Genomic DNA, 226792 nt, shown 5'->3' with positions numbered 1-226792 from the left:
GTTTCGACGACCGGCTGGCGGAAGCGGTCCGCACCTACCAGTGGTCTCGCGGCATCCAGGCCGACGACCTCGGCGTCTACGACCGGGAGACCCGGGCGAAGCTGGAGTCGGAAACCCAGGAGCCGTGACCGGCCCGGCCGCCCTATCGTGACGCCGTGACTACTCAGGTGATCGTTCTCAACGGCGGTTCGAGCTCGGGCAAGTCGGGCATCGTCCGGTGCCTGCAAGAGGTCCTGCCCGGTCCGTGGCTGGCCTTCGGCGTCGACTCGTTCGTCGAGGCGCTGCCCGCGAAGCTGCAGGGCTCGGAGGGCGGGATCACCTTCGCGGCGGACGGCGGCGTGAGTGTCGGCGCGGAGTTCCGGGCTCTGGACGCGGCCTGGACCGAGGGCATCGCCGCCATGGCCCGCGCCGGCGCCGGGATCATCGTCGACGACGTCTTCCTGGGCGGCCCGGTGTCCCGGCAGCGGTGGGAGAAGGCTCTCACCGGACTCGCCGTGCTGTGGGTCGGCGTCCGGTGTGACGCAGAGGTCGCCGCGGGGCGCGAGATCGCCCGGGGGAACCGGGTCGAAGGCATGGCCGCGTCACAGGCGCGGATCGTGCACGAGGGTTTGAGCTACGACGTGGAGGTGGACACGACGCACACCGAATCCCTGGCGTGCGCGCGTGTCATCGCCGACCACGTGACGCGCGCACCTACGCCACCCAGGTGACGCGCCATCACCGCTCAAGCGTCCCCGAGCGGCCCGATCACCCGATGCACAGCCGGATCACCCGTTACGCAGCCGGTTCACCCGATGCACAGCCGGATCGTCCCGTCCGCACCAGCCTCCACACGCACCTTCGTGAGGTCCTCCACCACGACGTCCGGCTCGTGGGCCGCGGCCCGGGGCCCGATCCCGACCACCGTCATCCCGGCGGCGCGCCCGGCCGCTATCCCGGCGCCGGAGTCCTCGAACACCACACAGTCCGCAGGGGCGACCCCCAGCTCGGCGGCGCCCTTCAGGAAGCCCTCGGGGTCGGGCTTGCTCGCCCCGACGGACTCCGCGGTCACCCGCACCCCGGGCTGCTCCAGACCGGCCGCGGCCATCCGGGCCGTCGAGAGCGGCACATCGGCGGAGGTCACCAGCGCGTGCGGCAGTCCCCGCAGCGAGGCCAGGAACTCCGGTGCCCCGGGGATCGCGACGACACCGTCGGTGTCGGCCGTCTCCTCGGCGAGCATCCGGGCGTTGTCGGCGTGGTTCTGCTCCATCGGCCGCTCGGGCAGCAGCAGCGCCATGGAGGCGTACCCCTGCCGGCCGTGGACGACCTTCATGACCTGGTCTCCGTCGAGCCCGTGACGCTCGGCCCAGCGCCGCCAGACGCGTTCGACCGAGGCGTCCGAGTTGACGAGGGTGCCGTCCATGTCCAGCAGGAGGGCGCGGGCGGTGAGCACGGCGGTGGCCGTCATCGGCAGCTCCAAGGCTCGGGGCGCGTTCCAGCGCGGGAGAGGGGCGGACGACGGATCGCGACCGGCACGCCCCGGGAGACAAGGCGGCCCCGCCCGCCGGTCAGGGAAAACGGGCGGAGGCCACTTTGTTTCCCCACGGTACAAAACAAGGCGGCCTTCGCGCCAGGGGCCCCCGCCGGACGTTCATCCACTGTTCGTCTCGCCAGGCTCAGCCGGTCACGGCCTCCCAGAGGCTCCACAAACCGAGCGCCAGCATGACCAGCGCCGCGACCTGCGTGATCAGCCGCAGCGGCACCTTCTTCATCAGCGCCTTGCCGCCGACGATGCCCAGCCCGGCCACGGCCCACAGGGCGAGCACCGCACCCAGCCCGACGGAGAGCGGGTCGTCGTAGCGGGCGGCCAGGTTCGCGGTCATGATCTGGGTCAGATCACCGAACTCGGCGACCAGGATGAGCATGAAGCCGGCACCCGAGACCTTCCAGAAGGACTGGTTCTCCGGCTTGCGGACCTCCTCCTCGTCCTCGCCCTTCCTCAGCAGCAGCACCGCGGCCCCGCCGAGGAACAGCACGCCCGTGAGGGCCTGCACGATCTGCTGCGGCAGCAGCGTCAGCACACTGCCGGCGGCGACGGCGAGCGCGACGTGCAGCGCGAAGGCGGCGGCGACCCCCGCGAAGACGTAGGAGGCGCGGTAGCGGGTGCCGAGGACGAGGCCCGCGAGGGCGGTCTTGTCCGGCAGTTCCGCGAGGAAGACGACGCCGAAGACGACGGCCGTCACGGTCAGGCTGATCAAGGGTTCCTCAATCGGTCGGGGCTGCCCCACCGAGAGTGCTGGACTTTCGCTCATGACACCTCGGCACGGCAGCACACACGGCATCCGCGCCGGGGGGCACGGATGTGCACTGCTTTGCCGAAGGTCTCGCTGGCAGGTCCAGGAAAAGGACCGGCCTCCGGGCGCCGGCTCAGGCGGGCTGAGCAGTATGTCGACGGTCCGGCGAAGAGCTACTCCCCTTCTGCGCCGTCCATCGTACGCGACGCCCCGGGTGTGAAGACTTTGCGCCTGAACCTTGTCATGTCATGCACGTGTCACTAGCTTCTCACCGGGCGCACACCTGTGCGCAACACGGCACCGCGAGTATTCCCCTCGCTCGCACGCCACACCCCCCTCTGCCCAGGGAGTTCGCATGCCCAGGTTCTACGCGCGTCGACGGCTGAGCGTGGCCGCGGCCGCCACCGCGCTCATATCCTCCGTGGCCCTGTTCAACGCCCCCACGGCCTCCGCCGCCCTCCCCACCCCCGTGAGCGGCGCCACCGCCCGCTCCTACCTCGCCTCGCTCACCGTGGCGACCGAGGACCGCACCGGCTACGACCGCGACCTCTTCCCGCACTGGATCACCCAGTCCGGCTCCTGCAACACCCGCGAGGTCGTCCTCAAGCGCGACGGATCCGACGTCCAGCAGAACTCCTCCTGCGCCGCCACCAGCGGCAGCTGGTACTCCGTCTACGACGGCGCCACCTGGTCCGCCGCCTCCGACGTCGACATCGACCACCTCGTGCCGCTGGCCGAGGCCTGGGACTCCGGCGCCGACTCCTGGACGACGTCCCGCCGCCAGTCGTTCGCCAACGACCTCACCCGCCCGCAGCTCATCGCGGTCACCGACAACGTCAACCAGGCCAAGGGCGACCAGGACCCGGCCACCTGGATGCCCTCCCGGACGGCGTACCGCTGCACCTACGTCCGCGCCTGGGTCCAGGTGAAGTACTACTACGACCTCTCCGTCGACTCGGCCGAGAAGTCCGCGCTGCAGAACCACCTCGCGAGCTGCTGACACGCTGATCGGTGTCGGGACCTCCCCGCCGACCTCCGTCGTTCCGTACCGTACGGGGCGACGGAGAGGGGAACGACATGAGCGCACTGCGCCTCGGGCCGCTGCTGAGATACACGGACGGCTCGTCCGCGACCGTGTGGGTCGAGACGAGCCGCCCGTGCACCGCCGAGGTGCGCTGCGCCGACGGCGCCGGCGGCACGGCCCACAGCTTCCAGATCGCGGGCCACCACTACGCGCTGGTCCCGGTGACCGGCCTCACGGCCGGTACGAGCACGTCGTACGAAGTGCTGCTGGACGGCACCCGGGTGTGGCCGCTGCCCGGATCCCCCTTTCCGCCCTCGGCGATCCACGCGCCGGGGCCGGAGGGCCGCCTCGATGTCGCCTTCGGTTCCTGCCGCTGGGCCTCTCCCCCGGCGGGCGGGGACGACCCCGTGGGGCCGGACGTCCTGGACGCCCTCGCCACCCGCCTCGCGGCCGACCCCGAGGGTGAACGGCCGCATGTCCTGCTGCTGCTCGGCGACCAGGTGTACGCCGACGAGACCTCCGACGCCACACAGCGCTGGCTGGCGGGCCGCCGCGACCTGAAGGAGGAGCCGGGCACCGGGGTGGCGGACTACGAGGAATACACCCACCTCTACTACGAGTCGTGGCTCGACCCGCGCATCCGCTGGCTGCTGTCCACCGTGCCCAGTTTCATGATCTTCGACGACCACGACGTCATCGACGACTGGAACACCTCCGCCGCCTGGCTCGCCGACATGCGCTCCACCGGCTGGTGGCAAGAGCGGCTGCTGAGCGGCCTGATGTCGTACTGGGTCCACCAGCACCTCGGAAACCTCTCCCTGGAGGAGCTGGCGGCCGACCCGGTGTACGAAGCGGTCCGCGAGGCCCCCGACGGCACCGATGCGCTGCGCGCCTTCGCCGCCCGGGCCGACGCCGACGCGACCACGGCCCGCTGGAGCTACCGGCGCGACTTCGGACGCGTACGCCTGGTGATGGTGGACAGCCGGGCCGCCCGGGTCCTCGCCGAGGAGGAACGCGCGATGCTCGACCCGGGCGAGGAGGCCTGGCTGCGCGAGCAGGTGCGGGACACGCCCGAGGCGTACGACCACCTGCTGATCGGCACCTCTCTGCCCTGGCTCCTGCCGCATCTCGTGCACGACGCCGAGAGATGGAACGCGGCGCTGTGCGGCGGTGAACGGGGTGCCCGCTGGGCGCGGTTCGGGGAGAAGGTGCGGCGCGCCGCCGACCTGGAGCACTGGTCGGCGTTCCCCGAGTCCTTCGCGGGGCTGACGGAGCTGATCGCCGAGGCGGGCTCGGGGGACCACGCGCCTGCGACGGTGTGCGTGCTCTCCGGGGATGTGCACCACGCCTACATCGCCGAGCCCTCGTGGGCCGGGCGAAATCCGGACGCCCGGGTGGTGCAGCTCGTCTGCTCACCCGTGCACAACTCCGTGCCGCTGTCGATGCGGCTGGCGTTCCGCATCGGCTGGAGCGCGGCGGCGCGGCGTCTCGGCCGCGGTCTCGCCCGGCACGGACGTCTCCCGAAGCCGCCGGTCCGCTGGCGCAAGACGGGCGGTCCCTGGTTCGGCAACCAGCTCATGACCCTGACCCTGCGCGGCCGTTCGGCCCGGCTGCGACTGGAGCATGCCAAGGCCCGCCAGGGCACGGGCCCCCGCCTCACGACGATCCTGGACTCCGAGCTCGCCCCGTAACTCCCTGTTGCGCCTGCTTGTTGCCGCTGTGTGCCTCGATGCCCCGTGATGGCAGTGAGGCATCCCACAGCGACCGTCAATCCTTCCCCACGAGTCCCGGTTACCGCTCCCGGCGACGGCATGATGATGCGGACCGTCCGCTTCCTGCCCGGCGGACCGCCGACACGCGCCCCCCCACGCCCGGGAGTTCCACCCTTGTCTGCGTCGCCCGAGGAAACCGAGGAAGTCAGGGAGCCCAGGGAAGCCAGGGAGCCACGGGAACTCAGAAAAACCGGGGAAACCGGGGAAACCGGGGAAACCGCACCGGCCGGGGGTCCCGGACCGGCTCCGGGACGCGCGCGGGTCTCCGTCGCCCTGGTCGGCGCCGGGCCGCGCGGCACCAGCGTCCTGGAACGCCTGTGCGCCTCCGCCCCCGAACTGCTGCCGCCCGGTGCCCGGCTGACCGTTCACGTGATCGACCCGGACCCGCCCGGCCCCGGCCGCGTCTGGCGCACGGCCCAGCCGCCCGAGTTGCTGATGAACACCGTGGCCTGCCAGGTGACCCTGTTCACCGACGACAGCGTGGACTGCTCGGGCCCCATCCGCCCGGGTCCGAGCCTGCACGCGTGGGCGAACGGCAGACTGGGCCCGGACGAGTATCCGACCCGGGCGGACTACGGGCGTTATCTGGAGTGGGTGTTCGCCGAGGTCGTACGGCAGGCGCCGCCGGCGGTACGGGTCGAGACGCACCGGGCGCGCGCGGTACGGCTCGACGACACACCCGGGGGCCACCAGGCCCTGACGCTCGATGACGGCCGCACCCTGACCGGCCTGTCCGCGGTGGTGCTGGCCCAGGGGCACCTGCCGAGGACCGCCGGACCGGACCTGCTGCGGCACGCGGCCCACGCCGGGCGGCACGGCCTGCGCCACGTCCCGCCCTGCAACCCGGCCGACGCCGACCTGTCCTCCGTACCTCCGGGTGAGCCCGTTCTGCTGCGCGGCCTCGGCCTCAACTTCTTCGATCACACCGCCCTGCTGACGACCGGCCGGGGCGGCCGTTTCGTACCGGGCGCCGGGGGTCTGCGCTATCTCCCCTCCGGCCGTGAGCCGCGGCTCTTCGCCGGTTCCCGGCGCGGCGTCCCGTACCAGGCGCGCGGCGACAACGCGAAGGGGCCGTACGGCCGGCACGTCCCGCTCGCCCTCACCCCGGAGGTGATCGCCGGATTCCGCAAGCGCGCGGACTCCGGAGAGGCGCCCGACTTCCTCACGGAGATCTGGCCGCTGGTGGCGAAGGAGGTGGAGACGGTCTACTACGGCGCGCTGATCCGGCGGGGCGCGGCCCGCGCCGGGCGAGAGCGGGAGTATGCCGGGCGAGAGGGGGAGTGCACCGGGCCAGAGCGGGAGCTCACCGAACGAGAGCGGGAGTTCACCGGGCGGGAGCGGGAGTTCGCCGAACGCTTCCTCGCCGTTGCGCACGGTGACCCCCAGGAGGTGTCGCTGCTGGAGGAGTTCGGGGTGCCGGAGAGCGACCGCTGGTGCTGGGAGCGGATCTCCCGCCCGTACGCCGGGCGGGACTTCGCACACCCCGGCCGGTGGCGCGACTGGCTCCTGTCGTATCTGCGCGAGGACGCCGCCCAGGCCGCCCTCGGCAATGTGCACGGCCCGCTGAAGGCTGCCCTTGACGTGCTGCGCGACCTGCGCAACGAGCTCCGGCTGATCGTGGACCACGGCGGCCTCGCCGGCGCCTCCCGCCGTGACCACCTGGACCGCTGGTACACCCCGCTCAACGCGTTTCTGTCCATCGGCCCGCCGAGGCGCCGCATCGAGGAACTCGTGGCCCTCATGGAGGCGGGTGTGGTGGAGGTACTGGGGCCACGGCTGCGGGTGACGGAGGCGGAGGGGGCCTGGGCCGTTCACTCCCCCGACGTGCCGGGATCAGCCGTCCGCGTGAGAACGCTCATAGAGGCGCGCCTGCCGGAACCGGATCTGCGGCACACCGCCGACGCCCTTCTGGCCGGTCTGCTGCGCAGCGGGCGGTGCCGACCGCACACCGTCGACGGTTATGAGACAGGCGGGCTGGACGTCACATCACGCCCCTATCGCCTGATGGATCGTCAAGGAGTTGTACACACCAGGCTGTTCGCGTTCGGGGTGCCGACAGAAGGCGTGCACTGGGTGACCGCCGCCGGTGCTCGCCCAGGGGTGGATTCGGTCACCCTTTCGGACGCCGATGCGGTGGCGAGAACCGTTCTACGTGCGGCTGGGCCCGAAACCGAGCCTCAGGGAGAGGCAAAGCAGTGGCCAAATGTTGAACTTGCAACCATCGATTAGGCGCACCTAACGTGGGCTACTCCGCGGTATCCGTCCCCGACCGGCCTTCTCCCCAGGCCGGCCAACCCGAAGGAGAGACCCCCCACATGACCGCTCGCCTCAACGGCGCACAACCGTACGCACTCGGACTGTTCCGGATCGTCATCGGCCTGCTTTTCGCCTGCCACGGCGCCGTCGCACTCTTCGGCGTCCTCGGAGGCGTGGACGACAAGGGCGGCACCGCGGCAACCGGCGCCTGGCCGAACTGGTACGCGGCCGTCATCGAACTCGTCGGGGGCACCCTGGTGCTGCTGGGTCTCGGCACCCGCATCGCGGCGTTCATCTCCTCCGGCGCGATGGCGTACGCGTACTTCAAGGTCCACCAGCCCCAGGCCCTGTGGCCGATCCAGAACAGCGGCGAGGGCGCGGCCATGTACTGCTGGGCCATGTTCCTGTTGATCTTCACGGGCTCCGGCGCGTTCGGCCTGGACCGTCTGCTGACCAAGCGCACCTCGACGCAGGAGCAGCGCTCCGCGGACCAGACCCCGGTGGCCGCCTGAGCCGCCCGGCCCTCCGTCCACCCAGCGGCGTCTTCCTCACCAGGGAGGCGCCGCCGCGTATGTCCGGCCCGGCATCGAGGCGATGGAGACGGCACTCGGAAATATGCTGACAATCCGGGGCCAGGCGCGACGAGGTGAACACTCCGCACCGAACGTATGAGCCCCCCGTGAACCGCCCGTCACACCACAGGCGTACGCTCTATGGCTGTCATGGCCACTCCTGCCGTTTCCGCCCGCGCCATCGCGGCACGGTCTGGCCCACGGGGGAGTCACGGGGAGTCGCGGTGCCGGAGCACATGGGGTTGCTGATCGGCAGCCCATGGATCTACGCGGTGGTGGCCTTGTCCGTCCTGCTCGACGTGTTCCTGCCGGTGCTGCCCAGCGGCGTCCTGGTGATCACGGCGGCCACGGCGGCGGCAGCGGGCACGGCGGCCGACGTTCCCGACATCCTCGCCCTGACCCTCTGCGCGGCCACCGCCTCCGTCCTGGGCGACCTGCTGGCCTACCGCCTCGCCTGGCGCGGTGGCGCCCGGCTGGACCGGGCGATCTCACGTTCCCGGCGGCTGACCACCGCCCAGGAACGCCTCGGCGCGGCCCTCGCGCGCGGCGGCGGCGCCCTCGTCGTCCTCGCCCGGTTCGCTCCCGCCGGCCGCTCGTTGGTCTCCCTCGGCGCGGGCGCCGCCCACCGCCGCGCCCGCGACTTCCTGCCCTGGTCGGCGCTGGCCGGTCTCACCTGGGCCGCGTACAGCGTCGCCCTCGGCTACTTCGGCGCCCACCTGCTGGGCACGAGCTGGGTGGCCACGGCGGTGTCGGTGGGGGCGCTGTTCGGTGCCGGGGCGGGGGCGGCGTACCTGATGCGGCGCGAGCCGCGGACGTCGTAGACCGGCTCCGACTCACCACCACGACCACCAAGACCTGGAAGCGGCTGAGACATTGACCACCACGGCGTCGCGGAAAGCCTCCCGAATACGACGGATCGCCCTCGCCGCGCGGCGGCGGCCCCGGGCGATGCTGTGGGCCGCCGCCGGAGTGATCACTCTCGGGTTCCTCGTCGCACTCCAGATCACCGCGCACCACCTCGGCATGCCGGGGCCGATCACCACCCAGGCCCGCGAGGTGATCCACGCCCCGAAGTCCGGGTTCCTGCTGTACGCCAGCATGGCGCTGATGATGGTGGTGCTGACCTGGCGGCAACGGCTCATCGCCCTCGGCACCGCGATCGGCATCGACCTCGTCTTCCTGCTGGTGCGGTGGGCGACCGGCACCTACCCCACCGAGGGGCACCCGTTCGGCAACGGCGCGCTGTGGGTGATCCTGGGCGTCGGGGTCTTCGCCGTCACCCGCCGCACCGGCCCGGAACGCGTCCTGATGCTGAAGGGCGTCGGGCTCGGCCTGCTGCTGGTGACCGGCCGCAAGACCGGTGACACCTGGCTGCTGATCACGTCGCAGACCCGCCCGGTCACACTCGACCCGTACGTCGCCATGGCCGATCACGCGCTGGGCAACCCGTCGTGGCTGGCGGGCCGGCTCCTCAAGGCGAGCGGCCCGGTCGGTGAGCACGCCCTCGACTACGTCTACGCCCAGCTCGCGGTGGCCGCCGTCTGTGTGGCGCTGTACCAGCTGCGCAACGTGGCGGCCGAGCAGCGCTTCCCGCGCCACCACCTGGTGCGCACCTTCCTGGTGATCGGCCTGCTCGGACCGGCCCTCTACATGATCTACCCCGTGGTCGGGCCGATCTTCGCCTACGGCCCCGAGGGCGGGCACTGGGCGGCGGCCGACCTGTGGCCGAACACCCTGCCGCCGATCGTCACCCCCTACGAGCTGCCGTTCGACGAGATCACCCCGCGCAACTGCATGCCCAGCCTGCACACGGCCTGGGCCACGACGATCTTCATCCACTCCCGCAAGGGACCGCGCGCCCTGCGCATCGCCGGCACGTTCTGGCTGATCGCCACGCTCGCCGCGACGCTGGGATTCGGCTGGCACTACGGCGTGGACCTCGTCGCCGGCGTGGTGTTCGCGTACACGGTCGAGGCGGCGCTGCGCACGTACGACCGAGGCTGGGACCGGGCGGGGGTCCGGCTCATCGGCTACGGGTCGGCCGTCTTCGCGGTGCTGCTGGCGTCCTACCGCTTCGTGCCGCTGGAGATGGCCGCCCACCCGTGGATGTCCGGCCCCCTCCTCCTGCTGGCGATGGCCTCGGTGGTCTACGGCTATCTGCGGACCACCAGGCTGTGGGAAGCGGAGGCCGCACCGGTGCCACACCCCGAACCGCAGCCGGAGCTGGCGGTCTGAGGCCCGGGGCGCTTCGCCGGGGTCAGGCCTGGCTCGCCTTCCGGGCAGCGGCCCCGCGGACCTCCAGACCGTCCAGCAACTCGGCCGTGGCCTGCGCGACGGCCTCCACGGCGCGGTCGAACACCTCCTGGTTGTGAGCGGCTGGGGCGCGGAATCCCGAAACCTTCCGCACGTACTGCAGGGCGGCAGCGCGCACGTCGGCCTCGGTGGCCTCTTCGGGCATCGCGGGCGGACGCAGCGTCTTGATACTCCGGCACATGCCCCCAGTTTCACCCGTCCGGCCCTTCAGCGACAGCGGCGCCTGACATGACCACTCCGAGGGGACCACCATCCCGGGGCCGACCGACGAGAGGAACTCCTCGTGGCGAACGAACTCACCGTGGCCGTTCTGGGCCCCGGCGGCGCGGGCGGCCTGCTCGCCGCCCTGCTCTCCCGCTCCGGCCACCGCGTGATCTGCCTGTCCGGCGAGCAGACCGCCGAGACCCTGCGCACCGGCGGCATCCAGGTCCGCAGCGCCCTCTTCGGCGACTTCACGGCCCGTGTCGAGGCGGACACCGAGCTGCGGGAGCCGGTCGACGCGTGCCTGGTCACCGTCAAGGACACCGCCCTGGACGCCGCGTCGGCGCGGGTCCCCGTCCCCGTGCCGGCCGACGGCCTGCTCGTGCCGTTCCTGAACGGTGTCGAACACCCGGCGGCCCTGCGCGCCCGCTACCGGCGCGACCGCGTGGCCCCCGCCGTGATCCGGGTCGAGTCCACCCGGGTCGCCCCGGGCGTCATCGAACACGGCAGCCCCTTCGCGGAGATCGACCTGACCGGCACGGACGTGCCCCGGCCGCCCCTCGACGCCCTCGCCGAGGCCTTCGCCACGGTCGGCCGGCCACCCGGCTCCTCGAGGACGAGACGGCGGCCCTGTGGGCGAAGATGTCGTTCCTGGCGCCGTTCGCCCTGCTGACCACCCTCCCCCGAGCTCTCGACTTCGCTCGACCAGGGGGGACCCCCATCGGCCTTCCTCTCGGGGACGTCCGCACCCGCCACCGCGACGAGCTGACCGCCCTGGTGGCGGAGACCGCCGCGATCAGCCATGCGTGCGGCGGCCCGGCGGACCCCGCCCAGGCCCTGGCCCGCTACGACGCCTTCCCGGCGGCGATGAAGTCGTCGATGCAGCGCGACGCCGAGGCCGGCCGGCCCCTCGAACTGGACGCCATCGGCGGCGCGTTGCTCCGCACGGCCGAGCGCCACGGGATTCCGGCCCCGGTCGCGGCCCGGGTGGTGCGCGAGGTGCGCGAGGCGCGCGAGGCGGCGGACCGGCCCGGGAGCACGGCCCGGCGCTGACACGGCGCTGATGCGGGGCTGATGCGGGGCTGATTGGGCGCCGTCACTGCCGGCACACCCGTTCGCATGAACCGCAGGAAGGAACTCGCCCGGCAAATTCGAACAGGCGTATCATTGAGTTGTGGCTACGACCTATGACTTTCCGAGCGACCTCCTGGCCGGTCAGGAGGAACTCCACCAGGTCAGGGCCGAGCTGTCGGCCCTGCTGAAGCGGCTTCCCTGGTCGGTGGAGCCGCTGGACGGCTTCAGTGACGACAACGGCTGGCGCAAGGTGGAACGCCCCGCCTCGCCCGGCTGGAGCGCCGACGAACAGGCCGAAGTCGAGAAACTCCGGCAGCGGGAGCACGAACTCGCGGTGTTCGTCAGCACCCACCGCTACTGGTCGGAGCTCGTCGGCCCCGAGCGGGTGGCGGCCCGCTCGGAGCTGAAGCACGCGCACGAGGTTCCGCCGGAGGAGACCGGCGGAACCCCGTGACGCCCGACGGGATCAGCTCTTGTCGTCCAGCATCCCGTTCATCTCACGGATCTCGGCCTGCTGGGCGGTGACGATGTCGCCCGCCATGGCCTTGGCAGGGCCGTAGCCGCCCTTGCTCTGCTCGGTCCGGGCCATCTCCACGGCCCCCTCGTGGTGCTCGACCATCAGCGTCAGGAACTGGCGGTCGAAGGCCCTGCCCGTCAGCTTCGCCAGCGCGGCCATGTCCTCGTCGCCCATCATCCCGGGCATACCGGAATGGCCCGCCGCGGAGTGGTCCATGCCGCCGCCCGCCGCCCGGGGCACGTCCTCGCCCCAGGTCTTCAGCCAGCCGGTCATGGTCCGGATCTCCGGGTCCTGCGCCTTCTCGATCCGCCCGGCGAGGTCCTTGACCGCCCCGGAGGAGGCCCGGTCACCGGCCAGCCGCGCCATCTCCAGCGCCTGCCGGTGATGCGGGATCATGCCCTGCGCGAAGGTGACGTCCTGGGGGTTGTGGGCACCGGTGGCCGACGGTGTTCCGGTGGGGCCGTGGCTCCCGGCGTCGCCGTGGCCGGCTGCCGGGTCGGCACCGTCACCACCACAGGCGGCGAGGACGACCGCTGCGGCACCCGCCGCCACCGCCAGGGCAGCGCGGCGCGCCAGACTACGAACGCTGTTGCTCATGCGTGAACTCCTGCTTCTGCAAGGAACTGAGGATGTGGGACACGACGGAGCACCACGCCGTCACCGGTCGATACCGGCCGGCGTGATGTGTGGTGTCTAGATCCGCAGAAGCTGGAGCTCGGCCAGGGAAGGCGGGGCCCGGGCACCATCCGTATCCGCGACCGCGTACGCCCGTACGGCGCTCTCCCCCACGGCCACGGGGACCGGGTCGGGAACCAGCGGAGGCAGCACCGGCCCCCCGCCCACGGCACCGGACGCGCAGGTCGCGTCGGCATGCCGGACATGCCCGCCGCCGCAGTGCAGATACGGCATGCCGTGCGTCGACGACGCGGAGGCCGGAGCCGTTTGGGCCTGGTGCCCCTGCATCACATGCGCCGGCTGAGACAGACCACCCCCGGGCGCCAGCCCGTGCATCCCCAGCAACCCCGCCAACAGCCCCAGCACGCACAGCACATGCCACCGCCGCACGACGGGTCGCAGAGCACGCTGGGCGGGGCTGTTCACATGCTCATCGTAGGGGCAAGGCCCCGAGAGCGGGGGAAGGGGCCTCCAGCACCCGGACCGAACGCACTTCAGTGGACGGTCGACTGGAGGAGTTCACCGTCACAGTCACCCCGAGGGTCGGTCCACCCGCTGGTGAGCGGGCGCGGCCTCCTCCTCACCGCATGAGACCGGGGAGCGGCATGTCGAGCACCTCTGCAATGACTCGCAGCCAGGTCTCCGTCGTCAGTAGTGTGCGGAGATGACAAGAAGCGAGCGGCTCGCGGAGCAGCTGGACTGGCACTGGCGCACGAACCTGCGGCCACGGCTGGACGGTCTTACCGATGAGGAGTACTTCTGGGAGCCGGTGCGCGGCTGCTGGAGCGTCCGCCCGCATGGCACGTCGGCCGCACCCATGTCGGCAGGTTCGGGGGAGTGGACGATGGACTTCGCGTCCCCTGGCCCGGTGCCGGCTCCTGTGACCACGATTGCCTGGCGGCTGGCGCACATCATCGTCTCGTGTCTGGGCTACCGGGTCGGGTGGTACTTCGGCGGCCAGGACGTCGACTCCGAGACATTCGCCTACGCGGGGACCGCTGACGAGGCGCTGAAACAGCTCGATGAGATGTACGGGAGATGGAACGCGGGGGTCCGCGAACTCTCGGACGCCGACCTGGAGAATCCGCCCGCGATAGGTCCCGAGCGGTTTCCCATGGAGAACAGGGTCCTGCACGTCAACAGGGAGCTGATCCATCACGGCGCCGAGATTTCCCTGCTGCGCGACCTCTACCGCCGGCAGGACGGAGCCGTGGCGCGCCGCACATGACCTTCCGGTAACCGGCGATCGGGCCTCGGAAAGGCCCCCCAGGAAGATCCCAGGAGGCCTCTGAACTGCTACTCGGCGCTGTGGGCGCGGACGGTTTCGAACCGCCGACATCCTGCTTGTAAGGCAGGCGCTCTACCCCTGAGCTACGCACCCGGCTCCCGGGCATGAGCCCAGGACGAGTCGACAGCCTACATGGCCCGGGGCGCGGTCCCGCAAACCCGTATCGCGGGAGCGTCCGGGCCCCGCACCTGGGGTTAACCCCACCTTCGATCCGGGAGTGGCCCGGATCCCCCGGCGGGCCCCGGATCCATACGGTCGTAGAGCGCACCGGAGCGCCCGTCGTCCGTCCAGGGGGAGATCGTCATGACCAGTCGCACCGCCACCGCCCGCGCCACCGCCCTCGCCGGTGCCGTCGTCGTGCTCGTCGCCGGTCTCAGTGCCTGCGGGGCGTCCGCGGGGGACGACACGGACCCCGACCACCGGTCCTTCGGCCTCCAGGGCCGCACTCTCACGGTCGACTCCGACGACTCGGCCCTGGAGATCGTCAGCTCGGACGACGAACCGGCGGGCAAGATCGAGGTCACCCGGTGGTTCCAGGGCTCGGTCGTCGTCGGCAAGGAGCCGAAGGCCACCTGGGCCATGCGCGACGACCGCCTGGTACTGCGGCTGAAGTGCTCCGGCATCGTCGTCGACTGCTCGGCCAAGCACCGCATCGAGGTCCCCCGCGGCATCACCGTGAAGGTCCAGGACGGCGACGGCGCGGTCCATGCCCGGGGCTTCCGGGACCCCCTGAACATCCGCACCGGCGACGGATCCGTCCGCGTCACCGACACCACCGGTCCCGTGGAGGTGCGCACCGGCGACGGATCCATCCGCGTCACCGGCACCAGCGGTCCGCTGCGGATGCGCACCGGCGACGGGTCCATCCGCGCGAACGTCTCCTCCCGCGACGTCCGCACCCGGACCGGCGACGGTTCGGTCCGCCTCGAACTCGGTGCCGTGCCGGATCGTGTCGAGTCCCGCAGCAGCGACGGCTCCGTGACCATCGCACTGCCCCGGGCCGCGTACCGCGTGACCACCGAGACCGGTGACGGCGGCGTCGACGTGTCCGTGCCCCGCGACGAGAGCAGCGCCCACCGGGTGTCCGCCCACACCGGGGACGGCAGCGTGACGGTGCGAACACTGAACTGAACGGCCCGTGTGTTCGTCCTCTACCGGTGGGAGAATGACACCGGGCAGGGTGGACCACAGCACGGGAGAGGGATGTGACGGCGACACCAGGACAGCCGGACTCGCCGTCGTTGCCGCGCGCACATCGCCCGGGCCGCCGCACCCCCCGCGCCCCCGGGCCGCTCCACGACACGCTCGCCCTGGTCGGGCTTCCGCTGCTGGCCGCGCTGGCCCTGCCCGCCGCCTTCGCGGGCGGGGGCACCCGGCGCTGGTTCGGCGGCCGGGCCGAGAACCAGCGGGCCGAGGCCCAGGCCGCGAAGGACGCCGCCGCGGCGGCCTTCTACGAGCTCGACACCGCCCAGCGCGACCTGCGCATCTCGATCGAGACGATCACCGCCGTCGACGCCTCCCCCGCCGCCCGGCGGGCCGTCGCCGACTTCGACGCCCTGGGCCGGCGGATCGACGAGGCCAGCCACCGGTACATCAACGCCGTCGACGCCCACGATCTCGACCGCGACGACCTGGAGGCCTCCGCCGCGTCCCGGGCCCGCGGGGAGCTGACCGCCGCCAAGGAGGAACTCGGCCGGGTCAAGCAGGAGCTCGACCGGTTCACCGACGGCCTCGGCCCCCTCCTCGGCAAGGCCGAGACCCAGCTGGCCCGCCTCGCCCCCGCGGTCGAACGTGCCCGCCAGGCCCTGCTCGCCGCCTCCAACGCGCTGGACGCCGTACGCGCCTCGGGTCTCCGGGCGGACGACCTCGCCGCCCGGCTCGCCGCGCTCTCCCCGGAGCTGACCAAGCTGAACCAGGGTGCCGGGCAGCACGGCGTGCCGCAGACCCTGGAGCGGGCCGAGCGGGTCACGCGCGAGGCCGAGGCGGTCCGTGTGGAGGCCGAGCGGCTTCCGGACCGCGCCGCCGAGATCGACCACCGGCTCGTCTCCCTGCGCACCCGCGCCCAGGCCCTCACCACCCGCTCCGAGCAGGTGGAGCCGACCCTGAGCGAGCTCCGGCGCCGCTTCACCGCGGCCTGCTGGCAGGACCTTCAGCACGTCCCCGACGCCGCCGCCGAGAACGTCCGCCAGGCCGAGACCAGACTGACCGAGGCCCGCACCGCCCGCGGCGAACAGCGCTGGGCCGACGCGACGGCCCTGCTGTCGACCGTGCGCGCCCTGCTGAACAACACCGACGAGGCCGTGTCGGCCGCCGGGGACCGCCTGCACCGCCTGAACGCCGTGCAGAAGGATCCCCAGCAGGAGATCGACCGCACCCGTTTCGCCATCCGTGACGCCCAGCGCCTCGCCATGGCCGGCCGCAACACCCCCGACCCGCGCCACGCCCGTCCCCTGGACGACGCCGTGGCGCGCCTGGACCGCGCCATCGCCGGTCTCGAAGGCCGCCACCCGGACTACTGGCACTTCCTCATGGAGACGGAAGCGGTCCGCCGGGCCGTGGCCCATGTCGTCTCCGGGATCCGCGAGGAGCGAGGGGCCGGACACTGAGCCCGGCCCCCGTCCGGACTCAGGTGCGGTAGGCGTAGTAGTACGCGTTCGGGTACGACGCGACGAGGCTCGCCACCGACCTGCGGAGGGTGTTGTTGGAGTGGTAGGTCACGTACGGCACCCCACCACTCTTGTACGTGACGATCATCGTGTGGTCCTTGGACCCGTCCTTGTCGAAGTCCACCTGGAGGACGTCGCCGACCTCGAGCTGGAAGACGTTGGCGAGCGGCTTGGTCCGCTTGGAGTTCTGGGCGAACCAGGACCACTCGTTGACGCCGATGAACGAGTGCGACTGGATGTCGGCGTTGCCGAACCACCTGGTGTAGTCGTACACGTAGCCGGGGACGTGCTTCCAGCCGCCCGCCTTCAGGGACTGGCTGACGAAGTTGGTGCAGTCGCCGCCGGCGCCGCGGCCGCTGAAGTCCGGGTAGTCCTTGTTGTAGGCGTTCCAGTGCTTCTCGGCGTAGGCCGCCATGGCCTTGTAGTCGTACGTCGTGCCGGTCTTCGGGGCGGCGGCCGGGTTGCGGGTGGTCGCCGCGCGCGGGGCGTTCGGCATGGTGTCGGCGGTGGTGGCCGCCTTGACGGGGGCCGGCTTGGAGAGGGTGTTCACCGCGATACCGCCCTGGTCGGTGTCACGGATGCCCGTCAGCCGCCAGTCTCCGCGCCGGTCGGCCTTGAAGGTCAGCTCGTGCCGGGCCTGGAATCCGGTGGTCTTCGGCGCGTCGCCCCGGGTGCGGGCGTAGGTGAGGGTCGTGGTCTCGGTGACCTCCGCCTTGGCCGTACGGCCCGTGACCCGCGTGGCGTTCAGGGTGACGGTGGTGGCGGCGCCGCGGTACGTCTCGCCGGCCTTGGCCAGCTTCTTCTTGCGCTGCCCGAGCGCGGACCGGGTGGCGTCCTCGGTGCGGGCGGTGCCGGAGGACAGCGCGACGTCGCCGGAGAAGCCGTCGGTCAGCGGCTTGTCCGCGTCGGCCTGCCCGCCGTCGACCAGGGCGTTGGTGCGGTCGGTGAAGACGGCGTCCGCCAGCCGCTGGAAGGTGGCCCTGGTGCGCGCGTCCACCGTCGGATCGTCGCTGACCGCCGCGCCCGCACTCCAGTTGGGCAGCAGGGCGACTCCGGCGACGACCGAGGTCGCCGCGGCGCCGACTATCGTGACGCGGCGCCGCGTCCCGCTCAATTTTCTTGATCTCACTGGTGTTTCCCCTCTTGCCCCGGCCAAAGGGTTACCGGGGTAGGAGATTTTTGCATGGAATGTGTGGCTCCTGTGAAGGGTGTTGCATCTGTTACTTCCGAACCCGGTCACTTCACGACCGTCGACCAGTCGGGTGACTGCGCCGGGTCCAGGCCGCGGAGCCGCTGCAGGGTTCCGGGCTTCTGCACGTCGAGCCAGTCGGCCAGTTCCCTGAAGGACACGCACTTGACGTCCTTCTTCGTGCACATGGCCTTGAAGACCCGGTCGACGGCCCGCATGTAGATGCCGCCGTTCCAGTCCTCGAAGTGGTTCCCGATGAACAGCGGGGCGCGGCTGCCGTAGTACACGCGATTGAAGCCGGACATGTAGGAGGCGACGGTCTGCTCTTCCCACTGGGGGTAGTTCGCCGGGTCGCCCTCGGTCTCACCCTCGGACTGGTTGTAGAGGAAGTTGAAGTCCATCGACAGGCCCTGGTACTTGCCGCCCTCGTAGGGGAGCATCTGCAGCGGGAAATCCCATATGCCGTTCTTCTTGTGGGGCCATATCTGGAAGTCGCCCGCGGAGCTGGCGTCGTAGCGCCACTTGTAGTCCTTGGCGGCCTTCAGCAGGTTCTCCTGGCCCTCGAGGCAGGGCGCCCGGCCGCCGGTGACCTCCTTCCTGAAGTCGAACGGCAGCGGGTCGGCGTCCCGGAAGCCGGTGTTGGTCTTCCACTTCTCGGCGAAGTCGTAGAACTGGTCGATCTCGCTCTTCCACTCCGCGACGCTCCAGTCGCCGCCGCCCTCCTTGCCGCAGAAGTGGCCGTTGAAGTGGGTGCCGATCTCGTTGCCGCCCTGCCAGGCCTTGCCGAGCTGCTCCAGCGTGGTGCGGATGTGCTCGTCGGTGGCGAAGCTGATCGCCGCCGAGCCCTTGGAGTGCTGGGGCGGGGAGTAGAGGTCCTTCCTGCTCTTGGGCAGGAGGTAGATGCCCGTAAGGAAGAAGGTCATGTGGGCGTCGTACTCCTCGGCCAGCTCCCGGTAGTGCGCGAAGAGCCCGTCGTCGCCCTGCAGCGCGCCGTCCCAGGAGAAGACGACGAACTGGGGCGGCTTTTCGCCCGGTTTGAGGGGCACCGGCTTCAACTGGCCTTTCGGAGGGCCGGTGTAGGAGGTGGAGCCGTCCCCGAGGACCTTCGTCCTGCCGTCCCACTCGGGTTCCGGGTCCGGCTTCGCGGCGGGCTTCTGGCGGGCCCCGGAGGAAGCGGTCGGGGTGGTGGTGTCCGAGCCGGTCAGCAGCAGATAGCCCGCGACCAGGGACGCGACGACGAGGAGGGCCGCCAGGGTCAGCATCCCCGGGGGCGCGGTGCGGCGGGGGGCGCGGGGCCGTCGGCGGCGGCCGGAGGGCGGTGTCATACGCGGCTCATTCTGCGAAGGGGGTGGGGGTACGGGGCGGTGCCGGGCGCGGGGTCAGCCGATGCCGCGGGCACCGGAGAAGATGCGGTACGGGACGCTGTCGTCGAGGGAGCCCGCGATCCCGTCCAGCGGCAGGGGTTCCAGGCTCTTGCCGAGGTCGATCCGGTAGGCCACCACGGCCGTCGACACGGAGTCGGCGGTGCCGACGTACCAGGCGGCCGTGTCGTTCTGCGTGGTGCCGGCCTTCCCGGCCACCGTGACGGGCTTCCCGGCCACCGTGACGGGCTTCCCGGCCACCGTGACGGGCTTCCCGGCCACCGTGGCGGCCGGGTCCGCCCCCGGGCGGGCGGTGCGGAAGGCGTCCGTGAGGGCGGACTGGACCGCCGCGGCCACGCTCGCCTTCACCGCACGGCGGGACGCGGGCTTCGTCAGCGCGATCTCGGAGCCGTTGCGGGTGATGCGGGACACCGAGTACGGCTCGACGTGCTTGCCGGCGGCGGCGAACGTGGCGTATCCGCCGGCCATGCGGATCGCGCTGGGCGTGGCACTGCCCAGGGACATCGCGGGCACCTGCGGGCCGAAGCTGGAGGAGAGCAGGCCGGCCCGCTGGGCGGTGTCCCGCACCCGGTCCAGGCCGGTGTCCATGCCGAGCTGCATGAACGGCGTGTTCACCGAAAGGGCCAGCGCCCGGCTCAGGCTGATCCGCCCGTACGACTTCCCGCCGTCGTTGTGGGAGGTGACCTGCTTGCCGCCGCGGTCCCAGTAGGGGCCCTCGGGCGTCGTGACGGCGATGCCGTCGTCCCCGTCGTACAGCGTCTGCGGGGTGACCTCCGTGGCGGCGCCGTCCCGGGTCTTGTGCACGCCGTGCTCCAGGGCGGCGGCGTAGACGAAGGGCAGGAAGGCCGAACCGGCGGGCACGGTGGTCGCGTTCGACTCGTTGTAGCCCTGGGTGCGGTGGTCGGGACCGCCGTGGACGGCGAGGATCCGCCCGTCGGTGGCCACCGAGGAGGCGCCGAAGTGCAGGGCCTTCGCCTTGGCCGCGTCCTTCTTCCGCGCCTTCTTCCGGGCCTCGGCCACGGCGTCGGTGAGCGCGGTCTCCTGCTCGCGGTCGAAGGTCGTGTAGATCTGCAAGCCGCCGAAGTCGAACTCCTTGTCCGAGAGGCGCGCCGCCTTCTTGGCGTACCGGGCGGCCAGTTCCACGAGGTAGTCGCTCTGCTTGCCGGTGTCGAACCCGGGCGCCCGCTTGAGCGGTTCGGGGAACTCCGTGTACCGGGCCCGCTCGGCCTCCGACAGGGTGCCGATCTCGGCCATGCGGTCGAGGATCCAGGACCAGCGCTCCACGGCCCGGGCATGGTTGGCCTCGCCCAGGGCCGGGTCGTAGAGCCCCGCGCCCTTGAGGAGGGACGCGAGGAAGGCGGCCTCGCTGACGTCGAGCTCGCCGACGTCCTTGCCGTAGTAGGCCTGGGCGGCGCGCTGGATGCCGTAGGTGCCGCGGCCGAACCAGCTCGTGTTGAGGTACCCCTCCAGGATGTCGTCCTTGCTCATCCCGTTGTCGAGCTTGAGGGCGAGCATGGCCTCGGTGAACTTGCGGCCGACCGAGCGGTCCTGGTTGAGGTAGACGTTCTTGACGTACTGCTGCGTGATGGTGGAGCCGCCCTGGGTGTCTCCCTGGCCGACGGTGCGCCACAGGGCGCGGGCGAGGCCGCTGAGGGATATGCCGGGGTCGCTGTAGAAACTGGCGTTCTCGGCCGCCAGCACCGCGTCGCGGACGTCCTCCGGGATGTCCTCCAGCGGCATCGCCTGCCGCCGCACCCAGCCGGTGCGGGCCATGGGCGTCCCGTCGGACCAGAAGTAGACGTTGTCCTGCTGGGTGGCGTACGAGTTGAGGTTGTCCGGGATGTCGGTGGCGGCGTAGGCGGAGCCGAGGAGGACGACGGTCAGGCCGGTGAACGCCAGCGCGGCGCCGAGCCACTGCCGCAAGGAGGGCGCCCAGCGCCGCCAGCCGGCGCGGTCGGCGTGCGGGTAACGGGGCCTGAGGCGGCGGGCGTCGGACGCGACGCGGGCGGCGAACCGTGTCAGCCCCGGGCCCGCGACGGGGAGTCGGGACAGCAGGGAGGCACGGGGGGCCTTGCGTCGGCGGCGCGCCCTGCCGGGACGGCCGCCGTCCGGCGCCGTGCCGGGGCGTGGGTTCGCGCTGCCGGTCGTGGCGGCCGGCGTCTTCGCGTTGCGATTCGTGGCCGCGCGTGGGTTCGCGTTGCCGGTCGCGGCCGGCTCGACGGCGCGCAACAGCATGGTCTCGTCCGCGTTCGGGAAAGCGGGAACCTTCAACTGCATGGTCTCGTCCGATTCCCGCCCAGCCTTGGACACGGCTGTGTCTCCCTCCCGCTCACGGTGGTGCTCGCGCGGAAGGGCATGGCTGCCGTGGTGACGGCAGCGAGCCCTCACGTTTCCCCCGCCTTCACGGCTCCTCGCGGCCTTCGAAAGCTATCAGCGGCCTTTACAGTTCCTCCACACCGGTACGGCAAGAGTGATCAAACAGAATCCCGGAGGGCGGTACTTCCGTCGTCGCGGATTAACCTGTCCCCATGCCTCGTTACGAGTACCGCTGCCGGACCTGCGGCGACACCTTCGAACTCAGCCGTCCCATGGCGGAGTCCTCCGCCCCCGCGGCCTGCCCCTCCGGTCATGAGGACTCGGTGAAGCTCCTCTCCACGGTCGCGGTCGGAGGATCGGTCTCCGCCCCGGCACCGGCGCCCCGCGCGGGCGGCGGTGGGGGCGGCTGCTGCGGAGGCGGCTGCTGCGGCTGACGCCTTTCCTCAGGAGTCCTTCAGCTTCGGTTCCCTAACGTGGCGGCATGACAGCCATCGCAGCGGACGCCGGACCGCAGTGGGTCAACGACCTGATGGACGCGCTGGGCGCGCCGGGTGCCGGTCTCGCCATCGCCCTGGAGAACCTGTTCCCGCCGCTGCCCAGCGAGGTGATCCTGCCGTTGGCCGGGTTCGCCGCGAGCAGCGGCCGGATGAGCCTGCTCGCCGCCCTGCTGTGGACGACGGCCGGCTCGGTGATCGGCGCGCTCGCGCTGTACGGAGTCGGGGCCCTGCTCGGCCGTGACCGGACGGTGGCGATCGCGGCCCGGCTGCCGCTGGTGAAGGTCTCGGACATCGAGAAGACCGAGGCGTGGTTCCTCAAGCACGGCACCAAGGCCGTCTTCTTCGGCCGGATGATCCCGATCTTCCGCAGCCTGATCTCCGTGCCGGCGGGTGTGGAGCGCATGCGTCTGCCGGTGTTCCTGGGGCTGACCACCCTGGGCAGCGCGATCTGGAACACGGCGTTCGTGCTCGCGGGTTACTTCCTCGGCGCCAACTGGCACCAGGTGACGGACATCGTCTCCACCTACTCCAAGGTGGTCCTCGCCGTGGCGGCGGTAGCTGTCCTTGTGTTCATAGCCCTGCGGCTGCTGCGACGCCCCAAAGGGGCGCGGGGCCATGTCGATCAGCGGCTCCGCCGCGAAGCGCGACAAGCCGCCACGCCGCCGCACCCGCGCGACGACCAGGACACCCGAGTCCTCAGGCGCCCCGTACTGCCCCCAGAAACTCGCGCAGGATCCGCTCCCCGGCCAGGACACCCCGGTCGGGAAGCACCCTGATCGAGGGGGCCGTGAAGCCGGCGTCAGCCAGCTCCCCGTGGCCGGGCCGCCAGCCCAGGTCCGCCGCGAGGAGCAGGTCGGTGTCGAGCAAGGAGTCACCCGCGGCGAGCGTGAGATCGGCCCCGGTCCGCCGGGCGACCTCCCGCATGGCCGAGCTCTTGGTGAGCGGCTTGGGAACGGCGTAGATCTTGCGGCCCTGGAGGGACACGGTCCAGCCGCGGTTCTCCGCCCACACCGCGAGTTCCTTCACCCAGTCCTCGTCGAGCAGTTCACGCTCGACGACGAGATAGGCGAACAGGTCGTCGGCGACGCGGTGCTTGCGCACCCAGACCGGGTCGGCGGCCCTCAGCAGGTGCTCCTGCACCTCGGCCAGGGGCGCGCACTGGTCGGCCAGCCGTGCGGTGACCCGCGCGTGCCAGTCGGGGTCGGAGACGCCGTCCACCAGGAGGTGGCCGCCGTTCGCGCAGATCGCGTACGTGGGCTGCGGACCCGGCAGGTTGATGCGCTGGTACTGCTTGCGCGTCCGGGTCGTCGTCGGCACGAACACGGCCGCGTCGCCCAGCTCGGTGAGGAGCCGGGCCGCCGTCTCCGTCATGTAGGACAGCGGCTTGCTCTCGTGCACCTCGACGCACAGCAGCCGCGGGGCCCGCGGGTCCGGCATGGTCAGCGCCAGGGCGGCGGCGGAGTAGATCAGGGTGCGGTCGAGGTCGCTCGCGACGAGTGCGGGCATCAGCGGGTCACCGCCTTGCCGTCGGCGCCGGTCGCGCCCCGGGTGTACTTGGGGTGGATCAGGCCGACGCAGGTGTAGGGCAGTGCGTCGACCTCCTCGACGGGCACGCCGCGCTGCTCGGCCAGCAGGCGTACGTGGTCCAGGTCGCTGCCCGCCCCGGCGCGTGCCAGGACCTTCCAGGGCACGCGGCGCAGCATGACCCGGGTGGTCTCGCCGACTCCGGGCTTGACCAGGTTCACGTCGTGGATGGCGTACTCCTCGCTGATGCGCTCGACGGCGGCCCAGCCCTCCCAGGTGGGCGAGCGGTCGGTCGCGAGCAGTTCCTTGGCCTGGGCGCAGGCGGCGTCGGTGACCTCGGGGAAGCGGGCCGACACGGCGTCCAGGAAGGCCACCGAGACGTCGGTGGCGGCGAGTTCGCGGTAGAACTTCGCGCCGTGGAAGTCGTGCGGGCCGACCAGGTCCGCGCGCAGCACCGTCCGTGAGATCAGGCCGGAGACGGTGGAGTTGAGGCAGGCGGAGGGGATGAGGAAGTCCTCGCGGGTGCCGTAGGTGCTCACGCAGGAGCCCGGGTCGGCCAGGACCGCGATCTCGGGGCTGAAGCCGGTGACGCCGTCCGACTTCTCGAACTCCTCCAGCGCCTGGGCGAGTTCGCGGGTGATGGCGCCCTTGCCGGTCCAACCGTCGACGAAGACGACGTCCCGGGGGTCGTGGTGCTCGGCGAGCCAGCGCAGCGCGTTGGCGTCGATGCCCCGGCCGCGGACGATCGACACGGCGTAGTGCGGCAGGTCGAGGCCGTGCCGGTGCTGGGCCCAGCGGCGCATGAGGATGCCGACGGGCGTCCCGGCACGGGCCAGGGAGACCAGCACGGGACGCGGGGACCGCTCGGCGAGGACCGTCTCGGTGACGACGCCGACCGCCTGGGCGATACGGGCCGCCGACTCCTCCAGCGCGGCGTGGAACAGCTCCTGGTACTGCTCGCTGGGCTGGTACTCCACGGGCAGCGACTCCGCGTAGTGCGCGCCGCCGCTCTGGATCGCCTCCTCGCGCTCCTCGGTCGGCGCCTCCAGCGTCACGTCCGAGAGGTCCTGGAGCAGCCAGCCGACCTCCTCGGGCGCGTACGAGGAGAAGGCGGGGCCGCGGAGGGGCTCGGGCAGCATGGAGGGCCTTTCGGGGGCGTACGACGGTATGACGGCGAGGAGGACCCGCGGGGTGTGCGGGGCGAGGCGGGCCAGCAGACCGTCGGGCGCGTGCAGCGCCGGGGTGTCCCCGGCCGAGTCGACTACCGCGACGACGGCGTCGAAGCCGGCGCCCGCGACGTTGTAGGCGTAGCGCTCACCGGGGCCGTCGGCGGGGTCGTCGTGGGCGGGGAAGGCGAGGCGGGTGCGTATCGCGTAACCGGGGTCGTCGACGGCGAGGACGGGCGAGCGGGTGGTGGTGGAGTAGCGGACCTCGATGCCGGTGGTCCGCTCCAGCTCGCGGGCGAGTCTGAGCGGGGCGTACATCAGCTCTTCGAAGCCGAGGACGTGGACGCGGCGGGCGTGATGAGGCAAGGCCTCCGCGATCCGGGCCGCCATCGCGGGCAGGGCGGCTTCCAGCCGGGCGCGGTGGGAGGGCGTGAACCCGTGCCGGGCGCCGTCCGGCAGGTCGGCGGGCCAGTGCAGGTCGATGCGGTCGTAGTCCCGCTGCGGGCCGGTGGGGGCTTGTCGCGCGGTTCCCCGCGCCCCTGAGGAGTCGCCCTCCTGGTCGGCTTCGACGGCAACGCCGCTGTTCGCGGCACTCTCCGCCTCGTACCGCGCCACCAGCTCCTGCCCCTTCTCCAGCACCCCCTCGGGCAGCCGTACCGTGCCCGAGGCCGCTGCCACGAGGTCCACCCGCGCACCGATCTCGCGGGCGAACTCCTCCAGCCGCCCCGCGTCGGCGGCGGACCGCATGTCCACCAGCGCCACCACGACGTACCGCCGCCGCGGATACCGCCCATGAAGATCACGGACGGTGTTCAGCACCGTGTTCCCGGTGGAGAACTCGTCGTCGACCAGGACCAGCGGCCCGTCGCCGGTGAGCAGCGCCCGGTCCTCCGGCAGCAGCAGGTGCGAGGTCGCGTGGGAGTGGGACTCCTCGAAACCGCCGGCCTGGGCGACACCGGCGACCGGGCGGCGGGTGGAGTGCAGGTAGGGGGCGAGGCCCAGCCCGTCGGCGACACTGTGGCCGAGGCCGGTCGCGGTCTCGGCGTAGCCGAGCACGACGGCCCTGCGGGCCTCGTCGTCGCCCAGCAGGTCACGCACCCGGCGGCCGAGCTCGACCCCGTAGCCGTACACGACGGACGGCGACTGCGGTACGTGCTTGCCCAGGACGTTCGACACCAGCAGGTGGGCCCGCTTGGGGTTGCGGCGCAGCGCCAGCCCCAGCAGGCCGGTCAGCCGGCCGTCACCGGCGAGCTCGACGCCGAGCCGCTCGGCGACCCAGCTGCCGGACCAGACGCCGCCGGTCGCGTCGGCCGGCCCGGCCGGCGCATCGTCGCGCACCTCGCGGTGCTCCCCCTCGTTCACTGCCTTCTCCATGAACCCTTCGAATCCTCGGAAGCCGTGCGGTCAGCCCGGCAGCCCCGCCGCCAGCAGTTCCACGAAGCCGATGTCCTGGTTCGCCACGCCGAAAACCTCGGCACGCAGCAGCGTCCGCTCGGCCCAGGCCCGGTGCGGCTTCACCTCGTTCATCTTGTTCGTGTACGCCGATCTCAGCACACCCCCGCCGCCGCGCTCGGGGCGCAGGATGTCCTGGGCGTCCGTGAACTCCTCGTGGCTGACAACCGACAGGGCGTGCACCGGCAGCACGTGCGAGGGGTGGATGCAGGTCTTGCCCAGCAGTCCGTTGGCGTGGTCCAGGGAGATCTCCCTCAGCAGGCCGTCCATGGCGTGCTCAATCAGCTTCTCGCGCAGTTCCGCGGCCTGCACCTCCAGGAAGGGGCTCTGCCGCAGCAGCGGCTTGAACATGCGCTCCTGGACCCGGAAGTACTCCCACACGGGCCCGGTGACGGTGAAGCCGGTGCCGTCGGCGCGGCCCAGCATGTTCACCACGTCGGCGATCACGGAGGCGACGATCTGCACGTCGTAGGCCGTCATGTCGGGGCCTCTGCGCAGTCCGTAGGAGGAGCAGAAGTCCGTCACGCCGAGGCGCAGGGCGAGGACGCGGTCGCGGTACTTGTCGACGGCCCGGGAGATGCCCTCCAGGGTCTCCACGCGCGATTCCCGGTAGAGCAGCTCCGGGGACTCCAGCACAGGCATGGCGAAAAGACGACGGCCGCTTTCGGCCTCGGCGGTGGCCAGGGCTTCGAGGAAGGGGATGCCGCGTTCCTCGGTGAACTTGGGCAGGACGAATCCGGACAGCAGCCCGGCGGCGGGGCCGAGGCGGCGTACCAGGTCGGGGATCTGTTCGGGGGCGCGGACCCGGATGAACAGCAGCGGCGGGTCGGCGTCCGGCAGGTCGTCGAGGGCGGTGATCTGGCGGACGAGGTTCTCCTCGCCGGGGCCGACGTCCGCGTCGTCGATCGAGTCCTCCAGGCACAGCACCATCGAGACCACACCGCGCCCGGCCTGCTTGAGGACGTCGTCGGCCAGGCGTGGCCGGGTGGCCGGGCTGTACAGGGTGGCGCCCAGGGCGACCGAGAGCAGACGGGCCGGCGAGCCCGGGGTGAACACACACGGCTCGCGGAAGAAGAGACGCTTCCGCACCTCAGGGGCGATGTGCCCGAAATGACGCATGAAACTCCCCCGTGGTGATGGTGCGGCCTGCGAATCGTCGAAAGCTGGCCGGTAATAGTACGTAGATGTCCATGTCAGAGGTTCCCATGACGCATGAATTTCAGGTAACGCGGGCAAGCACAGCCAGGCCCGGCCATGACGACGGTAGTCCGCGACGGCCGTCGGCGCCGCTCGTGACCGCGGCCCCCGCGTTGTCGTGAGCAGGACCGAGAGGGCAGGATGACCGCATGACGCACGCCATGCTGAAGGGGTCGAACGTCCCGCTGGAAGCCACCACGGTACGCGCCGTGCTGCGCTGGACACCCGGGCAGGGGGTTCCGGACGTCGACGCCTCCGCGCTGCTCCTCGGCCCCGAGGGTCGTGTGCGCTCCGACGAGGACTTCGTCTTCTACAACCAGCCCCGGCACCCGGCCGGGAAGGTGTGGCGGCTCGGCAAGAAGCGGGTCGCCGAGGGCCTGACCGACACGATCCAGACGGATCTCACCGGTGTCGAGTCCGAGGTCGGCCGGATTCTGCTGGTCGCATCGGCGGACGGCGTGACGTTCGACCGCGTGCGGGAGCTGCGCATCCTGCTGTACGACGCGGCGGACACCGACGCCGAGGCGCTGGCGTATTTCGACGTCACGCCGGAGACGGGCGAGGAGACCGCGCTGATCTGCGGTGAGCTGTACCGGCGCGGGGAGGGCTGGAAGTTCCGGGCGCTGGGCGAGGGCTATTCGAACGGGCTGAAGGGGCTCGCGACCGACTTCGGCATCTCGGTGGACGAGTCGGAGGCGGCGGCGGAGGCGGAGGCGGAGGCGGCGACCACGACGGTCCCCGCGCCCCCCACCACGAACACGGCCGCGCAGCCGACGACGGCGGGCACCGCCCAGCCGCCCCCCGAGGTCTCCGTGCCGCTGCCTCCGGAGCAGCCGACCGCGGCGCCCGGCCGGCCCGACTACGGATATCCGCAGCAGCCGCCGGCGACGCAGCCTGCCTACGGCTACCCGCAGACCACCGGCCGGCCCGCGTACGGCTACCCCCAGGCACCGGCAGCGGCGGGTGCCGCGGTGGCGCAGACCGGCTACGGCTACCCGCCGCCGGTCACCGCGGCCCCCGACCCGGACTTCGGGCTGCCCCCGCAGGGCCCGCAGTTCGTCGGGCGCTGAGCAGAGCTCCGGGGCGGGGCCCCTCGGGGCTCCGCGGTCAGCGGCCGACTTTGGTCTTGTATCCGCGCCCCCACTGCAGACCCCACCCGTACAAGCGGTCGAGCTCGGCCTGGAAGCCGTAGACGAACTTCGCCTCGCGGCGGACGATGATCTCGTTCTTCACCTTCTCGATCATGACGACGGCGCAGGAGCGGGCCTGCGGCTGGCGTTCGTCCAGGTGGATCTCGATGCGGGGGCCGTTGCTCGGGTAGAGGGTGACGATGGCGTGGGCGCGGTCGAAGGCGGGCGTCTGGTCGTAGATGTAGACGAACACCAGCAGCCGCTTGATGTCGTCGCGGTGGTCGAGGTTGATGTACATCGTCTCGCCGGACGCGGAGCCGAAGCGGTCGTCGCCGCTGAGCTTGACGTAGGGCGCGGCGTTGGTTTCCCCGAAGTAGCCGCCGAGGGGCTGCACGACGCCCTTGCTGCCGTCCTGGAGTTCGTAGAGGCAGCCGAGGTCGAGGTCGACGTTGACCATGCTCTGGCTGTGGCCGACGACCTCGGGGGGCTTGAGGGCCCGGAAGGGATGGCGCAGCAGGCTCTCGCGCTGCGAGCCGCCGAAGTCGGAGGTGCGCATCCGCCAGCTGAGGTTGACGCGCAGATGGCCGGTGGCCGCGCCCTGTTTGGTCAGTGATATCTGTGCGCGCCGCTTGGTCAGCTCGATCGCGTTGGTCGACGCGTCGCCCGAGTCGAACTGCGCCTCGCGCCCACGCCGAAGTCCGTCGAACAGGCCCATTCCGCCCCCACGTTCACTCGGAGACCGCAGGTCATCACCGTACCCACGGCCCATGACGGCCGACGGGGCGGCCGCCGAGGAGTCCTCGGCGGCCGCCCCGCACAGAGCGTTCCTCACCCGGAGGGGTGTCACACCCCGGAGGAGACCTCAGTCTTCGAGTCCGATCCGGCGTCCCCTTCGGCCGCCGCGATGGCGCGGTTGCGGCGGACGGAGGACCAGAAGGACCAGGCGATCAGGATCACGCCGACGGAGCCGGTGATGAACTCGTTGATCTCGTACCGGATGGTGACGAGCAGGATCATGGCGAGCGCGCCGATCGCGTAGTGCGCGCCGTGCTCCAGGTAGACGTAGTCGTCGAGGGTGCCCTGGCGGACCAGGTAGACCGTCAGCGACCGGACGTACATGGCGCCGATGCCGAGGCCGAGGGCCATGAGGACGATGTCGTTGGTGATGGCGAAGGCGCCGATGACGCCGTCGAAGGAGAAGGACGCGTCCAGGACCTCGAGGTAGAGGAACATGAAGAACGCGGCCTTGCCGGCGACGACGACCGCGGAGCGCGGCTTGCCGGAACGGACGGCCGCTTCCTCCGCCTCGTGCTCGCGTTCCTCCTCCTCTTCGAGCTTGTCCTCGAAGTAGCCGGAGAGACCGCCGACGATCATGTAGGTGATCAGGCCGCCGATACCGGCGAGCAGAACCGTCTCCGCCTTGTCGACGTGCGTGCCGCCGTGCTGGTGGGCCTGGGTCGCGAAGGTCATCGCCGAGATGAGCAGGACGATCAGCGCGATGCAGACCGACAGCATGTCGACCTTGCCGAGCTTGGCCAGCGGCCGCTCGAGCCACTTGAGCCACTTGATGTCCCGGTCCTCGAAGATGAAGTCCAGGAAGATCATCAGCAGGAACATGCCGCCGAAGGCGGCGATCGACGGGTGGGCGTCGGTGACGTACTGCTGGTACTGGTCCTTGTCGGTGAGCGCGAGGTCGACGGCCTCGATCGGCCCGAGCTGTGCACTGAGGGCGACGATCACGACAGGGAAGACGAGCCGCATGCCGAAGACGGCGATCAGGATGCCGATGGTGAGGAAGATTTTCTGCCAGAAGGCACTCATCTTCTTCAGGATCCCGGCGTTGACCACCGCATTGTCGAAGGACAGCGAGATCTCGAGGACGGACAGGATCGCAACGACACCGAACGCGGTCCACCCTCCGTAGAAGATCGCTGCGACCAGGCCGAGCGCGGTGACCGCGAACGACCACCCGAAGGTTTTCAGAACCACTGGCTACCCAATCGTGTGTGTACGGGGCTCCCCCGCGCCGTACCCGGCTTTACGAAACTTTGAAGCCGAAGTCTAGTCGTCCCCCCTCAGCACCCCACTGGGCCCCGGTTTTTGCTCATAACGCGCGTTATGAGACGTTGACCCCGAAGTCCAGTGCGATGCCCCGCAGCCCCGACGCGTACCCCTGCCCCACGGCCCTGAACTTCCACTCGCCCTGATAGCGATAGAGCTCACCGAAGATCATCGCGGTCTCCGTGGAGGCGTCCTCGCTGAGGTCGTAGCGGGCGAGTTCCTGGCCGTCGGCCTGGTTGACCACGCGGATGAAGGCGTTGCTGACCTGGCCGAAGGTCTGGCCGCGCTCGTCGGCCATGTGGATCGAGACGGGGAACACGATCTTGTCGCACCCCGGCGGCACCTTGGGCAGGTCGATCAGGAGCGACTCGTCGTCGCCGTCGCCCTCGCCGGTGAGGTTGTCGCCGGTGTGCTCGACCGAGCCGTCCGGGCTCTTGAGCTGGTTGTAGAAGACGAAGTACTCGTCCCCGAGCACGCGCCCGCTGCTGCACATCAGAGCGCTGGCGTCGAGGTCGAAGGGCGCTCCGGTGGTGGAGCGCGCGTCCCAGCCGAGCCCGACCAGCACCTGAGTGAGGTTCGGCGCGGCCTTGGACAGGGAGACATTGCCCCCTTTGGCGAGCGTGACGCCCATGATGCTGTCCCTCCCCTTGGGGCCACAGGCCCGGTGGTGTCACTGAGGTGGTCCTGCACGTCCGGCGCCGCACATAAACCGTGCGGCGCCGGACAAGAAGACCTCGGAGCCCTGTCGCGGGGCCCTTCGGTGGTTCAGACGTTCACGCCGAAGTCCTGAGCGATGCCGCGCAGGCCCGAGGCGTAGCCCTGGCCGATGGCGCGGAACTTCCACTCCGCGCCGTGCCGGTAGAGCTCACCGAAGACCATGGCGGTCTCGGTGGAGGCGTCCTCGCTCAGGTCGTACCGGGCGATCTCGGCGCCGCCGGCCTGGTTCACGACGCGGATGAACGCGTTGCGCACCTGGCCGAAGGACTGCTGACGGGTCTCGGCGTCGTAGATCGACACCGGGAAGACGATCTTTTCCACGTCGGCCGGGACGGTGGCGAGATTGACCTTGATCTGCTCGTCGTCGCCCTCGCCCTCACCGGTGAGGTTGTCACCGGTGTGCTCCACGGAGCCGTCCGGGGTCTTGAGGTTGTTGAAGAAGATGAAGTGCTGGTCGTTGCCGACCTTGCCGGAGTTGTTCAGCAGCAGCGCGCTGGCGTCCAGGTCGAAGTCCGTGCCGGTCGTGGTGCGGACGTCCCACCCCAGACCGATGATGACCGCGGTCAGGCCCGGCGCCTCCTTGGTCAGCGAAACGTTGCCGCCCTTGCTGAGGCTGACTCCCACGAGTCCTCCATTGGTGTCCAGGGGCGGGATGCCCCGTTGTGCTCGGATGTCGGATCAACGACTCGATCCTAGTGACGGGTTCCCGCCCCTCGCAGGCCCTGGAGCCGACATTCGGCGGGTGTCGAGCGCATGCCGCCCGACCGGGTCACAGGGAGTCGAGCGCCTTCACGTAGTCGTTCAGGTCGCGCGCGTCCGGCAGGCCGTTGACGACGGTCCACCGCACGACGCCCTCCTTGTCGATGACGAAGGTGCCGCGCACGGCGCAGCCCTTGTCCTCGTCGAAGACGCCGTAGGCCCGCGAGACGTTGCCGTGCGGCCAGAAATCCGACAGCAGCGGGTACTCCAGGCCCTCCTGCTCGGCGAAGACGCGCAGGGTGTGGATGGAGTCGTTGGAGACGGCGAGCAGCTCGGTGTCGCGGTCGGAGAACTGCGGCAGGTTGTCGCGCAGCTCGCACAGCTCGCCGGTGCACACCCCGGTGAAGGCGAAGGGGTAGAAGAGCAGCACCACGTTCTTGCGGCCCCGGAAGTCGGACAGCTTCACGGCCCTGCCGTGGTTGTCCTTGAGCTCGAAGTCAGGGGCCTTCTCGCCGGCCTGGATCGGCATCGCTGTGGGTGTCCCTTCGTGGGGCTTTTCGGGTGGGACCACCCTACGCAGGCACCAGGACATGCCGATGGGCGGGCCGGCGACGCCGGCCCGCCCGCCGTACGACTACCGCTTGGACTTGGCGGCCTTGGGCGTGGCCAGCCGGCTGCCGCTCCAGTCCTTGCCGACGCTGACGCTCTTGGATGCCGTCAGACCCGCCGTGGTGGCGGCCTCCGAGATGTCGCTCGGCTCCACATAGCCCGAACGGCCGGTCTTCGGCGTGAGGAGCAGGATCGCGCCGCCCTCTTCGATGTACGTGGTGGCATCGACCAGCGAGTCCGTCAGGTCGCCGTCGTCGTCACGGAACCACAGCACAACGGCATCGGCCACGTCGTCATAGTCCTCGTCCACCAGGTCGGCCTCGATGATGCCCTCGATGGCCTTGCGGAGCTCCTGGTCCACGTCGTCGTCGTAGCCGATCTCCTGGACCACCTGCCCGGGCTGGAACCCCAGCCTGGCGGCAGGGTTCGTCCGCTCCTCCGCGTGGTCCGCGGTCGCGCTCACGGGTTGCCTCCTGATCATGTTTTGGGAATAACTCAGCCACGCGCGTGCGCGAAGCATTGGCCGTAGTCCACACGGGCGGGGCGGATCGCGCAAGTACCCGGCCGTTCAGACCGCCGAAACGGTGACGATCCTGGCGGTGTCACCGCAACTTCAGGCACACCATCATGGCCCGAGGTGACGCACACCACACCTTTCTGCCCCGTTTGGGCGTTTGGGAATCGTCTGTGGGTACGAGACTCGAAGGTATTCGCCCCATACGTCACGGAGTCGATCTCACGTCTGGGTTACCGCTGGGTAGAGATGACGTTTCCCGGCCCCTGGGTGGACCATGGGAGCGGCGCGCCCCCGGTGGCGACGCCCCGGCGACGACAGCGAAACAGCGGCCCTCGCAGGCCCTCTGACAGGTAAGGAACAGCGTGGCTTCCGCATCCGATCGCAACCCGATCATCATTGGCGGCCTTCCGAGTCAGGTTCCTGACTTCGATCCCGAAGAGACCCAGGAATGGCTCGACTCCCTGGACGCCGCCGTCGACGAGCGCGGCCGGGAACGAGCCCGCTATCTGATGCTGCGGCTGATCGAGCGGGCCCGCGAGAAGCGTGTGGCCGTGCCGGAGATGCGCAGCACGGACTACGTCAACACCATCCCCACCAAGAGCGAGCCGTTCTTCCCGGGCAACGAGGACATCGAGCGCAAGGTCCTGAACGCCACCCGCTGGAACGCCGCGGTGATGGTCTCCCGCGCCCAGCGCCCGGGCATCGGCGTCGGCGGCCACATCGCCACCTTCGCGTCCTCCGCCTCCCTCTACGACGTCGGCTTCAACCACTTCTTCCGCGGCAAGGACGAGGGCGACGGCGGAGACCAGGTCTTCTTCCAGGGGCACGCCTCCCCCGGCATCTACGCCCGCGCCTTCCTGCTGGACCGGCTCGGCGAGGAGCACCTGGACGGCTTCCGCCAGGAGAAGTCGAAGGCGCCGCACGCGCTGTCGTCGTACCCGCACCCGCGCTCGATGCCGGACTTCTGGGAGTTCCCGACGGTGTCGATGGGCCTCGGCCCGATCGGCGCGATCTACCAGGCGCGGATGAACCGCTACATGGAGGCGCGCGGGATCGCCGACACCTCGAAGTCGCACGTCTGGGCGTTCCTCGGTGACGGCGAGATGGACGAGCCGGAGTCGCTGGGCCAGCTGTCCATCGCCGCCCGCGAGGGCCTGGACAACCTCACGTTCGTCGTCAACTGCAACCTCCAGCGCCTCGACGGCCCGGTGCGGGGCAACGGAAAGATCATCCAGGAGCTGGAGTCGATCTTCCGCGGCGCCGGCTGGAACGTGATCAAGCTGGTCTGGGACCGCAGCTGGGACCCGCTGCTCGCCCAGGACCGCGACGGCGTGCTGGTCAACAAGATGAACACCACGCCGGACGGGCAGTTCCAGACGTACGCCACGGAGACCGGCGCGTACATCCGCGACCACTTCTTCGGTGACGACCACCGGCTGCGGGCGATGGTCGAGGGCATGACCGACGACCAGATCCTGCACCTGGGCCGCGGCGGTCACGACCACAAGAAGATCTTCGCGGCGTACAAGGCGGCCGCGGAGCACAAGGGCCAGCCGACGGTGATCCTCGCCAAGACGATCAAGGGCTGGACGCTGGGCCCGAACTTCGAGGGCCGCAACGCCACGCACCAGATGAAGAAGCTGACGGTCGACGACCTCAAGCGCTTCCGCGACCGTCTGCACCTGCCGATCCCGGACAAGGAGCTGGAGTCCGGCGTGCCGCCGTACTACCACCCGGGCCGGGACTCGGAGGAGATCCAGTACATGCACGACCGCCGCAAGGGTCTCGGTGGTTACGTCCCCACGCGCGTGGTCCGCTCCAAGCCGCTGGCGCTGCCGGAGGACAAGACGTACGCGACCGTGAAGAAGGGCTCGGGTCAGCAGTCCATCGCGACGACGATGGCCTTCGTCCGGCTCCTGAAGGACCTCATGCGGGACAAGGAGATCGGCAAGCGCTTCGTGCTGATCGCACCGGACGAGTACCGCACGTTCGGTATGGACTCCTTCTTCCCGAGCGCGAAGATCTACAACCCGCTCGGCCAGCAGTACGAGTCGGTCGACCGCGATCTGCTGCTCGCCTACAAGGAGGCGCCGAACGGCCAGATGCTGCACGACGGCATCTCCGAGGCGGGCTGCACGGCGTCGCTGATCGCCGCCGGCTCGGCCTACGCCACGCACGGCGAGCCGCTCATCCCGGTCTACGTCTTCTACTCGATGTTCGGTTTCCAGCGCACCGGCGACCAGTTCTGGCAGATGGCGGACCAGCTGGCGCGCGGATTCGTCCTGGGCGCGACCGCCGGGCGTACGACCCTGACCGGTGAGGGCCTGCAGCACGCGGACGGCCACTCGCAGCTGCTGGCCTCCACGAACCCGGGCTGCGTCGCCTACGACCCGGCGTTCGGCTTCGAGATCGCCCACATCGTCAAGGACGGCCTGCGCCGGATGTACGGCTCCTCCGAGGAGCACCCGCACGGCGAGGACGTCTTCTACTACCTGACCGTCTACAACGAGCCCACCCAGCACCCCGCCGAGCCGGACAACGTGGACGTCGACGGCATCCTCAAGGGCCTCTACCGGTTCAGCGAGGGCACGGCCGGTGAGCTCCCGGCGCAGGTCCTGGCGTCCGGTGTCGCGCTGCCCTGGGCCGTCGAGGCGCAGAGGATCCTGGCCGAGGACTGGAACGTCAAGGCGGACGTCTGGTCGGCGACCTCCTGGAACGAGCTGCGGCGCGAGGCCGTGAGCTGCGAGGAGCACAACCTGCTGCACCCCGAGGAGGAGCAGCGGGTGCCGTACGTGACGCGCAAGCTCGCGGACGCGCGGGGGCCGGTCGTGGCCGTGTCCGACTGGATGCGGGCGGTGCCGGACCAGATCGCGCGCTGGGTGCCGCAGACGTACCAGTCGCTCGGCGCGGACGGCTTCGGCTTCGCGGACACGCGGGGCGCCGCCCGGCGCTTCTTCCACATCGACGCGCAGTCGATCGTGGTGGCGGTGCTGACCGAGCTGGCCCGCGAGGGCAAGGTCGACCGCTCCGTGCTCAAGCAGGCCATCGACCGGTACCAGCTGCTCGACGTGTCGGCCGCCGACCCGGGAGCGGCGGGCGGCGACGCGTAGGGCGCCGAGGGCGGTTCACGTGGGGCGGCACCCTGAGAGGTGCCGCCCCACGCGTTTCCTACGATGCTGCCATGACGCTCCCGATGACCGCATCGACCTCTCTGGCCCGTTGGGAGCGGCGCACCCAAGGCCCGCTGCTGGCGCTGGCCGTGCTGTTCGCGATCGCCTACGCCATACCGATCGTGGCGCCGACTGCCGCGCGGGACGTGCTCACCGCGTGCCATGTCACCAACTGGGTGGTGTGGGCCGCCTTCGCCGCCGACTATCTGGTCCGCCTGTGGCTGGCCGAGGAGCGGCTGCGGTTCGTACGCGGCAATCCGCTGGCGCTGCTGGCCGTGGTGCTGCCGCTGGCGCAGCCGCTGCGCCTGCTGAAGCTGGTGTCGATGCTGTTCCTCGCCGGGCAGCGGGCGCGGATGGCGTCGCAGGTACGGGTGACCACGTACGTCGCGGGGTCGTGCCTGGGACTGCTCGTCTTCGGTGCGCTGGCCGTGCTGGAGGTGGAGCGGGGCGAGCCCGGTGCCTCCATTCACACCCTGGGGGACGCGGTGTGGTGGGCGTTCACCACGATGACCACCGTGGGGTACGGGGACATGGCACCGACCACCGGCCTGGGTCGGATCCTGGCGGTCGGGCTGATGCTGTCCGGGATCGCGCTGCTCGGTGTGGTGACGGCGAACATCGCCGCCTGGTTCATCGCACGGTTCGACAAGGACGACGTCGAGGAGCGGCGCCAGACCGAGGCGATCCGGGAGCTGACCGACGAGGTGCGGGCGCTGCGCGGGGAGTTGGCGGCGCTCAAGGGGACCCCGGCCGAGTAGCGGGCACGAAGGTGGGCCCCCGGTTCCGTCGCCGGAGGCCCTTCCCTCGCCGCACTCGGGTCAGAACATGCCCATGCCCGGTGTGGCCGCTCCGGACAGCCAGATGATGGCCAGGAGCGTGTCGATGGCGCCCAGGACCAGGGCGATCACGGCCGCGGTGGGGCGTGCGCCCGACCATGCGCGGCCCATGGCGAGCCAGCCGCAGACCATCGCGGCGGGACCGAGAACGATCCCCAGCACGAAGAAGCCTGCAACGGCGCAGATGACTCCGATGAGTTCGAGCGTCGCGCGATCCGTCCCGGTCCGTGACCACGTCCGGCCACGTGAGCGGGGGTGCCTGCGCGTACCTTGTCCGAAGCTCGCCATCATCAACTCCCGTAAACCCTCGGTCGGTTGGGTTCGATTCGGGTACGACATGGCGAGTACCCCGTAGTCGCGCTTCAATCCCTCTGCCCGCGCGCTGCCCCCCTCCGGCAGCGCGCCGCAGCGTCCGCCCTCCATGCCCTGCGGAGGACTTGACCCACTGTGACCTGCGGCGCGTGCCGGAGGGGAGGGTTCGGCGGTTGTGTTCACCCGGATAGGCGAACAAGCCGCCGGGGAGCGTCAGATGTGCGCCGCGCCCGCGCCGGCCTCCGCGTTCTCGCCGCGCTTGGTGAGGAACGCGACGAACACGGCGACGGCCGCCACGCCCGCGGCGGTCAGGGAGGCCAGGCTCATGCCGTCGATGAACGTGGTGTGCGCGACCTCGGTGATCTTCGCGGCGATCTGCTCGGGGGTGCCCTCGGGCACCGGGGCGCTGCCCTGCTGAACGGCCAGCGCCGCCTGCTCGGACTGGGCCGGAGTGAGCGGCGGCAGCCCCGCGTCCGCCCAGTTACCGGCGAACTCGTTGTCGACCTTGGACGCCATCACGGCGCCCAGCACGGCCGTACCGAGACTGCCGCCGATCTGCATGGCGGCCTGCTGGAGACCGCCCGCGACACCGGAGAGCTCCATCGGGGCGTTGCCGACGATGACTTCGGTCGCGCCGACCATGACCGGCGCGAGGCCGAGGCCCAGCAGGGCGAACCAGACGGACATGACGCCGCTGCCCGTGTGCGCGTCCAGCGTGGACATGCCGTACATGGCGATCGCAGTGAACGCCATACCGCCGGCGAGCGGGATGCGGGGACCGAACTTGGTGATCATCACGCCGGCGAGCGGCGAGCCGACGATCATCATGCCGGTGAGCGGCAGCAGGTGCAGACCGGCGTCGATCGGGCTCATGCCGTGCACGTTCTGGAGGTAGAACGTCACGAAGAACAGGCCGCCCATGAAGGCGATGGCCATCAGGACCATGAGGACGACACCCGCCGACAGCGGGACGGAGCGGAACAGCCCCAGTGGGATCAGCGGCTCCTTCACCTTCGTCTCCCAGACGGCGAAGAGCCCGAAGCCGACGACCGAGGCCACGATGAACGCCCAGGTCTTCACATCGCCCCAGCCCCACTCGGGGGCCTTGATCAGGGCCCAGACGAGACAGAACATCGCGCCGGACAGCAGGACGATGCCGAGGAGGTCGAAGGAGCGCGGGGCGTTCTCGGCGCGGTGGTCGAGCAGGATCAGCCCGCCGAGGACGACGGCCAGAATGCCGACCGGCACGTTGATGAAGAACACCGACTGCCAGTTGACGTGCTCGACGAGCACGCCGCCGAGGATCGGGCCGCCGGCGGTGGACGCGCCGATGACCATGCCCCAGATGCCGATGGCCATGTTGAGCTTCTCGGCCGGGAAGGTGGCCCGCAGCAGGCCGAGCGCGGCCGGCATCAGCAAGGCGCCGAAGAGGCCCTGGAAGACGCGGAAGACGATGACCGCCGTGATGCCCTGGGACAGCCCGATGGCGGCCGAGGAGGCGGCGAAGCCCGCCACACCGATGAGGAAGGTCTGCCGGTGACCGAATCGGTCACCGAGCTTGCCCGCGGTGATCAGGGAGACGGCGAGGGCGAGGAAGTAGGCGTTGGTGATCCACTGGAGATCCGACCATGAGGCCCCCAGGTCCTTGCCGATCGCCGGGTTGGCTATGGCCACGATGGTGCCGTCGAGGGCCACCATCATGACCCCCACAGCGACGGTGATGAGGGTGAGCCAGGGGTGCCCTCGCAGCCCCTTGCCCGGCGTCGCGTCGGATGGCGCCGGTTCCTTGCCCCCCGGCCCCGTCGTGTCGATGGTGGTCTGACTAGTCATACCGCGAGGCTAATGACAGCCACTGACAATTGACAAACCGATTCACTAGTCGGTAACTGACACGACATCCCCGTATAGCCTGAACTGGGAGAACACTTCAGACGAGAGGCACGTTTTGAACCTGCGCGAACGCAAGAAGCGGCGCACCCGGGACGCACTGCTGCGGGCCGCGCTGGAACTCTTCGCCACGCGCGGGTACGAGGAGACGACCGTCGACGACATCGCCGCCGCCGTGGACGTCTCGCAGCGCACCTTCTTCCGCTACTTCGCCGGCAAGGAGGAGACGGCGTTCTTCGTGCCGCGTCTCGCGGAGACGCTCGTCGTCGAGGCGCTGCGCACGCGCCCGCCGGGCGAGGTGCCGCTGGAGGCGCTGCGCCGGGCCGTGCTGGAGAGCTGGGACGCGATCAACGAGGCCGTCGAGGAGCTCGTGCCGATCGAGCTTCACCTGCGCGTCTACCGGGTGATCGAGTCGACGCCCGCGCTGCTCGCCGCCCATCTGCGGCGCTCGGCGGAACTGGAGGAGCAGCTCGCGTGCATCATCGCCGAGCGCGAAGGGCTCGACGTGAACGCGGACCCCAGGCCCCGGATCGTCGTCGCCCTCTTCGGCGGGGTGATTCGCGTCACCGAGCGACTGTGGTCCGCGGGGGACGACATCAGCATCGACGGCATGCGCGAACTGACCACGACATACCTGGACCAAGTGGGTCCCGCACTGGCCGGGAACTGGCATGCGGAACCATCCCCCTAGCACATACACCGAAACGTGATCCCGGTCACTTGGTTAACGCGAGACCCTCTCGTTCTCCTAGTGTGTCCTTTCAGTGACTTCCTTCGACACCTCCCCGCAACTGAACGTCTGGCGCGCACTGCTCGCCCTGGCCGTCGTCTTCGTGATGCTGGCGACCACCGGCTGGACGGCCCTGCGCAGCCAGCGGGGCGCCACACCGCTCCAAGCCTCGCTCACCGCCTGGGAGCACGGCCGGATCGGCGGACACCGGCTTCCGGACCCGCAGTCCGAGCCGACGAGGCTGGCCCGCTTCTTCGCCTCGCTCACCGAGCAGGACCGTACCTTCCTGGTGCGCAAGTACCCGCTCGCGGTGGGCAACATGAACGGCGCGCCGGTCGAGCTGCGCTACCGCGCCAACCATCTCGCGCTCACGAAGGCGCGCAGGGTCGAGCGGGAACGCATGCACGACAAGCGTCTCACCGCGGCCGGACAGCACGAGGCCGGGCGCAGGATGCACCGCTTCGGGGACCTCTTGGAGAAGGGCCGTCACATCCTGGCCTTCGACCCGGAGGGCTCGGGCCGGGTGGCGGAGGTCTTCGGCGACCTGCGCGAGGCGGAGCGGGTCTCGGTCGTCGTCCCCGGTGTCGACACCGACCTGCTCACCTTCCAGCGCACCCACCGCGAGTACGCGGCGCCGGTCGGCATGGCCAAGTCCCTGTACGCGGCCGAGCGGCAGGTGAGCCCCTCGACCCGTACGGCCGTCATCGCCTGGGCGGACTACACGGCGCCCAGCGGACTCGGCATCGACTCGGCCACGGCGATGCGTGCCGAGGAGGGTGCCGTACGGCTGAACGCGCTGGTGCGGGCGCTGCCGGGCAGCTCGCCGGTCTCGCTGTTCTGCCACAGCTACGGCTCCGTGGTGTGCGGCGTGGCCGCCTCCGCGCTGCCGGGCCGGGTGTCCGACATCGCGGTGGCCGGCAGCCCCGGCATGCGCGTCGAGAAGGCCGCCCAGTTGCAGACCGGCGCCCGGGTGTGGGCGATGCGGGACTCCGACGACTGGATCCAGGACGTGCCCTACCTGGAGCTCGGCGGGCTGGGTCATGGAGCCGACCCGGTGTCCGCCGGGTTCGGGGCGCGGGTGCTGTCGGCGGCCGGCGCGAAGGGGCACGCGGGCTACTTCGAGCCCGGGACGGCAAGTTTGTTCAATTTCGCAGAGATCGGCGTTGGCGCATACCGCTCGGTGCACTGCGCGCACGAAGACGGCGTCTGCCGTACCGGTTTGTCCGGCACGGCGGCGGCCTGACGCGCGTAGAGACGAAGAAGTTGCGGTCTGCTCGGCAGGGGGACGGAGGAGCGCGTGCCGCATACGATGAGCCGCATGGGTGACGTACTGGCCGGATTTCATGCCGCCTGGGAGTTCGAGTCCGACTCCGTGCTCATCCGCTACGAACGAGGGATTCGAACACCCAAGCTCTTCCAGGCCCTCGGGGAACGCCGTGTGCCACTGGAGGCGATCGCCGGGGTGACACTGACCCGCGGGAAACGCGGCACCGTCGTGCTGCGCGTCGAACCGCGCCCCGGGGCGGACCCGTTGATGGAGGCGGCCGCCGGGCAGTTGAAGGAGAGCGGCGACCCCTATCGACTGGTGCTGCCCGCCGAACGCGAGGTGCTCGCCGAGTACTACGCCGACGAGCTGCGTACGCTGCTGACCGAGTCCGGGCCGGCGGACCGGTTCCTCGTGAAGCCGCCCGAGGGGCCGTTGTCCTTCAAGGCGTACGACGGGAAGGCGACCTTCGACGGACGCACCGTGAACTTCCGGTGGTTCTGGACGGGGGCGTCGTCGGCGAAGTGGAAGGCCGGCGACCAGAGCTTCTCCGTCGGGGAACTGAACGGGGTGGAGTGGCGCTCGCCGGAGGTGTTCGAAGGGCATCTGCGGTTGCTGCGGCGGGACGAGACGGCGGGGCCCGCCTCACAGGCCGACCAGGATCCGGCCGCGGTGGTGTTCGGGCTCGGGTACGGGCCGGTGCACGAGTCGCTGCCGTTCGCCGCCGCGGTGTTGGCGGCGGTGCGGACGTCGAGTCCGGTGGCCGCCGTGCCCGCGCCGCGGCGTGATCCCGCGGACATCGCCGAGCGGATCCGTCACCTGGGCGAGTTGCACCAGGCCGGATTGGTGACGGATGAGGAGTTTTCGGTCAAGAAGGCCCAGTTGTTGGCGGAGCTTTAGGGGTCCTTTCACTATGAGCGTCCGATCAGGTCGCGTGGTCTGGTGCCGTGCATCGCAAGGCGCCGGAGCGGCCTCGATGGGGGTCCCCCCTGTTCGAGCGAAGCCGAGAGCTTGGGGGAGGAGCCACGTGGGCGTTTCGGCAACGCGGCGAGGTGCGGTGCCAGACCACGCGACCCGGACGGGCATAGCGAAAGGACCCCTTAACGTCTGCGGGGTGCTGCGCGCCGGCGGGTGCGGGCCGTATGCGGCCGGTCGCGCCCACCCGGCGGAGCCGCAAGTCGATACGGCCCCGCACCCCTGAAGGGGCGCTCCCCTACTCCCTGCCCGCCGAGGTGAACGCCATGTCCGCGTAGCGGTTGCCCGCCACCTGGGCCGCTATGCCGTCCAGCAGGTCCAGTTGCTCGTCGGTCAGGACGATCCTGGTCGCCGCCGTGTTCTCCTCCACCCGGGAGGGCTTGCGGGTGCCCGGGATCGGGACGACCGGGAGGTCGTGGATCGACGCCTGCTGCTGGGTCCAGGCCAGGGCGATCTGACCGAGGGTCGCGTCATGGGCCTCGGCCACCGAGCGGATCAGCTCCAGCAGGGTCGCGTTCGCCGTGGCGTTGTCGCCCGTGAAGCGGGGCTGCTGACGGCGGAAGTCGCCGGTGCTCAGGTCCTGTTCGGCGTTGGTGAAGGAGCCGGTGAGGAAGCCCCGGCCGAGGGGTGAGTACGCGACGAGGGCCACGCCCAGCTCACGGGCCGCGGGGACGACGTGCCTCTCGATGTCCCGGCTGAACAGCGACCACTCCGACTGCACGGCGGCGATGGGGTGGACGGCGTGCGCGGCCCGGAGTTCGTCCGCCGTGACCTCGCTCAGGCCGAGGTGCTTGACCTTGCCCTCGCGGACCAGGTCGGCCATCGTGCCGACGCTCTCCTCGATCGGCACGTTCACATCGCGCCGATGCATGTAGTAGAGGTCGATGGCATCGACGTCCAGGCGCTTCAGGCTCGCCTCGACGGCCTGGCGGATGTAGGGCGGGTCGTTGCGGATGACCCGGCGGGTGGGGTCGTCCGGGGGGATCGACAGGGCGAACTTGGTCGCGATGACGACCTCGTCGCGGTGGGCCTTGAAGAACGGCGACAGGAACCGCTCGTTCTCACCGGCCCCGTACGCGTCGGCCGTGTCGTAGAAGGTGACGCCCAGCTCGAGCGCCCGGTCCAGCGTGGCGCGGGACGCGTCGGCGTCCGAGGGGCCGTAGCCGAAGCTCATGCCCATGCAGCCCAGGCCCTGGACGCTCACCTCGGGACCGTTCTCGCCGAGCTTCGCCGTCGTGATCCTGCCGTCCGTCATCGGGACCTCTCCGACGCCAGGCCGTGCCCGGCGTCCGCGTAGAAACTGATCTTCCGGTCGAGCACGGCGAGCGTGCCCCGGAGTTCGTCGATCCTGGCCAGGACGTCCTCGCGGGTCGTCTTGAGCAGCTGGAAGCGCTCGCCGTAGGTGTGGTCGCCCTCGCGGACCAGTTCCGCGTACCGGACCATGTCCGCGACCGGCATGCCCGTCAGGCGGAGCTTGCCGACGAGGTCGAGCCAGTCGAGGTCGCGGTTGGTGTAGCGGCGCTGTCCGGTGTGGGACCGGTCGATGTGCGGCATCAGGCCGATGCGCTCGTACCAGCGCAGGGTGTGTGCCGTCAGGCCGGTGAAGGCGACGACCTCGCTGATCGTGTAGTGGTCGTCGCCGTCCGGGCGCCGGTTCTGCTGCGGCGTGCCGGCGCAGGTGTCGATCCTGGTCCCCGTGGTCTCCATCACCGTCATGCCCCCAACGCTAGAACCTTGGAGTGCGCTCCAAGCAAGCGCCGACGGTAAGAAATCGGCAGGACCCTTCCTGATCCGGATGGTCGGCGTACGGACTCGTGAGTCCTGTACGTCGCGCCCGGCCCGCCGACGCCTAGGAGGTCCTGCGCCCCGCGACTCGTGAACCGGACGGGTTCCGGCCCGGGCCCTCCCCCTTGCCGGAGCCCACGCTCTGAGCGCATAGGCTCGAACGCATGTCGCTGAAGAGCCTCGCCCTGATCGAGAACTGGCCGGTTCCCACCGCTGCGGCGGGTGCCGTACGAGCGGACGGCACCGTCCTCGGCACCCACGGGCCGGCCGGGCAGCGGTTCCCGCTCGCGTCGGTGACCAAGCCGCTGGCCGCCTACGCGGCGCTCGTCGCGTACGAGGAGGGGGCCGTCGAGTTCGACGAACCCGCGGGTCCCACCGGGTCGACGGTCCGGCACCTGCTCGCGCACACCTCGGGACTCGCCTTCGACGAGCACCGGGTCACGGCCCCGCCCGGCGAGCGGCGGCTGTACTCCAACGCCGGCTTCGAGCAGCTGGGCGACCATGTCGCGAAGGCCACCGACATCCCGTTCGGGGAGTACCTGCGGCAGGCCGTGCTGGAACCGCTGGGCATGACCTCGACGGCCCTGGAGGGCTCCCCGGCCAAGGACGGGGTGTCGACGGTCGAGGACCTGCTGCGGTTCGCCGCCGAGGTGCAGGCCCCGCGACTGCTGGATCCCCGCACGGTCGCGGAGGCGATGACCGTGCAGTACCCGGGCACCAAGGGCGTCCTGCCGGGGTACGGCCACCAGAACCCCAACGACTGGGGGCTCGGCTTCGAGATCCGCGACTCCAAGTCGCCACACTGGACGGGCTCGTCGTCCTCGCCGCGCACCTTCGGGCATTTCGGGCAGTCGGGAACGTTCCTGTGGATCGACCCGGACGCGGGCGCGGCCTGCGTGGCGCTGACGGACCGGGCGTTCGGACCATGGGCGATCGAGGCGTGGCCGGCGTTCACGGACGCGGTGCGGGCCGAACTCTGAGGGACTTCTGATGGTCCTCCACGGTCCACCAGAAGCCCCCTAACGCTGCCCCATCTCCCAGATCAGCAGCTCCGCCCGGGTCGCGGCCTCGGCCTCCAAGCCCTTGGCGTCCGTGATCCGGGCCGCGTCGCCGGGGCCCAACTCCTCGCCGTCCAGGCGGATGTCGCCGCGGACGACGTGCACGTACGCGTACGCCCCGTCCGGCACGGCCGTCCGCTCCCCGGGCCCGAGGCGCCGCACGTGCAGCATCGCGCCGGCCTCCGGGACGGCGTAGGGCGTCGAGTCGGCGATGCCGCGGACGACCTCGTAGAACGGGTCGCCGCCGGGCCGGAGCGGGGCCAGCCACATCTGGATGAAGGTCAGCGGCTCCGGGCCGTCGTTGCGCTCCACGTGCCGCACGCCGCCCGCCGAACCGAGCCGCTGCACATCGCCGTGCCGCACGACCGACTCGTGCCCGGCGGAATCCCGGTGGGTCAGCTCCCCCCGCACCACCCAGGTCACGATCTCGGTGTGGCTGTGCGGGTGCTCGTCGAAGCCCGCCCCGGGCGCCAGCCGCTCCTCGTTGCACGCGAGCACCGCGCCGAAACGGAGGTTGTCCGGGTCGTAGTGAGGCCCGAAGGAGAAGGCGTGCCACGTCTCGATCCCTGCGGCCGAATCCCCTCCGGGGTAGCGCTCGCCCGCGCGCCTCACGTCCATCACGGAGTCCACCGTAGACCCGGCGGCCCACCTTCCCGTCCGGATAAGGCAGTCTTGTCCCGTGCCCGAACCCGAAACCGGTAAGAACGAAGCCGCAGCCCACGACGTCCATCCGCATGCCGCGACGCTGAAGCGGCTGGAGAAGTCGTCGGGATCGCTCGCCGCGCAGGCCATCGCGCGAATGGACGAGACGCTGCCCTGGTACCGGGCCATGCCCCCGGAGAACCGTTCCTGGATCGGTCTGGTCGCGCAGGCGGGTATCGCCGCGTTCACCGAGTGGTTCCGGCGTCCGGACGCCCCGCAGGCCATCTCCACCGACGTGTTCGGCACCGCGCCGCGGGAGCTGACCCGGGCGATCACACTGCGCCAGACCGTGGAGATGGTGCGCACCACCATCGAGGTCATGGAGAGCGCGATCGAGGAGGTCGCGGCCCCCGGTGACGAGCGGGTGCTGCGCGAGGCCCTGCTCGTCTACGCGAGGGAGATCGCCTTCGCCACGGCCCAGGTGTACGCGCAGGCCGCCGAGGCTCGGGGTGCGTGGGACGCCCGGCTGGAGTCCCTGGTCGTGAACGCCGTCCTCAGCGGCGAGGCCGACGAGGGGGCCGTGTCGCGGGCCGCCGCCCTCGGGTGGAACTCGCCGGAGCACGTGTGCGTGGTCCTCGGGACGGCCCCCGACGGGGACAGCGAACTGACCGTCGAGGCCATACGGCGGGCGGCCCGGCACGCCAAGCTCCAGGTGCTCACCGGCGTGCTCGGCGACCGGCTGGTCGTCATCGCGGGCGGCAGCGACAACCCGCTGGCCGTCGCCAAGTCGCTCATCGGCCCGTTCGCCGCCGGGCCGGTCGTGGCGGGCCCGGTCGTGCCCGACCTGCAGGCCGCGACCCGGTCCGCACAGGCCGCCGCGGCCGGGCTGAAGGCGTGTTCCGCCTGGCAGGACGCCCCGCGCCCGGTCCTGGCCGACGACCTGCTCCCGGAGCGGGCGATGGCCGGTGACCCCTCGGCGCGTGACCAACTGGTGGAGGAGATCTACAGACCGCTCGAGGAGGCCGGGGCCGCGCTCCTGGAAACCCTCAGCGTCTATCTCGAACAGGCGAGCAGTCTGGAGGGCGCCGCCCGGATGCTGTTCGTCCATCCCAACACCGTCCGCTACCGGCTTCGACGTGTGACTGACGTCACCGGTTGGTCACCCTCCGATGTACGCTCTGCGTTCACACTGCGGATAGCGCTGATCCTGGGGCGTCTGGTCGATGGAGATCTTCAGCCCTAAGGTTTTGTCGGGGGTCGACAAAACCCCCTCGTGTTCTTCGTCCTTGTCCCCACGGGCGGCCGTGCCCGTCTCCAAGAGAGAGTGTGAGAGTGCTCGTACTCGTCGCTCCCGGCCAAGGCGCTCAGACGCCCGGCTTCCTGACCGAATGGCTCGACCTCCCCGGTGTTCGCGGTGCCCTCGAGGCCTGGTCGGACGCCGTGGGACTCGATCTGATCCGTTACGGCACCGAGGCCGACGCGGAGGAGATCCGCGACACCGCGGTGGCGCAGCCGCTGCTGGTCGCGGCCGGACTGGCGTCCGCGCACCTGCTCTTCGACGACCCGGCCGACCTGCACGGGAAGGTCGGTGCCGTCGCCGGGCACAGCGTCGGCGAGTTCACCGCCGCCTCGCTCGCCGGGGTGCTCCCGCAGGAGGACGCCCTCCGCCTGGTCCGCACCCGCGGGCTCGCCATGGCCGAGGCCGCCGCCGTCACCGAGACCGGTATGGCCGCGCTGCTGGGCGGCGACCCCGCCGTGACGGTTCCGCACCTGGAGAAGCTGGGCCTGACGCCGGCGAACATCAACGGCGCGGGCCAGATCGTCGCGGCCGGCACCAAGGAGCAGCTGGCCGCGCTGGAGGCGGACAAGCCCGAGGGCGTGCGCAAGGTCGTCGCGCTGAAGGTCGCCGGCGCGTTCCACACGCACCACATGGCCCCAGCGGTCGACACACTGGCCAAGGCCGCCGAGGCCCTGGCGCCCGGCGACCCGAAGCTCACTTGCGTCTCCAACAAGGACGGGCAGGCCGTCGCCGCCGGCACCGAGGTGCTGGAGCGTCTGATCGGCCAGGTCGCCAACCCCGTCCGCTGGGACCTGTGCATGGAGACCTTCAAGGAGCTCGGCGTCACGGCCCTGATCGAACTGTGCCCCGGCGGCACCCTCACGGGCCTCGCCAAGCGGGCCCTGCCCGGCGTGAAGACGCTGGCCCTGAAGTCCCCCGCCGACCTCGACGCGGCTCGCGAGCTCATCGCCGAGCAGAGTGCCTGAGAAGGAGCCCGAGAGCATGGCGAAGATCAAGCCCAGCAAGGGCGCCCCGTACGCGCGCATCCTCGGTGTCGGCGGCTACCGCCCGACCCGGGTCGTGCCGAACGAGGTGATCCTGGAGACGATCGAGTCGTCCGACGAGTGGATCCGCTCGCGCTCCGGCATCGAGACGCGGCACTGGGCCTCCGACGAGGAGACCGTCGCCGCGATGTCGATCGAGGCGTCCGGCAAGGCCATCGCGGACGCGGGTATCTCCGTCGAGCAGATCGGCGGCGTGATCGTCTCGACCGTCTCGCACTTCAAGCAGACACCGGCCGTCGCCACCGAGATCGCCGACAAGCTGGGCACCGCCAAGGCCGCCGCGTTCGACATCTCGGCGGGCTGCGCGGGGTTCGGTTACGGCCTCACGCTCGCCAAGGGCATGGTCGTCGAGGGCTCGGCGGAGTACGTCCTGGTGATCGGTGTCGAGCGGCTGAGCGACCTGACCGACCTGGAGGACCGGGCGACGGCCTTCCTGTTCGGCGACGGTGCCGGCGCGGTCGTGGTCGGCCCGTCCCAGGAGCCCGAGATCGGCCCGACCGTGTGGGGCTCGGAGGGCGACAAGTCCGAGACCATCAAGCAGACGGTGCCGTGGACGGACTACCGCGACGGGACGGTCGAGAAGTTCCCCGCGATCACCCAGGAAGGCCAGGCGGTGTTCCGCTGGGCCGTGTTCGAGATGGCGAAGGTCGCCCAGCAGGCGCTGGACGCGGCCGGGATCAGCGTGGACGACCTGGACGTCTTCATCCCGCACCAGGCCAACGTGCGGATCATCGACTCGATGGTGAAGACGCTGAAACTGCCGGAGCACGTCACGGTCGCCCGTGACATCCGCACCACCGGCAACACCTCGGCCGCCTCGATCCCGCTCGCGATGGAGCGGCTCCTGGCGACCGGAGAGGCGAAGAGCGGCGACACCGCGCTCGTCATCGGCTTCGGGGCGGGTCTCGTCTACGCCGCGACTGTCGTTACCCTCCCCTAGGCACTCCGTGCCGGATCATGCGATCCGGTGCGGGCCCGAACACCTGCCACACCCTCTGAATATCTACGAAGGAGCGCCGACATGGCCGCCACTCAGGAAGAGATCGTCGCCGGTCTCGCCGAGATCGTGAACGAGATCGCCGGCATCCCGGTTGAGGACGTCCAGCTGGACAAGTCCTTCACCGACGACCTGGACGTCGACTCGCTGTCCATGGTCGAGGTCGTCGTCGCCGCCGAAGAGCGTTTCGACGTCAAGATCCCCGACGAGGACGTCAAGAACCTCAAGACCGTCGGTGACGCGACCGACTACATCCTCAAGCACCAGGGCTGATCAACCGATCAGGCCTCTGGGCTGACTGCCCCGCCACCCGGCGGTGGCGCCGCTTAATCCTCGGATCCGTTGGAGAAAGAATTCCCGTGAGCTCGACCAATCGCACCGTGGTCGTCACCGGTATCGGCGCAACCACACCGCTGGGTGGCGACGCAGCCTCTACCTGGGAGGGCCTGATCGCCGGACGTTCCGGCGTCAAGGCCCTGGAGCAGGAGTGGGCGGCCGACCAGGCCGTCAAGATCGCGGCCCCGGTCGCCGTGGAGCCGACCGAGGTCATCCCGCGGCCGCAGGCCCGCCGACTGGACCGCTCGGCCCAGTTCGCGCTGGTCGCGGCCAAGGAGGCCTGGGCCGACGCCGGTTTCGAGGCGAAGGCCGGCGAGGACCCGGCCGTCGACCCCGACCGGCTCGGCGCGGTCATCGCCTCCGGTATCGGCGGCGTGACGACGCTGCTCGACCAGTACGACGTGCTGAAGGAGAAGGGCGTCCGCCGCGTCTCCCCGCACACCGTGCCCATGCTGATGCCCAACAGCCCGTCGGCCAACGTGGGACTGGCCGTGGGCGCCCGGGCGGGCGTGCACACGCCGGTCTCCGCCTGCGCCTCGGGCGCCGAGGCCATCGGCTACGCCATCGAGATGATCCGCACCGGCCGCGCCGACGTGGTCGTCGCGGGTGGCACGGAGGCGGCGATCCACCCGCTGCCCATCGCCGCGTTCGGCAACATGATGGCGATGTCCAAGAACAACGACGACCCGCAGGGCGCCTCACGCCCCTACGACACCGCCCGCGACGGTTTCGTCCTCGGTGAGGGCGCCGGTGTCGTGGTCCTGGAGTCCGCCGAGCACGCCGCGAAGCGCGGCGCCCGGGTGTACGCCGAGGCGGTCGGGCAGGGCATCTCCGCCGACGCGCACGACATCGTGCAGCCGGAGCCGGAGGGGCGGGGCATCTCGCACGCCCTGCAGAACCTGCTGGACCGCAACGACCTGGACCCGGCGGAGATCGTGCACGTCAACGCGCACGCGACGTCCACGCCGGCCGGGGACATCGCCGAACTGAAGGCGCTGCGGAAGGTGTTCGGCGACGACGCCGACCACTTCGCGGTGTCCGCGACGAAGTCGATGACGGGGCACCTGCTGGGTGGTGCCGGTGGTGTCGAGACGGTGGCGACCGTGCTCGCGCTGTACCACCGGGTGGCTCCGCCAACCATCAACGTCGAGAACCTGGACCCGGAGGCGGAGGCGAATGCCGATGTCGTCCGTGGTGAGGCCCGGAAGCTGCCGGTCGAAGGCCGGATCGCCGCGCTGAACGACTCGTTCGGGTTCGGCGGTCACAACGTGGTGCTGGCGTTCCGGACGGTCTGACTCTCTGAGCGTCGCAATGGCCCGGACCCCCAGTGGGGTTCGGGCCATTCACCGTTTTGTTTCGCGTTGGGTGCCGGGTGCGGGTTCGTGGGGGGCTGGTCGCGCCCACGCGGCGGAGCCGCATATCGAAAGAGCCCCGCGCCCCTGAAGGCCTCAGACCACCTGGTGGAGCCAGCGGACCGGGGCGCCTTCGCCCGCGTAGCGGAAGGGCTCCAGTTCGTCGTCCCAGGGCTTGCCGAGGAGTTTGCTGAGCTCGGCCTCCAGGTCGGTCTCGCCGCGCTGCGAGCGCTTCAGGGCCGCTCTGAGCCGGTCCTCGGGGATGAGGATGTCGCCGTGGATGCCGGTGACGGCGTGGTAGATGCCCAGGTCGGGGGTGCAGCTGTAGCGCTCGCCCTCGGCTGTGGCGCAGGGTTCCGCGGTGACCTCGAAGCGCAGGAGGTGCCAGCCGCGGAGCGCGGAGGCCAGCTTGGACGCGGTGCCCGCCTGGCCCTGCCAGGAGAACTCCGAGCGCCAGGTGCCCGGCGCGGCCGGCTGACGGATCCAGTCCAGGCTGACGCGTGTGCCGAGCACCCCGGCGATGGCCCACTCGACGTGCGGGCACAGCGCGCGCGGCGCGGAGTGCACGTACAGAACTCCACGTGTCGTCACCGGAACCTCCGGGCAGAGCGGGACATGGTGCAAGGGCGGAACGGCTGTGACCGGGCGGGTCACGTTGATGGCGAGGCTACCGTGCGGTGGCGCACGTGGTGTGACGTACGGTCGGTCCAGGTGCCGGGAAACGCCTGCCATTCACCCAGGGGGACGCTTGTACGGGTGTGAGCCGTTGCACCTGAGGGGTCGGGAACCCTCGTGCGTTGTTATGGGTTGGGGAGACAGGCACGGCGTGGCGAGGGGAATGGACCAGGGATGCGGAAGCGGGGCCGTCGTACACGGGGCGTTCTGGCCGTCGTCACGGCGGCCGTGCTGGGGGTTGCCGGGTGTGATGCCGTGGGGGGCGATTCCGCCGCCCCGTCCGAGCCCGCGAAGCCGTCTCCGAAGCCCACGCCCCTCTGGGACCGCAGCCCGGGTTCCGTCGCGGCCGTCGGTGACTCCATCACGCGCGCGTTCGACGCCTGTGAGGTGCTGTCGGACTGTCCGGAGGCGTCCTGGGCGACGGGTGGCAGTCCCGAGGTCGACTCGCTCGCGGTGCGGCTGCTGGGGAGGGCCGGGGCCGCGCAGCGGAGCTGGAACTACGCCGTGAGCGGGGCCCGGATGGCCGATCTGCCCGGGCAGATGGCCCGGGCGGTGGGGCGGAAACCGCAGTTGGTGACGGTGATGGTCGGGGCGAACGACGCCTGCCGGTCGACGCCCGCGGCGATGACTCCGGTCTCGGCCTTCCGTAGCGACTTCGAGGACTCTCTGCGCTCCCTGCGCAAGGCGCTGCCCAAGGCGCAGGTGTTCGTGGCGAGCGTGCCGAACCTGAAGCGACTGTGGTCGCAGGGCCGTACCAGCCCGATGGGCAAGCAGGTGTGGAAGATGGGCATCTGCCCGTCGATGCTGGGCGACCCGGACGCCCTGGACTCGGCGGCCACCCTGCGGCGGGACACGGTGCAGAAGCGGGTGGAGGACTACAACAAGGTCCTGAGGGAGGTCTGCGCCGAGGACAAGCGGTGCCGCTACGACGGGGGCGCGGTGTACGACTACCGCTTCGGCACCGCCCAGTTGAGCCGCTGGGACTACTTCCACCCCAGCGTGAACGGACAGGCCCGGCTGGCCGAGATCGCGTACCGCACCGTCACCGCGAAGAGGCCCTGACCCGGGCGCTGGCCTAGAGTTCCGCACATGAACGAACTCTTCGGAACACTTTCCGACGGGACCCCCGTGCACCGCTGGACCCTGGAGCGGGCCGGTGTGCGGGTGCGCGTCCTGTCGTACGGCGGGATCGTGCAGTCCGTGGAGGTGCCGGACCGGGAGGGCCGGGCCGGGGACGTGGTGCTCGGGTTCCCGGACTTCGAGGGGTACCTCGCCCACCCGGAGCCGTACCTCGGCGCCCTGGTCGGGCGGTACGCCAACCGGATCGCCGGTGGCCGGTTCGCCCTGGACGGGCGGACGTACGCGCTGGAACCGAACAACGGGCCGAACTCGCTGCACGGTGGGGCTCGCGGCTTCGACAAGCGCGTGTGGGACGCGGAGCCCGTCGAGCACGGGGTGCGGCTCACGAGGGCCAGCCCGCACGGCGAGGAGGGCTTCCCGGGGCGGCTGGAGGTCTCGGCGACGTACACACTCGACGAGAGCGGTGCGCTGCGGATCGCCTACGAGGCGGTGACGGACGCGCCGACCGTGGTGAACCTGACCAACCACAGCTACTTCAACCTGGCCGGTTCCGGTGACGCGGGCGGCCATGAGCTGCGGCTGGCCGCCTCCCGGTACACGCCGGTCGACGCGGACCTGATTCCCGCCCCCGGTGCTCCGCGGGAGGTCACCGGAACGCGCTTCGACTTCCGCGAGGCCCGCAAGACCGGCTCCGGCTACGACCACAACTTCGTGCTCGACAAGGGTGTGACGGACACTCCCGTGGAGGTCGCCGAGCTGCACGACCCGGCGTCCGGGCGGGTGCTGACGGTGGCGACCACCGAGCCGGGCCTCCAGCTGTACACCGCCGGCCACCTGGCCGAGCCCTTCGCGCCCGGCGACGGCATCGCGCTGGAGACCCAGCACTTCCCCGACTCACCGAACCGGCCGGAGTTCCCGACGACGGTGCTGCGGCCGGGCGGGGTGTTCCGCTCGGAGACGGTGTACGCGTTCGGCACCCGCTGAGGGGGCCCGTGACGGACCTGGTGCCCCGGTCCGGGGGTCAGGTCCCGGACCGGGGCCGCTGGGTGGGGAAACCCGTCCCGGTTCAGACGTTAATCGTGGCGGTGATCCTGCGACCCGCGATCGAGCCTCCGAAGTGGATCTCGTACGAACCCTTCACAAACGACCACGAGCCGGTCGCTTTATCCCAGATCTCGAAAGCACGGCGCGACAAGGGCCCCTGAGCCCCGCCCATGGCGTGGACCACACCCGTCACGCGATACTGCGGTCCGTCCGGCACCGACCCCCCACCGCGACGGAAGGCCCGAACACCCTTGAACTCCATACGCGTTCGCCTCGGCGTCCTCGGCCTCGCCCTGCTGACCGGTTTCACCACCCCGACGGCCGCGAGCGCCGCCCCGGCGGCCCCCTCCCCCACCGTCGAGGAGCAGCGGCTCGGCAGAGCCGCCCCGCAGGAGATCCTGCGCCGCTCCGGATTCGACACCGTGGCCCCGCGGCTGGCCCGGGAGCTGGAGGCGGCCCGCACCTACGGGGAGGCCCGCCGGGCGGTCACACGCGAGGGCACGCGGCTGTGGCAGCGGGCCGTCGACCGGGCACAGGGACGCGGGCCGGCCGGCGGGGACATCAGCCGGGACGACGACCGGCCGCTGTACTGGGCGCGGCTCGGTATGACGCGTGAAGTGCGCACCTGGGAGCCGGACTTCGGTCTGACGGGCGGACAGCGGGCCGCGCTGCTGGACGAGCTGGAGCGCACCTCGCGCGGCCAGAGCGCCATCCGGTATCCACACGGAAAGGCCCTGAAGCGGATCCTGCTCACCGGTTTCGACCCGTTCACGCTGGACCAGGACATCCGGATCTCCAACCCCTCCGGCGCCACCGCGCTGGCCCTCGACGGCACCGTGATCGCGACGGCGGACGGCCCGGCCCGGATCGAGACGGCCGTCTTCCCGGTGCGCTGGCAGGACTTCACCGAGGGCACGGTGGAGCGGGCCCTGCGGCCGCACCTGCCGGAGGTCGACCTCTTCACGACGGTGAGCCAGGGGCGGGTCGGGCGCTTCGACATCGAGCGGACCAACGGGGCCTGGCGGGGCGGCTTCGGGGACAACGACAACATCGGCCGCACCGGGACCGTGCCGGTGACCGACCCGGCCACGCAGCCGCAGTGGACCACGACCACCCTGCCGCACACGGCGATCGTCGCCGCGGACACCGGCCGCTTCCCCGTCTACGACAACACCGAGGTCACCGAGATCCCGGCCGGCGCCACCGAGCCCGTCGTACGCCCCGACGGTCCCACCCCCGGCTCGACCGCACGCGAGGGCGGCGGCGGGGACTACCTCTCCAACGAGATCGCCTACCGGGCGACGCTGCTCCGGGACCGGCTCGGGCTGCGCGACAGGCTGCCGGGCGGGCATGTGCACACGCCGGTGCTGCAGTTCGGGGCCGGGAACACCACCGAGGTCACCGATCCGGAGTTCGTGCGGAACCGGCTGGACATCATCGCCCAGGTGAGGGCGATCCTGAGGGTGGCTTCCGAAGGGTCGTAGCGGCCTGGTCGCCCTCCTCGCCGCCCTCTCGGATCTCCTCGTCCAGCAGGTCACGGGCCATGAGGGTGGCGCCCGCGACCGCGCCCGGCATCAGGAACACCGCGACGAACGGCACCAGGAAGGCCACGGCGAGCGGCGTGCCGAAGCCCCAGACGAGGGTCTTGCGGGAGCGCAGCAGGGCGAGGCGGGTGCGCAGTTCGACGCTGCGGCGCTGGAGGGCGACGGCGGTCAGTTCCTCGGTGAGGAAGAACCCGGTGACGACGACCCCGATCACCGGGACGACCGTCTGCCCCACCACCGGGATGAAGCCGCACCCGAACAGCAGCACACCCCACAGGGCGGCCCGCAGCACGATGCGGAGGCTGTCGCGGGCGGAGATCCACAGTTCGTGCCAGAGCGGCAGCCCCGACTCGGGGGCGTGCCCGTCCGGGGACACGTCACGGTCGACCTTCTCGGAGAGGTTCTCGTAGAAGGGCTGCCCGATCAGCAGGGTCATCGCGGTGAAGGTCACGACGGCGAGGAGCAGGGAGAGGGCGAACAGAACGGCGGTCAGGAAGCCGCGGAAGAGGCCGGCCCACGGGCTCGACCAGTCGTCGGCGAAGGGCGTCGCCCAGGTCACGGCGTCCTCGCCCCACAGCGCCAGCGCGACCAGCACCGCCGCGTACAGGACGAGGGTGATCAGGCCCGGGAGCAGGCCGAAGCCGTAGCTCCTGCCGTGCCGGGCCACCCACCGCTGGCCCTTCAGGAGGTACCGGAAACCTGCCCCTAGATCGCGCATGGAGAAACCCTATCGGGACAGGCCGGGCGCTCCCCGACAGGGCCGTACGGGGCTTCGGTGACGCCAAGGCGCTCTCGTTGCCGTTGAGTCGAACCGGTACACCTCGCCGTACCGATCTCAGGAAGCCCCGGTGGAGGCACGCGTGCGCACCACGAGGTGGAATTCCCGCAGGTGGCGAGGGCATTGTTCACAGTGGCACACAGCGCTTCAGTTGAGGAGAGCGGATGACGCAGGAGATCCACGGCACCGTGGCGGACGGCTTCGAGGCGGTGCGCGAGGAGTTCGCCGCGTTCGTGGCCGGTGAGCGAGCCGACTACGAGGGGCAGCTGTGCGCCTACGTCCACGGCCGGAAGGTCGTCGACCTGTGGGCGGGGACCGGCGCGGACGCCCTCTACGGTGTGTTCTCGTCCACGAAGGGCGCCGCCTTCCTGGTCGTGGCTCTGCTCGTCCAGGACGGCACGCTCGAACTGGACCGCAAGGTGACGTACTACTGGCCGGAGTTCGCGGCCGAGGGCAAGGGCGCCCTGACGGTGCGGGATCTGCTGGCGCACCGGGCGGGCGTGGTCGGTACCGACACCGGCTTCACGCTCGCGGAGCTGGCGGACGACCGCCAGCTCGCCGAACGCCTCGCCGACCAGCGGCCGTTCTGGCGCCCCGGCACGGCGTTCGGCTATCACGCGCTGGTCGTCGGCGCGCTGGCCGGCGAGGTCGTGCGCCGTGCGACGGGCCGCACGCTCCAGGAGGTCTACCAGGAGCGGATCCGGACGCCGTACGGCCTGGACTTCCACCTGGGCCTTCCCGCGCCCGAGGAACCGCGCTTCCGCGGCACCCAGCCGATGGCCCCGACCCCGGAGCAGCAGGCCGTCCTGGACGCCACGCCCACCGGCCGGCACTCGCTGGCCTCGATCGCGTTCAACGGCAACGCGGCGGAGCCGACCGACCTCGTCTCCCTTCCGAACATGCCGCTGATCCGCGCCAAGGGCCCGGCGTCGGTGGGCGGGGTGGCGTCCGCACGGGGCCTGGCGGGGATGTACGCGGCGGCGATCAGTGAGGTGGGTGAGCAGCCGGCGCTGCTGAAGCCGGACACGGTGGCGGAGTTCGGCCAGTTCCACTCGGTCGGCTACGACCTGGTGGCCCGGGCCCACAGGTCGTTCGGGCTCGGCTTCCAGACGACGGCTGACACGTGGTACCCGTTCCTCGGCGCCGGGACGATCGGGCACGGCGGCGCGGGCGGCTCCCAGGCCTTCGCGGACCCGTGGAGCGGCGTCGCCTACGGCTACACCCGCCGCCGGTTCCCCTTCCCGGGCGGGGCGGCACCGGAGAACGGCCGCCTGGCTCTTGCGGTCCACACGGCGGCGCTCGCCCTCTGAGGGGTCCTTTGCCCGGACACGGGCGGAGGCCGCACCCCACGTCCAGGGGTGCGGCCTCCGTGTACGCAACGACTGAGATCAGACCAGCGTCACGGTGATGTTGCCGCGGGTCGCCTTCGAGTAGGGGCAGACGCCGTGGGCCTTCTCGATCAGGGAGCGGGCGGCCCCCCGGTCCACCTTGGGGATGTCGGCGGATATCTCGACGATGATCCCGAACCCGTCCCCGTTCTTCCCGAGGCCGACCTTGGTGGTGACCGTCGAACCGGTGAGGTCGGCACCCGTTTCACGGGCGACGACGCCGAGAGCTCCCTGGAAGCAGGCGCTGTAGCCGGCGGCGAACAGCTGCTCCGGGTTGGTGCCGGCGCCGCTGCCGCCCATCTCCTGCGGCGGGTTGACGACGACGTCGAGCCTGCCGTCGTCGGTGGCGACCCGGCCGTCGCGCCCGTTCTCGGCGGTGGCGACGGCGGTGTACAGGACGTCGGACTGCTGGATCGGCATGCGGTTGTGTTCCTTCGGTGGTCCGCCGCGGCTCGCGCCCGGGCCGAGCGGATTCGGAAAAAACTTACCGCATACCGAAAGTAGGCAGAAGTCGTCAGAGCTTGACGAACATCAGAGCTTGACGATCATCTTCCCGGTGTTGTCGCCGCGCAGAACGCCCAGGAACGCCTCCAGGTTGTTCTCGATGCCCTCGACGACGGTCTCGCGGTACTTCAGCTCGCCGGACGCGACCCAGGGGGCGACCTCCTGCACGAACTGCGGCTGCAGGTCGTAGTGGTCCCCGACCAGGAAGCCCTCGATGCGGCCGCGGGTCGCGATCAGACGGGCGAGGTTCTTCGGGCCCGGGGCGGGCTCGGTGTTGTTGTAGACGGAGATCATGCCGCAGACGGCGATCCGGCCGCCCTGGTTGAGGGAGCCGATGGCCGCCTCCAGGTGGTCGCCGCCGACGTTGTCGAAGTAGACGTCGATCCCGTCCGGGGCGGCTGCGCGCAGCTGCTTGCCGACGGGCCCGTCCTTGTAGTTGAAGGCGGCGTCGAAGCCGTACTCCTCCGTGAGGAGCTTCACCTTCTCGTCCGACCCGGCGGAGCCGATGACCCGCGCGGCGCCCTTCAGCTTGGCGATCTGCCCGACCTGGCCGCCCACGGCGCCCGCGGCACCGGACACGAAGACGGTGTCGCCCTCCTTGAAGGCGGCGGTCCGCAGCAGGCCCGCGTAGGCGGTGAGGCCGGTCATGCCCAGCACACCCAGGTACGTCGACAGCGGCGCGGCCTCCGCGTCCACCTTCACGGCGTTCTTCGCACCGACGACCGCGTACTCCCGCCACCCGAAGAAGTGCAGCACGTGATCCCCGACGGACAGGCCCTCGGCGTTCGAGGCCACGACCTCGCCGACGGCACCGCCCTGCATGACCTTGCCGAGCTCGAAGGGGGCGACGTAGGACTTCGCGTCGCTCATCCGGCCGCGCATGTACGGGTCCACGGAGAGGTACTTGTTCCGGACGAGGACCTGTCCCTCACCCGGCTGCGGGACCTCCGCCTCGACGAAGGCGAAGTCCTCGGGCTTCGGCCAGCCGACGGGGCGGCTCGCCAGGTGCCACTCACGGCTTACGGCGGGGAGGGTGGGGGTGTCGGTCATGATGCGCCTTACCTCACTGGCTCGATGCGGATGTTTCAGTAACTGAAACAACCATGCTCCTGAAAATTTCAGGTTGTCAAATAACCGGGTACCCTCGATGGCATGGCCTCCACCACACCGACGCCCCTGAAGACGACCGACTGCCCGGATCCGCTGACCCTTGAGGTCGTGGAGCTGATCGGGGAGGTCGTGGTGCGGTTCCACGAGGACTACGAGTCGGCGGCGGCGGACCATGCCCTGACCGGCGCCCAGGCGCGGCTGCTCAGCCTGCTGTGCCTCGAACCGCTGCCGATGCGCAAGCTGGCCCGGCAGCTGAAGTGCGAGCCGTCCAATGTGACGGGGATCGTGGACCGGCTGGAGGCACGGGGGCTCGTCGAGCGGCAGCCGGACCCCACCGACCGCCGGGTGAAGGTGGCGGCGGCCACGGCCGAGGGGCGGCGGGTGGCCCGGAGCCTGCGGGAGTCGCTGCGGTTCGCCCGGGAGCCCCTCGCCGGGCTCTCCGAGGCCGAACGGGTGGCGTTGCGGGACACGCTGCGGCGCATGCTGGGCTGAGTCGGGGTCGCCTCACCTGGTGGGCGCCCGCCGCGACCGCTCGGTTCCTGTCACGCCGGCGAGGTCGGCCGAGTGGCCCTCTAGGCGCACCACCAGAGGAAACGCTTGCAGGGCTCGGGCGCGGACGGCTCCGGTCGCGGGGCCTGGCTGGTCGGGTCCGACGTCGGGGCCGGTTCCGGGGCGGGCGGGGCCGCGGTGGGAGCGGATGCCGGGCGGCTGGGGGCGCCACCCTCCGTCGCCGACTCCGGGTCCTTCGACGCTTCGTCGCCCTCGGGGGGATTCGACTCCTCGTCGTCCCGGGATCCGGAAGGCGACGGCGAGTCAGATGCCTCCGGCGAGGGCGAGCCTGACGACCCTTCAGCCCCGGCACCCTTTCCGCCCGGACCGCCGCCCGGCTTCCCCGCCTCCACCGGAGCGTCCCCGTCCGGCGACTCCCCCCCGGCCGCGGCCGGCTCCGGCGTCGAGCGGGGGGCGTCCATGCCGAGCTCCGCGAGGCTCAGGCCGCCCGCCGCCAGCACGAACCCGGCCGCCACCAACAGGGTCCGGCGCCGCCGTCGACGGTGCGCCGCGGCCTTGCGGTCCCGCCGGCTCGCCCCGCCCGGACCTTCGGCGACCGGGCCGCGCCCGCGGCCACGCCGCCGGGCGGCGCGCCCCTGGTGCTCGCCATCACCGTCGCCGTCGTCGCCGTCGTCGCCGCTGCGGGTGGCGTCGTCGGGGTCGTCGCCGTCGGGGTCGCCGCGTGAGGCGTCGTACGGGTCGTCGTCGCTGCGCGTGCCGTCGTACGGGCCATCGCCGTACGCGTCGCCGCGTGAGGCGTCGTACGGGTCGTCGTCGCTGCGCGTGCCCTCGTACGGGCCATCACCGTACGCGTCGCCGTACCCACCGGCGGAGGCGTCCGGCCTGCCCGGCCCCGTCGGGGTCTCGGCTGCGGGTCCGGACGCGGTGCCGCCGTAGCGGCCGTACTCCGGCTCACGCGAACGGCGCAGCGTTTCGGCCGAAGTGCCGCACCCCGGGCAGGCAAGGGCGCCGTTGAGGTGCCGTCGGCACGGGTCGCAGAAGTCCATGACGCGGGAAGATTAAGTTCCGCGCACGTCACGTTCCTAGATCCAGCTGTGAAGGTTCTGTAGGGACCCGCCTCACCGGTGGTTTCGAAACTGTCGAAACCGTTATGCGCGCGACCCATTGACACTCCTGCCGCCGGATCCTTACTGTCACGCCAGCATTTCGAACGTGTGCCGAAATCTCGAACACAGCTCACGGCACACCTTCGGACGCTGACGGAAACGAGCCGACGAACCTGTGAGGGACAACCGCCGTGCGCATCACCGGAATCAGCACACACGTGGTCGGGACGCCGTGGCGCAACCTGACGTACGTCCAGGTGCACACCGACGAGGGGATCACCGGAGTCGGCGAGACCCGGATGCTGGGACACACCGACGCCCTTCTCGGTTATCTGAGGGAGGCCGAGGCCAATCACATTCTCGGCTCCGACCCGTTCGCTGTCGAGGACCTCGTCAAGCGGATGAAGTACGGCGACTACGGCCGTGCCGGCGAGATCGTGATGTCGGGCATCGCCGTGATCGAGATGGCGTGCTGGGACATCAAGGGCAAGGCCCTGGGCGTCCCCGTCTGGCAGCTGCTGGGCGGCAAGGTCACCGACAAGGTCAAGGCGTACGCCAACGGCTGGTACACCACCGAGCGGACCCCGGAGGCCTACCACAAGGCCGCCCAGGGCGTGATGGAGCGCGGTTACCGGGCGCTCAAGATCGACCCGTTCGGCACCGGCCACTTCGAGCTGGACCACAAGGAGACCCTGTACGCCGTCTCCCTGATCGAGGCGGTCCGGGACGCCATCGGACCCGAGTCCGAGCTGATGCTGGAGATGCACGGCCGTTTCTCCCCCGCCACGGCCGTGCGCCTGGCCAAGGAGCTTGCGCCGTTCAAGCCGGCGTGGCTGGAGGAGCCGGTCCCGCCGGAGAACCTCAAGGCGCTGGAGAAGGTCGCCGCCAAGGTGGACATGCCGGTGGCCACCGGTGAGCGCATCCACGACCGGATCGAGTTCCGGGAGCTGTTCGAGAGCCAGGCCGTCGACATCATCCAGCCGGACGTCGGCCATATCGGTGGAATCTGGGAGACCAGGAAGCTCGCCGCGACCGCCGAGACCCACTACATGCTGGTGGCTCCCCACAACGTGGGCGGCCCGGTCCTGACCGCCGCGTCCCTCCAGGTCGGCTTCACCTCCCCGAACTTCAAGATCCTGGAGCACTTCAACGACTTCGCCGACGCGGAGATCAAGAAGGTGGTCAAGGGCGCCCCGCAGGTGAACCCGGAGGACGGCTGCTTCCACCTCTCCGACGCCCCGGGCCTCGGTGTGGAGCTGGACGTCGACGCCGCCGCCGAGTTCCCCCAGCAGCAGGCCCGTTTCGACCTCTGGGCGGAAGGCTGGGAGCAGCGCAAGCCGAAGGGCGCGCAGTGAGCACCGCGGTCGTCATCGACGCCCCGGGCGAGCACCGTCTCGTCCCGCACGAGCCCCGGCGGCCCGAGGCCGGCGAGGCCCTGGTCCGGGTGCACGCCTCCGGGATCTGCGGCAGCGACCGCGAGGTCTACCAGGGCAACCGCCCCGAGGGCTACGTGCGCTATCCGCTGACCCCGGGCCACGAGTGGTCCGGGACGGTGGAGGCCGTGGGTGCCGGTGTGCCGGGCTCCCTCGTGGGCCGCAAGGTCGTCGGTGAGGGTTTTCGAAACTGTCAGGTCTGCGACCGCTGCCACGCGGGCGACACGACCCTGTGCACGGCCGGCTACGAGGAGACCGGGTTCACCCAGCCGGGCGCGATGGCGGCCACGCTGACCCTCCCGGCCCGTCTCCTGCACGCCCTTCCGGACGGCTGCGACCTCACCGCCGCGGCCCTCCTGGAGCCCGCCGCCTGTATCGCGGCCGCCGCGCTGAAGGGCAACGCCCAGCCCGGCGAGCGCGTCGCCGTGGTCGGCACCGGCACCCTCGGCATGTTCGCCGTGCAGTTCCTGAAGGCGAACTCGCCGTCCGAGCTGCTGGTCGTCGGCACCCGCCGGGACCGCGAGGCGCTGTCGCGGCAGTACGGCGCGACGGACTTCCGGACGAAGGACCAGCAACTCCCGGACGACTTCGACGTGGTGATCGAGACGGCCGGGTCCGCGGACGCCGCCCGGATCTCGGCCGGGCTGCTCCGGCGGGGTGGCCGGCTGGTCCTGACCGGCATCCCGGCGCCGGGCGCCGAGGGCCTCGACCCGACCGACCTCGTGGTGAAGCAGCTGGAGGTGCACAGCGTCTTCGGTGCGCCTCCGGACGCCTGGGCGCACACGGTCCGGGTGTTCGCCGCCGGGCTGCTCGACCCGCTGCCGCTGGTGACGCACGAGCTGCCCCTCACCGAGTTCTCGCAGGCCATCGAGCTGGTCGGGGCCGGTGATCCCAAGGTGGGCAAGGTCCTGCTCCGCCCCTAGACGTACGCCGGTACGGGGGCAACCTGACGGCTCCCGTACCGGCGTACACCCAGCCCCGCCGCATCCAGCCCCGCCGCACCGCGAGTCTCGCCGTACCCAGAGCCGCGAACCTCGTCCGAAATATCGAACCGAAGGACATTCCTGTGACCGACGCTCCCATCACGGCCGCCCGCAGGCCCGGCGAGCAGGCGCTCACCGCCCTGGGCCTGAGCGCGCCCGCCCCCGACCCCGCCGACACCTCGCCGCACTCCTTCCCCGGCGGCGGACGCTGGCGCACCGAGATCCCCTCCTGCGAGGGCCCCGAGGCGCTGGCGGTGGTGCTGAAGGAGGCGTCACGGCTGGACGTGCCGATCCACCGGATCAGCCAGGGCAGCGGCGTGTGGATGCTGACCGACGCCGAGATCACCGAGATGGTCGAGTCGACCGGCGAGCGCGACATCGAGCTCTGCCTGTTCACCGGCCCGCGCGGCACCTGGGACATCGGCGGGTCCACGCGCACCGACTCGCGGGGGGCCGGTCTGCGCGCCAGGGGCCACGACGCCGTCGCCGGCTGTGTCGAAGACGCCGTCAGGGCTACGGAGTTGGGCGTCAAGTGCCTGCTCGTCGCCGACGAGGGCGTGCTGTGGACGCTGCACCGGGCACGGGCCGCCGGGATCATCCCGGCCGACACGACGCTCAAGGTCTCCGCGCTCATCGGGCCGGTCAACCCGGCCGCGTACGCGGTCTACGAGCGCCTCGGCGCCGACTCGGTCAATGTGCCGAGCGACCTGACGCTCGATCACCTCACGGAGATCCGGCGGGTGTCGGGCGCTCCGATGGACATGTACATCGAGGCCCCCGACGACCTCGGCGGCTACGTCCGGATGTACGAGGTCGCCGAGCTCATCCGGCGCGGCGCACCGCTCTACCTGAAGTTCGGCCTGTCCAAGACACCCGGGATCTACCCCTACGGGCACCACATGCGGGAGCTGACCCTGGCCACCGCCAAGGAGCGCGTGCGGCGCGGCCGGCTCGCCCTGGACCTGCTGGCCCGCCACGGAGCGGACGGCGACATGGCGCCGCTCGGGTCGCGGCTGCCGGGCGATCTGCAACGGTTCGAAATCTCGTCATAACGTTCCGGCTACTCGGCTTCACAAAAGAAGACACAGCCAACCACAATCCGACACATCTCTTCTCGGTCTTTCCGGCACGACCAACCGGAGCGACTTCGCGCCTCTCAGACCGAGCCCTGCCACAGATCAAGGATGATGATCATGCGTAACCGCAGAGCCGCTCTCACCGCCATAGCCGGAGCCGCGTCCCTCGCCCTCACCCTGTCCGCCTGCGGGCAGAGCAGCGAGGGCGGCAGCGAGGAGAGCGGGGACAGCGCCAAGGGCGCCACCATCGGCATCGCGATGCCGACCAAGTCCTCCGAGCGCTGGATCGCCGACGGCAAGAACGTCGTGACGGAGCTGGAGTCCAAGGGCTACAAGACCAAGCTGGTCTACGGCGAGGACGACCCGGACCAGCAGGTCTCGCAGGTCGAGAACCTGATCACGCAGGGCGTCAAGGCGCTGATCATCGCCGCGATCGACAACAAGTCGATGAACAACGTGCTCCAGCAGGCCAAGGACGCGAACATCCCGGTCATCTCCTACGACCGCCTGATCCTCGGCTCGCAGAACGTCGACTACTACGCGTCGTTCGACAACGAGAAGGTCGGCGAGCTCCAGGGCACGTACATCGCCGAGAAGCTCGGCCTGGCGGACGGCTCCAAGAAGGGCCCCTTCAACATCGAGCTGTTCGCCGGCTCCAACGACGACAACAACACCCGCTACTTCTTCGGCGGCGCGATGAAGGTCCTGCAGCCCTACATCGACAAGAAGCAGCTCGTCGTCCGCTCCGGCCAGACCAAGCTCAACCAGGTCACCACCCTGCGCTGGGACGGCGGCACCGCCCAGAAGCGCATGGACGACATCCTGACCTCGGCCTACAAGAGCGAGCGCGTCGACGCGGTCCTCTCCCCCTACGACGGCATCTCCATCGGCATCCTGTCGGCGCTGAAGTCGGACGACTACGGCTCCAAGAGCAAGCCGCTGCCGATCGTCACGGGCCAGGACGCCGAGGTCGCCTCGGTGAAGTCGATCATCGCCGGCCAGCAGTCGATGTCCGTCTTCAAGGACCTCCGTCAGCTCGCCAAGGTGTCCTCGAACATGGTCGACGCGCTGCTGAAGGACAAGAAGCCCGAGGTCAACGACACCAAGACCTACGACAACGGCGCGAAGGTCGTCCCGGCCTACCTGCTGGAGCCGGTCGCCGTCGACAAGGGCAACTACCAGAAGGAGCTCATCGACTCCGGCTACCTCAAGGAGAGCGACGTCAAGTAGTCCCCGCCACCGACCGACGATTCACCACTGATTGGAAGGCACGACCATGGCGGGACCCGTCCTGGAAATGCGCTCGATCGTCAAGACCTTTCCCGGCGTCAAGGCGCTGTCGGACGTCACACTGACCGTCCGCCAGGGCGAGGTCCACGCCATCTGCGGGGAGAACGGCGCCGGCAAGTCGACCTTGATGAAGGTCCTCTCCGGCGTCCACCCGCACGGCACGTACGAGGGCGACATCCTCTTCGAGGGAGAGGTCTGCCAGTTCAAGGACATCCGGGCCAGCGAAGAGCGCGGCATCGTGATCATCCATCAGGAACTGGCCCTGGTGCCCTACCTCTCCCTCGCCGAGAACATCTTCCTCGGCAACGAGCACGCCACCCGGGGGATCATCAGCTGGACCGAGACCCTGCGGCACGCCACCGAGCTGCTGCGCCGGGTCGGTCTCGCCGACCACCCCGACACCCGCGTCGCCGACATCGGCGTGGGCAAGCAGCAGCTCGTGGAGATCGCCAAGGCCCTGTCGAAGAAGGTGAAGCTGCTCATCCTGGATGAGCCGACCGCCGCGCTGAACGACGAGGACAGCGGCAAACTCCTGGACCTCATCCTGGAGTTGAAGAAGCAGGGCATCACCTCGATCATCATCTCCCACAAGCTCAACGAGATCCGCAAGGTCGCCGACTCGGTGACGATCCTGCGCGACGGGCAGACGATCGAGACCCTCGATGTGAAGGCCGAGGAGACCACCGAGGACCGGATCATCAGCGGCATGGTCGGCCGCGACCTGGAGAACCGCTTCCCGGAGCGGTCGCCGCACGAGCCCGAGGAGGGCGCGGCCCCGGCCCTGGAGATCCGGGGCTGGACCGTGCACCACCCGATCGACCAGCAGCGCAAGGTGTGCGACGACGTGTCGCTCCACGTGCGCCGCGGGGAGATCGTCGGCATCGCGGGCCTCATGGGCGCCGGCCGCACCGAACTCGCGATGAGCGTCTTCGGGCGGACCTACGGCCGCTACGCGGGCGGCACCGTCCTCAAGGACGGCAAGGAGATCCGTACGAAGTCCGTCCCCGAGGCGGTCAAGCACGGCATCGCGTACGTCACCGAGGACCGCAAGCACTACGGCCTCAACCTCATCGACACCATCAACCGGAACATCTCGCTGAGCGCCCTGGGCAAGGTCGCCAAGCGCGGTGTGGTCGACGAGCACGAGGAGCGGCAGGTCGCCGAGGGCTTCCGCAAGTCCATGAACATCAAGGCGCCGACGGTGTTCGAGCCGGTGGGCAAGCTGTCCGGCGGCAACCAGCAGAAGGTCGTCCTCAGCAAGTGGATCTTCTCGGGTCCGGACGTGCTGATCCTGGACGAGCCGACGCGCGGCATCGACGTCGGCGCCAAGTACGAGATCTACACGGTCATCGACCAGCTGGCGGCCCAGGGCAAGGCGGTCGTCTTCATCTCCTCCGAGCTGCCCGAGCTGCTCGGCATGTGCGACCGCATCTACACGATGGCCGCGGGGCGGCTGACGGGTGAGTTCTCGCGGGCCGAGGCCTCCCAGCAAGCGCTGATGCGTCAGATGACGAAGGACAAAGAGGTATCCCGATGAGCACGGACGTGACCGCCAAGAGCCCGGCCCCCGCGCCGCCGGGCAAGAGCGGAGGGGCCGCGGCCGACGGCCTGTTGCAGCTGGTGATGGACGGCATGCGCCGCAACATGCGGCAGTACGGCATGCTGATCGCGCTGGGCCTGATCGTGGTCCTGTTCGCCGTATGGACCGACGGTGACCTGCTGCTGCCGCGCAACGTCTCCAACCTGGTGCTGCAGAACAGCTACATCCTGATCCTCGCGATCGGCATGATGCTGGTCATCATCGCCGGCCACATCGACCTGTCGGTGGGCTCACTGACGGCGTTCGTCGGGTCCATGGCCGCCGTGTTCATGGTCAAACAGGATCTGCCGTGGCCACTCGCCGTGGTGCTGTGCCTGGCCGTGGGTGCGGTCGCGGGTGCCGTACAAGGGTTCTTCATCGCGTACGGCGGGATACCGTCGTTCATCGTGACCCTGGCGGGCATGCTGATCTTCCGCGGCCTGACGGAGATCTTCCTGGAGGGCCAGACCCTCGGCCCGTTCCCGGAGGGCCTCCAGAAGGCCGCCAACGGCTTCCTGCCGGAGGTCGGCCCGAACACGAACTACCACAACCTCACCCTGCTGTTGGGCTTCGCGATGATCGCCTTCGTGATCTTCCAGGAGGTGCGTGACCGCAGGCGGCAGCAGGAGTTCGACCTGGACGTCCCGCCCACGAAGCTGTTCCTGCTGAAGCTGGTCGCGATCGGCGCCGCGGTGCTGACGCTCACCATGCTGCTGGCCAGCTACAAGGGCGCCCCGATCGTGCTGCTCATCCTGGGCGTGCTGCTCGTCGGCTTCGGCTACGTCATGCGCAACGCGATCATCGGCCGCCACATCTACGCCATCGGCGGCAACCTTCCGGCGGCCAAGCTGTCGGGTGTGAAGGACAAGAAGGTCACCTTCCTGGTCTTCCTGAACATGGGCATGCTCGCGGCCCTGGCGGGTCTGGTCTTCGCCGCCCGCTTCAACGCGGCCTCTCCCAAGGCCGGCCTCAACTTCGAGCTGGAGGCGATCGCCGCCTCGTTCATCGGCGGTGCGTCGATGAGCGGCGGTGTCGGCACCGTCCTCGGCGCGATCATCGGTGGCCTGGTCCTGGGCGTGCTGAACAACGGTATGAACCTCGTCGGCATCGGCACCGACTGGCAGCAGGTCATCAAGGGCATGGTGCTGCTGGCGGCGGTCGGGTTCGACGTGTGGAACAAGCGCAAGGTCGGTTCGTAAGTCGGACCGGGCCCCGGCCGGGAGGCGGGCCCCGGTTCCTTCCCACGCAGTTTCCCAATGAAGTGGAGCCGCACATGGAACTGAACAGACGCACGGTCATCGCGGGAGCCGCGGCGGCGGGATTAGCCGCCACCACACTCAGCGGCACGGCGCACGCCACGGGAGGCAGGAAGCCGGTGAAGACGCTCTTCGGCAAGCTGGCCGACGGCACCAAGGTCTACAGCTGGTCGCTGGAGAACGGCGGCACCCGCCTGAAGGTCCTCTCCTGGGGCGGTGTCGTCCAGTCCCTGGAGATCCCCGACCGTCGCGGCCGGTACGCCAACGTCTCCGCGGGCTTCGACAACCTCGAGGACTACGTCGCGAAGACCCCGTACTTCGGCGCGCTGATCGGCCGGTACGGCAACCGCATCGGCAAGGGCAAGTTCACCCTCGACGGCAAGAACTACCAGCTGTCCGTGAACGACGGCGAGCAGAGCCTGCACGGCGGCACCCAGGGCTTCGACAAGCGCGTGTGGGACGTCGAGCCGTTCACCAAGGGCTCCGACGTCGGTCTGCACCTGTACTACACGAGCGTCGACGGCGAGATGGGCTACCCGGGCACGCTCAAGACGAAGGTGACGTACACGCTCACCCGGCACGGCGACTGGCGCGTCGACTACGAGGCCACCACGGACAAGGCCACCGTCGTCAACCTCACCAGCCACGTCTACTTCAACCTCGCCGGTGAGGGCAGCGGCACGATCGAGGACCACGAGCTCCAGATCGCGGCCTCCCGCTACACGCCCACCGACGCGGGCCTGATCCCCACCGGCGAGCTGGCCAAGGTCGCGGGCACGCCCTTCGACTTCCGCAGGGCCAAGCCGATCGGCCGGGACATCCGCGTCTCCCACCCGCAGTTGGTGACCGCCAAGGGCTTCGACCACAACTGGGTCCTCGACAAGGGCATCACCGCCCGCCCCGAGCAGGTCGCCACCCTGCGCGACCCGGCCTCCGGCCGCACCATGAAGATCGCCACGAACGAGCCGGGCCTGCAGTTCTACTCCGGCAACTTCCTCGACGGCACGCTGACCGGCCCGTCCGGCCGCACCTACCGGCAGGGCGACGCCCTGTGCCTGGAGACGCAGCACTTCCCGGACTCGCCGAACAAGCCGAAGTTCCCGTCGACGGTGCTGCGGCCGGGGGAGACCTACCGGACGACGACGATCCACACGTTCGGCTGCTGAGGCCACTGACAGGTCTTCACAGGCTGAACACACGTTCCGACCGTTTTCCCGACGGTTGAACGGTGTCACCGTGGTCTCCGTATGAATGGGCGGCCCGCGCTCCCCCGCGCGGGCCGCCCTTAAACGTCGGGTCCGGCCGTCCCCAACGGACCCGCCTCATACGGAGGTTCCATGGCCGACAACGTCACGTCGCTGTTCCGCAGTACCGCGGCACACAGCCCGTCGATGGCGGCTCTGACACGCGAGGGCGGCGAGGAAGCCGGCCCCGTGGACTTCTGTATCCCCTGCAACCCGTACTTCCCGACCCCGGCCATGTTCGAGGACATGGCGGGCCGGCTGCGCGACATCATCACGTACTACCCGTCCAGCGCCGACACGATCACGGCCGAGCTGTGCAGCCTGCTCCAGCTGCCGCCGCAGTGCGTGGCCATGGGCAACGGCTCCACCGAGCTCATCACGTGGATCGACCACCTGCTGGTGCGCGAGTCCCTCGCCGTCCCCGTCCCCACCTTCGGCCGCTGGACCGACCAGCCGATGGAGACCGGCAAGCGGGTCGACATGTTCCCGCTCCAGGAGTCCAGCGGCTTCGCCCTGGACCTCGCCCAGTACGCCGAGTTCATCCGCGCCCGGGGCACCCGCGTCGCCGTGATCTGCAATCCCAACAACCCCGACGGCGGCTTCCTGCACAAGCACGCCGTCGTGCAGTTCATGGACGCCATGGCCGACCTCGACCTGATCGTCATCGACGAGTCGTTCCTGGAGTTCGCGGACGCCGAGGCCGAACCGTCCGTCGTGCAGGAGGCGATGCTGCGGCCCAACGTCGTCGTGCTGCGCAGCCTCGGCAAGAACTTCGGTCTGCACGGCATCCGCTTCGGCTACCTCGTCGCCAACCCGGCGCTCGCCGGCCGGATCCGCTCGATGCTCCCCAAGTGGAACCTCAACTCCTTCGCCGAGCACGTGGTGTTCATGCTGAAGGAGCACGGCGCCGAGTACGCGCAGAGCCTCCACCAGGTCCGCCGCGACCGGATGGACATGTCCGGCCAGCTCTCCTCCCTGCCCGGGCTGACGGTCTACCCGTCGCAGGGCAACTTCCTCTTCGTGCGCCTCCCCGTGGGTGCCGAGGGCACCGTGGTCCGGGACCGCATGCTCACCGAGCACCGGATCCTGGTCCGCGAGTGCGGCAACAAGATCGGCTCGTCCAGTCGCTTCCTGCGTCTCGTGGTGCGCCCCCAGGTGGACGTGCGTCGCCTGGTGTCCGGCCTGGAACAGGTGCTCTACGGGACGTCCAGGAGGGGAGCCGCCGTACCCGAGCCGGGCAACGGGAACAGCTACAGCTCGGGTACGGCGGCCGTGGACCGTCTGGTGAGCGAGACGAACGGGTCGGGCATGCGAGGGCTCGCGGCGCAGGCGGTGGGCATGGCCTCGGCGCCGGCTGCCGCCCCGGGACCGGGGCTCGCCCCGGCGGCCGCGAATACGGGTGGGGTGCGGCTCGCCCCGGCGGCGAGTACGGGTGGGGTGCGGCTCGCCCCGGCGGCCGCGAGTATGGGCGGGCAGGGACTCGCCGCTGCCCCGGCGCCCGCACCGGCTCCCGTCCCGGCGCCTGCTCCGGCGCCCGCCCCTGCCGCCGGCATCGGCATGCCGCTCCCCGCCGCCGCGTCCGCCGTACCGGCGGGCACGGGCGGTGGGATGCCGATGCCGGCTGCGGCCCAGATGCCGCAACCGCAGATACCCCAACCGCAGATACCCCAGCCCCAGATACCGCAGCCGCACATGCCGCAGCCCCAGATGCCGCAGCCCCAGGTAGCGCAGCCGCACATGCCGCAGCCCCAGATGCCGCAGTCGGTGCCGCAGCCCGCTCCCCAGCCGGTGGCCGCCCCGGCCCCGCCCCTGGCGCCCGCGGCCCAGGCACCGGTGCCGGTCCCTGCACCGGCTCCCATGCCCGCGCCGACGCCCGTGCCCGCCCCGTTCACCGGGCCCACGCCGCCCGGTGTCCCGGCCCGCGGGGGCCTCACGGCCGCGCAGGTGCGGGGCACGAACGGCCTGACTCCGGCGCCGGCCACGGGGTGGCCCGCCGCGCAGAGCTGGCCCAACGCGGCGGGGATGGGGCAGGTCGGGTAGTTCGGCGGGTGCGGGTGGGTTGTGGCTGGTCACGCAATTCCCCGCACCTAGGGAGCTGTTCTTACACCGGGTTCAATTTCCACTGTTGGCAATGGTTGTTCAACCACGCCCACTGGCGTACGTCCGACCCGTCTGCCGTTCCGCAGTTCGCCACGTCGGCCACCTTGCCGGAGGCCTGGTTGGCGATGCGGACGTAACCGCCGTCGGTGGCCACGAACCGGAACCGCTGGCAGGTGTTGTTCAGCCAGGACCACTGGCGCAGGTCGGCGCCGTCGGCCGTCGAGCAGTCGGCGGTGTCGAGGGCCTTGCCGGTGGCGACGTTCACCAGGCGGTGGGTGTCGTCGCCGAGGTCCTCCAGCCGCCAGCGCTGGTTGGCGTTGCCGTTGCAGGTGTACTGCGCGACGTTGGCCCCGTCGGCCGATGAACCCCCTGTCACCTCCATGCACTTGCCGCTGTTGCGGTTGGTGACGGTGTAGGTCGTCGAGGCGGAGGCCGGCTCACCCGACGGTCCGGCCTGGCTCGCCCCAAGCCGGACGGGCGTACCGAGGTTCGGCGTGCCGTCGGAGTTCCACGTGAACTTCTGCGCCCGGGTCGTACGGCCGTTGTCGCAGCCATCCGATGCGGAGTCGTTGGCGTGGTAGACGATCCAGTTCTCGCGGCCGTCGGGCGAGGTGAAGAAGCCGTTGTGGCCGGGACCGTACACCCCGTTCGCGTCACTGCGCTGGAAGACGGGTGTGGACTTCTTGGTCCAGGAGGAGGCGGACAGCGGGTTGGAGCCGGTCAGCTCCAGTTGCCCGAGCTTGTAGTCGGGCGTCCAGCAGCCGCTCGCGGAGTAGACCAGGAAGGTCCGGCCGCCCCGCTGCAGCACCTCGGCGCCCTCGTTGACGGTGCCGCCCTGCCGCTCCCAGGCGTACGTCGGTGTGGAGATCGTCGAGTACGCGCCGCTGACGGTGTACGGGTTCGACATCGGCGCGATGACGACGTTCTGCGTCCCGCCGGTGTTGGCGCTGCCCAGCATGTACAGCCGGCCGCCCACGTTCAGCACACTCGGATCCAGCATCCACGCGTTGTTGAGCTGCCCCCTGTAGGTGTACGGGCCCATGGGGTCGGAGCCCGCACTCTCCAGCACATGGCTGCGCTGCGTGGGGTTGTAGTCGGACACGTTCTGCCCGGCGACGTAGTACAGGTACCAGCGGCCGTTGAGGAAGTGCAGCTCCGGCGCCCAGACGTTGCAGCAACGGGAGGCGGCGTCGCCCTTCCACACCTGGACGCTGGGGGCGGTGGAGAGGCCGGCGAGGGTGGTGGACTTGCGGATGGTGATGACGTCGGTCCAACTCGTCGTCACCAGGTAGTAGTTGCCGTCGTGGTACGAAATCCAGGGGTCGGCACCCTTGACCGACTTGACCGGGTTGGCGAAGGAGGCGGCGCTCGCGGAGGGCTGGCCGACGGACAGGGCCAGCAGCAGCGCGGCCAGCAGGGTCAGTAGGCGACGGGCCATCCGCTGCTCCAGTTCAGGAGGTTGATGCCGAGCTTGGGCGTGCCGTTCGCGTTGCCGTCGTAGTAGTGGTAGACGATCAGGTCGCCGTCGGTGTCCTTCAGGATCGACTGGCCGCCGGGGCCGATGACGTTGCCGTGCGACTCCAGGACGGGGGTGCCGCCGTTCCTCATCAGGTCGACGCCGTTCTTGTCGCGGTACGGCCCGGTGACGCTGGAGGCCCGGCCGACCTTGACCTTGTACGTCGAACTGGTCCCGTTGCAGCAGGTGTCGTAGGAGGCGAAGAGGTAGTAGTAGCCGCCCCGCTTGACGATGAAGGGCGCTTCCACGGCCTTGGTCCCGGTGGGACGGGAGGCGAGCGAATAGCGGGTGGTGCTGGAGGAGAGCTGCTTCCCGGTGGACGGATTGATCTGGATCATCTTGATGCCGGTCCACCAACTGCCGAAGGACAGCCACCACTTGCCGTCGTCGTCCACGAAGAGGTTCGGGTCGATGGCGTTGAAGTCGCTGCCGGAGTTCGACGTGTAGACGGTGCCCTGGTCGGTCCAGCTGCCGGGCCGGCCGGTGCTGGATGTGGCGAGGCCGATGGCGGAGGTGTTCGAGCCGAACTTCGAGACGGAGTAGTACATCAGGTACTTGCCGCCGTGGTACGAGATGTCCGGCGCCCAGGCCTCCGGCACGGAGGAGTAGTTCCGCCACCAGCCCGGCCGGCTGGAGAAGGCGTCGCTGCCGTTGCGGAAGGCGGTGCGGTCGGCGGAGGTCTTGTTGGCGATGCCGCCGCCGGTGGCGTAGAGCAGGTACTGCCCGGACGAGGTGCGGATCATCGACGGGTCGTGGGTGACGACGTCGCCGGTGACCCGGCCCGGGTTGGGGTACGCGGACGCCGTGCCCGGGATCAGTGCCAGGAGGACGGCGGCGGGGAGGGCGAGCAGGGCGGTTCGCCTGCGGAGGGTTCGAGGGCTGCGGGGACTGCGGCTCATGCGGGTCCTCTCCTTGCGGTGGGGGTGAAGAGCTGCCCGATATTTCGGACAGCGATCGCAAGTTCGAACGGACCGTAGAATCGAACACCTTGCGCGTCAATGGTCCGCGCAGCAACAGCTGCGCGGACCATGGGCTTTGGAGCGAGGCGCGGAGGGGTCAGCCGGTCGGGAGTCCCAGCCCGTAGTACCTGACGTCGTAGCCGTCCACGTACTCGGCCTCGCCGCCGACGATCAGACCGGCAGGCTCGCTCACCCCCGCCGCCCTGGCCGTCGCCACGAGCATCTCCGCGAGGGCGCGGCCCTTGGGTTCGCCGGGGCCTCCCGCGTCCACGCGCCACACCGGATCGTCGTCGCCCCAGACCGAGGCCGTGGCCGGGTGCTCGGTGACGGTGCCCCAGCCGAGCGCGGCCGCGTCGACGCCGTCCGGGGCGAAGCAGCCGATCGACAGCCGGTCGCCGCACGCCACGTCGAAGAGGAGGGGCGCACCGCCGCCGGTCCGCCCGTAGAACGGCATCCCGAAACGGATGCCGAGGGCGGTCGCCTCCGCGGGCAGCGCCGTCAGGAAGTCGCCCAGTGACCGGGTGACGGTCTCCCAGCTGCGGGCGGTCCAGCCGCCGGGAAAGCCGAGGCCCGCGTTGGCCGGGTCGCGGTTGCTGCCGAAGAAGCCGCTGATCGCGTGCTCTTCGCCGTGGCCCTGACGCCAGAACCAGTTCTCGGCCGGGCCGGTGGGCTGCAGGACCAGCTCCGGCCCCGACTTCCCGGCGCGCAGCTCCAGTGTGTCCGGGTCGCCGCGCCAGCGCATGAAGGGGGCGCCCCAGAGCGGCCCGCTGTCGTAGAAGGGGCCCATCTCGCCGTGCGAGCCCATGACGGACGGCCGACCCAGCGCCGCGGTCAGTTCCTCGCCGGCCGCCCGGAAGGCGGCGGCCTGCGCCACCGCGTCGGGTGCGGCGGTCGCCACCGGCACCGCGAGCTCCACGTACGACTCGCCGTCGGTGTACCGCTCCTCGTAGGTGCCCACGGGACGCAGGCGGGCGTCACCCGAGGACCGGCCGGTGGCCAGGACGGGATGGTCCGCTGTGCCGCCCCGGGCCCAGCCGAGCCCGTCCGCCAGGGTGTTCACCCCGTCCGGCGTCCAGCCGCCGGTGTCCGCCGCGCGGAGTCGCCGGGCGAGGTCCGCGAGGGATTGTTCTTCGGTGCTGCCCCGTTGTCCGTTCATGCGCTCATCGTGCCGCAGCCCTATCCCTCGATGTCGAGCGCGGTCCCGTACATCCGGTCCACCTTCAGCCGGATGACGACGCGCCGCTCGTCGACCAGTTGCCGGAGAAAGGCGTCCTCGTCCTCCGGTTCGGCACCCGCCGGGATCATCGCGAGCAGCTCCCGGCCGACCGGGTCGCCGGGGACCGTCGTGACGTCGGAGACCTCGGCGTCGCCCTCCGCGACGGCGAACGACCAGACGTCCGCGCCCTGCACGTGCAGCGCGGCACGCGGTTCGCGGCGCAGGTGCCGGACCTTGACGCGGTCGGCCGTCGTCGAGAACCGCACCGTGCGGGACTCGGCGTCCCAGCCGTACACCATGGTGGTCAGGTGGGGGTGGCCACTGCGCTTGACGGTGGCGAGCGTGCCGAACCGCTGTGCACCGAGCAGGTCGGAGAGGGCCGCGTCGGACAGGAGGCGAGGTGCCGGTCTCTGCGTCATGACATCGCCAACGCCGGTGCGCCGCAGATCATTTCAGGGTGCCGGTGCCGACAGGAGTCCGACCTCGGCACGCACGGTCTTGCCGGGCGCCGGCTTCCGCTCCAGGACCTCCCACCGGTCGGCGAGCGCGGCGACGAGGAGCAGTCCACGGCCGTGTTCGTCGAGGAGGCCCGGCCGCTCCACGCCGCGCGGCCCTGGCGGGCTCGGCGGGCTCGGCGGCCCACTGTGCGTGTCGGTCACCTCGACACGGACGCTGCCACCGAGGAGCGACAGCCGCAGCTCGAAGTCCCTGCCCGGCACGCGCCCGTGCGTCACGGCATTGGCGGCGAGCTCGGAGACGATCAGGGCGACGGCGTCGGAGGCTTCCGTCCCGTGCGGGATGCCCCAGCTGTGCAACCGTCCGACGGCCAGATGCCGGGCCATGCGGGCGCCGCGGGGAGTGGCGCGCAGACGCTGCACGAACACACGGACGGTGACGTCGGGTTGGGGAGTGGCAGGTGCTGTCATGCGGCCAATGTCCCGCTCCGGAACCCCTCCGCGCGAGGTCGGAGCCGCGTACGCCGGTGCGGCGTACGCGGTCACGGACTGGACAGTACCGGTGACGTGCCGTAACCATGACGCGCGGGAGGTGATCGACGGTGGTCGATGGTGCGGTGGGGGCGGGAACGGGCGGCGAGCCGGAGTCGTCGGACAGCCTGCGGACGTTCGGGGCGGTGGTCCAGGGCTTGCGGGAACACGCCGGGCTGAGCCGGGAGGAGTTCGGCGAGCTGGTGATGTTCTCCAAACCCACGGTGGCGTCCGTGGAGTTGGGGAGGCGGATGCCGGATCCGGTGTTCGTGGAGCGGGCGTAGGAGGCCCTGGGGAACACGGGGGCGTTGCAGAGGGCGGCGCAATGCTTGGCCCGGCAGCCGGGACTCGCGGCGTGGTTCCGCCAATGGGCTCGGCTGGAGAAGACGGCGATCGCCCTCTACACGTACGAGTCCCGCATGGTGGCGGGTTTGTTGCAGACGGAGGCGTACGCGCGGGCGATGGCACTCGACCATCTGCCGCCTCTGGACGACGCGGAGATCGATGAACGATGGGCCGCCCGAGCCGAACGACAGAAGCTGCTGCGGGAACGCCTCAACACGGCGTTCGGGTTCATCCTGGAGGAGCACGTGTTCCTGCGGCGCACCGGCGGGGCGGATGTCACCCGAGGCCTCATCGACCTTGTGCTGGAAGTCGCACAGTTGCGGAACGTCGAGATCCAGATCATGCCGCTCGTGCAGGAGTCGCACACGGGGATGCAAGGGCCCTTCCAACTGCTGGAAACGCCGGAGAACCAGTGGTTCGCCTACACCGAAGGACAGGAGAGTGGCCAGCTCATCGCCGACCGGAAAGTGGTCAGCGTGCTCCAGAGGCGGTATGCCAGGATGCGTTCACAGGCACTCACCATGCAGGACTCAGTGAGCCTGCTGGAGCGGATGCGAGGAGAGCTATGAACACGTCCTACATGACCTGGCGCAAGTCCAGTCACAGCAGCAGTGCTTCCGGAGACTGCCTGGAAATAGCCACCCGCCCCCACACCGTCCACATCCGCGACTCGAAGAACAAACAGGGCCCCCAGCTCACCCTCTCCCCCACCGCCTGGTCCGCCTTCCTCACGCACGCCACGAAGTGACCCTCGAACACACTCGTCACCGCCGACCGCCGAACTCCCAGTCGTGGACCTCGATGTCGGCGTACCGGCCCCGGGTCAGCACAGCACGCGCCGTGTCCGCGTCCGGGGCCCGCACCAGCGCTGCCGTCCCCACCCACACGGCACCGTCGTCGGACAGCAGCGGCCCGTAGGCGATCAGCTCGTCCCGGTCGTACGGCACGTCGAGGCCGACGGCCGTCCCCGAGCCGAAGCCGAGCACCAGGAACCGGTTCCCGCCGCTCGGCCCACCGGGGAACTCCCACATGGTCCGCCCCAGCAGATTGCGCCACCGCCGCAGCAGCACGTCCCGGTACACGCCCGCCTGGTAGTTGGGCTCGTCGAAGGCGAACGCCCGCGCGGCTGCGGCATCCGGCAGATCGACGATGTGCACACTGCCGCTCGGTGTCTCCCCGTCATCGGCGAAAGTCGGACCACGGGCAATCAACTCCGCCTCGTACTGGTCCATGTAGGCCCAGTGCGCCTCCCCCAGCTCCTCACGCAAGGGCAGGGATCCGGGCCGGTCGCGGTGGTAGCAGAAAAACTCCATGGCTCATCCAACCCCGGTGGCTACTCTCGTGTCTCCCGTCGTCACGACCGCAGGAGAGCAGACCGTGCGCAGCGCCGCCGTAACCCCAGAGGGCGACCGAATCCGCTGGGTCGAACTACCGGGGCAGGAGCCGCCCCGCGTCTACGTTCACGGACTGGGCGCCACATCACCGGCCTACTTCACATCCGTCGCGGTCGACCCGAAGCTGTCCGGGCACCGCTCACTGCTCCTGGACCTCCTCGGCCACGGCATCAGCGACCGCCCGAGGCACTTCGACTACACCCTGGAATCACACGCCGACGCCCTCGCCAACGCCCTGACGGCGGCGCGCGTTTCGGCCGCCGACGTGATCGCCCACAGCATGGGCGGCTCGGTGGCGATCGTCCTGGCGGCCCGCCACCCCCACCTGGTCTCCCGCCTGGTCCTGATCGACGCGAACCTGGACCCGATCCCGCGCCGCCCGGGCTCGTCGGGCAGCAGCGGCATCGCCGCCTACTCCGAGGAGGAGTTCGTGACGGGCGGTGGCTGGGAGGAGGTCCGTGACCGGGTCGGCCCGCACTGGTGGTCCACGATGCGCCTGGCGGGCCGCGAGGCCCTGCACCGCAGCGCGCTCCACCTCACGCGTGGCACGGTCCCGACGATGCGCGAACTCCTCCTGGACCTGAAGATCCCCCGCACCTTCCTGCTTCCCGAGGCGGACGGACCACTCCCCGGCGTGGAATCCCTGACACAGGCCGGCGTATCCGTGGTGGCGATCCCCGACTGCGGACACAACATCATGCTGGACAACCCGGAGGCATTCGTGGCCATCACGTCCGCCGCCCTCACACCCCCAGCCGAGAATTGAGCCAGGTCCCGCGCCCTGCAACCTGAGAACAGGGCAGGGGCTTGTTCTGAGTCTCCGCTATTGAGGGATGGCGAGCAGGATGCGGCCGTGGCTACCGCCGTCGTCGACGTGGTCGTGGGCCTTGGCGATGTCGTCCAGCGGGTGACGGTCGCCGACGGCGACGGTGAGGGCGCCGACGGCGGCGGCGGAGGTGAGGTCGCGGGCGGCCTGGCGCTTGGCCTCGGCGGGGAAGTCGTCGCTGCCGAGCAGCCGCAGGGTGACGTTGTTGAACAGCAGAGGCCAGAAGGGGATCTCAGTGCGGTCCGCGCGGGTGGCGTAGGCGGCGATGACGGCGTTGTTGGCGGCGACGGCGTTGTCGAGATCGGCGTTGTCGGACAGCGCGACCTCGATGATCCGGTCGACGCCCCGCGGCGCGTACGAGCGGATGGCCGCGGCGGGGTCGCCGGTATCCAGGGCGACGGCGTGGGAGACGACGGCCGCGTCGACGCGGTTGAGGTCCGCGGTTCGGCGGACGGTCGCGATCACAGTCGCGCCGGCCCAGTGGGCGAGCTGGGCGGCCAGGGAGCCGACGCCACCGAGAACTCCGTGGACCAGGACCAGTTGGCCGTCGACCGGGCCGTCGGCGAAGACGGTGCGGTGGGCGGTGATGCCGGGGATGCCGAGGCTCGCCCCCAGCTCATCACTCAGATGATCTGGCAGAGGTACGGCTTGGTGGTCAGGTACGACGGTGTACTGGGCGGCTGTGCCGAAGGGGCGGTAGGACTGGGCGCCGTATACCCAGACCCGCTGTCCGACGCGACGGGCGTCGACTTGGGCGCCCACGGCGTCGATGACTCCGGTGCCGTCGCTGTGCGGGATCACCCGCGGGAAGGGCATGGACGAGCCGAGCCAGCCGCGCCGTTTCTTGGTGTCGCCGGGGTTGACGCCCGAGACGGTGACGCGGACGCGGACCTCGTCGGGGCCGGGGACGGGATCAGGCAGTTCACCGACGTGCAGGATGTCGGCGGCGGGCCCCTGGTCGTCGTACCAGGATGCAAGCATGGGGTACCTCCGTGGGCAGTCAGCTCGCGGGAGCGGCGGGCGCATGCGGATCGCTGTCGGTGCATGCGGTGCCGAATACGGGCGCCTTCTCCTCGAGGGCCTCGCGCAGCCAGGTCCGTTCGGCGCGGCTGGTGGCGCGGGCGGTGAGCAGCATGCCCCGCCGGTAGGGGTCGGCGATCTCCTCGGCACGCAGGGGGCGCTCGTTGTCGTAGAAGAAGCTCGCCGGTTCTTCCAGGAACTCCAGCCGTCTGCGCAGCACAGCGTGCTGTTCGGCCACGTCGGGCAGGTGGGAGAGGAAGGCCAGGACGACGTAGAACCGGGTGAAGTCGGTGATCTCGTGGTCGGCGGGCTTGCGCAGGCGCTGAAGCATTTCGGCCCGTCCGGGCTCGGTCAGACTGAGCACGTACCGGGCCGCCCCCGCGGCCGGGTCGGCACGCCGCTCGATCAAGCCTGCCCTGGTCAGACGATTGATCGCCGGATACAGGCTGCCGTCACTGACCGGCCGCGTATAGCCGGTCAGCAGTGAGACGCGGCGGCGCAGCTCGTGTCCAGACAGGGGTCCCTCGGCGAGGAAGCCGAGGATCGCGAGTTCCAGCATGAGTCCATCTTCGCACGCGAACATCGAATCGATGTGAACATCGATTCGATGTTACGCTCCCAGGCACCCGCCCGAACCTCTCCGGAGAGGCACAGCAAGATGCCATCGCAGTCCACTGAGTCAGTGATGAACCGCTTCGTCGAGTTCATCACCACGGGCAATGAGGATCTCGCCCACGAGGTCATTTCTCCGGACGCGGTGTTCCACGCGCCAAGCCACCCGGAACCACTGCGGGGGCCCGATGGGTACCTGGAAGTCCTCGGGATGATGCGCGGCGCCTTCCCCGACGTCCAGTGGACGCTGGAGGAGACGGTCACCGAAGGCGACACGGTGGCCGCGCGGTTCACCATGCGGGGAACCCACGACGGTGACTTCTTCGGAATCCGGGCGAGCGGCAACAAGATCTCGGTGCAGGCCATGAACTTCTACTACCTGGCCGACGGCCGGATCGTCGGCGAACGGGGCCAGCCCGATCTCCTCGGCGTGATGCAGCAGATCGGTGCCGTACCGGCGCCGTGAACCTCGTAGCGCCGGGTGAGCCTTCTGCCGCGCGGGATTGCCGCTGCCGGGAGAGGCCCGTACGGCGCGGTGGCGGAGGGCGAAGGCCCGCACCGGGGCGCGGGCGTCGGCGCGGGTTCACCGCAAGAGGTCGGTCTTCTTCTTGATCCGGCGCCTTCGCGCAGACAGCGCCCGTTGCGGCGAGAGCTTTCCACCTTGTCACCGCTGACGTGACCGAGCCGGGTACGGAACTGCTCGCTCTACGGCGAATACTGAATACCGACAGCCCACCAGTGCCTCGCCTCCCCCCGGCGATGTCGACGGCGACGGCTTCACCGACCTGATCGCCCGTAACCGCGGCACAGGAGAGGTCTGGCTCCATCACGGCCGCAGCACCGGGGACGCGGACGCCGACGGGGTTCCGGACGGCGGAACCGACCCGGCCTCGCTGGGGTCGGCCGCCAACCGGACGGCGTACGCCACCGGGTGGACCCCGACCGCCCGCCCGCTGCTCACCGCGTCGGGCGACTCCAACGGTGACGGCGTTCCGGACCTGTGGACCACCACGTCGAACGCCACGGCAGGGCTGGAGTTCGTCCCGGGCCGCAGGAGCGGCCTGCTCGGTCCGCCCGTCGTGGTCGGCACGGGAGGATGGCAGGCGATCAAGGCGATCTCCTGAACGCAGCACCAAGGGTGGCTCACCCGGCTCGCCCGACAGCGGGCCCGGTGAGCCACCCCCGTTCACACCGTCACGACTTCTTCGGGCACTCCTTCCACGCCAGGTGGTACACCGTGCTGATGTCCCCGTCCGTGGAGTCCATCGTCATGAAGCTGACCTTGTCGGCCGACTGGGTGCCGGCGTTGACGCGGAGCTCGGTGTTGATGTTGAAGTTGCGCTGGACTCCGCAGGGTGCGTAGACCAGTTGGGCCCAGTCCGTCTCGTCGGTGGCCTGCCAGTTGTCGTTGAGAGGGCCGCTGAAGGGGTGGTTCTTGTACACCGTGCTGGGCGAGCCCTGGAAGTAGTACGAGGCCCGCTGGGAGGCGCTCGCACCCCGCTGGAGGGAGGCGAATCCCCGGTAGTCCGCGCTCGCGATGGCGTAGGTGAAGCCGCCGGGGACGTGGACCTTCAGGTTGAGCTGGCAGTTCCTGCGGAACGCGGTCGGCTCGGAGTTCCCGCCCGCCTGGGCGAGGTAGTCGCTGTAGGTCACCGTGAAGGCGGTGTTGTCCTCGGAGACGGCGACCGCTGCCGTGCCCTGCGGACAGCCGGAGCCGTTCACCGTGGCGACCTGGATGATGATCTTGTCCGGGGGCGGGTCGTCGAACCCGGAGGACGGAGATTGTGCGGGGAGTGCGCTGGTGAGGAGCGCGGCTACCGCGCCGCTCAGAAGCAGGCCACCGGCCATGGTTCTCCCATCCGTTCGTGGGGGGTGGATCGTGGCAGTAAATGAGCATGCACATGTCAAACGGGCAAGTACATGCACCCCCGCCAGTGACCATTCCATGAAGGAGATGTGAAGAGCGGGAGCGGTCGCATCGTACGCAGGGCGGCAGGGGTCGGCCAGGTCGCTCTCCGGCCATTCACACTGGCGGGAATTCCACCCGGCACCGGCAGGCGCACCGGGTGCGTCGCACCAGCGCGTCAGACCGAGGACATCCCGACGACGGAATGAGGATCGCGCACAGCGCCGCGCGGGGCCGCCGCCCCTCAGGGGTTCTCCCAGGCCGCCGGTTCCGCCGCCAGCCGCTCCACCGGCTCCGGCAGGGCCCCGGCCGCGAGGTCGGCGACCGTCACGCCCTCCAGGATCCTGCGGACGTTGGCCCGCAGGGCGATCCACAGCGGCAGCAGCGGCTCGGCGGTGCCGGAGTAGGCGAGGCCGGTCGGCCGCTCGCCGCGCACCGACACGATCGGCCCGTCCACGGCCCGGATCACGTCGGCGACCGTGATCCGCGAGGCCTCCCGGGCCAGCCGGTAGCCGCCGCCCCCGCCACGCCGGCTGTCGACCACGCCGCCGCGCCGCAGATCACCGAGGATCCCCTCCAGGAACTTGTGGGGGATGTCCTGCGCGGTGGCGACCGTCTCCGCCTTGACCGGTCCGTCCCCCTGCCGGACGGCCAGCTCCACGACCGCTCGTACCGCGTAGTCCGCACGTGCCGAGATCCTCATAGGACCATTGTGGCCGTCACGCTGTAGACATTGAGCACACGCACCTCGCACCACGCGCCACATCGGGCACCCGCACCAGGCACCATATCGAGCACAGACACCCGTACGACGAGCACAAGCACAGCCACAAACACCCGCACCGGCACACGCACCACGTATCGCAAAGCACAACAGGAGGCGCTCCCTTGGAGCTCAGCAGGCGTACCTTCCACGCTCTGGCCGGCACGGCGGCGCTCGGCTTCGCGCTGACCGGCAGCGGGTCGCCGACCTCCGTCCACCCCGCACGCACCGCGCCCACCGGCCCGCCGCCCCCGGTGCCGAGCGCTGACGGCCGGCCGCACGAGATCGGCTTCGACCACCACTCGCTGATCGTCGACGGCCGCCGCCTGGTCCTCTGGTCGGGCGAGATGCACCCCTTCCGGCTGCCGAGCCCGTCGCTGTGGCGGGACGTACTGGAGAAGATGCGCGCCCACGGCTACAACGCCGTCAGCGCGTACGTCGCCTGGAACCACCACTCCCCCGCCCCCGGCCGGTACGACTTCACCGGCGTGCGCGACCTGGACCTGTTCCTGCGGACGGCCGCCGAGACGGGGCTGTACGTGATCCTGCGGCCCGGCCCGTACATCAACGCGGAGGTCGACGCCGGCGGCTTCCCCGGCTGGCTGACCGCCACCGAGGGCCGGGCCCGGACCTCCGACCCGACGTATCTGCGCTATGTCGACGAGTGGCTGACGGCCGTCAACGCCATTGTCGCGAAACGCCTGTTCACGCGGGGCACGGGCACGGTCCTGCTCTACCAGATCGAGAACGAGTACGACGCGCACGTCGACGAGCCGTCCGGGCGCGCCTACATGTCGTACCTGTACGAGAAGGTCCGCGCCGACGGCATCGACGTACCGCTGTTCCACAACGACAAGGGGCGAGGCGGCCACTGGGCCCCGGGTTCGTTCGGCACCGGCGGCGAGAAGGGGCGCTGGCTGTACGGGTTCGACGGGTACCCGGAGCCGGACCGGGTGCCGCCGGACTGGGGGTCGTTCGGGACCGGCGGCAGGAAGGGCGGGGCGACGGCCAGCCCGAAGACGCCCGGGTTCATGCCCGAGTTCGGCGGGGGCTGGTTCGACCCGTGGGGCGGGTCCTGGTTCGACGGCAAGGGGTACGCCGAGGCGCGCCGGACCCGGGACGCGGCATACGAGCGGCGCTTCTACCTCACCAACCTCGCCAACGGCATCACGCTGCACAACGTCTACATGACGTACGGCGGCACCTCCTGGGGCTGGCTGCCCGCGCCGGCCGTCTACACCTCGTACGACTACGGCGCCGCCTTCGACGAGGCCCGCAACGCCACCCCGAAGCTCGCCCCGATGCACCAGATCGGGCAGTTGCTGCGGTTCGTGCCCGACCTCGCCAGGCTGAACCCGGCGAAGTCCGTGCGGGCGGCCGACGAGCGGATCAAGGTCTACCACCTGTCCAACCCCGACACCGGGTCCCACTTCTACGTCCTGCGCAACGACACCGGTGAGGCGGTCTCCTCGCCGCTTCCGGACGCCGGGATCGACGTGCCGGTCACCGTCCCGGCCCGCGACGCCAAACTGATCGCCGCGAATCTGAGGCTCGGGAGGCGGACGCTGGTGCACGCCACCGTGCAGCCCATGGTGAGCATGACCGCCGGGCGGCAGGACATCGCGGTGTTCGCGGGCCGCCGGGGCGAGATGGCCCAGGTCGTGCTGGAGTGCGCGGACGAGCCGACGCCCATGCGGCTGGACGCGGAGCCCGCCTGGGCGTACAACCTGGGCAAGCTCTTCATCACGGCCCCGCTCGGCGCCGGCGGGCTGAGCCGGGTGCGGGTCGAGGGCGACGGTGTGGACACGCCGATGCTGGTGCTGTTCGCCGACGACGCCACCGCCCTGCGGCTGTGGCCCCACGAGACGCCGTCCGGCCCGCTCCTCGTCTACGGCCCCGCCCTGCTGCGCTCGGCCGAGCTGCGCGGCTCCACGGTCCACCTCACCGGCGACACCACCGGCTCGACCGGTCTTGAGGTGTGGGGGCCGCGCGGGATCACCCACGTCACCTGGAACGGACGGCCGGTCCCCACCCGGATCAGCGCCTCCGGAAGTCTGCTGGCGCTGCGGCCGCTGCCCGGTGTGACCCGGCCGGCCCTGCCCGCCCTGGACGGCTGGCGGCGGCGGGCAGGGAACCCGGAGGCCGAACCGGACTTCGACGACTCGGGGTGGACGACGGCCGACAAGGAGACCACGTTCAGCACCACGCCCGTGCCCGACGGGCAGCCCGTCCTGTTCGCCGACGACTACGGCTTCCACTACGGCGACGTCTGGTACCGCGGCGAGTGGACCGGCGACAGCGGCATCGAGTCGGTGTCCCTCGCCTACAGCACGGGCACGCAGGGCCTGCTGATGGCCTGGCTGGACGGCGAGCCGCTGGGCACGCACCGGATGCCGGTGCCGGACAAGGACCGGGCGCGGCAGGGGACGTGGACCGCGAAGGCCGGCTTCGACCTGCCGGAGCGGCTGCGGAAGAAGCTCCGTGAGGGAGAGCCGGAGCGGCGGCACGTGCTGTCCGTGCTCGTCCGGCGGATGCAGCACGACATGGACGGCGAGGCGCTCGACACGCACAAGGCCGCGCGCGGACTGACCGCCGTCAGTTTCGAGGGCGACTCCCCCGGCGTGAAGTGGCGTATCCAGGGCGCCGCCACTCCGGATCCCGTGCGCGGGCCGATGAACAACGGCGGGCTGCACGGGGAGCGCGAGGGCTGGCATCTGCCCGAGTACGACGACGAGGACTGGAAGGACGCCGAACTGCCCGCCTCCGACCGGCGGCAGGGCGTCACCTGGTACCGGACGGACTTCCGGCTGGACGTCGCCCCGGGGGTCGACGCCTCGGTCGGACTCGTCCTCGACGACGATCCGGGCCGGGCCTACCGCGTCCAGATCTTCCTCAACGGCTGGAACATGGGCCAGTACATCAACGACGTGGGCCCGCAGCACACCTTCGTGCTGCCGAACGGCATCCTGCGCACCCGAGGTGCCAACACCCTGGCGTTGGCGGTGCTGTCGGACGGGACCACCCCCTGCGGGCCGGGCGAGGTGCGGCTGACGCTGCTGGGCGCCGCGGCCGGAGGGGTACCTGTGAAACCGGTCTGAGCGGATCGGACCGGGGCCCGTCAGGCCGGCGGACCGGTCTGACCGGGTCAGGCCCGGGGACCCGTCAGGCCGGCCGTCCGACCGGGTCGGGCCCAGGGACCCGTCAGGCCAGCCGGATCACGTTCCAGGACAGCGGCTCCAGGACGGCGCTCAGCGTGCCGTCCACGAGAGCCGTGCCGTCGACCGGGTGGGGGGCGACCCGCTCGGGTTCGTCGAGGGTGTTGCGGGCGTCGGGGTCGGCGTCCGCGAGGGCGCTGTGCTCGACGACCCGCGTCAGGTCGAGGCCGGAGAGGGCGACTTCGAGCGGCAGGGCGTCGGTGCGGCTGCGGTTGACCGCGAAGACGGTGACGGTGCCGTCCTCGGCGCGCACGGCGGTGGCGTGCAGCAGGTCGGTTTCGCCGTACTTCCTCGTCTCGTACGTCGGCGAGTCCACGCGGACGTCCAGGACCTGGCCGCGGCCGTGGCGGGCCGCCTGCGCGAACGGGAAGAACGTGGTCTGCCGCCAGGCCGGACCACCGGGCTCGGTCATGATCGGCGCGATGACGTTGACGAGCTGGGCGAGGCAGGCGACCGTGACGCGGTCGGCGTGCCGGAGCAGGGCGATGAGGAGCGAGCCGAAGACGACCGCGTCCGTCACGCTGTAGTTGTCCTCCAGCAGGCGCGGGGCCTCGGGCCAGTCGTCCTGCTCGAAGGTCTTGGCGCGGGCCTCCCACTCGGGCAGGTACCAGACGTTCCACTCGTCGAAGGAGAGGTTGATCTTCTTCTTCGACTTCAGGCGTGCGCCCACGTGGTCGGCGGTCGCGACGACGTTGTCGATGAAGGACTCCATGTCGACGGCGGAGGCGAGGAAGGAGTCGAGGTCGCCGTCCTCGGGCCAGTAGTAGGCGTGCAGCGAGATGTAGTCGACGAGGTCGTACGTCTCCTTCAGGACCGTCGCCTCCCACTCGGCGAAGGTCGGCATGGACTGGCTGGAGGAGCCGCAGGCGACGAGTTCGACGCCGGGGTCCATCTGGCGCATGGCCCGGGCCGTCTCGGCGGCGAGACGGCCGTACTCCTCGGCCGTCTTGTGGCCGGTCTGCCAGGGCCCGTCCATCTCGTTGCCGAGGCACCACAGCCGGATGCCGAAGGGGTCCTTGTCGCCGTGGGAGGCGCGCAGGTCGGACAGGGCGGTGCCCGCGGTGTGGTTGGCGTACTCCTGGAGTTCGAGGGCCTCGCCGACCCCGCGCGTGCCGAGGTTGACGGCCATCATCGGCTCGGCCTGGGGGCCGATCTTGCGCAGGAAGTCGATGTATTCGGAGAGGCCGAAGCGGTTGGACTCCGTCGAGTGCCAGGCGAGGTCGAGGCGGCGGGGGCGGTCCTCGGCGGGGCCGACGGAGTCCTCCCACTTGTAGCCGGAGACGAAGTTGCCGCCGGGGTAGCGGACGGCTGTGACGCCGAGTTCCCTGACGAGTTCCAGGACGTCCTGGCGCAGGCCCTTGTCGTCGGCGGTGGGGTGGTCCGGTTCGAAGACGCCGGTGTAGACGCAGCGGCCGAGGTGTTCCACGAAGCTGCCGAAGAGGCGGGGGTTGACCTCGCCGACGGTGAATGCGGGGTCGAGGGTGAAGCGGGCGGTGTGCATGTGCGCCTTTCGGGGTGGGTGGTTCTGTGGTGTGGCGGCTGCGGGTCGTGGGGGTCGTTCGCGCAGTTCCCCGCGCCCCTTCGGGCGCTCTTCTACTGCCCTGCCAAGCCCGTGTGGGCCACGCCCGCCACGATCTGGCGTTGGAAGAACACGAAGACGATGATCAACGGCAGGCCCGCCATCAGACCGCCGGCCATGAGCTGGGCCCATTGGATGCCGTAGGAGTTCATCACCGTGGCGATGCCGTTCGGCATGGTCATCAGGTCGGGGTTGTTGGTCACCATGTAGGGCCAGAGGAAGTTGTTCCACGAGGCGATGAAGGTGAAGATGCCGACCGCTGCCAGGGACGGGCGGGAGAGCGGGAGGACGATGGTGAAGAAGACGCGCCAGCGGCCGGCGCCGTCGATGAAGGCGGCCTCCTCCAGTTCGCGCGGGATGCCCTGGAAGAACTTGTAGAGGATGTAGACCATCGCGGCGGGTGCGCACTGCGGCAGGATCATGCCCCAGTAGGTGTCGACCATGCCCATCTGCTGGACGGTGGTGAAGAGCGGCACGCCGAGAACGGCGGGCGAGATCATCAGGCCCGCCATGACCAGGCCCATCAGGACGCCCTTGCCGCGGAACTCGGTGCGGGCGAAGCCGTAGCCGGCCAGGGCGCTCACCAGCAGGACGACGGACGTCACGCAGACCGAGACGACCAGGGAGTTCACGAACCAGTTGGTGATGTTGCCGGACTCGAACAGGGCCTTCCACGCCTGGCCCGTCCAGTCCTCGGGGAGCCAGTGCGCGGGGACCTCGACGGCCTCGGTCTCCGACTTGAGCGAGGTGAACAGGCCCCAGGCGAAGGGGGCGAGGAAGACGACCGACACGGCCGTGCCGAGCAGGGTGAGCAGGATCTGGCTGGGCGTCCACGCCTTGGTGGTCATCGGGCGCTCTCCTCACGGTTGCGCAGCAGCCACATCCGGGCGAGGGCGACGGCCGCGATGATCACGAAGAAGATGACGGAGATGGCGGAGGCGTAGCCCACGCGGTAGCTGGTGAAGCCCTCTTCGAGGGTGTACTGCACGAAGGTGCGGGTCGACCCCTCCGGTCCGGGGAGGAAGTCCATCATCACGACGGCCTGGTCGAAGACCTGGAGCGAGGCGAGGACCTGGAGGGCGATGACCAGGCCGGTGATGTTGCGGAGCATCGGCAGGGTGATGTGGACCGTTCGGTGCCAGGCGTTCGCGCCGTCCAGTCTGGCGGCCTCGTAGAGGTGGTCCGGGATGCCCTGGAGGGCGGCGAGGTAGAGCAGGAAGCTGAAGCCGACGGTCCACCACAGGGTGGTGATGACGATGGCGAGCATCGCGTAGGACTTGTCGGTCAGCCAGGGCGTGTCGAGGCCGAAGACGTGGTCGATCATGCCGGTGCCGGGGTTGAACAGCCACTGCCACAGGTTGGCGGCGACGGTGGACGGCAGCAGGAACGGGGCGAAGAAGCAGAGCCGCCACAGCCATTTGCCGCGTTCGATGTGGTGGGCGAGCATCGCGAGGAGGAAGGCGAGGACGGTGATGCAGGGGACGACCAGGAGCGTGAAGTACGCGCTGTGGCCGAGGGAGTCCCACACCAGGGGGTCGTCCAGGGCCTCGCGGTAGTTGTCGAGGCCGACGAAGCTCGCGCCCTCGCCCGTGATGTTGGCGTCGGTGAAGCTGAGGTAGACGCCGCGCAGCAGGGGCCAGATCACGAACAGGGCGAAGAGCAGCAGGAACGGGGCGACGAACCAGCCGCCGTGCTGGAAGCCCTGTTTGCGGCGGAGGGTGGCGCTGCCGGCGGCGGTCGTCGCGCGTGCGGGTGCGGCGATGGTGTGGGCGCTGGTCGCCATCAGGCGGCACCTCCTTCCGCGGCGGTCTTCCCGTCCATGGGGTTCTTCGTGGCGAGGAGCTGGGTGAGCGCCTTCTTCATGCGGCCGGCCGCGGTCTCCGGCTTGGCGGAGCCCATCGTCGAGGAGACGACGATGGGGCCGACGCGCTGCGCGAGGATGCCGGTGGAGCCCGCGAACCACACCTTGGGCTCGGTGCCCTGGTGGTCCATGGCGGAGACGTATTCGCTCTGCGGGTCCAGCTTCTTGTACGCCGTGGTGGACAGGGTGGGGGTGTACGCGGGGATGTGACCGCCGGCCGCCCACTGCTGGGCGTGCTGGACGACGTAGGCGGCGAGCTGGTGGGCCGCCTCGTTGGTGGCGCCGCCGCGGTCGGACTGGTGCGGCAGGACGAAGGAGTGGGACTCGGCGTGGGTGGCCTGCCTGCCGAAGACGGGCGGCAGTGGAGTCGCTCCGTAGTCGAGCTTCGCTCCGGAGTAGACCGGGACCGACCAGTTGCCCTCCCAGACGAAGGGGGAGCCGTTGATGAACTGTTCGGCGCTCGCCAGGCCTCCGAAGCCCGGGGATGAGTACCCGTCGGTGACGTGCCGGCGCAGGAACCGAAGGACCTGGACGGCCTTGTCGGTGTCGAAGGTGACCTCGGTGTCGGTGGCGTTGAACCAGGTGCCGCCGAGCTGGGTGTAGAAGGCGACGAAGAACCACCACTGGAAGTTCTGGTCGGCGTTCCACATGCCGATGGTCTGGAGCCCCTTCTTCGTGGCCCGCTTGGCCTCCTTCAGGACGCCGAACCACTCGTCGGTGGAGGTGACGGGCACGATCCGGCCGTCGTCGCCGAGGAGCCCCGCCTTCTTCAGGACGTCCTTGCGGTAGAAGCAGAGCTGGACGTGGATGTCGAGCGGGAGGGCGTAGAGCTTGCCGTCGATGACGCCGCGCTTCCACAGGGTGGGGTTGTAGTCCTGCTCCCGGACGCCGTACTTGGCGAGCAGGCCGGTGTCCCAGGGGTCGAGGAGGCGGCCGGGTGCGAAGCCGGTGACGCGGCCGAGGTGCATGACGCCGAGGTCGGGGGCGCGGTTGCCCGCCGCCGCCATGGCGAGTTTGGTGTAGAAGGGGCTGCCCCACTGGAGGGTGGAGTCCTTGACGGCGATGTCCGGGTTGGCCGCACGGAAGGCGTCCAGCATCGCGATCATGTTGGAGCCGTCGCCGCCGCTGAAGAGGTTCCAGTAGCGCACCCGTGTGTCGGCGTCGGAGGCGAGTGCGTCGGCGCCGGTGCCGAGCGCGGCGAAGCCGAAGCCGCCGGCGACGAAGAGTCCGCCGAGCCCGCCGAGAAGCTGCCTGCGATTCAGGTCAGGTCGTCCCATGCCCTGCCCTTACGATCGATGACGGATAGCCGTTCGGTATTTCGGATAGCGCTCGTTACTTCGAACGGGACCGTAAATTCGAAGCGCTTGCGCGTCAATGGTCCGGCCAGACTTCGGCGGGACTTTTACGGACAGGAACGGTCGTTCCCCTTTGAACATCGGACGTCGGATCGCATGACGCGCACACTTTCGGGCGCGTAGTCTCGGACGCGCCGACAGGCCGTCGACCGGCGGTGAGAAGGGGGAGCGATGGACATCGCGGGCGCGCGGGCCAGGGCCGCCCGGCTCTCCGCCCCGCTCAGGCGCTCACGGAGTGGCTCGGCCATGCGCGGCCTGGCCGCCGAGCTCGCCACCGCGGTGCGGAAAAGACCCGAGTACCCCACCGACGTGCGGTCCCTGTGCCGGGCACTGTGCGAGGAGATGAGCAGCCGGCGTGGCGGGCGGCCCATCGAGCTGCGCTTCGAGCGCTTCCCGGACGAGATCGAAGTGACCGGCCTGTGGGTCGAGTTCCAGGACTTCGACCTCGTCATCGTCGAGGAACGGGCCGAGGCGGTGCAGCAACTGGTCATCCTCGGGCACGAGCTGTGGCATCTGCACGCGGGGCACGGGCATCACCACGGGGCGGGTGCGGCGGCGGCCCACGCGTTCGCCGACCGGCCGGGGTGGGAGGACGTCGCGCTGGGCGTGGCCGCCCGCAACGGCTCCCGGGAGCGGGACGAGGCCGAGGCCGATGCCTTCGGCCATCGGCTGGCGGCGGGGTGCCGGGCACTGCTGCCGGGCGGGCGCGGCCCGGACGTGCCCCTCGAACCCGTTCAGCGGTCGCTGGGCTACCGGCCGCGAGGAGGTGCGGCGCCGTGACGACGGTGGCGCTGACCCCGGCCGAGTTCGTCAACCAGTTCTATCCGAACTTCTGGTGGATCCCCGCGGGGGTCCTGGCCGCCGCCCTGGCCATCAAGCTGCCGAGCATCATCCGGCTCTGGAAGGACCCGATGCTGCGCGCGGTCGGCGGGCTGCTGCTGCTCGCCTGCGCGGTGTTCGTCTTCGTGGCGCCGTCGACGATCGCCCGGGTCAACCGGCTCACCGGCGTGGCGAACTTCTCCGGGCCCTGGGTCTACTCGCTGCTCACCGCGTTCTGCGCCTTCTGCCTGCTGCTGATCATCTCCTGGCGCAACGGCCTGTCCGACCGCTCGGACCGCACCCGGCGCGCGATGCGCGGGGTCGTGGCGGTCTATTCGGGTGTGATCGTCGCGATGTGGGTGCTGTTCGCCCTCGCGGACGTGCCGGTGGAGCGGCTGCGGGATCTCGACACGTACTACGCCAACACCCCGTACATGCGCGAAGTGATCGTGCTCTACCTGCTCGCGCACACCGTGGCCGCGCTGGTCACCAACGGGCTGATCTGGAACTGGGTCCGCACCGACGGGCTCGACTCGCTGCTGCGCTGGGGGCTGAAGTTCCTCGGCGTGGGCTACGCGGCGCAGTTGCTCTTCGACGCCGCCAAGATCAGTGCCGTGGTGGCCCGTTGGTCGGGGCGGAACGTGGACTGGCTGAGCACGGCCGTCGCCCCGCCGCTCGCCTGCCTGTCCGCCGTGCTCATCGCGGTCGGCTTCATCCTCCCGCACGCCGGGCAGTACCTGCACGGCCGCTGGCACGTCCGGCTCGCCCACCACGAACTGCGGCCGCTGTACCTGCTGATGAGGACGGTCAACGGCACAGGGGTCCCGCTCCTGCTGCGCGCGACGCCGGAGCTGCGGCTGGTCCGCCGGGAGACGTTCATCCGCGACGTGCTGCTTCCGCTCGCCCGGCACATCGACGAGGACCGGCGCGAACGGTTCCACGACGCCGCCCTCGCCCTGGGCCATCCGCCCGACCTGGCGAAGGCCCTTGCCGCCACCGCGGCGATCCTGGACGCGGCCGACGACAGGAACCGGACAGGGGAGGACGACGGCACCGGTGCCCGTGACACCACGGACCTGCTGCGCGAGATCGGCGCCGTGTCCCGGGTGCTGCGCCGCACGGAGGACCTCCGGGCGGTCCGCGTCCTGGCCCGTGACCACATGGACGGCAAGTCGCTCACCGGCTGACCGCGGCCCCCGGCCCGCCCCGGCGGCCCCAGGCACGACGGATTGCACGGACGCGACCCGCACGGGGGCCGCGCACGGAACGTGAAGGTACGGTGAGAGCCGTCCGGGGCGAGGCCTGCATGGCTCGAAACCGGTGCCGGCGGACGGGTGTTGTGCGCCGCGCGGCTGTGGCCGGACGACGGGGAATGCCCTCAGGGCAAAGGAGCCTTCATGGCTGAGTGCGGGGAGTCGCATGTCGCGTAGAGCTGTCGTCATCGGTGCGGGTCTGGCCGGCATGCTGGCCGCGGCGGCCCTGTCCGCCGTCGCGGACGAGGTGGTCGTGCTCGACCGCGACGATCTGCCCGAGGGGCCGGAGCACCGCAAGGGCCTGCCGCAGGGACGTCACGCGCATCTCCTCATGGCCGGCGGCCTGGCCGCCATGGAGGACCTGGTGCCGGGCGTGAGCATGCACAAGCATCTGCTCGCCGCCGGAGCACACGAGATACCACTCGGCTCGGGCATGGTCGCCCTCACGCCCGAGGGCTGGTTCCGGCGCTGGCGTCGCCCCGGACCGCGGATGCTGACCTGCACCCGGGCCCTGCTCGACTGGGCGGTGCGCGCCGCCGTGCTGGACAACACCGGGGTGGTGATCCGCAGGGCGCGAGTGCTGGAACTGACGGGGTCGCGGCAGGAGGTGACCGGGGTCCGCCTCTCGACCGCCGCCGGTGAGGAGGAACTCGCCGCCGACTTCGTGGTGGACGCGAGCGGACGCGGCTCGCGGATCGTGAGCTGGCTGGCCCGGCTGGGCGTCGACGACGTGCGCGAGAAGACGGTGGACGCCGGCCTGGTGAACGCCACCCGTCTCTACCGCACTCCCGAAGGGGCCGGGCGTTTCCCCCTGACCATGGTGCAGGCCGACCCGTACCAGGGACGGCCCGGCCGCAGCGGAATGGTGCTGCCGATCGAGGGCGACCGCTGGATGGTCAGCCTCGCCGGCACGCGGGGCGGCGGCGAACCGCCGTCCGATCCGGATGCGTTCCTCCGGTACACCCTGGACCTGCCCGACCCCATCGTGGGCCGGCTGATCTCCGGCGCGGAACCGCTCACCGAGGTCCATGTCAGCCGCAGCACCAGCAATCACCGGCGGTACCTGGAGAAGGTCCGCTGCTGGCCCGACCGCCTCGTCGTCCTCGGTGACGCGCTGGCCACGTTCAACCCCGCCTACGGACAAGGCATGTCGGTGGCCGCGCTGGGCGCCCGGGAGCTGGACCGCGAGCTACGGCGGTCCGGCCTCGGCGAACCCGGACTCGCCCGGCGTGTGCAGCGGCGGGCGGCCAGGCCGGTGGAGGCCGCGTACGCGATGGCGGTGAGCCAGGACGTCTGGTACCCCGGGACGCGTGGGGGCTCGCCCGGGGTCGCCGACCGTCTGGTCACCGCCTACACCCGCCGCATGATCCGCACGGCGACCGGCTCGTACACGGCGGCGTCGGCGGTCTGGGACGTGATGAGCATGACGACGGGACCGACACGGTTGCTCCGGCCCTCGACGGTCCTGGCGACCCTGAGCGGGCCACCGTTGCCGGCGGCGGTGGGCGCGCCGCTGACGGAGGACGAGCGGGAGGTCCTGCGGAGGCTGGACCGTACGGGACGCTGACGCAGGGGACGGTCTGGTCCGGTCTGGTCCCCTCCGGTCCGGACTGGTCCGGTCCGGTGTGATCTGATCCGGTCCTGAACTGGCCCCCTCCGGTCCGGTCAGTTCCCGCTCCGTCCCTGGTCAGCCGGCGAACGCCGGCTGTGCCAGTCCCTTCCCCGCCCCGGGCACCACGAACAAGGACCCCGCCAACGCGGGCGGCTCGGTCAGCCCCACCCGGGCGGTCGTCACGTACAGGTCGGTCAGGTCGGCCCCGCCGAACGCGCAAGCGGTCACCAGCGGCACCGGCAGCTCGATCACCCGGTCCAGCTCGCCGCCGGGTGTGTACCGCCGCACCGCCGAGCCCTGCCACAGGGCGACCCACACGCACCCCTCGGCGTCCACGGTCAGCCCGTCCGGGAAGCCCGCGCTCTCCTCGATCCGGGCGAGGGTCCGCCGCCCGGAGATCCGCCCGTCCGCGTGGTCGAAGACGTCGACCCGCCGGGTCGGGGAGTCGATGTAGTACATGAGCCGCCCGTCGGGGCTCCACCCCGTGCCGTTGCTGACGGCGACGTCGTCGAGCGCGACCTCCACGGTGCCCTCGCCGGTGACGCGGGACAGCGTGCCGCCCCCCGGCGCCTCGTCGTAGCGCATCGTGCCCGCCCACAGCGCGCCGTCGGGCGCGACGGCGGCGTCGTTGGCGCGGCGGCCCGGGACCGGCTCGTGATGGAGCCAGCGGAAGCCGCCGTCGGGGTCGAGGAGGCCGATTCCGTCGCGCAGGTTCAGCACCAGCCCGCCGCCGGCGCGCGGCTTGACGGCGCCGATGTGCTGTTCCGTGCGTCGGACGGTGCGGCGCCCGGTGGCCGGGTCGTAGGTGTGCAGGCGGGAGCCGAGGATGTCGATCCACAGCAGCCGGCCGGACGCCGCGTCCCAGGTGGGTCCCTCGCCGAGCTCGGCCTCGGCCCGCACGGCGACCTCGTACGGCGTCGTCATGCCATGCTCCGGTGACCGAGGTGCTCGGACAGCTCGGCGGCGCCCTTGACGGCGAGCTGCTCCAGCTCGGCGCGGCGCTCCTCGCTCCAGCGGATCATGGGTACGGAGATCGACAGGGCGGCGACGACCTGCCCGGTGCGGTCGCGGACCGGGGCGGCCACGCAGGACACGTCCGGGTTCGACTCGCGGTTCTCCACGGCGAGGCCCCGCTCACGGATCTCGGCCAGGGCCTCGCGCAGCGCGCCCGGGTCGGTGATGCTGTTGGGGGTCATCGCGACCAGCCGGGCGCTGTCCGGGAAGCGCGCGGTGAGCTCCGGCTCGGGAAGGGAGGCCAGCAGCATCTTGCCGACGGAGGTGCAGTGGGCGGGCAGCCTGCGGCCGGCCGCCGACACCATCCGCACGGCGTGCGTGGAGTCGACCTTGGCGATGTAGATGACGTCCGTGTCCTCCAGGATCGCCACGTGCACGGTCTCGTCGCAGGTCTCGGCGACGGACCGGGCGACCTGCTGCCCCTCGGCCGCGAGGTCGAGCTGCTCGGAGTACCGTGCTCCGAGTTGGTACGGGCGTACGCCGAGCCGGTAGCGTCCGGGCTGTCCGGGCATCGGGACGATGTACTTCCGGGCGGCGAGCGTGGTCACCAGCTCGTGCACGGTGGTGCGCGGCAGCTGGAGCTTGCGCACGATGTCGGGGGCGGAGAGTGTCCCGTCCCCGTCGAGGAAGAGCTCCAGAATGTCGAGAGCCCGGGTCACGGCTGGTACGAGTCGTCCCACGACCGGCCCCCTCCCTATATGTTTCAGGCGCCTGTGTTCGAGATTTCAACAGGCGATCGGCATGACGAACACAGGCTAGCCATAGAGGTATGTCCCGGCAATGGGCAGAGGCCCTGCTTGCGGAAACCCACGAGCCCCCCACATTCACGTGGTGTGCACATTAAAGTGCCCGGTGTGCGACACGTCACAGGTGTCGCAGACGTGGGGGGATCTCTGTGCGTGACATGACCATGGGCTCGAACGTGTCCTTGACGGCCCTGAGCGAGAACGTCGGCTCCGCGATCGTCAGTCTGGGCTGGTCCAGTCCGACCGGGGAGGGCGACGCCGACGTCTCCGTCCTGCTGCTGGACGGGAACGGCAAGGTACGCAGCGATGCGGACTTCTACTTCTACAACAACCCGGTGGCCGCCGACGGCAGCGTGCAGCTGCTCGGCAAGGAGCCGACGGGAGAGGGCAGCGAGGACCGGATCAGCTTCGACCTGACCGCGGTCCCCGCCGAGGTGGAGCGGATCGTCGTGGCCGCGAGCCGTTACGAGGGGGCGCGCTTCGGTGAACTGGACGACCTGAAGGTGACGCTGGCCGACGCCTCGGGCGAGAGTCTCCTCCGGTTCGTCATCGAGGACGCCGGCCAGGTGAGCGCGATCATCTTCGGTGAGCTGTACCGGCGGGGCGAGGAGTGGAAGTTCCGGGCCGTCGGTCAGGGGTACGAGAGCGGGCTGGCGGGGCTGGCTACGGACTTCGGCGTCGACATCGAGGATGACGAGGCGGAGCACGAGGCGGAATCCCGGGCGGAGCACGAGGCGGAATCCGGGGCGGAGCACGAGGCGGAATCCCGGGCGGAGCACGAGGCGGAGCACGGGGCGGAGGCGGGGGCGGAATCCGGGGCGGAGGCGGCGCTGGATCGCGCCGTGAGCACCCCCACTCCGCCGCAGGCGACGTTGGAGGCGGTCCCCGCCCCGCGCCCGCCGGCCGAGGAAGAGACCGCACCGAAGCAGCGGGCCACGCGGCCCCGCACCGCGAAGAAGAGGGTCACACCGCCCAGGGCGCCCGTGAAGAGCCTGGCGGAGAACGAGTCCTGGAGGCAGGCCCGGCTCTTTCCGGTGTCAGCGCTCAAGAACGACCGGGACCGGGAGACGCGGGCCACGTCGGTGCTGTTGTCGGTGATGGCCCAGGTGCCGCGGTTCGGCAGGCGCATCACCGCTCCCTTCGGCGCGCCCTCCGGCCGCATGGAGACGTTCACGGAGGTCTCCCTGCCGCACGGGGACACACCCCGGCGTCCCGACGGAGTGATCCGCGTCGAGCGCGCGGGCAAGCTGTGGACGGCCCTCGTCGAGACCAAGACCAACGGCAACCCCCTGAGGTCCGACCAGGTGCAGGCCTACATGGACATCGCGGCCCGGCGCGGTTACGAGGCCGTGATCACCCTGTCGAACGACGTGGCGCTGGAGGGCAGCCCACTGGTCGACGTGAAGATCGACCGGCGCCGCAAACACCAAGTGGCTCTCTGGCACCTGTCCTGGGCGGAAGTGGCCCACCAGGCCCAGATGCTGATCCGGCACGAAGGTGTCGGCAACGCGGCGCGCACCTGGTTGCTCCAGGATCTGCTCCACTACCTCCAGCACGACAACTCCGGTTGCCACGGCTTCCAGAACATGGGCGCCGCATGGGTGCCCGTGCGCAACGGGATCAACGACGAGACCCTCTGTCAGGGCGATCCCCGAGCCCTGGACGTCGTGGAGAGCTGGGAACGGCTCATCCGGCAGGTGTGCCTGCGGCTCGGGGGCGAGCTCGGGCAGAAGGTGCTGCCCGCCCAGCGTTCCCGCCGCGGCACCGATCCCGGGGCCCGCCGCGCCCGGCTGGCGGATCAGCTGTGCCTGGAGGGCAGGCTCCAGGCGGAGTTGCGCGTCGAGGGGGCGCCCGGGCTGCTCACCATCAGCGCCGATCTGCGTACCGCCAAGCTGCGCACGTCCGTGGAGATCCCGGCGCCCGAGCAGGGCTATCCACTGACCTGGGCCAAGCGCCTGATCCGTCGTCTCGCCGAGGCGCCGGCGGATCTGCACGTCGAGACTCTGGTGGAGGGCGAGGCAGGCGGCCCGCGGGGCACGCTGGAGCGGTTGCGTCCCGAACCGGGGGATCTGCTGCCGAAAGACGGCTCGACCCGCATCGCCGGTTTCCGGCTGTCACTCTTCAAGGGCATGGGAAGCGGCCGCGGCAGCGCGGAGTCCGGATTCATCCGGAGCGTCGACGACGCCGTGCACCGCTTCCACACCTCGGTGATGGTCCACTTGGACGTTCCCTCCTCCGGGCGGACGGCGGTGCGGGAGCGGGCCGCGGGGTGACGCCAGGGCGGCGCTGCTCACCGGGCACGCCGCCCCCGCACCCCTCCCAACTCCCCCCGCAACCGCTGCGCCCGCAGCACCAGTTCCAGTTCGAAGCGGCGGTCGGGGTCGTCGATCTCGTCGCCCCAGAGTTCGCGGATCTGGCGCAGGCGGTAGCGGACCGTCTGGGGGTGGACGCCCAGGCGGGTGGCCACCTCCGGGGCGCCGCCGCGGGTCTCCAGCCAGGCCAGGAGGGTCTCGGCGAGGCGCCGGCCGTGGGTGGGGCCGCAGTGGGTCAGGGGGGCCAGGCACCTCAGGGCCAGGTCGTCGATGAGCTCCTCGGGCTGGAGGAGGACCAGGGCCTCGGTGTGTTCGGTGCAGTAGAGGACCTCGCCGGAGGGCAGCAGGTTCCGTTCCATCAGGCGGACCGCCGCCTCCGCCCAGCGCAGGGACTTGGCCGCTTCGGTGAGCGGGACCGGTGGGCCGATCGCGCCGGACCAGCCGGCCAGGGCCCGGTGCATGAGCTCGGAGCGGCCCGCCGCGTCCGGCTCGGGCACGACCATGCGGGGCTGCTCGTACTCCATGTCCAGCAGGACGCCCTGGCCGACCGCCGGGGCCATCGCCTCGCGCGCCGGGCGGAGCAGGACGCCGACCGCGACCTTCGCCGGTAAGGGCCAGCCGATGCGGGCGGCGCGTTCGGTCAGTGCCTCGGCGGGGTCGCCGCGGTGGTGCTCGGCGAGCAGGAGCTCCATGAGGCGGCGTTGCAGACGCAGGCGTTCGCCGGCCTGGCGGGCCGCGGCCTCGGCGTAGCCGCGTACGGACTGGTCGACCAGGCCGTCGAGGTATTCGTAGCCCGCGTCGACGAGTTCGTACATCGCCGGGGGCGGGATCTCCACGCGCTGGCCGATGTCGGCGAAGCGGCGCCAGGCCAGGCGTACGCCCATGCGGTAGATGGCCTGGAGGGAGTCGAGGGAGCGGCCGTTGAGGCCCTCGCCGCGGCCGAAGTCCTGGAAGACGCCGGGCGGGACGGTCGGGCGCCCCTCCGAGTGCTCCAGGTGCTGCACGAACACCTCGATGGCACGGCGGATGCCGACCAGGGCCATCGGCTCGCCGGAGTCGTCGAGGACGACGGGCAGATGCGGGTACTCGCGCTGGATCTCGCAGAGGATCTCCTCGGCGAGGGCGGGTGCCTCGGCCATGGCGATCGCGGCGAACCGGCGCACCTGGAAGCGCGGTACCTCGTGCCAGGCCGAACGCGTCGTGAGGGCGGCTGCGGTGCGGGCGGCCGTCACGGTCAACTCCCCTGGCTTGTTTGCTCGTACGTGATCAGGGGGGTGTTGGGTTGGTCGGGTGTGGCTTCGAGCAGCGCGACGACGCCCAGCGCGGCGCCCACGGCGAGGGCGGCGGCGAGTGCGACGGTCAGCGCGGCAGCGAGCAGTCTCGACATCACAGGGTCAGCCTCTCTGTCCGGATTCGTCCGGAGGTCGTCCGGAGGTTTCCCCACCTCGGCGTCCCGTCCCTGCCTGTCGCGCCCAGTCTCGACAAGCATTGACACTCCGTCAAGAGCCGCCTACGGTTCCCGGCCCAACCGCACGTGCGCATTCCGCCGCCGTGCCGGCCCTCTCGTACGTCGAGCCGTCCCAAGTCACTGGAGTGCCCGGATGCGCCGTACAACCTCTCCCTTTTCCCTGGTCCTGCTGGGTCTCGGTACGTTCCTGCTGGTGCTGGCGCCCCTGCTCGCCTGGTACGTGGAGCCCCGTGCAGCGGTGAACCCGATCGACATCGACACGACCGCCGTCTACACCGGCAGGGGCAGCGTCTTCGACACTGACCGGATCGAGACGGTGCCCGGCCGGAAGATCACCGTGACCCAGCGGGTGCGGGGCAATGTCGAGGCGAGCGAGCGCAGCGGCAACGCCGTCTGGGACGTGACGACCACGGTCGACACCGACAAGTCGCTGCCGGCCGCCGATCCGCACGACGCGCTGGACTTCACGCCGCACCGCTGGGTGATGGACCGGAAGACCACACGGCCGGTGCACTGCTGCGGGGAGAAGCCCTACATCGAGGGCGAGGCGTATCTGAAGTTCCCCTTCGACGTGCAGAAACGCTCCTACCAGTGGTGGGACAACACCCTCGGCGACACGGTCGCGCTGCGCTACCGGGGCACCGCGAAGGTCCAGGGCTACACGGGCTACAGGTTCACCGGCTCCGTGCCGCCGACCAGGACCGGCACACGCATGGTGCCCGGCAGCCTCGTCGACCAGCCGAACCGGCCGCAGGTGCTCGCCGAGGAGTGGTACTCCAACCACGGTTTCGAGCTGGTCGTGGACCAGGCGACAGGCCGCGTGATCTACGCGCAGACCGGCCCGAAGCGGACCCTGCGGGCGCCGGGCGGGAAGAAGGACGCGGCGGTGCTGCTGGACAGCCGGAAGGTCTCGTTCACGACCGGGACGCAGAAGGAGGCCGTGCGGCAGGCGAAGCGGGACAGCGGGCAGCTGCGGATGGTGGGCACGACGCTGCCGATCGGGGCGGCGGTGGGCGGCTTCGTGCTGGCGGTGGTGGGTGGAGTTCTCGTGGCGCGTGGGCGGAAGGAGCCGGAGAGTCACGTTCCGGCCGATACGCCCGGTACGCCCCAGCCCACCCTCACGATGTGATGTGACGTCAGCTCCAACAAAGCCGGAAATTGTCACGCCGGTGAGTAGCCGTGACGAACGTCCGGGCGAAAACTGTCCAACCCCACCCCGAGCACATCCCGTCCACACTCCCCTCCCAGGAAGAGCTCAGGCTCCGCACAGACCGACCTCTGTGACGACCACACCCCCCACGTTTTCCCCACGCTGAGTTCCGCACCCCAACACGAGTTGGAGCACCCATGCCCCAGCACGTACCGTCCCGGCTGCGTGCCGCGCTCCCCAGTGCGTCGCAGCACCTTCCGGCGCTCCCCCCACATCCGCGCCGGATCGTTTTTCTCGCCCATCGTGATCTGGACAACCCCTCCGCCGGCGGCTCCGAGCTGCTGGTCGACAGACTCGCCGACGGACTGACCCGGCTGGGGCACCAGGTGACCCTGCTGTGCGGAGGGCCCGCATCCCCCGCGCTCCCGGCTTCGCTCGAGCAGGGTGGTGCCCCCGTGCGCGACTACCGGGTCGTCTCCGCGGGCGGCCCCTACGGCCACTACCTGCGCGCCCGGTCGGCCTTCACCCGGCAGGTCGGCGACTGTGACCTGCTGGTCGAGGTGTGCAACGGCATGCCCTACCTGGCGCCGCTGTGGCACCGGGGGCCGACGCTGTGCCTGGTCAACCACGTCCACACGGACCTGTGGCCGATGCGCTTCGGCGGGCCGCTGGCCCCGGCGGCGCGGATCGGCCGAAGACTCGAACACTGGGCCCTGACCGGGGCGCAGCAGCGGAATCTGCTCGTCGCCGTGTCCTCCTCGACCGCGCAGGCGCTGCGGGCGATCGGCGTCGAGCGGGACCGGATCCGGGTCGTGCACAACGGGGTCGAGGAACCGGGGCCGAGGGCCGAGCGCTCTCCGGAGCCGTTGTTCGTCGCCGTCGGGCGGCTCGTCGAGTACAAGCGGATCGATCTGCTGCTGCGGCTGTGGGAGCGGGTACGGCCGGTGACCGGCGGGCGCCTGGTGATCATCGGGGACGGGCCCGAGCGGGGCCGTCTTGAGCAACTGGCCGGGCCCGGCGTCGAGTTCGCCGGGTATGTCACAGAAGCCGAGAAGCACCGGCTGCTGTGTGCGGCCTGGCTGCTGCTGCACCCGTCCGCGGTGGAGGGGTGGGGGCTGGTGGTGACCGAGGCCGCGGCCCGCGAGACGCCTGCCGTCGCCTTCGACGTGCCGGGGCTCAAGGACTCCGTGGTCGACGGTGAGACCGGTGTCCTCGCGCGGGGCGAGTCCTCCTTCGCCGCGGCATGGTGCGCGCTGGCCCTCTCCGGGCGACAGCGGGAGTTGATGGGGAAGGCGGCGCGGGAGCGGGCTGCGCAGTTCCGGTGGGACCGGACGGTGCGGCAGTTTCGGGTGGTGGCCGCGGAGGCGGTGAGGGGCTGGGCTCCATGATGCGGCGTGCGGTGGTCCGTGGCCGGTCGCGCCCACGCGGCGGAGCCTCGGACGTCTCAGCCCCGCGCCCCTTCGTGCGCGACCCCTCGTTCCGCCGATCTCTTGCCCTGTTCCGTGCCTTCCTCCACGAGCAGGACGACCCCGAGGCCTGCTACTCGCTGCTCGCCCGGGACGCCGTCGACCAGGTCGAGGCCTACGACGGGCCGGTCACCGGGCGTACCGTGCTGGACGTCGGTGGCGGCGGCGGGTACTTCACCGAGGAGTTCCGGCGGCGCGGGGCGAACGCGTTCCTCTTCGAGCCCGACACGGCCGAACTCGGTGCGAGGTCATCCGACTCGGCAGTCGTCGCCGACGGGTACCTGCTGCCCCTGCGGGACGGCGTCGCCGACGTCACCTTCTCCTCCAACGTGCTGGAGCACGTGGCCGATCCGGAGACGTTCCTCAGTGAGCTGGCCCGGGTGACGCGGCCCGGCGGGCTGATCTACGTGTCGTTCACCAACTGGCTGTCGCCGTGGGGCGGGCACGAGTGGGCCCCGTGGCACTACCTCGGCGCCGAGCGGGCCCGGGCCCGCTATCTGCGGCGGACCGGCAGGCCCGCCAAGCACACCCTCGGCGAGAACCTGTTCGCCGTGCACATCGGCTCCACCCTGCGGCAGGTGCGCGCCCGGGACGACGTCACGGTCGTCTCGGCGCGCTCCCGCTACTGGCCGTTCCTCGCGGAGGCCGTCGTCAAGGCGCCCGGCATCCGTGAATTCGCCACCTGGAACCTCCTCCTCATTCTGCGGCGGTGTCCTGCATGACAACCACGGTCCAGGCTCCTCCCCCGGCAGCCGTCCCCACCACCGCGACCGCGGCGGGTCCGCCCGAGGGCCCGCGGTCGCGGCGCTGGCTGCTGGGGTTCTGGGCCGTGGTGTTCGTGCTGTTCCTCGCGGTGCAGCCGGGGCGGCAGACCTTCGACACCAAGCTCGGTGTCACGGTCGATCCGGGGCAGTTCCTCGCCGACCTGGGCCAGTTGTGGCACGACCGGGCCGGATTCGGCGGGATCCAGGACCAGTACATCGGCTACCTGTGGCCGATGCTGCCGTTCTACTGGCTGTGCGACCTCGTACGGCTGCCGGTGTGGCTGGCGGAGCGGCTGTGGCTGTCGCTGATCGTGTCCGTCGCCTTCTGGGGGGCACTGCGGCTGGCGGAGCGGCTGCGGGTGGGCAACGGGGCCTCCCGGCTGCTGGGTGCGGTGGCGTACGCACTGTGGCCGGTGTTCACGACCGTGATCGGATCCACGTCGGCCGCCGCGCTGCCGGGGGCGTTCCTGCCGTGGGTGCTGCTGCCGCTGACGAACGAGCGGTACGCCGCCCGGGTCGCGGCCCTGCGGTCGGCGCTGCTCGTACCGTTCATGGGCGGGGTGAACGCGTCGGCGACGCTCGCCTCCCTGCTGCCGGTCGGGCTGTACCTGCTGTCCCGGCCGCCCGGGCCCCGGCAGCGCAAGCTGATCGCCTGGTGGGCACCCGCCGTGATCGTGGTGACGGCGTGGTGGTGGGTGCCGCTGCTGCTGCTCGGCGTCTACGGCGAGAACTTCCTCCCCTATATAGAGACCTCGCAGACGACGACGGACACCATGGCGGCGACCGAGGCGCTGCGCGGGGCCGGAAACTGGGTCGCCTACCTGCACCTCGGTGAGGCGTGGCTGCCGGCCGGCTGGGCCGTGGCCTCCTCCGTCGTCGTGATCGTGTGCTCGGCGCTCGCCGCCGGACTCGGGCTGGCCGGACTCGCCCGGCGGGACATGCCCGAGCGGCGGTGGCTGGTGCTGACGGTGCTCGTGGCCGCGGCGGTGCTGCTCGCCGGGTACGGCGGGGCGTTCGGGGCTCCGTTCCACGGGGTGGTGCAGGGCTGGCTGGACGGGTGGCTGTCGCCGTTCCGGAACATCTACAAGTTCCAGACCGGTGTGGCGCTGGCGCTCGTGCTGGGTCTGGCGCATCTGGTGGGTGTGGCCTCCGAGCCGCGCGGGGCCCGGCAGGTGCGCGGCCGGCGCTTCGCCCCGCTGGTCGCCGCCGTGCTGATCCTGCCGGGGCTGCTGTGGCCGTACCTCAACGGCTCGATCCTCAACCCGGGTTCGTTCCAGAAGCTCCCCGCCTACTGGGAGGCGACGGGCGACTGGCTGGAGAAGTACTCGCCCGACTCGCGCGCCCTGGTCGTTCCGGCCACGGCGCACGGCGTCTACACCTGGGGCTCGCCGATCGACCAGCCGCTCGACGTGCTCGCCGAGTCGCGCTGGGCGCAGCGCGACTACGTGCCGTTCGGCACGCCCGGCAACCGGCGCGCCATGGACGCCGTCGAGCAGGCACTGATGTCCGGCGCCGAAGTGCCCGGGCTGGCCGACTACCTGAGCCGGGCCGGGCTGTACTACGTCGTCGTACGCAACGACCTCGACCCCGACCAGATCGGTCATGTGCCCACCGCGACCGTCAAGCGCACCCTGGAGCAGTCGGGGTACGAGCGGGTGACGGGGCTCGGGCCGGTGATGACCGGCGGCCGCATCGCGCAGGACGCGCCGCTCCAGGTCGAGGGGCTGTACGCGCGGCAGCGGGCCGTGGAGATCTACCGGCCGACGGGGGACGACGTGATCCGGCCCGGGCAGGCCGGGCTCGCCCCGGTCGCCGACACGGCCGTGGTGTCCGGCGGGCCGGAGGCGCTGCTGCCGCTGGCGGAGCGGCTGCGCGGGCGCGCGACCGTCCTGACCGGCGACAACCACCCCGGGCTCGGAACGCCGGCCGTGCAGGTGGTGGGTGACGGGCTGCGGCGGGCGGACACCCGGTTCGGGCTGGTCAACGCCGGTACGTCGTACACGTACACGCGCGACGAGCGCAACGCGCCGGACGCCCAGCAGGACCCGGGCGAGAAGCCGCGCCAGATCCTGCCCGCCGAGGGCGTCGAGCACCAGACGGTGGCCGAACTGCGCGGCGCCCGCTCGGTGTCGGCGTCCTCGTACGGCAACTGGCTGTTCCACCTCCCGCAGTACGACCCGGTGAACGCCTTCGACGGCAACCCGGACACCGCGTGGGCGGAGGGCGCGCCGGACACGCCGGACGGGCAGTGGCTGCGCATCGGCTTCACCGGCTCCTACGACATGCCGTCCTCCTTCAAGGTCACGCCGCTGCCGCAGGAGAGCGTGCGGGCGGCGGCGACGAAGGTGCGGGTGGAGACCGAGAAGGGCGAGAAGACCAGCTTCCTCCAGCCGAACGGCAAGACGCAGCGGATCAAGGCGCCCGAGGGCGCGACCGATTGGATGAAGCTGACGATCGTGGACTCGGTGGAGCGCCGGAGCGGCCTGACGGGCGCGGGCTTCTCCGAGATCGACCTGCCGGACGTGCAGGTGACCCGGCTGCTGCGGCTGCCCGCTGACGCGGACGACTCCACCGCGTCCGCCACCCTCGTCTCCCTGCACCGCGCCTCCGACCCGACGGGTCTGGCCGCGACCGGCACCGAGGCGGGCCTGCACCGCCGCTTCACGACACCGGCCGCCGGGTCCTACGAGGTGCGGGCGGACGCGGTGCCGGTGCCGGGCGAGGAACTCGACGAGCTGCTCTACGAGGTCGCGCCCGAGCAGCAGGCCCGGATCGTCGCCACCGCCGACTCCACGGCACGCCTCGGCGCGGGCCTCACGGCGCGCAACCTCACCGACGGCGACCTGACGACGGCGTGGATCGCGGGCGACCGGCCGACGCTCCACCTGCGCTGGGAGGGCAAGCAGCCGGTCGGCGAACTGGTGCTGGCCCCCGCGGGCGGACTGTCCGCCCGCGCCTCCGAGGTGCACATCAGCTCCCCGGACGGCGCGGCCATCGCCGGCGTCGACGAGAACGGCTGGGTCCGTTTCCCGCCGATCACCACGGACCGGCTCGACATCACGATCACCGAGACGGCCCCGCTGACCCTGCACAACCCGGTCGCCGACGAGGACCTGCGCCTGCCAGTGGGCCTCACCGAGGCGTACCTCCCGTCCCTCGACCAGTACCGCACCCCGCAGCCGGACGCCACCCGGACGTTCTCCCTGCCGTGCGGCAAGGGTCCGGACGTGGCGCTGGACGGCGAGCTGTACCAGACGAGCGCGAAGGGCACCGTGCGGGATCTGGTGGAGCGCCGGGGCGTGCGGGTGACCCTCTGCCAGGACGGCCGGGGCGACGCCGAGGTGCGGTTGCCCGCCGGAGAGCACCGGCTGGAGGGCGGAGACGCCGGCCCGCTCGCGCTCACGGACGTGACCCTGACCCGCGGCACGGTCCCCGAGGCCGCGGCGGCCGGGCGTGACCTGCGGATCCGGGACTGGCTGGGCGACCGGCGCGCGGTCACGGTCGGCTCGGGCGCGGCCTCGTACCTGACGACGTACGAGAACTTCAACGACGGCTGGAAGGCCACCCTGAACGGCAAGGAGCTGACCCCGGTACGGCTGGACGGCTGGCAGCAGGGCTGGCGGATCCCGGCCGGGGCGGGCGGTGACGTCAAGCTGTCCTACGAGCCGGCCACGACGTACGACGCCGCCCTGATCGGCAGCGGTGCCGGCATCGCGGTCCTGCTGGGCCTGGCGCTGTGGCGCCGCCGCGCCCCCAACCCCGACGCGCCCCAGCCGGCCCCGCCGCTGCCCGGGCTGTGGCTCGGCACCGTGGCGCTGACGCTGGTCGGTGTGGTGATCGCGGGCTGGTTCGCCCTGCTGGTCCCGGCGCTGGCGCTGCTGGCCGCGCGCCGGCGCACCCTGCTGGTACCCATCGCGTTCGCCGCCCTGGCCGCGGCCGGAACCGTCGCCGCCTTCGGGGCCGGGGAGCCGGTGGGCGCGGGCGGGGGCGCGTTCGGGCATCTGGCCCAACTGCTGGCGCTGACCGGCCTGTTCGCCGGCCTGGTGAGTCTGCGTGAGGGTCCGGCCCCGGAGGCGCCGACGCAACAGCTGCCGAGGACGGAAACGGGGGAGGGCACACCCGCATGACGGCACCGGTCCGCATTCCGTTCCCGGTGGTGGACGAGGTCTCCCGGCACTGCCTCCAGGAGGAGGAACCGGAGACGGTCCACATCGAGGTGCACCTCCCGGGCCCCCTCGACCAGGCGCGGCTGCGCAAGGCGTTCCTGGAGGCCCTGCACCGGCATCCGCGGATCCTGATGCGGGAGGCGCGGGGGCCGTGGTACCGGCGGCAGTACGAGTGGGAGCTGACTCCGGAGCCGGACGTGGAGGTGGTGACCTTCGCCCCGCCGGGCCCACGAGCCCTGCTGGACGCCCGGACCCGGGCCCTCGCGGCCGCCCCGCCCCTGTCGGCGTCCCCGCCGATCCGGCTGGAGGTGGTGGGCTCGGTCCTCCTCCTCACCATCAACCACACCGCCCTGGACGGCCCGGCCTGCCTGCGCGTGCTGGCCACGGCCGCCGAGCTGTACGGCGGCCGGGACAACGCCCCGGCGGCGCCCCCGGCCCGGCCCACCGAATCCCGGCAGGAACCCCCGGACACCCCGGCCGGCTGGTCGCCGCCGGCGCGGGTGGCGCACGGCACGCCCGACCCGTCCCCCGGCAACGGCATGCTCGTCGCCGAGCTGCCGCTCCCGCACCGCCCCAAGGGCTCCCCCTACACCGTCAACGACCAGCTCATGGCCGCCACGGCCCTGACCATCGCCCACTGGAACCGGGAGCACGGCGCCCGGCCCCGCCCGCTGCGCATCACGATGCCCGTGGACGACCGCCCCCGCGACACCACGATGCCCATCGGCAACGGCACCCGGCTGGTGGAAGTCCCGTACGCGCCGCGGGAACTGGACGTCACCGACATGCCGGCCCTGCTGCGCCGCACCGCTGAGCGGACCCGCGCCCTGAAGTCCCTGCCCCGCCCCCAGCTCGGACACGGGGCGGCCCTCCTGACCGCCCCCTGGGCGCCCGTCACCGCCCGCGCGGCCCTCACCCGCACCCTGCGCAGGGCCGCCGCGCCCTGGACGTCGACGACCCTGCTCAGCAACATCGGCCGCATCCCCTACCCACTGGACTTCGGCGACGAGGCGGGCCGCGCGCACGCGGTCTGGTTCTCCGCACCGGCCCGGATGCCCCGCGGCCTGACCGTGACCACCGCCTCCACGGCCGGCCGCCTCCATCTGGCGCTGCGCTGGTCGAAAGCCCTGCTCAGCCACGGCGACGGCGCCCACCTCCGCGACCTGTTCGAGCACTACCTGCACACCACGGAGGTGACCCCGTGACCACACCGACCACCACCGGGCCCCCGCCCCGCGACCTGCGCGACTTCTACGAGAACCCCGCCGTGCCCGTGGCCTCCGGCACCGGGCGCAGCCTCCGCCAGGCCCGCATGCTGGCCCGCGCCCTGAGCGGCCCGGCGACCGCGGGCCCGCAGACGATCCTCGACATCGGCTGCGGGGACGGCACCGCCGCCGCCACCGCCGCCCCGCTCCTGCCGGGACACCGCGTCATCGGCGTCGACTGGTCCCAGGACGCCCTGCGCCGCGCCCGCACCCGCATCCCGTACGCGGTGCGCGGCGAACTCACCGGCGGCGGACTGCCGTTCGCGTCCGGCTCGGCCGACGCCGTGCTGTTCAGCGAGGTCGTCGAACACCTCGTCGACCCGGACGCGGCCCTCGACGAGATCCGCCGGATCCTGCGCCCCGGCGGGCATCTGATGCTGTCCACGCCGAACCTCGCCGCCTGGTACAACCGCGGCCTGCTGCTGGCCGGAGTGCAGCCCGTGTTCTCGGAGGTCAGCCTCCGCGGCATCCACGGCCGCCCGGGCACGGAGGTCGTGGGGCATCTGCGGCTCTACACCGCCCGCGCGCTCAAGGAGTTCGTCGCCGCGTCCGGGTTCACCGTCGAACGGCTCGAAGGGGCTCCGTTCCACGGCGTGCCGCGCCCGCTGCGCCCGCTGGACCGGCTGGCCTGCGCCCGGCCGCAGCTCGCGTCGATCCTGCTGCTGCACGCCAGGAGGACGTAGCCCATGTGGTGGGGAGTGGCCGCGGCCCTGCTGGCGAACACCCTGTACAGCCTGGGCTTCGTGCTGGAGAAGCGGGCGCTCACCTCGCTCCCCGAGGTGAGCATCCGGCATCCGGCCCGGCTGCTGCGCCTCGTCCTCGGCAGCCCCCTGTGGATCGGCGGTTCCCTCGCCCTGGCCGCCGGATTCGCCGCGCAGCTCGTCGTCTACCGCACCCTGCCGATCGCCGCCGCCCAGGGCATCTTCGTCTCCGGCCTGGTGCTGCTCGTGCTGATGTCGGCGCGGCTGCTCGGAGAGGAGACGTCCGGCCGGGAGCGGTACGCGCTGGGCGCGATCCTGCTGGCGCTGCTCATGGTGGTGCTCTCCCTGCGGGAGGGTTCGGACACCGTCAGCCAGGACGCGCCCTACCAGCTGATCCTGCTGGTGTGCGTACCGGCGCTGGCGGCCGGGGTGTGGCTGTACGGCTCGGCCGAGCGGCGCACCCGCAACCGGCACCGGCGGCCCACGACCGGCGTCGAGTACGGCGTGGCCGTGGGCCTGCTGTACGGCGTCAGCTCGCTGGCCATCAAGGGAGTCGCCGGCCACCTGACGACCCACGGGATCGGCGGCGCCGTCCTGGACCTGCTGAGCTCCCCCTATCCGTATCTGCTGCTGTTCACCGGTGTGTTCGGCCTGGTGATGTCCCAGGCGGCGCTGCAGCGCTGCCGGGCCTCGCTGATCGTGCCGGTGTGCACGACCGTGACGTCCCTGTTCACGGCGGTGCTCGGCACGCTGTCGTTCGGCGAGGCCCTGCCGGACGAGCCGCTGCGGCTCGCGCTGCGGGTGACGGGCACGGCCCTGGCGGTCGCCGTCCTGCTGACCATGCCGAAGCACGACACCGATCCCCAACCCTCCCCACCCGCCAAGGAGTTGGCCTCCCCATGAAGCCCGACGACCCGCTGCTGAAGATCCTGGCGTGCCCGCTCGACAAGGGACCGCTGCATCTGCTGGCCGAGGAGGCAGGGCGGGAGGAGGCGCTGTACAACCCGCGCCTGCACCGCCGTTACCCGATCACCGACGGCATTCCGCAACTGCTGCCGTCCTCGGGCGAGCAGGTGCCGGACGACGAGCACGAGGAACTGCTGACGAGGATGACACCGTGACCAGCCTGGCAGCCCGTGTGGCCCCTCTGCTGCCCACCCGCCTGGTGGCCGCGGCAGCCCGGGCGCTCTACCCCCGGTTCGAACCGGAGCTGGCCCGGCTGGCAGAACTGTGCCCGCCGGGCTGCGGTACGGCGGTGGACGTCGGCGGCTGGTACGGGCCCTGGACGCACCGTCTGTCGGGCCTCGCCGAGCGGGTCGTGACGGTCGAGCCGGTGCCCCATCTGGCCCGGCTGCTGGCCGCCGCCGCCCCGCCGAACGTCCGGGTGGTCCGGGCTGCCGCCTCGGACCGGCCGGGCATCGCCCGTCTGTGGCTGCCGTCGGACGACTCGGGCGACCGGGGCGTGTCCTCGCTGGTCCGCCGCGACATCCACGGCCGCGCGCTGGACGTCCCCTGCGTCACGCTGGACGAGCTGGGCCTGCGTGACGTCGGCTTCATCAAGATCGACGTGGACGGCAACGAGCCGGCGGTGCTGCGCGGCGCGACGGGTCTGCTGGCCCGGGACCGGCCGGCCCTGTTCGTGGAGCTGGAGTCCCGCATCCAGCCGATCGCGCCGGTGGTGACCTATCTGTCCCTGCTGGGCTACGACGGCTGGGTGCTGCCCGGCGACACCTGGGTGCCGCTCGCCCGGTTCCCCCTGGAGGACCACCAGGCGGACGCCTCCTACGTCGTCTCCCACGGCCTGCTCCGCCGCGTCCTGCCCTCCCCGCTCCTGCGGGGTCCGCGCTATGTCAACTCCGTCCTGTTCCTGCCCGACGGCCGCCGGCCGGGCAGGGCCCCGGTGGGCGACGATGGGACCCATGCCCTCCGGAAAGCACCCCGCTAGCCCCTTCACCCCGCTCGACTTCCAGCTGGTGCTGCTGCGCCGCATGGCCGACCACAATCCCGGGCTCGTGGAGGACGCCCGTCATGAGCTGGGGGTGTCGATCGCGGACATGCGCGAGGCCAACCGGCGGTGGCAGGCGATGGTCCGTTCCCCGCGTTCACGCGCGCCCCTGTCCCGGTATCGCCAGGTGCTGGGCGAAGCCGAGTCCTGTACGCCCCGCCGGATCGGCGATCTCGACTGCGAGGCCTGGCTGTGGCCGGTGCCCCTCTGGCCCTCCTTGCGCTTCGAGGTGCTGACGGCCCCGAACCGCGCGGTGTGGAACGAGTGGCTGGTCCGCGCGCCGGGCGCGAAGGGCCCGGAGCTGCGTGCCCTCGACGACCTCACCCCCTGGTCCTGCACGGTCGACGAGGCGGCCCGCGCCTTCGCCCCGGCGCGCCCCTTGGAGGGCACGGCACCGACCCGATGGGGGCTGGCGTTCACCGCGCCCGACGCCGAGGGCGTCCGGCGGGAGGCCGTCGCGGAGTTCACCTGGGGACTGCTGCAGCGGGTGTCCGTCACCGGCCGTCAGGTCTGAGGGGCTCCGGCCCGGCCCGGCACGCACCACCAGGCGAGGGCCGCCGCGGCCAGGTAGGCCACGGCCCCGATGCCCATGCTCGTCCGGATTCCGGTGCCGTAGTTCGCGGCCGAGGCGAGCAGGCTGCCGCCGAGCGCGACGCCGGTGGCGCTGCCGACCTGGCGGGTGGTGTTGAACAGGGCTGAGGCGGCCCCCGAGTAGGCCGGGGGCGCTGCGCCCATGACGGTGGCGGTGGAGCCGGTGAGGGCGAAGGACGTGCCGAAACCGGCGGCCATCATGGGGAGCACCAGGAGCACATAGGCGGGGCCGGGGCCCGCCGCGGCCCAGCCGGCCAGGCCCAGCGCGGCCAGGAGCATGCCCGAGACCACCAGCGGCGGTCGCCGGTCCGGCGGGACAGCCGGCCGGACAGGACCGAGGCGAACATCGTCATCGCGACCGCCGGGAAGAGGGCGAGGCCGGTGCCGAGGGCGCTGTAGCCGCGCTGGTGCTGGAACTCCAGGCTGGCGGTGAACACCATGCCGTAGAAGCCGAAGTTGAACAGCAGACCGATGACGGCGCCGCCGGTCATGGCGCGTGAGTGCAGCAGGCTCAGCGGGAGGGCGGGAGACCGGGCCAGCCGCTCGCGCAGGGCGAAGGCGGCGGCGGACGCCACGGCCAGGCCCAGACCGGCGAGCACCGCAGGGTCCGACCAGCCGCGCCGCCCGGCCTCGTTGAGCGCCGCGGTCAGCAGGGCCACGGCCGCGACGACCGCGATCTGCGCGGGCAGGTCCAGGGCCCGGTCGGCGCGCCGGGGCGAGCGGGCCACGTGCCGCAGGGTCAGCGCGAGGCAGGCGACGCCGACGGGCAGGTTGATGAGGAACACCCAGCGCCAGCCGGCCGTGGAGACGAGCAGCCCGCCCAGCAACGGCCCGGCGGAGGCCGCGATGCCCGCCATCGAACCCCACAGCCCGAAGGCCCGCGACCGCGCCTCCGGCTCCGGGTAGGACTGCTGGAGCAGGGCCAGCGAACCGGGCACGATCAGCGCCGCGCCCAGCCCCTCCACCAGCCGGGCCGCCACCAGGAAGCCGGCGCCGGGGGCGAGCGCGCACGCAGCCGAGGACACGGTGAACACCGCCACGCCCCAGCAGAAGACCCGCCGGTTGCCCAGCCGGTCCCCCAGCGCCCCGCCCGTCAGCAGGAACCCTGCGAGGACCAGCGTGTACCCGTCGGTGATCCACTGGATCCCGGTGAGCGAGGCCGACAGCTCCCGCCCGACCACCGGCACGGCGACGTTGATGACCGTCACGTCCAGGATCACCATGAAGTACCCGGCGCACACCGCGAACAGCGGCGCCCGGCTCCGTCGCTCGGAGGGCATGGCCCTACCAGTACACCAAAAGCCGCACCGGGGACGATATGCCCCACCGCGTGCTCAGCCGGCGGCGGCCAGCACCGCCGCGACCACCCCCGGCACGGAGCCCGGATGCAGTTGGAGGAACAGGTTCGGCTCGATCAGCTCCAGCTCCATCACGCAGGGTTCGCCGTCGGGTCCGGTGACCAGGTCCACGCGCGCGTACAGCGGTTGCGCGTCCCCGGGTACGGCGGCCAGCGCCCGTTCGGCGACGGCCAGTTCGGCGGCGGTCGGCTCCCAGGGGCGGAGGTCGGGGTGGGCGACCTTGTCGGCGTCGTACGGCGTGCCCGGCGCGAGGACGGCGCCCTTGACGCTCGCGTGCAGCAGGCGTCCGCCGAAGAACTGCAGGGCCCGCTCGCCGTGGATGTCGATGCCGGTCAGGTAGGGCTGCACCATCACGGTGAACCCCTCGGCGTGCATGCGCCCGGCCTGCCGTACGGCGGCGTCCCGCTCCCCGGCCGGGTAGCGGGCGGCGTACCGGGCACCGGCCCCGGAGGCGGGCTTCACGACGTACTCGCGGTCGGCGGGCAGGTCGAGGGGGTCGCCGGGCGCGAAGTACCGGGTGGGCACGACGGGCACTCCGGCGTCCGCGAGCCGCCCGAGGTAGCGCTTGTCGGCGTTCCACCGCACGACACCGGCCGGATTGGCCAGTCGCGTCGCCTTCCCGCACCGCTCGGCCCACGCCGCGAACTCCTCGGCGCGCCAGCTGTAGTCCCAGGTGGAGCGGATGAGGGCGAGGTCGAAGGCGGCCCAGTCCACGTCCGGGTCGTCCCAGGCGACGGCGACGGCGTCGGCCCCGGCGTCCCGCAACGCCCGCACCAGCACCGGCAGGTCGCGGTCCTTGTGCTCCTCGTCGCGGGCGTCGTAGGTGACGACGGCGATGCGCGGGGTGCCGGCCACGGCGACTCCATTTTCGTACGGACGATCGACATCCTCGTGCGGACGGTCGATTCGATGTCCGTCGCAGGCTAACGCTCCCGTCCGCGACCGCGACACCCCGTTCGGCTTTCGCCTTCGGTGAAGCCCCGGCACCGGTGGCGACGACGTCAGCCGCGTGGTGGCGGACGTGGCGCAGCCCTGACCCGGACGGCGCAGGACCACGGGCCGTGGGCGTCCCCGGCCGGTCTACTTGCCAGGAGACCGACGGAGGAAGGGATTCCCATGGCTGTGGTACTGACGCTGCGCTGGGCCGGGGTGACGCCCGAGCAGTACGACGCGATGCTCGACACGGTGGGCTGGGAGAAGCAGGTGCCGGAGGGTCTCGTCCTGCACGTGGCCTGGTTCGAGCCCGGGGTCATGCACGTGACGGACGTGTGGAACGCCGAGGAGGACTTCCAGCGCTTCTTCGCCGAGCGCCTCGCCCCGGTCGTTCAGGAGGTCGGGCTCGCCGGGCAGCCGGACGTCCACTTCACACCGGCCCACCGGCGGTTCGTGGCGCCCGGCGCGGGCGGCGGGGCCTGAACCGAACCCCGCCGCCAGGAGCGGCTCGATCAACTTCCGTTCGTCATCCGTCGCTCCGGGACCAGGCTTGCCCTCAGCCGCGGCTGTAGGTGAGGAACGCCGCCCCGCTCTCCAGGACGACGTGGTCCGTCAGGTTCCAGGTGCGCGGCTCGAACGCGGCTGTGCGGCCGAAGAGGGGGATCCCGGTGCCGATCGTCAACGGGCCCAGTTTGACGATCAGCCGGTCGATCTCGGTGTACAGGGCGCCGGCCAGTTCGCCCCCGCCGATCAGCCAGAGGTCCTTGCCGTCCTCCTGCTTCAGCTCCCGTACCTTCGCCACCGGGTCGCTCGTGACCAGTTCCACGGCCGGGTCGGGGCTTTCGGTCAGCGTGGTGGAGAACACCAGGTGTCTCAGGTGCGGGTAGGCGTCCGTGAATCCGGCTTCGAGGCCGATCTCATACGTTTTGCGCCCCTCGAGGACGGTGTCGAAGTGTGTGCCCTCCGCAGTGACGGACAGCGCCTTCCTGGCCGGGTCGGGCAGGGTCTCGGGGTACTCCGCGGCCAGATACTGCACATAGTCGCCGGGGATCGGCCAGAAGCCGTCAGGTCCTGTGGGGTCGGCGCCGTCGGGGCCGGCGATGAAGCCGTCGAGGGTCGCGGCGATGTAGTAAACGAGCTTGCGCACGGGGTTCCTTGTCGATCGGGCGGCGGATGGTGAGATGGGGCGGATCGGGCGACAGCCCGAGATCCTTTGTGCCGGGACGGTGTCAGCCGTGATCGCGAGCAGCCCACTCGACGAACTGGACGATCACTCCGTTGGGGTCGGTGACCTGGAAGAGGCGCTCCCCGCACGGTTCCTGGCGCAATGGCATGGTGACCCGAACTCCCGCCGCGCGCAGCCGTTTTTCCTGCTCCTGCAGGCCGGAGGCGACGGTGAAGGCCGAAATCAGACCACTGACACGCTGATCACGCTGCTCGGGCGGCAGCACCTCGATGCCCGCATGATCACCGACAGCCCCACGTCGAGCACCTGTGTGCGCGGCCTGCACGACCAGCGCGCACACCACCTGGCTCGGGCACCGGCCGAGGCCACCGGCGCCCGAACCGACGACATCACCGTCCGGACCGTCGCCGAACTGCTGGGCACCGTTCACCGCATGCTGTTCCACCGCACCCAGGAGCTCACTCTCGCCGGACTCCCGAACGAACGGATCGCCCGGACCGTCACCGCCGAAGCCGATCAGGCCCTCGACCTGCTGGAACCCGCCCTGTCCGACTACGCCACCGCCTGAGACGGCCTTCCTCTCGGTGGCCGCCGCCCCCGTCCGAGGCGGGGCGTGGAGCCGGATGGTGCCGGTCGGCCTGTGGGAGATCCCGGGCGCCCGCCGGGCGGGCGGACTCAGGACAGGCCCTCGTCCTCCCCCGGCTCCCAGTCCAGCAGCCGTACCTTCGCCACCGTCCGGACGTGGCGGCGCATGGCCGTGGCCGCCTGGCGGGGCTGCCCGGCGGCGATCGCGTCGAGGATCGCCCGGTGCTGGGAGAGGGAACGGGAAGGGCGGCCGGGCTGACGCAGCGACTCGGTGCGGCTCTCGGCGATCTGCTCGGCGATGGAGCGCATGAACTCCGCGAGCAGACTGCTGTGGGCCGCCGCCGTCACGGCCGCGTGGAACAGCCGGTCGCCCTCGACGCCGTGGCCGCCCGCCGCGATCTCCTCGGTCATCAGGGCGAGCGCCGAGCGCATCGCCGCCAGGTCGTCCTCCGTGCGCCGCTCGGCGGCCAGTTCCGCGAGCTTCGTCTCCAGCGCCTCCCGGGCCTCCAGGACGTCGGGCAGGCGCCGGCGGCGTTCGACCATCCGCTCGACCGGTTCGGTGTCCAGGCTGTCCCGCACGAGGTAGGTGCCCCCGCCGTGCCGGGCCTCCACCAGGCCCTGGACCTCCAGCACCACGATCGCCTGCTTCACCGAGGCCCGGCTCACACCGAGCCGCTGGGCCAGATCCCGCTCGGGCGGCAGCCGGTCACCGGCGCGCAGACCGCCTTCGGCGACGTACTGGCGCAGCCGCTCCAGCACCTGTTCGTAGAGGCGCTGTTTCGTCATGGGGCGCAGGGCGTCGGTCACGGGCTCCCCCTCTCGCCGGGAGCGTAACACCGGATCTTCACAGTGGCGGAGTGGCGGAGTGGCTGAGCCAATTCTTGCGTACCCCCTTGACGGGCGCCCGTGCCGCGCCCACGCTGTTCGACCAACGCACCTCAAGTGGCTCAGCCACTCGTCCACTGAGGTGCTCCCAGCCACTCCGGGGTCCAACGACGGGAGCCCGTATGTCCCCCGAACTCATCTCGATCCTCGTCCTCGTCGTGGTGTTCGTCATCGCCACCACCCGTTCCGTCAACATGGGGGCGCTCGCCTTCGCCGCCGCCTTCGCGGTCGGCGGGCTCGTCGCGAACCTCGACGCGGACGGCATCTTCGCCGGGTTCCCCGGCGATCTGTTCGTCGTCCTGGTCGGCGTCACGTACCTCTTCGCGATCGCCCGCGCCAACGGCACCACCGACTGGCTGGTGCACGCCGCCGTCCGGCTCGTCCGGGGGCGGGTGGCGCTGATCCCCTGGGTCATGTTCGCCCTGACCGGGGCGCTCACGGCCATCGGCGCGGTCAGCCCGGCCGCCGTCGCGATCGTCGCCCCGATCGCGCTGAGCTTCGCCGCCCGCTACGGCATCAGCCCGCTCCTGATGGGCGCGATGGTCGTCCACGGCGCCCAGGCCGGCGGCTTCTCCCCGATCAGCATCTACGGCTCGATCGTCAACGGCATCGTCGAACGCGAGAAGCTCCCTGGCGACGAGGTCGTCCTGTTCCTGGCGTCCCTCGCGGCGAACCTGGTGATCGCGGGCGTGGTGTTCGTCGTCTGCGGCGGGCTGAAGCTGTGGGCCCGTGGAGCGGTGGAGGAGCCCGGCACCGGCGGCGACGACGGTGCGGAAGGGCCGGGCACCGCGGGCGGCACCGGCGGAACCCTGCCCTCCTCCGGTACGACCGGCGGGGCCCTGCCCTCCCCCGGCGGCACCGCGACCGCCACCGCGGTGCCGACGCAGTCGACGGCACCCGACACCACCCGCCTCACCCCGGCCCGCATCGCCACCCTCGTCTCCCTGCTGGCCCTGGTCGTCGCCGTCCTCGTCCTCGACCTGGACGCGGGGCTCACCGCCATCACCCTCGCGGTGCTCCTGAGCACGCTGTGGCCCGAGGACAGCCGCCAGGCGACCGGCCAGATCGCCTGGCCCACCGTCCTGCTGATCTGCGGCGTCCTCACCTATGTGGGCGTCCTGGACGAGATGGGCACCATCACGTGGGCCGGCGAGGGCGTGGGCGGCATCGGCGTCCCCCTCCTCGCGGCCGTGCTGCTCTGCTACATCGGGGCCCTGGTCTCGGCGTTCGCCTCGTCCGTGGGGATCATGGGCGCACTGATCCCGCTGGCCGTGCCGTTCCTGGAGCGGGGCGAGATCGGCGCGATCGGCATGGTCGCCGCGCTCGCCGTCTCCGCGACGGTCGTCGACGTCAGCCCGTTCTCCACCAACGGCGCACTCGTCCTCGCCGCCGCACCGGACGTCGACCGCGAGCGTTTCTTCCGCCAGTTGATGGTGTACGGGGGGATCGTGGTCGCGGTCGTCCCCGCGGCCGCGTGGCTGGTGATGGTCGTCCCCGGCTGGGGATAGCCCACCCACCGACCAGTGGAGCAGGCAAACAGCTAAGGAGATGTGACGCGTGACCTCCCTCTTCCCGGCCCTGACCGGCGGCTTCGCCGACCGGCCCGCCCTGCGGTTCGGCGAGCGCTCACTGACGTACGGAGAACTCGCCGCCGCGGCCGGTGCGACGGCCGCACGCATCGGGGACGCCCGCCGGGTCGCCGTCTGGGCGACGCCCACGATGGAGACGGCCGTCGCCGTCGTCGCCGCGCTGCTGGCGGGCGTGCCCGCCGTGCCGCTCAACCCCAAGTCCGGCGGGAAGGAACTCGGGCACATCCTGACCGACAGTGCCCCCGGCCTGGTGCTGACGGCACCCGACGACCAACTCCCCGAGCCCGTACGGGCCCTGCCCCGTCTCGACGTCGACGTGCACGGCACCGGCGCCGCCCCCGTGGAGCCCGCCGACGACAGCGCCCCGGCCCTGATCGTCTACACCTCCGGCACCACCGGCCCGCCCAAGGGCGCCGTCGTGCCCCGCAGGGCCGTCGCGAGCACCCTGGACGCCCTGGCCGACGCCTGGCAGTGGACCGGCGACGACGTGCTCGTCCACGGACTGCCGCTGTTCCACGTGCACGGCCTGGTCCTGGGCACCCTCGGCCCGCTGCGGCGCGGCGGGTCGGTGCGGCACCTGGGCCGCTTCAGCACCCAGGGCGTCGCCCGCGAGCTGAACGGCGGCGCGACCATGCTGTTCGGCGTCCCGACGATGTACCACCGGATCGCCGAGGCCGTGACGAGCGACCCGGAACTGGTGAAGGCGCTGACCGGGGCGCGGCTGCTGGTCTCCGGCTCCGCGGCGCTGCCCGTGCACGACCACGGCCGGATCGCGACCGCGACCGGGCGGCGGGTGATCGAGCGGTACGGCATGACGGAGACACTGATGAACACCAGCGTCCGCGCCGACGGCGAGGCCCGCCCCGGCACGGTCGGCGTGCCGCTGCCGGGTGTGGAGCTGCGGCTGGTCGAGGAGGACGGTTCGGAGGTCGCCGCGTACGACGGGGAGACGGTGGGCGAGATCCAGGTGCGCGGGCCGAACCTGTTCACCGAGTACCTCAACCGTCCCGACGCCACCGCCGCCGCCTTCACCGCCGACGGCTTCTTCCGCACCGGCGACATGGCGGTGCGCGACCCCGACGGCTACGTCCGGATCGTCGGCCGCAAGGCCACCGACCTGATCAAGAGCGGCGGTTACAAGATCGGGGCGGGTGAGATCGAGAACGCGCTCCTCGAACACCCCGGGGTGCGCGAGGCCGCCGTCACCGGGGAGCCGGACGCCGATCTCGGCGAGCGGATCGTGGCGTGGATCGTCCCGGCGGATCCCCAGTCGCCGCCCGCGCTTGAGGAGTTGGCCGACCATGTGGCGCTGCGGCTCGCCCCGCACAAGCGGCCCCGGGTCGTGCACCACCTCGACGCGCTGCCCCGCAACGACATGGGGAAGATCATGAAGCGGGCGCTGGCCCATGGCTGAGCGTCTCTCCGCCCGCGAGGCGCTCACCGTCCTCGCCGACGACGCCACCTTCGCCGAGCTCCCCGTCCCCGCACGGAGGCCGAAGCACGACGGCCCGCTCGGCTGGCCGGGCTACGACGCCTCCCGCGCCCGGGCCGCCGAACGCACCGGCGAGCAGGAGTCCGTGGTGTGCGGCACCGCCCGCGTCGGCGGCACCCGGGCCGTGCTGATCGCGTTCGAGTTCGGGTTCCTCGGCGGCTCCCTGGGCGAGGGCACCGGCGACCGGCTGGAGGCGGCGTACGCGTTCGCCCGCGAACGCCGCTTCCCGGTCGTGCCGCTGGTGGCGACGGGCGGCAGCCGGATGCAGGAGGGCATGCTCGCACTGACCCAGCTCCAGCGGGTGGCCCGCCAGTCGGCGCTCACCCGGGAGGCCGGCCTCGCGCAGGTCGCGGTCCTGCGCGACCCGACGACCGGGGGCGGCTGGGCCACCCTGGGCGCGGGCGCCGACGTGGTGCTCGCGCTGCCCGGCGCCCAGGTCGGCTTCGCCGGTTCCCGGGTGCGGCCGGCGGACGCGGACCCTGCGGCGTACACCGCGGAGGCGCAGTTCGCGGCGGGGGCGGCGGACGCGGTCGTCGGGCCGGAGGAACTGCGTGAGACGCTCGGGCGGTGGCTGCGGCTGCTGACGTGTCCGTCCACCACGCCCGCCCCGCCCCCCGGACCGCTCGGCGAGTCCGCGGTTCTGCCCGCCACCGGCTGGGACGCCGTCCGCCGCGCCCGTTCCCCTCAACGGCCGCGCGCCGCAGCCTACTTGGACGCCTACTTCACCGATCGGGCCGCGATCAGCGGCGACCGCTGCGGCGGCACCGACCCGGACGGCATGCTGTGCGGCTTCGGCACGCACGAGGGCCGCACGGTGGCCTACGCCGCGCAGACCGGGACGGCCACCCGCCCCGCCGGATACCGCACCGCCGCCCGGCTGATCCGTCTCGCGGACCGGCTCGGCATCCCGGTGCTGACCCTCGTGGACACCCCGGGCGCGGCCAACGACGCGGAGGCGGAGCGGCAGGGGGCGGGGGCGGCGATCGCCGACCTGTTCGCCGCGGTCGCGGGCGCCCGCACCCCGGTGACCACGCTGGTGATCGGCGAGGGCGGCTCCGGCGGCGCCCTGGCCCTGGCCGCCCCCGGCAACACCTGGGCCACACCGGACAGTTACTTCTCGGTGATCGCGCCGGAACTCGCGGCGGCCATCCTCAAACGGCCCCCGCGCGAGGTGGAGGCGACGGCGGACCAGCTCCGCATCCGGCCGCAGGATCTGGTGGAGCTGGGGGTGATCCGGGGGACCGTCGGTGGGTGAGTTCGGTGAATGCCCCCTGCGTCATCAAGTACCTTCCGTCACAATGGTGCTGCCCAGCGCAATCGAACGACGGGGGTGTCGTGGACGGGTTGGTCGAGTTCAGAACCGGTGACGGGGCCGTGGTCGCGGTCGAGGCGGTGGAGGAGCGGTCCGGTTCCCGCCTGGTCTCCCGCGGCGACGGCACGGTCCAGGCGGCCCGCACCTTCGAGGGCGCCCTGGACGGGGTGCGGGCGGCGGCCGAGTCCGCGCTGCGCGTCTTCCGGGACGGCTCGCTGAAGCCCGACGGCGTGGAGATCGAGTTCGGGGTGAAACTGGCCGCCGAGACAGGCGCGTTCATCGCCAAGGGCACCGCCGAGGGCCATCTGGTGGTCAGACTGACCTGGTCCCCGCCCATGCCGGCGGTCCCGCCCACGCCCGGGGTCCCGGCCACGTCCGAGGTCCCGCCCACGCCCGGGGTCCCGCCCACGCCGGCAGTCCCGTCAATGCCCGAGGTCCCGCCCACGCCCGGGGTCCCGCCCACGCCGGCAGTCCCGTCAATGCCCGGGGTCCCGCCCACGCCGGCAGTCCCGTCAATGCCCGGGGTCCCGCCCACGCCGGAGGCCGGCGCGGCATCATGAACAGCGCCGAGTGGCACGCCCGGATCGAGTTACGGGGCCGGGTGGCCGGAGCGGGTTTCCTCATCACCCCGAGCACGGTACTGACGTGTGCTCATGTCGTGGGCGACGGCGAGGAGCTGACGGTGACCTTCACCGAGCGGCCCGGCACGCCGGCCGTTGCCGCCCGGGTCGTCGCGGACGGCGGCTGGACCGGAGGCGTCACCGACCCGGGCGACCTGGCCGTGCTGGAGCTCGACCGGGAGGTGCCGGTCGCCCCGGCCGCGCTGGCCCCGGCCGACGCGGCGCACGGCACGACGGACCGCAAGCTCGTCGTCTACGGCTTCCCGCGCGGTTTCGACGAGGGCACCCTCACCGAATGCCGCGTCACCGCATCGCAGTTGATCCGGCGGGAGTGGCTCCAGCTGGAGGCCTGGCACCAGGGCGGCCAGCCCCTGGCCCCCGGCTTCAGCGGGGCCGCCGTCACCCTGGCCGACACCGGCGAGGTCGTCGGCATGGTCACGGCGGACTCCGGCAGCGGAGAGGTGCGCACCGGCCGGATGATGCCCACCGAGGTCATGGCCCGCTACTGGCCACAGCTGCGGAGCCTGGTCCCGACCTCCGACCACACCAGCGCCGACCGGGCCCGGCTGCGCGCCCTGGTCGAGAAGGCGGCCCGCGCGGGCGTCGACTGCGACCCGGTGCGGCTGTACACGGCGGCGGCCGACCCGTTCGATCCCCCGCCGCCCGAGGAGGGGTTCGACTCGCTGTGGTCCGCGGCCCTGTTCGTGCTGTGCGAACTCGACGGCCCGGGCGCCGCACGGACCGTCGCCCGGTTCGCCGACCGGCTCCAGGACCTGCTGCGCGCCCCGGCCGTGGAACCGTCGGCTCCGGACTGGTCGCCGATCCTCGTCGAGCTCGGGCACAGCGGAGCGGGCGACGGCCTGGTCCGGGTGGAGGTGTCCGCCTACAGCGAGGGGCGGCGCCATCCGGTCGGCTCCGGCACGGTCGAGCGGCACCGGCTGCACGCGTACGTGCAGGAGGGAATCGAGGCGGCCTTCCGGTATCTGACGCCCGGAGCGGACGAACTGGTCGCGTTCGCGCTGCCCCGGGACTGGCTGGACTTGCCGGTCGACCGCTGGGAGAGCGCCCCGGACGACGACACACCGCTCGGCTGCGTCTACCCGCTGGTCGTCACCGACCACGCCCGCCGCAAGGCCAGCACAAGGCACGTGCTGACCCGGACGTGGAAGCGCCTGGACTCCTGGCCGGGCGCGCGGATGCACCGGGTGGAGTGCGGCGTGCCGGAGGAGCCCGGGCGGCTGCGGTTGCGGCTGCGGCAGCGCGACGCCTGCCTCGCCGGGTTCGGCACCGCCCCGGCCGCCGCCCGCACCCGGCCCCACTTCGACACCTCGCTCGCCGCACCCGCCCCGGTGATCATGTGGTCGCGGGGCGGTTGCGGCTCCGGGCAGGAGGAGTGCGCGGGAGCGGACGGCTGCACCGGCAAGGCGTTCCTCGACGCGCTCGACGCTCACGTCATGGCCGTACCGCCCGCCGAACTCCCGCGCCAGGTCCTCGCGCTGCGCGAGGAGGCGCACGCCGAGGAGGACCACTGGGCCCGCGGCATCCAGCTGCTCTGGGACGACCCGCGGGTCTTCGCCGACCCGCACGCCGTCGCCGCCGCGCACGCGAGGTCGCCGGTGTCCTGACCCGCCCCCGCACGCGACGCGCCTGCCCCGCCCGCCTGCCACTCCCCCGAGAAGCACCCGCACGAAAACGGAGAGCGAGACCACTCCCCATGCCGCACTGGTCCGTCTACACCGGCCGGAACGAGCCGCACGACGGCATCGACGACCTGCCCGCCCCGCCGCCCTGGCGTGCCTTCGACGGCGGGCCGGCCCTGCCGCCGCCGCACGACGGCGACGACGCGACGGCCGTCTCCCCCGACCGCGTGCACCGGGCGAAGTCGTACGTCGCCACCGAGGAGAGCGTCCGGCTCGTCAACGCCGCGCTCTGTCTGCGCCGCCCCCTGCTCGTCACCGGCCCGCCCGGCACCGGCAAGTCGTCCCTCGCCTACGCGGTGGCGCGCGAGCTGCGGCTCGGCCCGGTGCTGCGCTGGAACATCACCAGCCGCAGCTCGCTGGCCGACGGCCTCTACCAGTACGACCCGCTGTCCCGGCTGTACGCGGCGCGGGAGGAACGGGGTGGTGTCGAGGACCACCTGCGTCTCGGCCCGCTCGGCACGGCCCTGCTCCCCTACGGCCGGCCCCGCGCCCTGCTCGTCGACGAGATCGACAAGAGCGACCTCGACCTGCCGAACGACCTGCTGAACGTCCTGGAGGAGGGCCAGTACGAGATCCCTGAACTGGTGCGTGCCGCCCGGCACTCCGACGACGGCGCGGCCGAGGTGCTCGCCGACGGCACGGACACCCCGGTGGCCGTCCGCCGCGGCCGGGTCCGCTGCCGGGCCTTTCCGTTCGTCGTGCTGACCAGCAACGGTGAGCGCGAGTTCCCGCCCGCCTTCCTGCGCCGCTGCGTCCGGCTGAAGCTGCGCCGCCCCGGCCGGGACCAGCTCACCCATATCGTCCGGGCCCATCTGGCCACGCCGAACGGGGACGCGGACCGTCTGATCACCCGCTTCCTGGAGCGGGCCTCCGGCGGCGAGCTGGCCACCGACCAGTTGCTGAACGCCCTCTACCTCACGGGAGTGGCGGGCCTGGACGTCGAGTCCCGCGACGACCTCGCCGAGCAGTTGATGCCGTACCTCAGCGCGGCGGCCGACGGCGATGGCTTCTGAGGCCGCACCCGGGCCGTCCCCGGTCGCCCGGCTGCAGGCGGCCCTGTCGGCGGCGGGCACCGCGCCGACCCCGCGGGAGATCGCCGAACTGCTGTGGCTGGCCGGACAGTTGGAGCCTCCGCCCGGCGAGCCCGAGACCGGCCGGCCGACCGCTCCCGAGGCTCCCGTCGTCGGGGCGGCGGCTCCCGGCCCGGAGGGGCCGGCCCCCGCCGCCCCCGAACCACCGCAGTCCGCCGAGCCCCCCGCCCCGGCCGGCCCGGACCGCGTCCCGCTCCGCCTCCCCGCTCCCCGCTCCCCGGACGGCCCCGGCCACCACTCCGGCGGCGGATCGCCCCTCCTCGCGCCCGCGCCCCCGATGCTGCCCCACCCCCTCGCGCTCCAGCGCGCCCTGCGCCCGCTCCAGCGCAAGGTGCCCTCCCCGCATCTGCGCCTGCTCGACGAACGGGCGACGGCCGACCGGATCGCGCGGCTCGGCGCCCACCCGGACGTGTGGTTCCCCGTGCTGCGGCCGGCGCCCGACCGCTGGCTGCGCCTGAACCTGGTGTACGACACCGGCCCCACCATGCCGGTCTGGCGCCCCCTGGTGAGCGAACTGCACACGGCACTCGCCCAGTCGGGCATCTTCCGCGCGGTCGGCCTGCACCCGGCCACGCCCGACGGCCGGGCCCGCCAGGTTCCCGTCCTCGACGACGGCCGCACGGTCACCCTCGTCATCAGCGACTGCATGGGCCCACAGTGGCGCCCCGGCGAGGCGGGCGAGCGCTGGTACCGCACCCTGCGGCGGTGGGCCCGCCACATGCCGCTCGCCGTGGTCCAGCCGCTCCCCGAACACCTGTGGCCCACCACGGCGTTGCCCGCCGTGCCGGGCCTGCTGACGGCCCCGGGCCCGGCGGCCCCCTCGGCGGCCCTCGCGTTCAGCCCGTACGACGCGTCACCACCGCCGGACCGGGCCCTGCCGTTGCCGGTCCTGGAACCGGGCGCCCCCTGGCTAGCCCACTGGGCGGCCCTGCTCGCCGACCCGGGCGGCGCCCGGGCACCGGGCGCCGTGGCCTGGCTGCCGCCCGCACCCGCACCTCCCGCCGAGCCCACGCCCGACATCACCACCTCCTCCGCCGAGGACCTGGTCCTGCGCTTCCGCGCGACCGCGTCCCCGGAGGCCTTCCGCCTCGCCGGGCATCTCGCGCTGGCGGTCCCCTCGGTCCCGGTGATGCGCCTCGTCCAGCGCACCCTGGAGCGCGACCCGCGCCCCCAGCACCTGGCCGAGGTCGTCCTCAGCGGCATGCTCACCGCCGCGCCCGGCCCGCCCGGCTCCTACGCGTTCCGGCCCGGCGTACGGGAGTTGCTGCTGCGTTCCCTGCCCCGCACGGCCCGCGGCCGGACCCGGGAGTTCCTCGAACGGGTCGGGGGGCTGATCGACGAACGGGCGGGGCTGGCGGCCGGGGAGTTCCGGGCCGAGACGGACGGCGGGAAGGGTGGTGCGGGTCCGGCGTTCGCGACGGTCAGCGAGGAGACCGTGCGGCGGCTGGGCGGAGAGGTGCTGTTCGCGGGGCGGTACCGGCTGGGGGCGCGGCGCGGGTGGAACGGGCGGGTGTCCAGGGCCGTGGACACCCGCACGGACCGGCAGGTGATCGTGCGCCGGTACCGTGAGCAGCCCGCCCCGCAGGAACGGTTCCTGAGCGAGGCCCGGGCACTGGCCCGGGTCGACGATCCGCATGTGGTGAAGGTGCTCGACTTCGGGGTGGAGGGCGACGCTCCCTACCTGGTGACGGAGTTCGTGGACGGCCTGACGGTTGCCGAAGTGCTCTCGGGCATCACCTTCCCGGCCTTCGTCCGCCTGGTGTGCCAGGGCATGGCAGGGCTGGAGGCCCTGCACGCGCGGGGTCTGGTGCGCGGGGAGCGCGGGCCGGCCGGCCTGCTGCTGCGCCCCGACGGCACGGTGCTGCTGAGCCGCGTCGCCCTGGGTGAGGAGTCCCGGGACAAGACCCCCGAGGCGGACGTCGCGGAGTTCCGGTGGCTGCTCAAGCAGGTCGCCGGCGAGGTGCCCGCCGAGCACCGGGAACTGCTCGATCTGATCGACCGGCACGCCCTGCGGGAAGCCGCCGCCTACGCCGCCCGCCTGCCCGTCGAGTGGCCACCGCCGCGCTCCTTCACCCTGCTCGGTCCCCTGCGCGTCAGCGCCGGCACGGAGCCCGTGGAAGCGCCCTCCGCGCAGGCGCAGGCGTTGCTGTGCATGCTGCTCCTGCGGCCCGGCCGGCGCGTGCCCCACACGGAGCTGGCCCGCGGGCTGTGGGAGGAACCCCTGCCGGAGAGCGAGGCCGCACACCGCCTCGACGCCCTGGCGGCTGAGGTCCGGCAGGTTCTGCCGGACGGCGGCCTCGTCGCCTTCTCGCACGCGTACGCCCTGCACGTGCCCGACGCGTACGTCGACGTGCCGCTCTGCGAGCGGCTCGCCGCGGGTGACCCCGGCGACCGCCGGCGCGCCCTCGGCCTCTGGTACGGCGACCCCCTCGACGGCGTCCCGGGCCCGGCCGCCGCGGCCACCCGGGAGCGTCTGCGCGCCCTCAAGGCGGATCTGGAGTCCGGGCCGGAGACGGCCGCCCCCACGATCCTCTTCGAGGCCGACGACCTCACCGGCCACCCCGAGGCCCGCATCACCCTCGAATACGCGGTGCACGAGATGCTCAGCCGCGGGGCGCTCGCCCCCCACCAGTTCGACGTGCGCGTCCGCGGCGGCGGCTACGACGTCCACACCGGACCGGGTACCTACCTCCTCCCCGTCCTGGCCGCGGTTCTGCGCGGTCTGCCCGAGGTCCTCACCGGGCTCGTGGAGCCGCCGCCCCTGACCGTCACGTTCTGGGACCGGCCGGTCCCGCCGCCCGAGCCGCCGCGCGTGCCCGCCGGCATCCAGGTGATCGTCTCCCCGGACCTCTACGAGCAGTTCGCGGCCAGCTCGGCCGCCCAGGGCCCCCAGCGCTTCCAGCCCCTGTTCCAGGACGGCGCCACGGACACTCCGCCGGTCGCCTGGTACTGCCCGCTGTCCCCCGCCGCGGCGCCGCAGCCCGGGGCCCGCGACCTGGTGCAGGGCCCCTTCATCACCCGCGACCTGCGCCGGCTCGGCATACCGGCGCCGGGCCGCACGGCCGTCGTCCACACCCGGCCCGACGGCCCGCTGACCCTCCTCAATCCGGCCCGGCCGCACGGCGACCGGCCGCCGGGGCTCGTGACGTACTACGAGGTGGACCTCACCACGCACCAGTCCCACCACCGGGTCTCCCTGCCCAGTTCGGGCAAGGGCGTCTTCGCCGCCGCCGTCGAGCTGTCCTGGCACGTGGAGGACCCGGTCGCGTTCGTGCGGGCCGAGACCGGCCGGGTGTCCGAGCTGCTGCTCGACCACCTGCTGGAGGAGGCGGCCCGCATCACCCGACGGCATCCGCTGCGCCGGGCCGGTGCCGCCCAGCGCGCGGTCGACGCCGGGCTGCGCGGCTGGCCGGTGCCCGGGCTGGCGGTGACGGCGTCGGTGCAGCTCGGCCCGGAGGGCGCGGCCCTGCCCGCACCGCAGGGGGCCGCTCCCGCGCGGCGCCCGCTGCCGCAGCTGCTGGGCGAGGCCGAGACCGTCCTGGTCGGGTTCGACGGTCCGATGGCCCGACTGTTCTCGGCGAGCACCGCCCGCGAGGCCGTGCTCGGCCTGCTCGCCCTCGTCGACGAGCACCGCGCCCAGCGGCACGCCCTGCCCGGCGCGGCACGGGAGGCGTTCGCCCATCCGCTGGACGTGCTCCGGGCCTTCGCGGGCGACCCGCTCGGGCCGCTGCTGCGGGAACGTCTGGACGGGCTCGAACTCCAGGCGGTGCCGCACGCACCGGCGACGCACAATTCGGCGCCGCTGGTCCGCGCCCTGCACGCCTCCGGCCGCCGCGTCTGCGTGATCACGGACGTCTGCGCCGAGGCCGTACCCCGCTATCTGCGGCCCTACGGAGCCCTGCCCCTGGCCGGCGTCCACGGACGCGCCGAGGATCTCGCTCTGCTCACCCCGCACCCGGACTGCATGCTGCGCGCCCTCGAGGCCTGCGACGGGTCCGCGTCGACGGGGCTGGTGATCGGTTCCACGGTCGCCGAGCTGGCCGCCGCCCAGCGGGCCGGGCTCCGCTTCGTCGGCCTCGCCCGCAACACCACCACCGACCGGCAGCTGCGCGAGGCCGGCTGCGAGACCACGGTGACGTCTCTGGCCCCGCTGCTGGAAGCCGCGCTCTCCCTGTGACCGGAAGCCGAACCCCCCGTTCGGCGGCGCCCCGCCCGGCCCCCCACGAAAGGCGGCCCGGCCCCCTCCCGCGCACGATGCGAGGGAGGCCCGCCGCCCGGCGGCCCCACGTCTGCGAGGCCCGCCACCTGGCGGCCTCCCACGGTCTGTGCTCTCGGGAGGACCTGCCATGACCGCCAGTCTGGAGCAGTTGCGCCGCTGCCACTTCGCCGTCGACCTGGGGGCGGCTCGCACCCGCGTCTACGTCAAGGGCGCCGGGCTCGTCGTCGACCAGCCGTCCGCCGCCGCCGTCAACACCCGCACCGGCGCGCTGATCGCGGTCGGTGAGCTCGCCGAGAAGATGACGGGCCGCACTCCGCACTACATCCGGGTGGTCCGGCCGGTCTCCGGCGGCACCGTCGTCGACATCGAGATGGCGCAACGCATGCTGCGGCACCTGCTCGGTGACAAGATGCGCCGTGCTCTGCGCCGCAAGCCGATCCTGCGTGCCGCGGCCTGCACCCCGCACGACGCCGACCCGCTGGCCCAGCGCGCCGCGATCGAGACGCTGGTCGGTCTCGGGGCCCGCAAGGTGGAGCTGGTCGACACGCTGATCGCCGCCGCCGTCGGCTGCGGACTGCCCGTGGAGCAGCCCGAAGCCACGATGATCATGGTGTGCGGGGCGGCGGCCACGCAGGTGGCCGTGCTGTCCCTCGGCTCGATCGTCACCGCCGAGCGCATGCCGGTGGGCGGCGAGGCCGTCGACCACGCGATCGTGCAGCACCTGCGCCACCAGCACGAGCTGATGCTGCCGAGCCAGTCGGTGCGGCCCCTGCAGCTGGCCCTGTCGGGCAACGGCCTCACCGCGCAGGGCCCGGCCTCCACGGAGATCCACGGCCGGGACGTCGCCACGGGCCTGGCCCGTACCGTCCAGGTCGACACCGCGGCCGTCCGGGACGCCATCCAGACGCCGCTCACCGCGATCCTCGACGGCATCGGCAAGGTGCTGCGGGCCTGCCCGCCCGACCTGGTGGCCGACCTGGCCGACCGGGGGATCATGATGGTCGGCGGCAGTGCCCTGCTGCCGGGCCTGGACCAGATGCTGCGGCAGGCGACCGGCATGCCGGTGCACATCGCCGAGCGTCCGGACGTGTGCGCCGTGCAGGGTCTCGGCGCGATGCTGGAGGGCAGGATCGCGCCGCTCGCGCTGGACCCGCTGGGTACCTGAGCGCCGGCCGCCGGGTCAGCGGGCGAACCAGCAGCGCACGGTCGTCCCGCTGTCGCTCCGGTGCAGCCGCACCAGGTCTGCGATCAGATTGACCAGCAGGACCCCGCGCCCGCCGCGCTGGTCGCGGGGCACGGGCCGGCGTCCGGCCAGGACGTCCCCGAGGTGCCCGTCGTCGCGGACCTCGCACACCACGTACCCGTCCTCGGCCCACACCCGCAGCACTCCCGAACCACCGCCGTGCACCACGCTGTTGGTGGTCAGCTCGGCCGTGGCGAGGGCCAGGTCGTCCAGCTTCACACCGACGAGGCCGAGCCGCGCGCCCTCCCCGACGGCCACGTGCCGGGCGTGCGGCAGGGAGTCGGAGTCGAAGGCGAACGTCAGTGCCTCCCGCACGGGCGGCAGCGGCACGTTGTAGCGGCTCACGACGTCCTCGGGGGCGTACGCGTCGCTGTCGCGCTCCGCCCGGGAGCCGGGGTGGATGACGGTGGGGTGGGTGGCGTAGGCGTCGGCGACGACGTGCTCGGGCAGCCGCGCGACGTCGTACGGGCACAGGATCGTCGCCGTACGCCCCCGGAAGGCGGCGTTGATGAGCGCCTCGTGCTGGGCGCAGGCGGGGTACTCGGCATCGGAGCGGCCGGCCCAGACGGGCTCGCCGATGATGCGCACCCGCCGGCCGGCCGGCTGGGCGTCGGCGAAGGCGCGCAGCACGCCGGGGATGATCCGCCCGGGGTTGCGGCCGGCCTCGCGCATGTCCAGGAGCCGCACGGCGGCGGCGTCATCGCCCAGCGCGTCCCGGATCAGGACGAGGTTCTTGCCGGGCACGGCGACGGCCACCGGCTCCCCGGCCTCCAGCCCCTCGCGTACGAAGGGCAGGGTGCCGTCGACGTAGTCCTGCTCGTCCCGGTAGAAGAACGCGGGGTGGACGAAGGGATCGAGGGGCCCGAAGGGCTCGGTGACGGCGGTGGTCATGATGCCGACACCTCGATTCCCCTCTGGCCGGGCCACAGCAGGTCCAGCGTGCGCCGCAGGGCGGGCGGGGGCCGGTTCACCACGAACCGCCGGCCGTCGCCGAGCTGTCCGGCGGCGGCCGCGAGCGCGCCGGCGCCCGCGACGTCGACGAACGTCACGCCGGACAGTTCGAGGTAGTACACGTCCTCATCCTCACGGACAGCCTGTTCCAGTACGCCTTCCCAGATCGCACGTGTCGTCAGGCCGACCTCACCGGCCGCCCGGACGCCCTGCCGCCCGGCCAGCGGGAACACCGCCAGGCCCGGCACAGGGTCGCGAGGGCCGTTCGCCGACAGCTGCTGCCGAGTGTTCAAGCCCCTCTCCCCACGCTTCTGGACCACAGCGCTCTTACCCGTCCGGGAGAGGCTCATTCCCCCGGAACGTGTGTAGTACGCCGTACGGCGGGCAGGCGCACCCTCACACCGACGTCCACGGGGGCGAGTGACGTTGTGCAGTCCGACGAGACGAACACGACCGACGAGGACCGACAAGGCGGTGACATGACCTCAGCGGCATCACCACATCTCACAGGAGGGCTGGACACCCTGGTCATCCCTGGCCGCGTCGACGCGGACCGCGCCGAGCTCACCCCCCGGGGTGAGCTCGTCCACGGCTGCGCGGACATCCTGGCGAGAACCCTGGCCGGCCTGCCGGCCACTGTCGTCCGGGTCGACCTGGACATGGGGGGCGTGCACTTCATGGACACGGCCGGTCTGCAGTTCCTGGACGTGCTGGCGGACCACGGCCGGCGGCGGTCGCTGACGGTGACGGCGACGAACTGGAACGGCCAGCCGCGCCGGATCCTGGAACTGGCGGGCCTGAACACCACCGACCCGCTGGCCGGCCCGGACTCCACGAGCCCGGACTCCACGAGCTCGGACTCGGCGGGCCCGGACTCGGCGAGCCCGGACTCGGCAGGCCCGGACTCCGCGGTGTCGCCGGCCGCCCCGGCCTCCTCGGCGGTCGCCCTGGAACGCGCGGAATGCCTGCACGTCCTGCGGGAGGAGGTCGAGCAGCTCCGCCAGGCCATCGCCTCCCGCCCCGTGATCGACCAGGCCCGGGGCATCCTCATGGCCACCCACGGCTGCACCTCCGACGAGGCGTGGCACATCCTGCGGGAGACGTCCCAGCTGTCGAACACGAAGCTCCGGGATGTCGCGGCGGCGGTGACGGCGAGCGCTGAAGCGGACGGCCCGCCGCCGTCGGCCGAGCTGCGCACGGCGCTGAAGCGGGCTGTCGCCAGGCGCCGCCGGGGCTGAAACGGCCTGTCGCCAGGCGCTGCCGGAGCTGAGGAGCAGGCGGCCCGGGGTGCCGTGCGCAGGGCCGGTGCTCCCCGTCTCAGCGGGGTACCCGGCAGCCGACAGCCGCGCGAGGAGGTGCACGATGAGCGACCACACCCCGTCCCAGGCCGAAGGCGACCGCGACGACGAGCAGGACACGACCCCGCGTCCCACCCCGTCCCAGGCGGAGGGCGACCGTGACGACACGAGCCCCCAGGACGAAGGCGACGGCGACCGGACGGAGACCACCGGCGCGGAGGAAGCAACATAGAGTCGTCGCGACGGGGAACCCGTAACTCCCCCACGACATAAGGGAGTTGCCCGTGATCGTCGCCGTCGTCATCGCCGGATGCGTCCTCTTGGCCGTGCTCGCCTTCGTCGTCCCGCGCCTCTCGCGCCACCCCGAGCGCGGCACCCAGCGCTCGCTCGGCGCCGGCGCCCGGGCCGGCGGCAAGGCACCCGGAGTCCTGGGCAGGCTCTTCAGCAAGCCCTTCCACTCGAGTTCCCGTGCGGTGAGCCGCAGCGGCTCGGCCGGCCGCCGCACCCGCGGCCGCATGCCCTTCTGACCCACCGCGCCGTCGTGCCGCCCGGCATGCTGGCCCGGTACGCACGGCAGGCAGAAGGAGACCTTCTCGATGGGCACCGCAGTGCACGTCCCGCAGACGCGGGACATGATCGGGGAGGAACTCTCCGGGGACGAGGCGTTCACCGCGCTGCGGCGCTACGGAGGCCGCCGGCTGTTCCTCGACGCGTTCACCCGGTTCCGCTACGCCGACGGTTTCAGCAGCTCCCGCTCCCTCGCCTTCCAGGTGGTCCTGGGCATGGTGCCGTTCACCATCGCCCTGGTCGGCGTGGCCACCACCGTGCACACGGAGAGCGTGGGGCGGGTCATCGAACTCACCCTCGGCCGGATCGTGCCCGGCGCCAGCGCGGACCTGGTCGAGGAGGCCCTGGACGGCACCGCGCGCAGCGCCGGTTCGGGCGTCTGGGGCGCCGTCGCCATGTGGCTGGGCCTGGCCTTCGCCGTACTCAACCTGGCCTCGGCGATGGCCCAGATCGAGCGCGGCGCCAACCGCATCTACGGCATCGAGCGCGACCGGCCCTTCCTGGCCAAGTACGGCCGCTCGCTGCTCCTCGCCATGGCCGCGGGCATGCCGATGGTCCTGGGGTTCCTCGTGCTGGTGGCCGGTGACGCCGTGGGCAGCGCGATGGTGCAGTCCCTCGGCTGGTCCCGCACCTGGCTCGACTGGTGGGGCGCCCTCGACGTACCGCTGGGCGTGGTGCTGGCCTGGGTGGCCTCGTCGGCGATCTTCCGCTGGGCGCCCCGCCGGGACCAGCCGGGCTACACCTGGCTGGCGTTCGGCTCGGCGGTCCATCTGGTGCTGTGGATCACGGCGACCTGGCTGCTGGCGCTCTACGTCGCCGAGAGCGGCTCCTTCGGCGCCGTCTACGGCCCGCTGACCGCGTTCGTCGCCCTGCTGCTGTGGGCCAACCTGACCGGCGTCGCCCTGTTCCTCGGCATCGCCTTCGCCGCTCAGCTCGAAGCGGCCCGGGCCGGCATCACCGAGGCCGTGCGCCCCGACCCGGGACCGGGGCCGTGACGTGCTTCCCTGACGCGTACCGGGCCCCTGTGATCACCGCGCTGAACCAGGACGTATCGTCCTGGGTGTGACCGATGTGCCCCCCGCGACCACAGCACCGGCGGACCGAGAAGCGGCCCACGGGGCCCCCGGGCCGGTCGGACGCCCGGTGAACGGCGACGACCCGGTCCTGCGGGCGGCCTACCGACTGTGCCGGCGCCGGACGAAGGACCAGGACCCGGCGGAGTACGCGCTGATCCAGCTGGTGCCCGCAGCCCTGCGCCCGGCGCTCCACGCCCTGTGGGCCGCCGCCAGCGCCCTCGACGACCTCGGCGACGACCGCACCGCGCCCGCGGCCGAGCGGGCCGCCCGGGTCGAGGCCTGGATCACGGCCCTGCACCGCGAACTGCCCACCGGCTCCAGCCCGGACCCGGTCCGCCACGCCCTGGTGGACACCGCGAACCGCTGGCGCCTGGACCTGTCCGAGCTGCGGGACGCCATGGCGCAGGTCCAGGACGACACCCGCGGCAGGCACTTCGCCGACTGGGCGGAGTGGCGCGCCTGGGGCCGGGACAACCTCCTGCCCTGGTTCGGCCAGGTCCGCACGGTCTTCGACCGGGCCGGCGTCCCCGTGGCGCTGCGCCTGGACACCCGGGCGGCCTACGAGGAGTTCCTCGACGGCGTCCGGCTCACCGACATCCTCACCGACCTGGCCGCCGACCTCGCCCAGGGCGACCTCCTGCTGCCCGCCGAGGCCCTCGACCTCCACCCCGGGTCGGCGGACGATCTGGCCCAGCGCCGCTGGAGCCCCGCCGTCGCCGCCCTGGTCACGCATCTGACCGGCCTGGCCCGTCAGTGGGTGGCCCAGGAGTCCCTCACCCGCGGTATGCACCCGGGCCCCGCGACGGTCCTGGACACGATGGCCGCCCTGCTGCACGCACAGCTCGACGCCGTCGACGCGGCCGGCCCGGCGCTCCTGCGCTCCCCGCCCCGGCCGGCGCTCGGCACCCGGGCCCGCGTCCTCGCCCCCGCCCGGGCCCGTGCGGCCCTGGCCTGGAGCCTGACCCCGCTGACGGTGCCGCCACCGCAACACCCCGCCGCCCCCAGGCCACCGGCGCCCGCCCTGCCGGACCGCACCGGCACCTTGCTACGGCCGCCGCCCCATCCCAGTGGCGAGCGGCCCCCCGGGATCCCGCCGGGCGATCTGCCCGCCCACGTCGCTGTGATCATGGACGGCAACGGCCGCTGGGCCCAGCAGCGCGGCCTGCCCCGGCACGAGGGCCACCGCGCCGGCGCCGACGCCGTCCGCGAAGTGGTCCACGGCGCGCTGGACATCGGCCTGCGCCACCTGACGCTCTACACCTTCTCCACCGAGAACTGGCACCGCGACCCGGAGGAGGTCGACGCGATCCTCGACCTGCTGCACCGCGAACTGACCGAGAACCCCTTCCGCGACCTGGACGTCCGGCTGCGCTGGCACGGCCGCGCCGGCCGCCTGCCCCCCGACCTGGTCGACGTCCTCCACCTGCGCGAGCGCACCACCCGCGCCCGCACCGGCCTGACCGTGACGATGTGCATCGACTACGGCGGCCGGGACGAGCTCACCCGCACGGCCGCTGCCCTGGCCGGCCGGGCCCGGGCCGGCCGTCTGGAGCCCGGCCTGATCGCCGAGGACGACTTCGCACGGCACCTGCCCCTGGCGGACCTGCCGGACGTGGACCTGCTCTGGCGCACGGGCGGCGAACAGCGCGTCTCCAACTTCCTGCCCTGGCACACGGCCTACGCCGAGCTGCACTTCACCCCGGGCCTCTGGCCCGACACGGACCGCCGCGACCTCTGGCAGGCGATCACCGCCTACACCCACCGTCAACGCCACCACGGCGCGACCCCGGACCCGGCCCCCGTGAACGGACCGTCGACCGCCCGCTGTTCGACGGCTCCCGCCGGAGGGCCGGGCGGGTGAGCGGGCGGCTGCGGCATGGCGTGCTGGTGAGGGCTTCGTCGGCGGTCCGACGTGCCGACGCCGTGACGAAGTGGCTCAGTCGTGGGCGGAGTCGAGGTGCCGGCGGAGTGCCTTGTGCCGCAACGCGGTTCCGGAACCCGGTGTCCCCCTGGGCGTCCCCGGGCCGCAGTGGACCATGGTTTCGATTCCAGCGGCCAGAAGAGACGTTTCTGTAGACCAGAACGTTTCGTTGACTTGCTTTCGGTGGGGCGGGTGGGACTCGAACCCACGGCCGACGGATTATGAGTCCGCTGCTCTAACCGGCTGAGCTACCGCCCCATAGCGGCGTGTCGCGTACACGTGTGCGCGCCGTCTGCCGCAGCATAGCCGCTCATACGATCTCCTGCTTCGGCTGGGCGGCTTCGCACGGCCTACGTGACCTTGAGGACTGCGCCGGGTGCCGCGCGGTTCCCGGGACAGCGGATCGGACATGAAAAAGGACCCCTGAGAGGGGTCCTCGTTCAACCTGCTCCCCCGACTGGACTCGAACCAGTAACCTGCCGGTTAACAGCCGGCTGCTCTGCCAATTGAGCTACGGAGGACCGAGCTCCCCGGACTGGACTCGAACCAGTAACCTGCCGGTTAACAGCCGGCTGCTCTGCCAATTGAGCTACCGAGGAAGGTCTCGTTTCGCATCGAACGCACCTACCTGGGTATCCGCCAGGGGGCGCGCGTTCGCTGCGACACATACATTAGCGCAAGCAGGGGGGTGCTCCGCCAATCGGTACTCCCCGGCACCGACGCCGCACCGGAGACCTACGAAGGAAAGGGTGGCCGCCATGCGTTACCGGCTCACGTTCGTCGCCGGAGTCGTCCTGGGTTACGTGCTGGGCACGAGGGCCGGGCGCGAGCGCTACGAGCAGCTGAAGAAATCAGCCCGGCAGTTCGCTCAGAACCCCGCGGTCCGCAACACCGCCGAGACGGCGGCCCACCAGGGCCGTGAGTTCGCGGGCAAGGCGTACCACGTGGTGAGCGACAAGGTCGGCGACCGAGTCCCCGAGTCGGTGGCGGACCGGGTCCGTCACCTCCGCGACCGAGCCACCCACAACGGCGGCGAGGACGACTGGGGCACGACCAACACGTAACAGTTCGTGCTCGCGCCGGGTATGGCTACGTCCCTCAGGGGGCGCGGGACTGTATCGATATGCGGCTCCGCCACGTGGGCGCGACCAGCCACGACGTAGCCCCGCCCGCGCACCGGCGCCAAGATCCACGGCGCCCACGGCGCAACTCAAGCGGAGCGTACGGCAGAATTTTGGCCATGGGGATAGTCGCCGGGTTGGACAGTTCGCCCGATTTCACTCGGATCGTCGTCTGTGACATGGACACCGGAGCCGTGCTCAGGCAGGGCTATGCACCGCATCCGGTGGAGAGCCCCGCGGGCGGCGGCCGGCCCTCGGACGTCGATCCGCAGGCCTGGCTGCTCTCCCTGGGCGAGGCCGCGGGCGGTGGGCTGCTGGAGGGTGTGCGGGCGATCGGTGTCTCGGCCCAGCAGAACGCCGTCGTGCCGCTGGACGCGCAGGGCAACACCGTGCGGCCGGCGATGGTCGGCGGTGACAAGCGGACGCAGGTCGCCGCGGCCGACCTGGTCGACGCGCTCGGCGGGCGTGAGGCGTGGGCGCAGGCCGTGGGCTGTGTGCCGCAGGCCGCGCAGCCCATCACGAAGCTGCGCTGGATGGCCCGGACCGAGCCGGAGCACGCGCAGCGCACCGCGGTCCTCCTCCAGGCACACGACTGGCTGGTGTGGCAGCTGCTGGGCCGGCCGGTCAGGAGAACCACCGACCGGGGCGGGGCGTCCGGTACCGGCTACTGGTCGGCGGCGACCGGCGGCTACCGGCCCGACCTCGTGGAGCTGGCGCTCGGGCACCAGGTGATGCTGCCGGAGGTGATCGGTCCGGCGGACGCGGCCGGTACGACACCGGAGGGGCTGCTGATCTCCGTGGGCACCGGCGAGACGATGGCGGCGGCGTTCGGCCTCGGCATCGGCCTCGGCGACGCGGTGGTGTCGCTGGGCGCGTCCGGGTCCGTGATGGCCGTGCACCCCGAGGCCCTGGTCGACGGGTCGGGGATGATCACCGCGCTCGCGGACGCGACCGGCATGCACCTGCCCGTCGTCACCACGCTGAACGCCGTACGGACACTGCGCGGGGCGGCCGAGCTGCTGGGGCTGCCCGATCTGGAGAGCCTGTCCGACCTGGCGATGAAGTCGACGCCCGGGTCGCACGGGCTGGTGCTGCTGCCCTATCTGGAGGGTGAGCGGACGCCGAACCTGCCGCACACCGCGGGGACCCTGGCCGGGCTCAGGCGCGAGTCGATGAAGGCGGAGCATCTGGCGCGGGCGGCGTTCGAGGGGATGCTGTGCGGGCTCGCGGACGCGCTGGACGTGCTGCGCGGCCGGGGTGTGGAGGTGCGGCGGGTGTTCCTGCTCGGGCCGGCCGCCGAACTGCCCGCCGTGCAGGCGGCGGCGCCCATGCTGTTCGGGACGCAGGTCGTGGTACCGCAGCCGGCGGACTACGCGGCGATCGGCGCCGCCCGTCAGGCGGCCTGGGCGCTGGGTGCTTCGCAGGGCACGCTGGACGTGCGGAACCCGCCGGTCTGGCAGGGCGCGGTGGCGCAGGTGCTGGAGCCCGGCGACGAACTCGCCGTGGGGCAGGCGGTGCGGCAGCAGTTCGTGGCGGTGCGGGAGCAGACGCATCCCGGAGCCCTCTGACCTTTGACCGCCTGTTGGGTTAATTCGGTTGAGGTAACACCGGTGGAGTGTTCGACGATAGGGGCCAGGGGCAACCAACCGCTCCGTCGCCCACTCCGAGAGAAGCTTCGTGCTCATACGACTCCTGCGGACCTGTCTCAGGCCCTACAAGAGACCCATCGCCCTGCTGGTGCTGCTGCAGTTCCTGCAGACCTGCGCCACGCTCTACCTGCCCACGCTGAACGCCGACATCATCGACCAGGGTGTCGTGAACGGCGACACCGGCTACATCCTGGGCTACGGCGGCCTGATGATCGGCATCTCGCTGGTCCAGGTCGTGTGCAACGTCGGTGCCGTGTACTACGGCGCCCGTACGGCGTCGGCGCTCGGGCGGGACCTGCGGGCGGCCGTGTTCGACCGGGTGCAGTCGTTCTCCGCGCGTGAGGTGGGCCACTTCGGGGCGCCGTCGCTGATCACCCGGACGACGAACGACGTCCAGCAGGTGCAGATGCTGGCGCTGATGACGTTCACGCTGCTGGTGTCGGCGCCGATCATGTGCGTGGGCGGCATCGTGCTGGCCCTCGGTCTGGATGTGCCGCTGTCCGGGGTGCTGGTGGCGGTCGTGCCGGTGCTCGGCATCTGCGTGACGCTGATCGTGCGGCGGCTGCGGCCGCTGTTCCGGGCGATGCAGGAGAAGCTGGACTCGGTGAACCGGGTGCTGCGCGAGCAGATCACCGGCAACCGTGTGATCCGCGCCTTCGTCCGCGACGAGTACGAGCAGCAGCGCTTCCGCAAGGCCAACACCGATCTCACCGACTTCGCGCTGGGCACCGGCAATCTGCTCGCGCTGATGTTCCCGATCGTCATGACGGTGGTCAACCTGTCGTCGATCGCCGTGGTGTGGTTCGGTGCCCACCGGATCGACAGCGGCGGGATGCAGATCGGCGACCTGACCGCGTTCCTCGCCTATCTGATGCAGATCGTCATGTCCGTGATGATGGCCACCTTCATGTTCATGATGGTGCCGCGCGCTGAGGTGTGTGCCGAGCGCATCCAGGAGGTCCTGGACACCTCCTCGAGCGTCGTGCCGCCGTCGGCGCCGGTGCGGGAGCTGCGCAGGCACGGGCATCTGGAGATCCGCGGGGCGGGCTTCCGCTATCCGGGAGCCGAGGAACCGGTGCTGCGGGCCGTGGACCTGGTGGCCAGGCCGGGTGAGACGACCGCCGTCATCGGCTCGACCGGCAGCGGCAAGTCCACACTGCTCGGGATGGTGCCGCGGCTGTTCGACGCGACCGACGGGCAGGTACTCGTCGACGGTGTCGAGGTCGCGGAGATCGAGCCGAAGCTGCTCGCCAGGACCGTCGGGATGGTGCCGCAGAAGCCGTACCTGTTCGCGGGGACCGTGGCGACCAACCTGCGATACGGCAATCCGGACGCCACCGACGAGGAGCTGTGGCACGCGCTGGAGGTGGCACAGGCCAAGGACTTCGTCGAAGGGCTGGAGGGCGGGCTCGACGCACCGATCGCGCAGGGCGGGACGAACGTCTCCGGCGGGCAGCGGCAGCGGCTCGCGATCGCCCGGACGTTGGTGCAGCGGCCCGAGATCTACCTCTTCGACGACTCCTTCTCCGCGCTCGACTACGCCACGGACGCCGCTCTGCGGGCCGCGCTCACGCGGGAGACCGCCGAGGCGACCGTGGTGATCGTCGCCCAGCGCGTGTCGACCATCCGGGACGCCGACCGGATCGTCGTCCTCGACGAGGGCCGGGTCGTCGGCACCGGCCGGCACCACGAACTGATGGCGGACAACGAGACCTACCGGGAGATCGTGCTCTCCCAGCTCACGGAAGCGGAGGCTGCCTGATGGCGGGGCCCATGGGGCGGATGATGGCCGGGGGCGGTCCTGACCAGCGCTCGCTGGACTTCAAGGGATCCGGCAAACGGCTCGTCGCGCGGTTCCGGCCGGAGCGCGCGACCATCTACGTGCTGCTGCTGTGCGTGGTGCTCAGCGTCGGCCTGAGCGTCGTCGGGCCGAAGATCCTCGGCAAGGCCACCGACCTGGTCTTCGCGGGCATCGTCGGGCGGGACATGCCGGACGGGGCGACCAAGGAGCAGGTCCTCGACTCCATGCGGCAGCGCGGGGACGGTGACGTCGCCGACATGCTGCGCAGCACCGACTTCACCCCCGGCGAGGGCATCGACTTCACGGCCGTCGGGCATGTGCTGCTGCTCGCGCTGGGTGTGTTCACGGTGGCCGGGCTGCTGATGGCGGTGGCGACGCGGCTGGTGAACCGGGCCGTGAACCGGACCATGTTCCGGATGCGGGAGGACGTCCAGACGAAGCTGTCACGGCTGCCGCTGTCGTACTTCGACAAGCGCCAGCGCGGTGAGGTGCTGTCCCGGGCTACGAACGACATCGACAACATCGGGCAGACGCTCCAGCAGTCGATGGGGCAGCTCATCAACTCGGTGCTGACCATCATCGGCGTGCTCGCCATGATGTTCTACGTCTCGTGGATCCTGGCGCTGGTCGCGCTGGTGACGGTGCCTCTGTCGTTCGTCGTGGCCACGCGCGTGGGCAAGCGGTCGCAGCCGCACTTCGTGCAGCAGTGGCGTACGACGGGCCGGCTGAACGCGCACATCGAGGAGATGTACACCGGGCACGCGCTGGTGAAGGTGTTCGGGCGGCAGGAGGAGTCGGCGAAGCAGTTCGCCGAGGAGAACGACGCGCTGTACGAGGCGGGGTTCAAGGCGCAGTTCAACAGCGGGGTCATGCAGCCGCTGATGATGTTCGTGTCGAACCTCAACTACGTCCTGGTCGCGGTGGTGGGCGGGCTGCGGGTGGCCTCGGGCTCGCTGTCGATCGGTGATGTGCAGGCCTTCATCCAGTACTCGCGGCAGTTCTCCATGCCGCTGACGCAGGTCGCCTCCATGGCGAACCTGGTGCAGTCGGGTGTCGCCTCGGCGGAGCGGGTCTTCGAGCTGCTCGACGCGGAGGAGCAGAGCGCCGACCCGGTGTCGGGCGTGCGGCCTCAGGAACTGCGCGGGCGGGTGGCGCTGGAGCACGTGTCGTTCCGCTACGACCCCGACAAGCCGCTCATCGAGGACCTGTCGCTGAAGGTCGAGCCCGGGCAGACGGTGGCCATCGTCGGCCCGACGGGCGCCGGCAAGACGACACTGGTGAACCTGCTGATGCGGTTCTACGACGTCACCGGCGGGCGCATCACCCTCGACGGGGCCGACATCGCGCGGATGTCGCGGGACGAGCTGCGGGCCGGGATCGGCATGGTGCTGCAGGACACCTGGCTGTTCGGCGGCACGATCGCGGAGAACATCGCGTACGGCGCGTCCCGGGAGGTCACCCGCGGGGAGATCGAGGAGGCGGCCCGGGCGGCGCACGCGGACCGGTTCGTCCGGACGCTGCCGGACGGGTACGACACCGTGATCGACGACGAGGGGGCCGGGGTCAGTGCCGGTGAGAAGCAGCTGATCACCATCGCACGGGCGTTCCTGTCCGACCCGGTGATCCTGGTGCTGGACGAGGCGACCAGCTCGGTCGACACGCGGACCGAGGTGCTCATCCAGAAGGCCATGGCGAAACTCGCCCACGGGCGGACGTCGTTCGTCATCGCGCACCGGCTGTCGACGATCCGGGACGCGGACGCGATCCTGGTCATGGAGAACGGGGCCATCGTCGAACAGGGCGCGCACAGTGAGCTGCTGGCGGCCGGTGGGGCGTATGCGCGGCTGTACAAGGCGCAGTTCGCGCAGGCGGTGGCCGAGGTGGACTGAGTCGCGGGGGGGCCGGGTGGGGTCCCGGGGCGGCTGACGTCCCTTCAGGGGCGCGGAGAACTGCGCGGCCCGCCCCACCGGGCCGCGGACGGCGTCAGTCCAGATAGCCCCTCAGCTGGTCCGCGCATGCGTGATCCCGCAGCTTGTTGAGGGTCTTGGACTCGATCTGCCGTATCCGCTCCCTCGTCACGCCGAAGATGCGGCCTATCTCCTCCAGCGTGCGGGGGCGGCCGTCCGCCAGCCCGTAGCGGAGTTGGACCACCTTGCGCTCCCGCTCCCCCAGCGTCGACAGAACCGCCTCCAGGTGCTCCCTGAGCAGGAGGAACGCGGCCGATTCGACGGGGCTGGCGGCGTCGCCGTCCTCGATGAGGTCGCCGAGGGCGACGTCGTCCTCCTCGCCGACGGGCGCGTGCAGCGACACCGGCTCCTGGGCGAGGCGCAGGACCTCGCTGACCCGCTCCGGCGCGAGGTCCAGGTGGGCCGCGACCTCCTCCGGCGTCGGCTCGTAGCCCCGCTCCTGGAGCATGCGGCGCTGGACGCGGACGACCCGGTTGATGAGCTCCACGACGTGGACCGGGACCCGTATCGTGCGGGCCTGGTCGGCCAGGGCGCGGGACATGGCCTGGCGGATCCACCACGTGGCGTACGTGGAGAACTTGTAGCCGCGGGCGTAGTCGAACTTCTCGACGGCCCTGATGAGGCCGAGGTTGCCCTCCTGGACGAGGTCGAGCATGGTCAGGCCGCGGCCGACGTAGCGCTTGGCCACCGACACGACCAGGCGCAGGTTCGCCTCGATGAGGCGGCGCTTGGCCATGCGGCCCATGACGACGAGCCGGTCCAGGTCCAGGGCGAGCCGGCTGTCCAGGTCGGGTGCGAGCCGCAGCTTCTCCTCGGCGAACAGGCCGGCCTCGACACGGCGGGAGAGCTCGACCTCCTCGGCGGCGGTCAGCAGGGGAATGCGGCCGATCTCCCGCAGGTACTGGCGGAACAGGTCCGAGGAGGGGCTGCCGGCCTCGGTGCGCGGGGGCGGCGGTTCGACGGCTTCGGGGACCTCGGCCGGCTCGACGGCACCGGCGGGCGGCTCCTCCGGCTCCGGTTCCGCCTCGGGGTGGTGCACGGCTCGGCTCTGCGCCGGGACCGCGGACAGGACGTCGGCCTCCGTGTCCGGCGCGGTCCCACCGGCGCCGGGGGCGGCACCGGCGTCGGTCTGGGTGAGGGTCTGGGTCTGCACGGGGGCGACCTCCAGGATGATCGCTGCCAGGGGGTACGGCAGCGGTACTTCGGGGGCGGAGTCGACGGCCTCGCCGCTTTCCGTCCCGTACGGGATGAGCGGAACCGCGGGGGTCTGGGACCCGTCGGTGACGGATCGGCCGCGCTCCGAGGACTCAGGCACCGGAACCCAGTGTGGGGTAAGACACATCGTCGCCACGAGGGGCGTGCGATGACTTTTTGCTTCCCGTCCGTGACCGCGCGGTCGCCCCTCGTGGGAAACCCGGATGCCTCATACGCCACTGGTCTGCGACGATCGTCCGATGTCCGCTTCCCTGTACGAGTCACATGTGACGGTCCGCTGCGCGGGCCCCGGCGAGTCCGCCCGGCTGCGCCGCTGGGCGGCGGCGAGCGGGTTCAAGCTGACGCACATCGTGCTGGCCAGGGGCCGGATGCGCGACCAGCCGATGCTCACCCTGTCCGGTTCACCGTCGTACGCCTGCGAATCGGCGCGTGTGCGGCGGGTGGCCGAGCGTTTGCGGGCGGACGGTTTCGACCCGGTGCGTGTGAAGATCGAGTCGTCGCCCCGGGCGCCGGAGGTGCCGCGCCGGCCCTGCGACGACGGGCGCTACTTCGAGCACCATGTGAAGCTGCGGCTCGCCGCGGACACGGACCTGGCGGCTCTCGCGGCGCGCGTCGTGCCGCACGGCGCCCATCTGTCGTGGAACGCCCGGCGGGTCCGTGCGGGCGCGTGGCACGAGCGGTTCGTGACGCAGCGATGCCGCGGGGTGGACGCCGAGGGTGCGGGCCGGGAACTGGAACGGCTGCTCACCGAGTTGGGCGGATACGAAGTGCTGGGCGTGGAGCGGGAGTTCGTGCTGTACGACAGTGATGTGTCGGTGGACGACGGATGGCTCGGGGAGCCGGTGGGGGTGTCGGCATGAATCAGTCCTGGCAGGGTTTCGGCTGGGCGAACACGGAGATTCCCCGTGAGCCCCTGAACGACGCCACCCGCAAGGCCGAGCAGCTGCCGAAGTCGCTCCGGCCGGTGCCGGGGGACGACGTGGTGCAGCGCCCGGTCTTCGATCCGGCCCTCAAGCACCTCCGGAACGCCTATCGCGCCACGGACCCGCGCTTCACCGACCCTGCGCGCGGCGAGGCGTGGCGGGCGGCCCGCGGCCGGGCCCTGCACCTGGTGCTGGCCGCGATCGCCGGCTCGCAGTGGGTGGACTCGCTGGTGCTGCGGGGCAGTGTGCTGATGTCGGCGTGGTTCGGGGAGGCCGCGCGCGAGCCCGGTGACCTGGACTTCGTCGTCGTTCTGCATAGCTGGCGGATGGAGGACGGCCGGACGGACCGGATGCTGAACGGGATCGCGGGGGCGGCTCAGGAGCTGGCCGAGGCGCGAGGGCCGGGGGTCGGGATCTCGGCCCGCGGCGCGGTGGTCGAGGACATCTGGACCTACGACCGCGTCCCCGGCCGGCGCCTGGTGCTCCCCTGGGGTGCCCCCGGCCTGCCCGGCGGCCACGTCCAGCTGGACTTCGTCTTCAACGAGCGGCTGCCCGGGGAACCCGAGCCGGTCGAGCTGCCGGACGGCGCGCTCGTCCAGGCCGCGACGCCGGAGCTGTCGCTGGCGTGGAAGCTGATGTGGCTGATCAACGACGTGCACGCCCAGGGCAAGGACCTCTACGACGCCGTCCTGCTGGCCGAGCGGTACCCGTTGCGTTACGAGCTGCTGCACGAGGTGTTCCGGCTGTCGGGCGAGTGGCCGTACCCGTACCGCGAGAAGATCCTCCTGGAGCACGTGGTGGAGGCGGTCGGGTACGTGGAGTGGGACCACTTCGTCACGGAGTACCCGCGGTTCAGGGACGACGAGCGGTCGTTCGCCGAGCGGCTGGTGCGGGCGGTGACGCCGGCCTTCGAGGGGGCCGGGCCCTGATCCGTGTCAGAGCGCGGCGGCGCCGTGCTCCCGGAGGGACTGGTCGTACTGCTGGAGGACCCACAGTTCGTTCTGCACGGCGGCGAGCTCGGCCGGGTCGCCGTGGGTGCCGAGGCGGGTGAGCCGGCCCGTGATGTCGCGGATACGGCGCTCGACGGCCCGGCGGCGGACGGTCACCAACTGGGCGCCCGCGTAGACCTCGTCGACTCCCTTCACGCCCTTGTGCAGCATGATCGCCTCGACGGCCAGCTCGGTCACCGTCGCACGGACGGCGTCGTCGGGGGCGGCCTCGCGGACCCTGACCAGGTAGTCCTGAGGATCGGCGACGCCCGGTTCGGCGCCGCCGGCGTCCTGGATGGCCTGGCGGACGGCGGCGTAGGGCGGGGCGGTGAACTCGTCCACGCCGTACGCGTCGAAGGCCGGGGAGACCAGCTCGGGGCGCTGTAGGGCGAGTTTGAGGAGTTCCCGCTCGGTGGCGAAGACGGGGTTGCGGAGGTTGAGGGCCGGGCCCCGGGAGGTGGCCGGCTGGGGCGGGCCGGCGTACTGCCCGCTCTGGTGCTGCCGCTCCGGGGCCGGGCCCTTGCCACCGCGGTCGCGGGCCCAGCGGGCCAGCTGGGCCACGCGCTTGACCACGAACTGGGTGTCGAGGATGCCGAGCATGCCGGCGAGCTGGACGGCGACCTCGTGCTGGGCGCCGCTGTTCTTGATGCGGGCGACGATCGGGGCGGCCTCGTCCAGCGCGGACGCGCGGCCCGCAGGGGTGTCGAGGTCGTAGCGGCTCACGATCTGGCGCAGCGCGAACTCGAAGAGCGGGGTGCGGGGCTCGACCAGGTCGGCGACGGCCTCGTCGCCCTTGGCGAGACGCAGGTCACAGGGGTCCATGCCGTCCGGGGCGATGGCGATGTACGTCTCGGCGGCGAACTTCTGGTCGTCCTCGAAGGCGCGCAGGGCCGCCTTCTGGCCGGCGGCGTCGCCGTCGAAGGTGAAGATGACGCGGGCCGAGCCGTTGTCCATGAGCAGTCGGCGGAGGATCTTGATGTGGTCGCCGCCGAAGGCGGTGCCGCAGGTGGCGATGGCGGTCGTCACACCGGCGAGGTGGCAGGCCATGACGTCCGTGTAGCCCTCGACGACGACCGCGCGGGACGCCTTGGCGATGTCCTTCTTCGCCAGGTCGATGCCGTAGAGGACCTGGGACTTCCTGTAGATCGCCGTGTCGGGCGTGTTGAGGTACTTGGGGCCGTTGTCCGCCTCGTACAGCTTGCGGGCGCCGAAGCCGACGACCTCGCCGCCGATGTCGCGGATGGGCCACATCAGCCGGCCGCGGAAGCGGTCGATGGGACCGCGGCGGCCCTCCTGGGCGAGGCCGGAGAGGAGGATCTCCTTGTCCGTGAAGCCCTTGCCGCGGAGGTACTTCGTGAGGTGGTCCCAGCCCTGGGGGCTGTAGCCGACGGAGAAGTGCTGGGCTGCGGCCTGGTCGAAGCCGCGCTCGGCGAGGAACTGGCGGCCGGTGTCGGCCTCCGGACTGGTCGCGAGCTGCTCCGTGTACCAGTCGGCGGCGATCTTGTGGGCCTCGACCAGGCGGATCCGCTCACCGCGCTGGTGGGAGGGGTTGTAGCCGCCCTCCTCGTAGCGCAGGGTGATGCCCGCCTGGCCGGCCAGGCGCTCGACCGCCTCCGAGAAGGAGAGGTGGTCGATCTTCATCACGAACGTGATGGTGTCGCCGCCCTCCTGGCAGCCGAAGCAGTGGAAGAACCCCTTGCTCGGGCTGACCTGGAAGGAGGGCGACTTCTCGTCGTGGAACGGGCAGAGTCCCTTCAGGTTCCCGCCGCCCGCGTTGCGCAGCTGGAGGTACTCGGACACCACGGCGTCGATCGGGACCGCGTCCCGTACCGCCTTCACGTCCTCGTCGTTGATCCGTCCTGCCACGCGTGAAGTCTACGGGGGCGGACTGACACCTACGGCGCGAGGCTTTCCAGCGGAACGTGCGGGTCCGCCAGCGACTCCGTGTCCACCCGGGCCCTGGAGCGAACGAGGCGCTGGATCTGGTCCGTGACGTCCCACACGTTCACGTTCATCCCGGCCAGGACCCTGCCGTCCTTCACCCAGAACGCGATGAACTCGCGCTTGCCGGCGTCCCCGCGGATCACCACCTGGTCGTAAGCGCCCGCGGGCGCCCAGCCGGAGTACTCCATGCCCAGGTCGTACTGGTCGGAGAAGAAGTAGGGCACCCGGTCGTACGTCACGTCCCGGTCCAGCATGGAGCGTGCGGCCGCCGGGCCGCCGTTGAGGGCGTTGGCCCAGTGCTCGACCCGTACCCGGGTACCGAAGAGGGGGTGCGGGAAGGAGACGACGTCGCCGGCCGCGTACACGTCCGGGTCGGAGGTGCGCAGCCGCTCGTCGACGACGATGCCGCCGCCGTGGGCCCGGTCGGCGATCTCCAGGCCGGCCGCCTCCGCCAGGTGGGTGCGCGGGGCCGCGCCGATCGCCGCCAGCACGTCGTGCGCCGGGTGCTCCTCGCCGTCGTCCGTGCGGGCCGCGAGGACCATGCCGTCCTGGCCGACGATCTCCGTCAGCCGCCTGCCGAAGTGGAAGCGCACCCCGTGCTCGCGGTGCAGGTCGGCGAAGAGCCCGCCGAGCTCCGGGCCGAGCACGCCGTGCAGCGGCGTCGGCCCGTGTTCGACGACCGTGACCTCCGCGCCGTACTCGCGGGCCGCCGCGGCGACCTCCAGGCCGATCCAGCCGGCACCGGCGATCACGAGGTGGCCGTTGTCCCGGCCGAGGTTGGTCAGGACGTGTTTGAGGCGCTCGGCGTGGGCGAGACGGCGCAGGTGGTGCACGCCGGCCAGGTCCGTGCCCGGCACGTCGAGGCGGCGGGGCTCGGCGCCGGTCGCCAGGAGCAGCTTGTCGTAGCGGACGACGGTGCCGTCCTCGCCGAAGCGGACCGTCTTCGCCGTACGGTCGATTCGGTCGACGGTCTGGCCGAGGTGGAGCTCGATGTCGTTGGCCGCGTACCAGGCGGGTTCGTGCACGAAGACGCTGTCGCGTTCCTCCTTGCCGAGGAGGTAGCCCTTGGACAGGGGCGGGCGCTCGTAGGGGTGGTCGCGTTCGTCGCAGATCAGTATCACGCGGCCGGTGAAGCCCTCCGCGCGGAGCGTCTCCGCCGCCTTGGCGCCGGCCAGTCCGCCTCCGACGATGACGAATGTCTGATCCGCGTCGACCACTTGATGCCTCCTCGTAAGGGTGTCGCCACTTGCGAGCGTCCCGCACGGAGCGTGGTGCGGGAAGAGGGAGTGACCCGATCAGGCCACGGAGGGTCACATGGGAGGGTGCTCGCGCCCCGCCCATCGCGTCAGTCTCATGCCTGACCCGTCAGACGGACGTGAAGCGAACGGGCGGAGGTGTCGGTGAGGGAGGCGATCTGGTCGACGATCACCCGCTTGCGCGCCCTGTCGTCCGCCGCCTGGTCGAACAGGGCGCGGAACTGCGGGTCCAGGCCGTCCGGGGCGCGGGCGGTGAGCGCCTCGGCCAGTTCGGCGACGACGATCCGCTGGTCGGCGCGCAGCCGCTCCTGCTCGGCGCGCTGCATGACGTAGAGGTCGGCGACGGCCTTGAGGACGGCGCACTCCATCCGGGTCTCGCGCGGGACGACCAGCTCGGCGGCGTAGCGGGTGAGCCGCCCGGCACCTCCCCCAGTGCCTGAACGGCCTGGGTGGTACCCCCAGGCGGTGCGGGTCGCGGTCTCGGCGGCCAGGCAGAAGCGGCCGATGAGCTGGCTGGTGGCGTCCTTGAGGCGGGCCTGGGCGACCGCGGTGCCGTCGTAGCCGTGCGGCCACCACTCCTGGGCGAGGAGCCGGTCCAGCGCCTCGGCGAGTTCGGCGGGGTCGGTGCCGGCCGGGACGTACCGGCCGAGGGCGACCTGGAAGACGTCCCGGCGCTCGGGGTCGGCGTGCAGGCAGTTGGGGTCGATGTGGCCGGCGTGCAGGCCGTCCTCCACGTCGTGCACCGAGTAGGCCACGTCGTCGGACCAGTCCATGACCTGCGCCTCGAAGCAGGTCCGGGTGCCGGGGGCGTCCTTGCGGAGCCAGTCGAAGACCGGGCGGTCGTCCTCGTAGACGCCGAACTTGTTCGAGGCCGGGTCGGTGGGGTGGGCGCCGCGGGGCCAGGGGTACTTGGTGGCGGCGTCGAGGGCCGCGCGGGTGAGGTTGAGGCCGACGGAGCCCTCCGGGGTGAACCGTTTGGGCTCGATGCGGGTGAGGAGTCGGAGGGACTGTGCGTTGCCCTCGAAGCCGCCGCAGTCCGCCGCGAACTCGTTGAGGGCCTGTTCGCCGTTGTGGCCGAAGGGCGGGTGGCCCAGGTCGTGGGAGAGGCAGGCGGCTTCCACCAGGTCCGGGTCACAGCCGAGGGCGGCGCCCAGCTCGCGGCCGACCTGGGCGCATTCGAGGGAGTGGGTGAGGCGGGTACGGGGGCTGGCGTCCCAGGCGGGGCCCCGGGTGCCGGGCGTCACCACTTGGGTTTTGCCGGCGAGTCTCCTCAGGGCGGAGCTGTGCAGAATTCGGGCCCGGTCACGTTGGAAGGCGGTGCGGCCGGGGCGTTTGTCGGGTTCCTGGGCCCAGCGGTCGACTGACGTCGGGTCGTAGGCGGTGGGGGTTCGTGCGGTGCCGTCCATGGACCGACACTAAGCGCCTGTGCGTGTGCCCAGTTCTCTTTTCGGGCGTGTGCGGGTTGTTTGTGGCTTGTCGCGCAGTTCCCCGCGCCCCTGAGGTACGTACACCACCCGGCGTTTCAGGCCGATGCCAATTCGGGCACAGCGGTCGCGGCCGTCAAAGCCTCGTCGTAGCGGTGGAGGAGGAGGCGGGCCATGGCGGGGTGCGTGCCCAGGGGGGCCGCCGCTGTCCACGGGGCCTGCTGGGCGCACTCCGTGGCGAAGCGGCCCGGGGCTGTGAAGTAGGACGCGAGGGCTATGTGGCGGCGGCCCCTTGCCAGGAGGGTGCGGACCGCGGTCTGGACCGTGGGGGTGGCGGCCGAGGCGTAGGCCGGGATGACGGGGACGCCCAGGCGGGCCGCCAGGAGGTGGGCCGTGCGGGCCGTGTCCGCCTTCGCGTCCGGGTCGCGGGAGCCCGCCGCGGCGAGGACGACCGCGCTGGTGCGGTGGGGGGTTCCACCCCAGCCGGCTTCCGTGAGGCGTGCCTGGAGGGCGTCGACCAGCAGGGGGTGGGGTCCGAGGGGGGCCGCCAGGTGGATGCGGGCCGGGGAGGCCGCGGCCATCTCGGGGATGTCCCGCTTGACGTGGTAGCCGCGGCTGAGGAGCAGGGGGACGAGGACCGCCTCCGTGTCTCCTAGCGCGGCGAGCGTGTCGGGGAGCAGGGGGGCGTTGAGTTCGATGTGGCCCAGACGCACCGGCACGTCGGGGCGCAGCGCCCGGACCCGGTCCAGGAGCGCGCTCACCGTGCTCAGCGCGCGGGGGTCGCGGCTGCCGTGGGCCACGACCACGAGGGCGGGCGGGGCCGGGCGCGTGGCGGGCGGCGGGACGAGGCTGAGCTGACTGGGCATGTACCGATGGTCGCCGCGTCACGTTGCCTTCCCGTTGCGTGGGCGTCACGGGTGTTTTCCAGCGGTTCACGATGCGGGACAGGAGGTGTGTGAGGCGCCTTGACGTGCGGTTTCCGTGTACCGCGTGAAGCTGGTCACGTGGCTGTGGGTGAACCGGGCGGCCCGGGAGGGCGTCCCTGACTGTCGAGGGGCCGACCTGGGAGGGACCGTCCGATGCGTCGTGTGACGTTCCGAAGACCGCGGCTGCCACGTACCCGGCGGGGGCAGCGCAGGCTCGTGCAGGCCGTGATGGCCGGGTGCGTGCTCGCGCTGCTTCCGTCGACGTGGATGTACGCCGTGGCGGGTGACCGGCTGCGTACGGCGGCGGATGTGCCGCGTACCGATGTGGCCGTGGTGTTCGGTGCCGGGCTGTGGGACGGGGAGCCCTCGCCGTATCTCGCGCATCGGCTGGACGCGGCGGCGGAGCTGTACCGGGAGGGCCGGGTGGAGGTGGTGCTCGTCACCGGGGACAACAGCCGGAAGGACTACGACGAGCCGGACGCGATGCGCGGGTACCTGACGCGGCACGGGGTGCCCGACGGGCGGATCGTCAGCGACTACGCGGGGTTCGACACGTGGGACTCCTGCGTGCGCGCGAAGAAGATCTTCGGGGTGGACGAGGCCGTGCTGATCAGCCAGGGCTTCCACATCCGGCGGGCGGTGGCGCTGTGCGAGGCGGCGGGGGTCGCGTCGTACGGGGTCGGGGTGGACGCGGTGCACGACGCGACCTGGTACTACGGGGGTGCCCGGGAGATCCTCGCCGCCGGGAAGGCCGCGCTGGACGCGGTGTTCCGGCCGGATCCGCGGTTCCTCGGGCCGCGGGAGCCGGGTGTGGAGAGGGCCTTGGCGACGGCCGAAGGCCCTCTCCCGTGAGCGGTTCGGGTCCGGGTCAGCGTCCCTGGAAGCGGGCAGGGCGCTTCTCCAGGAACGCCGTCATCCCCTCCTTCTGGTCGTCGGTGGCGAACAGGGCGTGGAAGACGCGGCGTTCGAAGCGGATGCCGTCGCGCAGGCCGGTCTCCAGGGCCCGGTCGACGCACTCGCGGGCCGCGCTGACCGCGGCGCGGCCGTAGGAGGCGATCGCCGCCGCCGCTTCGAGGGCCTCGGGCAGGACCCGGTCGTCCGGGACCACGCGGGAGACGAGACCGCAGCGTCCAGCCTCCCGTGCGTCCATCGTGCGGCCGGTGAGGACCAGGTCCATGGCCTTGGCCCGGCCGACGAGACGGGTCAGCCGCTGGGTGCCGCCGATGCCGGGGATCACGCCCAGTTTGATCTCGGGCTGGCCGAAGACGGCCGACTCCCCCGCGACGATCAGGTCGCACATCATCGCCAGCTCACAACCGCCGCCCAGAGCCATGCCGTTGACGGCCGCGATCTTCGGGGTGCGGAGGTCCGCGAACTCCTCCCAGGCGGCGAAGTAGTCCTCGGCCGCCATGTCGACGGCCGACTTCCCGGCCATCTCCTTGATGTCGGCGCCCGCCGCGAAGACCGTGTCCGAGCCGGTGACGACGAAGCAGCCGGTCTCCGGGTCGGTGTCCAACGGGCGGAGGACACCGAGGAGTTCGGTGAGGAGCTCACTGCTGAGTGCGTTGCGGACGTGCGGGCGGTGCAGGCGCACGGTCACCACACGGCCGTGCCGTTCGACTTTCAGATGGTTCATCTCTCTCGTCCTTTCGGGCAGCGCGCGTGCGGGGCTCCTTCTGGGCAGCGCGAGTGCGGGTCACGAGTCCCAGATCGCGCCGTACGCCGGGATGCCCCGTCGTTCCAGGCCCTGGACCACCTGCCAGGTCAGCTTCTTGTTGGAGATGCAGATGACCGCCTCGGCGCCGAAGTCCCGGTGTGCGTCGTGGGCGAGGCGCACCATGTCGGGCTTGCCGTGCTGGGAGGTGTCCCAGATCAGGGCGTGCGGCTGGACGGCGAGGATCTCGTCGACCAGGGCGTCGCCGTAGGTGGCGCGGGGGTCGCGGGTCGCCCAGACCAGCCGGGAGGGCACCTGGGCGGCGAGCAGGTGGGGCAGGCAGGGGCCGATGCCGCTGCCGGTGGCGACGTAGACGACCTTGGTGAAGAGGACCTCGATGTTGGCGACGCCGGCCGTGGTGATGCCCTTGACCCACACCTGCCGGGGCAGGTCGTCGATGAAGGAGCCGGTCCAGTCGCCGGCCCGGGAGATGGTCAGGCGGAAGCCGGGCTCGCCGGGGGCGGGGACGTTGGCGAAGGAGTGCCATTCCTTCAGCGGGCTGCGGCTGATCGCGGTGGAGGAGCCCGCGAAGGGGGTCTCGCCGTGGTCGAAGCGGGCCAGCACGACGTGGGAGGAGGGGCGTTCGAGGCGGACGTCCACCTTGCGCAGCCGCAGCCAGGGCAGGGCGACGCTGAAGGTGACCACTGCGAGCACGCCGACCTCCCAGGGGCCCGGCGACGACAGCAGCGTGTGCGTCCAGAACAGGGTGAGGGCCGCCCAGCCGCCGAAGCGGTGGATCTTCTCGAAGTGGTCGTGGTGGCGGGAGCGGAAGGGCGGCAGGGCGGTGGCGATGACGAGCGTGAGGAGGGCGATCAGGGCCCAGCCGACGGCCATGAGGGGGCCGCTGGGTGTCGTGATCGTCAGCGCGAGGAACCAGGCCGTGCCCGCCAGCGCCCCGCCCACGTGCAGTCCGCCGAAGTGGTAGACCTTGCCGAGCGTCCAGCGGACCCGCAGCGGCCAGCTGGTGGGCGCCGAGGTCGCCAGCCGGAACAGCAGATTGATGACGTACTGCTGGCGTACGACGACGGCGAGGGCGAGGTTGGCGAGGGCGGCGTGCCCGAGGGTGGGCGAGTCCAGCGGCCAGGCGGTCGCCGCGAAGGCCGCGTTGGCCAGCAGGACCAGGGCCGCGAGCCGGTTGTAGTGCATCAGGCGGGGGTGCTTGAGCAGGCGGCGGGGGCCGGACAGGAGCGGCGGGAGTCCGCCGGTGGCCTGGTCGTTCCTGGGAGGCGACGTGGTCATCGCGCCACCGCCACGCGCTCCTCGATCATGTGCAGCAGCGCCTGTTTGTCGACCTTGCCGCGGTCGGTCTCGGGCAGGAACGCCAGCGGCAGGATCCGCTCGGGGACGCAGTAGTAGGGCAGGGCGTCCGCGACCGCGCGGCGCGCCGCGTCCGGGTCGACGTCCGCCGGGCAGACGAAGGAGACCAGGGTGCGGGCGTCGCGTTTCAGGGTGACGGCCCGGGTGCAGCCGGCGGCCGACTCCAGGACCGAGGAGACGCAGTCCAGCTCGACGCGGAAGCCGCGCACCTTGACCTGGTCGTCGGTGCGGCCGAGGTGCTCCAGCTCGCCCTCGGGGGTCCAGCGGCCGAGGTCGCGGGTGCGGAACATGCGCCGGCCGCCGCCGAGGAACGGGTCGGGGGCGTAGCGCTCGGCGTTGAGGGCGTCGTCGCCGAGGTAGCCGGCGGAGACGCAGTCGCCGCCGGCCCACATCTCGCCCACCTCGCCGACCGGCAGGGGGCGGCGGTCCGCGTCGAGGACGTACACCGTGTTGTTGGGGGTGGGGCGGCCGATGGTGAGCAGCGGGGCGGCCGGGTCGTGGCGGCTCATCGTGTTGACGATCGTCGTCTCCGTGGGGCCGCAGCAGTTGAAGAAGGCGGCCTGCCGGGCCCACCGGTCGGCCAGCGGGCGCGGGCAGGGCTCCCCCGCGACGGCGACCGTGCGCACCCGGGCGCAGGCGGCCGGGTCGAGGCCGGACAGCACGGTCGGGGTCGCGATCAGCACGTCGGCGGTGCGGGCCGCGGCGGCGAGGTCCTTGCCGCGGATGACGAGGGTGCCGCCCTGGGCGAGGCAGCCGAGGATCTCCCAGGCGGCCATGTCGAAGGCGATGTTGAGGAGCTGGGCGACCCGGTCGCCGGGCCGGACGCCGAGGCCGCCCGGGGCGGTGAGCAGGAGGTTGGCGACGTTGCGGTGGGTGACCTTCACGCCGTTGGGGCGGCCGGTGGTGCCGGAGGTGAACAGCACGTAGCAGCCGTCGTCGCCGGTGACGCGGACGCGCGGGGCCGGGGCGTACGGCAGCGGCTCGTCGAGCGGGAGCAGCAGGTGGCCGTCCGGCAGGGGCACGCGGTGGGCGTGCTCGGCGACCGTGAGGACGACCCGGGTGCGGGCGGTGCGGATGACGTGGGTGAGCTGGGCCGGGGGTGTGAGGCCGATGTCCTGCGGGACGTAGGCGGCACCGGCCTTCAGGATGCCGAGCAGGCCGACCAGCATCGGAATGGAGCGGCGGACGAAGAGGCCGACGTGGTCGCCGGGGCGGACGCCCTCGTCGGCCAGGCGGGCGGCGAGGGCGCCGGCGTGCCGGTCGAGCTCGCCGTAGGTGATGCGGGCGCCCTGGTGTTCGGCGGCCACGGCGTGCGGGGTGGCCCTGGCGTGCCGGGCGACGGCGTGGTGCAGGAGCGGGTCGGGGACGGGGACGGTGGGGCCTCGGCCGTACTGCCGGAAGAGTCGCTGGTCGCGGGGGGTCAAGTGGCGCAGAGGCATGATCGGGTGGCCTCCTGGCTGTTTCGAGGTCGGATTTGCCACCCGCGGGCCGGCCGCGGGTGGATGCAGCCGTGTGTGGCGGGCATGCCCGGGTGTCGAACGCCGTGCGGAGTCGTGCGAGCGCTGCGCGTAGCGAGAGCGTAGTGCTGCTGCTTCAACTCTCAACGAGCGCGGATCGGCCAAGAAAGGAACGCAATGAGCCACATGTGGCGTTCTTCGTCCCACAGGCAACGTCCGCGGCGGTCGGTGACGACCTGAAGGAGTGCGGGCCTGTGCCTGACCGGGACGAGGGACTCCTGCCTCACGCGGGCGGGCCGGGGGCGGGGAGGTTGCCGTCCCGGCCGCGTAACAGGGAACCGTCCCGGGCGTAACACGGCCGACGCACGCTGAACGGTATGCAGAGCACCGCGACGCCCACGCACTGCCCGTACTGCGCCCTGCAGTGCGGGATGAACCTGACGCCCACGCCGGACGGGACCGTCGAGGTGAGCGAGCGCACGGACTTCCCGGTCAACCGGGGCGCGCTGTGCGGCAAGGGCCGTACGTCCGCGGCGGTGCTCGCGAGCGACGTCCGTCTGACCTCCCCGTTGGTGCGCGACGGTGGCGGCACGCTGGTGCCCGCCTCCTGGGACGAGGCGCTGGACCGGATCGCCGCGGGGCTGGGCCGCACGCGCGCGGAGCACGGGCCGGACGCGGTCGGGGTGTTCGGCGGGGGCGGGCTGACGAACGAGAAGGCGTACACGCTCGGCAAGTTCGCGCGGGTCGTGCTCGGCACCTCCCAGATCGACTACAACGGGCGCTTCTGCATGTCGTCGGCGGCGGCCGCCGGCATCAAGGCGTTCGGTCTCGACCGCGGGCTGCCGTTCCCGCTGGAGGACATCCCGAAGTCCGGCTGCGTGATCCTCGTCGGGTCGAACCTCGCGGAGACCATGCCTCCGTCGCTGCGGTTCTTCACCGAGCTGAAGGAGAACGGCGGCACGCTGATCGTGATCGACCCGCGCCGCACGAAGACCGCCGAGCACGCGGACCTGCACCTGGCGCCCCGGCCGGGCACGGACCTGGCGCTCGCCCTGGGCCTGCTGCACCTGGTGATCGCCGAGGGGCGGGTGGACGAGGAGTACGTCCGGGAGCGCACGGCCGGCTGGGAGGACGCCCGGGCGGCGGCGATGGCGCACTGGCCGGAGTACGTGGAGCGGATCACGGGGGTGTCCGTTCCTCAACTCCGCCAGACCGTGCGGATGTTCTGCGAGCCGGAGTCGGCGATGGTGCTCACCGCCCGGGGGCCCGAGCAGCAGTCCAAGGGCACCGACACGGTCGGCGCGTGGATCAACCTGTGCCTGGCGACCGGCCGGGCGGGCCGCCCGCTGTCCGGCTACGGCTGTCTCACCGGGCAGGGCAACGGGCAGGGCGGGCGCGAACACGGGCAGAAGGCCGACCAGTTGCCGGGCTACCGCAAGCTCGACGACCCGGCCGCGCGGGCCCATGTCGCCGGGGTGTGGGGTGTCGACCCGGACAGTCTGCCCGGCCCGGGGCGCAGTGCCTACGAGCTGCTGGACGCGCTGGGCACCGACATCAGGTCGCTGCTGCTGATGGCCTCCAACCCGGTGGTGTCGGCGCCGCGTGCCGCGCACATCGAGGAGCGCATCAGGTCGCTGGACTTCCTGGCCGTCGCCGACGTGGTGCTGTCGGAGACGGCGGCGCTCGCGGACGTGGTCCTGCCGGTCACCCAGTGGGCCGAGGAGACGGGCACGACGACCAACCTGGAGGGCAGGGTCCTGCTGCGACGCCGGGCGATCACCCCGCCCGAGGGCATCCGCAGCGACCTGGAGGTACTGCACGAACTCGCCGCCCGCCTGGGCGTGGAGAAGGGCTTCCCGACCGACCCGGAGGAGGTCTTCGAGGAGCTGCGCCGGGCGTCGGCGGGCGGGGCGGCGGACTACTCGGGGATCACGTACCGCAGGCTGGTGGAGGAGAACGGGGTGTTCTGGCCGTGCCCGGCGACAGGGGACACGGCGGGTGAGGGCGCGAACGCCCGGCCCGGCGGCCCCACCGGGGAGACGGCCGGTCAGGGCCCGGACGCCCAGCCGGGCAGCCGCACCAGGGACACGGCCGGTGACGGCCCGGACGCCCAGCCCGGCAGCCGCACCAGGGAAACGGCCGGCGACAGCCCGGACGCCCAGCCCGGCAACCCCACCCAGGACACGACCGGCGACAGCCCGGACGCCCAGCCCGGCAACCCCACCGACGAGACGGCCGCTGAAGGCGCGGACGCCCAGCCCGGCAGCCGCACCAGGGAAACGGCCGGCGACAGCCCGGACGCCCAGCCCGGCAGCCCCGCCGGGGAGACACCGGGCGAGCACCCCGGCACGCCCCGCCTCTTCCTCGACCGTTTCGCCACCCCCGACGGCCGGGCCCGGTTCGTCCCCGTCGTCCACCGTGCGATCGCCGAGGAACCCGACGACGAGTACCCCGTGCTGCTCACCACCGGGCGGGTCGTGGCGCAGTACCAGTCCGGGGCGCAGACCCGGCGCGTGACGGAGCTGAACGCCGCCGCGCCCGGCCCGTTCGTGGAGCTGCACCCGAGGCTGGCCGCCCGGCTGGGAGCGGCCGAGGGGGACCCGGTGGCCGTCGTGTCGCGGCGGGGCCGGGCCGTGGCGCCCGCGAGGATCACGAACGCCATCCGGCCCGACACCGTCTTCATGCCCTTCCACTGGCCGGGCGAGGGCCGCGCCAACACCCTCACCAACCCCGCGCTCGACCCGACCTCCCGGATGCCGGAGTTCAAGGCGTGCGCGGTGCGGCTGGAGGCGGTCCGGGGAGCGTGACGGGGGCTGCCCGGCGTTGCCGAGAGGCCGGTGGCCCGGCGAGACCGGGCATGTCGTCGCGGCTGCGCAGGGCGGTGGCCGCCGTCAGGTGGCCGAGGCGCAGCCGGGACGCCTCGTCGAGGTCCCGCAGCACGCCGGAGAGATACCCGGCGGCGAAGGCGTCCCCCGCGCCGACCGGCTCGACCACCTCGATCTCCCGGGCCGGGACGACGGTGACCTCGCCCGCCGCGTAGGAGGTCGCGCCGTGGCCGGCGTCCTTGACGACGACGAGCGGTGCGGGAGCGAGCAGGCTCGCGATGGCGTCGGGGTGCGCGGTGCCCCACAGCGCCTCGGCTTCGTCACGCCCCACGAACACGAGGTCGGCGGCGCGGGCGAGGTCCCGCAGCACCCGAGCCGCGTCCGCCCCGCGCCCGCTCCACAGGGCGGGGCGGTGGTTGACGTCGAAGGAGACAACCGGCCGGGCCCCGGCCGGGTCCCAGGGGCCGCGGCGGACGACGATCTCCTCCAGCAGCCGGGCGCAGCTGTCGGACAGCGCCGCGGTGATGCCCGACACGTGCACGACGCGCGGCCCTCGCAGCCCTGGCTCATGGGCCAGTTCGGGTCCCATGTGGGCAGCGGCCGATCCGCTCCGGTAGTACAGGGCCCGGGTCGCCCCCGGGGCCGGATCCTTGAAGTACACGCCGGTCGGACGGTCCGGGTCGACGCCCACGCCGCCCACCTCGACGCCCCGGGCCGCGAGTTCGGCGCGGATGCGCTGCCCGAACGCGTCATCGCCGACGCGGCTCAGCCAGGCGGTGCGGTGCCCGAGCGCGGCGAGACCGCAGGCCACGTTGGACTCGGCGCCGCCGACGGAGAGGCGGAGCACGGGCTGGCCGGCGAGCGGGCGTGAGTCAGGTGGACTGAGGACGGCCATCGTCTCCCCGAGGCACACGACGTCCGCGGGCGCGTGCTCGGGGGATACGGCGGTCGGGTGGGGCACGGTGTTCTCCTGCGGGAACGGCGGGACTACGGGTGTGCTGTCGGACGGCGGCCGGAGGTGCCGCCGAGCCGCTCGGCGGCCGGTGTGCCCCCGCCGAGCCGCAGCATCACCTTGCTGCTCGTGCTCGCCGGGTCGGCCGCGACCGCGAGGGCCTGTGCGGCCTGGTCCAGGGGGAAGCGGTGGCTGATCACCGGGGAGACGTCCAAACCGTCGCGCAGGGCCCGCAGTGCGTCGTCGATCTCGTCGACGAAACGGTAGGAGCCGATCCAGGTGATCTCACGGGTGACCAGGTCACCCAGGGCGGCGGGCTCGGCCGTGCCCGGCAGGTTGCCGACCTGCACGAGGGTGCCGCCGCGGGCCGTGGCACGCAGGACCGGCCCCAGTGCGGCCGGTGCGCCGGACGCCTCGAAGACGACGTCGGCGTCCCGCGGCAGTTCCTCGCCCCGGGATACGTCGAATGTCGCGTCCGCGCCCATCCGGCGGGCCACGTCGAGCGACGCGGCGGACAGATCGGCGGCGACCACCTCCCGCGCCCCGTGGTGCTTGGCGGCCGCGACGACCAGAGCCCCGATCGGGCCGGCCCCGTTGACCAGGACCGTACGGCCGCTCAGCGACGGGACCCGGCCCACGGCGTGCAGGGCGACCGCCAGCGGTTCCGCCAGGGCGCCCGACTCGGTGCCGACGCCGCCGGGCAGGAGCCTGACCTGGGCCGCCGGAACCGTACGGAACTCGCTGAACCCGCCGTCGGTGTGCGGGGTGTGGGCCGCCGAACCGAAGTAGCGGACGTGCGGGTGGAGGTTGGTGCGCCCCGCGAGCCGTTCCGGGAGCCGGCCGACGAGCTGCGCCGGGTGCACGGTCACCGGCTCTCCCTCGGCGAGTCCTCTCACCCCGGCGCCCACGGCGGCGATACGGCCGGCGACCTCGTGGCCGAGGACCAGGGGGTGGGTCAGGGCGGCGGTGCCGGAGGCGCCCTTCTTCCAGTAGGCGATGTCGGAGCCGCAGATGCCACCCCACTCCATGGCGAGCAGCACCTCCCCCGGCGCGGGCACGGGCCGTGGCCGCTCGTCGATCCTGACGTCGCCGGCGCCGTGCACGACGACGGCTTTCATGGCGTTGTCCGTACGGGTCATACGGCGTCCTCCAGCCGGACGAGGTCGCGTCCGCGCGTCTCCGGCGAGAGCAGGGCGCTGACGAGGGTGATGAGGGAGTAGACGACGAGCATCGCCGCGATGGGCCACCAGCTGCCGGTGGCGGCGGTGAGGCTCGCCGCGAGGACCGGCCCGACCGCGGTGGCGAGGACGCCGCCGATCTCCTTGGCCAGCGCGAGCTGGGTGAACCGGGTGCGGGAGCCGAAGAGTTCGGCCATGGTCACGCTCTCCAGCGCGAAGAGCCCGAGGACGCCGACGTTCAGTCCGAGGATCATGCCGAGCATCAGGGCGGGCGTGCTGCCGGAGGTGATCAGCATCATCAGCGGGAAGGCCGAGAGGGCCGTGAGCGAGGTGAGGGCCAGATACACCGAGCGGCGTCCGAAACGGTCGCCGAGCAGGCCGACGACCGGCACCGTGACGAAGCCCAGCAGCGACCCGTACACGATGGCGTCGGTGGGCACGGAACGATCGGCCGAGAGCTCGGTCGCGATGTAGCCGACGAGGAAGGTCTGGATCAGCCCGGAGTTGCCGGCCTGCCCGAAGCGCAGCCCGAGTGCCAGGAAGAAGGCCCGGCCCTTGCGCTGCTTCAGGCCCGCCTCCAGCAGCCCCGTGTCACCGCCGGCGCCCGCCGTGACGGCCGACTCCACCTCGCGCCGGCTCATCGCCACGCCGTCCACGACGTCCGGCCGCTCCTCGAATACCGGGCTCTCCTTGAGGTTGCGCCGCAGCCAGACCGCGAACAGCAGCAGGCCGAAGCTCATCAGGAAGGGCAGCCGCCAGCCCCAGGACAGCAGTTGGTCCTCGCTGAGCACCGCGAGCAGCACCGCCCAGAGCCCGGATGCGGCCAGGGTGCCCGAGTTGGTGCCGAGCGACACCAGCGACGACACCAGTCCGCGCCGCTTGCCCGGGGCGTACTCGGCGAGCATCACGGTCGCGCCGGCGATCTCCGCCCCCGCTCCGAAGCCCTGGGCCAGCCGCAGCGCCACGAGGAGGACGGGGGCGAGGATGCCGATGGTCCCGTAGGTGGGCAGTACGCCGATGAGGGTGGTGGAGGCGCCCATCAGCAGGATGGTGATCGTCAGGACCTTCTTGCGGCCGAGCCGGTCGCCCATTCTGCCGAAGTAGACCGCGCCGGCGAGACGGGCGACGTAGCCGACGCCGTAGGTGGCCATCGCGGCGATGAGGCCGATGGCGGGGCTGACGTCCGGGAAGAAGATCTTGTTGAAGACGATGGCGGCGGCCAGCGAGTACAGCTGGAAGTCCATGAACTCCATGGCCGTGCCGAGCCAGCCGGAGACGGCGGCCTTGGTCAGGTCCCGGGTACTGCGTCGCACGGCGCCGTCCGGCTCGGCCGTGGTCGTGGTGTCCTTCATCGTGAACTCCGTTGTTCGGCGGACAGTCGGGAGAAGGGGCGCGCTCAGACGTCCACGAGTCCGGCGCGCAGGGCGGGGAGATGCCGGACGACGGCGGTGACGAGCGCGGAGTCGTCGGCGAGGTCGCAGGCCCCGACGGTGGTGAGCAGCGCGCGGACGACGGCCTCGTCGCCCGCTGCGTCGCGCCAGCAGGCGGTGAGAGCGTCCCGGGCGGGATCCGGGATGCCGGGGCCCCGGGTGAGGTGCACCCAGCCCGCGAGGGCGAGTTCGAGGACGGGGGTGGGTGCGCCACGCTCGCGCAGCAAGCGCAGGGCCGGCAGCCAGCGTTCGGTGATCTTCAGCGACGCGTCCGAGGCGATCTGGCGCAGCCGGTGGTGCATGGCCGGGTTGCGGAAGCGGGCGACCAGGTCGTCGGCGTAGCGGCCGGGGTCCGGGCCGCCGTCCGGCAGCGTGGGCGCGACCTCGGCGCACAGGGCCCTGACCAGCCGCTCGCCCCAGTCCTCGGCCATCGCTTCGGCGACGGTGCCCAGGCCCGCCGCGATCCCGAGAGGAGCGAGGGCGGAGTGCGAGCCGTTGAGCAGTCGCAGCTTGGTCAGCTGGTACGGCGCGACATCCGGGACGACGAGGGCCCCGTCGGACTCCCAGGGCGGACGCGGTGCGGCGAAGCGGTCCTCCAGTACCCACTGCCGGTAGGGCTCGCCGCTCACCGGCAGGGCGTCGTGGACGCCCAGTGCGGTGGCCGTGTCCGCGAGGTCGGCCGCGGTGGTGGCGGGCACGATCCGGTCCACGACGGTGGCGGGGAAGGTCACGTGCCGGTCCAGCAGTTCCAGGATCCGCTCCGTGTCCGCCCCGCCGGTGGCGCGCACGGCGTCGTGGACCGCGGTCCGCAGCACGGCGCCGTTGCCGGCCATGTTGTCGCAGGACACGACACTGACCGGGGCGGCGCCGGAGCGCATCCGCGCGGTCAGTCCGGTGGCCAGGCATCCGATCACGGTGTCCGGGCCGGTGGCCAGGTAGCCCTTCTCCGTGATCGTGAGCGTCACGACCGTCACGGCGGGGTCGGCGAGCAGGGCGTCGACGTCCGCCGCGTCCCGGCCGAGGACGTGCGCGCCGGTGAGCGCACCGACGACACGCGGGATGCCGCCCCCGGGACTGCGCTCGGTCAGCGTGTACAGGCAGTCCTGGGCGCGCAGGGCGTCGGCGGTCGATGCCGTGCGGGGCGCGACCGCGGCGATGCCCCAGGGCTCGCCGGAGCGCGCGGCGGCGTTCTCCGTGTAGACGGCCTGGTGGGCCCGGTGGAAGGCACCGATGCCGAAGTGGACGACGCGGGTGCGCAGCTCGGCGGGGTCGACGCGGGGGCGGGCCGCGGGCGGGAGGGCGCCGAGCGTGGCGCGGTTCAGCCGGGGCATGCCGCTCACCAGTCGTGCACCGACCCGTCGAGCCGGCGTGCGACCGGGAGGTAGCGCCGCTGGTACGGGAAGCGCTCGGCGGCCTTCTCGTCGTACTCGACGCCGAGGCCCGGCTCGTCGGAGGGGTGCAGCATGCCGTCGGCGAAGGTGACACCGGTGCGGAACACCTCGGCGGCCTCGTCCGGGTGTCCCATGTGCTCCTGGATGCCGAAGTTCGGCACGGCGATGTCGAGGTGCACGGCCGCCGCCATGCTGACCGGGGAGAGGTCGGTGGCACCGTGGGAGCCGGTGCGGACGTGGTACAGCGCGGCGAGGTCGAAGATCCGGCGCAGGTGGGTGATGCCGCCGGCGTGGACGACGGTGGTGCGTACGTAGTCGATGAGCTGCTCGGTGATCAGGTGCTGGACGTCCCAGATGGAGTTGCACACCTCACCGACGGCTATGGGGGTCGTGGTGTGCTGCCGGATGAGGCGGAAGGCCTCCTGGTTCTCGGCCGGGGTGGGGTCCTCCATCCAGAACAGCCGGCAGGACTCGACGCTCTTGCCGAAGCGTGCCGCCTCGATCGGGGTGAGGCGGTGGTGCACGTCGTGCAGCAGGTGGAAGCCGAACCCGAAGCGCTCCCGCACTGCCTCCAGGTACGTCGGGGCGAAGCCGAGGTAGGCCTCGGTGTCCCAGGGCTGCTCGTCGGGCAGATCGGTCGCGGCCGGTTCGTAGAGCCCGCCCTTGCGGACGCCGTAGGTGCCGCCGACGCCGGGTACGGCCGCCTGGGCGCGGACGGCCCGGTAGCCGAGCTCCAGGTAGCGCTGGACGTCGTCGAGGAGGGAGGGCACGTCGGTGCCGCTGGCGTGCGAGTAGACCAGGACGCCGTCCCGGGACCGGCCGCCGAGCAGCTCGTACACGGGGAGTCCGGCCGTCTTGCCCTTGATGTCCCACAGGGCGGTGTCGACGGCTGCGACGGCCGTCATGGTGACCGGGCCGCGCCGCCAGTAGGCGCCCTTGTAGAGGTACTGCCAGGTGTCCTCGATCCGGGCCGGGTCCCGGCCGGTCAGCAGCGGGGCGACATGGTCGCGCAGGTAGCTCGCCACGGCCAGCTCCCGCCCGTTCAGGGTGGCGTCGCCGAGACCGGTCACTCCGTCCGAGGTGGTGATGCGCAGGGTGACGAACGTGCGGCCCGGGGAGGCGACGAGGACCTCGACGCGCTCGATTGTGCTCACGGAGGGCTCTCCTTACGGCGGCCGGTAGCGGGCAGTCCTGTCGTGCAGTACTTGTATACAAGCAGCTGTCGCACAGTCGGGCAAGACCCCCTCTGCGATACGTAGGATGTACACATGGCCCACACGAACCGGCGGACCAGCCGGCGCTCCATCTACCTGAAGCTGCGTCAGATGGTGCTGACCCTCGAACTTCCCCCGGGTACCGCCCTGTCGGAGAACGAGCTGGCGGCCTCCCTCGGCGTGAGCCGCACCCCGGTGCGGGAGAGCCTGATCCTGCTGGCCCAGGACGGGCTGGTGCAGATCTTCCCCAAGATCGGGTCGTTCGTCTCGCGGGTGGATCCGGCGCAGGTCGCCGACGCGCAGTTCCTGCGGGAGGCCGTCGAGATGGCCTCGCTGGACGCACTGCCGCCCGATCTCGACCAGTCGGTCGTGGCGGAACTGCGCGACAACCTCGCCCGCCAGGAGCGCGCGCCCCTCGGCCTGGAGGAGTTCTTCGAGCTGGACGAGGCCTTCCACCACGGCCTGATGCGGCTGAGCGGGCACGGCGGCGTGTGGACCACGGTGGCCGCGGCCAAGGGGCACCTGGACCGGGCTCGGCGCCTCGGCCTGCACGAGAACGTGTCCCCGGCGGTCTTCGCCGACCAGCACCGGGAGATCTTCGACGCGGTCGTGGGCGGCGATCTGCCGACGGCCCGCGCCGCCATGCGCACCCACCTGCGCGCCGTCTTCAGCGACATCGAGCGCATCCGGGCCCATTCACCCGAGCTCTTCGCCACCGGCTCTTCGTCCGTGCCGGTGCGGCGCAACGTGGTGGTCTGGGAGTAGCGCGTCCACAGGGCGCCGGGCGTAACGCGACGTCACGGCGCGGGCGTAACGCGGCCTCAGGCGCGGGCGCAACGCGTCCTCACGGCGCGGGCGTAACGCCGCGTCACGGCGCCGGGCGGGCCCGCGTCCCATGACGCGAACCCGCCCGTTGGGGGAATCGAAGCGCGGCTCAGCCGACGGCGACCGCCTTCCAGGCCGCCGCCACCGCCTTCCGCTCGGTGCTGTCGCCGCCGTAGAGGTCCTTCGCCGCGCTCAGGGTGGCCGTGCGGGCGTCCGCGTGGTCCGTCGAGGACGTCATGTAGACCGTCAGCGCGCGGTACCAGATCTTGCCCAGCTTGGCCCGGCCGATGCCGGTCACCGTGGAACCGTCGCAGGTCGGGGAGTTGTAGGCGACGCCGTTGAGGGTCTTCTTGCCGCTGCCCTCGGCGAGCAGGTAGGCGAAGTGGTTGCCGACGCCGGAGGAGTAGTGCACGTCGAGGTCGCCGAGCTTCTCGCTCCAGCAGTCCGCCGACTTCCCGTCCCTGGACGGCTTGTCCATGAAGCGCAGGGCGTCGCGGCCGAGGCCGGAGCGGACGACCTTCTCACCGATGAGCCAGTCGCCCCGGTCCTCGGCGTTGGACGCGTGGAACTCCACCAGCGTGCCGAAGATGTCCGAGGTGGCCTCGTTCAGGCCGCCGGACTCGCCCGAGTACGTCAGCGCCGCCGTCTTGGACGTGACGCCGTGGGACATCTCGTGCGCGGCGACGTCCAGCGACACCAGCGGGCCCATCAGCTTGCCGTCGCCGTCGCCGTACGTCATGCAGAAGCAGTTGTCGTCCCAGAAGGCGTTGTTGTAGTCCTTGCCGTAGTGGACGCGGTTGAAGGAGCCCTTGCCGTCGCCCGCGATGCCGGCGCGGCCGTGGACCTTCTTGTAGTAGTCCCAGGTGACGTCGGTGCCGTACTGGGCGTCCACCGCCACCGTGGACCGGTCGGCGGTCGTACCCGTCCCCCACCGGTTGTCGGCGTCCGTGAAGAGCGTCGCGGGGGCGCGGGTCAGACAGATGGTCAGCAGGCACTGGTCCGTCTTGTTCTCGGCGTCGCCGGTGTAGGTGCCGCCGCGTGTCGCGTCCTTCAGCCCGTACGACGAGCCGGACGCCGTCGTCTCCAGCGGGACCGTGCCGCCGTAGAGGGACTTGCCGTCGCCCGAGGCCGACTCCAGGGAGTCCCAGGCGTCGATCCGGGCGCCGGTCGTCGCGTCGGTCAGCACCGTGCGCCCGACCGGGTTGCCGAGCTCGTCGTGCGCCACCGCGTCGGTCTGCCAGGCCAGCTTCGGGGCGCCGTGCAGGGCGTCGACGACCAGTCGCGGCTTGGCCGTCAGCCTCTTCAGGGTCTCGCCGAGGTGCGCGGCGCGCAGCAGGCTCGCCGCGAGGTCGGCGGCCTTCGGAGCGGCCACCTTCGGCGTGACACTCGCCAGGGAGAGCGCGGACGTCGTCGCGCGGCTCGTACCGCGGTAGGTGCCGTCCGGGTTCTGGTGGAGCACGAAGTCGCCGCCGAGGACCGGGAGCCGGTGGTAGGTGCGGTCGTAGCGGACGTGCCGGGTGCCGTCCTCGTCGACGACGACGTCCCGGACCTCGGTCTCCTGGGCCGAGGTGAGGCCCAGGGCTCCGGCCCGGTCCGCGAGCACCGCCTCCGCGTCCTCGATCGCACCGGACCTGGTCGGCCGGTCCGCCGCGCCGGCGGCCGGGGAGAGGACGGCGGCCAGCAGTGCGGTGGTGCCGGTGAGGGCGACACCGGCGAGGGCGAGGCGGGAACCGCGGACATGACGTATCCGACTCATCGGTCTCCTCATACGGGCGCACCCGGTCGCGTGGGGTCGACCGGGGGCGGCGTTGATGTTGACCGCGAGTTAAGGCGGCGCGGGCATGGCATGTCCATAGCGCCGTTGTGCAGGTGTGTGAGGGTGCAGAATCGTTCGTGTGACCTTCCCTTTCTTCGTCTACGGCACCCTCCGCCCGGGGGAGGTCAACCACGACCTCTTCCTGCGTGGCCGCACCCGCCAGGAGGAGCCGGGGAAGCTCGCGGACGCGGTGCTGTACGCCGGGCCGGGCTACCCGTACGCCGTCGAGGAGCCGGGCGGCGGCACGGTCAGCGGGGAGCTGGTGACCGCGCTGCCGGAGGCGTACGAAGGGCTGCTCGCCGAGCTGGACCGGCTGGAGGAGTACGTGCCGGGGGACCCGCGCAGTCTGTACGAACGCGTCGAGCGGAAGGTCGTCCGGGCAGCGGACGGGGCGGCCGTCCGGGCCTGGGTGTACGTGGCCGCCCCCGCCGTCGCCACGCGGCTGCGGGCCCGGGGGCGGGCGATCGAGGGCGGGGACTGGCGGGGGCGGGTGTGAGGGGATCGGGTGAGCGGGCCCAGGGTGAGCGGGCCCGTCCGGCGTGAGGTTCTGGTACGGCTGAGGCCGGCTCAGCCCCCGTACGGGCGCCTCTCCCTGGCCTCCCGCAACGCGCGGCCCCACCACACGAGTTGGTCCAGCATGGCCTTCGCCGCCGCGTCCGGCCCGGACGGGTCGCGCAAGGCGCCCTGGTCGTCGAAGGAGGCCCCGGCGTTGTGGAAGGAAACGGTGTCGCGGACCGTCACGGCGTGGAGCTCCGCGAAGACCTGACGCAGATGCTCCGCGGCGCGCAGGCCACCGGCAAGACCGCCGTAGGAGACGAGCCCGACGGGCTTGGCCTGCCATTCGGTGAAGTGCCAGTCGACGAGGTTCTTCAGGCCCGCCGGGAAGGAGTGGTTGTACTCGGGGGTCAGGACCACGAACGCGTCGGCGCGGGCCAGCTTCGGTGTGATGCCGGACAGCGCGGCGGTCGCCTCCGGGGTCGGTTCGAGGGACATGGGCAGCGCGGCCCCGGCGACGTCCACGACCTCGGCGACCAGGTCGTCCCGGTCCCGGATGCGGGCGAGGAGCCAGTCGGCGACGACGGGGCCGAAGCGGCCGTGCCGGTTGCTGCCCACGACGAGGGTCAGCCGGAGCGGGTCGGGGGCGGTCCGGGGCAGGGCGGCCGGATCGGGAGCGGTTGTCTTCATGCGGCACAGCCTCTTACCTCAACCAAACTTGAGGTCAAGCATCGGCCGCGTACAACCGGGTCACCCGTTCACACGCGCGCCCCGCGCTTTTCCGCACCTCGTCCGCCGGACGCCCGTGACCTGCCGAAACGGCCGTAGACGGCACCCGGTTCACCCGTGCCTGACACCCATTCACCCCAATCCTGACGCCCCTTCAGCAAGCGCGGTCGTCCAGCTGCCCGTTACCTCGGAAGGGCAGGCGCAGACCGAACCGCTCGAAGGAGCACCGATGCGACGCACCACCCCGCCGCTGACCGGTACCGCGCTCGCCGTCGCCGCCGCGGCCCTCGCCGCCACCCCCGCGTACGGCGCGTCCGCCGGTGGCCTGGAGATGTCCCCGGCCTCGGTCGTGCCCGGCGGGCAGGTCACGGTACGCACGGCGGCCTGCGGCGACGGCGGCTCGGCGACGGGTGACGCCGGCGCGGTCGGGGCCGGTTCCCTCAGCCTGGCTCCGGACGCGCACGGGCCGGACGCGACCGGGCGGTTCCGGGTGCCGCCGAGCGCGCAGCCGGGAACGTACGAGATCACCGCGACCTGCACCGGCAGCGGCCGGCGGATCACCGGGGACCTGGTGGTCACGCTGACGCCGGTGCGCGAACAGGTCCATCCCCGGGGCAGTGTGAAGACGGGGGTCGGCGGCGCTCTGGGCCCCGACCCCGTGCAGACCGCGGCCGGTGTGGCGGCTCTCGCCGTCGCCGCCGCGGGCGGTACCTGGCTCCTGCATCGCCGGGCGAGAGGCGACGGGATCTGACGGACACCCTCCGCTGTCCGTCGCCGGTACCGCATGTCCCCTCCCCCTCCGGGTCCGACGCCCCTCGCGGCCCGGAGGGGGCACGGGGCCGGGCATCAGAAAAGGGTGGGTATGCGCAGGTTCCCCAGGATCGGCAGCGGCCTCCGCGATCCCGCGAACGCCGCCATGGCCGCCGTCACGGTGTTCGCCCTGTGCTCCGGGGTGTGGCTGCTGCGCGACGGCGCCGGGACGCACGCCCCGCCGCAGCCGTCCGCCGCGCAGGCCCGCGCCGGGCTGGACGGCCGGGCCGGTGAGTCGCCCGCCGCGCCCGCGCTGCCGCCCTCGCCGCCCGACCGGATCCGCATCCCGGCGATCCGGGTGAACGCGCCGCTGACCGGGCTGGGCCTGACGAAGACCGGCAGTCTCGACGTACCGCCCGCCGCGGAGAAGAACCTCGCCGGCTGGTACGAGGCCGGCACGACCCCCGGTGAGCGGGGCACGGCGATCGTCGCCGGACACGTCGACAACGCCGACGGCCCCGCCGTGTTCTACGACCTCGGCGCCCTGGCCAGGGGCAGCACGATCGAGGTGGACCGGCGGGACGGCAGCGTCGCGGTGTTCACCGTGGACGCCGTCGAGGTCCACGCCGCGAAGGACTTCCCCGACGAGAAGGTCTACGGCGCGGCCCGCCGCCCCGAGTTGCGGGTCATCACCTGCGGCGGCACCTACTCACGCGGCACCGGATACCAGGGGAACGTCGTCGTCTTCGCGCATCTGACCGGGAGCCGGTGACACGCCCAGGACGTTGGCCCTCCCCCACGCCCCCAGTGGTTCCAGTGCCTCGTTCAGGGACACGCCCCGGGGCGTCAGCGAGTACTCCACACGCGGCGGCACCTCGTCGTACGCCTCACGGTGCACCAGGCCGTCGCCCTCCATCTCCCTGAGGTGCGAGGCGAGCACCTTCTCGGTGACGCCCGGCAGCTCCCGGCGCAGCTCGCCGAAGCGGCAGGGCCGCTCGTTCAGCGCCCAGAGGATCAGCACCTTCCACTTGCCGCCGATCAGGTCCATCGCCGCGTCGATCCCGCAGACGTACGCACCCGGCCGCCGTCCCGTCGTCCCCATGCCCGGTCCCCTCCCCTTCGCTGCCTGGACCCTTCCCCCGGGGTAACCACCCACTCCAAAGTACGTACTTGAGCAGGCGCTCTCCTGCGACGAGCCTAAACGCCATGACCGACAACGCAGTTGCTCCCCGTACCCCTCGTACCCCTCTCACTCTTCTCGGCACCGGCGCCATGGGCACCGCCCTCGCCCGGGCCTGGCTCGCCACCGGGCACGAGGTGACCGTCTGGAACCGCACGCCCGCCCGGGCGGAGGCCCTCGCCACCGAGGGCGCCGTCGTCGCCCGGAGCGCCGCCGAGGCCGTGGCCGCGAACCGGCTCGTCATCGTCTGCCTGCTCGACGACGCCTCCGTGGGCGACGCCCTCGACGGGACCGCTCTCGCCGGGCGGGATCTGGTGAACCTGACCACCGGCACCCCCGGCGAGGGCCGGACGCGCGCCGCCTGGGCCGAGGCGCGCGGCGCGCGCTTCCTGGACGCCGGGGTCATGGCCGTCCCGCCGATGATCGGCGTCCCGGACTCCGGCGGTTACGTCCTCTACAGCGGCTCATCAGAGCTGTTCGAGGAGCACCGCGACACCCTCGCCGTCCCGGCCGGTCCCCGCTACGTCGGAGCCGACCCCGGGTTCGCCGCCCTCTACGACGTGGCCCTGCTGAGCGCGATGAGCGGCATGTTCGCGGGCATCACCCACGCCTTCGCGCTGATCCGCCCGGACGACATCACGCCCAAGGACTTCGCGCCACTGCTCGCGGACTGGCTCACCGCGATGGCCCCGGCCGTGCACCAGAGCGCCGACCAGATCCAGAGCGGCGACTACACCCGGAACGTCGTCTCCAACCTCGCGATGCAAGTCGCGGGCAACGCCACCCTGCTGCGCACGGCCGGTGAGCAGCGGGTCAGCCCGGAGCTGCTGACGCCGTACATGAAGCTGATGGAGCGCAGGCTCGCGCAGGGCCACGGGGACGAGGACGGCACCGGGATGGTCGAGCTGCTGGACCTGCGGGCGGACTAGGTCCTGTCTCCTTGGTCATCGCCGTGCCCGGATGAGGACGGCGGCGAGATGTGATGCGGCCTGGCAGGCGATGGCGAGCTTGTCGCATCGCGTGGCCGGACCGCGCCACTGCTCGAGGCGGTTCATGCACCGCTCAACGGTGTTCCGCCGCTTGCAGGCCTCGCGGTCGAAGGCCGGCGGGCGCCCGCCGCGGCTGCCGCGCCTGAGGCGGTGGCTGATCCGGTCGGACGGCTGCGGGATCACTGCTCGGATGCCCCGCCGCCGCAGGTGGCCTCGGATGTCGCGCGACGAGCCACGGCGATCGTCCGACGGTCGACCTCAGATGTGCAGCTCGGTGGGAAAGCCCGTCCAGCGCAACTCGGTGGGCAGGTGCCGCATGTCGTTGGAGACGAGGATGGAGGCCGGTCGACCGGGCGCGTAGCGGATGACCGTGAGTGCCGCGTTGCAGTGGTTGAGGCCAAGCCAACGCCACTTCGGTGCGTGCAGGGCGTCCCGGACGAGCCAGGCGACCAGGAAGTTGTGGGTGACGACAAGTTCGTGCCGGTCCTCCTCGGCCGCCACCGCCCCGGTGAACAGGTCGAGAGCCTGGCGGGCCAGCGCAGGTCCGTGCTTCCGCTCCTCGTCGGTGACCCCGGTAAGGAAGCGGAGACAGAAGTCTGCCGATTCGGCCGGCAGCTCGCCCTTTTCCGGCATGTAGGGCACGTAGTCACCGGCGACTTCCGTCACGTGCAGAGGGATGCTCTTCAGTTGGTCGCCGATCAGGCGTGCGGTCTGTTCTGCCCGTGGCAGAGGACCGTGGTGGACAGCTGTGAAGGGGATCTCCCGGAGGCGTTGGCCGAGCAATGTGGCTTGCCGTCGGCCGCGCTCCGTCAGCCCGCTCTCGTCCGGTAGTGCCTCGCCGTGCCGGACAAGGTAGAGGTGGCGGGTGGCCATGCCGGTCATCTCAAGCTCCTCTGCGCCCACTAGCGATCTTGTCATTCACGGACGCTGCCCCCTGAGTGCCGGTTCCCTCTTCTTCAGAGCGGTGTGGGCGCCGAGGGTGCCGCCCGTCAGGTTGAAGAGGGCCATCGGGTCCGCCGGCGGGAGGCCGGGCCGGCCGCGGGGGCCGTGCCGAAGGCCGGGCGCAGGATCACGAAGGCGGCGCCCCCCCCGGTGCGAGGCCGGTTCGGCGCCCCTCACAGCCGCCGTCGCCGCACGTCAGGAACCCTCACACCCGCCACCCCTGCCCGCTGAGGGCAGCGTTCCCCGCGGGAAACAGAGGTGATGCTGCCGGGTAACACCGGCACCGCACGCTCAAGTGCATGACCTCGAATGAGCGTGTGGTGGTGATCGGCACCGGCCTGGCGGGCGTACGGCTCGCCCGGCGGCTCGGTGAGCTCGGCACGCCCGCACTGCTGATCGGCGAGGAGGAGCACCGGCCGTACAACCGGGTGCTGCTCGCCGAGGTGCTGGCCGGACGGTACAGCCCCGAGGTGATCGCCCTGCCGGCGCCCGCGCGGGTCAGGCGCGACCGGATCACCGGCATCGACCGTGCGGGGCGGACCGTCGCCTGTGCGGACGGGTCCGTGATCGCATACGACCGCCTCGTCCTCGCCACCGGCTCCAACCCGGTGCTGCCGCCGCTGCGCGGCCTGTTCACCGAGAACCGTGAACTGCCCGAGGGCATCCACGCGTTCCGCACCATGGACGACTGCCTGGGCCTGTCCAAGGCGGTCCGCCCGGGGGCGAAGGCGGTCGTCATCGGCGGCGGGCTCCTCGGGGTCTCCGCCGCCCGGGCGCTCGCCCGGCGCGGCGCCCAGGTCGTGCTCGCCCAGCAGTCCGAGCGGCTGATGGAGCGCCAGCTCGACCCGGCCGCCTCCAAGCTCGTCAAGCGGCACCTGACCGACCTGGGCGTCGAGGTGCACACCGAGTGCCGCGTCCGGGACGTGCGCTGCGTCGGCGGCGCCGTGCGCTCCGTGGAGATGGCCGACGGATACGCGCTCGACGCCGATCTGGTGGTCATCGCCTGTGGTGTGCACCCGCGGGTGGGCCTCGCCAAGACGGCCGGTCTCGACGTCCGCAAGGGCGTCGTCGTCGACGACGAGCTGCGCACCTCCGACCCGTACATCCACGCGATCGGCGACTGCGCGCAGCACGACGGCGTCCTGTACGGCCTCGCCACCCCCGCGCTCGAACAGGCCGACGCGCTCGCGGAGCTGCTCGCCGGTGACGCGAACGCCCGTTACACCGGCACCCGCTCCCTGACCCGGCTGACGCTGAACGGGCACGACAGCCCCTTCGACCTCGCCGCGTTCGGCGAGACCGAGGCGCTCCCGGGCGACGACGTCGTCCAGCTCACCGATGCCACCCGCGGCACCTACCGCAAGGTCGTCGTCCGCGACGACCGCCTGGTCGGCGGGGTCCTCGTCGGCGAACTCGGCACCGTCGGCGCGCTCGCCCGCGCCTGGGAGGGAGCAGAGCCGCTCCCCTCCGACGGCGGCCCGCTGCTCCACCTGCTCACCAACGATGGAGGCTCCTGATGACCGCCACCCCGGAGGCCACGGAGGCCACCCCCACGATCGTGCTCGTCGGCCACGGCATGGTCGGCCAGCGCTTCCTCGAGGCGCTCGCCGAGCGCGGCCTGACCGCCACGCACCGCGTGGTCGTGCTCTGCGAGGAGCCGCGCCCGGCCTACGACCGTGTGGCGCTCACGTCGTACTTCTCGGGGAAGACTCCCGAGGACCTGTCCATGACGGACATGGAGTTCATCGAGACGCACGGCATCGAGCTGCGCGTAGGTGACCCGGCGATCGCCGTCGACCGCGAGGCCCGCAAGGTCACCGCCAGGTCCGGCGAGGTCTTCGACTACGACGTCCTCGTCCTCGCCACCGGCTCCTACCCGTTCGTCCCGCCGGTCCCGGGCAAGGACGCCGAGGGCTGTTTCGTCTACCGCACCATCGAGGACCTGCTCGCGATCGAGGAGTACGCCAAGAACGCGACGACGGGTGCCGTGGTCGGCGGCGGTCTGCTCGGGCTGGAGGCGGCCGGTGCCCTGAAGGGGCTCGGACTCACCTCCCACATCGTGGAGTTCGCTCCCCGGCTGATGCCCGTCCAGGTCGACGACGGCGGCGGCGCCGCACTGCTGCGCACGATCGAGGAGATGGGCCTGAGCGTCCACACGGGCGTCGGCACGCAGGAGATCGTCGTGGGCGAGGACGGCGCCGTGACCGGCATGAAGCTGTCCGACGGCTCCGAACTCGCCGCCGACCTTGTGGTGTTCTCCGCCGGTGTCCGCCCCCGCGACCAGCTGGCCCGCGACTGCGGTCTGACGGTCGGCGAGCGCGGCGGCATCACGGTCGACGAGCAGTGCCGTACGGTCGCCGACCCGCACGTCTTCGCGATCGGCGAGTGCGCGCTGGCCTCCGACGGCCGGGTGTACGGCCTGGTGGCGCCGGGCTACGAGCAGGCGGAGACGGCGGCGGCCACGATCGCCTCGGACGAGGCGTCCTTCACCGGTGCCGACCTGTCCACCAAGCTGAAGCTGCTCGGCGTGGACGTGGCGTCCTTCGGCGACGCGCACGGCACCGCCGAGGACTGCCTGGACGTCGTCTACTCCGACTCCCGCGCGGGCCTGTACAAGAAGCTGGTCATCGGCCGCGACGGCACGCTGCTCGGCGGCATCCTGGTCGGAGACGCGGAGGCGTACGGCACGCTGAAGGCGTTCACCGGCTCGGTCCCGCCGGTCGCGCCCGAGTCGCTGGTGCTGCCGGCCGGCGCCGGTGAGTCCGTCCAGCTCGGCCCCTCCGCCCTGCCGGACGACGCGATCATCTGCTCCTGCCACAACGTCTCCAAGGGCGCGATCCGCGGCGCGGTCACCGACCACCAGTGCACGACCGTGCCCGAGGTGAAGAAGTGCACCAAGGCCGGCACCGGCTGCGGCTCCTGCGTCAAGGTCCTCGGCCAGCTCGTCAACGCCGAGCTGGAGGCGAGCGGCGTCGAGGTCGACAAGGGCCTGTGCGGCTGCTTCGCGCAGACCCGCGAGGAGCTGTACGAGATCGTCCGCGCCCTGCGTATCACCACCTACCAGGACCTGCTGGACCGTCACGGCCGCGAGGGGGCCCGGGGCGGCGACGGCTGCGAGGTCTGCAAGCCTGCCGTCGGCTCGATCATCGCCTCCCTCGCCCCCACGATCGGCGCGAGCGGTTACGTCCTGGACGGTGAGCAGGCGGCGCTGCAGGACACCAACGACCACTTCCTGGCCAACCTGCAGAAGAACGGCTCGTACTCGGTCGTTCCGCGGATCCCCGGCGGTGAGATCGCCCCGGAGAAGCTGATCGTGATCGGCGAGATCGCCCGCGACTTCGGTCTCTACACGAAGATCACCGGTGGCCAGCGGATCGACATGTTCGGGGCGCGCGTCGAGCAGCTGCCCGTGATCTGGGCCCGGCTGGTGGACGCCGGCTTCGAGTCCGGACACGCCTACGGCAAGTCGCTGCGCACGGTGAAGTCCTGCGTCGGGCAGACCTGGTGCCGCTACGGCGTCCAGGACTCGGTACGGATGGCGATCGACCTGGAGCTGCGCTACCGGGGGCTGCGCTCCCCGCACAAGCTGAAGTCGGCGGTCTCCGGCTGCCAGCGCGAGTGCGCCGAGGCCCAGTCGAAGGACTTCGGCGTGATCGCCACGGCCAACGGCTGGAACCTGTACGTCGGCGGCAACGGCGGCGCGACCCCGCGCCACGCGGACCTGCTCGCGCAGGACCTGTCGGACGCCGAACTGGTCCGTCTGATCGACCGGTTCCTGATGTTCTACATCCGTACGGCCGACCGGCTGGAGCGCACCTCGACCTGGCTGGACCGGATCCCCGGCGGCCTGGACCACGTACGGGACGTCGTCGTCCACGACTCGCTCGGCATCTGCGACGAGCTGGAGAAGCTGATGCAGGCGCACGTCGCGCACTACCGCGACGAGTGGGCCGAGACCATCAACGACCCGGAGAAGCTGTCCCGGTTCGTGTCCTTCGTGAACGCCCCGGACACCCCGGACCCGGTCGTCGCCTTCGTGCCCGAGCGCGACCAGATGAAGCCCGACCTGCCGCTGCTGTCCATCGGCATGCGACCCGCCGACGTACTGGAAGGAAGCGCCCAGCGATGACCCTGGCACTGGAGACCACCGACCTCACGATCGAACTCGCCCTGAACGACGACTGGTTCACGGTCTGCGAACTGAGCGCGCTGCTCCCGGGCCGCGGGGTGGCCGCACTGCTGCCGGACGGCCGGCAGGCCGCGGTCTTCCGCGACCGCTCCGGCGAGCTGTTCGCCATCGACAACCGCGACCCCTTCACCGGCGCGGCGGTCCTCTCCCGCGGCCTGACGGGCACCCACCAGGGCCGCCCGTTCGTCGCCTCGCCCCTGCTGAAGCAGCGCTTCGACCTGGCGTCCGGGCAGTGCCTGGACGACGAGGCGGTACGGGTGACGGCCTACAAGGTGCGGACCTCGTAGCAGCGGTTGTTGACCGGACGTTCTTGACTGGACGTTGTTGACCGGACGTTCGTGACGGACGTTCTTGACCGGACGTTCTTGACGGACGTTCTTGACCGGACGTTCTTGACCGGACGTCTCGTAGCCGCGCCACCAGGACAGCTTGAGAGCTGCCTGGAGCGCGGCGTCCCGTCCACTGAGCTGCCGGATCGTGTCCCTCGGGTACTGATCACGTCCGTTTCGGTGCCGGGGAACGGGGTGCGTCGGCCGCGCGTTCGCAGTGCGGCCAGTCGCCGAAGTCGCGGTCCCGGCTCCACAGCTTCCGGGCCGCCTGGATGTTCCACTCCGGGTCCAGGGCCTCACGCGGCGTGCCGCCCAGTTCGCGCAGCCGGGCGTCGGAGATCTGGAACAGGCCCCAGTTCCGGGTGCCGTTGGTGTTGGGGAGGATGTGCAGCGGGTCGAGGAAGGACTGGCAGTCGGCGATGGCCACCGCCTTGTCCGGCACTTCGGGAAACACCTCCCGGACCCGCTGCCGCACCTTCAGCGGCGACCACACCCTCATCCGGACGCGCGAGGTGTACAGCGCCTTCTTGGTCGGCTCCGCGACGACCCCGTTGGGCTGCAGTCCGGCGAGCACCTGGAAGGCGGTGACCCGGCGCAGGGTCTGCGGGCCGAAGTCCCCGTCCACGCCGATGTCCGCGCCCTTGGCGTGCAGCAGACGCTGCACCTCCCGCACGCACTCGTCGTGCTCGCCCATCGCGATCACGGGCGGGCAGCCGGCCGAGAACAACGGCCGGACCTCGCCGGTACTCCGGCCGCCGGCGGCCCCGTCTCCTCCACCGTCGCCGGAGGACGACCGGCCGCTCGACAGCGCCCAGGCCGAGACCGTGACGGCGGCGAGGGCCGCGGCGACGACGACGGTGGCGCGCAGCCGGTGCCGGCGCGGCTGCCGCGCGGGCCGGGACGCGGCACCGGGGCCGGTGCCGGTGCTGGGGGCTCGGTGCTCCGGCGCCCGGTCGTCGTCCGGGGCGGGGGCCGGGCCTTGCGCCGGGGTCGGGGCCGGGCTCTGTGCTGGAGCTGAGGCCTTGGTGGGCGCCTCCGCTTCCGGGTCCGCTTTTGGTTCGGCTTCGTGGGTCGCGTCCCGCGAGGTTTCCTGGGTCGCGTCCCGTGAGGCTTCGTGTGTCGCGTCCCGTGAGGCTTCGTGGGTCGCGTCCCGTGAGGCTTCGTGGGTCGCGTCCCGTGAGGCTTCGTGTGTCGCGTCCCGTGAGGCTTCGTGGGTCGCGTCCCGTGAGGCTTCGTGGGTCGCGTCCCGTGAGGCTTCCGGTTCCGTACCCCCCGCGGCGTCCGCCACGGCCCCCCGTTCCGCCGCCCCGGCCTCCGCGCCCGCCGCGGCTGCCCGCGCCGCGTCCGCCAGTGCCCACAGGCGGTGCAGGGTGCGCAGTTCGTCCGGGGCCGCGCCGCAGACCGTGGCCAGCCGGTGCACGCTGCCGTAGTCCTGAGGCACCGACGTGCCCCGGCAGTAGCGGTGCAGTGTCGAGCCGGCCAGTCCGGACTTCCTGGCGAGAGCCTCGTAACTCAGGCCGGACCGGCTCTTCAACGAACGCAACAGCGCGGCGAACCGTTCCGTTTCCGGGCATGCGGACAAGGCCCTTTCCCCCCTCGGAATCCCCACAGGACGCTGGTCGGGCGTCTCTGCCGACACTGTGCCACCAAAGGCGTCCCATGGCCGTCCCAACGGTTCCGGAACGCGCCAGGTGTGCGCTCTCCCGGCATCCCGGCGTCCCAGCGGGCCCCGCAGTCCTTGCCCGGCCAGGTCACGCCTTGCCAGCGTCGGGCCGTCCGCACCACCGTCCCCAGATCTCCGAGGAGACCAGGCTCATGCGCCTTTCCGTACGCCGGAACTCTCGTGCGAACCCGCTGCTCGCCGTGCTCACCGTCAGCGCCGCCGCCGTCACCGCCCTTGCCGTGCCGAGCTCCGCTTCGGCGGCACCGGCCGCTCCGGCAGCGGTGGACTGCGCGTCCGGGCACATCTGCTTCTGGACCGGCGCCAACTTCACCGGCAGCAAGTGCTCCTGGGACGTGGCCGACCCCGACTGGCAGAGTGGTTCCATTCGGTGCTCCTGGGCCGCCACGACCAACGTGAAGTCGGTGTGGAACGCCGGCACCAGCTCCTCCAGCGGTGTCGCGTACTACCGGGGCGCCAACTACTCCGACCGTGTCGGCTGCACCCGGCAGCAGCACGGCGGCAACCTGGCCGGCACCTACAAGGTCCGCTCCCACCGGTGGATCTCGGGCAGCTGCGGCTGACCCGCTCCCCGCACGAACGCGGTGGTGTGCACGCCCGCTTGCCCGGGCGTGCACGCCACCGCGGCATGTCCGCGGAGGGCAGGGTCAGCCCACGAGGGGCGACCGCGCGTGCTCCTCGGAGAGGGGCCGCGTGTCGAGGTAGAACCACTCGGCGTCCGCGGTGGGCCAGGGCGACGGTTCCGCCGCCTCCCCGGCGGGGGCCGGGCGCCTGGGCAACGGTGCCGGTGCCGGGTCCGGGGCGACGGCGTGCTCCGCCTCCCCCGGCATCAGCAGCTCCACCCGCAGCCCCAGGCCCCGCTGCTGGGCGGTGAACTCCTCGACCTGGTTGCGGCAGGCGTGGTCCAGGTGGGTCACCCCCGTCAGGTCGAGACGGATCCTCGGCTTCCCGGACGCGGCGGCCGCCTCCAGCGCGTCGATCACCTTCGGCAGCCGCAGGAACGTGGCGTTGCCCGCCATGACGACCTTGGCCGTGTCCTGCTCGACGTGCTGGCGGATCACGGTCTGCGACATGCGCAGCGCGGCCAGCACGATCCCCGCGGCGAGGCCGAACAGCACGCCCTCCAGCAGCGCGGTCGCCACGATGACCAGCATGGTCAGCGTCATCACCGCGAACTCGCCCCTGTCCTGACGCCACATCTTCGGGAACTCCGCGGGCCCGAACAACTTCCAGCCGCTGTGCACGAGGACACCGGCGAGGACGGAGATCGGGATCAGCGCGAGCACCTGCGGCAGCAGCAGCGCGAACAGCAGCAGCCACAGGCCGTGCAGGGTGCGGGAGAGCCGGGTCCTGGCCCCGGCCTGGACGTTGGCGGAACTGCGGGCCACGACCGCGGTGATGGGGAGCGCGCCGAGGACGCCCGCGACGGTGTTGCCGGCGCCCTGGGCGATCAGCTCGGTGTTGTAGCGGGTGCGTGGGCCACTGTGCATACGGTCCACGGCGGCGGCCGTGAACAGGCTCTCCGCGGACGCGATGACCGTGAAGGTGAGGATCGCGGTGATGATCGTCCCATCGGCGAGCCCGGCGAACTGCTCCGCGCCCGAGACCCGCACGGAGTCGAGCAGATTGCCGACCTGGAGCGTCTTCACGCTCACGCCGGGCAGCGCTGCGACGACCATGCCGATGCCCACGGCGACCAGAGCCGCAGGGATCTTCCCGGCCGGGCCGGGCACCTTCTTCCAGGCGAAGCTGAGCACGATCGTGACGACACCGAGCAGCGTGGCGATCATCGCCTGGGGGTCGGTGAGGATGCCGGCCAGCAGCCCGGGGATGCCTGCCATGTTCTCCAGCGCGGTGCCTGGGGCCTTGGCGTCGGCCATGGGGTAGGCCTGGCTGAACATCAGCGGCACGCCGATGCCGGCGAGCATGCCCTGGACGACGGCGACCGAGATGGCCTGGAACATCCGGCCGAGCCGCACCAGTCCCAGGATGATCTGGAGGATCCCGGAGAACAGCACGATCACGCCGAGCATGGCCACGCCGACCTCGGCGACGGTCTCCGCGACCAGCGCTGCGAGTCCGGCTGCCGGGCCGCTGACCTGGAGCGTGCTGCCCCGGACTGCGCCGACGACGAGACCGCCGATCACCCCGGAGATGATCCCGAGTTCGGCGGGGACACCGGAGGCGACGGCAACACCGATGCACAGCGGCAGGGCGACGAGGAAGACGACGAAGGAGGCGGTGATGTCGGTGACCAGGTCCCCCTTCACACCGCCCTTGCCACCGTCCCCCTCCGCTCCGGCCCTGCCGCCGACGCCCCTCACTCCGGCCTTGCCGCCGAGGCCGTTCGCTCCGGCCCTGCCGCCGACGCCCCTCACTTCGGCCTTGACGCCGACGCCCTTGACGCCACTCATCACACCGCGGAGCAGCACGCCCAGCGCACCACCGCCCTCACTGCCGGCGCCCGGGCCGACCAGGCCACCCGCTGGGTGCTCGCCCTGTCCGCGGAGACGCGCCGCTGCCGCCGGCCGCCCGCCCCCCGGGCCGCCCCGCGTCCTCCCCCGCGCATGGGCCCCGCTCACGCGGCGTGCACCCGGAAGTCGCCGTCGTCGCCCAGCTCGTGGACGAAGCCCGTGTCGACCTCGTAGTACCAGCCGTGCAGCCGCAGCCGGCCCGAGTCGAGGCGCTGCCGGACCACGGGGTAACTCCGCAGCGCTGCCAGCTGGTTGACGACGTTGCCCTGGGACACCTCCGGCAGGGACGGGTCGTCCGGCGCGGTCTCCAGTACGGAGGTCAGCTCGGGGCGGGCGATGCGGAGCCAGGCGTCCACGCCGGGCAGTGCCGACAGGTCGTCGCCGGACTTCAGCGCGCCCATCGCACCGCAGTGTGAGTGACCGCACACCACGATGTCCTGAACCCCGAGCACCTCCAGTGCGTACTCGATGGTGGCCGCCTCTCCACAGGCCCCGGGCCGTCCGTAGGACGGCACGATATTGCCCGCGTTCCGCAGCTCGAATATCTCTCCAGGCCGCGCTCCCGTGATCATCGCGGGTATGACACGCGAGTCCGAGCAGGTAATGAACAGTGCTTCCGGATATTGCCCTTCAGCCAGTTTCCGGTATTCGCCGCTGTTGAAATCGACGCGCGCCCTGAACGTACGGGCACGGTCCAGCAAAGCCTTCAAGACGCCCTCCTGAGCTGGGGGTACTACCTGGGGGATCCACCGTAGACCGCCGACCCACAGAGGAAGGTTAAGCAAACTCCAACGCCCGGCCAGCAATTGCACATTCTTTGTCCGGATTCCCAGAAGCAGCGTCTTCTTGTAGCGTGTGAACTCCGCGGCAGAGAATGCTAATTCACGCTGCCCGGATTCATGCCGGTTTCACGGAGAGACGGGACGTATGGGCCTACGAGTGCTGCTCATCGAAGACGACGAGACGATCGCCGAGCCGCTCGCCGAGGGGCTCGGCCACTTCGGACTGACGGTCGACCACGTCGCCACCGGGACGGACGGCCTGAAAGGCCCGTACAACGACGTCGTGCTGCTCGACCTGGGGCTGCCGGACATGGACGGCATCGACGTATGCCGCGGCATCCGGCAGGTCTCGGACGTGCCCATCGTCATCCTCAGCGCGCGCGGCGAGGAGGCCGACCGGGTGCTGGGCCTGGAGCTGGGCGCCGACGACTACCTGGCGAAACCGTTCAGCGTGCGGGAACTGGTCGCCCGGGTCCGCGCGGTGACCCGCCGCGCGCAACGCACTCACTCGGCGTTCTCCGAGGCACCGGGCCCTCGGAGCGCTCCCGAGCCGCCACCGGCCGAACCCGCTCACGAACCCGCCCCGGCCCTCTCCTACGAACCCCCGGCGGCATCCGCGCACGCCCCCGACCCCGCCCCCGCGCACGACCCGGGCCCGCTCGTGGTGGACCGCCGTACCCGCCAGGTCTGGGTCGGCGACGCCCCCGTCCTGCTCACGCCCAAGGAGTTCGACCTGCTGGCGCTGCTCAGCGAGGACCCCGGCGCGGTCTACTCCCGGCAGCAGATCCTCGACCGCGTCTGGGACCCGCACTACGACGGCCCGACCAAGACGCTGGACGTCCATGTCGCCGCGCTGCGCCGCAAGCTGGGGCACCCGGCGTGGATCCGGACCCTGCGGGGCGTCGGCTTCCGGCTGTCCGTGCACACGGGGCCGCGGGTGGCCTCTCCATGACCCGCCGGCTGCTGCTCAGCTACCTCAGCCTCGCCGCCCTGGTGCTGCTCTGCCTGGAGATCCCGCTGGGCTTCGTGTACTCGCGCGGGGAGCGGGAGCGGGTGGTCAACGCGGCGAAGGACGAGGCCGAGTCGGTCTCGGCGTACGCGGCGCTGTCCCTGGCGGCGGGGCGGGCCGAGCGGGACCTGCCCGGGCGGGTGGCGCACTGCGCGCAGCGCATCGGGGGCAAGGTGGTGATCGTCGACGCGGCGGGCACGCCACTCGCCGCCTCGCACCGGCTGGACGCCGGGATGTCCGGCAACCTGGCCGCCCGGCCGGGCATCGCCGCGGCGCTGCGGGGCACCGCGACGGTGGACGTCCGTACCTCCACCATCGGCGGGGTCGAGTACCTGTCGGTGGCCGCACCGGTCGGCCAGGAGGCGCGGCCGGTCGGTGCGGTGTGGCTGACGGTGCCGACGCGGACGGTCCACGAGCGGGTGCGCCACGTCTGGCTGCTGCTCGCGCTGGGCGGGTTCGCCGTGCTGACGGCGGTCGCCGTGGTCGGTTTCGCCTTCGCCCGCTGGGCGGGCCGCCCCATCCGCGAACTGGAGCAGGCCACCCACGACTTGGCCGACGGCGGCCGGTTCGAGCCGGTGACGATCACCAAGGGTCCGCCGGAAGTGCGCAGTCTGGCCGCGGCGTTCAACCACACCGGTGCCCGGCTCGCCCATCTGCTGGCCTCGCAGAGGGCGTTCGCGGGGGAGGCCTCCCACCAGCTGAAGACACCGCTGGCGGCGCTGCGGCTGCGCCTGGAGAACATGGAGCCGGACGTCGCCGCCCGCGCCCGGGGCAGTCTCACCGCGGCCGTCACGGAGACGGACCGGCTCGCCCGGATGGTCGGGCACCTGCTGGCCATGGCGCGGCTGGAGGAGCACGCGGCCATTCCCGCCACGGTCGACCTCGGTGCGGTCTGCGCGGAGCGGCACCGCACGTGGCAGCCCCTGTTCACGCGGGAGGGCGTCTCGCTGGTGCTCTTCGCGGGGAGCGTGGGCCCGGTGCTCGCGGTGCCGGGGGCCCTGGAGCAGATCATGGACAACCTGCTGTCCAACGCCCTGAGGGCGTCACCGGCCGGCAGCACCGTCACGATCGAACCGCGGCTGCAGGCCCCGCCTCGGCGGGCGCTGCGCGACAGCCGCCCCCGCTGGGTCGACCTGCACGTCACCGACGAGGGCCCGGGCATGACGGACGAGCAGCGGGCCCGCGCCTTCGACCGCTTCTGGCGCGCTCCGGGTGCCCCCAAGGGCGGTACGGGACTCGGCCTCGCCCTGGTGCAGCGCCTCGCCCATGCCAGCGGCGGGGAGGCGACCCTGCGCGCGGCGGCGACCGGCGGCCTGGACGTGGTGATCCGGCTGCCGTCCGCGCGACCGCCGGGCGAGAGCGACCACGGGCCGGGCGGCGACCGCCCGAGGAGGCCGAGAAGGGAGGCACCGGCGCTGCCGGCGTGAGTTCGCCGACCGGCGCGGCACCAGCGGCGGCTTCCCGGATGGCCATCACCTACGAGGTGACAGCCTCGTTCCGCTCGCCACCAACCGTCAATCTCCACACTCTCATCACAAGTTGGTCACCTGCCCCTCACGCCGAACGGGTCGGTCTTACGGTCATCCCCTCACGTACCAGTCCTGGGGGGACGACCATGACGAATCCGTACACCGGCCCGCACAACACCCCGCACCCCGTACCGCCCCTGCCGCAGCCCGGCAGACCGGGGCCCCGCTGGGCCCGAAAGCGCTACGTGCTGCCCGCGATGGGCCTGGCCCTGTTCATCGGTATCGGCATGGGCGCGAGCGGCGGGGGCACCACGAGCGACGCGAAGCCCACGTCCGCAGAGCCCCGCCCTACCGTCACGGTCACCGCGACGGCCACCGCCACGGTGACCCCGCCCGCGAAGGAGCCGGAGCCCGCCCCCACCGTCACCGCCACGAAGACCGTCAAGGTCACCGCTACGGTCACCGCACAGCCGGCGGCGGGCGGTGGGGCCGAGGACAGCGACTCGAACGGCGGCACGGACGTGTACTACGCCAACTGCAGTGCCGTCCGTGCCGCCGGCGCCGCCCCCATCCACCGAGGTGAGCCCGGGTACGCCTCCCACCTGGACCGGGACAACGACGGGATCGCGTGCGACACCTGAGCCCGGCACGCCGGTGACCATCGGCGGGCCCGGCCGTTCCACCGTTCGGGCGGCTCGATCCGGGCTGCCCAGCCGACGGAAGGAACATCACCGTGGACACGACCGTGCCCGCCACCGACGTACAGCGCGTGCTGCCGCGTGACAAGTGGGTCAAGACACTGCCGCAGACCATCGTCGCGTCGTGCGTGCTGCTCCTCGACGCCGAGGACCGGTTCCTGCTGCTGCGCTACGCCGACGGGCAGCCGGCCGCGGGCCTCTGGGGGCTGCCGGGCGGCATGCTCGACCACGGCGAGGACCCCGTCGGTGCCGCGCGCCGGGAGCTGCACGAGGAGACCGGCATCTGCCTGGAAGGGGACCCGCGGTTCATCGGGTACGACCACCGGGCCGATGTGCTGGGCACGGGGCCGGTGCTCGACTTCTACTTCCACGGTGGCCGGCTCCCCGCCGGGCAGCCCGTCCGGCGCAGCTCGGAGCACGACCACCACGGCCTCTTCGCTCTTGCCGAATTGGAGTCCATGCCGCTGGCGACCGGCCTGCCCACCGTCACCGCGCTGCTGACGGCGGCCCGGACCGGCACGGTCGCGTGCCTGCGGGAAGGGCTCCCCGGGTAAGCGGGAACGCGAGGGGGCGGCACCTCCGCACAGGGTGCATGGCTGGCTTCCTGACCTGGGAAGCCAGCCGTTCCTCATGCCTCTAGGGCACTCTCAGGGCACATCGCTCAGGACGGCTTCCATCATGTCGGCCGTCCGATCCACCTCCGCCTCCCACAGATGCGTGTAGACGTTCAGCGTGATCGACGGCTTAGCGTGACCGAGGCGCATCTGAACCTGCTTCGGCGTCGCCCCGTTCTTGATCAGCACGGAGGCGTAGAAGTGGCGCAGGTCGTGAAGCGTGGTGCCCTCGGGGACGCGTACCTTGCTGCCGGACTTAGCCAGGTACGCGTTCGCCCGCCTGATGTTGCGGGCCCACAGCTTCGCCCAACTGCCGCGCCGGATCGCCCCGCCCGTCTCGCTCGTGTACAGCAGCCGAGCATGGCGCCACACGGGCTTACGCGGGTTCGTCCGGTCCTCGATGTACACGACCTGGGGAGGGAAAGCCTTCCGGTGACGCTCGATCTCGTCTACGACAGACTGCCCCTGCGGCACTGCTCTGTAGCTCTGCCTGGTCTTCGGCTCACCCAGGTACGGCACGCCCTTGTCCGGCCCGATCAACTGCTGCTTGACCGTGACGGTCTCGGCCGGCTCCTCGTCTTCCAGGCCGAACAGCTCGCCCTGGCGGAGTCCGGTGGAAGCCGCCTGCCGCACCAGGGCCCGGTATCGCGGGGACGCTGTGACGATCAGCGCCTTCACAGCCTCCGGGTCGAGCGGGTGAATCTCCGGATAGAACACCTCGGGCGGCTTGAGGCCCTCCCACGGGTACTTCGGGATAATGCCCTCTTGGTGGGCCATCTTCAGGATGCTGGTACAGACGTTCCACGCCGTAGCGAACGTCGACGGGGCGATGACCTCGGACCGCTCTTTGATCCACTTCTTTCCGTCCGGGCGCTGAATGCTACCGATCTGCCGGTTGCCGAACGTCGGGTAGATGTGGAGCCGTAGGGCCCGCTCGACGTTCGACTCGGTCCGCTCGCGGTGTATGGCCGTCTCCTGCCAACGCTCAGCGACCGCCTTGAACTTCTGCTTGCCCAGCTCCCGGTTCACGAACGTGCCGCCGTCGAGTTCAGCCTTCACCTTGGCGGCCCGGGAGTCCGCGGCCGTCCTCTTCGCGAAGTTCTCCTTGCACTGCTTGCCGGACAGATCCCGGTAGCGCACCTGCCAGCGCTTCCCGACTCCGTGCTCTGCGCTCGGGTAGACGGTCGCCGTCTTGGTGCTGTGCACTGCGCACGGCTCGGCATCGGCCGACGGTCGGGACAGGTGCCAGCGGTCATATACGTCAGCCATCAGTCCCCCTCCTACGGATGTTTCGGGTCATGCTGCGCATCGGCCTCCGATCTCTTCGGCGTCGTATTTGTCGAGCGCTTCGGCGTCGTACAGAACATGTCGACCACGCCTGATGAAGCACTGCGGGCCGGTTCCGGCGTAGCGCCAGTAGCGGACGGTTGCGGGCGACGTGCGGTAGCGCTCGGCGACTTCCGCAGTCGTCAAGTACCTCTTCATGACGTCCTTCCTGAGAGGTCAGGTGTCGCGGGGGCCCGCGTGTGTCCTAGGTGCGGATTTCTGCGTCATTGCGTCACCTGCGTCAATCAGGCTTCTGACCTGCGGGTTCCGATGACGCAGCAGGACGGGCCCTGCGTCACCGATGACACGGGCGCTCGTCACGGGGTGACGCTGGTGACGCGGGATGACGCACGATTCGCCGTCTGCGTCATTGGCTGTTGCCGCAGGTGAGGGGCCGTCTGTCGGGGCGGTGGTGACGCAGTGACGCAGATCTTCCCTACTTAGGAAAAAGAAAGGGGTGGTGTCTGTGGGGCTTACGTCTTGGGGCTTGAAGAACGAGCCGCTTCGCGGCGCGACCTGCGGGGGGCGGCTGTCGCCGCCGAACAGCAAGAGGAGCACCCCGGGCGCGGCGTGCTCCTCTTGCTTGTCCGCCTGTCCCGGTGTGCGGTCAGAACGCGGTCTGCTGCTCGGGCGGCGGGGGCGGGGCCTGGCGGCCGAGTTCGATGTAGCGGGCGGCGCTGGTGCGGCCCCAGTCGACCAGGACGCCGCGTGCGGCAAGGGTGGGTTGGATGCGCCTGAGCCGGTCGGAGAGCACCTTGCCGGTGGTGGGCCAGCCCTTGGGCAGGGGGCGGCATTCCTCGCCGCTGTAGAGGGCGGTCAGGGCGTGCAGCCACTCCGCCGACGTCATCTGTACCTCTTCGCCCGGGGTGAGTTCGCCGGCGTACTTGAGGACCGTCTGCGCCAGCAGGTCGCCTTCGATCACGTCGTCGTTGAGGTCGTCCAGGCTGGCCCGGTATGCCTCCAACGTCCCGAAGCCGGTGGCCGCGTCGAGCTGCGCGCACAGGTGGGCGAAGTCGGCCATCCGCAGATCGGTCGGGGTCTCGGCCTGCACCGCGCGGACCTTCACGGTCAGGTCGAGCAGGGAGCCGAGGACGACAGGCAGGATCTCGGCGTACTCCGCCCACAGCTCCGCTTCGGTACGCCGCACCCGGGGGCGCTCCAGGCGCAGGGTAAGGAGTCGTTCGGCCAGGTCGGGGCGGATCACGCCGACGTCGATACCGGTCAGCAGCATTGGGCGGCGGTAGCGGGAGCGCACGACGTCGCCGTCGGTGAACAGCGCACGCTTGATGCTCTCGGCCCCGGTGATGACGCAGCACATGAGGTCAGACAGGTCCGGGGGCAGGTGGGAGAGGTTGTCCAGGGCGGTGATCCATCCGGCCGCGACCGCCGTGATCATGTTCTCCTCGTCCTTGGGCGCCCTGCGCAGGTCGCCGGTCATGCCCTCGATGATCCGCACGAGCATCCGCCCGCCGGTCGACTTGCCGGCGCCCTGCGGGCCGGTCAGGAACGGGGCGGGGACGGGCACGGACGGCTCCAGGCAGCCGATGAGCCACGCGATGGCCAGGGCCTCGGTCTTGGCGTCGGCGAAGTTGCACAGCCGCATCAGCAGGTCGATGCCCTTGCCGTTGGTGTCCTTGGCGGGCAGGGGCAGTTCCCCGGTGAGCTGGGTGCGCCGCCAGCACACCTCTTCGGGGTCGGGGACGCGGATGTCCCAGCCGGTGGGGTGGATGCGGACGGACCGGCCGTCGTCGCGGCCGAGGTCGAGCCAGGTGGCACCGTCGAAGCCGGGAGCCACGCGGATGTGGGTGGGCTGTACCTGCTCGGTGAGGGCGAGAGCCTCGATCAAGTCCAACGCCTCCTTGAGGGCCGTTCCGTTGAAGACGCCGACCCCGTCACGGAAGAGGCCGACCATGAGTTCCTGCCGGTGGCTCCCGGTCGTGCCCTGGGAGCGGATCGGACGGGCCACGGGGTGGCCAGTGCGCTGCGCGTATACGGTCCCGTCGACGGTGCGGAAGTACCGGAAGTGGGACTGGGCGTAGTCGGTGATGACCTGCCGGGCGGGGTTCTTCTCGTCGTCGGACACGGGTCACAGTCCCAACGTGGTGCGGGCGTTGTTCCACGCGTCCATGCAGTGCCGGGCGGTTTCGCCCTTGGTCTGCGCGGCGGTGAACAGCCGGTTGACGTGGTTGTCGGTGAGGCAGCCGCAGCGGCCGTGCCTGGACAGGACCGCGAGGAAGGTCGCGTAGACGGTGGCGTGGATGGAGCTGCGGGCGGTGGTGATGCGCTGTTCCGCCATGTCGATGCCGCGTTCCAGGAAGGTGGGTGTGCGGTGCGGGCACCGCCCGCCATTGGACGGTGCGGGCATCGACACGGGCGCCGGGCGGACAGCGGGCGCTTCCTTCACGGCCAGCGCGCGGACCACGTCGGGTAGGTCGGTCAGGGTGCCGGTGCCGGGGCCGAGGTAGCGGGCGTAGGACATGGTCGACTTGATGTCGACACCGGGCCGGACCGCGTTGTGCGAGGTCATCGTGCCCCGGTAGATCCAGTGCTCACCGCGCGTCGTCGGCACGGTCCGCGTCGCGGGCAACGCTGTGCGTGCCCAGGTGATGGCGTCCGCGTCGTCCAGGTCCACCACGGTCAACCCGGCGCCGCCGGGGTGGTAGGCGACTGCGACCGCCCGCAGCCAGGCGGCCGTCCAGGCCGGCGAGGTGAGGACGGCCGGGTCGGTGGTGGCGGCGGCCCACGCGTGGCAGACGCCGGGGCAGCGGCAGGGCCCCGCGGTCTTCATGTTGGGCCGTCCGCCGCACGCGTTGCCGGTGCAGGCGGGGCAGTTGCCGAACGGGACCTTGCCCGCCCGCAGGGGCAGGGATGGGATGCCGTGCGCGGCGAGGGTGAGCGCGGTGCCCATGAGGCCGGGAGTGGGCAGGGCTCGCCGCTGTGGGGTGGCTTGGGTCATGCTGGTTGTCTCCAGTTCCTAGGAGTGGTGCTGGGTGACAAGGGCGGCCCCGGTTCTTGGCGGAATGGGGGGCCGCCCTTGGCGTAGCTAGAAGGGGCTGTTCTGCCGGTAGCGCGCGGTGGTGACGATGTCGGTGTGGTCGAACGCGAGGCCGCGGGCGTTGTCGAGTGGGATCCAGCGGACGGCGGCGGCGTCGTCTCCCGCGTGTGCGGTGGTGTCGTCGGGGACGGTCACCAGGTAGGCGGCGGTGACGTACCGGCCGCGCGGGTCGCGGTCGGGGGCGTCATAGATGCCGATCAGGGCCAGGTCCCAGGGGTCGACGTGGACGCCGGTCTCTTCCAGCAGCTCCCGCGCGGCGGCGGCACGGGAGGTCTCGCCGGGGTCGACGTGCCCGCCCGGCAGGGCGAGCCGTCCCTTGTGTGGCGGCCATCCCCGCTCGATGAGCAGGACGGCGCCGCCCCGGATGCACACCACGTCAGCGGTGTAGCGAATGGTCTCGAAGGTCTCGGTCATGTTCAGCTCTCGTTTCTGGGGCGGGCGGGTTCAGCCGTGGAAGTGGTTGCGCTTGAACGTCGCCTTGCGGATGTTCACGGTGGTGCCGCTCTGGTGGCCGCTCGCGCTGAAGAGCTGCACGGCGATCCATCCGCCGAAGATGACGGCGGCCAGGGTGATCAGTTGGGTGATGAACGCGGTGAGCGCGGCGATGAACGAGGTGAGCAGGATCAGCCCGCCGCACACCGCGAGGAACCCGATGCCTCCGAGGGCGACGTTCACGGCCGTGCGGGACACGGCCGGCTTGACGGTCACCGGCTCGGGCTGGGCGGGGCTGATGGCGTAGCCGGTGACGATGCGGCCGTCGGGCAGGACGATGCTCGCCACCGCCGGAACACTGCTCGGCTGGGCCTGCATAACCGGCGCCGGGACGGCGACGGCGGGCGGGAGCGGGGTCGGGTGATGGAGCTCAATGGCCCGCTCGGCGGGCGGCTGATGGGTGTGGTCGGGGTACATGCGGAATCCCTTCCGGTGCCGGTTCAGGGAGGAAGTGACACACCCTTCTGGGTGTGCTGTGGAGGGGTGTTTTCGGGGGTCTGACCTGCGGGCCTCCCTGACTCCCTGAGTGATCATTTGTGCAGCTCAGGGCGGGGGAGGCGGGGCAGGGAGGGGGTGAGGGAGTTCTCCCTGCCTCCCTGACCCGTCGGCGGTGCGTTCCCTGTCATTCGGAGGCGGAAGCGGAACCCTCGTCGTCGCGGTTGGTGAGGGCGCGGGTGAGCCGGTCGCGGCTGACGACCATGACGCCGTCGGACTTGTAGGGCTCGGCGCCGGTGCCGTCCAGGACGCGCTTGAGGTCGATGAACGACCAGCCGCCGTAGGCGTCCTCGTTGAGGTTCGCGAGCCGCTTGAGGACGTCCTGCGTCCGCAGTCGCGACGCGTCTCCGAGTACGCCGGCGATGTCGGCGAGCGGGTCACGCTCCTCGCCCCGCTCGATGGTGTGCAGGGTGGTGACGCCGTCGCGCAGGGCCTTGGCGCGGTCGGTGATGGCCTCGGCGTTGTCGTCGTCGATGTAGTGCGTGCGCACCGTGATGGACGACTGTCCGGCCGGGATGTCGATGCCGGAGGAGGCGAGGACCAGGGTGCCCTGATCCAGCCCGGGGCGCAGCAGGTTCGGGGCGGCACCGCCGTCGACGGCCTTGTCCCCGAGCGCCATGCGGGCCTGCGACTCGGTGCCCAGCGCGAGGGAGGCCCGGGTGTGGGCGCCCTCGCGGACCAGCTTGGGTAGGTTCTCGTTGGTCGGGTCCTGGGTGCCCTGCCACATCAGCACGTTGACCGCACGACCCTGGTTGTGGATCTTGCGGACGGCCATGAAGTACCGGGAGTTGGCCTTGGCGCCGCCGTAGGGGCGCTTGTCCTCGTCCTTGGCCGGGCACATGAACGCCACCTGCGCCTCGTCGACCAGCACGATCAGCGGCGGGAACGTCGTTCCGGGCGGGGCCTGGATGCGGCGGTTCATCTCGTCGACGGCGCTCTCGACCATCTCGGTCACCTGGATCACGTGCTCATCGGTCGGGCCCTGGATGAGGGTGGTGGCCAGGCCATCGAACATGGCCCAGTCGCCCACGCCCTTGAGGTCGCCCATGAGGAACTGCACCGACTTGTCCAGCGACAGCCACAGCGCCAACGACCGGAGCGCCACGGTCTTGCCCTGGTTGGACAGGCCCGTGATGAGCAGGTGGCGCTGATAGAGACTCAGCGCGGCTGCGTCCCCGCGCAGGTCCTGGCCCCAAGGCGCCTTGCCCTTGGCGTAGTCGGCGGTCATCGTCTCGTCGGTGACCAGCGGGGACGGGCCGATCGGCTCGTCCAGCGCCCCGGAGTCGGCGATCCACAGGCGGACCGTTCGGGCGGCCTGGGGGATGGTGATGAACACTTCGTGCTCGTGCCGGGTGAGGTTCTCGGCGAGCTTGCGGCGCCGGTTCTGCACCTCGATCGTCGACACCCCCGAGGGCAGGGTGACATCGACCTCGACGCCGCATCCGGCGATCCGGATGGGTCCGAGCATGGAGGCGCCGGCGTCGCCCATCTCCTTGATGGCGTTGCGCAGCGCGGGCACGCCGAGGTCGCGCAGGGCCTTGACCACGATGGACGGCGTGATCGGCTCACCCTCGCCGTTGCGGACGTTGTCGGGCAACGCCCAGTTCGGGGCGGCCTGCTGCTTGCGGCCGACCGACCACAGGGCCAGCAGGGCGAACAGCGGGCCGAGGGTGACGGCGTAGGGCCAGACGACCTGAACGATGGTGATGAGCAGGCCGATGAACTCGATCACCGCAGTCAGCGGCGTGATGACGTCGGAGACGTCCTTGGTGTTGAGGGCCATCACGACCCCGAGGGCGACCAGGGTGCCGATACTCATCCCCGTGCCGATAGCGGCGCCCTTGGCCACGTCGACGGGCGAGGTGAGCAGGTCCATGCGGCGGCGGTGCCGCGCGTCACGGAAGCGCTGGAGACGCTCTTCCCACTCCTCGGCTAGCTCGTGGTTCCCCGCGGCTTCGGCGGCGCGGATCATGCGCTCGTAGCGGGAGCCGGTGCGGCCGTCCCAGGTACGGCGGGCCACGATCCGGCCCCCGTTGAACGTGTACATCCCGTGCCGGGCCACCCCGCGCAGGGCCGTCATGGTGCGCTCGTCGGTGGCGACGCGCTTGACGGCCCGCCCGGAGCGCACCCACAGCGGCACCGGGGCCGGGGCGGGCGGGTCGGACACCACGGTCAGCGTGGTCACCGGCCCGTCCTGAGCAGGCGGTTCAGGGTTCTTGTGGAGGCGTACGACGTTGTCGGACATGCTGAGGGTTCTCCTGACTGCCCCGAGCAGGGGCGGGAGTTGAGGGAGACGCCGGGGGTGGCCTGGTCCTGGCAGACGAGAGGCCACCCCCGGGCGTAGCGCGGGATGCTTCAGGCGGCGGCGCGGGCGCCGGGAACGAGCTTGTCGGCGAGGTACTCGCGGCTGTGCGCCTCGTTCTCGTCCAGCTCCACCAGCTGCTCGTGTTCGCGGGCCTGGCGGCGGGACTGACGCTCGATGCCGAGTTCGGCGCGGGTGTTGCGCACGATCCGTTCCACCACGCCCTTGCGGCTGAACTGCATGGCGTGCACCAGCTCGTGCACGAGCGTCACGGCGAAGTCCGCCGGGGTGGGGTGCTTGTCGGCGTTGATCAGGATCAGCGTCGAGCCGTCCGGGCGCGGGATCGCCGCTCCCTGAATCTCGCGGGCGGTCTGCTTGGCCCGGCGGGTGACTCGGTTGAGAGCGCGGCGGTCGGCGGCACCGGCCAGGGCGATGTCAGCGGCGACCATCAACTCGGCCATGCCGCGCTCATTGGTCAGGACGACTTCCACGTCCGGCATGCGGCCGGACACGGACCGGCCCACGAGCTTCACGGCCTGCTCGGTCAGCCTCTTCGCGGTGCGGAGGGTAGAGCCGTAGCCGGGCAACTTGTGCGTGCTCACGGATGTCTTCACGACAGGTCTCCGTCTCAGGGATCGCCGCAGGTCAGGCGGCGGACTCTTCGGGGTAGGCGCAGGTGACACACATGCCGAGGGAAGCGGGGATGACGTAGCCCGCATCGAGCCGGCAGGACGGGCAGGTGCGGCGGGCAGCGTTGGCCTTGGCCAGGGCCGCCCACTTCGCCGGCGTCATGGGCCGCACCGGCTTGGCGAGGTCGACGCGGTAGAGGTAGGCGACCAGCGGGCCCCGACGCTGGCGTGGCCGTTCGAGCTGAGCGGCCACGTCCTGCCCGCCGGGCCGCAGCCCTTCGGCACGGAGCTGACGGCGAGTGGCCAGGCCATCCGGCGCGAACTTCCACGGGTAGACGGGTAAGGCGCCCATCACTGACCCGCGATGGCGAGATCAGCGCGACCGCCGGCGGCGGGGTCGCGGTGCTCGGCGTAGCGGTGGGAGACCCAGCCAACCGACCAGCCGCACAGCTCCGCCGCCTGCCGCACCGACAAGCTCGCTTCGAACGCGGCGGCCACGATCCGGCGCGCCTCATCCTCCGGCAGCTTGCTCTCCGCCGCGCCGCGCTCCAGCAGCGCAGCGCGTTCACGCTCCGCCTGCTCGACGCGCTCACGCTGCTCGGCTTCGGCCCGCTGCCGGGCCTGCTGTTCAAGCGCGAGCCGCTCTTGTTCACGCTGTTCACGCTCGCGTTCACGGCGTTCACGAGCCTCCCGCTCGGCAGCCTCAGCCCGCTCCCGGGCCTCCCGCTCCTCACGGCGCTGCCGCTCCTCCCGCTCAGCCTGCTCGCGGGCGATGCGGGCTTCGTGTTCACGCTGTTCACGCACCAACTGCGCCGCGTGCTCGCGCTCCTCCCGCGCCTCGGCACGGGCCTGCTCGGCACGCTCCCGGGCTTCCCGCTCCCGCCGCTCCCGCTCGGCCCTGTGCTCGGCCTCCAGGGTCGCCACGGCGCTGGCGATGGCCCGCCGGTAGGCCAGGCTGGTCTCTGCCGTGACGATCAGCAGCAGCGGCGCAACCGAGTGGACCGCCACGCCGACCAGGTCTTTCTTCAGTGCGGAGTCGGCGGTGTTGAGGGCGAGGGTCATCAGGCCGGTCATCCAGCGCAGGGTGATGGGCCAGCGTCCGCCGTCCCCGCCCAGGCGGGCCAGCACGTCATCGAGCTTGACCACGATGACGACTGCCGCGTCCACCACGAGCGGCAGGATCGGGGCCGTCCAGTCCCACTCCTCGGCCGTGTGCTTGGCCATCAGCGGCGTGACCGTGAGGATCGAATACAGCATCGCTCCGCACACGATCAGCCACGTCCCACCCGACAGGGCGCGCTCCGCTGAACGGGTCTGAACACTGTTCACGCCGCCTCCCCGACCGGCTTCGGCGCGGGCATGTACGCGCGGCGGAACCCGTTGGAGGCGGCGTCGTAGATGAACGCCTCACACCGCCACTTGCACGCCGACGCCGGGCGTTCACCGGAGGGCACCCACCTGTCCGCAGGGACGCCGTGGGTGGCGGTGTCGGCGTGGGCGTCCTCGCGGGAGGCGTAGACGGTGTGGGGCTCGCCGTAGTGCAGCAGCACCGTCAGCGTCCGCCCTTCCATCGAGTCGTCCTCCAGCTCGGCCCGCAGCCGGCGGATCTCGATGTCCTTCCGCAGCAGTTCCTGCTGCGCGGCGGACAGCTCCTCCATCGCGCGGGCCAGGAGCTGGCCCACCTCGGTGGTGGTGGCTTCCGCCCGCTCGGCGCGGTCGGTGGCGACGTACAGCTCACGGACGTGCCGGCCGAACGCCTCGTTCGCCGCCCCGCTGGCCTGCCGGGCCCGCTCGCAGGCGGAACGGAAGTCGTGCTCAAGCTGCTCGATGCGGGCCCGGGTGACGATGCGGATCATGCGACACCGCCCGTCTGCCCGGCCAGGCCGTTGACGTGGTCGCGGTGCGCGGCGAGCACGCGCCGGCGGGCCCGGCGGATGCGCCGCTCGTCCAGCTCGGTCGGCGTGCGGTCCAGGGTGACGATGTGCGCGTCCAGCAACTCGACGTCCGCCAGGATCACGGGCATCTCCAGCTCGATCGCGTCCAGCTCCGCGTCCGTCGGCTCCATCCAGGGAGCGAACGCGGTAACAGCGTCCTGAACAGTGACGATGTGGCTCATTGGGTCGTGGTTCCTCTCACAGGTGGAACGGCCCGAAACCGTGCCCCCGGTGTTCCAGCACCGGGGGCACTTGCCGTTATTGGAAGAGACCGCGCGCGGGCGGCCAGTGCCCCGGACCGGACTCGAACCGGTCGATGCCTTCGGGGCCCGCGATCTTTGCCCTTGTGTCACCTGTGCGCAGATGGATCGCCGTCCGCCGCAGCAAGGGGCGGCATTGCGAAAAAGTGCGTGCTCAGTCGCACAGGCAGGGCCTACGGCTTGTCGCAGTTGCCTGGATTCGCGTAGCTCTATGCAGTTCTCAACCAGCAGCCGCTTCCTTTGGGCTCGCTCCCGCTCGCTCGCGGGGCCCTCCGGGCGTCGTTGCAGGTCAAAGCAGCCGCAAGGAGCGCCCACCGCGTCGCTTAGGGGGGGTTGCCGCCTCGCTTGATAGGTACCGTAGGCAAGCCCGTGCGTGCGCGCAACCCCCTCTGGCGATAGAGTTTGATAGCCCCCCTAGGCGATGATGGGAGAACAGTGGAAGACGACATGAAGCGGATCTCTGAAATCGCGGTCCCGGTTGACCGGGCCAGGGCCGCAATCGACCTGATGGCGATGTATCAGGGGCGCGTGACTGAGCTGTCCCGCATCCGGCGCGAAGCGATCGAGGAAGCGCAGGCGTCGGGCATGACCCAAGCCGAGATCGCCACGAAATTGGGCGTGAGTCGCGGGCGGGTCGGGCAACTGGCTTCGGCGGGGCCGCCCCCGGAGCGGGCGTTCTTCGGGACCGACCTGGTTACCGTGTCGCTCGGCGGTAAGCCAGAGGCTGGCAAGGGGCCAGACCAGAACCCCAGCGCCGTCGTGGTCCGGGAAGACCTCGACAACTTCGAGCACCTGCGCAAGTTGCTTGGCGGCATGAAGCTCGAAGCGCAGTACGAGGTCATCCCGCCGACCGGCATCGTCAACCTGAACCGCGAGAATCACGTGGTGATCTGCGGTCCCCGACTGTCGCCCATCGTGGCCCAGGTGCTGGAAGGGGACGACAACCTTGAGTTTGCGAAGGATCGCGCATGGCACCTGGTAGACCGGAAGGCAGGCCAGACCTACCGGTCTCCGATGGACGAGGCCGGCGAGGCTGGCGACTTCGGCTACTTGGGGCGACTGCCGCGCTTGGACGGCCGGGGCACGTTCCTCTACATCGCGGGTATTCACGCCATAGGAGCCAACGGAGTGGTGCACTACCTGGAGCACAACTTGGCTGAGTTGTACCGGGAGGTGCGGACGAAGCGCTTTTCAACGCTGATCTCCTGCCGCTACAACCCCGAGACCCTCGAAGTTCTGGAGAGCCGCAGGGTCACCCCGCTGTACCGACATGAAAGCTGATCATGCGCGTCTGTCTGAACACACAACCCGGGGGGGCTGGCCTCAACGAAGACTGGGTTGCCAGCACCCCCAGCCTCGCCGTGGTGCTTGATGGACTCAGCACGGCAGGGCTGTCCACGGGTTGCAGTCACGGCGTGCCGTGGTACGTCGCTCACCTTGGCGGCTACCTCACGGCAGCACTGGCGGACCCTGACCGGCCGCTCTCGGACGGCTTGTCCGAAGCGATCGAACGAGTGGCCGCGCTCCATCCCGAGTGCGACCTGAGCAACCCAGGAACCCCGTCGGCGACAGTGGCGATACTTCGGCAGGGAACCACCAACCTTGATCACCTCGTGTTGGCTGACTCGCCGATCGTTCTAGATCACGCCGGCGACTACGAGGTGATCACTGACCTTCGTGTGGACCACGTACTTCCTAAGCTGCAAGCGGAGGTCGCCAGCCACGAGACGCACACCTCGGGGCACCGGGAGGCCCTGCAACGTCTCGTGCGTGCTCAGAGGGAGGTGCGGAACACGCCAGAGGGGTACTGGGTGGCCGCCAGCACCCCCGAGGCGGCACGTCACGCACTTACGGGAGCGACACCGATCGGCGAGGCGCAGGCCGCTGCTGTCATGTCGGATGGCGTCTCGCGGCTCGTGACCGAGTACCGCATGGCTGACTGGGCCGAAGTCTTTAAGGTCCTACGTGCGGAAGGTCCGCACGGGCTGATCGAGGCGGTTCGCAAGATTGAAGCGACTGACCCGACCGGGCGGCGGTGGCCACGCTACAAGTCGGGGGATGACGCCACAGTGGCCTTCTGCCAGTGGTGACCCGCGCCCGACGCGTGCCAGGGCCCAGCAGCACCTGGAGGGCACAACGAGGGCACAACGGCGTCACGCAGGTTCAACGGCAACCAACGCAGACAAACGGCATTTTGCCTGGTCAGCGCCGCAGCTTGACAGTCGCCGCAGATGATGCACGAGAGGGCGGCACCTCCGCACAAGGTGCCGCCCCGCTCTTCTTCGTGCTCCGGAGCCGCCGCGATCGGTGAGGGTCGGGGACCTCGACGGCTCCGGGTTCTTGAGTGGCCCCGCACGGGCCACGGATCCAACGGTGGTCGCTGCCCTGGGACCGGACCGCCGTTCTTGAGCGGCCCCGCACAGGCCGGGTCTAACGGTGGTCGCTGCCCTGCGACTGGACCGCCGCCCGGCCCGCTTCGAGCCGGGCCACCGGGATGCGGAACGGGGAGCAGGAGACGTAGTCGAGTCCCACCTCGTGGAAGAAGTGGACCGACTCCGGGTCGCCGCCGTGTTCGCCGCAGACGCCGAGCTTCAGGTCGGGCCGGGTCTCGCGGCCGGCCTTGGCGGCGAGCTTCACCAGGGAGCCGACGCCGTCCTTGTCGATCGTCTCGAACGGGGAGACACCGAAGATGCCCTTCTCCAGGTACGCCGTGAAGAACGAGGCCTCCACGTCGTCCCGGGAGAAGCCCCACACCGTCTGGGTCAGGTCGTTGGTGCCGAAGGAGAAGAACTGCGCGGCCTCGGCGATCTGGCCGGCGGTGAGCGCGGCGCGCGGCAGCTCGATCATCGTGCCGATGGACAGCTTCAGCTGCGCACCCGAGGCCGCCTCGACCTCGGCGATGACCTGGTCGGCCTCCTCGCGCACGATCTCCAGCTCCTGGACCGTGCCGACGAGCGGGATCATGATCTCGGCGCGCGGGTCGCCCTTGGCGGCCTTGCGCTCGGCCGCCGCCTCGGCGATGGCCCGGACCTGCATGGTGAACAGGCCGGGGATGACCAGGCCGAGACGCACACCGCGCAGCCCCAGCATCGGGTTCTGCTCGTGCAGCCGGTGCACGGCCTGGAGGAGGCGCAGTTCGTTCTCGTGCGGCTCCTGGCGGGACTCGGCGAGGGCCACGCGGACGGACAGCTCGGTGATGTCCGGGAGGAACTCGTGCAGCGGCGGGTCCAGCAGGCGGACGGTGACCGGGAGGCCGTCCATCGACTCGAAGAGCTGCACGAAGTCCTGCTTCTGGAGCGGCAGCAGCTGCTTGAGGGACTCCTCGCGCTCGGTGTCCGTGTCGGCCAGGATCAGCCGCTCCACCAGCTCGCGCCGGTCGCCGAGGAACATGTGCTCGGTGCGGCACAGGCCGATGCCCTGGGCGCCGAAGCGGCGGGCGCGCAGCGCGTCCTCGGCGTTGTCGGCGTTGGCGCGCACCCGCAGGCGGCGCTTGCGGTCGGCGAAGGCCATCATCCGGTGGACGGCCTCGACCAGCTCGTCGGCGTCGTCGGCGCCCGGGTGCATCCGGCCCTCGAAGTACTCCACGACCGGCGACGGCACGACCGGTACCTCGCCGAGGTAGACCTTGCCGGAGGAGCCGTCGATGGAGACGACGTCGCCCTCCTCGACGACGTGCCCGCCCGGCACGGTCATCCGCCGGCGCTTGGTGTCGACCTCGAGCTCCTCGGCGCCGCAGACACAGGTCTTGCCCATGCCGCGCGCGACGACGGCCGCGTGGGAGGTCTTGCCGCCGCGGGAGGTCAGGATGCCCTCGGCGGCGATCATGCCGTCCAGGTCGTCGGGGTTGGTCTCACGGCGGATCAGGATGACCTTCTCGCCGGAACGGGACCACTTGACGGCCGTGTAGGAGTCGAAGACGGCCTTGCCGACCGCCGCGCCCGGGGAGGCCGCGATGCCCCGGCCGACGGTCGCGACCTTCGATTCCTCGTCGAAGCGCGGGAACATCAGCTGCGCGAGCTGGGCGCCGTTGACGCGGGTGAGCGCCTCGGCCTCGTCGATCAGGCCCTGGTCCACGAGCTGGGTCGCGATGCGGAACGCCGCGCCCGCGGTGCGCTTGCCGACGCGGGTCTGGAGCATCCACAGCACACCGCGCTCGATGGTGAACTCGATGTCGCAGAGGTCCTTGTAGTGGTTCTCCAGCGTCTCCATGATCTGCATCAGCTGGTCGTACGACTTCTTGTCGATCGACTCCAGCTCGGCGAGCGGCACGGTGTTGCGGATGCCGGCGACGACGTCCTCGCCCTGCGCGTTCTGGAGGTAGTCGCCGTAGACGCCCTGGTGGCCGGAGGCGGGGTCGCGGGTGAAGGCGACGCCGGTGCCGGAGTCGGGGCCGAGGTTGCCGAAGACCATGGAGCAGACGTTGACGGCCGTGCCCAGGTCGTGCGGGATGCGCTCCTGGCGGCGGTAGAGCTTGGCCCGGTCGGTGTTCCAGGAGTCGAAGACCGCGTGGATGGCGAGGTCCATCTGCTCGCGCGGGTCCTGCGGGAAGTCCCGGCCGGCCTCGGTCTTGACGATCTTCTTGAACTTGGTGACGAGCTTCTTGAGGTCGGCGGCCTCCAGCTCGGTGTCGACCGAGACCTTCTTGGCGGTCTTCGCCGCCTCCAGCGCGTCCTCGAACAGTTCGCCGTCGACGCCCAGGACGGTCTTGCCGAACATCTGGATGAGGCGGCGGTAGGAGTCCCACGCGAACCGGTCGTCGCCGGCCTGCTTGGCCAGGCCCTGCACGGACTTGTCGGAGAGGCCGATGTTGAGGACGGTGTCCATCATGCCGGGCATGGAGAACTTGGCGCCCGAGCGCACGGAGACGAGCAGCGGGTCGTCCGCCTGGCCGAGCTTCTTGCCCATGCGGGCCTGCAGCGCGTCGAGGTGCGCACTCACCTCGTCACGCAGTGCCGCCGGCTCCTCGCCACTGTCCAGGTAGACCTTGCAGGCCTCGGTGGTGATCGTGAAGCCGGGCGGGACCGGAAGACCGAGGTTCGTCATCTCGGCGAGGTTGGCGCCCTTGCCACCGAGGAGGTCCTTGAGGTCCTTGTTGCCCTCGGTGAAGTCGTAGACGAACTTCACGCCCTCAACGCTCGCGGCCTGCTCGGCTACCGGGAGATCTTTGTTTTCCGACACGGGTCTCGACTCCTCGAGGACGCGGTGGCTGCCCTGACGGGCAGGAACATACCCAGATCAAAGGCGTCTGGGTACGTCCACTTGTGCGTCATGCGCCTGTAACCACTCGTCCGCCAGCGGATTGAAAGTCAAGGCTGAGCAAGCGATCACAGCCACATGTTTTCACTTCTTGAACACAAGAGCCTTCCTGAAGCCCTCCAAGCGCTCATGTGAGCGATGTTTCCGCACATTTGATTTCGCTCGATGAACGATCAAAGGGTGGCACTCAGTGCCACCCTTTGGAGAAGTGCAGTCGCTCACGATCCGCTCATCTGAGCGCAACCCTTATCAGGGGTGGCGAGAATCACGCTGCCACAGCCGCCGGGATTTCACCATGCGGACGCGTCACGGGGCCGCGGAACGGACGTCACACACCGAGCGCACGCAGCCGCTCCTCGACCCGCTCGGGTGCGTAGAGGTGCTCCACGACCATCGCACCGGCTCCGACCAGGGCGGCCCGCTCGCCCAGTCGTGCGGTCACCACGTCCAGGCGGGCGGTGGAGCGGGGCAGCGCCCGCTGGTACAGCAGCTCGCGCACGCCCGTCAGGAAGGGAGTTCCGGCCAGATCCCCGGCGATCATCAGGACGCCGGGGTTGAGCAGGGTCACGACGGTGGCCAGGACGTCCCCGACCCGGCGCCCGGCCTCGCGGGCGAGCCCGACCGCCTCCGGGTGCCCGGACTCCAGCAGATCCCGCACGTCCGAGCCGGAGGCCGCCGGCACCCCCGCCTCCGCCAGCCGCCGCGCCACCGCGCCACCGCTCGCGACGGCGGCCAGACAGCCGTACGAACCACACCGGCACAGCGCCTCGGCGCCCTCCGGCACCCGGATGTGCCCGATGTCGCCCGCGCCGCCGTCGACGCCCCGGAAGACCGAGCCGTCCACGACAACCCCGGCACCGATACCGGTGGAGACCTTGACCAGCACGAAGGCGGAGCAGTCGGGGTAGCCGGCGCGCTGTTCGCCGTACGCCATGAGGTTGGCGTCGTTGTCCACCAGTACGGGCACCCAGGTGGCGCCCGCGTGCTCGCCGAGCGCCCGGGCCAGCCGGCCCCTTATGTCGTAACCGTCCCAGCCGGGCATGATCGGCGGCTGGACGACACGGCCGGTCTGGGTGTCGACCGGGCCGGGCACCGCGAGGCCGACCCCGCAGACCCGCTCGACCCCGAGTCCGGTCCTCTTCAGCAACTCGGCGAACCAGCGGCCCAGTTCACCGAGCAGGGCGTCCGGTCCGTCCTCGACGACGAGGGTGCCGGAGTGCTCGGCGAGGATCTCGCCGCTCAGCGACAGCACGGCCGCCCGGGCGTGCCGGGTGTCCAGGTCGGCGGCGAGGACCACCGCGTGCTCGTCGTCGAACTCCAGGGTGATGGAGGGCCGCCCGCCCAGCGGGGAGTCGACCGGCCCTCCGGCGCCCTCACGCAGCCAGCCCGCGCGGAAGAGCCGGTCCAGCCGCTGCCCGACGGTCGCCCTGGACAGTCCGGTCGCCTGCTGCAGCGCACCCCGGGTCACGGCGCGGCGACTGCGCACCAGTTCGAGCAGATCGCCGGCGCTCGCCTGAACGCGTCCCGTCATGCGCACCCCCTTGTGTTTCCCAACCTTGCATTACATATTGGGTTTTGCGTGTTAAATAGACGTAACCCTACGGTAGCCCCTGCCGATCCTGGTCAGGAGTACGTCTTTGGGAGAGCCCCGAGTGGACCGCATCGCCCAGCTCACCACGCGTCCCGCGGGGCGCGAGACCGCATACGATCCGGCCGCCGCGCCGCCTTCCCTGCACGTCGAGGCGGCGCAGGTGCTGGAGGACAACTGGACGGGCAGATCCACCGTGCCCTCGCGCGGCCTGTATCCGCACCAGTGGTCGTGGGACTCGGCGTTCATCGCGATCGGCCTGCGGCACCTCTCGCCGTTACGGGCCCAGACGGAACTGGAGACGCTGCTGGCGGCCCAGTGGGCGGACGGGCGGATCCCGCACATCGTCTTCAACCCCTCCGTCCCCCTCGACGCCTACTTCCCGAGCCCCGACTTCTGGCGCTCGTCGACCGCCGGGCGCGCGGCGGGCGCCCCGCGCACCGTACAGACCTCCGGGATCGTGCAGCCACCGGTGCACGCGCTGGCCGCGTGGCTGGTGCACCTCGCCGACCCGGGGCTGTCCAAGGCGCGCGGCTTCCTCACCCGGATGTACCCCCGGCTGGCCGCCTGGCACGGCTACCTCCTGCACCGGCGCGACCTCGGCGGGGGCGGGCTGGTGTCCGTGGTGCACCCCTGGGAGCAGGGTATGGACAACAGCCCCTGCTGGGACCGCCCGTTGTCCCGGGTCGCTCCGGCCCCGGCCCGCTCCTTCCGCCGCGCCGACCTCGGCCACGGCACCCCCGAGGACCGGCCGACGGATCTGGACTACGGGCGGTACGTGCGGCTGGCCGCCGACTACCGGGACCGCGGATACGCCGACGGCCCGGGTGAGTTCGCCGTGGAGGACCCGGCGTTCAACGCCCTGCTCGCCGCCTCCGAGTACGCGCTGGCGCGGATCGCCCACGAGTCGGGCGTGCCGGGCCCGGCCCGGGAGGCCCGCGCGGAGCGCCTGACGGCGGCCCTGGTGGAGCGGCTGTGGGACCCGGCGGCGGGAATGTTCCTGTGCCGGGACGTGCGCGCCGGGGAGCTGATCCCCGAGCGCGGTGTCTCCGGGCTCGTCCCCCTGCTGCTGCCGGGCCTGCCGGGCGACCTGGCGGCCACCCTGGTCCGCACGGTCTGCGGCCCGCATTTCGGCCTCGGCGGCACGACCCGCCTGGTCCCGAGCTACGACCTGCTCGGCGACGCCTTCGACCCGCACCGCTACTGGCGCGGCCCGGCCTGGTTCAACACCAACTGGCTGCTGGAGCGCGGGCTGCGGCTGCACGGCGAGCGCGGCCGGGCCGACGCCCTGCGCAGGGGCATGCTGCACACCGCCGGTGCCTCCGGCTTCGCGGAGTACGTCGACCCGTACACGGCCCAGGCCTGCGGCGTCACCGGCTTCGGCTGGAGTGCCGCGCTCACGCTCGACCTGCTGCACGACCGGCCCGCACGGGGCAGGAACGGCCTCTCGGCGATCATGGAAGGGGACCGGGGATGACGGACCGGCATCATCTGCTCGTGCACGGCCGGACGTTCGCCGCCGTCGGCGACCGCGGCGACATCAGCGGCTACCGGGGCGGCAGCGCCCCGGACGGCATGTTCGTACGGGATGCCCGGCACCTGAGCCGGTGGCAGCTCACCGTCGACGGGGCGGTGCCCGACACGCTGACTCCGGTGGCCGACGGTGACACCGCGCGCTGTGTGCTCGTCCCGCGCGGTGGCCGTGACGAACCGCCCGCATACACGCTCTTCCGCGAACAGGCCGTCGGGGACTCCTCGTTCGTGGAGTCGCTGCGCGTCACCAGCAACCGCCCGGTGCCCACGACGGTCCACCTCGCCGTCACCGCCGACGCCGACTTCACCGACCAGTTCGAGCTGCGCTCCGACCACCGCACCTACACGAAGGCCGGCGCCGTCCGCTCCCGCCACGTGCTCGGCCACGGCGTGGAGTTCGCCTACCGGCGCGGCGAATGGCGCTCGGTCACGACCGTGACGGCCGATCCCCAGCCGGGCGCGGTGGAGGAGACCGGCACCGGCGCCCGCCGCCTGGCGTGGACCCTGGACCTCGAACCGCACGGCACCGCCGAGCTGACCCTGCGGGTCATGGCCCGCCCGCACGGCGACCGGCGCGCCCTGCGCGTGCCCCGCTCCCCCGCCGCCGTCCGGCAGCGACTGCGCGCCCGCGAGGGCGAGTTCGCGCAGGGCGTGGACTTCCCCACCGGCTGGCCCGAGCTGGCCGCGGCCTGCACCCGGGGTCTCGCCGACCTGGCCGCCCTGCAGGTCCCGGCGACCGGCCCGGACGGCGAGGAACTGCGCGTCCCGGCCGCCGGCGCCCCCTGGTTCCTGACGCTGCTGGGCCGGGACGCCCTGCTGACGTCGCTGTTCACCCTGCCCTACCGGCCGGGGCCGGCCGCCGCCACCCTGCTGGCGCTCGCCGCCACCCAGGCCACCGGCAGCAGCGCCGACGGGATCGCCCAGCCCGGCAAGATCGTGCACGAGGTGCGGCACGGCGAACTGGCCCACTTCGGCCAGGTCCCCTACGGCCGCTACTACGGCTCGGTCGACGCCACCCCGCTGTTCCTCGTGCTGCTCGGCGCGTACACCGAGCACACCGGCGACACCGGCCCGGCCCGCCGCCTCGAACCCCACGCCCGCGCCGCCGTCGGCTGGATGCTCGACCACGGCGGCCTGACCTCGCGGGGCTACCTCGTCTACCGCGCCGACCAGGGCGGCCTCGCCAACCAGAACTGGAAGGACTCCCCCGGCGCCATCTGCTCCGCCGACGGCACCCGCCCGCACGGGCCGGTGACGGCGGCGGGCGCCCAGGGCTACGCCTACGACGCCCTGCGCCGCACGGCGGGCCTGGCCCGCACGGTGTGGCAGGACACCACCTACGCGCATCTGCTGGAGCAGACGGCCGGCGACCTGCGCGACCGCTTCCGGCGCGACTTCTGGATGCCGCAGCACTCCTTCCCCGCCCTGGCGCTCGACGGCGGGGGCGGGCGGGTCGACGCGCTGGCCTCCGACGCCGGGCACCTGCTGTGGTCGGGGCTGCTGGACAAGGAGCACGGTGAACTCGTCGGGCGGCGGTTGCTCGAACCGGACTTCTTCTCCGGCTGGGGCGTGCGCACCCTCGCGGCCGGGCAGCCGGCGTACCACCCGCTGTCCTACCACCGCGGCTCGGTCTGGCCGCACGACAACGCGCTGATCGCGCTGGGCCTGGCCCGCTACGGGCTGCACGACGAGGCCCGCACGATCGCGCACGGCCTGGTCGACGCGGCGGCGGCGACCGGCCACCGGCTCCCGGAGGTCCTCGCGGGCTACGGCCGCGACACCCACCCGGAGCCGGTGCCGTACCCGCACGCGTGCGTACGTGAATCCCGTTCGGCGTCGACCCCGTTGGCGCTGCTCACGGCGGTCGGCGTGGTCTGAGGGGTCCTTTCGCGGACCCCTGCGGGCCGTAAGGGGCCGCCGTTTGCCGGGTGTTTGCCGAGCGCCGGCCCGACGGGCTGAACACACCTGGGGAGCGCCCCGTACGGAACGGTGGCGGACCCGCACCCCCACGCGGGTCCGCCACCTCACCGGGCTTTGAACGGGAAGGACCTCCGGGTGCCTGTCTTCACACGCTTCAGCGGGTCGTCACAGCCGGGTGACGGCGTGCCCGGGGCCGAGGACGAACCGGCGGGTGGGGAGAGGGGAGAGCACGAGAGAGAGACAACGGCCGCGGCCGCCTCACGCGCTCCCCTCGACCGCCTCACCCGCCTGCGCACCTGGCGCACCCGGCACCCCCGGAGTGCCCGCGCGCTCCACCTGACCACCACCGCCCTCGCCGCCGTCCTGGTCGTCGGCGCGCTGCTGCTGCCCAACACCCTCCCCGCCCTGAAGGCGGCCGGCTTCGCGCGGATCCCGGCCGAGGCGGTCCTGGGGGCCGTCGTCGTGCTGGCGCTGCCCCGGCGGCCCCGGCTGGTGGCGGCGGTGCTGTACGGGCTCGGCCTGACCGCCCTGACCACGGTGAACCTGCTCGACATGGGGTTCAACGAATACCTGGGCCGGGGCTTCAACGCCGCGCTCGACTGGGATCTGCTGCCCGACGCGCAGGCGTACGTCGAGGACACGCTGGGCGGGGGCGTCGCGACGGCCGCCGCCGTCGGCGCGGTCGTGCTCGTGCTGCTCGTGGCGGCCGTGATGGTGGCGGCGACGATCCGGCTCGCGAGCGTGCTGGCCCGCCACCGGGTACGGGCGACCAAGGGCGCCCTGATCGCGGGCACCGTCTGGGTCACCTGCTCCGCGCTGGGCCTGACCCTGTTCGGCGGGCCGATCGCCTCCGAGCGCGGGGCCGGGGCCCTCAGGGTGCACGCGCAGCGGACGGTTCAGTCGCTGCGGGACGAGGCGGCGTTCGTGAAGCAGTCGAAGGCGGACACCTTCGGCAACACCCCGCCCGGACAGCTGCTCCCGGACCTGCGCGGCAAGGACGTGATCTTCACGTTCGTCGAGAGCTACGGCCGCAGCGCGATCGAGGACCCGGTCATGGCTCCCGGCGTCGGCCGGACCCTGGACACGAGCACCGCCGCCCTGGAGAAGGCGGGCTTCGCCGCCCGCAGCGGCTGGCTGACGTCGGCGACGTACGGCGGCAGCAGCTGGCTCGGCCACTCCACGACCATGTCCGGCCTGTGGATCGACAACCAGCGCCGCTACCGCACGGTCAGCGCCGGCGACCACCTCACCCTCACCAAGGCGTTCCGGAAGACCGGCGCCTGGGACACGGTCGGCGTCATGCCGGGCGTGCAGAAGGGCTGGCCGGAGGAGAAGTGGTACGGCCTGGACAAGCTGTACGACGCCTACGACCTGGGCTACGAGGGGCCGAAGTTCAGCTGGTCGACCATGCCCGACCAGTACGCGCTGGAGGCGTTCCAGCGCCGGGTGCACGGGAAGAAGCGCGACAAGCCGCTGATGTCGTTCGTCATCCTGACCTCCAGCCACCAGCCCTGGGCACCCCTGCCGAAGATGGTCGGCTGGGACGAACTCGGCGACGGCTCGGTCTTCGACGCGATCCAGAGGGCCGGCCACAAGGCCTCGGACGTCCTCACCGACACCACCAAGTCCCGCGAGGAGTACGGCCGGTCCATCCAGTATTCGCTCACCAGCCTCACCCAGTGGCTCCAGCGCTACGGCACCGACGACACCGTGCTGGTCTTCCTCGGCGACCACCAGCCGATCGCCCGGGTCAGCGGGAACGGCGCCTCCCGGGACGTGCCGGTGTCGATCGTCGCGAAGGACCCGAAGGTCCTGGACAAGGTCGCCGGCTGGAACTGGACGGAAGGCCTCAAGCCCGGCAGGGACGCGCCTGTGTGGCGGATGGACTCCTTCCGCGACCGCTTCCTGAAGGCGTTCGGCTCCACGCCCCGCCCCTCCAAGGGCTGAATCAGCCGCCGGAGGTGTCCAGTTCGGCGTCCTCGCCGACCCCGGCGCAGTCGTACGGGTCCTTCAGCCAGCCGTCCGGCAGCACCACCCGGTTGTTGCCGGACGTACGCCCCCGGGGGCCGTCGGCGCCGAGGGGCCAGGGCTGGTCGAGGTCCAGCTCGTCCAGGCCGGAGCGCAGTTCCTGGAGCGAGGAGGTGATCGCGAGGCGCTTGCGCATCTCGGAGCCGACCGCGAAGCCCTTGAGGTACCAGGCGACGTGCTTGCGGAAGTCGATCACGCCCCGGGCCTCGTCGCCGATCCACTCGCCGAGCAGGGTGGCGTGCCGGACCATGACGTCGGCGACCTCACGCAGGGCGGGGCGGGCGATGTCCTGGGGGCGGCCCTCGAAGGCGGCCACCAGGTCGGCGAACAGCCACGGCCTCCCGAGGCAGCCACGGCCCACGACGACACCGTCACAGCCGGTCTCGCGCACCATCCGCAGGGCGTCCTCGGCCGACCAGATGTCGCCGTTGCCGAGCACCGGGATCTCCGGCACGTGGTCCTTCAGCCGGGCGATGGCCTCCCAGTCGGCGGTGCCGCCGTAGTGCTGGGCCGCGGTGCGGCCGTGCAGGGCGATGGAGGTGACGCCCTCCTCGACGGCGATCCGGCCCGCGTCGAGGAAGGTGATGTGGTCGTCGTCGATGCCCTTGCGCATCTTCATCGTGACCGGCAGATCGCCGGCGCCGCTGACGGCCTCGCGCAGGATGGCCCGCAGCAGGTTCCGCTTGTACGGCAGCGCGGAGCCGCCGCCCTTGCGGGTCACCTTCGGCACCGGGCAGCCGAAGTTCAGGTCGATGTGGTCGGCGAGGTCCTCCTCCGCGATCATGCGGACGGCCTTGCCGACGGTCGCGGGGTCCACGCCGTACAGCTGGATGGACCGGGGGCGCTCACTCGCGTCGAAGTGAATGAGCTGCATGGTCTTCTCGTTGCGCTCGACCAGCGCCCTGGTGGTGATCATCTCGCTGACGAACAGGCCCTTGCCGCCGCTGAACTCCCTGCACAGGGTGCGGAAGGGCGCGTTGGTGATCCCGGCCATGGGGGCCAGGACGACGGGGGGCCGGACGGCGTGCGGACCGATCTGCAGGGGCGTGGACATCCCTCCATTGTGCCGTGCAATGAAACGACACAATTCATTAGTTAGGCACACTATCGAAATCGGCGTACGATGGTCCGCATGCCCGAGCTCAGCAACCGCCGCCGCATGCTGGTGCTCGCGATCTGCTGCATGAGCCTGCTGATCGTGAGCCTCGACAACACGGTCCTGAACGTGGCCCTGCCGTCCATGCAGCGGGACCTGCACGCCAGTACGTCGGGTCTGCAGTGGACCATCGACGCCTACACCCTCGTCCTGGCCTCGCTGCTGATGCTCGCCGGCTCCACGGCCGACCGGATCGGCCGCAAGCGGGTCTTCATGGCCGGCCTGGTCGTCTTCACCATCGGCTCGGTGCTGTGCTCCCTCGCGCCGAACCTTCAGGCGCTGGTCGCCTTCCGGACGGTCCAGGCGGTGGGCGGCTCGATGCTGAACCCGGTCGCCATGTCGATCATCACCAACACCTTCACGGACCCGCGCGAGCGGGCCCGGGCGATCGGCGCCTGGGGAGCGGTCGTCGGCATCTCCATGGCCTCCGGCCCCCTCGTCGGCGGCCTCCTGGTCGACTCCGTCGGCTGGCGCTCCATCTTCTGGATCAACCTGCCGGTGGGCCTGGCGGCCCTGCTGCTCACCCTGCGCTTCGTCCCCGAGTCCCGCGCGCCCCGCGCCCGCCGCCCCGACCCGGTGGGGCAGGTGCTGGTGATGGCGCTGTTCGGCTCCCTGACGTACGCGATCATCGAGGCGCCGAGCACTCCGTTCCGGTCCGTCGCCCCGCTGGCCGTCGTCGCCCTGGCGGCTCTGGTGGGCCTGCTCGTCCACGAGCCGCGCCGCAAGGAGCCGCTGATCGATCTGCGCTTCTTCCGCTCCGCGCCGTTCAGCGGGGCGACGGTCATCGCGATCAGCGCGTTCGCCGCGCTCGGCGGCTTCCTGTTCCTGTCGACGCTGTACCTGCAGAACGTACGGGGCCTGAGCGCCCTGGAGGCGGGTCTGTGGATGCTGCCCATGGCCGTCCCGACGTTCCTGTGCGCGCCGCTGTCGGGCCGCCTGGTGGGCACGCGTGGCCCCCGCCTGCCCCTGCTGATCGCCGGCTTCGCGATGACGACGAGCGGTGTCCTGTTCGCCGCGTTCGAGGCGGAGACCTCGAACGTCACGCTCCTCGCCGGTTACGTCCTCTTCGGCATCGGCTTCGGATTCGTCAACGCGCCCATCACCAACACGGCGGTGTCCGGCATGCCGCGCGCCCAGGCGGGCGTGGCCGCCGCGGTGGCCTCGACGAGCCGGCAGCTGGGCCAGACATTGGGTGTCGCCGTGGTGGGCGCGGTGCTCGCCTCGGGCGTCGGTTCGTCCTCCTACCGCGAGACGTTCGTGTCCGCGGCGCGGCCCGGCTGGTGGATCCTCGCGGTGTGCGGCTTCGCCGTGCTGGCGCTGGGGGCGGTGACGAGCGGGCGGTGGGCCCGGGGCACCGCCGAGCGGGCCGCGCAGCGGCTGGAACCGGCGGAGGTGCTCCAGCCCGTCGGGACGGGTGGCTGAGCCCCGAACGGCTCCCGGGCCGCGACGGACGCCGGTGCCGGCGGAGACTGCGACTCGGATCTGCTCAGTCGAGACAGAACTCGTTGCCCTCGATGTCCTGCATGACGATGCACGACTCGTCGTACTCGTCGGCGAGCAGCACGCGCACGCGTGTGGCGCCGAGCGCACTCAGTCGCGCGCACTCGGCTTCGAGGGCGGCGAGGCGCTCCTCGCCCACGAGCCCGGTACCGACCCGCACGTCGAGATGCACCCGGTTCTTGACGACCTTGCCCTCGGGGACACGCTGGAAGTACAGCCGCGGGCCCACGCCCGAGGGATCACCGCAGACGAACCCCGCCCCCTGGCGCTCGGGCGGCAACGTGCGATGGAAGTCACCCCACGTGGCGAACCCCTCCGGCGGGGGCGGTACGACGTACCCCAGAACCTCGCACCAGAAGCGGGCTACACGCTCAGGTTCCGCGCAGTCGAACGTGACCTGGACCTGCCTGATCGATGACATCGGCGCACCATAGCAGGGCTCTGGCACTCATCTCCCGCTGAATATCGGCACGTTGCCGTGCGGCCCCGCGCACATCGGTCCCGTCCGCGTCTGAGAACTTGTCCCCGGGGAAACCTGTTGATGTTGGTCTTGCTGCACACTCCTTGCTGCGAGCAGACCGGAACGCCGGATTTCTCGACGCGGGAGGGCGCCATGACACAGATCGACACGAGCAAGGTCAGCCGCTGGGACCAGCACGGCAGGGAGCACGTGGTGCGCGTGCACCGGACGGGCGTGCAGCGCACGATCAGATGTGACACCTGCGGCTGGTCCAGAAGTGCCCAGTTCCTGCCCTGGCTGAAGGCGGAGGAGCACCTGGCGGAGGCCCACCAGGCGACGGTGGATCCCACAGCGGCGTGAGCCGGCCGGGAACACCTCTCAGTAGAGGATCGAGGGCAGGTAAGCGCCGTCGGGCCTGTTGTACAGGCCGATGGTCATCAGACTCATCAGCTGTACGACCTTGAGGCCGTTGGACAGGCACCACCTGAGCAGCACGCTGTCTTCCGCGGGGACGAGGATGCCCGGGCCGCCGAACTGCGGGGCCGCCGCGATGAGGGCCTGGAGATCCGGGGTGGTCTCGCCCACGGCGTGTGCGAAGAACGCCAGGTCGGTGGCGTACCCGGTGACGCGGCCCTCGCGTTCGACGACTCGGGCGGTGCCCTGTTTGAGCGCGTCGGCGACCTCCCCGCCACGGTCGACGCCGTGGACCCGCCGGCACACGTCGTTGCAGGCGCCGAGGTCCGCGTCCGTGGCCTCCCGCACCGTGCAGCCGGGCAGCGCACGCCCGATCGGCGGGCCCTGGACGCAGGCGACCGTGGCCCGGTGGACGAAGCCCAGGCCGACGTACAGCGAGAACGACCTGTTGTGGTAGCCGGTCTGCAACAGCCGGATTCCCGGCGCCCCGCGCTCGTCGGCCCGCTCCATCACGTCCCGCATCAGGCGGCGGCCCACGCCCGCGTTCTGCACGGTGGGGTCGACGGTGACGGGCCCGACCCCGACGACGGGCGAGCGTTCGTCGAGGAAGTTGCTGCCCACGATCCGCCCGTCGAGCTCGGCGACGACGCTGTAGAAACCGGGGTGCGTCAGGGCTGCCTCGATCACCGCGACGCCCACGTCGGGGCTCGGGAAGTCAGGTGGGAACGCATGCTCCTCGGCGATGCCGGCGAAGGCCTCGTAGCAGATCCTTCCGCACTCTGCGGCATCGTCCGGCGTGCCCGGGCGCAGTGTGAGAGCCACGATCGCCATCCCTTCTTCGCGCCCCCGCGCGGGCGACCCACCCCCTCGTCTCCCATCCTGTGCCCATCCCGGCCGGGGCGCACCAGGTGCTGCCGGACACCCCGGCGGTGTTCGCCGCAGTCCCCGCACCAGCAGGCCGACGACCGCCGCGAAGTCGGCCTCGGTCCCCGGTGTCCTGCCCCCGCCCCTCACCGGCCTCAACACCCCCACCGTTCGACACGGTTCACACCCGCTCCGACAATGGAAGTACCGGCGAGCGGTCTCCCCGGCGGCGCCTGCCCACCGGTCGCGCGGAACTCCTGCGCCGCCCGAGGGAGCGCGCCATGACGATCCGTATCGCCACCTTCAACACGGAGAACCTCTTCCGCCGCCCCAAGGTCTTCCGCCTCCCGGGCGACAAGCAGCGCCGCGAGATCCTCGACGACTACGCCGAGCTGGTCTCCCTCCTGGAGCGGGAGACCTACGACGACGACACCAAGACCCGTATCGCCGCGCTCCTCAAGAAGCACCGGGTGCACGACTCGCGCAAGGACAGGCCGTTCTTCGTCAACGAGACGCGCGGCCAGGGCTCGCTGTTCAGGACGAAGGGCAGCGGCGAGCACATCACCTTCGAGATCGTGGCCAAGGGCCGCCCGGGGTGGACGGGCTGGGTGGAGCTGGTCCGTGACGACCTCGACTGGGAGGCCGTGCACAACACCGGCCGGGTGATCGCCGAGGTCGACGCCGACATCCTGCTGACGGTGGAGGTGGAGGACCGCACGACCCTGCACCGCTTCAACGAGCAGGTGCTGGGCGCCGACCTGAAGAAGACGCCGTACCCCTACGACCTGGTGATCGACGGCAACGACCCGCGCGGCATCGACGTGGGGATCCTCAGCCGCCATCCGGTCACGTCCATGCGGTCGCATCTGTTCGACCCGGACCCGGACCGCCCGGGCGCGTACCTCTTCAGCCGCGACTGCCCGGAGTACGAGATCCAGATCGGCGGCACGCCGCTGTGGCTGCTCGGCAACCACCTCAAGAGCAAGAGCGGCGACGACCCGGAGCTGCGCATCGCCCAGGCCCGGCGGGTGGCGTCGATCTACCAGACCGCCCTGGAGCGTTCGCCGTACGTGGTGGTCGCCGGCGACCTCAACGACGAGCCGTCCAGCGAGGCGATCGGGGCCCTGCTGGGCACGGGCCTGCGGGACGTGATGAGTCACCCGTCCTACCGGGGCGCCCCGGGCACCCACGGCACGGGCAGCTCCGAGAGCCAGAAGCTCGACTACGTGCTGCTGCCGCCACCGCTGTGGGAGCAGGTGCAGCATGTGGAGGTCGAACGGCGCGGCATCTGGGCGCCGTCCACGATCAAGTCCTTCGACACCGTCACCTCGAAGTGGAACCGCGCCTCGGACCACGCGGCGGTCTACGTCGACCTGGACCTGTGAGACGCGGCGGTGCCGGGCCCCTCCGTGGAGGAACCCGGCACCGTGACGAGAGGCGATCAGCAGCCGATGAGGCGGGCCGCCAGGTAGCCCTCGATCTGGTCGAGGGAGACGCGCTCCTGCTTCATCGAGTCGCGCTCGCGGACGGTGACCGCGTTGTCCTCGAGCGTGTCGAAGTCGACGGTCACGCAGAACGGCGTGCCGATCTCGTCCTGGCGGCGGTAGCGGCGGCCGATGGCGCCGGCGTCGTCGAACTCGATGTTCCAGTTCTGCCGGAGCGCCTGGGCGAGGCCCTTGGCCTTCGGGGAGAGCTCCGGGTTGCGGGACAGCGGCAGCACCGCGACCTTCACCGGGGCGAGGCGGTGGTCGAGGCGCAGCACGGTGCGCTTCTCCATCTTGCCCTTGGCGTTGGGGGCCTCGTCCTCGATGTAGGCGTCCAGCAGGAACGCCAGCATCGCGCGGCCGACACCGGCCGCGGGCTCGATGACGTACGGCGTCCAGCGCTCGCCGGCTTCCTGGTCGAAGTAGGTGAGGTCCTGGCCGGAGGCCTTGGAGTGGGCGCCGAGGTCGTAGTCGGTGCGGTTGGCGACGCCTTCGAGCTCGCCCCACTCACTGCCGCCGAACTGGAAGCGGTACTCGATGTCGGCGGTGCGCTTGGAGTAGTGGGAGAGCTTCTCCTTCGGGTGCTCGTACCACCGCATGTTCTCCTCGCGCAGGCCGAGACCGGTGTACCAGTTCCAGCGCTGCTCCATCCAGTACTCCTGCCACGTCTCGTCCTCGCCCGGCTTGACGAAGAACTCCATCTCCATCTGCTCGAACTCGCGGGTGCGGAAGATGAAGTTGCCGGGCGTGATCTCGTTGCGGAAGGACTTGCCCATCTGGGCGATGCCGAACGGCGGCTTGCGGCGCGATGTGGTCTGCACCTGAGAGAAGTTGGTGAAGATGCCCTGGGCGGTCTCGGGGCGCAGGTAGGCGACGGAGCCGGAGTCCTGCGTGGGGCCGAGGTGGGTGGACAGCAGGCCCGAGAACTGCTTGGGCTCGGTGAACTGGCCCTTGTTGCCGCAGTTGGGGCAGTTGACGTCGAGGAGGCCGTTCTCCGGGGCGCGGCCCTTCTTCTCCTCGTAGGCCTCCTCCAGGTGGTCCGCGCGGAACCGCTTGTGGCAGGAGGTGCACTCGGTCAGCGGGTCCGTGAAGGTGGCGACGTGGCCGGAGGCGACCCAGACCTCGGGGGCAAGGATCACGGACGAGTCGATGCCCACGACGTCCTCGCGCGACGTCACCATGTAGCGCCACCACTGGCGCTTGAGGTTCTCCTTGAGCTCGACACCCAGGGGGCCGTAGTCCCAAGCGGCGCGCTGGCCGCCGTAGATCTCACTGCAGGGGAATACGAAGCCCCGGCGCTTGCTCAGGCTGACGATGGTGTCGATCTTGTCGGCGGCCACGGTGCTCTCTTCATTACGACGACGATTACTGACGGTGCGGCGCGAAGCGCCTCGATGAGGGGTGACGGGCGGGCGAAGCGAGGTGCTTCCAGCGAATGCTTCAGGTTACCGGCGGGGACGCCCCCTCAATCAAATCGCTCCCCCTTCGGCCGTCGCGGGCCCTCTCCGGACCCCGCTGTTCAGACCGTTTATTGACAACGGTTTCCATATTTGCTGAAAATGAGTGTCATGAACGTACGACGACGCCTCATACCCGCCGCCCTGGCCTCCGCTCTCGGCCTCGGCGCCCTGACCGCCTGCTCCAGCGACAGCGCGGCCTCGGGCAACACGGACAAGTTCGACGTCGTCGCGTCGTTCTACCCGATGGCGTTCCTCGCCGAGCAGATCGGCGGCGGCCACGCGAACGTCACCAGCCTGACCGAGCCCGGCCAGGAGCCGCACGACCTGGAGATCAGCACCAAGCAGCGCGCGCAGCTGGAGGAGGCCGACGCGGCGCTCTACCTCAAGGGCCTCCAGCCCGCCGTCGACGAGGCCGTCGGCCAGACGGGCATCAGGACCAAGATCGACGCGGCCGGCCTGACCCACCTGGAGGACCACGGCACCGGTGGCCACACCCACGAGGGCGAGGAGGGCCACGCCGAGGAGGAAGGCCACTCCGAGGAGGAGGAACACGGCCGCGACCCGCACGTCTGGCTCGACCCGGTGAAGTACGCCGAGATCGCCCAGGGCGTCGGCAAGGCCTTCGAGAAGGCCGACCCGGACCACGCCGCCGACTACAAGAAGAACACCGCGGCCCTGGTCACGAAGCTGAAGGGCCTGGACAGCGACTTCGAGAACGGCCTCAAGAACTCCCGGTCCAAGGTCTTCTTCACCAACCACGCCGCCTTCGGCTACCTCGCCGAGCGCTACGGCCTCACCCAGGAGGCGATCTCCGGCATCGATCCCGAGAGCGAGCCCAGCGGCGCCCGGGTCAGGGAGCTCCAACAGGAGGCCAAGGCCGACGGCGTCACCACCGTCTTCTACGAGACACTGGTGTCCGACAAGACCGCGAAGACCCTGGCCCGGGACGCCAACCTGAAGACGGACGTCCTCGATCCGCTGGAGGGCATCACCGACAAGTCCCGCGGCGACGACTACTTCCAGGTCATGGAAGCCAACCTCAAGGCCCTGCGGACGGCCCTGGGAGCCACATGACACACCCATCGGAGGACGGCATGACCGAGCCCGTCGTATCCCTGCGCGGGGTCCGCGCGGACCTGGGCTCGCGCCCCGTGCTGCGCGGCATCGACCTGACCGTGCGGCGCGGCGAGGTCGTCGCGCTGCTCGGCGCGAACGGCTCGGGCAAGTCCACGGCCGTGCGCAGCATCATCGGCCAGGTGCAGACCGGCGCCGGCGAGATCCGGCTGTTCGGCGCGGACCGCACCCGGTTCCGCGACTGGCATCGTGTGGGCTACGTCCCGCAGCGCACCACGGCCGCGGGCGGCGTGCCCGCCACGGTGACCGAGGTGGTCTCCTCCGGCCGCCTGTCCCGGGCCCGCTTCGGCGTCCTGCGCAAGGCCGACCACGCCGCCGTACGCCGTGCCCTGGACCTCGTCGGCATGGCCGACCGGGCCAAGGACTCGGTCGACGCCCTCTCCGGCGGCCAGCACCAGCGCGTCCTCATCGCTCGCGCGCTGGCGTCCGAACCCGAGCTGCTGATCATGGACGAGCCGATGGCCGGCGTCGACCTGGGCAGCCAGGAGGTCCTCGCGCACACCCTGCGCGAGCAGGTCTCCCAGGGCACGACCGTGCTGCTCGTGCTGCACGAACTGGGCCCGCTGGAGCCCCTCATCGACCGGGCGGTCGTCCTGCGCGACGGCTGCGTCGTCCATGACGGCCCGCCCCCGAAGGCCGTCGGGCAGCACGCCCTGCCCGGCCACGACCACGTACACCCGCACGCGCCGGCGGGTGCCGAACCCTTCCGCACGGGACTGCTGAGCTGATGGATTTCCTCGACTACGCCTTCATGCAGCGGGCCCTGCTCGCCGCCGTCCTGGTCGGCATCACCGCCCCCGCCGTGGGGATCTACCTCGTCCAGCGCCGTCAGGCCCTGATGGGCGACGGCATCGGCCACGTGGCGATGACCGGCGTCGGCCTCGGCTTCCTGCTGTCCTGGTCCCCGGTGTGGATGGCGACCCTCGTCTCCGTCCTCGGCGCCGTCCTCATGGAACTGATCCGCTGGTACGGCAGGACCCGCGGCGACATCGCCCTCGCGATGCTGTTCTACGGCGGCATGGCCGGCGGTGTGATGTTCATCAACCTCGCGCCGACGGGCTCCAACGCCAACCTGACGTCGTACCTGTTCGGCTCGCTGTCGACGGTGTCCGACTCGGACGTCACGGCGATCTGCGTTCTGGCCGCCTTCGTCGTCCTGGTCACCCTCGGCCTGCGCCGACAGCTGTTCGCGGTCAGCCAGGACGAGGAGTTCGCCCGGGTGACGGGCCTGCCGGTGCGCGTGCTGAACCTGCTGACGGCCATCACCGCGGCCGTCACGGTGACGGTGGCAATGCGTGTGGTCGGACTGCTGCTGGTCAGCGCGCTGATGGTGGTGCCCGTGGCGGCCGCCCAGCAGATCGGCCGGAGCTTCGCCGCGACGTTCGCCATCGCCGTGGCCATCGGTGTGAGCGTGACGATCGGCGGCACCGTCACCTCGTACTACCAGGACGTGCCGCCCGGCGCGACGATCGTGCTGCTGACCATCGGCGCGTTCATCGTGCTGACGGCGCTCGCCGCCCCGCTGGCCCGCCGCCGCGCCCGCGGCGCGGCGGGCGGGGACACGACGGCCGACCCCGCCGAGTGCGCGATTCCGGGCAGCCGGGCGGCGGCCGACGAGGTCGGCGTCTGACCGCCCCCGCCCCGGGCTGGCACAATGACCCGGGCAAGGCAGACGTGAGGAGGCAACGGTGACGACCGCTGGACCGTCCGTTAAGGGCCGCGCCACCAAGCAGCGGGCCGCTGTGGCGGCGGCCCTGCAGGAGGTCGACGAGTTCCGCAGCGCGCAGGAACTGCACGACATGCTCAAGCACAAGGGCGACTCGGTCGGGCTCACCACGGTCTACCGCACCCTGCAGTCCCTCGCCGACGCCGGTGAGGTCGACGTCCTGCGGACCGCCGACGGCGAGTCCGTCTACCGCCGATGCTCCACCGACGACCATCACCACCACCTCGTGTGCCGCGGCTGCGGCAAGGCCGTCGAGGTCGAGGGACCGGCCGTGGAGAGGTGGGCGGAGGCCATCGCGGCGGAGCACGGGTATGTGAACGTGGCCCATACGGTGGAGATCTTCGGGACGTGCGCGGACTGTGCGGGGGCCTCCGGCGGTTGAGCCGGTGATCGCCGTGGGGGTGGCGCGGTTGGGCGGCTGCGGCCGAGTCCGTGGCTGGTCGCGCAGTTCCCCGCGCCCCTGAGGCAGCTTCGTGGTCGGCTGCGGGTGCGTGGGGGTGTTCGCACAGTTCCCCGCGCCCCTGAGGCAGCTTCGTGGTCGGCTGCGGGTATGTGGGGGGTGTTCGCGCAGTTCCCCGCGCCCCTGGGGTGGGTGGCCTTCGGCCTCGTTCTCAGTAGCCGACGCGGCCCAGCTGTCACCGGAGGCGATGCCGGGCCGCTCGCGCGTTACGGCTGCTCGCCCTCCACGGCCAGCAGTTCCTCGTTCGGGACGGCCCCGCCGAAGCGGCGGTCGCGTGAGGCGTACTCCAGGCAGGCACGCCACAGGTCACGCCGGTCGAAGTCCGGCCACAGCACGTCCTGGAAGACCATCTCGGCGTAGGCGCTCTGCCAGATCAGGTAGTTCGAGGTGCGCTGCTCACCGCTGGGCCGCAGAAACAGGTCCACGTCCGGCATGTCCGGGTAGTACATGTACTTCGCGAAGGTCTTCTCGCTGACCTTGGACGGGTCGAGCCTGCCGCTCTTCACGTCCTCCGCCATGGCCTTGGCGGCGTCGGCGATCTCGGCCCGGCCCCCGTAGTTCATGCAGAAATACAGGGTCAGCCGGTCGTTGCCCTTGGTCTGTTCCTGGGCGACCTGGAGCTCCTTGGCGACCGAGCGCCACAGCTTGGGCATACGGCCCACCCAGCGCACCCGGATGCCCAGCTCGTCGAGCTGGTCGCGGGTCTTGCGGATGAAGTCCCGGTTGAAGTTCATCAGGAAGCGCACCTCGTCGGGCGAGCGCTTCCAGTTCTCGGTGGAGAAGGCGTACAGGGAGATGGCGCCCACGCCCATCTCGATGGCCCCCTGGAGCACGTCCAGCACGCGCTCGGCGCCGACCTTGTGACCTTCGGTGCGCGGCAGGCCCCGGTCCTTGGCCCAGCGGCCGTTGCCGTCCATGACGATCGCCACATGCTGCGGTACGAACTCCCCGGGGACCTTCGGGGGCCGCGCGCCGGACGGGTGCGGCTCCGGCGTCCTGTACTCCCGGCGCTGGCGCCCCAGGATCCCGCGTACGGCCATGTGTTTCTCGTCTCCTCGTGCTCGTTTGCTCTGTTGTGCGCTGCTCGCGCTACTTCTCGACGTAGCGCAGGGAGCGCAGTCCGCGTTCCATGTGCCAGTGCAGATACGCGGACACCAGCCCGCTGCCCTCCCGGACGTAGCGCGCCTCGCACGCGTCCGCGGTCTCCCAGTCTCCCGTAAGCAGGGCGCCGAGGAGCTCCAGGGCCTGGGGCGAGGGTACGACGCTGCCGGGCACCCGGCAGTCCACGCAGACGGAACCGCCCGACGCGACGGAGAAGAACCGGTTGGGCCCGGGCATCCCGCACTTCGCGCAGTCGGTGAAGCTCGGGGCGTACCCGTTGACGGCGAGGGAGCGGAGCAGGAACGCGTCGAGCACGAGGTGCGGCGCGTGCTCCCCGCGGGCCAGGGTCCGCAGGCCTCCGACCAGCAGCAGGTACTGCTGCACGGCCGGCTCCCCCTCGTGGTCGGTGAACCGCTCGGCGGTCTCCAGCATGACGGTGCCGGACGTGTACCGCGCGTAGTCGCTGACGATCCCGCCACCGTACGGCGCGATGGTCTCGCTCTGCGTGCACAGCGGCAGCCCCCGGCCGACGAGCTCGCTCCCCTTGGCGAAGAACTGCACGTCGACGTGGGAGAAGGGTTCGAGACGCGCACCGAACTTCGACTTCGTCCGGCGCACGCCCCGGGCCACCGCGCGTACCCGTCCGTGACCGCGCGTGAGCAGCGTGATGATCCGGTCCGCCTCACCCAGCTTCTGGGTGCGCAGCACGATGCCGTCGTCGCGGAACAGGCTCATGGAGCCATTCTGGCAGGGTCGTCACGTCAAGGGACCTCGCCCCTGCTGCGGGCGTTGGCGTACGCGGTCGCCGCGCGCAGCCGCTCGGCCGGGGTGGCGTGCCGGACGGCTCCGGGGTCGGCGTCCCACTCCCTGCCACCCCCGTACGGCCTCAGCTGCACGTAGGGCCCCTCATGGCCCATCACGATGCCGATGCGGCCGATGCGGGTGTCCACGACATACGCGCCGACCGGAGGCTTCATCGCGGCACCACCGCGTGCCGCCGGGCGGCGTCCCCTGCACACCGGCTCCCCTTGATGAGCGGGCAGGGCGCTTCCCGCACAAAACTCACCGGGCCAAGTCCCGGTGAGGGCGGGATAATTCCGGCCTTGACGAGTTCTGCCCGCAATTCCTTCACCGCGTCCTCCGCTTCTTCGGCGCAGAGCGCCGAGTGTCGTGCCTCCACCGTGCTCCCCTTCCTTTCACCGTTTCACTCTTCGCATCTTTCCGGTCACGCTCCGCGTCTACACTCGGGAAGGGTCTGTGCCGTACAACTGCGGCGCGGCACAAAGGGGTTCGGCGCGGCGTGCCGCAAAACGCCCGGACGGAAAACGGATTGCGGGAGGCCGGTGGCGACGAGCGGTATGCCGCTGCCTTGAGACAATCCAACGGTGGAAACATCACAGGGGATTCCGCAGCCGGAATGGGGCATGCGCCCCGCGCGGCCGGCGGACGTCGAGGCCATAGCGGAACTACGGGCCGTGGTGATGCGCCCGGACCTGGAGCGGTTGGGCCGTTACGACGGACACCGGGTCAGGCAGCGCCTGCGGGACGGCTTCTCCGCCCGGCACACGTCGGTCATCACGACCGTCGGCGCTTTCGCGGGCAGCGTCACACTGCGCCCGTCCGAAACCGGCCACTGGCTCGAGCACTTCTACCTCGCCCCGGCGCTCCAGGGCCGGGGCCTGGGCTCCGCGGTCCTGCGAACGCTTCTGAGCGGGACGGACGCCTCCGGCCACCTCGTCCGGCTGAACGTCCTCCAGGGCAGCCCGGCCCGCCATCTCTACGAACGGCACGGCTTCACGGTGGAGACGCAGGACGCGATCGACATCTTCATGCTGCGACCGCCGAGGGCCGGCCCCGGATCTTCGACCCTTACCGCCACCCTGAGGTAATCCCCCCGAAATTACCGGGAGTTACCCGGATGTGGCCGTCCGCCGAAGTCCGCCAGGCTGCTGGGCATGAAGCAGATCACGAAACATGTGGCGCTGGCCGTCGCCGCCGGTGCGATGCTCGGATTCGCCGGGCCCGGCGGGGCGTCCGCCTCCGCACCCGACTCCCTCGACTGGACCCGGTGCACCGGCCCCGGCCTCGACCCCGGACAGCAGTGCGCCACGCTCGACGTCCCCATGGACTATTCGGACCCGGACAGCCCGGAGATCCGGATCGCCGTCTCCCGGATCCCCGCTGAGAAGCCGTCCGCGCGGCGGGGCGCGCTGTTACTCATCCCGGGCGGTCCCGGCGGGGACAGCCTCGGCGACCCCTCCGGCAAGGGGCAGAAGCTGCCGCGGAAGGTGCGGGACGCCTACGACCTCGTCGGGTTCGCACCGCGCGGGATGGCGCCCTCCACCTCCGTCGACTGCAAGCTCGACCCCGCCGACATCAGCATGACCAAGCGTCTGCCCTGGCCGGCCCCGGACGGTTCCGTCGACGCGAACATGACCACCGCCCGGCGTACGGCCGAGGCCTGCGCCCGTAACGGCGGTGAGCTGATCCGGCACATCAGCACCGCCAACGAGGCCCGCGACCTGGACCGTCTGCGGGCCGCCCTCGGTGAGAAGAGGATCAGCGCGTGGGGTGTCTCGTACGGCACCTACGTCGGCGCCGTCTACGCCCAGTTGTTCCCGCACCGCACCGACCGCATCGTGCTGGACAGCAACAACGACCCCGACCACACCCGCGTGACCCGCAACTGGCTCGCCGCCTTCGAGACCGGCGTCGAGGACAACTTCCCGGAGTTCGCCAAGTGGGCGTCCAGGACCGGCAATCCGAACCGGGTCGCCCGGACGCCCGCCGAGGTCCGGTCCGGCTTCCTGCGGCTCGCCGCCCGGCTGGACCGCGATCCCCTCCCCTGGCCCGGCGCCCACCCCCCGCGGCTGGACGGCAACGCCCTCCGCCAGACCATGCTGTCCAGCCTCTACGACCCCGACGACTACCCGACCCTGGCCAAGACCATCCGCGCCGCCCGCGCGGGCACCGTGCCGCCCGCGCCCGAGGCCCCGCCCGAGTCGGTCCTGCAGAACCTCGCCGCGGTCGGTGTCGGCACCATCTGCAACGACGTCGACTGGCCCGACTCGGCCGCCGCGTACCAGAAGGGCGTCGCCGCGAGCCGGGCCGCTTATCCGCTGACCGCGGGCATGCCGCGCGGGCCGATGGTGTGCGCCGCGTGGCCGTACGAGCCGAAGGAGCCGGCCGTACGGGTCACCGACCGCGGCCCCTCCAACATCCTTCTCGTGCAGAACGAGCGGGATGTCGCCACCCCGCTCGCGGGCGCCCGGAAACTGCGGCAGGCTCTCGGCGACCGGGCGGTCATGGTCACCGTGAACTCCACCGGCCATGACGCCTATCTGGCCAACGGCAACGCCTGCGGCGACGCCACGGTCTCCCGCTTCCTGGCGACGGGCGAGCGCCCCGGCCGGGATGTGTACTGCGACTGGTAGTGCGTCGTCACGTCGGGTTCATCAGGTTCACCCCTCGCCGAACCGGCGTACGTACCGCCGCTGCCAGGGCGTCTCCACGGCATGCCGGTCGTAGTGTCGGCGGACGTATTCCACCGCCTCCTGTGCCGGCACGCCGTCCAGCACCGCCAGGCAGGCCAGGGCCGTGCCCGTGCGGCCGCGTCCGCCGCCGCAGGCGATCTCCACCCGCTCTGCGGCGGCCCGCTCCCATACACCGAGCAGCACCGCGCGGGCGGCCGCCCGCTCCGCCGGGAGGCGGAAGTCGGGCCAGCGGATCCAGGCGGAGTCCCAGGGGACCTCGGGCGGCCGCCGGCCGAGCAGGTAGACGCCGTAGGAGGGCAGGGGCGCCTCGGGGTCCAGCGGATGCCGCAGGCCCCGGCCTCGTACGAGCCGGCCCGAGGGCAGTCGCAGGGTACCGGCGTCACTCTCGCTCCACTGTTCGCTCACACGCCTCATCATGCTCCGCGTGCGCCCGCCCGGTGGCGGACTTTCCCTGACAGCCCGTCAACCGACCCGCCCCGCACACGGTGCCGGTCCGGCCTCCGGACGGTACGGCGGACGAGCGAGGGGGTGATCACCTCGTACCCGGGCCGGATCGTGAAGGAGACCCGGGCCGCCTGGCGGCTGCCCGTTCCGCAGCCGCTGCCGGACGGCGGACGGGACGGGCGCGGAGCAGACGCCGGGAATCTCCGCCGCGTCGGCGCCCGCACACCGCTTCGGTGCCACCATCCTGTCCGGGAGGACGAGTCGACCCGTGACCTCGTCCACCGGCGCGACCCGATGGAGGCCCCATGACGTTCACCCCGCTGACCGGTGTCATCCCGCCCGTCTGCACGCCCCTGACACCGGACGGCGAGGTGGACGTCCCCTCGCTGATCGGGCTCGTCGACCATCTGGTGGCGGGCGGGGTGCACGGACTGTTCGTGCTCGGCTCGACCTCGGAGGCCGCGTTTCTGCCGGACCGGCAGCGCCGGCTGGTCGTCGAGTCGGTGACCGGGCATGTGGGCGGGCAGCTCCCGGTACTGGCCGGGGCGATCGACATGACGACGCCCCGGGTCCTGGACCACGTGGCGTCCGTGACGGCGGCCGGCGCGGACGCGGTCGTCGTCACCGCCCCGTTCTACACCCGCACCCACCCGGCGGAGATCGCGCGCCACTACCGCGCGGTCGCCGCTGCGAGCCCGGTCCCGGTGATCGCCTACGACCTTCCCGTCGCCGTCCACACGAAGCTGCCGGCCGACGTGGTCCTGGAGCTGGCCGCGGACGGTGTCGTGGCCGGGCTCAAGGACTCCAGCGGTGACCTCGCCGCCTTCCGCCGGGTCGTGACCGGCGCCCGGGAACTCCGCGGCATCACCGGCTTCAGCGTGCTGACCGGATCCGAGCTGATCGTCGACGCGGCCCTCGCGATCGGCGCGGACGGCACGGTGCCGGGCCTGGGCAACGTCGATCCGCACGGCTACGTCCGCCTGGACGGCCTGTGCCGTGCCGGGGACCGGGAGGCTGCCCGGGCCGAACAGGAGCGCCTGTGCGCGCTGTTCGGCATGGTGAACGTCGGCGACCCGGCCCGGATGGGCCCGAACTCCTCGGCGATCGGCGCCTTCAAGACCGCGCTGCACCTGCGCGGCGTGATCGACTGCCCGGCGACGGCGGAACCGCAGATCCCGCTGTCACCGGACGAGGTGGAGCAGGTCGGGAAGTACCTCGCGGCGGCCGGGCTGATCTGAAGCGCGCCCTCAGACGCTCCCCGGTGTCACCATCCCCGACTCGTAGGCGACGATGACCAGCTGAGCCCGGTCCCGTGCCGCCAGTTTGCCCATGATGCGGCTGACGTGGGTCTTCGCGGTGAGCGGGCTCAGGCCCAACGCGTCGCCGATCTCCGTGTTGTTGAGGCCGCGCGCGACCAGCGCGAGCACCTCCCGCTCCCGGCCGGACAGGCACTCGGGCCCGCCGGTCGCCGGAGCGGTGGGGCTGCGCAGGAACCGCTCGATCAGCCGTGCCGTGGGCCCGGGCGACAGCAGGGAGTCCCCGGCCGCGACCGTGCGGATGGCGTCGAGGAGTTCGGCCGGCCTGGTGTCCTTGACCAGGAAGCCGGAGGCGCCGGCGCGCAGCGCGTCGACGATGTTCTCGTCGGTGTCGTAGGTGGTGAGGACGAGCACCCGGACGGCCGCGAGGTCCTCGTCGGCGGCGATGAGCCGGGTCGCCTCGATGCCGTCCAGGTCGGGCATGCGGATGTCCATCACCACGAGGTCGGCGCGTGCGGCGCGGGCCAGTTCCACGGCCTGCCGGCCGGTGGCGGCCTGGCCGACGACCTCCATGTCCCGGGCGGACTCCACGAGCATCGCGAACGCCTCCCGCACCAGGGTCTGATCGTCCGCGAGCAGCACCCGTATGGTCATCCGTCCCTCTCCCCCGTCGTGGCCAGCGGCAGCACCGCGGTGACCTCGAACCCGCCCCCTGTGCGCGGTCCGGCGTCGAGTGTGCCACCGACGCTGCGGGCCCGCTCCCGCATTCCGACGAGCCCGAAGCCCGGGGTGCCGCCCGGGGCCGGGCCGGTGCCGTCGTCGCGGACCGACAGGTGCAGGACGCCCTGGCGCTCCGCCAGTTCGACGTGGACGGCCGGTTCGGGCCCCGCGTGCCGTACCGCGTTCGTCAGGGCCTCCTGAACGATGCGGTAGGCGGCGGCGCCCACGGCGGGCGGTGCCTGCCGTATCCGT

203 protein-coding genes, 4 tRNA genes and 5 pseudogenes (2 of these 212 running past the window's edge) are annotated in these 226792 nt (G+C 71.6%); 111 read left to right on the top strand and 101 right to left on the bottom strand.

From position 1 onward, the window contains the following. Positions 1-128, top strand: partial view of a peptidoglycan-binding protein gene (locus ACFY9S_RS03655; protein WP_391122313.1) — the 3' end only. Its footprint begins 1465 nt before the window's first position; only the last 128 of its 1593 coding nucleotides appear in the window; the start codon falls outside the window, past its left edge; it ends in the stop codon at positions 126-128. A 27-nt stretch (positions 129-155) separates the two neighbouring features. Beyond that, positions 156-710 carry a chloramphenicol phosphotransferase CPT gene (gene cpt / locus ACFY9S_RS03650; protein WP_391122310.1) on the top strand — a complete coding sequence of 185 codons (555 nt, stop codon included), beginning with the start codon at positions 156-158 and terminating at the stop codon, positions 708-710. A 77-nt stretch (positions 711-787) separates the two neighbouring features. Here cpt and ACFY9S_RS03645 read toward each other — a convergent pair whose 3' ends face one another. Then, entirely contained in the window at positions 788-1447 is a 660-nt protein-coding gene (locus ACFY9S_RS03645; protein WP_391122307.1) for an HAD-IA family hydrolase, read from the bottom strand. A 208-nt stretch (positions 1448-1655) separates the two neighbouring features. Continuing rightward, positions 1656-2237, bottom strand: a complete 582-nt coding sequence (locus tag ACFY9S_RS03640; RefSeq protein WP_102913858.1) for a TMEM165/GDT1 family protein — start codon at positions 2235-2237, stop codon at positions 1656-1658. A 391-nt stretch (positions 2238-2628) separates the two neighbouring features. On the opposite strand from ACFY9S_RS03640, the gene ACFY9S_RS03635 reads away from it, so the two are divergent. From ACFY9S_RS03635 to ACFY9S_RS03610, 6 genes are all read left to right on the top strand, one after another. After that, positions 2629-3273 (top strand): DUF1524 domain-containing protein, encoded by a 645-nt coding sequence (locus ACFY9S_RS03635; protein ID WP_391122303.1) that lies wholly within the window; start codon positions 2629-2631, stop codon positions 3271-3273. A gap of 77 nt (positions 3274-3350) precedes the next feature. Further along, positions 3351-4988, top strand: coding sequence for an alkaline phosphatase D family protein (locus ACFY9S_RS03630; RefSeq protein ID WP_391122300.1), 1638 nt, complete (start codon positions 3351-3353; stop codon positions 4986-4988). Positions 4989-5342: 354 nt separating this feature from the next. Continuing rightward, the gene (locus tag ACFY9S_RS03625; protein WP_391122958.1) at positions 5343-7298 is read left to right on the top strand and encodes an FAD/NAD(P)-binding protein; all 1956 of its coding nucleotides are present in this window, start codon (positions 5343-5345) and stop codon (positions 7296-7298) included. A gap of 86 nt (positions 7299-7384) precedes the next feature. Then, positions 7385-7837 carry a DoxX family membrane protein gene (locus tag ACFY9S_RS03620; protein ID WP_391122297.1) on the top strand — a complete coding sequence of 151 codons (453 nt, stop codon included), beginning with the start codon at positions 7385-7387 and terminating at the stop codon, positions 7835-7837. A gap of 296 nt (positions 7838-8133) precedes the next feature. Beyond that, positions 8134-8718 (top strand): VTT domain-containing protein, encoded by a 585-nt coding sequence (locus ACFY9S_RS03615; protein ID WP_391122955.1) that lies wholly within the window; start codon positions 8134-8136, stop codon positions 8716-8718. 127 nt (positions 8719-8845) lie between these two features. After that, positions 8846-10132 carry a DUF5933 domain-containing protein gene (locus ACFY9S_RS03610; protein ID WP_391122952.1) on the top strand — a complete coding sequence of 429 codons (1287 nt, stop codon included), beginning with the start codon at positions 8846-8848 and terminating at the stop codon, positions 10130-10132. A 22-nt stretch (positions 10133-10154) separates the two neighbouring features. Here ACFY9S_RS03610 and ACFY9S_RS03605 read toward each other — a convergent pair whose 3' ends face one another. Further along, positions 10155-10391 carry a DUF2277 family protein gene (locus ACFY9S_RS03605; protein ID WP_391122294.1) on the bottom strand — a complete coding sequence of 79 codons (237 nt, stop codon included), beginning with the start codon at positions 10389-10391 and terminating at the stop codon, positions 10155-10157. 102 nt (positions 10392-10493) lie between these two features. Between ACFY9S_RS03605 and ACFY9S_RS03600 the strand changes: the two are divergent. Then, positions 10494-11464 (top strand): annotated as a pseudogene (locus ACFY9S_RS03600) (ketopantoate reductase family protein). Between the two features lie 121 nt (positions 11465-11585). Continuing rightward, positions 11586-11939, top strand: a complete 354-nt coding sequence (locus ACFY9S_RS03595; protein WP_391122292.1) for a hypothetical protein — start codon at positions 11586-11588, stop codon at positions 11937-11939. A gap of 12 nt (positions 11940-11951) precedes the next feature. On the opposite strand, the gene ACFY9S_RS03590 is transcribed toward ACFY9S_RS03595, so the two are convergent. Next, positions 11952-12599 (bottom strand): DUF305 domain-containing protein, encoded by a 648-nt coding sequence (locus tag ACFY9S_RS03590; protein WP_391122290.1) that lies wholly within the window; start codon positions 12597-12599, stop codon positions 11952-11954. Between the two features lie 96 nt (positions 12600-12695). Beyond that, entirely contained in the window at positions 12696-13103 is a 408-nt protein-coding gene (locus ACFY9S_RS03585; RefSeq protein ID WP_391122288.1) for a DUF6153 family protein, read from the bottom strand. A 238-nt stretch (positions 13104-13341) separates the two neighbouring features. Between ACFY9S_RS03585 and ACFY9S_RS03580 the strand changes: the two genes are divergently transcribed. Further along, complete coding sequence (locus tag ACFY9S_RS03580; protein ID WP_391122285.1) at positions 13342-13905, top strand: DinB family protein; 564 nt, start codon at positions 13342-13344, stop codon at positions 13903-13905. 81 nt (positions 13906-13986) lie between these two features. Here ACFY9S_RS03580 and ACFY9S_RS03575 read toward each other — a convergent pair. Beyond that, positions 13987-14058, bottom strand: a tRNA-Val gene (locus ACFY9S_RS03575). Between the two features lie 210 nt (positions 14059-14268). On the opposite strand from ACFY9S_RS03575, the gene ACFY9S_RS03570 reads away from it, so the two are divergent. Further along, complete coding sequence (locus ACFY9S_RS03570) at positions 14269-15096, top strand: DUF4097 family beta strand repeat-containing protein (protein WP_391122282.1); 828 nt, start codon at positions 14269-14271, stop codon at positions 15094-15096. A gap of 74 nt (positions 15097-15170) precedes the next feature. Beyond that, the gene (locus tag ACFY9S_RS03565; protein ID WP_391122279.1) at positions 15171-16571 is read left to right on the top strand and encodes a hypothetical protein; all 1401 of its coding nucleotides are present in this window, start codon (positions 15171-15173) and stop codon (positions 16569-16571) included. Positions 16572-16590: 19 nt separating this feature from the next. On the opposite strand, the gene ACFY9S_RS03560 is transcribed toward ACFY9S_RS03565, so the two are convergent. From ACFY9S_RS03560 to ACFY9S_RS03550, 3 genes are all read right to left on the bottom strand, one after another. Beyond that, on the bottom strand, positions 16591-17745 hold the full coding sequence (locus tag ACFY9S_RS03560) for an amidase domain-containing protein (RefSeq protein ID WP_391122277.1): 1155 nt from the start codon (positions 17743-17745) through the stop codon (positions 16591-16593). Between the two features lie 122 nt (positions 17746-17867). Then, a complete protein-coding gene (locus tag ACFY9S_RS03555) occupies positions 17868-19145 on the bottom strand; it encodes a hypothetical protein (RefSeq protein WP_391122274.1) in 1278 nt (425 codons plus the stop codon). A gap of 54 nt (positions 19146-19199) precedes the next feature. Then, entirely contained in the window at positions 19200-21512 is a 2313-nt protein-coding gene (locus ACFY9S_RS03550; protein WP_391122271.1) for a transglycosylase domain-containing protein, read from the bottom strand. 218 nt (positions 21513-21730) lie between these two features. Here ACFY9S_RS03550 and ACFY9S_RS03545 point away from each other — a divergent pair, with 218 nt between their 5' ends. Together ACFY9S_RS03545 and ACFY9S_RS03540 are read left to right on the top strand one after the other, a co-directional pair. After that, positions 21731-21952 (top strand): FmdB family zinc ribbon protein, encoded by a 222-nt coding sequence (locus tag ACFY9S_RS03545; protein WP_391122268.1) that lies wholly within the window; start codon positions 21731-21733, stop codon positions 21950-21952. A gap of 47 nt (positions 21953-21999) precedes the next feature. Next, a complete protein-coding gene (locus ACFY9S_RS03540; protein ID WP_391122265.1) occupies positions 22000-22791 on the top strand; it encodes a VTT domain-containing protein in 792 nt (263 codons plus the stop codon). Here the strand turns inward: ACFY9S_RS03540 and ACFY9S_RS03535 are convergent. From ACFY9S_RS03535 to ACFY9S_RS03525, 3 genes are read right to left on the bottom strand one after another with little or no spacing between them, the layout of a single operon-like run. Continuing rightward, positions 22712-23521: an HAD family hydrolase gene (locus tag ACFY9S_RS03535; protein WP_391122262.1), complete on the bottom strand. Its 810-nt coding sequence runs from the start codon at positions 23519-23521 to the stop codon at positions 22712-22714. The two genes, ACFY9S_RS03540 and ACFY9S_RS03535, sit on opposite strands and share 80 nt — an antisense overlap. Continuing rightward, positions 23521-26079, bottom strand: coding sequence for a phosphoribosyltransferase domain-containing protein (locus tag ACFY9S_RS03530; protein ID WP_391122259.1), 2559 nt, complete (start codon positions 26077-26079; stop codon positions 23521-23523). Before ACFY9S_RS03530 ends, ACFY9S_RS03535 begins: the two co-directional genes overlap by 1 nt. A gap of 30 nt (positions 26080-26109) precedes the next feature. Next, positions 26110-27276 (bottom strand): HpcH/HpaI aldolase/citrate lyase family protein, encoded by a 1167-nt coding sequence (locus ACFY9S_RS03525; protein ID WP_391122256.1) that lies wholly within the window; start codon positions 27274-27276, stop codon positions 26110-26112. Positions 27277-27503: 227 nt separating this feature from the next. Here ACFY9S_RS03525 and ACFY9S_RS03520 point away from each other — a divergent pair, with 227 nt between their 5' ends. Next, positions 27504-28424 carry a TerD family protein gene (locus ACFY9S_RS03520; protein WP_391122253.1) on the top strand — a complete coding sequence of 307 codons (921 nt, stop codon included), beginning with the start codon at positions 27504-27506 and terminating at the stop codon, positions 28422-28424. Between the two features lie 37 nt (positions 28425-28461). Here ACFY9S_RS03520 and ACFY9S_RS03515 read toward each other — a convergent pair whose 3' ends face one another. The 6 genes from ACFY9S_RS03515 to ACFY9S_RS03490 all read right to left on the bottom strand — a co-directional run bounded on the left by ACFY9S_RS03515 (position 28462) and on the right by ACFY9S_RS03490 (position 33033). Continuing rightward, positions 28462-29199, bottom strand: a complete 738-nt coding sequence (locus ACFY9S_RS03515; RefSeq protein ID WP_391122251.1) for a Tellurium resistance — start codon at positions 29197-29199, stop codon at positions 28462-28464. A gap of 128 nt (positions 29200-29327) precedes the next feature. Beyond that, complete coding sequence (locus tag ACFY9S_RS03510; protein WP_391122248.1) at positions 29328-30473, bottom strand: DUF475 domain-containing protein; 1146 nt, start codon at positions 30471-30473, stop codon at positions 29328-29330. Between the two features lie 127 nt (positions 30474-30600). Continuing rightward, positions 30601-31176 (bottom strand): TerD family protein, encoded by a 576-nt coding sequence (locus tag ACFY9S_RS03505; RefSeq protein WP_102908924.1) that lies wholly within the window; start codon positions 31174-31176, stop codon positions 30601-30603. A 134-nt stretch (positions 31177-31310) separates the two neighbouring features. Further along, a complete protein-coding gene (locus ACFY9S_RS03500) occupies positions 31311-31886 on the bottom strand; it encodes a TerD family protein (protein ID WP_031131329.1) in 576 nt (191 codons plus the stop codon). A gap of 145 nt (positions 31887-32031) precedes the next feature. Next, entirely contained in the window at positions 32032-32490 is a 459-nt protein-coding gene (locus tag ACFY9S_RS03495) for a redoxin domain-containing protein (protein WP_391122245.1), read from the bottom strand. A 105-nt stretch (positions 32491-32595) separates the two neighbouring features. Then, positions 32596-33033, bottom strand: coding sequence for a DUF3052 domain-containing protein (locus ACFY9S_RS03490; protein ID WP_031104104.1), 438 nt, complete (start codon positions 33031-33033; stop codon positions 32596-32598). A 416-nt stretch (positions 33034-33449) separates the two neighbouring features. On the opposite strand from ACFY9S_RS03490, the gene aceE reads away from it, so the two are divergent. Beyond that, complete coding sequence (aceE, locus tag ACFY9S_RS03485) at positions 33450-36197, top strand: pyruvate dehydrogenase (acetyl-transferring), homodimeric type (RefSeq protein WP_391122242.1); 2748 nt, start codon at positions 33450-33452, stop codon at positions 36195-36197. A gap of 71 nt (positions 36198-36268) precedes the next feature. After that, positions 36269-37015 (top strand): ion channel, encoded by a 747-nt coding sequence (locus tag ACFY9S_RS03480; protein ID WP_391122239.1) that lies wholly within the window; start codon positions 36269-36271, stop codon positions 37013-37015. Between the two features lie 60 nt (positions 37016-37075). Here the strand turns inward: ACFY9S_RS03480 and ACFY9S_RS03475 are convergent, their stop codons facing one another. Further along, a complete protein-coding gene (locus ACFY9S_RS03475) occupies positions 37076-37384 on the bottom strand; it encodes a small hydrophobic protein (protein ID WP_391122949.1) in 309 nt (102 codons plus the stop codon). Between the two features lie 234 nt (positions 37385-37618). After that, on the bottom strand, positions 37619-39235 hold the full coding sequence (locus tag ACFY9S_RS03470; protein ID WP_391122236.1) for a DHA2 family efflux MFS transporter permease subunit: 1617 nt from the start codon (positions 39233-39235) through the stop codon (positions 37619-37621). Between the two features lie 115 nt (positions 39236-39350). Between ACFY9S_RS03470 and ACFY9S_RS03465 the strand changes: the two genes are divergently transcribed. From ACFY9S_RS03465 to ACFY9S_RS03455, 3 genes are all read left to right on the top strand, one after another. Further along, a complete protein-coding gene (locus ACFY9S_RS03465) occupies positions 39351-39983 on the top strand; it encodes a TetR family transcriptional regulator (protein WP_245936307.1) in 633 nt (210 codons plus the stop codon). 73 nt (positions 39984-40056) lie between these two features. Then, positions 40057-41265, top strand: coding sequence for an alpha/beta hydrolase (locus ACFY9S_RS03460; RefSeq protein WP_391122232.1), 1209 nt, complete (start codon positions 40057-40059; stop codon positions 41263-41265). A gap of 66 nt (positions 41266-41331) precedes the next feature. After that, the gene (locus ACFY9S_RS03455; protein ID WP_391122946.1) at positions 41332-42186 is read left to right on the top strand and encodes a DUF4429 domain-containing protein; all 855 of its coding nucleotides are present in this window, start codon (positions 41332-41334) and stop codon (positions 42184-42186) included. Between the two features lie 313 nt (positions 42187-42499). Here ACFY9S_RS03455 and ACFY9S_RS03450 read toward each other — a convergent pair whose 3' ends face one another. Both ACFY9S_RS03450 and ACFY9S_RS03445 read right to left on the bottom strand, forming a co-directional pair. After that, the gene (locus tag ACFY9S_RS03450; RefSeq protein ID WP_391122229.1) at positions 42500-43516 is read right to left on the bottom strand and encodes an aldo/keto reductase; all 1017 of its coding nucleotides are present in this window, start codon (positions 43514-43516) and stop codon (positions 42500-42502) included. Beyond that, positions 43513-43977 (bottom strand): MerR family transcriptional regulator, encoded by a 465-nt coding sequence (locus ACFY9S_RS03445; RefSeq protein ID WP_102908934.1) that lies wholly within the window; start codon positions 43975-43977, stop codon positions 43513-43515. The genes ACFY9S_RS03450 and ACFY9S_RS03445 overlap by 4 nt, the downstream gene beginning before the upstream one ends. Positions 43978-44210: 233 nt before the next feature. Between ACFY9S_RS03445 and ACFY9S_RS03440 the strand changes: the two genes are divergently transcribed. After that, a complete protein-coding gene (locus ACFY9S_RS03440; RefSeq protein WP_391122226.1) occupies positions 44211-45026 on the top strand; it encodes a serine hydrolase in 816 nt (271 codons plus the stop codon). A 39-nt stretch (positions 45027-45065) separates the two neighbouring features. Here ACFY9S_RS03440 and ACFY9S_RS03435 read toward each other — a convergent pair whose 3' ends face one another. Continuing rightward, entirely contained in the window at positions 45066-45725 is a 660-nt protein-coding gene (locus ACFY9S_RS03435; protein WP_391122223.1) for a pirin family protein, read from the bottom strand. 58 nt (positions 45726-45783) lie between these two features. Here ACFY9S_RS03435 and fasR point away from each other — a divergent pair, with 58 nt between their 5' ends. The 5 genes from fasR to fabF all read left to right on the top strand — a co-directional run bounded on the left by fasR (position 45784) and on the right by fabF (position 50717). Beyond that, positions 45784-46989, top strand: a complete 1206-nt coding sequence (gene fasR / locus ACFY9S_RS03430; RefSeq protein ID WP_102908936.1) for a fatty acid biosynthesis transcriptional regulator FasR — start codon at positions 45784-45786, stop codon at positions 46987-46989. A gap of 89 nt (positions 46990-47078) precedes the next feature. Next, a complete protein-coding gene (locus tag ACFY9S_RS03425) occupies positions 47079-48011 on the top strand; it encodes an acyltransferase domain-containing protein (RefSeq protein ID WP_391122218.1) in 933 nt (310 codons plus the stop codon). 16 nt (positions 48012-48027) lie between these two features. Then, positions 48028-49029, top strand: a complete 1002-nt coding sequence (locus ACFY9S_RS03420) for a beta-ketoacyl-ACP synthase 3 (protein WP_391122215.1) — start codon at positions 48028-48030, stop codon at positions 49027-49029. Between the two features lie 81 nt (positions 49030-49110). Continuing rightward, complete coding sequence (locus ACFY9S_RS03415; RefSeq protein WP_003989952.1) at positions 49111-49359, top strand: acyl carrier protein; 249 nt, start codon at positions 49111-49113, stop codon at positions 49357-49359. Positions 49360-49445: 86 nt separating this feature from the next. Beyond that, entirely contained in the window at positions 49446-50717 is a 1272-nt protein-coding gene (gene fabF, locus ACFY9S_RS03410; protein WP_391122212.1) for a beta-ketoacyl-ACP synthase II, read from the top strand. Positions 50718-50870: 153 nt separating this feature from the next. Here fabF and ACFY9S_RS03405 read toward each other — a convergent pair whose 3' ends face one another. Further along, positions 50871-51365, bottom strand: coding sequence for a DUF3145 domain-containing protein (locus ACFY9S_RS03405; RefSeq protein ID WP_102908941.1), 495 nt, complete (start codon positions 51363-51365; stop codon positions 50871-50873). Positions 51366-51623: 258 nt separating this feature from the next. On the opposite strand from ACFY9S_RS03405, the gene ACFY9S_RS03400 reads away from it, so the two are divergent. The 3 genes from ACFY9S_RS03400 (at position 51624) to ACFY9S_RS03390 (ending at position 55057) form a co-directional block, all read left to right on the top strand. Beyond that, the gene (locus tag ACFY9S_RS03400; RefSeq protein ID WP_391122209.1) at positions 51624-52511 is read left to right on the top strand and encodes an SGNH/GDSL hydrolase family protein; all 888 of its coding nucleotides are present in this window, start codon (positions 51624-51626) and stop codon (positions 52509-52511) included. Positions 52512-52538: 27 nt separating this feature from the next. Then, positions 52539-53513 (top strand): galactose-1-epimerase, encoded by a 975-nt coding sequence (locus ACFY9S_RS03395; RefSeq protein WP_391122206.1) that lies wholly within the window; start codon positions 52539-52541, stop codon positions 53511-53513. Between the two features lie 311 nt (positions 53514-53824). After that, entirely contained in the window at positions 53825-55057 is a 1233-nt protein-coding gene (locus ACFY9S_RS03390; protein WP_391122203.1) for a pyroglutamyl peptidase, read from the top strand. Here the strand turns inward: ACFY9S_RS03390 and ACFY9S_RS03385 are convergent. After that, a complete protein-coding gene (locus tag ACFY9S_RS03385; RefSeq protein ID WP_391122200.1) occupies positions 55008-55835 on the bottom strand; it encodes an EI24 domain-containing protein in 828 nt (275 codons plus the stop codon). The genes ACFY9S_RS03390 and ACFY9S_RS03385 overlap by 50 nt on opposite strands. 224 nt (positions 55836-56059) lie before the next feature. Here ACFY9S_RS03385 and ACFY9S_RS03380 point away from each other — a divergent pair, with 224 nt between their 5' ends. After that, the gene (locus ACFY9S_RS03380; protein ID WP_391122197.1) at positions 56060-57205 is read left to right on the top strand and encodes a serine hydrolase; all 1146 of its coding nucleotides are present in this window, start codon (positions 56060-56062) and stop codon (positions 57203-57205) included. A gap of 78 nt (positions 57206-57283) precedes the next feature. Here the strand turns inward: ACFY9S_RS03380 and ACFY9S_RS03375 are convergent, their stop codons facing one another. Both ACFY9S_RS03375 and ACFY9S_RS03370 read right to left on the bottom strand, forming a co-directional pair. Continuing rightward, positions 57284-57703, bottom strand: a complete 420-nt coding sequence (locus tag ACFY9S_RS03375; RefSeq protein ID WP_391122195.1) for an Ohr family peroxiredoxin — start codon at positions 57701-57703, stop codon at positions 57284-57286. A 111-nt stretch (positions 57704-57814) separates the two neighbouring features. Then, positions 57815-58837, bottom strand: coding sequence for an NADP-dependent oxidoreductase (locus tag ACFY9S_RS03370; protein ID WP_102913366.1), 1023 nt, complete (start codon positions 58835-58837; stop codon positions 57815-57817). A gap of 102 nt (positions 58838-58939) precedes the next feature. Here ACFY9S_RS03370 and ACFY9S_RS03365 point away from each other — a divergent pair, with 102 nt between their 5' ends. Then, positions 58940-59389 carry a MarR family winged helix-turn-helix transcriptional regulator gene (locus tag ACFY9S_RS03365; protein WP_102913367.1) on the top strand — a complete coding sequence of 150 codons (450 nt, stop codon included), beginning with the start codon at positions 58940-58942 and terminating at the stop codon, positions 59387-59389. 80 nt (positions 59390-59469) lie between these two features. Here the strand turns inward: ACFY9S_RS03365 and ACFY9S_RS03360 are convergent, their stop codons facing one another. After that, positions 59470-60453 (bottom strand): hypothetical protein, encoded by a 984-nt coding sequence (locus ACFY9S_RS03360; RefSeq protein WP_391122190.1) that lies wholly within the window; start codon positions 60451-60453, stop codon positions 59470-59472. A gap of 251 nt (positions 60454-60704) precedes the next feature. Here ACFY9S_RS03360 and ACFY9S_RS03355 point away from each other — a divergent pair, with 251 nt between their 5' ends. The 8 genes from ACFY9S_RS03355 (at position 60705) to ACFY9S_RS03320 (ending at position 71414) form a co-directional block, all read left to right on the top strand. Continuing rightward, positions 60705-61868 carry an enolase C-terminal domain-like protein gene (locus ACFY9S_RS03355; RefSeq protein WP_391122187.1) on the top strand — a complete coding sequence of 388 codons (1164 nt, stop codon included), beginning with the start codon at positions 60705-60707 and terminating at the stop codon, positions 61866-61868. Beyond that, a complete protein-coding gene (locus ACFY9S_RS03350; RefSeq protein ID WP_391122184.1) occupies positions 61865-62869 on the top strand; it encodes an alcohol dehydrogenase catalytic domain-containing protein in 1005 nt (334 codons plus the stop codon). Before ACFY9S_RS03355 ends, ACFY9S_RS03350 begins: the two co-directional genes overlap by 4 nt. Positions 62870-63012: 143 nt before the next feature. Continuing rightward, on the top strand, positions 63013-63981 hold the full coding sequence (locus ACFY9S_RS03345) for a hypothetical protein (protein WP_391122181.1): 969 nt from the start codon (positions 63013-63015) through the stop codon (positions 63979-63981). Positions 63982-64122: 141 nt separating this feature from the next. After that, positions 64123-65235 (top strand): multiple monosaccharide ABC transporter substrate-binding protein, encoded by a 1113-nt coding sequence (gene chvE / locus ACFY9S_RS03340; RefSeq protein WP_391122178.1) that lies wholly within the window; start codon positions 64123-64125, stop codon positions 65233-65235. 46 nt (positions 65236-65281) lie between these two features. Then, a complete protein-coding gene (mmsA, locus tag ACFY9S_RS03335) occupies positions 65282-66832 on the top strand; it encodes a multiple monosaccharide ABC transporter ATP-binding protein (RefSeq protein WP_391122175.1) in 1551 nt (516 codons plus the stop codon). Then, on the top strand, positions 66829-68073 hold the full coding sequence (gene mmsB / locus ACFY9S_RS03330; protein ID WP_102912696.1) for a multiple monosaccharide ABC transporter permease: 1245 nt from the start codon (positions 66829-66831) through the stop codon (positions 68071-68073). Before mmsA ends, mmsB begins: the two co-directional genes overlap by 4 nt. A 74-nt stretch (positions 68074-68147) precedes the next feature. Then, positions 68148-69296, top strand: a complete 1149-nt coding sequence (locus ACFY9S_RS03325; protein WP_102912695.1) for an aldose epimerase family protein — start codon at positions 68148-68150, stop codon at positions 69294-69296. A 171-nt stretch (positions 69297-69467) separates the two neighbouring features. Further along, a complete protein-coding gene (locus ACFY9S_RS03320; protein ID WP_391122171.1) occupies positions 69468-71414 on the top strand; it encodes an aminotransferase class I/II-fold pyridoxal phosphate-dependent enzyme in 1947 nt (648 codons plus the stop codon). Between the two features lie 61 nt (positions 71415-71475). Here ACFY9S_RS03320 and ACFY9S_RS03315 read toward each other — a convergent pair whose 3' ends face one another. From ACFY9S_RS03315 to ACFY9S_RS03295, 5 genes are all read right to left on the bottom strand, one after another. Continuing rightward, positions 71476-72912 (bottom strand): family 43 glycosylhydrolase, encoded by a 1437-nt coding sequence (locus ACFY9S_RS03315; RefSeq protein ID WP_391122168.1) that lies wholly within the window; start codon positions 72910-72912, stop codon positions 71476-71478. Further along, complete coding sequence (locus ACFY9S_RS03310) at positions 72894-73889, bottom strand: family 43 glycosylhydrolase (protein WP_391122165.1); 996 nt, start codon at positions 73887-73889, stop codon at positions 72894-72896. Before ACFY9S_RS03310 ends, ACFY9S_RS03315 begins: the two co-directional genes overlap by 19 nt. 157 nt (positions 73890-74046) lie before the next feature. Beyond that, positions 74047-75105, bottom strand: a complete 1059-nt coding sequence (locus ACFY9S_RS03305) for a hypothetical protein (protein ID WP_391122162.1) — start codon at positions 75103-75105, stop codon at positions 74047-74049. 20 nt (positions 75106-75125) lie between these two features. After that, the gene (locus ACFY9S_RS03300) at positions 75126-75584 is read right to left on the bottom strand and encodes a TIGR03618 family F420-dependent PPOX class oxidoreductase (RefSeq protein WP_391122159.1); all 459 of its coding nucleotides are present in this window, start codon (positions 75582-75584) and stop codon (positions 75126-75128) included. A gap of 33 nt (positions 75585-75617) precedes the next feature. Further along, on the bottom strand, positions 75618-76091 hold the full coding sequence (locus ACFY9S_RS03295) for an ATP-binding protein (RefSeq protein WP_391122156.1): 474 nt from the start codon (positions 76089-76091) through the stop codon (positions 75618-75620). A gap of 131 nt (positions 76092-76222) precedes the next feature. On the opposite strand from ACFY9S_RS03295, the pseudogene ACFY9S_RS03290 reads away from it, so the two are divergent. Both ACFY9S_RS03290 and ACFY9S_RS03285 read left to right on the top strand, forming a co-directional pair. Continuing rightward, positions 76223-77065, top strand: a pseudogene (locus ACFY9S_RS03290) (helix-turn-helix domain-containing protein). Continuing rightward, entirely contained in the window at positions 77062-77244 is a 183-nt protein-coding gene (locus ACFY9S_RS03285) for a DUF397 domain-containing protein (protein WP_391122153.1), read from the top strand. The pseudogene ACFY9S_RS03290 and the gene ACFY9S_RS03285 overlap by 4 nt, the downstream one beginning before the upstream one ends. A 16-nt stretch (positions 77245-77260) precedes the next feature. On the opposite strand, the gene ACFY9S_RS03280 is transcribed toward ACFY9S_RS03285, so the two are convergent. Continuing rightward, complete coding sequence (locus ACFY9S_RS03280) at positions 77261-77809, bottom strand: YciI family protein (RefSeq protein ID WP_391122150.1); 549 nt, start codon at positions 77807-77809, stop codon at positions 77261-77263. 64 nt (positions 77810-77873) lie between these two features. On the opposite strand from ACFY9S_RS03280, the gene ACFY9S_RS03275 reads away from it, so the two are divergent. Beyond that, positions 77874-78656 (top strand): alpha/beta fold hydrolase, encoded by a 783-nt coding sequence (locus ACFY9S_RS03275; RefSeq protein WP_391122944.1) that lies wholly within the window; start codon positions 77874-77876, stop codon positions 78654-78656. Between the two features lie 57 nt (positions 78657-78713). Here ACFY9S_RS03275 and ACFY9S_RS03270 read toward each other — a convergent pair whose 3' ends face one another. Both ACFY9S_RS03270 and ACFY9S_RS03265 read right to left on the bottom strand, forming a co-directional pair. Next, positions 78714-79697 (bottom strand): alcohol dehydrogenase catalytic domain-containing protein, encoded by a 984-nt coding sequence (locus ACFY9S_RS03270; protein ID WP_391122147.1) that lies wholly within the window; start codon positions 79695-79697, stop codon positions 78714-78716. A 19-nt stretch (positions 79698-79716) separates the two neighbouring features. Continuing rightward, a complete protein-coding gene (locus ACFY9S_RS03265) occupies positions 79717-80295 on the bottom strand; it encodes a helix-turn-helix transcriptional regulator (RefSeq protein WP_391122144.1) in 579 nt (192 codons plus the stop codon). 126 nt (positions 80296-80421) lie between these two features. On the opposite strand from ACFY9S_RS03265, the gene ACFY9S_RS03260 reads away from it, so the two are divergent. After that, complete coding sequence (locus ACFY9S_RS03260; RefSeq protein ID WP_391122141.1) at positions 80422-80814, top strand: ester cyclase; 393 nt, start codon at positions 80422-80424, stop codon at positions 80812-80814. 295 nt (positions 80815-81109) lie between these two features. Continuing rightward, positions 81110-81163: pseudogene (locus ACFY9S_RS03255) on the top strand (hypothetical protein); the annotation flags it as partial. Positions 81164-81174: 11 nt separating this feature from the next. On the opposite strand, the gene ACFY9S_RS03250 reads toward ACFY9S_RS03255, so the two are convergent. The 3 genes from ACFY9S_RS03250 to ACFY9S_RS03240 form a co-directional block, all read right to left on the bottom strand. Continuing rightward, complete coding sequence (locus ACFY9S_RS03250) at positions 81175-81438, bottom strand: hypothetical protein (RefSeq protein ID WP_391122138.1); 264 nt, start codon at positions 81436-81438, stop codon at positions 81175-81177. Between the two features lie 104 nt (positions 81439-81542). Further along, positions 81543-82196 (bottom strand): DUF4360 domain-containing protein, encoded by a 654-nt coding sequence (locus ACFY9S_RS03245; protein WP_102909466.1) that lies wholly within the window; start codon positions 82194-82196, stop codon positions 81543-81545. A gap of 302 nt (positions 82197-82498) precedes the next feature. After that, a complete protein-coding gene (locus ACFY9S_RS03240; RefSeq protein WP_391122135.1) occupies positions 82499-82957 on the bottom strand; it encodes an Rrf2 family transcriptional regulator in 459 nt (152 codons plus the stop codon). 185 nt (positions 82958-83142) lie between these two features. Here ACFY9S_RS03240 and ACFY9S_RS03235 point away from each other — a divergent pair, with 185 nt between their 5' ends. Further along, the gene (locus ACFY9S_RS03235) at positions 83143-86115 is read left to right on the top strand and encodes a beta-galactosidase (RefSeq protein ID WP_391122132.1); all 2973 of its coding nucleotides are present in this window, start codon (positions 83143-83145) and stop codon (positions 86113-86115) included. A gap of 103 nt (positions 86116-86218) precedes the next feature. On the opposite strand, the gene ACFY9S_RS03230 is transcribed toward ACFY9S_RS03235, so the two are convergent. The 4 genes from ACFY9S_RS03230 to ACFY9S_RS03215 form a co-directional block, all read right to left on the bottom strand. Further along, positions 86219-87733 (bottom strand): alpha-L-arabinofuranosidase C-terminal domain-containing protein, encoded by a 1515-nt coding sequence (locus ACFY9S_RS03230; RefSeq protein WP_391122129.1) that lies wholly within the window; start codon positions 87731-87733, stop codon positions 86219-86221. A 92-nt stretch (positions 87734-87825) separates the two neighbouring features. Further along, positions 87826-88659 carry an ABC transporter permease subunit gene (locus ACFY9S_RS03225; RefSeq protein WP_391122126.1) on the bottom strand — a complete coding sequence of 278 codons (834 nt, stop codon included), beginning with the start codon at positions 88657-88659 and terminating at the stop codon, positions 87826-87828. Beyond that, positions 88656-89594 (bottom strand): ABC transporter permease subunit, encoded by a 939-nt coding sequence (locus ACFY9S_RS03220; RefSeq protein ID WP_391122123.1) that lies wholly within the window; start codon positions 89592-89594, stop codon positions 88656-88658. Before ACFY9S_RS03220 ends, ACFY9S_RS03225 begins: the two co-directional genes overlap by 4 nt. Continuing rightward, complete coding sequence (locus tag ACFY9S_RS03215) at positions 89594-90949, bottom strand: extracellular solute-binding protein (RefSeq protein ID WP_391122120.1); 1356 nt, start codon at positions 90947-90949, stop codon at positions 89594-89596. The genes ACFY9S_RS03220 and ACFY9S_RS03215 overlap by 1 nt, the downstream gene beginning before the upstream one ends. Before the next feature lie 249 nt (positions 90950-91198). Here ACFY9S_RS03215 and ACFY9S_RS03210 point away from each other — a divergent pair, with 249 nt between their 5' ends. From ACFY9S_RS03210 to ACFY9S_RS03200, 3 genes are all read left to right on the top strand, one after another. Next, complete coding sequence (locus tag ACFY9S_RS03210; RefSeq protein ID WP_391122117.1) at positions 91199-91807, top strand: toxin-antitoxin system, toxin component family protein; 609 nt, start codon at positions 91199-91201, stop codon at positions 91805-91807. Next, positions 91804-93033: an MAB_1171c family putative transporter gene (locus ACFY9S_RS03205; protein WP_391122114.1), complete on the top strand. Its 1230-nt coding sequence runs from the start codon at positions 91804-91806 to the stop codon at positions 93031-93033. The genes ACFY9S_RS03210 and ACFY9S_RS03205 overlap by 4 nt, the downstream gene beginning before the upstream one ends. A 232-nt stretch (positions 93034-93265) precedes the next feature. Further along, a complete protein-coding gene (locus ACFY9S_RS03200; RefSeq protein WP_391122110.1) occupies positions 93266-94666 on the top strand; it encodes an FAD-dependent monooxygenase in 1401 nt (466 codons plus the stop codon). A gap of 120 nt (positions 94667-94786) precedes the next feature. Here the strand turns inward: ACFY9S_RS03200 and ACFY9S_RS03195 are convergent, their stop codons facing one another. After that, the gene (locus ACFY9S_RS03195; protein WP_391122107.1) at positions 94787-95635 is read right to left on the bottom strand and encodes an SMP-30/gluconolactonase/LRE family protein; all 849 of its coding nucleotides are present in this window, start codon (positions 95633-95635) and stop codon (positions 94787-94789) included. Next, complete coding sequence (locus tag ACFY9S_RS03190; protein ID WP_102909475.1) at positions 95632-96405, bottom strand: IclR family transcriptional regulator; 774 nt, start codon at positions 96403-96405, stop codon at positions 95632-95634. The genes ACFY9S_RS03195 and ACFY9S_RS03190 overlap by 4 nt, the downstream gene beginning before the upstream one ends. A 224-nt stretch (positions 96406-96629) precedes the next feature. On the opposite strand from ACFY9S_RS03190, the gene ACFY9S_RS03185 reads away from it, so the two are divergent. Beyond that, the gene (locus ACFY9S_RS03185) at positions 96630-98744 is read left to right on the top strand and encodes a TerD family protein (RefSeq protein ID WP_391122941.1); all 2115 of its coding nucleotides are present in this window, start codon (positions 96630-96632) and stop codon (positions 98742-98744) included. A gap of 17 nt (positions 98745-98761) precedes the next feature. Here the strand turns inward: ACFY9S_RS03185 and ACFY9S_RS03180 are convergent, their stop codons facing one another. Continuing rightward, positions 98762-100015 carry a helix-turn-helix domain-containing protein gene (locus tag ACFY9S_RS03180; protein WP_102909476.1) on the bottom strand — a complete coding sequence of 418 codons (1254 nt, stop codon included), beginning with the start codon at positions 100013-100015 and terminating at the stop codon, positions 98762-98764. Between the two features lie 2 nt (positions 100016-100017). Continuing rightward, a complete protein-coding gene (locus tag ACFY9S_RS03175) occupies positions 100018-100170 on the bottom strand; it encodes a hypothetical protein (protein ID WP_391122102.1) in 153 nt (50 codons plus the stop codon). Positions 100171-100384: 214 nt separating this feature from the next. Between ACFY9S_RS03175 and ACFY9S_RS03170 the strand changes: the two genes are divergently transcribed. The 10 genes from ACFY9S_RS03170 (at position 100385) to ACFY9S_RS03125 (ending at position 112282) form a co-directional block, all read left to right on the top strand. Next, positions 100385-101380 carry a porin PorA family protein gene (locus ACFY9S_RS03170; protein WP_391122099.1) on the top strand — a complete coding sequence of 332 codons (996 nt, stop codon included), beginning with the start codon at positions 100385-100387 and terminating at the stop codon, positions 101378-101380. A gap of 218 nt (positions 101381-101598) precedes the next feature. Beyond that, positions 101599-102789 (top strand): glycosyltransferase, encoded by a 1191-nt coding sequence (locus ACFY9S_RS03165; protein WP_391122096.1) that lies wholly within the window; start codon positions 101599-101601, stop codon positions 102787-102789. A 74-nt stretch (positions 102790-102863) separates the two neighbouring features. Beyond that, the gene (locus ACFY9S_RS03160; protein ID WP_391122093.1) at positions 102864-103589 is read left to right on the top strand and encodes a methyltransferase domain-containing protein; all 726 of its coding nucleotides are present in this window, start codon (positions 102864-102866) and stop codon (positions 103587-103589) included. Then, positions 103586-107758 carry an alpha-(1->3)-arabinofuranosyltransferase family protein gene (locus ACFY9S_RS03155; RefSeq protein ID WP_391122090.1) on the top strand — a complete coding sequence of 1391 codons (4173 nt, stop codon included), beginning with the start codon at positions 103586-103588 and terminating at the stop codon, positions 107756-107758. The genes ACFY9S_RS03160 and ACFY9S_RS03155 overlap by 4 nt, the downstream gene beginning before the upstream one ends. Then, complete coding sequence (locus tag ACFY9S_RS03150; protein ID WP_391122087.1) at positions 107755-109002, top strand: condensation protein; 1248 nt, start codon at positions 107755-107757, stop codon at positions 109000-109002. Before ACFY9S_RS03155 ends, ACFY9S_RS03150 begins: the two co-directional genes overlap by 4 nt. Beyond that, entirely contained in the window at positions 108999-109745 is a 747-nt protein-coding gene (locus ACFY9S_RS03145) for a methyltransferase domain-containing protein (RefSeq protein WP_391122084.1), read from the top strand. The genes ACFY9S_RS03150 and ACFY9S_RS03145 overlap by 4 nt, the downstream gene beginning before the upstream one ends. Positions 109746-109760: 15 nt before the next feature. Next, positions 109761-110666 carry a hypothetical protein gene (locus tag ACFY9S_RS03140; RefSeq protein ID WP_391122938.1) on the top strand — a complete coding sequence of 302 codons (906 nt, stop codon included), beginning with the start codon at positions 109761-109763 and terminating at the stop codon, positions 110664-110666. After that, positions 110663-110884: a Trm112 family protein gene (locus ACFY9S_RS03135; RefSeq protein WP_391122081.1), complete on the top strand. Its 222-nt coding sequence runs from the start codon at positions 110663-110665 to the stop codon at positions 110882-110884. Before ACFY9S_RS03140 ends, ACFY9S_RS03135 begins: the two co-directional genes overlap by 4 nt. Continuing rightward, a complete protein-coding gene (locus ACFY9S_RS03130; RefSeq protein WP_391122079.1) occupies positions 110881-111708 on the top strand; it encodes an FkbM family methyltransferase in 828 nt (275 codons plus the stop codon). The genes ACFY9S_RS03135 and ACFY9S_RS03130 overlap by 4 nt, the downstream gene beginning before the upstream one ends. Then, positions 111674-112282, top strand: coding sequence for a hypothetical protein (locus ACFY9S_RS03125; RefSeq protein ID WP_391122076.1), 609 nt, complete (start codon positions 111674-111676; stop codon positions 112280-112282). The genes ACFY9S_RS03130 and ACFY9S_RS03125 overlap by 35 nt, the downstream gene beginning before the upstream one ends. On the opposite strand, the pseudogene ACFY9S_RS03120 reads toward ACFY9S_RS03125, so the two are convergent. Both ACFY9S_RS03120 and ACFY9S_RS03115 read right to left on the bottom strand, forming a co-directional pair. Next, positions 112273-113639, bottom strand: a pseudogene (locus ACFY9S_RS03120) (MFS transporter). The gene ACFY9S_RS03125 and the pseudogene ACFY9S_RS03120 overlap by 10 nt on opposite strands. 54 nt (positions 113640-113693) lie before the next feature. Continuing rightward, complete coding sequence (locus ACFY9S_RS03115; protein WP_391122073.1) at positions 113694-114572, bottom strand: RimK family alpha-L-glutamate ligase; 879 nt, start codon at positions 114570-114572, stop codon at positions 113694-113696. Between the two features lie 261 nt (positions 114573-114833). Between ACFY9S_RS03115 and ACFY9S_RS03110 the strand changes: the two genes are divergently transcribed. Next, positions 114834-115133 carry a hypothetical protein gene (locus tag ACFY9S_RS03110; protein WP_391122070.1) on the top strand — a complete coding sequence of 100 codons (300 nt, stop codon included), beginning with the start codon at positions 114834-114836 and terminating at the stop codon, positions 115131-115133. 73 nt (positions 115134-115206) lie between these two features. Here ACFY9S_RS03110 and ACFY9S_RS03105 read toward each other — a convergent pair whose 3' ends face one another. Continuing rightward, a complete protein-coding gene (locus ACFY9S_RS03105) occupies positions 115207-115797 on the bottom strand; it encodes a dihydrofolate reductase family protein (protein WP_391122067.1) in 591 nt (196 codons plus the stop codon). On the opposite strand from ACFY9S_RS03105, the gene ACFY9S_RS03100 reads away from it, so the two are divergent. Further along, a complete protein-coding gene (locus tag ACFY9S_RS03100; protein ID WP_391122065.1) occupies positions 115790-116404 on the top strand; it encodes a hypothetical protein in 615 nt (204 codons plus the stop codon). The genes ACFY9S_RS03105 and ACFY9S_RS03100 overlap by 8 nt on opposite strands. Before the next feature lie 107 nt (positions 116405-116511). Here ACFY9S_RS03100 and ACFY9S_RS03095 read toward each other — a convergent pair whose 3' ends face one another. Beyond that, on the bottom strand, positions 116512-117228 hold the full coding sequence (locus ACFY9S_RS03095; RefSeq protein ID WP_391122062.1) for an FCD domain-containing protein: 717 nt from the start codon (positions 117226-117228) through the stop codon (positions 116512-116514). Positions 117229-117428: 200 nt separating this feature from the next. Between ACFY9S_RS03095 and ACFY9S_RS03090 the strand changes: the two genes are divergently transcribed. The 8 genes from ACFY9S_RS03090 to ACFY9S_RS03055 all read left to right on the top strand — a co-directional run bounded on the left by ACFY9S_RS03090 (position 117429) and on the right by ACFY9S_RS03055 (position 130494). Further along, entirely contained in the window at positions 117429-118814 is a 1386-nt protein-coding gene (locus ACFY9S_RS03090) for an SLC13 family permease (protein WP_391122059.1), read from the top strand. A 49-nt stretch (positions 118815-118863) separates the two neighbouring features. After that, a complete protein-coding gene (locus tag ACFY9S_RS03085) occupies positions 118864-120309 on the top strand; it encodes an AMP-binding protein (RefSeq protein WP_391122056.1) in 1446 nt (481 codons plus the stop codon). Beyond that, positions 120302-121642, top strand: a complete 1341-nt coding sequence (locus ACFY9S_RS03080; RefSeq protein WP_391122053.1) for a carboxyl transferase domain-containing protein — start codon at positions 120302-120304, stop codon at positions 121640-121642. Before ACFY9S_RS03085 ends, ACFY9S_RS03080 begins: the two co-directional genes overlap by 8 nt. Positions 121643-121722: 80 nt before the next feature. Beyond that, the gene (locus ACFY9S_RS03075; protein ID WP_391122050.1) at positions 121723-122259 is read left to right on the top strand and encodes a CU044_2847 family protein; all 537 of its coding nucleotides are present in this window, start codon (positions 121723-121725) and stop codon (positions 122257-122259) included. After that, the gene (locus ACFY9S_RS03070; RefSeq protein WP_391122047.1) at positions 122256-123944 is read left to right on the top strand and encodes a trypsin-like peptidase domain-containing protein; all 1689 of its coding nucleotides are present in this window, start codon (positions 122256-122258) and stop codon (positions 123942-123944) included. The genes ACFY9S_RS03075 and ACFY9S_RS03070 overlap by 4 nt, the downstream gene beginning before the upstream one ends. An 89-nt stretch (positions 123945-124033) precedes the next feature. Further along, positions 124034-125032 carry an AAA family ATPase gene (locus tag ACFY9S_RS03065; RefSeq protein WP_391122044.1) on the top strand — a complete coding sequence of 333 codons (999 nt, stop codon included), beginning with the start codon at positions 124034-124036 and terminating at the stop codon, positions 125030-125032. Then, positions 125022-129287: an SAV_2336 N-terminal domain-related protein gene (locus ACFY9S_RS03060; RefSeq protein ID WP_391122041.1), complete on the top strand. Its 4266-nt coding sequence runs from the start codon at positions 125022-125024 to the stop codon at positions 129285-129287. The genes ACFY9S_RS03065 and ACFY9S_RS03060 overlap by 11 nt, the downstream gene beginning before the upstream one ends. A gap of 169 nt (positions 129288-129456) precedes the next feature. Continuing rightward, a complete protein-coding gene (locus ACFY9S_RS03055) occupies positions 129457-130494 on the top strand; it encodes a rod shape-determining protein (RefSeq protein WP_391122038.1) in 1038 nt (345 codons plus the stop codon). 15 nt (positions 130495-130509) lie between these two features. Here ACFY9S_RS03055 and ACFY9S_RS03050 read toward each other — a convergent pair whose 3' ends face one another. Beyond that, complete coding sequence (locus ACFY9S_RS03050) at positions 130510-131463, bottom strand: anti-sigma factor RsbA family regulatory protein (protein WP_391122035.1); 954 nt, start codon at positions 131461-131463, stop codon at positions 130510-130512. Then, complete coding sequence (locus ACFY9S_RS03045; protein WP_391122032.1) at positions 131460-131816, bottom strand: STAS domain-containing protein; 357 nt, start codon at positions 131814-131816, stop codon at positions 131460-131462. The genes ACFY9S_RS03050 and ACFY9S_RS03045 overlap by 4 nt, the downstream gene beginning before the upstream one ends. A 186-nt stretch (positions 131817-132002) precedes the next feature. Between ACFY9S_RS03045 and ACFY9S_RS03040 the strand changes: the two genes are divergently transcribed. From ACFY9S_RS03040 to uppS, 5 genes are all read left to right on the top strand, one after another. After that, positions 132003-132761, top strand: coding sequence for an ANTAR domain-containing protein (locus ACFY9S_RS03040; RefSeq protein WP_391122029.1), 759 nt, complete (start codon positions 132003-132005; stop codon positions 132759-132761). 124 nt (positions 132762-132885) lie between these two features. Then, entirely contained in the window at positions 132886-133053 is a 168-nt protein-coding gene (locus ACFY9S_RS03035) for a hypothetical protein (RefSeq protein ID WP_391122026.1), read from the top strand. Between the two features lie 52 nt (positions 133054-133105). Beyond that, complete coding sequence (locus tag ACFY9S_RS03030) at positions 133106-133348, top strand: DUF6411 family protein (RefSeq protein WP_391122023.1); 243 nt, start codon at positions 133106-133108, stop codon at positions 133346-133348. A 69-nt stretch (positions 133349-133417) separates the two neighbouring features. Next, positions 133418-134383: a YhjD/YihY/BrkB family envelope integrity protein gene (locus tag ACFY9S_RS03025; RefSeq protein ID WP_391122020.1), complete on the top strand. Its 966-nt coding sequence runs from the start codon at positions 133418-133420 to the stop codon at positions 134381-134383. 67 nt (positions 134384-134450) lie between these two features. Further along, positions 134451-136325: a polyprenyl diphosphate synthase gene (gene uppS / locus ACFY9S_RS03020; RefSeq protein WP_391122017.1), complete on the top strand. Its 1875-nt coding sequence runs from the start codon at positions 134451-134453 to the stop codon at positions 136323-136325. Between the two features lie 244 nt (positions 136326-136569). Here the strand turns inward: uppS and ACFY9S_RS03015 are convergent. From ACFY9S_RS03015 to ACFY9S_RS03005, 3 genes are all read right to left on the bottom strand, one after another. Further along, a tRNA-Ile gene (locus ACFY9S_RS03015) sits at positions 136570-136643 on the bottom strand. Between the two features lie 190 nt (positions 136644-136833). Continuing rightward, positions 136834-136906: transfer RNA gene (locus ACFY9S_RS03010), tRNA-Asn, on the bottom strand. 5 nt (positions 136907-136911) lie between these two features. Continuing rightward, positions 136912-136984: transfer RNA gene (locus tag ACFY9S_RS03005), tRNA-Asn, on the bottom strand. A gap of 159 nt (positions 136985-137143) precedes the next feature. Between ACFY9S_RS03005 and ACFY9S_RS03000 the strand changes: the two genes are divergently transcribed. The 4 genes from ACFY9S_RS03000 (at position 137144) to ACFY9S_RS02985 (ending at position 142845) form a co-directional block, all read left to right on the top strand. Then, positions 137144-137449, top strand: a complete 306-nt coding sequence (locus ACFY9S_RS03000; protein ID WP_033306263.1) for a YtxH domain-containing protein — start codon at positions 137144-137146, stop codon at positions 137447-137449. Positions 137450-137625: 176 nt separating this feature from the next. Further along, positions 137626-139074, top strand: a complete 1449-nt coding sequence (locus ACFY9S_RS02995) for an FGGY family carbohydrate kinase (protein WP_391122014.1) — start codon at positions 137626-137628, stop codon at positions 139072-139074. Between the two features lie 109 nt (positions 139075-139183). Continuing rightward, positions 139184-140917 (top strand): ABC transporter transmembrane domain-containing protein, encoded by a 1734-nt coding sequence (locus ACFY9S_RS02990; protein WP_391122011.1) that lies wholly within the window; start codon positions 139184-139186, stop codon positions 140915-140917. After that, a complete protein-coding gene (locus ACFY9S_RS02985; RefSeq protein ID WP_391122008.1) occupies positions 140917-142845 on the top strand; it encodes an ABC transporter transmembrane domain-containing protein in 1929 nt (642 codons plus the stop codon). The genes ACFY9S_RS02990 and ACFY9S_RS02985 overlap by 1 nt, the downstream gene beginning before the upstream one ends. A gap of 94 nt (positions 142846-142939) precedes the next feature. Here ACFY9S_RS02985 and ACFY9S_RS02980 read toward each other — a convergent pair whose 3' ends face one another. Continuing rightward, positions 142940-144238, bottom strand: coding sequence for a sigma-70 family RNA polymerase sigma factor (locus ACFY9S_RS02980; protein WP_391122005.1), 1299 nt, complete (start codon positions 144236-144238; stop codon positions 142940-142942). A 139-nt stretch (positions 144239-144377) separates the two neighbouring features. On the opposite strand from ACFY9S_RS02980, the gene ACFY9S_RS02975 reads away from it, so the two are divergent. Both ACFY9S_RS02975 and ACFY9S_RS02970 read left to right on the top strand, forming a co-directional pair. Beyond that, a complete protein-coding gene (locus ACFY9S_RS02975; RefSeq protein ID WP_391122002.1) occupies positions 144378-144998 on the top strand; it encodes a hypothetical protein in 621 nt (206 codons plus the stop codon). Then, the gene (locus tag ACFY9S_RS02970; protein WP_391122000.1) at positions 144995-145990 is read left to right on the top strand and encodes a nucleotidyl transferase AbiEii/AbiGii toxin family protein; all 996 of its coding nucleotides are present in this window, start codon (positions 144995-144997) and stop codon (positions 145988-145990) included. Before ACFY9S_RS02975 ends, ACFY9S_RS02970 begins: the two co-directional genes overlap by 4 nt. Before the next feature lie 6 nt (positions 145991-145996). On the opposite strand, the gene dnaG is transcribed toward ACFY9S_RS02970, so the two are convergent. The 4 genes from dnaG to ACFY9S_RS02950 all read right to left on the bottom strand — a co-directional run bounded on the left by dnaG (position 145997) and on the right by ACFY9S_RS02950 (position 151540). Further along, complete coding sequence (gene dnaG, locus ACFY9S_RS02965; protein WP_391121997.1) at positions 145997-147916, bottom strand: DNA primase; 1920 nt, start codon at positions 147914-147916, stop codon at positions 145997-145999. Between the two features lie 29 nt (positions 147917-147945). Next, positions 147946-149211: an FAD-dependent oxidoreductase gene (locus tag ACFY9S_RS02960; RefSeq protein ID WP_391121994.1), complete on the bottom strand. Its 1266-nt coding sequence runs from the start codon at positions 149209-149211 to the stop codon at positions 147946-147948. Positions 149212-149345: 134 nt separating this feature from the next. After that, positions 149346-150656: a deoxyguanosinetriphosphate triphosphohydrolase gene (locus ACFY9S_RS02955; RefSeq protein WP_391121991.1), complete on the bottom strand. Its 1311-nt coding sequence runs from the start codon at positions 150654-150656 to the stop codon at positions 149346-149348. Between the two features lie 116 nt (positions 150657-150772). Next, positions 150773-151540: a CbiX/SirB N-terminal domain-containing protein gene (locus ACFY9S_RS02950; RefSeq protein WP_391121989.1), complete on the bottom strand. Its 768-nt coding sequence runs from the start codon at positions 151538-151540 to the stop codon at positions 150773-150775. Between the two features lie 213 nt (positions 151541-151753). Between ACFY9S_RS02950 and ACFY9S_RS02945 the strand changes: the two genes are divergently transcribed. After that, complete coding sequence (locus ACFY9S_RS02945) at positions 151754-152452, top strand: ElyC/SanA/YdcF family protein (RefSeq protein WP_391121986.1); 699 nt, start codon at positions 151754-151756, stop codon at positions 152450-152452. A gap of 16 nt (positions 152453-152468) precedes the next feature. Here ACFY9S_RS02945 and ACFY9S_RS02940 read toward each other — a convergent pair whose 3' ends face one another. Genes ACFY9S_RS02940 through ACFY9S_RS02930 form a run of 3 tightly spaced genes read right to left on the bottom strand, consistent with a single transcriptional unit; the run spans position 152469 to position 156070 of the window. Then, positions 152469-153236 (bottom strand): enoyl-CoA hydratase-related protein, encoded by a 768-nt coding sequence (locus ACFY9S_RS02940; RefSeq protein WP_391121983.1) that lies wholly within the window; start codon positions 153234-153236, stop codon positions 152469-152471. A 60-nt stretch (positions 153237-153296) separates the two neighbouring features. Further along, complete coding sequence (locus ACFY9S_RS02935; protein ID WP_391121980.1) at positions 153297-154553, bottom strand: hypothetical protein; 1257 nt, start codon at positions 154551-154553, stop codon at positions 153297-153299. Then, positions 154550-156070, bottom strand: a complete 1521-nt coding sequence (locus ACFY9S_RS02930) for an amino acid adenylation domain-containing protein (protein WP_391121977.1) — start codon at positions 156068-156070, stop codon at positions 154550-154552. The genes ACFY9S_RS02935 and ACFY9S_RS02930 overlap by 4 nt, the downstream gene beginning before the upstream one ends. Before the next feature lie 395 nt (positions 156071-156465). Here ACFY9S_RS02930 and ACFY9S_RS02925 point away from each other — a divergent pair, with 395 nt between their 5' ends. Further along, on the top strand, positions 156466-158895 hold the full coding sequence (locus tag ACFY9S_RS02925) for a molybdopterin-dependent oxidoreductase (protein ID WP_391121974.1): 2430 nt from the start codon (positions 156466-156468) through the stop codon (positions 158893-158895). Here the strand turns inward: ACFY9S_RS02925 and ACFY9S_RS02920 are convergent. The 5 genes from ACFY9S_RS02920 to manD are packed head-to-tail and all read right to left on the bottom strand — an operon-like array spanning position 158852 to position 165018. Further along, complete coding sequence (locus ACFY9S_RS02920; protein ID WP_391121970.1) at positions 158852-159874, bottom strand: PfkB family carbohydrate kinase; 1023 nt, start codon at positions 159872-159874, stop codon at positions 158852-158854. The genes ACFY9S_RS02925 and ACFY9S_RS02920 overlap by 44 nt on opposite strands. 26 nt (positions 159875-159900) lie before the next feature. Further along, positions 159901-161004 (bottom strand): zinc-binding dehydrogenase, encoded by a 1104-nt coding sequence (locus ACFY9S_RS02915; protein ID WP_391121967.1) that lies wholly within the window; start codon positions 161002-161004, stop codon positions 159901-159903. Further along, a complete protein-coding gene (locus tag ACFY9S_RS02910; RefSeq protein ID WP_391121964.1) occupies positions 161001-162395 on the bottom strand; it encodes an MFS transporter in 1395 nt (464 codons plus the stop codon). Before ACFY9S_RS02910 ends, ACFY9S_RS02915 begins: the two co-directional genes overlap by 4 nt. A 44-nt stretch (positions 162396-162439) precedes the next feature. Next, positions 162440-163804, bottom strand: coding sequence for a mannitol dehydrogenase family protein (locus tag ACFY9S_RS02905; RefSeq protein ID WP_391121961.1), 1365 nt, complete (start codon positions 163802-163804; stop codon positions 162440-162442). A gap of 5 nt (positions 163805-163809) precedes the next feature. Next, positions 163810-165018, bottom strand: coding sequence for a D-mannonate dehydratase ManD (gene manD / locus ACFY9S_RS02900; protein WP_391121958.1), 1209 nt, complete (start codon positions 165016-165018; stop codon positions 163810-163812). A gap of 114 nt (positions 165019-165132) precedes the next feature. Between manD and ACFY9S_RS02895 the strand changes: the two genes are divergently transcribed. Beyond that, on the top strand, positions 165133-165843 hold the full coding sequence (locus ACFY9S_RS02895) for a GntR family transcriptional regulator (protein WP_391121955.1): 711 nt from the start codon (positions 165133-165135) through the stop codon (positions 165841-165843). A 169-nt stretch (positions 165844-166012) separates the two neighbouring features. On the opposite strand, the gene ACFY9S_RS02890 is transcribed toward ACFY9S_RS02895, so the two are convergent. After that, positions 166013-167659 (bottom strand): M4 family metallopeptidase, encoded by a 1647-nt coding sequence (locus ACFY9S_RS02890; protein WP_391121952.1) that lies wholly within the window; start codon positions 167657-167659, stop codon positions 166013-166015. A 139-nt stretch (positions 167660-167798) separates the two neighbouring features. Between ACFY9S_RS02890 and ACFY9S_RS02885 the strand changes: the two genes are divergently transcribed. Next, positions 167799-168215: a gamma-glutamylcyclotransferase gene (locus ACFY9S_RS02885; protein WP_391121949.1), complete on the top strand. Its 417-nt coding sequence runs from the start codon at positions 167799-167801 to the stop codon at positions 168213-168215. Positions 168216-168286: 71 nt separating this feature from the next. On the opposite strand, the gene ACFY9S_RS02880 is transcribed toward ACFY9S_RS02885, so the two are convergent. Further along, entirely contained in the window at positions 168287-168904 is a 618-nt protein-coding gene (locus tag ACFY9S_RS02880) for an NAD(P)H-dependent oxidoreductase (protein WP_391121946.1), read from the bottom strand. A gap of 268 nt (positions 168905-169172) precedes the next feature. Between ACFY9S_RS02880 and ACFY9S_RS02875 the strand changes: the two genes are divergently transcribed. Both ACFY9S_RS02875 and ACFY9S_RS02870 read left to right on the top strand, forming a co-directional pair. Beyond that, positions 169173-169694 (top strand): hypothetical protein, encoded by a 522-nt coding sequence (locus tag ACFY9S_RS02875; RefSeq protein ID WP_391121943.1) that lies wholly within the window; start codon positions 169173-169175, stop codon positions 169692-169694. A 111-nt stretch (positions 169695-169805) separates the two neighbouring features. Continuing rightward, positions 169806-170465, top strand: a complete 660-nt coding sequence (locus ACFY9S_RS02870; RefSeq protein WP_391121940.1) for a class F sortase — start codon at positions 169806-169808, stop codon at positions 170463-170465. Here the strand turns inward: ACFY9S_RS02870 and ACFY9S_RS02865 are convergent. Further along, a complete protein-coding gene (locus ACFY9S_RS02865; RefSeq protein ID WP_391121937.1) occupies positions 170403-170795 on the bottom strand; it encodes a winged helix-turn-helix transcriptional regulator in 393 nt (130 codons plus the stop codon). The two genes, ACFY9S_RS02870 and ACFY9S_RS02865, sit on opposite strands and share 63 nt — an antisense overlap. A 104-nt stretch (positions 170796-170899) precedes the next feature. Between ACFY9S_RS02865 and ACFY9S_RS02860 the strand changes: the two genes are divergently transcribed. After that, on the top strand, positions 170900-171802 hold the full coding sequence (locus ACFY9S_RS02860; protein ID WP_391121934.1) for an NAD(P)-binding domain-containing protein: 903 nt from the start codon (positions 170900-170902) through the stop codon (positions 171800-171802). Positions 171803-171817: 15 nt separating this feature from the next. On the opposite strand, the pseudogene ACFY9S_RS02855 reads toward ACFY9S_RS02860, so the two are convergent. Continuing rightward, positions 171818-172105: pseudogene (locus ACFY9S_RS02855) on the bottom strand (IS5/IS1182 family transposase); the annotation flags it as partial. Between the two features lie 15 nt (positions 172106-172120). Further along, positions 172121-172744 carry a histidine phosphatase family protein gene (locus tag ACFY9S_RS02850; RefSeq protein ID WP_391121931.1) on the bottom strand — a complete coding sequence of 208 codons (624 nt, stop codon included), beginning with the start codon at positions 172742-172744 and terminating at the stop codon, positions 172121-172123. 359 nt (positions 172745-173103) lie between these two features. Here ACFY9S_RS02850 and ACFY9S_RS02845 point away from each other — a divergent pair, with 359 nt between their 5' ends. From ACFY9S_RS02845 to nirD, 3 genes are read left to right on the top strand one after another with little or no spacing between them, the layout of a single operon-like run. After that, positions 173104-174321, top strand: coding sequence for an FAD-dependent oxidoreductase (locus ACFY9S_RS02845; protein ID WP_391121928.1), 1218 nt, complete (start codon positions 173104-173106; stop codon positions 174319-174321). Beyond that, positions 174321-176933, top strand: coding sequence for a nitrite reductase large subunit NirB (gene nirB / locus ACFY9S_RS02840; RefSeq protein WP_391121925.1), 2613 nt, complete (start codon positions 174321-174323; stop codon positions 176931-176933). Before ACFY9S_RS02845 ends, nirB begins: the two co-directional genes overlap by 1 nt. After that, positions 176930-177280 (top strand): nitrite reductase small subunit NirD, encoded by a 351-nt coding sequence (nirD, locus tag ACFY9S_RS02835; protein ID WP_391121922.1) that lies wholly within the window; start codon positions 176930-176932, stop codon positions 177278-177280. Before nirB ends, nirD begins: the two co-directional genes overlap by 4 nt. A gap of 208 nt (positions 177281-177488) precedes the next feature. Here the strand turns inward: nirD and ACFY9S_RS02830 are convergent, their stop codons facing one another. Beyond that, positions 177489-178904 carry a helix-turn-helix domain-containing protein gene (locus ACFY9S_RS02830; RefSeq protein ID WP_391121919.1) on the bottom strand — a complete coding sequence of 472 codons (1416 nt, stop codon included), beginning with the start codon at positions 178902-178904 and terminating at the stop codon, positions 177489-177491. Positions 178905-179137: 233 nt separating this feature from the next. Between ACFY9S_RS02830 and ACFY9S_RS02825 the strand changes: the two genes are divergently transcribed. After that, on the top strand, positions 179138-179566 hold the full coding sequence (locus tag ACFY9S_RS02825) for a peptidase inhibitor family I36 protein (protein ID WP_391121917.1): 429 nt from the start codon (positions 179138-179140) through the stop codon (positions 179564-179566). Positions 179567-179650: 84 nt separating this feature from the next. On the opposite strand, the gene ACFY9S_RS02820 is transcribed toward ACFY9S_RS02825, so the two are convergent. Both ACFY9S_RS02820 and ACFY9S_RS02815 read right to left on the bottom strand, forming a co-directional pair. Then, a complete protein-coding gene (locus tag ACFY9S_RS02820) occupies positions 179651-181435 on the bottom strand; it encodes a SulP family inorganic anion transporter (protein WP_391121914.1) in 1785 nt (594 codons plus the stop codon). A 146-nt stretch (positions 181436-181581) separates the two neighbouring features. Next, complete coding sequence (locus tag ACFY9S_RS02815; protein ID WP_391121911.1) at positions 181582-182187, bottom strand: carbonic anhydrase; 606 nt, start codon at positions 182185-182187, stop codon at positions 181582-181584. Positions 182188-182404: 217 nt separating this feature from the next. Here ACFY9S_RS02815 and ACFY9S_RS02810 point away from each other — a divergent pair, with 217 nt between their 5' ends. The 4 genes from ACFY9S_RS02810 to ACFY9S_RS02795 all read left to right on the top strand — a co-directional run bounded on the left by ACFY9S_RS02810 (position 182405) and on the right by ACFY9S_RS02795 (position 185989). Continuing rightward, positions 182405-183211 (top strand): winged helix-turn-helix domain-containing protein, encoded by an 807-nt coding sequence (locus ACFY9S_RS02810; protein WP_391121908.1) that lies wholly within the window; start codon positions 182405-182407, stop codon positions 183209-183211. Further along, complete coding sequence (locus ACFY9S_RS02805) at positions 183208-184695, top strand: ATP-binding protein (RefSeq protein WP_391121905.1); 1488 nt, start codon at positions 183208-183210, stop codon at positions 184693-184695. The genes ACFY9S_RS02810 and ACFY9S_RS02805 overlap by 4 nt, the downstream gene beginning before the upstream one ends. Before the next feature lie 188 nt (positions 184696-184883). Beyond that, a complete protein-coding gene (locus ACFY9S_RS02800) occupies positions 184884-185378 on the top strand; it encodes an excalibur calcium-binding domain-containing protein (protein WP_391121902.1) in 495 nt (164 codons plus the stop codon). 92 nt (positions 185379-185470) lie between these two features. Continuing rightward, on the top strand, positions 185471-185989 hold the full coding sequence (locus ACFY9S_RS02795; RefSeq protein ID WP_391121899.1) for an NUDIX domain-containing protein: 519 nt from the start codon (positions 185471-185473) through the stop codon (positions 185987-185989). A gap of 93 nt (positions 185990-186082) precedes the next feature. Here ACFY9S_RS02795 and ACFY9S_RS02790 read toward each other — a convergent pair whose 3' ends face one another. From ACFY9S_RS02790 to ACFY9S_RS02735, 12 genes are all read right to left on the bottom strand, one after another. Next, positions 186083-187318, bottom strand: a complete 1236-nt coding sequence (locus ACFY9S_RS02790; protein ID WP_391121896.1) for a tyrosine-type recombinase/integrase — start codon at positions 187316-187318, stop codon at positions 186083-186085. Positions 187319-187345: 27 nt separating this feature from the next. Beyond that, a complete protein-coding gene (locus tag ACFY9S_RS02785) occupies positions 187346-187534 on the bottom strand; it encodes a helix-turn-helix domain-containing protein (protein ID WP_391121893.1) in 189 nt (62 codons plus the stop codon). Between the two features lie 448 nt (positions 187535-187982). Next, on the bottom strand, positions 187983-189458 hold the full coding sequence (locus tag ACFY9S_RS02780) for an ATP-binding protein (RefSeq protein ID WP_391121890.1): 1476 nt from the start codon (positions 189456-189458) through the stop codon (positions 187983-187985). 3 nt (positions 189459-189461) lie between these two features. Beyond that, positions 189462-190331, bottom strand: a complete 870-nt coding sequence (locus ACFY9S_RS02775; protein WP_391121887.1) for a bifunctional DNA primase/polymerase — start codon at positions 190329-190331, stop codon at positions 189462-189464. Between the two features lie 87 nt (positions 190332-190418). Continuing rightward, positions 190419-190844: an NUDIX domain-containing protein gene (locus ACFY9S_RS02770; protein ID WP_391121884.1), complete on the bottom strand. Its 426-nt coding sequence runs from the start codon at positions 190842-190844 to the stop codon at positions 190419-190421. Between the two features lie 30 nt (positions 190845-190874). Next, positions 190875-191339, bottom strand: coding sequence for a hypothetical protein (locus ACFY9S_RS02765; protein ID WP_391121880.1), 465 nt, complete (start codon positions 191337-191339; stop codon positions 190875-190877). 205 nt (positions 191340-191544) lie between these two features. Then, the gene (locus tag ACFY9S_RS02760; RefSeq protein WP_391121877.1) at positions 191545-193662 is read right to left on the bottom strand and encodes an FtsK/SpoIIIE domain-containing protein; all 2118 of its coding nucleotides are present in this window, start codon (positions 193660-193662) and stop codon (positions 191545-191547) included. A gap of 110 nt (positions 193663-193772) precedes the next feature. Continuing rightward, positions 193773-194321 (bottom strand): hypothetical protein, encoded by a 549-nt coding sequence (locus tag ACFY9S_RS02755; protein WP_391121875.1) that lies wholly within the window; start codon positions 194319-194321, stop codon positions 193773-193775. A gap of 43 nt (positions 194322-194364) precedes the next feature. Next, a complete protein-coding gene (locus tag ACFY9S_RS02750; RefSeq protein ID WP_391121872.1) occupies positions 194365-194700 on the bottom strand; it encodes an RRQRL motif-containing zinc-binding protein in 336 nt (111 codons plus the stop codon). Beyond that, positions 194700-195677 (bottom strand): DUF2637 domain-containing protein, encoded by a 978-nt coding sequence (locus tag ACFY9S_RS02745; protein WP_391121869.1) that lies wholly within the window; start codon positions 195675-195677, stop codon positions 194700-194702. Before ACFY9S_RS02745 ends, ACFY9S_RS02750 begins: the two co-directional genes overlap by 1 nt. Further along, on the bottom strand, positions 195674-196204 hold the full coding sequence (locus ACFY9S_RS02740) for a hypothetical protein (protein WP_391121867.1): 531 nt from the start codon (positions 196202-196204) through the stop codon (positions 195674-195676). Before ACFY9S_RS02740 ends, ACFY9S_RS02745 begins: the two co-directional genes overlap by 4 nt. Continuing rightward, a complete protein-coding gene (locus ACFY9S_RS02735) occupies positions 196201-196464 on the bottom strand; it encodes a DUF6284 family protein (RefSeq protein ID WP_391121864.1) in 264 nt (87 codons plus the stop codon). Before ACFY9S_RS02735 ends, ACFY9S_RS02740 begins: the two co-directional genes overlap by 4 nt. A gap of 513 nt (positions 196465-196977) precedes the next feature. Here ACFY9S_RS02735 and ACFY9S_RS02730 point away from each other — a divergent pair. Further along, a complete protein-coding gene (locus ACFY9S_RS02730; protein WP_391121861.1) occupies positions 196978-197823 on the top strand; it encodes a sigma factor-like helix-turn-helix DNA-binding protein in 846 nt (281 codons plus the stop codon). A gap of 2 nt (positions 197824-197825) precedes the next feature. Then, a complete protein-coding gene (locus ACFY9S_RS02725; protein WP_391121858.1) occupies positions 197826-198632 on the top strand; it encodes a protein phosphatase 2C domain-containing protein in 807 nt (268 codons plus the stop codon). 340 nt (positions 198633-198972) lie between these two features. On the opposite strand, the gene ppdK is transcribed toward ACFY9S_RS02725, so the two are convergent. Together ppdK and ACFY9S_RS02715 are read right to left on the bottom strand one after the other, a co-directional pair. Further along, entirely contained in the window at positions 198973-201720 is a 2748-nt protein-coding gene (ppdK, locus tag ACFY9S_RS02720; protein WP_391121855.1) for a pyruvate, phosphate dikinase, read from the bottom strand. A gap of 406 nt (positions 201721-202126) precedes the next feature. After that, positions 202127-203329, bottom strand: coding sequence for an ROK family protein (locus ACFY9S_RS02715; RefSeq protein ID WP_391121852.1), 1203 nt, complete (start codon positions 203327-203329; stop codon positions 202127-202129). A 121-nt stretch (positions 203330-203450) separates the two neighbouring features. Between ACFY9S_RS02715 and ACFY9S_RS02710 the strand changes: the two genes are divergently transcribed. The 3 genes from ACFY9S_RS02710 to ACFY9S_RS02700 all read left to right on the top strand — a co-directional run bounded on the left by ACFY9S_RS02710 (position 203451) and on the right by ACFY9S_RS02700 (position 208786). After that, complete coding sequence (locus ACFY9S_RS02710; RefSeq protein ID WP_391122935.1) at positions 203451-204863, top strand: hypothetical protein; 1413 nt, start codon at positions 203451-203453, stop codon at positions 204861-204863. Continuing rightward, the gene (locus ACFY9S_RS02705; RefSeq protein WP_391121850.1) at positions 204860-206797 is read left to right on the top strand and encodes a glycogen debranching N-terminal domain-containing protein; all 1938 of its coding nucleotides are present in this window, start codon (positions 204860-204862) and stop codon (positions 206795-206797) included. The genes ACFY9S_RS02710 and ACFY9S_RS02705 overlap by 4 nt, the downstream gene beginning before the upstream one ends. 177 nt (positions 206798-206974) lie before the next feature. Then, entirely contained in the window at positions 206975-208786 is a 1812-nt protein-coding gene (locus ACFY9S_RS02700) for a CDP-alcohol phosphatidyltransferase (protein WP_391121847.1), read from the top strand. Between the two features lies 1 nt (position 208787). On the opposite strand, the gene dusB is transcribed toward ACFY9S_RS02700, so the two are convergent. Beyond that, a complete protein-coding gene (gene dusB / locus ACFY9S_RS02695; RefSeq protein ID WP_391121844.1) occupies positions 208788-209921 on the bottom strand; it encodes a tRNA dihydrouridine synthase DusB in 1134 nt (377 codons plus the stop codon). A gap of 78 nt (positions 209922-209999) precedes the next feature. On the opposite strand from dusB, the gene ACFY9S_RS02690 reads away from it, so the two are divergent. Further along, a complete protein-coding gene (locus ACFY9S_RS02690; protein WP_391121841.1) occupies positions 210000-211445 on the top strand; it encodes a DHA2 family efflux MFS transporter permease subunit in 1446 nt (481 codons plus the stop codon). Positions 211446-211509: 64 nt separating this feature from the next. On the opposite strand, the gene ACFY9S_RS02685 is transcribed toward ACFY9S_RS02690, so the two are convergent. Then, positions 211510-211944 (bottom strand): VOC family protein, encoded by a 435-nt coding sequence (locus ACFY9S_RS02685; RefSeq protein ID WP_102907377.1) that lies wholly within the window; start codon positions 211942-211944, stop codon positions 211510-211512. A gap of 192 nt (positions 211945-212136) precedes the next feature. Here ACFY9S_RS02685 and ACFY9S_RS02680 point away from each other — a divergent pair, with 192 nt between their 5' ends. After that, on the top strand, positions 212137-212343 hold the full coding sequence (locus ACFY9S_RS02680) for a hypothetical protein (protein WP_102907411.1): 207 nt from the start codon (positions 212137-212139) through the stop codon (positions 212341-212343). A gap of 18 nt (positions 212344-212361) precedes the next feature. Here ACFY9S_RS02680 and ACFY9S_RS02675 read toward each other — a convergent pair whose 3' ends face one another. Further along, positions 212362-213228: a GNAT family N-acetyltransferase gene (locus tag ACFY9S_RS02675; RefSeq protein WP_391121836.1), complete on the bottom strand. Its 867-nt coding sequence runs from the start codon at positions 213226-213228 to the stop codon at positions 212362-212364. A gap of 314 nt (positions 213229-213542) precedes the next feature. On the opposite strand from ACFY9S_RS02675, the gene ACFY9S_RS02670 reads away from it, so the two are divergent. Then, positions 213543-214646: an endonuclease/exonuclease/phosphatase family protein gene (locus ACFY9S_RS02670; protein ID WP_391121832.1), complete on the top strand. Its 1104-nt coding sequence runs from the start codon at positions 213543-213545 to the stop codon at positions 214644-214646. A 56-nt stretch (positions 214647-214702) separates the two neighbouring features. Here the strand turns inward: ACFY9S_RS02670 and ACFY9S_RS02665 are convergent, their stop codons facing one another. Then, the gene (locus tag ACFY9S_RS02665) at positions 214703-216085 is read right to left on the bottom strand and encodes a glycine--tRNA ligase (RefSeq protein WP_102907380.1); all 1383 of its coding nucleotides are present in this window, start codon (positions 216083-216085) and stop codon (positions 214703-214705) included. 228 nt (positions 216086-216313) lie between these two features. Between ACFY9S_RS02665 and ACFY9S_RS02660 the strand changes: the two genes are divergently transcribed. The 4 genes from ACFY9S_RS02660 to ACFY9S_RS02645 are packed head-to-tail and all read left to right on the top strand — an operon-like array spanning position 216314 to position 219447. Continuing rightward, on the top strand, positions 216314-217279 hold the full coding sequence (locus tag ACFY9S_RS02660) for a metal ABC transporter solute-binding protein, Zn/Mn family (protein ID WP_391121829.1): 966 nt from the start codon (positions 216314-216316) through the stop codon (positions 217277-217279). 20 nt (positions 217280-217299) lie between these two features. Further along, on the top strand, positions 217300-218067 hold the full coding sequence (locus ACFY9S_RS02655; protein ID WP_391121826.1) for an ATP-binding cassette domain-containing protein: 768 nt from the start codon (positions 217300-217302) through the stop codon (positions 218065-218067). Then, positions 218067-218969: an iron chelate uptake ABC transporter family permease subunit gene (locus tag ACFY9S_RS02650; protein ID WP_391121823.1), complete on the top strand. Its 903-nt coding sequence runs from the start codon at positions 218067-218069 to the stop codon at positions 218967-218969. The genes ACFY9S_RS02655 and ACFY9S_RS02650 overlap by 1 nt, the downstream gene beginning before the upstream one ends. A gap of 58 nt (positions 218970-219027) precedes the next feature. After that, on the top strand, positions 219028-219447 hold the full coding sequence (locus tag ACFY9S_RS02645; RefSeq protein WP_391121820.1) for a transcriptional repressor: 420 nt from the start codon (positions 219028-219030) through the stop codon (positions 219445-219447). A gap of 284 nt (positions 219448-219731) precedes the next feature. On the opposite strand, the gene ACFY9S_RS02640 is transcribed toward ACFY9S_RS02645, so the two are convergent. The 3 genes from ACFY9S_RS02640 to ACFY9S_RS02630 are packed head-to-tail and all read right to left on the bottom strand — an operon-like array spanning position 219732 to position 221603. Further along, positions 219732-220565 carry an isoprenyl transferase gene (locus tag ACFY9S_RS02640; RefSeq protein ID WP_102907385.1) on the bottom strand — a complete coding sequence of 278 codons (834 nt, stop codon included), beginning with the start codon at positions 220563-220565 and terminating at the stop codon, positions 219732-219734. A gap of 49 nt (positions 220566-220614) precedes the next feature. After that, positions 220615-221361, bottom strand: a complete 747-nt coding sequence (recO, locus tag ACFY9S_RS02635; RefSeq protein ID WP_102907386.1) for a DNA repair protein RecO — start codon at positions 221359-221361, stop codon at positions 220615-220617. 26 nt (positions 221362-221387) lie between these two features. Beyond that, positions 221388-221603, bottom strand: a complete 216-nt coding sequence (locus tag ACFY9S_RS02630) for a hypothetical protein (RefSeq protein ID WP_391121815.1) — start codon at positions 221601-221603, stop codon at positions 221388-221390. A 447-nt stretch (positions 221604-222050) separates the two neighbouring features. Between ACFY9S_RS02630 and ACFY9S_RS02625 the strand changes: the two genes are divergently transcribed. Together ACFY9S_RS02625 and ACFY9S_RS02620 are read left to right on the top strand one after the other, a co-directional pair. Continuing rightward, positions 222051-222515, top strand: coding sequence for a GNAT family N-acetyltransferase (locus ACFY9S_RS02625; RefSeq protein WP_391122932.1), 465 nt, complete (start codon positions 222051-222053; stop codon positions 222513-222515). A gap of 66 nt (positions 222516-222581) precedes the next feature. Then, positions 222582-224060 (top strand): alpha/beta fold hydrolase, encoded by a 1479-nt coding sequence (locus ACFY9S_RS02620; RefSeq protein ID WP_391121812.1) that lies wholly within the window; start codon positions 222582-222584, stop codon positions 224058-224060. A 27-nt stretch (positions 224061-224087) separates the two neighbouring features. On the opposite strand, the gene ACFY9S_RS02615 is transcribed toward ACFY9S_RS02620, so the two are convergent. Next, positions 224088-224534, bottom strand: coding sequence for a protein phosphatase (locus tag ACFY9S_RS02615; protein ID WP_391121810.1), 447 nt, complete (start codon positions 224532-224534; stop codon positions 224088-224090). 335 nt (positions 224535-224869) lie between these two features. On the opposite strand from ACFY9S_RS02615, the gene ACFY9S_RS02610 reads away from it, so the two are divergent. Further along, positions 224870-225802: a dihydrodipicolinate synthase family protein gene (locus ACFY9S_RS02610; protein WP_391121807.1), complete on the top strand. Its 933-nt coding sequence runs from the start codon at positions 224870-224872 to the stop codon at positions 225800-225802. 9 nt (positions 225803-225811) lie between these two features. On the opposite strand, the gene ACFY9S_RS02605 is transcribed toward ACFY9S_RS02610, so the two are convergent. After that, a complete protein-coding gene (locus ACFY9S_RS02605; protein WP_391121804.1) occupies positions 225812-226474 on the bottom strand; it encodes a response regulator in 663 nt (220 codons plus the stop codon). Continuing rightward, positions 226471-226792 carry the end of a histidine kinase gene (locus ACFY9S_RS02600; protein ID WP_391121801.1) on the bottom strand. 920 nt of this gene lie beyond the right edge of the window, so the window shows 322 of its 1242 coding nt (coding positions 921-1242); its start codon lies off the right edge, out of view; it ends in the stop codon at positions 226471-226473. The genes ACFY9S_RS02605 and ACFY9S_RS02600 overlap by 4 nt, the downstream gene beginning before the upstream one ends.

It is taken from the genome of Streptomyces sp. NPDC012474 (assembly GCF_042955185.1).
Taxonomy (GTDB): Bacteria; Actinomycetota; Actinomycetes; order Streptomycetales; family Streptomycetaceae; genus Streptomyces; species Streptomyces cahuitamycinicus.
This window is presented reverse-complemented; position numbering and strand designations above follow the sequence as displayed.

Excerpts from the sequence above, each read along its gene's own strand:
- ACFY9S_RS02610 (WP_391121807.1), top strand. The coding sequence starts at position 224,870 with ATGACGTTCACCCCGCTGACCGGTGTCATCCCGCCCGTCTGCACGCCC.
- ACFY9S_RS03110 (WP_391122070.1), top strand. The coding sequence starts at position 114,834 with ATGGCTGTGGTACTGACGCTGCGCTGGGCCGGGGTGACGCCCGAGCAG.
- ACFY9S_RS03380 (WP_391122197.1), top strand. The coding sequence starts at position 56,060 with ATGACGCAGGAGATCCACGGCACCGTGGCGGACGGCTTCGAGGCGGTG.
- ACFY9S_RS02865 (WP_391121937.1), bottom strand. The coding sequence starts at position 170,795 with ATGGGGACGACGGGACGGCGGCCGGGTGCGTACGTCTGCGGGATCGAC.
- ACFY9S_RS03620 (WP_391122297.1), top strand. The coding sequence starts at position 7,385 with ATGACCGCTCGCCTCAACGGCGCACAACCGTACGCACTCGGACTGTTC.
- ACFY9S_RS03450 (WP_391122229.1), bottom strand. The coding sequence starts at position 43,516 with ATGACGGACGGCAGGATCACGACGGCGAAGCTCGGCGAGAACGGTCCC.
- ACFY9S_RS03135 (WP_391122081.1), top strand. The coding sequence starts at position 110,663 with ATGAAGCCCGACGACCCGCTGCTGAAGATCCTGGCGTGCCCGCTCGAC.
- ACFY9S_RS02790 (WP_391121896.1), bottom strand. The coding sequence starts at position 187,318 with ATGGCTGACGTATATGACCGCTGGCACCTGTCCCGACCGTCGGCCGAT.
- chvE (WP_391122178.1), top strand. The coding sequence starts at position 64,123 with ATGCGTAACCGCAGAGCCGCTCTCACCGCCATAGCCGGAGCCGCGTCC.
- ACFY9S_RS02975 (WP_391122002.1), top strand. The coding sequence starts at position 144,378 with ATGTCCGCTTCCCTGTACGAGTCACATGTGACGGTCCGCTGCGCGGGC.
- ACFY9S_RS02985 (WP_391122008.1), top strand. The coding sequence starts at position 140,917 with ATGGCGGGGCCCATGGGGCGGATGATGGCCGGGGGCGGTCCTGACCAG.
- ACFY9S_RS02785 (WP_391121893.1), bottom strand. The coding sequence starts at position 187,534 with ATGAAGAGGTACTTGACGACTGCGGAAGTCGCCGAGCGCTACCGCACG.
- ACFY9S_RS02890 (WP_391121952.1), bottom strand. The coding sequence starts at position 167,659 with ATGAGTCGGATACGTCATGTCCGCGGTTCCCGCCTCGCCCTCGCCGGT.
- ACFY9S_RS03555 (WP_391122274.1), bottom strand. The coding sequence starts at position 19,145 with ATGACACCGCCCTCCGGCCGCCGCCGACGGCCCCGCGCCCCCCGCCGC.
- ACFY9S_RS03025 (WP_391122020.1), top strand. The coding sequence starts at position 133,418 with ATGGGCACCGCAGTGCACGTCCCGCAGACGCGGGACATGATCGGGGAG.
- ACFY9S_RS02940 (WP_391121983.1), bottom strand. The coding sequence starts at position 153,236 with ATGAACCATCTGAAAGTCGAACGGCACGGCCGTGTGGTGACCGTGCGC.
- ACFY9S_RS03570 (WP_391122282.1), top strand. The coding sequence starts at position 14,269 with ATGACCAGTCGCACCGCCACCGCCCGCGCCACCGCCCTCGCCGGTGCC.
- ACFY9S_RS02735 (WP_391121864.1), bottom strand. The coding sequence starts at position 196,464 with ATGAGCCACATCGTCACTGTTCAGGACGCTGTTACCGCGTTCGCTCCC.
- ACFY9S_RS02905 (WP_391121961.1), bottom strand. The coding sequence starts at position 163,804 with ATGCCCCGGCTGAACCGCGCCACGCTCGGCGCCCTCCCGCCCGCGGCC.
- ACFY9S_RS03400 (WP_391122209.1), top strand. The coding sequence starts at position 51,624 with ATGCGGAAGCGGGGCCGTCGTACACGGGGCGTTCTGGCCGTCGTCACG.
- ACFY9S_RS03225 (WP_391122126.1), bottom strand. The coding sequence starts at position 88,659 with ATGACCACCAAGGCGTGGACGCCCAGCCAGATCCTGCTCACCCTGCTC.
- ACFY9S_RS02945 (WP_391121986.1), top strand. The coding sequence starts at position 151,754 with ATGCGTCGTGTGACGTTCCGAAGACCGCGGCTGCCACGTACCCGGCGG.
- ACFY9S_RS03270 (WP_391122147.1), bottom strand. The coding sequence starts at position 79,697 with ATGCTTGCATCCTGGTACGACGACCAGGGGCCCGCCGCCGACATCCTG.
- ACFY9S_RS02715 (WP_391121852.1), bottom strand. The coding sequence starts at position 203,329 with ATGACGGGACGCGTTCAGGCGAGCGCCGGCGATCTGCTCGAACTGGTG.
- ACFY9S_RS02915 (WP_391121967.1), bottom strand. The coding sequence starts at position 161,004 with ATGACCCGTACGGACAACGCCATGAAAGCCGTCGTCGTGCACGGCGCC.
- ACFY9S_RS03475 (WP_391122949.1), bottom strand. The coding sequence starts at position 37,384 with ATGATGGCGAGCTTCGGACAAGGTACGCGCAGGCACCCCCGCTCACGT.
- ACFY9S_RS02995 (WP_391122014.1), top strand. The coding sequence starts at position 137,626 with ATGGGGATAGTCGCCGGGTTGGACAGTTCGCCCGATTTCACTCGGATC.
- ACFY9S_RS02880 (WP_391121946.1), bottom strand. The coding sequence starts at position 168,904 with ATGAAGACAACCGCTCCCGATCCGGCCGCCCTGCCCCGGACCGCCCCC.
- ACFY9S_RS03375 (WP_391122195.1), bottom strand. The coding sequence starts at position 57,703 with ATGCCGATCCAGCAGTCCGACGTCCTGTACACCGCCGTCGCCACCGCC.
- ACFY9S_RS02725 (WP_391121858.1), top strand. The coding sequence starts at position 197,826 with ATGCGCGTCTGTCTGAACACACAACCCGGGGGGGCTGGCCTCAACGAA.
- ACFY9S_RS03610 (WP_391122952.1), top strand. The coding sequence starts at position 8,846 with ATGCTGTGGGCCGCCGCCGGAGTGATCACTCTCGGGTTCCTCGTCGCA.
- ACFY9S_RS03445 (WP_102908934.1), bottom strand. The coding sequence starts at position 43,977 with ATGACGGTGATGGAGACCACGGGGACCAGGATCGACACCTGCGCCGGC.
- ACFY9S_RS03245 (WP_102909466.1), bottom strand. The coding sequence starts at position 82,196 with ATGGCCGGTGGCCTGCTTCTGAGCGGCGCGGTAGCCGCGCTCCTCACC.
- ACFY9S_RS03240 (WP_391122135.1), bottom strand. The coding sequence starts at position 82,957 with ATGAGGATCTCGGCACGTGCGGACTACGCGGTACGAGCGGTCGTGGAG.
- ACFY9S_RS03305 (WP_391122162.1), bottom strand. The coding sequence starts at position 75,105 with ATGAACGGACAACGGGGCAGCACCGAAGAACAATCCCTCGCGGACCTC.
- ACFY9S_RS03300 (WP_391122159.1), bottom strand. The coding sequence starts at position 75,584 with ATGACGCAGAGACCGGCACCTCGCCTCCTGTCCGACGCGGCCCTCTCC.
- ACFY9S_RS03520 (WP_391122253.1), top strand. The coding sequence starts at position 27,504 with ATGACGCACGCCATGCTGAAGGGGTCGAACGTCCCGCTGGAAGCCACC.
- ACFY9S_RS03360 (WP_391122190.1), bottom strand. The coding sequence starts at position 60,453 with ATGGACTTCTGCGACCCGTGCCGACGGCACCTCAACGGCGCCCTTGCC.
- ACFY9S_RS03035 (WP_391122026.1), top strand. The coding sequence starts at position 132,886 with ATGAGCGACCACACCCCGTCCCAGGCCGAAGGCGACCGCGACGACGAG.
- ACFY9S_RS03530 (WP_391122259.1), bottom strand. The coding sequence starts at position 26,079 with ATGGAGAAGGCAGTGAACGAGGGGGAGCACCGCGAGGTGCGCGACGAT.
- ACFY9S_RS03195 (WP_391122107.1), bottom strand. The coding sequence starts at position 95,635 with ATGACGACGCCGTACGAGGTCGCCGTGCGGGCCGAGGCCGAGCTCGGC.
- ACFY9S_RS02640 (WP_102907385.1), bottom strand. The coding sequence starts at position 220,565 with ATGGCCGTACGCGGGATCCTGGGGCGCCAGCGCCGGGAGTACAGGACG.
- ACFY9S_RS03080 (WP_391122053.1), top strand. The coding sequence starts at position 120,302 with ATGGCTGAGCGTCTCTCCGCCCGCGAGGCGCTCACCGTCCTCGCCGAC.
- ACFY9S_RS03200 (WP_391122110.1), top strand. The coding sequence starts at position 93,266 with ATGTCGCGTAGAGCTGTCGTCATCGGTGCGGGTCTGGCCGGCATGCTG.
- ACFY9S_RS03630 (WP_391122300.1), top strand. The coding sequence starts at position 3,351 with ATGAGCGCACTGCGCCTCGGGCCGCTGCTGAGATACACGGACGGCTCG.
- ACFY9S_RS03170 (WP_391122099.1), top strand. The coding sequence starts at position 100,385 with ATGCGCCGTACAACCTCTCCCTTTTCCCTGGTCCTGCTGGGTCTCGGT.
- ACFY9S_RS03265 (WP_391122144.1), bottom strand. The coding sequence starts at position 80,295 with ATGCTGGAACTCGCGATCCTCGGCTTCCTCGCCGAGGGACCCCTGTCT.
- ACFY9S_RS03385 (WP_391122200.1), bottom strand. The coding sequence starts at position 55,835 with ATGCGCGATCTAGGGGCAGGTTTCCGGTACCTCCTGAAGGGCCAGCGG.
- ACFY9S_RS02775 (WP_391121887.1), bottom strand. The coding sequence starts at position 190,331 with ATGACCCAAGCCACCCCACAGCGGCGAGCCCTGCCCACTCCCGGCCTC.
- ACFY9S_RS03470 (WP_391122236.1), bottom strand. The coding sequence starts at position 39,235 with ATGACTAGTCAGACCACCATCGACACGACGGGGCCGGGGGGCAAGGAA.
- ACFY9S_RS02650 (WP_391121823.1), top strand. The coding sequence starts at position 218,067 with ATGGATTTCCTCGACTACGCCTTCATGCAGCGGGCCCTGCTCGCCGCC.
- ACFY9S_RS02680 (WP_102907411.1), top strand. The coding sequence starts at position 212,137 with ATGACACAGATCGACACGAGCAAGGTCAGCCGCTGGGACCAGCACGGC.
- ACFY9S_RS02845 (WP_391121928.1), top strand. The coding sequence starts at position 173,104 with ATGACCTCGAATGAGCGTGTGGTGGTGATCGGCACCGGCCTGGCGGGC.
- ACFY9S_RS03370 (WP_102913366.1), bottom strand. The coding sequence starts at position 58,837 with ATGACCGACACCCCCACCCTCCCCGCCGTAAGCCGTGAGTGGCACCTG.
- ACFY9S_RS03440 (WP_391122226.1), top strand. The coding sequence starts at position 44,211 with ATGTCGCTGAAGAGCCTCGCCCTGATCGAGAACTGGCCGGTTCCCACC.
- ACFY9S_RS02620 (WP_391121812.1), top strand. The coding sequence starts at position 222,582 with ATGAAGCAGATCACGAAACATGTGGCGCTGGCCGTCGCCGCCGGTGCG.
- ACFY9S_RS03070 (WP_391122047.1), top strand. The coding sequence starts at position 122,256 with ATGAACAGCGCCGAGTGGCACGCCCGGATCGAGTTACGGGGCCGGGTG.
- ACFY9S_RS03185 (WP_391122941.1), top strand. The coding sequence starts at position 96,630 with ATGACCATGGGCTCGAACGTGTCCTTGACGGCCCTGAGCGAGAACGTC.
- ACFY9S_RS02950 (WP_391121989.1), bottom strand. The coding sequence starts at position 151,540 with ATGCCCAGTCAGCTCAGCCTCGTCCCGCCGCCCGCCACGCGCCCGGCC.
- mmsA (WP_391122175.1), top strand. The coding sequence starts at position 65,282 with ATGGCGGGACCCGTCCTGGAAATGCGCTCGATCGTCAAGACCTTTCCC.
- ACFY9S_RS02860 (WP_391121934.1), top strand. The coding sequence starts at position 170,900 with ATGACCGACAACGCAGTTGCTCCCCGTACCCCTCGTACCCCTCTCACT.
- ACFY9S_RS03065 (WP_391122044.1), top strand. The coding sequence starts at position 124,034 with ATGCCGCACTGGTCCGTCTACACCGGCCGGAACGAGCCGCACGACGGC.
- ACFY9S_RS02875 (WP_391121943.1), top strand. The coding sequence starts at position 169,173 with ATGCGACGCACCACCCCGCCGCTGACCGGTACCGCGCTCGCCGTCGCC.
- ACFY9S_RS03320 (WP_391122171.1), top strand. The coding sequence starts at position 69,468 with ATGGCCGACAACGTCACGTCGCTGTTCCGCAGTACCGCGGCACACAGC.
- ACFY9S_RS03580 (WP_391122285.1), top strand. The coding sequence starts at position 13,342 with ATGACAAGAAGCGAGCGGCTCGCGGAGCAGCTGGACTGGCACTGGCGC.
- ACFY9S_RS03395 (WP_391122206.1), top strand. The coding sequence starts at position 52,539 with ATGAACGAACTCTTCGGAACACTTTCCGACGGGACCCCCGTGCACCGC.
- ACFY9S_RS02670 (WP_391121832.1), top strand. The coding sequence starts at position 213,543 with ATGACGATCCGTATCGCCACCTTCAACACGGAGAACCTCTTCCGCCGC.
- ACFY9S_RS03215 (WP_391122120.1), bottom strand. The coding sequence starts at position 90,949 with ATGGGACGACCTGACCTGAATCGCAGGCAGCTTCTCGGCGGGCTCGGC.
- ACFY9S_RS03175 (WP_391122102.1), bottom strand. The coding sequence starts at position 100,170 with ATGTCGAGACTGCTCGCTGCCGCGCTGACCGTCGCACTCGCCGCCGCC.
- ACFY9S_RS03525 (WP_391122256.1), bottom strand. The coding sequence starts at position 27,276 with ATGCGTCATTTCGGGCACATCGCCCCTGAGGTGCGGAAGCGTCTCTTC.
- ACFY9S_RS02810 (WP_391121908.1), top strand. The coding sequence starts at position 182,405 with ATGGGCCTACGAGTGCTGCTCATCGAAGACGACGAGACGATCGCCGAG.
- ACFY9S_RS02850 (WP_391121931.1), bottom strand. The coding sequence starts at position 172,744 with ATGACCGGCATGGCCACCCGCCACCTCTACCTTGTCCGGCACGGCGAG.
- nirB (WP_391121925.1), top strand. The coding sequence starts at position 174,321 with ATGACCGCCACCCCGGAGGCCACGGAGGCCACCCCCACGATCGTGCTC.
- ACFY9S_RS02630 (WP_391121815.1), bottom strand. The coding sequence starts at position 221,603 with ATGAAGCCTCCGGTCGGCGCGTATGTCGTGGACACCCGCATCGGCCGC.
- ACFY9S_RS03260 (WP_391122141.1), top strand. The coding sequence starts at position 80,422 with ATGAACCGCTTCGTCGAGTTCATCACCACGGGCAATGAGGATCTCGCC.
- ACFY9S_RS03480 (WP_391122239.1), top strand. The coding sequence starts at position 36,269 with ATGACGCTCCCGATGACCGCATCGACCTCTCTGGCCCGTTGGGAGCGG.
- ACFY9S_RS03285 (WP_391122153.1), top strand. The coding sequence starts at position 77,062 with ATGAACACGTCCTACATGACCTGGCGCAAGTCCAGTCACAGCAGCAGT.
- ACFY9S_RS02760 (WP_391121877.1), bottom strand. The coding sequence starts at position 193,662 with ATGTCCGACAACGTCGTACGCCTCCACAAGAACCCTGAACCGCCTGCT.
- ACFY9S_RS02930 (WP_391121977.1), bottom strand. The coding sequence starts at position 156,070 with ATGCCTCTGCGCCACTTGACCCCCCGCGACCAGCGACTCTTCCGGCAG.
- ACFY9S_RS03515 (WP_391122251.1), bottom strand. The coding sequence starts at position 29,199 with ATGGGCCTGTTCGACGGACTTCGGCGTGGGCGCGAGGCGCAGTTCGAC.
- ACFY9S_RS03050 (WP_391122035.1), bottom strand. The coding sequence starts at position 131,463 with ATGACCACCGCCGTCACCGAGCCCTTCGGGCCCCTCGATCCCTTCGTC.
- ACFY9S_RS03125 (WP_391122076.1), top strand. The coding sequence starts at position 111,674 with ATGGGACCCATGCCCTCCGGAAAGCACCCCGCTAGCCCCTTCACCCCG.
- ACFY9S_RS02660 (WP_391121829.1), top strand. The coding sequence starts at position 216,314 with ATGAACGTACGACGACGCCTCATACCCGCCGCCCTGGCCTCCGCTCTC.
- ACFY9S_RS02895 (WP_391121955.1), top strand. The coding sequence starts at position 165,133 with ATGGCCCACACGAACCGGCGGACCAGCCGGCGCTCCATCTACCTGAAG.
- ACFY9S_RS02870 (WP_391121940.1), top strand. The coding sequence starts at position 169,806 with ATGCGCAGGTTCCCCAGGATCGGCAGCGGCCTCCGCGATCCCGCGAAC.
- ACFY9S_RS02740 (WP_391121867.1), bottom strand. The coding sequence starts at position 196,204 with ATGATCCGCATCGTCACCCGGGCCCGCATCGAGCAGCTTGAGCACGAC.
- ACFY9S_RS03505 (WP_102908924.1), bottom strand. The coding sequence starts at position 31,176 with ATGGGCGTCACGCTCGCCAAAGGGGGCAATGTCTCCCTGTCCAAGGCC.
- ACFY9S_RS03455 (WP_391122946.1), top strand. The coding sequence starts at position 41,332 with ATGAGCCGCATGGGTGACGTACTGGCCGGATTTCATGCCGCCTGGGAG.
- ACFY9S_RS03220 (WP_391122123.1), bottom strand. The coding sequence starts at position 89,594 with ATGGCGACCAGCGCCCACACCATCGCCGCACCCGCACGCGCGACGACC.
- ACFY9S_RS03310 (WP_391122165.1), bottom strand. The coding sequence starts at position 73,889 with ATGAGCCGCAGTCCCCGCAGCCCTCGAACCCTCCGCAGGCGAACCGCC.
- ACFY9S_RS02655 (WP_391121826.1), top strand. The coding sequence starts at position 217,300 with ATGACCGAGCCCGTCGTATCCCTGCGCGGGGTCCGCGCGGACCTGGGC.
- ACFY9S_RS03315 (WP_391122168.1), bottom strand. The coding sequence starts at position 72,912 with ATGGCCCGTCGCCTACTGACCCTGCTGGCCGCGCTGCTGCTGGCCCTG.
- ACFY9S_RS03280 (WP_391122150.1), bottom strand. The coding sequence starts at position 77,809 with ATGGAGTTTTTCTGCTACCACCGCGACCGGCCCGGATCCCTGCCCTTG.
- ACFY9S_RS02690 (WP_391121841.1), top strand. The coding sequence starts at position 210,000 with ATGCCCGAGCTCAGCAACCGCCGCCGCATGCTGGTGCTCGCGATCTGC.
- ACFY9S_RS03155 (WP_391122090.1), top strand. The coding sequence starts at position 103,586 with ATGACAACCACGGTCCAGGCTCCTCCCCCGGCAGCCGTCCCCACCACC.
- ACFY9S_RS02765 (WP_391121880.1), bottom strand. The coding sequence starts at position 191,339 with ATGTACCCCGACCACACCCATCAGCCGCCCGCCGAGCGGGCCATTGAG.
- ACFY9S_RS02605 (WP_391121804.1), bottom strand. The coding sequence starts at position 226,474 with ATGACCATACGGGTGCTGCTCGCGGACGATCAGACCCTGGTGCGGGAG.
- ACFY9S_RS03325 (WP_102912695.1), top strand. The coding sequence starts at position 68,148 with ATGGAACTGAACAGACGCACGGTCATCGCGGGAGCCGCGGCGGCGGGA.
- ACFY9S_RS02750 (WP_391121872.1), bottom strand. The coding sequence starts at position 194,700 with ATGGGCGCCTTACCCGTCTACCCGTGGAAGTTCGCGCCGGATGGCCTG.
- ACFY9S_RS02925 (WP_391121974.1), top strand. The coding sequence starts at position 156,466 with ATGCAGAGCACCGCGACGCCCACGCACTGCCCGTACTGCGCCCTGCAG.
- ACFY9S_RS03165 (WP_391122096.1), top strand. The coding sequence starts at position 101,599 with ATGCCCCAGCACGTACCGTCCCGGCTGCGTGCCGCGCTCCCCAGTGCG.
- ACFY9S_RS03495 (WP_391122245.1), bottom strand. The coding sequence starts at position 32,490 with ATGCCGATCCAGGCCGGCGAGAAGGCCCCTGACTTCGAGCTCAAGGAC.
- ACFY9S_RS03000 (WP_033306263.1), top strand. The coding sequence starts at position 137,144 with ATGCGTTACCGGCTCACGTTCGTCGCCGGAGTCGTCCTGGGTTACGTG.
- ACFY9S_RS03645 (WP_391122307.1), bottom strand. The coding sequence starts at position 1,447 with ATGACGGCCACCGCCGTGCTCACCGCCCGCGCCCTCCTGCTGGACATG.
- nirD (WP_391121922.1), top strand. The coding sequence starts at position 176,930 with ATGACCCTGGCACTGGAGACCACCGACCTCACGATCGAACTCGCCCTG.
- recO (WP_102907386.1), bottom strand. The coding sequence starts at position 221,361 with ATGAGCCTGTTCCGCGACGACGGCATCGTGCTGCGCACCCAGAAGCTG.
- ACFY9S_RS02955 (WP_391121991.1), bottom strand. The coding sequence starts at position 150,656 with ATGGACGGCACCGCACGAACCCCCACCGCCTACGACCCGACGTCAGTC.
- ACFY9S_RS03150 (WP_391122087.1), top strand. The coding sequence starts at position 107,755 with ATGACGGCACCGGTCCGCATTCCGTTCCCGGTGGTGGACGAGGTCTCC.
- ACFY9S_RS03295 (WP_391122156.1), bottom strand. The coding sequence starts at position 76,091 with ATGACAGCACCTGCCACTCCCCAACCCGACGTCACCGTCCGTGTGTTC.
- ACFY9S_RS03420 (WP_391122215.1), top strand. The coding sequence starts at position 48,028 with ATGGCGAAGATCAAGCCCAGCAAGGGCGCCCCGTACGCGCGCATCCTC.
- ACFY9S_RS02970 (WP_391122000.1), top strand. The coding sequence starts at position 144,995 with ATGAATCAGTCCTGGCAGGGTTTCGGCTGGGCGAACACGGAGATTCCC.
- ACFY9S_RS03040 (WP_391122029.1), top strand. The coding sequence starts at position 132,003 with ATGACCTCAGCGGCATCACCACATCTCACAGGAGGGCTGGACACCCTG.
- ACFY9S_RS02935 (WP_391121980.1), bottom strand. The coding sequence starts at position 154,553 with ATGACCACGTCGCCTCCCAGGAACGACCAGGCCACCGGCGGACTCCCG.
- ACFY9S_RS02800 (WP_391121902.1), top strand. The coding sequence starts at position 184,884 with ATGACGAATCCGTACACCGGCCCGCACAACACCCCGCACCCCGTACCG.
- ACFY9S_RS02805 (WP_391121905.1), top strand. The coding sequence starts at position 183,208 with ATGACCCGCCGGCTGCTGCTCAGCTACCTCAGCCTCGCCGCCCTGGTG.
- ACFY9S_RS02910 (WP_391121964.1), bottom strand. The coding sequence starts at position 162,395 with ATGAAGGACACCACGACCACGGCCGAGCCGGACGGCGCCGTGCGACGC.
- ACFY9S_RS03545 (WP_391122268.1), top strand. The coding sequence starts at position 21,731 with ATGCCTCGTTACGAGTACCGCTGCCGGACCTGCGGCGACACCTTCGAA.
- ACFY9S_RS03210 (WP_391122117.1), top strand. The coding sequence starts at position 91,199 with ATGGACATCGCGGGCGCGCGGGCCAGGGCCGCCCGGCTCTCCGCCCCG.
- ACFY9S_RS03540 (WP_391122265.1), top strand. The coding sequence starts at position 22,000 with ATGACAGCCATCGCAGCGGACGCCGGACCGCAGTGGGTCAACGACCTG.
- mmsB (WP_102912696.1), top strand. The coding sequence starts at position 66,829 with ATGAGCACGGACGTGACCGCCAAGAGCCCGGCCCCCGCGCCGCCGGGC.
- ACFY9S_RS02825 (WP_391121917.1), top strand. The coding sequence starts at position 179,138 with ATGCGCCTTTCCGTACGCCGGAACTCTCGTGCGAACCCGCTGCTCGCC.
- ACFY9S_RS02685 (WP_102907377.1), bottom strand. The coding sequence starts at position 211,944 with ATGTCATCGATCAGGCAGGTCCAGGTCACGTTCGACTGCGCGGAACCT.
- ACFY9S_RS03635 (WP_391122303.1), top strand. The coding sequence starts at position 2,629 with ATGCCCAGGTTCTACGCGCGTCGACGGCTGAGCGTGGCCGCGGCCGCC.
- ACFY9S_RS03605 (WP_391122294.1), bottom strand. The coding sequence starts at position 10,391 with ATGTGCCGGAGTATCAAGACGCTGCGTCCGCCCGCGATGCCCGAAGAG.
- ACFY9S_RS03615 (WP_391122955.1), top strand. The coding sequence starts at position 8,134 with ATGGGGTTGCTGATCGGCAGCCCATGGATCTACGCGGTGGTGGCCTTG.
- ACFY9S_RS02770 (WP_391121884.1), bottom strand. The coding sequence starts at position 190,844 with ATGACCGAGACCTTCGAGACCATTCGCTACACCGCTGACGTGGTGTGC.
- ACFY9S_RS02625 (WP_391122932.1), top strand. The coding sequence starts at position 222,051 with ATGCGCCCCGCGCGGCCGGCGGACGTCGAGGCCATAGCGGAACTACGG.
- ACFY9S_RS03055 (WP_391122038.1), top strand. The coding sequence starts at position 129,457 with ATGACCGCCAGTCTGGAGCAGTTGCGCCGCTGCCACTTCGCCGTCGAC.
- ACFY9S_RS03365 (WP_102913367.1), top strand. The coding sequence starts at position 58,940 with ATGGCCTCCACCACACCGACGCCCCTGAAGACGACCGACTGCCCGGAT.
- ACFY9S_RS02615 (WP_391121810.1), bottom strand. The coding sequence starts at position 224,534 with ATGAGGCGTGTGAGCGAACAGTGGAGCGAGAGTGACGCCGGTACCCTG.
- ACFY9S_RS03535 (WP_391122262.1), bottom strand. The coding sequence starts at position 23,521 with ATGCCCGCACTCGTCGCGAGCGACCTCGACCGCACCCTGATCTACTCC.
- ACFY9S_RS03230 (WP_391122129.1), bottom strand. The coding sequence starts at position 87,733 with ATGCACACCGCCCGCTTCACCCTCGACCCCGCATTCACCGTCGGCGAG.
- ACFY9S_RS02705 (WP_391121850.1), top strand. The coding sequence starts at position 204,860 with ATGACGGACCGGCATCATCTGCTCGTGCACGGCCGGACGTTCGCCGCC.
- dusB (WP_391121844.1), bottom strand. The coding sequence starts at position 209,921 with ATGTCCACGCCCCTGCAGATCGGTCCGCACGCCGTCCGGCCCCCCGTC.
- ACFY9S_RS03060 (WP_391122041.1), top strand. The coding sequence starts at position 125,022 with ATGGCTTCTGAGGCCGCACCCGGGCCGTCCCCGGTCGCCCGGCTGCAG.
- ACFY9S_RS03590 (WP_391122290.1), bottom strand. The coding sequence starts at position 12,599 with ATGAGCAACAGCGTTCGTAGTCTGGCGCGCCGCGCTGCCCTGGCGGTG.
- ACFY9S_RS03415 (WP_003989952.1), top strand. The coding sequence starts at position 49,111 with ATGGCCGCCACTCAGGAAGAGATCGTCGCCGGTCTCGCCGAGATCGTG.
- ACFY9S_RS02675 (WP_391121836.1), bottom strand. The coding sequence starts at position 213,228 with ATGGCGATCGTGGCTCTCACACTGCGCCCGGGCACGCCGGACGATGCC.
- ACFY9S_RS03090 (WP_391122059.1), top strand. The coding sequence starts at position 117,429 with ATGTCCCCCGAACTCATCTCGATCCTCGTCCTCGTCGTGGTGTTCGTC.